At 63.9% G+C, this 229,093-nt stretch carries 203 protein-coding genes, 1 tRNA gene and 10 pseudogenes (2 of these 214 cut by a window edge); 117 read left to right on the forward strand and 97 right to left on the reverse strand.

Features of this window, described 5'->3' with window-relative positions; translation table 11 throughout:
• From WD430_RS00835 to WD430_RS00870, 8 genes are all read left to right on the forward strand, one after another.
• Positions 1-339: the 3' portion of a hypothetical protein gene (locus WD430_RS00835; RefSeq protein ID WP_339104145.1), read on the forward strand. The gene continues 228 nt to the left of window position 1, outside the view; the window shows 339 of its 567 coding nt (coding positions 229-567); its start codon lies off the left edge, out of view; its stop codon occupies positions 337-339.
• Between the two features lie 50 nt (positions 340-389).
• Positions 390-1,400 carry a TIGR00341 family protein gene (locus tag WD430_RS00840; protein WP_339104146.1) on the forward strand — a complete coding sequence of 337 codons (1,011 nt, stop codon included), beginning with the start codon at positions 390-392 and terminating at the stop codon, positions 1,398-1,400.
• A 27-nt stretch (positions 1,401-1,427) separates the two neighbouring features.
• Positions 1,428-2,879 (forward strand): hypothetical protein, encoded by a 1,452-nt coding sequence (locus WD430_RS00845; RefSeq protein ID WP_339104147.1) that lies wholly within the window; start codon positions 1,428-1,430, stop codon positions 2,877-2,879.
• Complete coding sequence (locus WD430_RS00850) at positions 2,876-3,850, forward strand: hypothetical protein (RefSeq protein WP_339104148.1); 975 nt, start codon at positions 2,876-2,878, stop codon at positions 3,848-3,850. The genes WD430_RS00845 and WD430_RS00850 overlap by 4 nt, the downstream gene beginning before the upstream one ends.
• Positions 3,851-3,937: 87 nt before the next feature.
• Positions 3,938-4,411, forward strand: coding sequence for a hypothetical protein (locus WD430_RS00855; RefSeq protein WP_339104149.1), 474 nt, complete (start codon positions 3,938-3,940; stop codon positions 4,409-4,411).
• Positions 4,412-4,596: 185 nt separating this feature from the next.
• Entirely contained in the window at positions 4,597-4,782 is a 186-nt protein-coding gene (locus WD430_RS00860) for a hypothetical protein (RefSeq protein ID WP_339104150.1), read from the forward strand.
• 62 nt (positions 4,783-4,844) lie between these two features.
• On the forward strand, positions 4,845-6,341 hold the full coding sequence (gatB, locus tag WD430_RS00865) for an Asp-tRNA(Asn)/Glu-tRNA(Gln) amidotransferase subunit GatB (protein ID WP_339104151.1): 1,497 nt from the start codon (positions 4,845-4,847) through the stop codon (positions 6,339-6,341).
• A 309-nt stretch (positions 6,342-6,650) separates the two neighbouring features.
• A complete protein-coding gene (locus WD430_RS00870) occupies positions 6,651-7,658 on the forward strand; it encodes an MBL fold metallo-hydrolase (RefSeq protein ID WP_339104152.1) in 1,008 nt (335 codons plus the stop codon).
• A gap of 96 nt (positions 7,659-7,754) precedes the next feature.
• On the opposite strand, the gene WD430_RS00875 is transcribed toward WD430_RS00870, so the two are convergent.
• The gene (locus WD430_RS00875) at positions 7,755-8,546 is read right to left on the reverse strand and encodes an N-acyl homoserine lactonase family protein (protein WP_339104153.1); all 792 of its coding nucleotides are present in this window, start codon (positions 8,544-8,546) and stop codon (positions 7,755-7,757) included.
• A gap of 132 nt (positions 8,547-8,678) precedes the next feature.
• Here WD430_RS00875 and WD430_RS00880 point away from each other — a divergent pair, with 132 nt between their 5' ends.
• Complete coding sequence (locus WD430_RS00880; RefSeq protein WP_339104154.1) at positions 8,679-8,813, forward strand: transporter; 135 nt, start codon at positions 8,679-8,681, stop codon at positions 8,811-8,813.
• A 133-nt stretch (positions 8,814-8,946) separates the two neighbouring features.
• Here the strand turns inward: WD430_RS00880 and WD430_RS00885 are convergent, their stop codons facing one another.
• Together WD430_RS00885 and WD430_RS00890 are read right to left on the reverse strand one after the other, a co-directional pair.
• The gene (locus tag WD430_RS00885) at positions 8,947-10,716 is read right to left on the reverse strand and encodes a GMC family oxidoreductase (RefSeq protein ID WP_339104155.1); all 1,770 of its coding nucleotides are present in this window, start codon (positions 10,714-10,716) and stop codon (positions 8,947-8,949) included.
• Positions 10,716-11,810 carry a gluconate 2-dehydrogenase subunit 3 family protein gene (locus tag WD430_RS00890; RefSeq protein ID WP_339104156.1) on the reverse strand — a complete coding sequence of 365 codons (1,095 nt, stop codon included), beginning with the start codon at positions 11,808-11,810 and terminating at the stop codon, positions 10,716-10,718. Before WD430_RS00890 ends, WD430_RS00885 begins: the two co-directional genes overlap by 1 nt.
• A 169-nt stretch (positions 11,811-11,979) precedes the next feature.
• On the opposite strand from WD430_RS00890, the gene WD430_RS00895 reads away from it, so the two are divergent.
• Together WD430_RS00895 and WD430_RS00900 are read left to right on the forward strand one after the other, a co-directional pair.
• Positions 11,980-13,344 carry an NAD(P)/FAD-dependent oxidoreductase gene (locus WD430_RS00895; protein WP_339104157.1) on the forward strand — a complete coding sequence of 455 codons (1,365 nt, stop codon included), beginning with the start codon at positions 11,980-11,982 and terminating at the stop codon, positions 13,342-13,344.
• An 85-nt stretch (positions 13,345-13,429) separates the two neighbouring features.
• The gene (locus WD430_RS00900) at positions 13,430-13,843 is read left to right on the forward strand and encodes an EamA family transporter (protein ID WP_339104158.1); all 414 of its coding nucleotides are present in this window, start codon (positions 13,430-13,432) and stop codon (positions 13,841-13,843) included.
• Between the two features lie 37 nt (positions 13,844-13,880).
• Here the strand turns inward: WD430_RS00900 and WD430_RS00905 are convergent, their stop codons facing one another.
• Positions 13,881-14,588, reverse strand: coding sequence for a metallophosphoesterase (locus tag WD430_RS00905; RefSeq protein ID WP_339104159.1), 708 nt, complete (start codon positions 14,586-14,588; stop codon positions 13,881-13,883).
• 8 nt (positions 14,589-14,596) lie between these two features.
• Entirely contained in the window at positions 14,597-15,652 is a 1,056-nt protein-coding gene (gene artA / locus WD430_RS00910; RefSeq protein WP_339105842.1) for an archaeosortase A, read from the reverse strand.
• Positions 15,653-15,867: 215 nt separating this feature from the next.
• Here artA and WD430_RS00915 point away from each other — a divergent pair, with 215 nt between their 5' ends.
• Positions 15,868-16,647 carry a MarR family transcriptional regulator gene (locus tag WD430_RS00915; protein ID WP_339104160.1) on the forward strand — a complete coding sequence of 260 codons (780 nt, stop codon included), beginning with the start codon at positions 15,868-15,870 and terminating at the stop codon, positions 16,645-16,647.
• Between the two features lie 336 nt (positions 16,648-16,983).
• Here WD430_RS00915 and WD430_RS00920 read toward each other — a convergent pair whose 3' ends face one another.
• The 4 genes from WD430_RS00920 to WD430_RS00935 all read right to left on the reverse strand — a co-directional run bounded on the left by WD430_RS00920 (position 16,984) and on the right by WD430_RS00935 (position 20,341).
• Positions 16,984-17,355, reverse strand: coding sequence for a hypothetical protein (locus WD430_RS00920; protein ID WP_339104161.1), 372 nt, complete (start codon positions 17,353-17,355; stop codon positions 16,984-16,986).
• A gap of 268 nt (positions 17,356-17,623) precedes the next feature.
• Positions 17,624-18,442, reverse strand: a complete 819-nt coding sequence (locus WD430_RS00925; RefSeq protein ID WP_339104162.1) for a helix-turn-helix domain-containing protein — start codon at positions 18,440-18,442, stop codon at positions 17,624-17,626.
• Positions 18,443-19,210: 768 nt separating this feature from the next.
• Complete coding sequence (locus WD430_RS00930) at positions 19,211-19,732, reverse strand: Lrp/AsnC family transcriptional regulator (RefSeq protein ID WP_345786465.1); 522 nt, start codon at positions 19,730-19,732, stop codon at positions 19,211-19,213.
• Between the two features lie 150 nt (positions 19,733-19,882).
• Positions 19,883-20,341 carry a response regulator gene (locus WD430_RS00935; protein WP_339104164.1) on the reverse strand — a complete coding sequence of 153 codons (459 nt, stop codon included), beginning with the start codon at positions 20,339-20,341 and terminating at the stop codon, positions 19,883-19,885.
• Positions 20,342-20,893: 552 nt separating this feature from the next.
• Here WD430_RS00935 and WD430_RS00940 point away from each other — a divergent pair.
• Positions 20,894-21,688, forward strand: coding sequence for an enoyl-CoA hydratase/isomerase family protein (locus WD430_RS00940; protein ID WP_339104165.1), 795 nt, complete (start codon positions 20,894-20,896; stop codon positions 21,686-21,688).
• Between the two features lie 45 nt (positions 21,689-21,733).
• On the opposite strand, the gene WD430_RS00945 is transcribed toward WD430_RS00940, so the two are convergent.
• The gene (locus WD430_RS00945; protein ID WP_339104166.1) at positions 21,734-22,633 is read right to left on the reverse strand and encodes a glycosyltransferase family 2 protein; all 900 of its coding nucleotides are present in this window, start codon (positions 22,631-22,633) and stop codon (positions 21,734-21,736) included.
• An 81-nt stretch (positions 22,634-22,714) separates the two neighbouring features.
• Positions 22,715-23,422: a class I SAM-dependent methyltransferase gene (locus WD430_RS00950; RefSeq protein ID WP_339104167.1), complete on the reverse strand. Its 708-nt coding sequence runs from the start codon at positions 23,420-23,422 to the stop codon at positions 22,715-22,717.
• A gap of 213 nt (positions 23,423-23,635) precedes the next feature.
• On the opposite strand from WD430_RS00950, the gene WD430_RS00955 reads away from it, so the two are divergent.
• From WD430_RS00955 to WD430_RS00970, 4 genes are all read left to right on the forward strand, one after another.
• Entirely contained in the window at positions 23,636-23,914 is a 279-nt protein-coding gene (locus WD430_RS00955; RefSeq protein ID WP_339104168.1) for a helix-turn-helix domain-containing protein, read from the forward strand.
• Positions 23,915-24,023: 109 nt separating this feature from the next.
• Positions 24,024-24,812: an MBL fold metallo-hydrolase gene (locus WD430_RS00960; protein WP_339104169.1), complete on the forward strand. Its 789-nt coding sequence runs from the start codon at positions 24,024-24,026 to the stop codon at positions 24,810-24,812.
• A gap of 55 nt (positions 24,813-24,867) precedes the next feature.
• A complete protein-coding gene (locus tag WD430_RS00965) occupies positions 24,868-25,542 on the forward strand; it encodes a YkgJ family cysteine cluster protein (RefSeq protein ID WP_339104170.1) in 675 nt (224 codons plus the stop codon).
• A gap of 89 nt (positions 25,543-25,631) precedes the next feature.
• Entirely contained in the window at positions 25,632-26,396 is a 765-nt protein-coding gene (locus tag WD430_RS00970; RefSeq protein ID WP_339104171.1) for a heptaprenylglyceryl phosphate synthase, read from the forward strand.
• A 400-nt stretch (positions 26,397-26,796) separates the two neighbouring features.
• On the opposite strand, the gene WD430_RS00975 is transcribed toward WD430_RS00970, so the two are convergent.
• On the reverse strand, positions 26,797-27,198 hold the full coding sequence (locus WD430_RS00975; RefSeq protein WP_008896531.1) for a TRAM domain-containing protein: 402 nt from the start codon (positions 27,196-27,198) through the stop codon (positions 26,797-26,799).
• A gap of 163 nt (positions 27,199-27,361) precedes the next feature.
• Positions 27,362-29,089, reverse strand: a complete 1,728-nt coding sequence (locus WD430_RS00980; RefSeq protein WP_339104172.1) for a radical SAM protein — start codon at positions 29,087-29,089, stop codon at positions 27,362-27,364.
• 282 nt (positions 29,090-29,371) lie between these two features.
• Between WD430_RS00980 and WD430_RS00985 the strand changes: the two genes are divergently transcribed.
• From WD430_RS00985 to WD430_RS01000, 4 genes are all read left to right on the forward strand, one after another.
• Entirely contained in the window at positions 29,372-29,734 is a 363-nt protein-coding gene (locus WD430_RS00985; protein WP_339104173.1) for a hypothetical protein, read from the forward strand.
• Positions 29,735-29,738: 4 nt separating this feature from the next.
• On the forward strand, positions 29,739-30,467 hold the full coding sequence (locus WD430_RS00990; RefSeq protein WP_339104174.1) for a DICT sensory domain-containing protein: 729 nt from the start codon (positions 29,739-29,741) through the stop codon (positions 30,465-30,467).
• 125 nt (positions 30,468-30,592) lie between these two features.
• The gene (locus WD430_RS00995) at positions 30,593-30,751 is read left to right on the forward strand and encodes a hypothetical protein (protein WP_339104175.1); all 159 of its coding nucleotides are present in this window, start codon (positions 30,593-30,595) and stop codon (positions 30,749-30,751) included.
• Between the two features lie 166 nt (positions 30,752-30,917).
• On the forward strand, positions 30,918-31,352 hold the full coding sequence (locus tag WD430_RS01000) for an Hsp20/alpha crystallin family protein (protein ID WP_339104176.1): 435 nt from the start codon (positions 30,918-30,920) through the stop codon (positions 31,350-31,352).
• Between the two features lie 110 nt (positions 31,353-31,462).
• On the opposite strand, the gene WD430_RS01005 is transcribed toward WD430_RS01000, so the two are convergent.
• The gene (locus WD430_RS01005) at positions 31,463-32,695 is read right to left on the reverse strand and encodes an FAD-binding oxidoreductase (protein ID WP_339104177.1); all 1,233 of its coding nucleotides are present in this window, start codon (positions 32,693-32,695) and stop codon (positions 31,463-31,465) included.
• Positions 32,696-32,851: 156 nt separating this feature from the next.
• Positions 32,852-33,631, reverse strand: a complete 780-nt coding sequence (locus WD430_RS01010) for a luciferase (RefSeq protein ID WP_339104178.1) — start codon at positions 33,629-33,631, stop codon at positions 32,852-32,854.
• A 249-nt stretch (positions 33,632-33,880) separates the two neighbouring features.
• Between WD430_RS01010 and WD430_RS01015 the strand changes: the two genes are divergently transcribed.
• Entirely contained in the window at positions 33,881-34,576 is a 696-nt protein-coding gene (locus WD430_RS01015) for a DUF502 domain-containing protein (RefSeq protein ID WP_339104179.1), read from the forward strand.
• A 3-nt stretch (positions 34,577-34,579) separates the two neighbouring features.
• Here the strand turns inward: WD430_RS01015 and WD430_RS01020 are convergent, their stop codons facing one another.
• The 3 genes from WD430_RS01020 to WD430_RS01030 form a co-directional block, all read right to left on the reverse strand.
• Positions 34,580-35,170, reverse strand: coding sequence for a CoA pyrophosphatase (locus tag WD430_RS01020; RefSeq protein ID WP_339104180.1), 591 nt, complete (start codon positions 35,168-35,170; stop codon positions 34,580-34,582).
• Between the two features lie 170 nt (positions 35,171-35,340).
• Positions 35,341-35,820, reverse strand: a complete 480-nt coding sequence (locus tag WD430_RS01025; RefSeq protein ID WP_339104181.1) for a hypothetical protein — start codon at positions 35,818-35,820, stop codon at positions 35,341-35,343.
• Between the two features lie 118 nt (positions 35,821-35,938).
• Entirely contained in the window at positions 35,939-37,060 is a 1,122-nt protein-coding gene (locus tag WD430_RS01030; protein WP_339104182.1) for a glycosyl transferase family 2, read from the reverse strand.
• Between the two features lie 157 nt (positions 37,061-37,217).
• Between WD430_RS01030 and WD430_RS01035 the strand changes: the two genes are divergently transcribed.
• The gene (locus tag WD430_RS01035) at positions 37,218-37,388 is read left to right on the forward strand and encodes an HVO_0758 family zinc finger protein (RefSeq protein ID WP_339104183.1); all 171 of its coding nucleotides are present in this window, start codon (positions 37,218-37,220) and stop codon (positions 37,386-37,388) included.
• Between the two features lie 162 nt (positions 37,389-37,550).
• On the opposite strand, the gene WD430_RS01040 is transcribed toward WD430_RS01035, so the two are convergent.
• On the reverse strand, positions 37,551-38,105 hold the full coding sequence (locus WD430_RS01040) for a metal-dependent hydrolase (RefSeq protein ID WP_339104184.1): 555 nt from the start codon (positions 38,103-38,105) through the stop codon (positions 37,551-37,553).
• A gap of 113 nt (positions 38,106-38,218) precedes the next feature.
• On the reverse strand, positions 38,219-38,686 hold the full coding sequence (locus tag WD430_RS01045; protein WP_339104185.1) for a hypothetical protein: 468 nt from the start codon (positions 38,684-38,686) through the stop codon (positions 38,219-38,221).
• 297 nt (positions 38,687-38,983) lie between these two features.
• Between WD430_RS01045 and WD430_RS01050 the strand changes: the two genes are divergently transcribed.
• Entirely contained in the window at positions 38,984-39,499 is a 516-nt protein-coding gene (locus WD430_RS01050) for a hypothetical protein (protein ID WP_339104186.1), read from the forward strand.
• A 5-nt stretch (positions 39,500-39,504) separates the two neighbouring features.
• Positions 39,505-40,026 (forward strand): metal-dependent hydrolase, encoded by a 522-nt coding sequence (locus WD430_RS01055; protein ID WP_339104187.1) that lies wholly within the window; start codon positions 39,505-39,507, stop codon positions 40,024-40,026.
• A 92-nt stretch (positions 40,027-40,118) separates the two neighbouring features.
• Here WD430_RS01055 and WD430_RS01060 read toward each other — a convergent pair whose 3' ends face one another.
• Positions 40,119-40,676, reverse strand: a complete 558-nt coding sequence (locus WD430_RS01060) for a metal-dependent hydrolase (protein ID WP_339104188.1) — start codon at positions 40,674-40,676, stop codon at positions 40,119-40,121.
• 300 nt (positions 40,677-40,976) lie between these two features.
• On the opposite strand from WD430_RS01060, the gene WD430_RS01065 reads away from it, so the two are divergent.
• The 3 genes from WD430_RS01065 to WD430_RS01075 all read left to right on the forward strand — a co-directional run bounded on the left by WD430_RS01065 (position 40,977) and on the right by WD430_RS01075 (position 42,243).
• Positions 40,977-41,153: a hypothetical protein gene (locus WD430_RS01065; RefSeq protein ID WP_339104189.1), complete on the forward strand. Its 177-nt coding sequence runs from the start codon at positions 40,977-40,979 to the stop codon at positions 41,151-41,153.
• Positions 41,154-41,311: 158 nt separating this feature from the next.
• The gene (locus WD430_RS01070) at positions 41,312-41,437 is read left to right on the forward strand and encodes a hypothetical protein (RefSeq protein WP_339104190.1); all 126 of its coding nucleotides are present in this window, start codon (positions 41,312-41,314) and stop codon (positions 41,435-41,437) included.
• Positions 41,438-41,913: 476 nt separating this feature from the next.
• Entirely contained in the window at positions 41,914-42,243 is a 330-nt protein-coding gene (locus WD430_RS01075) for a hypothetical protein (protein WP_339104192.1), read from the forward strand.
• Between the two features lie 358 nt (positions 42,244-42,601).
• On the opposite strand, the pseudogene WD430_RS01080 reads toward WD430_RS01075, so the two are convergent.
• From WD430_RS01080 to WD430_RS01090, 3 genes and pseudogenes are all read right to left on the reverse strand, one after another.
• Positions 42,602-43,306, reverse strand: a pseudogene (locus tag WD430_RS01080) (thiolase family protein); the annotation flags it as partial.
• Positions 43,307-43,367: 61 nt separating this feature from the next.
• Positions 43,368-43,934: an HTH domain-containing protein gene (locus WD430_RS01085; RefSeq protein WP_339104193.1), complete on the reverse strand. Its 567-nt coding sequence runs from the start codon at positions 43,932-43,934 to the stop codon at positions 43,368-43,370.
• On the reverse strand, positions 43,921-44,136 hold the full coding sequence (locus WD430_RS01090; protein ID WP_339104194.1) for a MarR family transcriptional regulator: 216 nt from the start codon (positions 44,134-44,136) through the stop codon (positions 43,921-43,923). The genes WD430_RS01085 and WD430_RS01090 overlap by 14 nt, the downstream gene beginning before the upstream one ends.
• Positions 44,137-44,794: 658 nt before the next feature.
• Between WD430_RS01090 and WD430_RS01095 the strand changes: the two genes are divergently transcribed.
• The 5 genes and pseudogenes from WD430_RS01095 (at position 44,795) to WD430_RS01115 (ending at position 49,950) form a co-directional block, all read left to right on the forward strand.
• Complete coding sequence (locus WD430_RS01095; protein WP_339104195.1) at positions 44,795-45,187, forward strand: hypothetical protein; 393 nt, start codon at positions 44,795-44,797, stop codon at positions 45,185-45,187.
• Between the two features lie 801 nt (positions 45,188-45,988).
• A pseudogene (locus WD430_RS22565) lies at positions 45,989-46,561 on the forward strand (AAA family ATPase); the annotation flags it as partial.
• A 507-nt stretch (positions 46,562-47,068) separates the two neighbouring features.
• Positions 47,069-48,031, forward strand: a pseudogene (locus tag WD430_RS01105) (transcription initiation factor IIB family protein).
• An 854-nt stretch (positions 48,032-48,885) separates the two neighbouring features.
• Complete coding sequence (locus WD430_RS01110; protein WP_339104196.1) at positions 48,886-49,107, forward strand: hypothetical protein; 222 nt, start codon at positions 48,886-48,888, stop codon at positions 49,105-49,107.
• Between the two features lie 174 nt (positions 49,108-49,281).
• Positions 49,282-49,950, forward strand: coding sequence for a helix-turn-helix domain-containing protein (locus tag WD430_RS01115; protein WP_339104197.1), 669 nt, complete (start codon positions 49,282-49,284; stop codon positions 49,948-49,950).
• A gap of 437 nt (positions 49,951-50,387) precedes the next feature.
• Here WD430_RS01115 and WD430_RS01120 read toward each other — a convergent pair whose 3' ends face one another.
• The gene (locus tag WD430_RS01120; protein ID WP_339104198.1) at positions 50,388-50,561 is read right to left on the reverse strand and encodes a hypothetical protein; all 174 of its coding nucleotides are present in this window, start codon (positions 50,559-50,561) and stop codon (positions 50,388-50,390) included.
• 2,110 nt (positions 50,562-52,671) lie between these two features.
• On the opposite strand from WD430_RS01120, the gene WD430_RS01125 reads away from it, so the two are divergent.
• Complete coding sequence (locus tag WD430_RS01125) at positions 52,672-52,857, forward strand: hypothetical protein (RefSeq protein WP_339104199.1); 186 nt, start codon at positions 52,672-52,674, stop codon at positions 52,855-52,857.
• Positions 52,858-52,958: 101 nt separating this feature from the next.
• The gene (locus tag WD430_RS01130; RefSeq protein WP_339104200.1) at positions 52,959-54,845 is read left to right on the forward strand and encodes a hypothetical protein; all 1,887 of its coding nucleotides are present in this window, start codon (positions 52,959-52,961) and stop codon (positions 54,843-54,845) included.
• Positions 54,846-55,075: 230 nt separating this feature from the next.
• Here WD430_RS01130 and WD430_RS01135 read toward each other — a convergent pair whose 3' ends face one another.
• Complete coding sequence (locus tag WD430_RS01135) at positions 55,076-55,330, reverse strand: UPF0058 family protein (RefSeq protein WP_339104201.1); 255 nt, start codon at positions 55,328-55,330, stop codon at positions 55,076-55,078.
• A 574-nt stretch (positions 55,331-55,904) separates the two neighbouring features.
• On the opposite strand from WD430_RS01135, the gene WD430_RS01140 reads away from it, so the two are divergent.
• Positions 55,905-57,146 (forward strand): transposase, encoded by a 1,242-nt coding sequence (locus WD430_RS01140; protein ID WP_339104202.1) that lies wholly within the window; start codon positions 55,905-55,907, stop codon positions 57,144-57,146.
• A 920-nt stretch (positions 57,147-58,066) separates the two neighbouring features.
• On the opposite strand, the gene WD430_RS01145 is transcribed toward WD430_RS01140, so the two are convergent.
• The gene (locus WD430_RS01145; protein ID WP_339104203.1) at positions 58,067-59,638 is read right to left on the reverse strand and encodes an ATP-binding protein; all 1,572 of its coding nucleotides are present in this window, start codon (positions 59,636-59,638) and stop codon (positions 58,067-58,069) included.
• 230 nt (positions 59,639-59,868) lie between these two features.
• On the opposite strand from WD430_RS01145, the gene WD430_RS01150 reads away from it, so the two are divergent.
• The 6 genes from WD430_RS01150 to WD430_RS01175 all read left to right on the forward strand — a co-directional run bounded on the left by WD430_RS01150 (position 59,869) and on the right by WD430_RS01175 (position 64,502).
• On the forward strand, positions 59,869-60,003 hold the full coding sequence (locus tag WD430_RS01150; protein ID WP_339104204.1) for a hypothetical protein: 135 nt from the start codon (positions 59,869-59,871) through the stop codon (positions 60,001-60,003).
• A 125-nt stretch (positions 60,004-60,128) separates the two neighbouring features.
• Positions 60,129-61,349, forward strand: coding sequence for an AAA family ATPase (locus WD430_RS01155; protein WP_339104205.1), 1,221 nt, complete (start codon positions 60,129-60,131; stop codon positions 61,347-61,349).
• Positions 61,350-61,922: 573 nt separating this feature from the next.
• Positions 61,923-62,093 (forward strand): hypothetical protein, encoded by a 171-nt coding sequence (locus WD430_RS01160; protein ID WP_339104206.1) that lies wholly within the window; start codon positions 61,923-61,925, stop codon positions 62,091-62,093.
• 428 nt (positions 62,094-62,521) lie between these two features.
• Positions 62,522-62,953, forward strand: a complete 432-nt coding sequence (locus WD430_RS01165) for a VOC family protein (protein WP_339104207.1) — start codon at positions 62,522-62,524, stop codon at positions 62,951-62,953.
• A 524-nt stretch (positions 62,954-63,477) separates the two neighbouring features.
• Entirely contained in the window at positions 63,478-64,143 is a 666-nt protein-coding gene (locus WD430_RS01170) for a helix-turn-helix domain-containing protein (RefSeq protein ID WP_339104208.1), read from the forward strand.
• A gap of 56 nt (positions 64,144-64,199) precedes the next feature.
• A complete protein-coding gene (locus WD430_RS01175) occupies positions 64,200-64,502 on the forward strand; it encodes a HalOD1 output domain-containing protein (RefSeq protein WP_339104209.1) in 303 nt (100 codons plus the stop codon).
• A 384-nt stretch (positions 64,503-64,886) separates the two neighbouring features.
• Here WD430_RS01175 and WD430_RS01180 read toward each other — a convergent pair whose 3' ends face one another.
• Positions 64,887-65,861, reverse strand: a complete 975-nt coding sequence (locus tag WD430_RS01180; protein ID WP_339104210.1) for a helix-hairpin-helix domain-containing protein — start codon at positions 65,859-65,861, stop codon at positions 64,887-64,889.
• A 1,013-nt stretch (positions 65,862-66,874) separates the two neighbouring features.
• On the opposite strand from WD430_RS01180, the gene WD430_RS01185 reads away from it, so the two are divergent.
• Entirely contained in the window at positions 66,875-67,198 is a 324-nt protein-coding gene (locus tag WD430_RS01185) for a hypothetical protein (RefSeq protein ID WP_339104211.1), read from the forward strand.
• Positions 67,199-68,285: 1,087 nt separating this feature from the next.
• On the opposite strand, the gene WD430_RS01190 is transcribed toward WD430_RS01185, so the two are convergent.
• Positions 68,286-68,729, reverse strand: coding sequence for a response regulator (locus WD430_RS01190; protein WP_339104212.1), 444 nt, complete (start codon positions 68,727-68,729; stop codon positions 68,286-68,288).
• 316 nt (positions 68,730-69,045) lie between these two features.
• Here WD430_RS01190 and WD430_RS01195 point away from each other — a divergent pair, with 316 nt between their 5' ends.
• From WD430_RS01195 to WD430_RS01210, 4 genes are all read left to right on the forward strand, one after another.
• A complete protein-coding gene (locus WD430_RS01195) occupies positions 69,046-69,699 on the forward strand; it encodes a helix-turn-helix domain-containing protein (protein WP_339104213.1) in 654 nt (217 codons plus the stop codon).
• Between the two features lie 100 nt (positions 69,700-69,799).
• The gene (locus WD430_RS01200) at positions 69,800-70,141 is read left to right on the forward strand and encodes a HalOD1 output domain-containing protein (RefSeq protein ID WP_339104214.1); all 342 of its coding nucleotides are present in this window, start codon (positions 69,800-69,802) and stop codon (positions 70,139-70,141) included.
• 1,203 nt (positions 70,142-71,344) lie between these two features.
• A complete protein-coding gene (locus WD430_RS01205) occupies positions 71,345-71,782 on the forward strand; it encodes a polysaccharide pyruvyl transferase family protein (RefSeq protein ID WP_339104215.1) in 438 nt (145 codons plus the stop codon).
• 84 nt (positions 71,783-71,866) lie between these two features.
• Positions 71,867-73,327, forward strand: a complete 1,461-nt coding sequence (locus WD430_RS01210; RefSeq protein ID WP_339104216.1) for an oligosaccharide flippase family protein — start codon at positions 71,867-71,869, stop codon at positions 73,325-73,327.
• 1,055 nt (positions 73,328-74,382) lie between these two features.
• Here WD430_RS01210 and WD430_RS01215 read toward each other — a convergent pair.
• On the reverse strand, positions 74,383-74,508 hold the full coding sequence (locus WD430_RS01215) for a type IV toxin-antitoxin system AbiEi family antitoxin domain-containing protein (protein WP_339104217.1): 126 nt from the start codon (positions 74,506-74,508) through the stop codon (positions 74,383-74,385).
• 855 nt (positions 74,509-75,363) lie between these two features.
• Between WD430_RS01215 and WD430_RS01220 the strand changes: the two genes are divergently transcribed.
• A complete protein-coding gene (locus WD430_RS01220; protein ID WP_339104218.1) occupies positions 75,364-76,116 on the forward strand; it encodes an HNH endonuclease in 753 nt (250 codons plus the stop codon).
• Between the two features lie 127 nt (positions 76,117-76,243).
• Here WD430_RS01220 and WD430_RS01225 read toward each other — a convergent pair.
• A pseudogene (locus WD430_RS01225) lies at positions 76,244-76,513 on the reverse strand (hypothetical protein); the annotation flags it as partial.
• A gap of 222 nt (positions 76,514-76,735) precedes the next feature.
• Between WD430_RS01225 and WD430_RS01230 the strand changes: the two are divergent.
• The 3 genes and pseudogenes from WD430_RS01230 to WD430_RS01240 all read left to right on the forward strand — a co-directional run bounded on the left by WD430_RS01230 (position 76,736) and on the right by WD430_RS01240 (position 79,855).
• Complete coding sequence (locus WD430_RS01230; RefSeq protein WP_339104219.1) at positions 76,736-76,918, forward strand: hypothetical protein; 183 nt, start codon at positions 76,736-76,738, stop codon at positions 76,916-76,918.
• A gap of 236 nt (positions 76,919-77,154) precedes the next feature.
• Positions 77,155-77,393, forward strand: a pseudogene (locus tag WD430_RS01235) (AAA family ATPase); the annotation flags it as partial.
• A 725-nt stretch (positions 77,394-78,118) separates the two neighbouring features.
• Positions 78,119-79,855 carry a hypothetical protein gene (locus WD430_RS01240; protein ID WP_339104220.1) on the forward strand — a complete coding sequence of 579 codons (1,737 nt, stop codon included), beginning with the start codon at positions 78,119-78,121 and terminating at the stop codon, positions 79,853-79,855.
• 551 nt (positions 79,856-80,406) lie between these two features.
• Here the strand turns inward: WD430_RS01240 and WD430_RS01245 are convergent.
• Both WD430_RS01245 and WD430_RS01250 read right to left on the reverse strand, forming a co-directional pair.
• Positions 80,407-80,673: a hypothetical protein gene (locus tag WD430_RS01245; protein ID WP_339104221.1), complete on the reverse strand. Its 267-nt coding sequence runs from the start codon at positions 80,671-80,673 to the stop codon at positions 80,407-80,409.
• Positions 80,674-81,003: 330 nt separating this feature from the next.
• On the reverse strand, positions 81,004-82,470 hold the full coding sequence (locus WD430_RS01250; RefSeq protein ID WP_339104222.1) for a sulfatase-like hydrolase/transferase: 1,467 nt from the start codon (positions 82,468-82,470) through the stop codon (positions 81,004-81,006).
• A 100-nt stretch (positions 82,471-82,570) separates the two neighbouring features.
• Between WD430_RS01250 and WD430_RS01255 the strand changes: the two genes are divergently transcribed.
• On the forward strand, positions 82,571-83,740 hold the full coding sequence (locus WD430_RS01255) for a glycosyltransferase family 4 protein (protein WP_339104223.1): 1,170 nt from the start codon (positions 82,571-82,573) through the stop codon (positions 83,738-83,740).
• Here WD430_RS01255 and WD430_RS01260 read toward each other — a convergent pair.
• Positions 83,695-84,870 carry a glycosyltransferase family 4 protein gene (locus tag WD430_RS01260; protein WP_339104224.1) on the reverse strand — a complete coding sequence of 392 codons (1,176 nt, stop codon included), beginning with the start codon at positions 84,868-84,870 and terminating at the stop codon, positions 83,695-83,697. The genes WD430_RS01255 and WD430_RS01260 overlap by 46 nt on opposite strands.
• A 420-nt stretch (positions 84,871-85,290) precedes the next feature.
• Between WD430_RS01260 and WD430_RS01265 the strand changes: the two genes are divergently transcribed.
• Together WD430_RS01265 and WD430_RS01270 are read left to right on the forward strand one after the other, a co-directional pair.
• Positions 85,291-86,490, forward strand: coding sequence for a glycosyltransferase (locus WD430_RS01265; RefSeq protein WP_339104225.1), 1,200 nt, complete (start codon positions 85,291-85,293; stop codon positions 86,488-86,490).
• Positions 86,490-88,250 (forward strand): hypothetical protein, encoded by a 1,761-nt coding sequence (locus WD430_RS01270; protein WP_339104226.1) that lies wholly within the window; start codon positions 86,490-86,492, stop codon positions 88,248-88,250. Before WD430_RS01265 ends, WD430_RS01270 begins: the two co-directional genes overlap by 1 nt.
• Before the next feature lies 1 nt (position 88,251).
• On the opposite strand, the gene WD430_RS01275 is transcribed toward WD430_RS01270, so the two are convergent.
• Entirely contained in the window at positions 88,252-89,148 is an 897-nt protein-coding gene (locus WD430_RS01275) for a hypothetical protein (protein ID WP_339104227.1), read from the reverse strand.
• Between the two features lie 239 nt (positions 89,149-89,387).
• Here WD430_RS01275 and WD430_RS01280 point away from each other — a divergent pair, with 239 nt between their 5' ends.
• From WD430_RS01280 to WD430_RS01290, 3 genes and pseudogenes are all read left to right on the forward strand, one after another.
• Positions 89,388-90,305: a glycosyltransferase family 2 protein gene (locus WD430_RS01280; RefSeq protein ID WP_339104228.1), complete on the forward strand. Its 918-nt coding sequence runs from the start codon at positions 89,388-89,390 to the stop codon at positions 90,303-90,305.
• A gap of 109 nt (positions 90,306-90,414) precedes the next feature.
• Positions 90,415-90,866: pseudogene (locus WD430_RS01285) on the forward strand (DDE-type integrase/transposase/recombinase); the annotation flags it as partial.
• A gap of 145 nt (positions 90,867-91,011) precedes the next feature.
• Positions 91,012-92,193, forward strand: coding sequence for a glycosyltransferase family 4 protein (locus tag WD430_RS01290; RefSeq protein WP_339104229.1), 1,182 nt, complete (start codon positions 91,012-91,014; stop codon positions 92,191-92,193).
• Positions 92,194-92,416: 223 nt separating this feature from the next.
• Here the strand turns inward: WD430_RS01290 and WD430_RS01295 are convergent, their stop codons facing one another.
• Entirely contained in the window at positions 92,417-93,439 is a 1,023-nt protein-coding gene (locus WD430_RS01295) for a polysaccharide pyruvyl transferase family protein (RefSeq protein ID WP_339104230.1), read from the reverse strand.
• 81 nt (positions 93,440-93,520) lie between these two features.
• Entirely contained in the window at positions 93,521-94,246 is a 726-nt protein-coding gene (gene aglF / locus WD430_RS01300; RefSeq protein ID WP_339104231.1) for a UTP--glucose-1-phosphate uridylyltransferase AglF, read from the reverse strand.
• Between the two features lie 157 nt (positions 94,247-94,403).
• Here aglF and WD430_RS01305 point away from each other — a divergent pair, with 157 nt between their 5' ends.
• The 3 genes and pseudogenes from WD430_RS01305 to WD430_RS01315 all read left to right on the forward strand — a co-directional run bounded on the left by WD430_RS01305 (position 94,404) and on the right by WD430_RS01315 (position 97,278).
• Positions 94,404-95,387 (forward strand): NDP-sugar synthase, encoded by a 984-nt coding sequence (locus WD430_RS01305; protein WP_339104232.1) that lies wholly within the window; start codon positions 94,404-94,406, stop codon positions 95,385-95,387.
• A gap of 284 nt (positions 95,388-95,671) precedes the next feature.
• Positions 95,672-96,165 (forward strand): annotated as a pseudogene (locus WD430_RS01310) (NUDIX domain-containing protein).
• Between the two features lie 177 nt (positions 96,166-96,342).
• Positions 96,343-97,278, forward strand: coding sequence for an NAD-dependent epimerase/dehydratase family protein (locus WD430_RS01315; RefSeq protein WP_339104233.1), 936 nt, complete (start codon positions 96,343-96,345; stop codon positions 97,276-97,278).
• Positions 97,279-98,012: 734 nt separating this feature from the next.
• On the opposite strand, the gene WD430_RS01320 is transcribed toward WD430_RS01315, so the two are convergent.
• Positions 98,013-99,245, reverse strand: a complete 1,233-nt coding sequence (locus WD430_RS01320) for a glycosyltransferase family 2 protein (protein WP_339104234.1) — start codon at positions 99,243-99,245, stop codon at positions 98,013-98,015.
• Between the two features lie 432 nt (positions 99,246-99,677).
• Between WD430_RS01320 and WD430_RS01325 the strand changes: the two genes are divergently transcribed.
• A complete protein-coding gene (locus WD430_RS01325) occupies positions 99,678-99,845 on the forward strand; it encodes an HVO_A0556 family zinc finger protein (RefSeq protein WP_339104235.1) in 168 nt (55 codons plus the stop codon).
• 134 nt (positions 99,846-99,979) lie between these two features.
• Positions 99,980-100,894: an NAD-dependent epimerase/dehydratase family protein gene (locus tag WD430_RS01330; protein WP_339104236.1), complete on the forward strand. Its 915-nt coding sequence runs from the start codon at positions 99,980-99,982 to the stop codon at positions 100,892-100,894.
• Positions 100,895-101,235: 341 nt separating this feature from the next.
• On the opposite strand, the gene WD430_RS01335 is transcribed toward WD430_RS01330, so the two are convergent.
• Positions 101,236-101,613, reverse strand: a complete 378-nt coding sequence (locus WD430_RS01335; RefSeq protein WP_339104237.1) for a helix-turn-helix domain-containing protein — start codon at positions 101,611-101,613, stop codon at positions 101,236-101,238.
• 433 nt (positions 101,614-102,046) lie between these two features.
• On the opposite strand from WD430_RS01335, the gene WD430_RS01340 reads away from it, so the two are divergent.
• The 3 genes and pseudogenes from WD430_RS01340 to WD430_RS01350 all read left to right on the forward strand — a co-directional run bounded on the left by WD430_RS01340 (position 102,047) and on the right by WD430_RS01350 (position 103,854).
• Positions 102,047-103,327, forward strand: a complete 1,281-nt coding sequence (locus WD430_RS01340) for a transposase (RefSeq protein ID WP_339104238.1) — start codon at positions 102,047-102,049, stop codon at positions 103,325-103,327.
• 50 nt (positions 103,328-103,377) lie between these two features.
• Positions 103,378-103,488: pseudogene (locus tag WD430_RS01345) on the forward strand (nucleoside-diphosphate sugar epimerase); the annotation flags it as partial.
• 210 nt (positions 103,489-103,698) lie between these two features.
• Positions 103,699-103,854 (forward strand): hypothetical protein, encoded by a 156-nt coding sequence (locus WD430_RS01350; RefSeq protein WP_339104239.1) that lies wholly within the window; start codon positions 103,699-103,701, stop codon positions 103,852-103,854.
• A gap of 94 nt (positions 103,855-103,948) precedes the next feature.
• Here WD430_RS01350 and WD430_RS01355 read toward each other — a convergent pair whose 3' ends face one another.
• Positions 103,949-104,182, reverse strand: coding sequence for a hypothetical protein (locus tag WD430_RS01355; protein WP_339104240.1), 234 nt, complete (start codon positions 104,180-104,182; stop codon positions 103,949-103,951).
• Between the two features lie 879 nt (positions 104,183-105,061).
• Here WD430_RS01355 and WD430_RS01360 point away from each other — a divergent pair.
• The 4 genes from WD430_RS01360 (at position 105,062) to WD430_RS01375 (ending at position 109,762) form a co-directional block, all read left to right on the forward strand.
• A complete protein-coding gene (locus tag WD430_RS01360) occupies positions 105,062-105,856 on the forward strand; it encodes a hypothetical protein (RefSeq protein ID WP_339104241.1) in 795 nt (264 codons plus the stop codon).
• 666 nt (positions 105,857-106,522) lie between these two features.
• Positions 106,523-107,272, forward strand: coding sequence for an ABC transporter ATP-binding protein (locus tag WD430_RS01365; protein ID WP_339104242.1), 750 nt, complete (start codon positions 106,523-106,525; stop codon positions 107,270-107,272).
• Positions 107,262-108,530 carry an ABC transporter permease gene (locus WD430_RS01370; RefSeq protein ID WP_339104243.1) on the forward strand — a complete coding sequence of 423 codons (1,269 nt, stop codon included), beginning with the start codon at positions 107,262-107,264 and terminating at the stop codon, positions 108,528-108,530. The genes WD430_RS01365 and WD430_RS01370 overlap by 11 nt, the downstream gene beginning before the upstream one ends.
• Before the next feature lie 2 nt (positions 108,531-108,532).
• Positions 108,533-109,762 carry an ABC transporter permease gene (locus WD430_RS01375; RefSeq protein WP_339104244.1) on the forward strand — a complete coding sequence of 410 codons (1,230 nt, stop codon included), beginning with the start codon at positions 108,533-108,535 and terminating at the stop codon, positions 109,760-109,762.
• An 82-nt stretch (positions 109,763-109,844) separates the two neighbouring features.
• Here WD430_RS01375 and WD430_RS01380 read toward each other — a convergent pair whose 3' ends face one another.
• The 4 genes from WD430_RS01380 to WD430_RS01395 form a co-directional block, all read right to left on the reverse strand.
• Complete coding sequence (locus tag WD430_RS01380) at positions 109,845-111,074, reverse strand: hypothetical protein (RefSeq protein ID WP_339104245.1); 1,230 nt, start codon at positions 111,072-111,074, stop codon at positions 109,845-109,847.
• Positions 111,075-111,441: 367 nt separating this feature from the next.
• Positions 111,442-112,521, reverse strand: a complete 1,080-nt coding sequence (locus tag WD430_RS01385) for a DUF1616 domain-containing protein (protein WP_339104246.1) — start codon at positions 112,519-112,521, stop codon at positions 111,442-111,444.
• 306 nt (positions 112,522-112,827) lie between these two features.
• On the reverse strand, positions 112,828-113,961 hold the full coding sequence (locus tag WD430_RS01390; RefSeq protein WP_339104247.1) for a helix-turn-helix domain-containing protein: 1,134 nt from the start codon (positions 113,959-113,961) through the stop codon (positions 112,828-112,830).
• 115 nt (positions 113,962-114,076) lie between these two features.
• A complete protein-coding gene (locus tag WD430_RS01395; protein WP_339104248.1) occupies positions 114,077-116,182 on the reverse strand; it encodes a hypothetical protein in 2,106 nt (701 codons plus the stop codon).
• Positions 116,183-116,339: 157 nt separating this feature from the next.
• Here WD430_RS01395 and WD430_RS01400 point away from each other — a divergent pair, with 157 nt between their 5' ends.
• The 3 genes from WD430_RS01400 to WD430_RS01410 are packed head-to-tail and all read left to right on the forward strand — an operon-like array spanning position 116,340 to position 119,348.
• Complete coding sequence (locus tag WD430_RS01400; RefSeq protein ID WP_339104249.1) at positions 116,340-117,809, forward strand: DUF58 domain-containing protein; 1,470 nt, start codon at positions 116,340-116,342, stop codon at positions 117,807-117,809.
• The gene (locus WD430_RS01405; protein ID WP_339104250.1) at positions 117,806-118,390 is read left to right on the forward strand and encodes a hypothetical protein; all 585 of its coding nucleotides are present in this window, start codon (positions 117,806-117,808) and stop codon (positions 118,388-118,390) included. Before WD430_RS01400 ends, WD430_RS01405 begins: the two co-directional genes overlap by 4 nt.
• A complete protein-coding gene (locus WD430_RS01410; RefSeq protein WP_339104251.1) occupies positions 118,377-119,348 on the forward strand; it encodes a hypothetical protein in 972 nt (323 codons plus the stop codon). The genes WD430_RS01405 and WD430_RS01410 overlap by 14 nt, the downstream gene beginning before the upstream one ends.
• A 149-nt stretch (positions 119,349-119,497) precedes the next feature.
• Here WD430_RS01410 and WD430_RS01415 read toward each other — a convergent pair whose 3' ends face one another.
• The 9 genes from WD430_RS01415 to WD430_RS01455 all read right to left on the reverse strand — a co-directional run bounded on the left by WD430_RS01415 (position 119,498) and on the right by WD430_RS01455 (position 128,222).
• Complete coding sequence (locus WD430_RS01415; RefSeq protein WP_339104252.1) at positions 119,498-119,866, reverse strand: hypothetical protein; 369 nt, start codon at positions 119,864-119,866, stop codon at positions 119,498-119,500.
• Positions 119,867-120,010: 144 nt separating this feature from the next.
• Entirely contained in the window at positions 120,011-121,042 is a 1,032-nt protein-coding gene (locus tag WD430_RS01420) for a MoxR family ATPase (protein ID WP_339104253.1), read from the reverse strand.
• A complete protein-coding gene (locus tag WD430_RS01425) occupies positions 121,039-122,163 on the reverse strand; it encodes a DUF4350 domain-containing protein (protein ID WP_339104254.1) in 1,125 nt (374 codons plus the stop codon). Before WD430_RS01425 ends, WD430_RS01420 begins: the two co-directional genes overlap by 4 nt.
• A gap of 79 nt (positions 122,164-122,242) precedes the next feature.
• The gene (locus WD430_RS01430) at positions 122,243-122,506 is read right to left on the reverse strand and encodes a hypothetical protein (protein ID WP_339104255.1); all 264 of its coding nucleotides are present in this window, start codon (positions 122,504-122,506) and stop codon (positions 122,243-122,245) included.
• 128 nt (positions 122,507-122,634) lie between these two features.
• Complete coding sequence (gene glmU / locus WD430_RS01435) at positions 122,635-123,816, reverse strand: bifunctional sugar-1-phosphate nucleotidylyltransferase/acetyltransferase (RefSeq protein WP_339104256.1); 1,182 nt, start codon at positions 123,814-123,816, stop codon at positions 122,635-122,637.
• A gap of 787 nt (positions 123,817-124,603) precedes the next feature.
• On the reverse strand, positions 124,604-126,142 hold the full coding sequence (locus WD430_RS01440; protein ID WP_339104257.1) for an aldehyde dehydrogenase family protein: 1,539 nt from the start codon (positions 126,140-126,142) through the stop codon (positions 124,604-124,606).
• A gap of 116 nt (positions 126,143-126,258) precedes the next feature.
• Entirely contained in the window at positions 126,259-126,789 is a 531-nt protein-coding gene (locus tag WD430_RS01445) for a hypothetical protein (RefSeq protein WP_339104258.1), read from the reverse strand.
• Positions 126,790-126,926: 137 nt separating this feature from the next.
• Positions 126,927-127,700 carry a hypothetical protein gene (locus WD430_RS01450; protein ID WP_339104259.1) on the reverse strand — a complete coding sequence of 258 codons (774 nt, stop codon included), beginning with the start codon at positions 127,698-127,700 and terminating at the stop codon, positions 126,927-126,929.
• A gap of 90 nt (positions 127,701-127,790) precedes the next feature.
• Positions 127,791-128,222 (reverse strand): PPOX class F420-dependent oxidoreductase, encoded by a 432-nt coding sequence (locus WD430_RS01455; RefSeq protein ID WP_339104260.1) that lies wholly within the window; start codon positions 128,220-128,222, stop codon positions 127,791-127,793.
• A 206-nt stretch (positions 128,223-128,428) separates the two neighbouring features.
• On the opposite strand from WD430_RS01455, the gene leuS reads away from it, so the two are divergent.
• From leuS to WD430_RS01480, 5 genes are all read left to right on the forward strand, one after another.
• Positions 128,429-131,140, forward strand: coding sequence for a leucine--tRNA ligase (gene leuS / locus WD430_RS01460; RefSeq protein WP_339104261.1), 2,712 nt, complete (start codon positions 128,429-128,431; stop codon positions 131,138-131,140).
• A gap of 192 nt (positions 131,141-131,332) precedes the next feature.
• Positions 131,333-131,629: a HalOD1 output domain-containing protein gene (locus tag WD430_RS01465; RefSeq protein WP_339104262.1), complete on the forward strand. Its 297-nt coding sequence runs from the start codon at positions 131,333-131,335 to the stop codon at positions 131,627-131,629.
• A 117-nt stretch (positions 131,630-131,746) separates the two neighbouring features.
• A complete protein-coding gene (locus WD430_RS01470; protein ID WP_339104263.1) occupies positions 131,747-132,499 on the forward strand; it encodes a J domain-containing protein in 753 nt (250 codons plus the stop codon).
• Between the two features lie 82 nt (positions 132,500-132,581).
• A complete protein-coding gene (locus WD430_RS01475) occupies positions 132,582-133,184 on the forward strand; it encodes a DUF420 domain-containing protein (protein WP_339104264.1) in 603 nt (200 codons plus the stop codon).
• A gap of 62 nt (positions 133,185-133,246) precedes the next feature.
• A complete protein-coding gene (locus WD430_RS01480; protein ID WP_339104265.1) occupies positions 133,247-133,741 on the forward strand; it encodes a pyridoxamine 5'-phosphate oxidase family protein in 495 nt (164 codons plus the stop codon).
• A gap of 27 nt (positions 133,742-133,768) precedes the next feature.
• On the opposite strand, the gene WD430_RS01485 is transcribed toward WD430_RS01480, so the two are convergent.
• On the reverse strand, positions 133,769-135,250 hold the full coding sequence (locus WD430_RS01485; RefSeq protein ID WP_339104266.1) for a TIGR00366 family protein: 1,482 nt from the start codon (positions 135,248-135,250) through the stop codon (positions 133,769-133,771).
• A gap of 63 nt (positions 135,251-135,313) precedes the next feature.
• On the opposite strand from WD430_RS01485, the gene WD430_RS01490 reads away from it, so the two are divergent.
• On the forward strand, positions 135,314-136,600 hold the full coding sequence (locus WD430_RS01490; protein ID WP_339104267.1) for an MFS transporter: 1,287 nt from the start codon (positions 135,314-135,316) through the stop codon (positions 136,598-136,600).
• Positions 136,601-136,649: 49 nt separating this feature from the next.
• On the opposite strand, the gene WD430_RS01495 is transcribed toward WD430_RS01490, so the two are convergent.
• The 3 genes from WD430_RS01495 to WD430_RS01505 all read right to left on the reverse strand — a co-directional run bounded on the left by WD430_RS01495 (position 136,650) and on the right by WD430_RS01505 (position 139,880).
• Complete coding sequence (locus tag WD430_RS01495) at positions 136,650-137,423, reverse strand: ABC transporter permease (RefSeq protein ID WP_339104268.1); 774 nt, start codon at positions 137,421-137,423, stop codon at positions 136,650-136,652.
• Positions 137,420-138,418 carry an ABC transporter ATP-binding protein gene (locus WD430_RS01500; protein ID WP_339104269.1) on the reverse strand — a complete coding sequence of 333 codons (999 nt, stop codon included), beginning with the start codon at positions 138,416-138,418 and terminating at the stop codon, positions 137,420-137,422. Before WD430_RS01500 ends, WD430_RS01495 begins: the two co-directional genes overlap by 4 nt.
• A 73-nt stretch (positions 138,419-138,491) precedes the next feature.
• Positions 138,492-139,880 (reverse strand): metallophosphoesterase, encoded by a 1,389-nt coding sequence (locus tag WD430_RS01505; RefSeq protein WP_339104270.1) that lies wholly within the window; start codon positions 139,878-139,880, stop codon positions 138,492-138,494.
• A gap of 248 nt (positions 139,881-140,128) precedes the next feature.
• On the opposite strand from WD430_RS01505, the gene WD430_RS01510 reads away from it, so the two are divergent.
• Together WD430_RS01510 and WD430_RS01515 are read left to right on the forward strand one after the other, a co-directional pair.
• Complete coding sequence (locus WD430_RS01510; RefSeq protein ID WP_339104271.1) at positions 140,129-141,223, forward strand: GNAT family N-acetyltransferase; 1,095 nt, start codon at positions 140,129-140,131, stop codon at positions 141,221-141,223.
• Between the two features lie 101 nt (positions 141,224-141,324).
• Positions 141,325-142,281 (forward strand): TIGR03557 family F420-dependent LLM class oxidoreductase, encoded by a 957-nt coding sequence (locus WD430_RS01515; protein WP_339104272.1) that lies wholly within the window; start codon positions 141,325-141,327, stop codon positions 142,279-142,281.
• Positions 142,282-142,343: 62 nt separating this feature from the next.
• On the opposite strand, the gene WD430_RS01520 is transcribed toward WD430_RS01515, so the two are convergent.
• Positions 142,344-143,432 carry an NAD(P)-binding domain-containing protein gene (locus WD430_RS01520; RefSeq protein ID WP_339104273.1) on the reverse strand — a complete coding sequence of 363 codons (1,089 nt, stop codon included), beginning with the start codon at positions 143,430-143,432 and terminating at the stop codon, positions 142,344-142,346.
• A 117-nt stretch (positions 143,433-143,549) separates the two neighbouring features.
• Here WD430_RS01520 and WD430_RS22570 point away from each other — a divergent pair.
• Positions 143,550-143,828 (forward strand): annotated as a pseudogene (locus WD430_RS22570) (aldo/keto reductase); the annotation flags it as partial.
• A gap of 302 nt (positions 143,829-144,130) precedes the next feature.
• Entirely contained in the window at positions 144,131-144,700 is a 570-nt protein-coding gene (locus WD430_RS01530) for a GrpB family protein (protein WP_339104275.1), read from the forward strand.
• Between the two features lie 23 nt (positions 144,701-144,723).
• Here WD430_RS01530 and WD430_RS01535 read toward each other — a convergent pair whose 3' ends face one another.
• Positions 144,724-146,349 (reverse strand): NAD-binding protein, encoded by a 1,626-nt coding sequence (locus tag WD430_RS01535; RefSeq protein WP_339104276.1) that lies wholly within the window; start codon positions 146,347-146,349, stop codon positions 144,724-144,726.
• Positions 146,350-146,514: 165 nt separating this feature from the next.
• Between WD430_RS01535 and WD430_RS01540 the strand changes: the two genes are divergently transcribed.
• The 3 genes from WD430_RS01540 (at position 146,515) to WD430_RS01550 (ending at position 148,817) form a co-directional block, all read left to right on the forward strand.
• Positions 146,515-147,504, forward strand: a complete 990-nt coding sequence (locus WD430_RS01540; protein WP_339104277.1) for an aldo/keto reductase — start codon at positions 146,515-146,517, stop codon at positions 147,502-147,504.
• Positions 147,505-147,596: 92 nt separating this feature from the next.
• Entirely contained in the window at positions 147,597-147,755 is a 159-nt protein-coding gene (locus WD430_RS01545; RefSeq protein ID WP_339104278.1) for a hypothetical protein, read from the forward strand.
• 57 nt (positions 147,756-147,812) lie between these two features.
• On the forward strand, positions 147,813-148,817 hold the full coding sequence (locus WD430_RS01550) for an aldo/keto reductase (RefSeq protein ID WP_339104279.1): 1,005 nt from the start codon (positions 147,813-147,815) through the stop codon (positions 148,815-148,817).
• 114 nt (positions 148,818-148,931) lie between these two features.
• Here WD430_RS01550 and WD430_RS01555 read toward each other — a convergent pair whose 3' ends face one another.
• Entirely contained in the window at positions 148,932-150,383 is a 1,452-nt protein-coding gene (locus WD430_RS01555) for a heme o synthase (RefSeq protein WP_339104280.1), read from the reverse strand.
• A 173-nt stretch (positions 150,384-150,556) separates the two neighbouring features.
• On the opposite strand from WD430_RS01555, the gene WD430_RS01560 reads away from it, so the two are divergent.
• Positions 150,557-150,871 (forward strand): hypothetical protein, encoded by a 315-nt coding sequence (locus WD430_RS01560; protein ID WP_339104281.1) that lies wholly within the window; start codon positions 150,557-150,559, stop codon positions 150,869-150,871.
• A gap of 304 nt (positions 150,872-151,175) precedes the next feature.
• Here the strand turns inward: WD430_RS01560 and WD430_RS01565 are convergent, their stop codons facing one another.
• From WD430_RS01565 to WD430_RS01575, 3 genes are all read right to left on the reverse strand, one after another.
• Positions 151,176-152,147, reverse strand: coding sequence for a hypothetical protein (locus tag WD430_RS01565; protein WP_339104282.1), 972 nt, complete (start codon positions 152,145-152,147; stop codon positions 151,176-151,178).
• Positions 152,148-152,528: 381 nt separating this feature from the next.
• Positions 152,529-153,572 (reverse strand): polysaccharide deacetylase family protein, encoded by a 1,044-nt coding sequence (locus WD430_RS01570; RefSeq protein ID WP_339104283.1) that lies wholly within the window; start codon positions 153,570-153,572, stop codon positions 152,529-152,531.
• 711 nt (positions 153,573-154,283) lie between these two features.
• Positions 154,284-154,595: a hypothetical protein gene (locus WD430_RS01575; protein ID WP_339104284.1), complete on the reverse strand. Its 312-nt coding sequence runs from the start codon at positions 154,593-154,595 to the stop codon at positions 154,284-154,286.
• A 129-nt stretch (positions 154,596-154,724) separates the two neighbouring features.
• Between WD430_RS01575 and WD430_RS01580 the strand changes: the two genes are divergently transcribed.
• The 3 genes from WD430_RS01580 (at position 154,725) to WD430_RS01590 (ending at position 157,188) form a co-directional block, all read left to right on the forward strand.
• Complete coding sequence (locus WD430_RS01580; RefSeq protein WP_339104285.1) at positions 154,725-155,654, forward strand: DUF3267 domain-containing protein; 930 nt, start codon at positions 154,725-154,727, stop codon at positions 155,652-155,654.
• 50 nt (positions 155,655-155,704) lie between these two features.
• A complete protein-coding gene (locus tag WD430_RS01585; RefSeq protein WP_339104286.1) occupies positions 155,705-156,004 on the forward strand; it encodes a PadR family transcriptional regulator in 300 nt (99 codons plus the stop codon).
• Between the two features lie 536 nt (positions 156,005-156,540).
• Entirely contained in the window at positions 156,541-157,188 is a 648-nt protein-coding gene (locus WD430_RS01590; RefSeq protein ID WP_339104287.1) for a hypothetical protein, read from the forward strand.
• A gap of 33 nt (positions 157,189-157,221) precedes the next feature.
• Here WD430_RS01590 and WD430_RS01595 read toward each other — a convergent pair whose 3' ends face one another.
• From WD430_RS01595 to WD430_RS01610, 4 genes are all read right to left on the reverse strand, one after another.
• Positions 157,222-158,367, reverse strand: coding sequence for an acyl-CoA dehydrogenase (locus WD430_RS01595; RefSeq protein WP_339104288.1), 1,146 nt, complete (start codon positions 158,365-158,367; stop codon positions 157,222-157,224).
• 157 nt (positions 158,368-158,524) lie between these two features.
• Positions 158,525-160,177: a long-chain fatty acid--CoA ligase gene (locus tag WD430_RS01600; RefSeq protein ID WP_339104289.1), complete on the reverse strand. Its 1,653-nt coding sequence runs from the start codon at positions 160,175-160,177 to the stop codon at positions 158,525-158,527.
• 28 nt (positions 160,178-160,205) lie between these two features.
• Positions 160,206-160,367, reverse strand: coding sequence for a hypothetical protein (locus tag WD430_RS01605; protein ID WP_339104290.1), 162 nt, complete (start codon positions 160,365-160,367; stop codon positions 160,206-160,208).
• Positions 160,368-160,532: 165 nt separating this feature from the next.
• The gene (locus WD430_RS01610; RefSeq protein WP_339104291.1) at positions 160,533-161,174 is read right to left on the reverse strand and encodes an SDR family oxidoreductase; all 642 of its coding nucleotides are present in this window, start codon (positions 161,172-161,174) and stop codon (positions 160,533-160,535) included.
• Positions 161,175-161,349: 175 nt separating this feature from the next.
• On the opposite strand from WD430_RS01610, the gene WD430_RS01615 reads away from it, so the two are divergent.
• Positions 161,350-162,396 carry a phytoene/squalene synthase family protein gene (locus WD430_RS01615; protein WP_339104292.1) on the forward strand — a complete coding sequence of 349 codons (1,047 nt, stop codon included), beginning with the start codon at positions 161,350-161,352 and terminating at the stop codon, positions 162,394-162,396.
• A 117-nt stretch (positions 162,397-162,513) separates the two neighbouring features.
• On the opposite strand, the gene WD430_RS01620 is transcribed toward WD430_RS01615, so the two are convergent.
• The 4 genes from WD430_RS01620 to WD430_RS01635 form a co-directional block, all read right to left on the reverse strand.
• On the reverse strand, positions 162,514-162,771 hold the full coding sequence (locus tag WD430_RS01620; protein ID WP_339105844.1) for a hypothetical protein: 258 nt from the start codon (positions 162,769-162,771) through the stop codon (positions 162,514-162,516).
• A 193-nt stretch (positions 162,772-162,964) separates the two neighbouring features.
• Positions 162,965-164,251: a hypothetical protein gene (locus WD430_RS01625; protein ID WP_339104293.1), complete on the reverse strand. Its 1,287-nt coding sequence runs from the start codon at positions 164,249-164,251 to the stop codon at positions 162,965-162,967.
• 92 nt (positions 164,252-164,343) lie between these two features.
• On the reverse strand, positions 164,344-165,582 hold the full coding sequence (locus WD430_RS01630; RefSeq protein ID WP_339104294.1) for a pyridoxal phosphate-dependent aminotransferase: 1,239 nt from the start codon (positions 165,580-165,582) through the stop codon (positions 164,344-164,346).
• 193 nt (positions 165,583-165,775) lie between these two features.
• The gene (locus tag WD430_RS01635) at positions 165,776-166,630 is read right to left on the reverse strand and encodes a 3-hydroxyacyl-CoA dehydrogenase NAD-binding domain-containing protein (RefSeq protein ID WP_339104295.1); all 855 of its coding nucleotides are present in this window, start codon (positions 166,628-166,630) and stop codon (positions 165,776-165,778) included.
• An 86-nt stretch (positions 166,631-166,716) separates the two neighbouring features.
• Between WD430_RS01635 and WD430_RS01640 the strand changes: the two genes are divergently transcribed.
• From WD430_RS01640 to WD430_RS01655, 4 genes are all read left to right on the forward strand, one after another.
• Positions 166,717-167,745, forward strand: coding sequence for an SGNH/GDSL hydrolase family protein (locus WD430_RS01640; RefSeq protein ID WP_339104296.1), 1,029 nt, complete (start codon positions 166,717-166,719; stop codon positions 167,743-167,745).
• Between the two features lie 111 nt (positions 167,746-167,856).
• Positions 167,857-168,639, forward strand: a complete 783-nt coding sequence (locus WD430_RS01645) for a hypothetical protein (protein WP_339104297.1) — start codon at positions 167,857-167,859, stop codon at positions 168,637-168,639.
• Between the two features lie 125 nt (positions 168,640-168,764).
• Positions 168,765-169,559 (forward strand): class I fructose-bisphosphate aldolase, encoded by a 795-nt coding sequence (locus WD430_RS01650; RefSeq protein WP_339104298.1) that lies wholly within the window; start codon positions 168,765-168,767, stop codon positions 169,557-169,559.
• A gap of 2 nt (positions 169,560-169,561) precedes the next feature.
• Entirely contained in the window at positions 169,562-170,431 is an 870-nt protein-coding gene (locus WD430_RS01655; protein WP_339104299.1) for a class 1 fructose-bisphosphatase, read from the forward strand.
• A 55-nt stretch (positions 170,432-170,486) separates the two neighbouring features.
• Here WD430_RS01655 and WD430_RS01660 read toward each other — a convergent pair whose 3' ends face one another.
• On the reverse strand, positions 170,487-170,744 hold the full coding sequence (locus tag WD430_RS01660) for a hypothetical protein (RefSeq protein ID WP_339104300.1): 258 nt from the start codon (positions 170,742-170,744) through the stop codon (positions 170,487-170,489).
• Positions 170,745-170,825: 81 nt separating this feature from the next.
• Positions 170,826-171,998, reverse strand: a complete 1,173-nt coding sequence (locus WD430_RS01665) for a hypothetical protein (RefSeq protein WP_407067131.1) — start codon at positions 171,996-171,998, stop codon at positions 170,826-170,828.
• Positions 171,999-172,992: 994 nt separating this feature from the next.
• On the opposite strand from WD430_RS01665, the gene WD430_RS01670 reads away from it, so the two are divergent.
• Positions 172,993-173,343: a DUF5658 family protein gene (locus WD430_RS01670; RefSeq protein WP_339104302.1), complete on the forward strand. Its 351-nt coding sequence runs from the start codon at positions 172,993-172,995 to the stop codon at positions 173,341-173,343.
• 368 nt (positions 173,344-173,711) lie between these two features.
• Complete coding sequence (locus tag WD430_RS01675) at positions 173,712-173,861, forward strand: hypothetical protein (protein WP_339104303.1); 150 nt, start codon at positions 173,712-173,714, stop codon at positions 173,859-173,861.
• Position 173,862: 1 nt separating this feature from the next.
• Here WD430_RS01675 and WD430_RS01680 read toward each other — a convergent pair whose 3' ends face one another.
• Positions 173,863-175,263 carry an NAD-dependent succinate-semialdehyde dehydrogenase gene (locus WD430_RS01680; protein WP_339104304.1) on the reverse strand — a complete coding sequence of 467 codons (1,401 nt, stop codon included), beginning with the start codon at positions 175,261-175,263 and terminating at the stop codon, positions 173,863-173,865.
• Positions 175,264-175,449: 186 nt separating this feature from the next.
• On the opposite strand from WD430_RS01680, the gene gdhB reads away from it, so the two are divergent.
• The 3 genes from gdhB (at position 175,450) to WD430_RS01695 (ending at position 178,288) form a co-directional block, all read left to right on the forward strand.
• Positions 175,450-176,724: a glutamate dehydrogenase GdhB gene (gdhB, locus tag WD430_RS01685; protein ID WP_339104305.1), complete on the forward strand. Its 1,275-nt coding sequence runs from the start codon at positions 175,450-175,452 to the stop codon at positions 176,722-176,724.
• A gap of 115 nt (positions 176,725-176,839) precedes the next feature.
• Complete coding sequence (locus WD430_RS01690) at positions 176,840-177,442, forward strand: hypothetical protein (protein ID WP_339104306.1); 603 nt, start codon at positions 176,840-176,842, stop codon at positions 177,440-177,442.
• Between the two features lie 117 nt (positions 177,443-177,559).
• A complete protein-coding gene (locus WD430_RS01695; RefSeq protein ID WP_339104307.1) occupies positions 177,560-178,288 on the forward strand; it encodes a cytochrome c biogenesis protein CcdA in 729 nt (242 codons plus the stop codon).
• Between the two features lie 197 nt (positions 178,289-178,485).
• Here the strand turns inward: WD430_RS01695 and WD430_RS01700 are convergent, their stop codons facing one another.
• The gene (locus WD430_RS01700; RefSeq protein ID WP_339104308.1) at positions 178,486-179,769 is read right to left on the reverse strand and encodes an orc1/cdc6 family replication initiation protein; all 1,284 of its coding nucleotides are present in this window, start codon (positions 179,767-179,769) and stop codon (positions 178,486-178,488) included.
• 1,092 nt (positions 179,770-180,861) lie between these two features.
• Here WD430_RS01700 and WD430_RS01705 point away from each other — a divergent pair.
• The 4 genes from WD430_RS01705 to WD430_RS01720 all read left to right on the forward strand — a co-directional run bounded on the left by WD430_RS01705 (position 180,862) and on the right by WD430_RS01720 (position 184,647).
• Positions 180,862-181,728: a CoA ester lyase gene (locus WD430_RS01705; RefSeq protein WP_339104309.1), complete on the forward strand. Its 867-nt coding sequence runs from the start codon at positions 180,862-180,864 to the stop codon at positions 181,726-181,728.
• 108 nt (positions 181,729-181,836) lie between these two features.
• On the forward strand, positions 181,837-183,093 hold the full coding sequence (locus WD430_RS01710) for a Glu/Leu/Phe/Val dehydrogenase (RefSeq protein ID WP_339104310.1): 1,257 nt from the start codon (positions 181,837-181,839) through the stop codon (positions 183,091-183,093).
• A 166-nt stretch (positions 183,094-183,259) separates the two neighbouring features.
• Entirely contained in the window at positions 183,260-183,757 is a 498-nt protein-coding gene (locus WD430_RS01715) for a DUF2062 domain-containing protein (RefSeq protein ID WP_339104311.1), read from the forward strand.
• A 107-nt stretch (positions 183,758-183,864) separates the two neighbouring features.
• Positions 183,865-184,647, forward strand: a complete 783-nt coding sequence (locus WD430_RS01720) for a DUF6517 family protein (protein WP_339104312.1) — start codon at positions 183,865-183,867, stop codon at positions 184,645-184,647.
• Between the two features lie 42 nt (positions 184,648-184,689).
• Here WD430_RS01720 and WD430_RS01725 read toward each other — a convergent pair whose 3' ends face one another.
• The 3 genes and pseudogenes from WD430_RS01725 to WD430_RS01735 all read right to left on the reverse strand — a co-directional run bounded on the left by WD430_RS01725 (position 184,690) and on the right by WD430_RS01735 (position 188,719).
• Positions 184,690-185,832: an acyl-CoA dehydrogenase family protein gene (locus tag WD430_RS01725; RefSeq protein WP_339104313.1), complete on the reverse strand. Its 1,143-nt coding sequence runs from the start codon at positions 185,830-185,832 to the stop codon at positions 184,690-184,692.
• A gap of 66 nt (positions 185,833-185,898) precedes the next feature.
• A pseudogene (locus WD430_RS01730) lies at positions 185,899-187,197 on the reverse strand (RNA-guided endonuclease InsQ/TnpB family protein).
• 163 nt (positions 187,198-187,360) lie between these two features.
• A complete protein-coding gene (locus WD430_RS01735) occupies positions 187,361-188,719 on the reverse strand; it encodes a hypothetical protein (RefSeq protein ID WP_339104314.1) in 1,359 nt (452 codons plus the stop codon).
• A gap of 185 nt (positions 188,720-188,904) precedes the next feature.
• Between WD430_RS01735 and WD430_RS01740 the strand changes: the two genes are divergently transcribed.
• Both WD430_RS01740 and WD430_RS01745 read left to right on the forward strand, forming a co-directional pair.
• Positions 188,905-189,714, forward strand: coding sequence for an RIO1 family regulatory kinase/ATPase (locus tag WD430_RS01740; protein WP_339104315.1), 810 nt, complete (start codon positions 188,905-188,907; stop codon positions 189,712-189,714).
• 691 nt (positions 189,715-190,405) lie between these two features.
• Positions 190,406-191,485 (forward strand): carboxypeptidase regulatory-like domain-containing protein, encoded by a 1,080-nt coding sequence (locus WD430_RS01745; protein WP_339104316.1) that lies wholly within the window; start codon positions 190,406-190,408, stop codon positions 191,483-191,485.
• Positions 191,486-192,461: 976 nt separating this feature from the next.
• On the opposite strand, the gene glmS is transcribed toward WD430_RS01745, so the two are convergent.
• The 3 genes from glmS to WD430_RS01760 all read right to left on the reverse strand — a co-directional run bounded on the left by glmS (position 192,462) and on the right by WD430_RS01760 (position 195,505).
• Complete coding sequence (gene glmS, locus WD430_RS01750) at positions 192,462-194,267, reverse strand: glutamine--fructose-6-phosphate transaminase (isomerizing) (RefSeq protein ID WP_339104317.1); 1,806 nt, start codon at positions 194,265-194,267, stop codon at positions 192,462-192,464.
• Complete coding sequence (locus WD430_RS01755; protein WP_339104318.1) at positions 194,267-194,410, reverse strand: hypothetical protein; 144 nt, start codon at positions 194,408-194,410, stop codon at positions 194,267-194,269. The genes glmS and WD430_RS01755 overlap by 1 nt, the downstream gene beginning before the upstream one ends.
• Before the next feature lie 441 nt (positions 194,411-194,851).
• Positions 194,852-195,505, reverse strand: coding sequence for a helix-turn-helix transcriptional regulator (locus WD430_RS01760; RefSeq protein WP_407067132.1), 654 nt, complete (start codon positions 195,503-195,505; stop codon positions 194,852-194,854).
• 362 nt (positions 195,506-195,867) lie between these two features.
• On the opposite strand from WD430_RS01760, the gene WD430_RS01765 reads away from it, so the two are divergent.
• The 4 genes from WD430_RS01765 to WD430_RS01780 are packed head-to-tail and all read left to right on the forward strand — an operon-like array spanning position 195,868 to position 201,314.
• Positions 195,868-197,265, forward strand: a complete 1,398-nt coding sequence (locus WD430_RS01765) for a nucleotide sugar dehydrogenase (protein ID WP_339104320.1) — start codon at positions 195,868-195,870, stop codon at positions 197,263-197,265.
• Positions 197,262-198,371: a DUF354 domain-containing protein gene (locus tag WD430_RS01770; RefSeq protein WP_339104321.1), complete on the forward strand. Its 1,110-nt coding sequence runs from the start codon at positions 197,262-197,264 to the stop codon at positions 198,369-198,371. Before WD430_RS01765 ends, WD430_RS01770 begins: the two co-directional genes overlap by 4 nt.
• Positions 198,368-199,327 (forward strand): glycosyltransferase, encoded by a 960-nt coding sequence (locus WD430_RS01775; protein ID WP_339104322.1) that lies wholly within the window; start codon positions 198,368-198,370, stop codon positions 199,325-199,327. Before WD430_RS01770 ends, WD430_RS01775 begins: the two co-directional genes overlap by 4 nt.
• On the forward strand, positions 199,317-201,314 hold the full coding sequence (locus tag WD430_RS01780) for a hypothetical protein (protein ID WP_339104323.1): 1,998 nt from the start codon (positions 199,317-199,319) through the stop codon (positions 201,312-201,314). Before WD430_RS01775 ends, WD430_RS01780 begins: the two co-directional genes overlap by 11 nt.
• Positions 201,315-202,198: 884 nt before the next feature.
• Here the strand turns inward: WD430_RS01780 and WD430_RS01785 are convergent.
• Positions 202,199-203,197: a DUF1616 domain-containing protein gene (locus tag WD430_RS01785; protein WP_339104324.1), complete on the reverse strand. Its 999-nt coding sequence runs from the start codon at positions 203,195-203,197 to the stop codon at positions 202,199-202,201.
• A 390-nt stretch (positions 203,198-203,587) separates the two neighbouring features.
• Here WD430_RS01785 and WD430_RS01790 point away from each other — a divergent pair, with 390 nt between their 5' ends.
• Positions 203,588-204,196, forward strand: a complete 609-nt coding sequence (locus WD430_RS01790; RefSeq protein WP_339104325.1) for a hypothetical protein — start codon at positions 203,588-203,590, stop codon at positions 204,194-204,196.
• 45 nt (positions 204,197-204,241) lie between these two features.
• Here the strand turns inward: WD430_RS01790 and WD430_RS01795 are convergent, their stop codons facing one another.
• On the reverse strand, positions 204,242-204,751 hold the full coding sequence (locus tag WD430_RS01795) for a hypothetical protein (RefSeq protein WP_339104326.1): 510 nt from the start codon (positions 204,749-204,751) through the stop codon (positions 204,242-204,244).
• 141 nt (positions 204,752-204,892) lie between these two features.
• Positions 204,893-206,596, reverse strand: a complete 1,704-nt coding sequence (locus WD430_RS01800; RefSeq protein ID WP_339104327.1) for a hypothetical protein — start codon at positions 206,594-206,596, stop codon at positions 204,893-204,895.
• A gap of 238 nt (positions 206,597-206,834) precedes the next feature.
• Between WD430_RS01800 and WD430_RS01805 the strand changes: the two genes are divergently transcribed.
• Positions 206,835-208,175: a polysaccharide deacetylase family protein gene (locus WD430_RS01805; RefSeq protein WP_339104328.1), complete on the forward strand. Its 1,341-nt coding sequence runs from the start codon at positions 206,835-206,837 to the stop codon at positions 208,173-208,175.
• A 161-nt stretch (positions 208,176-208,336) separates the two neighbouring features.
• On the opposite strand, the gene WD430_RS01810 is transcribed toward WD430_RS01805, so the two are convergent.
• The 4 genes from WD430_RS01810 to WD430_RS01825 all read right to left on the reverse strand — a co-directional run bounded on the left by WD430_RS01810 (position 208,337) and on the right by WD430_RS01825 (position 212,152).
• Positions 208,337-208,513: a hypothetical protein gene (locus WD430_RS01810; RefSeq protein WP_339104329.1), complete on the reverse strand. Its 177-nt coding sequence runs from the start codon at positions 208,511-208,513 to the stop codon at positions 208,337-208,339.
• Positions 208,510-209,700 carry a succinylglutamate desuccinylase/aspartoacylase family protein gene (locus tag WD430_RS01815; protein ID WP_339104330.1) on the reverse strand — a complete coding sequence of 397 codons (1,191 nt, stop codon included), beginning with the start codon at positions 209,698-209,700 and terminating at the stop codon, positions 208,510-208,512. The genes WD430_RS01810 and WD430_RS01815 overlap by 4 nt, the downstream gene beginning before the upstream one ends.
• Positions 209,701-209,857: 157 nt before the next feature.
• Positions 209,858-211,018, reverse strand: a complete 1,161-nt coding sequence (locus tag WD430_RS01820; protein WP_339104331.1) for a sugar-transfer associated ATP-grasp domain-containing protein — start codon at positions 211,016-211,018, stop codon at positions 209,858-209,860.
• Positions 211,019-211,153: 135 nt separating this feature from the next.
• A complete protein-coding gene (locus WD430_RS01825) occupies positions 211,154-212,152 on the reverse strand; it encodes a glycosyltransferase (RefSeq protein ID WP_339104332.1) in 999 nt (332 codons plus the stop codon).
• 318 nt (positions 212,153-212,470) lie between these two features.
• Here WD430_RS01825 and WD430_RS01830 point away from each other — a divergent pair, with 318 nt between their 5' ends.
• A complete protein-coding gene (locus WD430_RS01830; protein ID WP_339104333.1) occupies positions 212,471-213,526 on the forward strand; it encodes a glycosyltransferase family 2 protein in 1,056 nt (351 codons plus the stop codon).
• A gap of 351 nt (positions 213,527-213,877) precedes the next feature.
• On the opposite strand, the gene WD430_RS01835 is transcribed toward WD430_RS01830, so the two are convergent.
• The 9 genes from WD430_RS01835 to ribH all read right to left on the reverse strand — a co-directional run bounded on the left by WD430_RS01835 (position 213,878) and on the right by ribH (position 224,535).
• Entirely contained in the window at positions 213,878-215,521 is a 1,644-nt protein-coding gene (locus tag WD430_RS01835) for a flippase (RefSeq protein ID WP_339104334.1), read from the reverse strand.
• Positions 215,522-215,701: 180 nt separating this feature from the next.
• A complete protein-coding gene (locus tag WD430_RS01840) occupies positions 215,702-217,354 on the reverse strand; it encodes a right-handed parallel beta-helix repeat-containing protein (RefSeq protein WP_339104335.1) in 1,653 nt (550 codons plus the stop codon).
• 298 nt (positions 217,355-217,652) lie between these two features.
• The gene (locus WD430_RS01845; protein ID WP_339104336.1) at positions 217,653-218,309 is read right to left on the reverse strand and encodes a helix-turn-helix domain-containing protein; all 657 of its coding nucleotides are present in this window, start codon (positions 218,307-218,309) and stop codon (positions 217,653-217,655) included.
• A gap of 102 nt (positions 218,310-218,411) precedes the next feature.
• Positions 218,412-220,100, reverse strand: coding sequence for an alkaline phosphatase family protein (locus WD430_RS01850; RefSeq protein ID WP_339104337.1), 1,689 nt, complete (start codon positions 220,098-220,100; stop codon positions 218,412-218,414).
• 536 nt (positions 220,101-220,636) lie between these two features.
• On the reverse strand, positions 220,637-221,143 hold the full coding sequence (locus WD430_RS01855; RefSeq protein ID WP_345786456.1) for a GNAT family N-acetyltransferase: 507 nt from the start codon (positions 221,141-221,143) through the stop codon (positions 220,637-220,639).
• Positions 221,144-221,850: 707 nt separating this feature from the next.
• A tRNA-Gln gene (locus tag WD430_RS01860) sits at positions 221,851-221,923 on the reverse strand.
• Between the two features lie 47 nt (positions 221,924-221,970).
• A complete protein-coding gene (locus WD430_RS01865) occupies positions 221,971-222,702 on the reverse strand; it encodes an HNH endonuclease signature motif containing protein (RefSeq protein ID WP_339105845.1) in 732 nt (243 codons plus the stop codon).
• 247 nt (positions 222,703-222,949) lie between these two features.
• Complete coding sequence (locus tag WD430_RS01870; protein WP_339104339.1) at positions 222,950-224,095, reverse strand: pyridoxal phosphate-dependent aminotransferase; 1,146 nt, start codon at positions 224,093-224,095, stop codon at positions 222,950-222,952.
• A gap of 8 nt (positions 224,096-224,103) precedes the next feature.
• The gene (ribH, locus tag WD430_RS01875; protein WP_339104340.1) at positions 224,104-224,535 is read right to left on the reverse strand and encodes a 6,7-dimethyl-8-ribityllumazine synthase; all 432 of its coding nucleotides are present in this window, start codon (positions 224,533-224,535) and stop codon (positions 224,104-224,106) included.
• A 285-nt stretch (positions 224,536-224,820) separates the two neighbouring features.
• Here ribH and WD430_RS01880 point away from each other — a divergent pair, with 285 nt between their 5' ends.
• The 5 genes from WD430_RS01880 to WD430_RS01900 all read left to right on the forward strand — a co-directional run.
• Positions 224,821-225,984 (forward strand): 5-(carboxyamino)imidazole ribonucleotide synthase, encoded by a 1,164-nt coding sequence (locus WD430_RS01880; protein ID WP_407067133.1) that lies wholly within the window; start codon positions 224,821-224,823, stop codon positions 225,982-225,984.
• 57 nt (positions 225,985-226,041) lie between these two features.
• Complete coding sequence (locus tag WD430_RS01885) at positions 226,042-226,674, forward strand: AIR carboxylase family protein (RefSeq protein ID WP_339104342.1); 633 nt, start codon at positions 226,042-226,044, stop codon at positions 226,672-226,674.
• A 347-nt stretch (positions 226,675-227,021) separates the two neighbouring features.
• Positions 227,022-227,432, forward strand: a complete 411-nt coding sequence (locus tag WD430_RS01890; protein WP_339104343.1) for an NADH-quinone oxidoreductase subunit A — start codon at positions 227,022-227,024, stop codon at positions 227,430-227,432.
• The gene (locus WD430_RS01895) at positions 227,429-228,136 is read left to right on the forward strand and encodes an NADH-quinone oxidoreductase subunit B (RefSeq protein WP_339104344.1); all 708 of its coding nucleotides are present in this window, start codon (positions 227,429-227,431) and stop codon (positions 228,134-228,136) included. The genes WD430_RS01890 and WD430_RS01895 overlap by 4 nt, the downstream gene beginning before the upstream one ends.
• Positions 228,133-229,093, forward strand: partial view of an NADH-quinone oxidoreductase subunit D gene (locus tag WD430_RS01900; protein WP_339104345.1) — the 5' portion only. 698 nt of this gene lie beyond the right edge of the window; the window shows 961 of its 1,659 coding nt (coding positions 1-961); its start codon is at positions 228,133-228,135; its stop codon lies beyond the right edge, outside the window. Before WD430_RS01895 ends, WD430_RS01900 begins: the two co-directional genes overlap by 4 nt.

Consider the following 229,093-nt stretch of genomic DNA (forward strand, 5'->3'; position numbering starts at 1 on the left):
TACCGTCGCGCCGCACTGGCGCTCGGTCGACTCAAGCGGACCGCGACGGGCCGACAGGAACGCGACGTCATCGTCTGGTTAGCGCTCGGGGATCGGCTCGCTCGAGACGGCTTCGACGTCGACTGGATGGGCGCTCACGTCGAACCCCGGTGTCCCGAGTGCAGCGGGCGGTTGACGTACGCCGAGGGGGCCGACGGGCCGGTCGCCCGGTGTGGCGGATCGTGCTGTGAGAGTCGCATCGATCGATTGGCGACGATCCGGGAAACCGTTCGATCGCTGCTCGCGAAAACCTACCCCGAGGACTCGACTCCCGATCCCGATGCACTCGCCGTACTGTGATCGACCGCGACGGATCTCGTCGGCCCGCCCCCGGAACGAGAACGTCGAATATGCGACTCCTGACGGTGCTCACCGGCTCGCAGTCGACGACCGACGAGGTCAGGGCCGTCATCGATCGCCACGACCTCGAGTACAGCCTCGCCGACCACGGCGACGGCGAGGATCGAACGATCACCGTCCCGGCGCCCGCGAACGCGGTCGAACCGCTGGAAGACGACCTGCGGTCGGTCGCCGGCGAGGTCACCATCGTCGTCGAGGAACCGATGGCGATCGTCGGCAGCGGCTGGGACGGGACGCCCGAACGGCGCGGCGAGTGGCTCTCGTTCGAGCGCATCTCGCGGAGCGAACTGCGCTCGAAGGCCCGGTCGCAGTTGCCCTCGCCGGTCATCTTCGCCGCGATGACCGCGATCAGCGGAATCGTCGCCACGACGGGAGTCCTGCTGAACTCGCTGGCGGTCCTCGTGGGCGCGATGGTGATCGCGCCGCTGCTCGGGCCCGCGATGGCCTCGAGCGTCGCGACTGTGCTCGACGACCGCCGTCTGTTCGTCCGCGGAATCGAGCTCCAGCTCGCCGGGATCGGCGTCGCGATGGCGAGCGCGCTCGCGTTCGCGGTGTTCGCCCGGACGTCGTCGGTCGTCGCGGCCGTCGTCGACCTCGAGGCGAGCCTCGGGCTGGGCAGCCACGGCCTGCCGCCGTCGCTGCTGGTGACCGTCGCGGTCTGTTCGGGCATCGCCGGCGGACTCGGGATGGCGACGACCGGGATTACGGATCTCATCGGCGTGATGATCGCGGCCGCGATCATGCCGCCGATCGGCGTCGTCGGCGTCGGCGTCGCGTGGGGCGAGCCCGCGGCCGTGCTGGGGTCGCTCGTCGTCGTCGCCGTCAACCTCATCGCGATCAACGTCGGCGCGATCGCCACCCTGTGGACCGTCGGCTTCCATCCCTCGGACCGCTCCCGGATCCGGACCACGAGAGGGGCCATCATCCGACGGGTCGTCCTGCTGACCGTGCTGTTGCTGGTCGCGCTCCGACTGCTCGAGGTCGTCTCCGGCGGCCTCTGAACCGACCCGCGATCGATCTACCATTCAATGACTGACGATTCCACGCGCGACGATTCCGACCGATCCCCGACCGCGACGCGGCCGGACGCGGCCACTGATTCCGATCGCTCGAGCGTCGCCACCGACGATCGAACCGACCGCGAGGAACGCGAGTCCGACGACCTCGACGGTCAGGCGGACGTCGAACGCGGAGCCACCGAACGAGAGCCGGACGACGAGCCGTCGCTCGGGCTCTCCCTCGTCGGCTACGTCCTCCGACTGACGGTCGCCGCGCTGGCGGTCGGCGCGCGACTGGTCTGGACCGGCGTTCGGATCGGTGCCCGCTTCCTCACGGACACGGCGTCGCGCCGCGAGTGGCGCCGCTGGCTCCTCCTCGAGGGCGACCGGCGCGTGATCGTCGGCGGCTTCGTCGTCGGCGCCTTCGCCGTCGCGCTCCTCCTCGGGGTGAGCGACGTCATCGGCGTCCGGGAGAGCCGGTTCGTCACGACGATGTTCAGCACGATGATCGCGGGGCTGTTCTCGTTCATTCCGATCGTCGTCGCGGTCAACCAGTTGATCATCTCGCGGCTGTTCGGCACGCCCGATCGGCTCACCGATCGCATCGACGGCGTCCAGGAGTTCCGCAGCCGCGTCGAGAGCCAGACGGAGGGCGACGGCGTCAGCCCGACCGATCCCGCCCCGTTTCTCGCCCGACTGGCCGGCACGCTCGGCAGCCGCGCCGACGAACTCGCGAGCCGATGTAGCGGCGTTCGGTCGCACGCGGCCGACGGCGAGCGCGACCGCGACGAGGACGCCGTCGGCGATCGTGACGCCGCGAGTCCGACCACCGCCCTCGAGTCGATCTGCCGATTCGCGACGCGGAGCCGCGATCACACCCGCGACCTCTCCGCCGAACTCACCGGCGAGACGGAGTCGGTGTTCGCCGTCGTGTTGCCGACGATCGACCACGACTACGCCGGCGCCGCCAACGAGGCCCGACGGCTCGGCCGTCGGTTCGACGCGGAGCTGTCGGACCGAGCGCGGACGCTCCTCGAGGAACTCCGCGAACTGTTCGTCACCGCGGACGCGACGCGTCAGTACTTCACGACGATCTACCTCCAGCGCGAGCTCGCGCGGCTGTCGCGGCTGATCACCTACAGCGGCACCGCCGCGATCCTGCTCTCGTCGCTGGTGATCATGATCTACGCGAGCGGCTACCCGCCGGTCGCCTTCGAGGGGTGGTTGCTCGTGCTCGTGAGCCTCGCGCTCGCGGTCGCGTTCAGCCCCCTCGCGGTGCTGTTCGCGTACGTCGTCCGCATCTCAGCGATCCTCAGGCGGACCTCCGCGCCGGGGCCGTTCACGCCGCCGGGCGAGTTCCACCGGACGAACGACGCGCGCGGAGCGACCGATCCGATCGACGCGGATCCGTCGATCCGACTCGAGGAGAGCGACCGATCGCCGCTCTCCGACGATTCCCCCTCGAGCGGGGACGATCGATGAGCGAGTACCGTCGTCGATCGCGGCGCGCCGTTCTCGCGGCCGTCGGCGCCGCGGCCGGATCGCTGTCGCTGAGCGGCTGCGTCGACCCCGACAGCGAGTGGGTCGCCGCCGACGTCCCCACCGACGCGACGCTGCACGACGTCGCGGCGACGGCCGACGGCGCCTACGCGATCGGGGAAGACGGAATCGTCCTCGCCCGCGACGACGGCGAGTGGACCGTCCGCCTCGAGAACGGGATCGGTAGCGCCGGCGACGGGCTTCGAAGCGCGGCGGTCACGAGCAACGGGCGGGCGATGTGGGTCGCCGGCGACAGCGGGGCGCTCGGACTGTACGACGTCGTCGCCGACCGCGTCGCCGACTTCTCGGCGCCGAGGGAGAAGACGACCTCGTGGACGGCGATCGCGGCGGCCGGACTCGCCGGCGACGAGCGACTCACGGTGATCAACAGCTCCGGCGAACTCCTTCGGGGTCGGCGCGACGGTGCCGACGTCGCGTGGGGCGACGTGACCAAGCCCGGCAGCGGCTCGAGCGTCGCCGACATCGATCTGACGCCGCTGGCGTACGGCTACGTCGTCGACACCGACGGCGGCGTCTTCGAGTCCCGCGACGGCGGCGTCTCGTGGTCCCGAATCGGTATCGAGAACGCGGCCGTCGACTTCGGCGCGGTCGCGGCGACCGACTCCGGCCACGTCACGGTCGCGGGCGGCAACGGCGTCCTCTATCGCTACAACGGCGTCGGCTGGTCGCGGACGACGCTCGGGGAGCAGCCGATCGCGGCGCTCGCGCGGGACCGCGACGACGCGCTGGCCGTCTCGTCGTCGGGAACGATCTACGAGCGCGGGTTCGACGGCTGGTCCCGACTCACGCGACTCGAGGCGGGCAACGAACTGCTCTCGGTCGCGCTCGGAACGGCTCGGACGCCGCAACTCGTGGTCGGCGAGTCGGGAACGGTGTTCGAACGGCGGTACTGACCGGCTTCGGGTTCGAGCCCCGTCGTCGACTCGTACTTCCGTCGGACAGTCGACAGGTACTTGTGATTCGTCCGTCAGGTTAGAACGATGATCTCACGGAGGGAAGCGCTCGCGCTCGGTGGCTGCGTAAGTGCGGGGGCGCTCGCGGGATGTGCCGGATTCGGATCTGACACCGAATACCTCACGCTCGAGTTGCTCAACTTCGATTCGGAGCCACACGAGGTAGCCGTCGAAGCGCTTCGGGCCGACGCCGACGAGCACAGCGAGGCGGCCGTGCTCCGAGAACGGTACGACCTCGAGACGCCGCCCGAGGCCGAGGACCGCGTCGCGTCTCAGCAGTTGGAGGAAAATGTCCTCGAGAGCGACCGATATCTCGTCCGCGTGCATCTCGAAGACGCTCCCGCGACGAGGGAGAGCTATCAGTACTATCCCGACTGCTCGAGCGCTGACGACACGTCGGATCGACTGTTCATCGAGGTTCGCACCGAGCGCGAGAGCGAGGAGCTATACATCGAGTTCAAGCAGAACAGGTGTAGTGGCAGCGGTTCGGGATGGGTTTGATCGCGCTCGGCACCGCGCGGACGCCGAAACTGGTCGTCAGCGAATCGGGTACCGTCTCCAAACGACGGTACTGACGTTCGGCGACAGTCCCCTCTGAAATCGGTCCGATCATCCATGCGCTGCGACCCGCAGTGCAACCGAGACGTTCGCGTACACTTTTGTCGATGGATCCACATGTTTCGAGTATGATCCGTCGTCTGGTCGCTCGCCTCCGCGAGCGAATCGCCGTCGAGGATCCAGAGGACCGAATCGAGGGCTCCGGCGAGCCGATCACGTCGCCGCAACACCGCCGGGCCGCCGACGCCGAACGGATGCTTCGGGAGGGCGCCGACTCCGTCGACGACCACCCGGAACCCGATCCCGACCGGTAGCGCCCGCGGAACCGCGACCCATCCCGTTACGTTTTACCGCACCCGGCCCGAATCGAGGCCCAATGACTGCCCAGACCGTCCAGCAGGGCGACCTCGTGACCGTCATCGGCCTCGAGGTCCACGTCCAGCTGGAGACCGACACGAAGATCTTCTGTAGTTGCTCGACCGAACAGACCGACGAGCCCAACGAGAACGTCTGCCCGGTCTGTCTCGGCCTCCCCGGCGCATTGCCCGTTCTCAACGAGGCCGCCGTCGAGGCCGCCGTCAAGATCGGGAAGGCGATCGACGCCGACATCCCCGAGGAGACCCGGTTCCACCGGAAGAACTACTACTACCCCGACCTGCCCAAGAACTTCCAGATCACCCAGTACGACGAGCCGATCTGCGCCGACGGCGAACTCGAGGTCGCCGTCGAGGGCGAGCGCCGGACGGTGGCGATCGAACGCGCCCACCTGGAGGAGGACCCGGGCAGTCTCCAGCACGTCGGCGGCGGTGGCGGCATCGACTCCGCGGAGTACACCCTCGTCGACTACAACCGCGCGGGGACGCCGCTGATGGAGATCGTCACCGCGCCGGACTTCCGGAGCCCCGCTGAGGTGCGGGCCTTCCTCGCCGAACTCGAGGAGGTCCTCGAGTATCTGGGCGTCTTCGACGCGGAGCGCGACGGCAGCCTGCGGATCGACGCCAACCTCTCGATCATCCCCGAGTCGGAGATCGACGGCGACGACTCCGACGAGATCGGCGCCGACGCGCTCGCGGCCGCGAACCGGACCGAGGTCAAGAACATCTCGAGTCACAAGGGCGCGGAGAAGGCCCTGGCCTACGAGGAGACCCGCCAGAAGAACGCCATCCAGCGCGGTCGCGCGGTCGAGCAGGAGACACGCCACTGGGACGAGTCCCGCGGGATCACGGTCTCGATGCGCTCGAAGGAAGAGGAGAAGGACTACCGCTACTTCGAGGAGGCCGACCTGCCGCCGCTACGCGTCTCGGGCTGGAAGGACGAGATCTCGATTCCGGAACTCCCCTCGGCCCGCCGCGAGCGGTTCCAGGCGGAGTACGGCCTGAGCGAGGAGGCCGCCTCGAAGCTCACCTCGACGAAACAGGTCGCGGACTTCTACGAGGACGTCGCCGGCGAGTTCGACCCCGACCTCGCGGCGACGTGGGTCGCGGACAACCTGCTGGGCGAACTCAACTACCGCGACATGGAGATCACCGATATTGCGGGTCGCCTCGAGGAGGTCTCCCGGCTCGTCGAACTCGTGGCTGAAGACGAGATCACGGCGAAGAACGCCCGCGAGACGGTGCTGCGATCGATGCTCGACGACGGGAAGGAGCCCGACGAAATCGTCGAGGACGAGGGCCTGGGCAAGACCGGCGAGGACGAGGTCCAGCAGGCCGTCGTCGAGGCCATCGACGAGAACCCCGACGCCGTCGACGACTACGAGAGCGGCGACGACGGGGCGATCAACTTCCTGGTCGGGCAGGTCATGCAAAAGACCGGCGGCAGCGCGGATCCGGGCGACGTGAATCAGTTGCTGCGGGGAGAGTTGGAAGGATAACCACCGAACGCGAGCAAAGCGAGCGTTCGGCTTTTTGGTCTCTCACCGAACGGAGTGAGGTGATGGTCAGCGAGAGCGACGCTCTCGCCGGACAGATTTTTCTCGGAGCGGTTGCGAGCGGAGCGAGCAACCCGACGAGAAAAAGGTGGGAGAATTGACCGGCGGCAGCGCGGATTCGGGCGACGTGAATCAGTTGCTGCGGGCCGAACTCGAGGGCGAACTGCGTTCGCGCCGGCCGGAACCGCCGGCTTCCGACGCTCGTCTTCCGCTTTCCATTGAATTAAGAGCGGCGGCGCGTGCAGTGGTGGCATGGATCGAATACGGCTGGGTAACGAGGAGTTCGAGGGCCGAAACAACGCCTACGTTCTCGCCGCCGGCGAGACGCCGGGAGCGTCTCGTGGAGGCGGCGAAACCGCCGACAGCGACGACCTCGCGCTCGTCGATACCGGGATCGCGACGCCGGGCGTTCGCGAGGACTTGCGGGACGGACTGGCCGATCGCGGCCACGCGTTCGCGGATATCGACGACATCGTCCTGACGCACTTCCACGTCGATCACGCGGGACTGGCCGGCGAGATTCAGGCCGAGAGCGACGCCACGGTCTACGTCCACGAGGCCGACGCGCCGCTGGTCGACGGCGACGCCGACGCGGTGGCCGCCGTCGAGGACCGGCGCCGGGAACTGCTCGAGGAGTGGGGCCTCCCCGCGGACGCGCGGACCGAGTTACTGGAGTTCCTCGAGGCGGCGTCGACCATCGAGGGCGAGCCCGCCGACGTCACGCCGATCGAGGACGGCGACGTGCTCGAGGTCGGGGGGTACCGCCTCGAGGCGGTCCACGCGCCGGGACACGCGGCGGGGCTCTGCTGTTTCGAACTGGACGGCGGTCGGGAGGCCTTCGTCGGCGACGCCCTCCTGCCAGTGTACACGCCCAACGTCGGGGGCGCCGACGTCCGGGTCGACCGTCCGCTGAAGCGGTACCTGCACACCCTCGAGGACCTCGCCGACCGCGACTACGACCGCGTCTGGCCCGGTCACCGGGACCCGATCGAGGACCCGACCGCTCGCGCCCGCGAGATCATCGATCACCACCGCGATCGAGCCGAGAACGTCGTCGCCGTGCTGGACGAATACGGCCCGGCCGACGCCTGGACGGTGAGCGAACACCTGTTCGGCGACCTCGAGGGGATCCACATCCTCCACGGACCCGGCGAGGCCTTCGCCCACCTCGATCATCTCCGTCACGAAGGAGCGGTTACCGTCGAAGACGGAACGTATCGATTGGTTACCGAGAGCGTGTCTCCGGAAGAGATCGTCTGAAGCGCTGGTTTTCGCCCGGATCGATAGATATCCGCTCCCGTTAGTATCTACGAGTACGTCCGCGAGGCGCACGTCGGCGTGCACTGAGCCTCGTTCTCACAATCCGCGAAGCGTCTCGAGGTCGTCGCCGTCGTGGCCGCAGATCACGGTCGCGTCGCGGCGACGTTCGATCTCCCGGACGGTTCGGAGGCTCTCGAGCCAGTGGCGCTTGCTCCAGAGCAGTTGGCCGCCCATCGGCCGCTCGTCGTGATAGTTCACGCGCGTGTAGGCCTGATCGCCCGCGAGGACGACGGTCCCGGCGTCCTCGAGTTCGAGGACGAGGCCGAGCAGCCCCGGCGTGTGACCGGGGAGACGGACGAACTCGAGGTCCGCGAAGTGGCGTTCGCGGTCGCCGTGGACGATCTCCCAGTTCAGGTCGCGGTCGAAGTCGCCGGCGATATAGGCCTCGTCGCCCGCGTCGGTCTTGGCGCTGTAGTAGGCGTACTTCAGTTCGCGCTCGTGGACGTAGATCGGCACGTCGGTCCCCTCGAAGGCGTAGAGGCCGCCGGCGTGATCGAGGTGAAGGTGGGTCTGGACCACCGCGTCGATGTCGTCGACCGCGTAGCCCGCGTCGGCGAGGTCGTCCTCGAGGGGTCGCAGCCCGGTGTGTTCGAAGGCGGCGTAGAGCTCCTCGGGCCAGTGGCCGTCGGCGGCGTCGGGGTGGGAGCCGGTGTCCCAGAGGATCGTCGCCTCGGGGTGGTCGATGACGACGTTGTAGACGGGGCCGTCGGCCATCACCGTCTCGGGGTTCGGATCGGCGGCCGAACCCAGGGCGAAGCCCTCGATGATGTTGTTGGCGTCGGCGGTGATCGTTCCCCGATCGATCGGCGTGACGGATGCGTCGACCATACGCCGCCTACGAGCCGCGATGTGTTATGCGTGGGTGCTCGCTGCCGGTCGGTTCCGAGACGGTCGCGGCGCTTTTAATGGCGCTGGGGATGCCGGCCGTACCGATACCTGTCGCCGCACGGACCCTTTCGCATGGTCAAACTATCGACGGGCGTCATCCTCCTCGGGGTCGTACTGCTGCTGATCCCCATTCCGCCGATCGCGACGATTTCCGGGATCATCGTGATCCTCATCGGCCTCGCGATGCGGTTCCTCTTCGACGTCTGACGCCGAGTCGCGGTCGCGAGTCCGCGAGTCGGAACGGCGGAGAGCCAGCGCGTCGAGACGGAGATAGCCGCGACTCGAGCCGGCCACGGGCGATCGCGACGAAAAAATCGGAACCGACCGCTGTAGCGCCCGACTACGATTCGGGTGCCGCCAGCTGCTCCGGTTCGTTCAGATACTGCTGGATCCCCTCCGCCGCGCGGAACGCCAGCGCGCCGACGGTGCCGGTCGGGTTGTAGCCGCTGTTGTGCGCGAACGCCGACGCGCCGGGGATGAACAGGTTACTCGCGTCCCAGCACTGCAGATAGTTGTTCACGACCGACTCCGCGGGATCGGACCCCATGATCGCGCCGCCCGTGTTGTGGGTCGACTGGTAGGGCGTGATGTCGAAGCTCCCCTCGAGCGTCGTCGTCGCGTCGATCTGGTCGGCGCCCATCTCCTCCATGAGCGCCTCGAGTTGCGGCCCGATGTGTTCGACGAGGTTCCGGTCCTGCTCGCGCCAGTCGAAGGTCATCCGCAGCAGCGGCTGGCCGTACTGGTCGGTGTAGTTGGGGTCGAGGTCGAGATAGTTCTCTCGGAAGGGCAACACCGCGCCCTGCGCGGCGACCGAGATCGAACTGTGGTAGTTCTCGATGCTCTGTTGCTTGAACTCCGAGCCCCACGACGGCGTCTCCGGGGGAACCGGGTTGTTGGCGATCGGTCGGTCCCCGGTCTGATTGAGCGCGACGTTGCCGCCGTGGAGGAAGTCCAGGTCGGAGTGGTCGAAGTTGTCGCCGTTTAAGTCGTCGAACGACGCGCCGAGCGCGCCGGCGCCCATGTAGAGGTTCCACTCCTCGTCGTCGAAGAAGCCCCGCGCGCTGGCGCCGAAGTTCTGGTAGCAGTAGTTCTTCCCGACGGTACCCTCGCCGGTCTCGGGGTCGTACGGTTCGCCGATCCCCGACAGCAGGAGGAGGCGGACGTTGTTCAGCACGTAGGCGGTCAGCGCGACGACGTCGGCCGGTTGTTCGTACACCTGGTCGGTCTTTCGATCGACGTAGCGAACGCCCTCGACCTGCTGGGCCTCCTCGTTATAGAGGAGTTCGACCACGTCGGAGTGGGTCCGCAGCGTGAAGTTCCCCGTCTCCTGAGCGGCCGGGAGCACGGTCGTGATCGGCGAGGCCTTCGCCCCCCATTCGCAGCCAAAGCGCTCGCAGTAGCCGCAGTACTGACACTGACCCTGCTGGACGCCGTCCGGGTTCGTGTACTGCTCGGTGAGGTTGGCCGACGGCGCCTGAAACGGCTCGTATCCCATCTCGGCGGCCGTCTCCTTGAACCGCTCGAGGACCGGGGTCTCCATCATCGGCGGGAGCGGGTACTCCCGCGAGCGCGGCCCCTCGTAGGGGTTGCCCAACTCCTGGATTTCGCCCTCGATGTTCCCCGCCTGGCCCGCGATGCCGGCGGTGTACTCGAACGCGTCGTAGTAGGGCTCGAGTTCCTCGTAACTGATCCCCCAGTCCTGGAGCTGCATGTTCTCGGGGATCTTCTCCTCGCCGTACTCGCCGATCGTCCGCGACTCGATCTCGAAGTCGTAGGGGAGGAAGCGCCAGGTCTGGCCGTTCCAGTGGACGCCCGCGCCGCCCTCGCCCGAGCCGGGGAGGAACGCGCCGTACCGGCGCATCGGCAGGGCGGGCTCGTCGACCGAGTTCCTGAAGGTGATCGTCTCCTTCGAGAGGTCCTGCATCAGCTTGTACCGGAGCGCGTACCCCAGCTCGTCGTGAACCGTGAAGAAGTTCTCCGTCTCGCGCTCGCCGCCGCGCTCCAAGCTGACCACCTGATAGTCCTCCTGCGCGAGTTGCTTGGCGACGATGCCGCCGGTCCAGCCCGCGCCGATGGTCACGACGTCGACGGGCTCGAGTTCTTGCACCATCACGGATCACCTCCGTCGTCGACGGCCTCGTCGTCGAGGCGCAGGCGTTCGGGCCCGTCGCCGTCGGCGTCGCCGCGGGCCGCCGCCTCGTCGACGACGTTCGGATAGTCCGCCTCGGCGGCGTCGTGGACGTGGGCGTGGCCCTCCTCGCTCTGGTCGTTCGCCGGTTCCTGGTTCTCGTCGCCGATCCCGAGCGACTCGACGTCGTCGGCCAGCTTCCGGAAGTCGTCCTCCCCGAGTTCGATGTACTCCCCCTCCTGCAGCAGGCCCCGATAGCTGCCGAGCGCACCGGGCGTCCCCGGGAACCCCTTCAGCCGCCAGCCGATCATCTCCCGATTGCCGCCGTACATCGGATCGCTGAACATCCCCTCGAGGGTGTTCTGGCGGACCAGCAGGAAGAAGCCGTCCGGGTCGATGTCCGTGTCGTCGAACGTCGCCACCTCGCCCGCCTCGAGCGCGGAGACCACCGCGTCCTGCTGGTCCTCGTCGAGTTCGGTAAACGACTCTGCGTCGTCGGCTTCCGCCGCCACGTAGTCCTCGATGGCGGCGATGCCCTGGTCGTAGGCCTCGTTGGGCGTGAGCGCGTACTGCCAGCCCTGGGTCTCCGAGGGGTTCGTCTCCGCCCACGGGACCTCGACGTCGGCCTCGACGTCCTCCGGTCGTTGCGCGTCGTCCTGGAACGGTTGCGTCGGGTTCTTGCCGGCGAACGGCGCCTGCATGTACCACCGCTCTCCGCGGCCCCACGCCGAGTTCATCTGTCGATCGATGAAGTAGACGACGCCGGCCTCCGGCGCGCCCGGTCCGTTCTCGTCGGAGGGATAGATCCGCGCCGTCAGGTCGTGGACCACCCGCGCCTGCTGGATAGTGAAGTACTCGAGTCCCTGTTCCTCGACCTCGACTTCCTGTACGCTCTCGAGGGGCGCCACGTCGAACTTCTCGGGATCGAACGCCTCCGCCGTCCCGGCCATGCCGAAGACCGCTAACCCGCCGATCTGCATCGCTCGCCGCCGCGACACGTCTCGGGTGAAGTCCAGTTTCGCCCGCGTCTGGGCGTCAGTCTCGCCCGTCGCCCGATGGTTGTCATTGTCTCCCATGCGAAGCCACGGACTCCGAAATGAACCTTAACGCGTATCCCTGCAGGTGATGGCCGCGGCGATCGGCGACGCCGCCGGAAATACCCGACCGGCGGGCGGATTCGGCGACGGCGGCCGATCGCCGTCGTTTGGCCGCACGACTTAGTGGCCGGTCGCCGAACGATCGGCCATGACATCGACACCGCGGGTCCTCGTCGTCGGCGGGGGCCTCGCCGGCCTCGTCGCCGCCAGGCACCTCGCCGGCGGCGGCCTCGACGCGACGCTGCTCGAGCGCCGCGAGACGGTCGGCGGCCGCGTCCGGACGCTCGAGCGCGACGGCTACCGGTTCGATCGGGGCTTTCAGGTGCTGTTTCCGGCCTATCCCGCCGTCCAGCGGGAACTCGATCTCGAGGCGCTGGACCTGCGTCGGTTCACGTCGGGAGCGACCATCGCGGGGCCGGACGGCCGATCGGTCCTCGCGGACCCGCGCAGCGCACCCGGGACGCTCCCCGCGACGCTGCGCAATCCCGAGATCACGCTGGGCGACCGCCTCCGCGTCGCTCGGCTCTGGTGGGAACTGCGTCGCACCGATCCAGACCGGCTCTTCGACGCCGATCGCGGCGAGGATCAGTCGATCGAGCGCCATCTCCGCGACCGCGGCTTCTCGGACGGGTTCGTCGAGCGGTTCGTCGCGCCCTTCTACGGCGGGATCACCCTCGACCGATCGCTGTCGACCTCGCGTCGCGTCTTCGAGTACACCTTTCGGGCGCTGGCGGCCGGCGGCGCCGCGGTCCCCGCGTCGGGGATGGAAGCGATCCCGAGGCAACTCGCCGATCATGTGCGCGAGGTCGGGGGGTCCGTCGAGACCAGTCGCGAGGTGGAATCGGTCTCGAGCGAGGGGGACTCCGCGACCGTCCAGTTGGCCGACGGCATGAACGGCGAGGTCGACGCCGTCGTCGTCGCGACCGATCCGCCGACCGCGCGAGACCTGACCGGTCTCGAGTCGATCCCGACCGACGCGCGGGGCTGTGTCACCCAGTACTACGCGCTGCCGGAGGGAGCGGATCTCGAGACGGGGAAACGGCTCCTGCTCAACGCGGTCGACGGCGACGACGGGCCGAACCACGTCGTCCCCCACAGCGCGGTCGCGCCGGCGTACGCGCCCGACGGGGAAGCGCTGATCAGTGCGACGTATCTCGAGGACGGGGATCTCGAGTTATCGGGAGACGGCGGGAACCCCGGTGTCTCGAGCGGAAGCGGCGATAGCCGCAGCCCCGAGGAGAGCGACGAACCGCTGGCCGAGCGGACGCGGGACGCACTCGAGTCGTGGTATCCGGAGCAGTCGTTCGACGGCCTCGAGGCGCTGCACACCGAGCGAGTGCCGTTCGCACAGTTCGACCAGCCGCCGGGGGTCTACGACCGACTGCCCGAGACGCGAGATCCGCCGGGCTCGGTCTACCTGGCCGGCGATTACACCCGCTGGTCGTCGATCCAGGGCGCGATGCGAAGCGGTCGGGAGGCGGCGAAGGCGGTGCTCGAGGATCTCTCCGGATAGCGGTCCGTTACTTCGATGAACATTTTATCGAGAATATAATTCCCGAGAACGGGACGCTTTTGTCGGTGAAGGCGCGCCTTGCCCTATGACCAACGCAGCGATCGTTCTCGCACTCGGCGCGTTGCTTCTGTACGGCGGCTGGGCGGTATCGGCGGGCGTCGCGACCCGATCGCTCTCGCCCGTCAACGCGGTACTGCTGTCCTACGTGGCGAGTCTCACCGTCGTCGGCGGCTACGTCCTCGCGACCCGCCGTCCCGTCGTCGGGACGCGCACGGACGTCGGGTTCGCGTTGCTGTCGGGCGTCCTGCTCGCCATTGCGACGATCAGCTTCTACGCCGCGCTCACCCACGGGAACATGGCGATCGTCTCGGCGATCTCCGCGCTCTACTTCGTCATTCCGGCGATCGTCGGCGTCCTCTACTTCGACGCCCAACTGGCAACGACGAACGTCGTCGGGCTGGGACTCGCGGTCGTCGCAGTCGTCCTCGTCGCGTCCTGACGGCTGCCGCGGTCGCGCATAATCTTGTCCCCAGAAGCTACAGCAGCCGGCGACACTCACCCAGCGGCGGAAACCACAGCACGTCCTCGCTCGAGTCGTCCCAGACGCCGGGATGAAATCGGTCGGCGTCGGCGACCAGCGGCGACTGGAAGTCGCGGCCGCGCATTCCGTTGACGGTCGCGCCCGCCGCCAGCGTCGTGAAGGCGGGACAGACGATGACGTCCGCGCCGTCGTAGACCGCGGGACCGTAGAGGAAACAGGGCATCTTGCGGCCCTCGACGGAGAGCGCGGGGTGGTCGTGGCCGACGACGTACCGCGAGGCCTCGGTTTCGGGACGTTCGTGGCCGTGACAGACGACCGTCTCGCCGTCCGCGAGTCGGTACTCGTCGGTCGTCTCGCCGTCGAAGGCCGACTCGAGCATCGCGTCGTGGTTGCCGGGCGTCACGATCAGATCGGCGCCGGCGTCGGCGACGCAGTCCGCGAGGGCCGCGAGGTCGCGCTCGACGCCGCGGGGGAGCCGCCCGAAGGAGTGGAGCAGATCGCCGGCGACGACGACCGTCGCGGGGTCGGTGCGCTCGAGGAGGGACGCGAGACGGTCGCGAACGTCGCCGCCGTCGTCGATCGGTGCGTCGACGCTCGAGTCGGCGGCGCGTCCGAGGTGGACGTCGGCGATCACGAGCGCGTCGGCCGCGGGTACGGAGAGCGCGCGTCGGATCGGTGACACGGGGAGGTCGACGTCGGGCACTGGGGACGTTATCGCTCCCGCTCGTGATCAGTCTGTTCCCGCTCGGGACCGCCGTCGGCTCGGGCGGGGGCGTCCTCCGTCGCCAGCGCCTCGAAGAGATCGTACTCGGTGCCCGTGAGGACGAACAGGGCCTCCTCGAGGGGCGTGAGGATCTCGGGGAGGATCTTGACGACGAGGTAGGTGATCCCGACGAGGGCGACGATCGACAGCGACTGAGCGATGTAGTTGTGCGCGACGAGGAAGGAGACGCGGCTGGCCTCGGCGCCCATGTAGGTCGTCATGAACGAGACGAGCCAGTCCTGCTGGAACCAGCCCCACGGCGAGGCGAGGCCGATGAAGACGTTGCGCACGAGGTTGAGGAACCAGATCACGCCGACGGCCAGCGCGAAGGCGGTGGCCTTGCGCTTCAGCGGCGCTTTGACGGCGGCGATCAGCCCGCCGAAGATGGCCATGCTCCCGATCCCGGTACAGGCGAGGACGATGTAGGTCGTCCGGCCGGTCACCGTCTCGTCGGGGTCGAAGCCGAACTTGCTCACGTAGCCGTTGCTGCCCTCGATCAGGCCGGGGCTGTAGCCGAGCAGTTCCATCCCGAAGTGGGTCTGGGCCGCGGTCGTCTCGATCAGCCACGTCTTGACGAACGGGATCGTCTCGACCGGCAGGTAGATCAGCCCCATACAGGCGACGGCCTTCGTGAGGACCAGCAGCGAGTCCCGACCCGCCCAGAGGAGGTAGCCGGTGTAGAGACACAGCGGCAAGGCGAGCAGCCCCAGGATCGTCTTGAGCGGGCTCTGGGCCTCGCCGTAGTAGTAGGGCACCATCGTCAGCCAGAAGACGCCGAAGGCGATCCAGGCCCCCGCGCCGAGATAGCGCGCCGGCCCGCGGTAGCCTCGCGAGGAGAGGAGCAAGGCACCGAGGAACGCGCCGATCGCGACCCACGCCAGCAGGCCCGACGACGACGGAGCGGTTCCCTCGGCCGCGGCCAGTACGGGCGAGAGCGTCGCCGAACCGACGAGGTCGTAGCCGACGACCGACGCTGCCCCGGTCGCGGCGGTTGCGAACGGCATAGTCATGCCAGACTGAAGGACGCGCCTGCTATCAACTTGACGCCTCGACCGCTCGAGCGAACCGCCGGCCGTCGAGGGGGCCGTCGGCGGGGGTCGTCGGCTATCGCCGAGGGAGGTCGGCCGTCGTCGAGAGCCACTGGCTACCGTCTGGGACGTCCCGCGTGGCGCGTCGGCGACCGCGTACCTTTTTGCCACCCTCTCGAAAGTGAGGCTGTATGGTCGACGTCCTCGATAACAAGCGGGCCGCGACGCGGTTTCGGATCCTCGTCCAGATCGCCGAGCGCCAGCCCGCGGTCAGCCAGGGTGAGATCGCCGAGGAAGTCGGCGTGACGAGTCAGGCCGTCAGTGAGTACATCCGCGAACTCGTCGACGACGACCTCGTCGAGAAGGAAGGCCGGTCGCGCTATCGCGTCACGCCGGAAGGCGTCGACTGGCTGTTCCGGACCGCCGACGACATCCGTCGATTCGCCGACCACGTGACCGGGGACGTCCTGGACGCGATGAGCGAGGCGGCCTACCTCGCGACCGACGACATCGCGGAGGGCGACACCGTCACGCTGTTCGTCGAGGACGGGCTGCTCCACGCGAAACCCGGCGACGAGGGGCCGGCGACCGGCGTCGCGACGACCGACGCCGAGGCGGGCACCGACGTCGGCGTCACGAGCTTCGAGGGCGTGATGGACCTAGAGCCGGGCTCGGTCACCGTCGTGCAGGTGCCCGCCGTCCGAAGCGGCGGGAGCCGGGCGGTCGACGGCGACCTCGTCGCCGAGCGCTGCGAGGCGGCCGAGCTGGTCGTGGCCGCCGGCGTCGAGGCCGTCGTCGCCTGCCGGCAGGCCGGCGCGGATCCCGCGGTGCCGTTCGCGGCCGGCGAGACCGCCGCCGAGGGGGCCGAACGGGGCCTCGAGGTGACCGCGATCGTCACGACCGACGAGGTCGGCCGGGTCACCGACACGCTCCGGGACGCCGACGTCAGCTACGAGGTACTCGAGGGCTGAGCCGGGCGGCGAGCGGCAGAGTAGACGACTACTGGCGATTCTCGAGAGCACCGTACCGTTAACAGTAGTTGGTAATACAGTTTCTTTATTCAGTGCTAGGGGTGAAAACCACGTTCAGTATAGAGAGAGTACTGACCGTTACAGCGGTAAGGGAAAACACGGGCCATCGAATCATGGTTGGGGAGTGATCTATGGTCCGCTTCTATAGTACAGGGCTCTACCCGGATAAGGGGAGTGCAGTGTCACTCAGGTAGTCACAACAGCTATACCTCTGTGTGCCACATTCGCAATCCACTGAGGAACCCTACAGATTGACAGCAACAAACTGGTGATCGCTTATAGCTGAGCGAGGAATGGTTCCAGTCGGCTAAGTTTCTCAGTCGGTTCAACGAGATTCCGGTTCGAGTCATAGTTGATAACTCCTTCCTCGGCCAATTTTGGGATATGAACATGGTGCAATGAGATATGGACCTGCATTACCTGTTCGCTGGGAATTTCGGTTATTTCTGTGTCTTGCTCCCTTTCAACAATTTCATTACGGATATCAGTGGTAGTTAATAATTGGTCGTGAGTTAGAAGGAGATCAAGAACTGCACGACGACGTTGGTGAGAGAGCAATTCAAGGATTGCATCTACCGAAGTATCCTCTACTGGTATGGCTATTTCTTCTTTTGGAGTTTCTCCACTCCCTCTGGTTTCGTCACTCATTGTATCCCATAGACAAGACACAGCCCTCAGTGGGTATAAAGTTCTCTCCGATAAAATTTGAAAATATGTTTTGATTATGTGGGTGACCCCGCTGTTCGTTCAGTTCACAGACGTAGTTACCGCTCGCGGGGTGAAATTTGAATATCGCCATCCTACGACTCGAGGACGGCGGCGAGCGCGACGGAGGGCCGTGACGATGACTCGAACTCACAGACCGCTGTTCGGCGCGGTCGGGACGCTGACGAGCTCGAGGCTGCGGGCTGACTGGCTACCTCACCGGGTTCGCCATGGGGAGCAGACCCGAGGAGATTATCCGGCGAAGGAGGATGACGATACCGTTCTCCAGACCGTCGGCGAAGACCGCCTGCTCGTGTGATTCGTCGGGGTCGGCGTCCGGGTAGAAGGAACTGACCAGCAACGTCGTACGGTCAACCAACAGTAGGCGGCTGATGGCAACCTCGTCGTCGCTTGCAGGCCCCAGAAGCCAGTCCAGTTCGGTTTCGAACACCTTCACGGATGGCATCTCGGAATCGAGCTTGGCGATGATCGCGTCCGTTTCGCCACCGATGATCACGTCGACGCCGCGGTCAACCGCGTCGTGGAGTCGCTCGTACAACGCCTCCGTCAGAAGTTCCTCCTCGACGACCAGCAGGACGATCTCCGATTCGGCGTCCGCCAGCAGATTGTGTGTCCGGGCCTCGATGCCATCGTGGCCGGATAGCGTCCATACCTCCTGCGTTCGGTCGCTGTCGTCGACCTCCGGTTGGAGATCGAGCGCTTCGAGGTGTGACTGAAGGGTGTCGATCCGCGCGTCGTACTGCTGACGCAAGATCGCGGTTGCCTCCTCGATGCTGACCGCGCGAAACCGCTGGGGGTTCGTGTGCTGTACTTCGACCAGCCCCTTTGACTCCAGCACTCGGACGGCGTCGTACACCCGGGTCCGAGGAACCTCCGAGATCTCGCTGACTTCCTTGGCGGTCCCCGTCGAGAGTTGGGTCAATGCCAGGAAACTCCGCGCCTCGTACTCCTTCAGCCCGAGGTCCTGCAACAGACTCACCGTCTCCGCTTTAAGTCCCTCAGCTGTCATTAGGTGGTCCTGTCATGTCCGACTGGTTGAGAGGGGTAATTCACGCTCGGTCGGGATTTGGGTGCCTGACACTCTACACTTCGAGCAGGCGTCCATCTCCTCGCTACTGTACGCTATCTCACAGGAAGAGCACGAATACAAGGTCGTGGTGGCTTCATTCTCGGCGTCGTGACGAGAGGCCGATGGCTCGACCTGTGTGCGCCCACCGAGCCGGGAGAGCCACGTGCGGAGACGCTGGCTCATCGGGTTATGGCCACCCCGCGGGCAGTTCGTCTTCGTGGTCGGCCATCAACCGAAGTAACGGAACGATCTCGTCGAAGTTCGGCCCTCGCCGAATCGTATGGGTGTCCTTGTCCCACTCGGTATAGCCTGCCTCGGCAAGTTTGGGTAGGTGCAGATGATACAGGGCCGTGCGCATCTCGGAGAGGGTGGCGTCGTCGACGGCGTCCGGGTCGCTGTCGGTGTGCCAGACAGGCAACCCGAGTGGCGAGACGGTCGAAGGAGACTGGAGTTTCCTGCTCGTCGAGGTAGTGCAGGACGTACCGACGAACGGGATCTGCCAATGTACTGAAGGTATCGGTTACCGCCTCGGTTGATTTAGCCATACCGTGACAACAACTTCCTAAACGAATAAGCCCTTTCACCCAGATAATTGTTACACTTGGAAAATCCAACCTAAAGCGGATATCTGTGGATATATTGAAACTGGGATGTGGACTGAGAGCCTATAGGCGCAGATAGATTTGAAATTTTCAAGCGATTCATCGGCTACCTTTGATCGGTGACCGACCCGTCGTCGGTGTCGTCGCCCTGATTCGCGTCGGGGCCCGTCCGTGGATAGAAGTGGTTCCACGACTGGACCTGCGTCTCGGAGATAATCTCGGAGCTGTTGATCGTCATGCCCAAGTCCGCCAGTTCGTTGCGGATCTCTTCGATCTCTCTGACTGAGCCGGCGACGATCTCGACGTGGATATTCCGTTCGCCCCCAAGCAAATCGCGGGTGGTCACCACACCGCGAATGTCGAGGATCTGTTCGGCCAGCGATTTCAGGTCATTCGGATCGACCGTGCAGACGAACATGACGTGGAGGGGGTAGCCTGCTTTCTCGTAGTCGATCTCGGGGTAATAGCCGCGGATCACGCCCTTATCTTCGAGTTTGTCGAGGCGATTCCGGACTGTCGTGGAGGTCACATCCACCTTCTCGGCGATCTCCGTATCTGTCTGGCGGGCGTCGAGCTGGAGTTGGTGCAAGATGCTCCGGTCCACGTCGTCGAGTGGGCTGTCGTCCATACGGTGTCCTTGGACGAGACGACTGAAAAGTCCGCATGGGCCCTTGACTAGCAGAGATTGAAGCAGTCCGTCCGATAACTCCGCATGCATAGTTACCGCTCAGTACAGGCCAACTACTCAACACAGATCTGACATCCGCAAAAGGTGAAATTATGGCGGAATCGGTGGGAGCCGTGCTTGCTCAACCCAGAACTCCCCAAAAACATCTACAAGAGAGATGAACTCGGCAGGATCTGTTGGTTTTGTCAGATAAGCGTTAGCACGGGCATCATAGCACCGCACAATATCCTCCTCAGCCTCTGAACTCGTGAGCATAAGCACAGGTAGCGGTTTGAGCCGGGGATCATCCCGTATCACTTCGAGGACCTCGCACCCATCTCGACCGGGCAGGTTCAAATCCAGCAGGATGAGATCGGGAAGCTCGTTATCCGAGAGCTCTCGTAATAACTCCACAGCGTCGTCACCGTTAGTGACTGACTGTAGTGCTATCTCTTGTTCGGCCGACCTGAAGGCTTCTTGAGTGAGCCGAATATCACCAGGGTTATCTTCGACAAGCAAAATGTCGATCTCATCGTCGGTAGAGGACTGGTGGGCCGGGGTATTGTGCATGGTAGATGGTCGAGAGTGAATTCGTGATACGCCCGTGACCGTTACACGACCCTTCTGCCGACGGACCCCCCTCTTCGGAGGGCGACGCGTAGTGCAAATCTCTCGTTATCAACAGAAGGGGTTGGAGACGTATATAGGCTGTTACTCATATTATCAAAACAAGCGAACGCCGATCAGTTCGCACATGCAGTTACCGCGACCCTCGTGTCCGAGAAATCGAGTAGAGTTGGACGGACGATCTCGAGTCAGCGGTAAGTACAGGCGGAGCAGTGTGCACTCACCGCGAGCGAACGGATGCGCGGCGCTTCGCGCCGCGGAAAGACGAGCGGCGCAAGCCGCGAGTCAGTGAGCGAGCGGGCCGACGACCGACCCGTCGGGGTGGGAGGAGTGCTTTTAATCAACATTTTGCCGAGCGACCGAGCGCTAGCGAGGGAGCACAGAGCAAAACGTTGGCAGACGTAGTTGCCGAATCACCCGATTCAGTCTCAGGGATAGTCCTGAATAGCGAAATCGTGCTCTACTGTTAAGGACGTGGTACTGGACACTACAACTATGGAATCCGTCGGCAGCGGACTCGCGGCCATCGACTGGAACGGCACTCGAGCGGACGTCTATCTCTCCCGGCCGGACAAGCGCAACGCGATGACCGTCCCGCTGATGCGTGACCTGATCGAGGCCTTCGAGCGGGTCGACGACGCCGACGAGGTTCGGGCGGCGACGCTGCTCGGCGAGGGCCCCGTCTTCTGTGCCGGGATGGACCTCGAGATGATGCGCGATCGAGTCGAACCCGATACCGAGATCGACCGCGACGTCTTCCCCGAGGTCCTCGAAACCATCGAGACGACTCGACAGCCGGTCGTCGCCGGGATCAAACGCGCCGCGCCGGCGGGGGCGTTCGAACTCACGCTCCCCTGTGACTTCCGGATCATCGGCAGCGACGCGAAGTACGGCCTGCTCGAGGTGCGACTCGGCACGTTCCCTCACGCGGGCGGCACCCAGCGTCTGCCCCGTCTCGTCGGACTCTCGAGGGCCAAGGAGATCGTCCTCACCGGCGAGTTCGTCGATCCCGAGGAGGCCGCCGAGATGGGACTGGTCCACGAGGTCGTCGACGCCGACAGCGGGGACGTCGACGAGCGCGCGAAGGAATTCGCTGACGACCTCTGTGAGAACGCGCCGCTCGGGCTCCGGAACGCGAAGCGAGCGCTCAACGCCGCCCTCGAGATGCCCCTCGAGCGGGGCCTCGACTACGAGCGCCAGTTGGCCTACGAGATCGACGACACCCGCGACTACCGAGAGGGGTTCGAGGCGCGACTCGAGGACCGCGAGCCGGAGTTTCGCGGAGAATAGCGAACGCCGAGTGGCTGGCGATATCGAACTGAACGGGGCAGAGAGCTACCGCCGATCGTAGACCCGCACCGCTCTGTCGTGGCGTTTCGACAGCCCGTTCGGGTTCCGCTGGGACGACCGATCGGCCCAGCGGGCGCGGAGCCCGTCGCGGAGCCCGCCGACGGCGTTGGCGACGACGTCGGTCCCGTTTCCGACCCAGTCCGTCGGCGTCGCGTCCCCGGTGACGACGTCCCGAACGCCGGCGGTCCCGTCGCGGAGGGCGCTCCCGACGATTCGGCCGACCGTCGACGGCCGCACGCCGTAGTTCTTCGCGAGTCGGTAGGCCCGGGAGCGATAGGTGTCGCCCCAGTCGCGGTCGGTCCGCCCGCCGTCGGTGCCGACCTCGCATCTGGCGGCCATCGACGCGTCCCAGTCGGTCTCGAACCCGAGACCGGCCACGCGGTGGGCGCAGTCGCGCTCGCCGCCGACCTCGAGGTACTCGTCGAACCCGTCCAAGGCCTCGAGGACGGTCCGATCGAACGCGACGTTGTTCCCGTCGAAGTGAGTGACGCTGCGGCCGGCGACGGTTCGCGGGTTCCGGAGGTCGTAGTCGAGTTCCCCGCCGGTCACGGGGCCGGTGACGACGTCGGTGCCGTCGGCGATCGCGCGTTCGACGGCGTCGTACCAGCTGTACTCGATCGCGTACTCGCCGTCGAGGAAGGCGACGACGTCACCCGTCGCGGCGCGGAGACCGGCGTTGCGCGAGACGTTCAGGTTCCGTTCGGAGATTTCGACGAGGACGTCGACGTCCGGGCGGTCGCGGACGACGCCGGTCGTCCCGTCGGAGGAGGGCCCGTTGACGACGATGATCTCCGTCGAGGGCGGCGTCCGCTCGGAGAGCGCGTCGAGACACGAGAGTAATCGCTCTCGGTCGTTGAGCGTCGATACGACTACCGAGAGCTCCATACGCGGTAGTATCGTCCACCGATAGTAAAAATACGGGGTTCGCTGCCGCGAGGGGCTCGCGGCCGGCGGCGGCGCGTTCGATCACCGAACGCGGGTATTCCAGTAGGAGACCGACGCGAGGTGATCGGTCACCGGCAGCGAGCCGATCAGTTCGTCGAGCGTCCGGATCGGCGTGGCGAGCTCGTTGGGGATCGACCGGTAGAGCCCGTACGGGGCGATGAAGTCGTCCTCGACGTCCTCGAGCGTCAGGTTCGTCTTCGCCAGGAGGACGGCCACCTCGCTCTTCGAGTAGAGTCGCGACCCCATCGGCAGCGCCCAGTTGTAGATGCTGCGCGCGCTAAACCGGTTGAACGTGTCGAAGACGATCTGGTCCCGGGACACCCGGCGCATCTCCGCTAGGAACGCCTGCGGATCGTCCGCGAGGTGGAAGAATCGCATCGCGATGACGGTGTCGAAGTGATCGTCCGGAAACGGGAGTCGGCCCGCGTCCCCGCGAAGGAACTCCAGGGTCCCCTCGAGGGCCGCGTCCTTCGTCTTCTCCCGTCCCTGCTGTAGCATCGCCGCCGAGATATCGAGTCCCACGACGTCGGCGCCCTGCTGGGCGAGCATCACGGTAAACCGCCCGGTACCACAGGCGATTTCGAGGATCTTCCGGTCCTCGACGGGCATGATCGCCTCGAGGACTGCTTCCTTCTCCCGACGGTCGATCAGTCGACCGCCCCGGGAGAAGCGCTTGTCGTCGTACTCCTCGGCGACGTCGTCGGCTTGGTACCACTCCTGTCCTTTCACACTGGGCGAAACTACAGGAGCGGGAGGATAAAACGATACTGGAGTCTATCGACGCACCGGCGGGTCGGGCGCCGCCGAACCGGACGAGGGCGAGGCCCGAACCCCCCTATACTACGTCTGTGTTAATACCCCATTCATACCCCTTATACAAACTGAACTATTCGTATCCACATATAGGGAAGCTTTACCATCACCGATTCCGCTCTCGTAGACATGAGCACGAGTACAGCCGAGGACCGAGGCGCCGCCGAAGAGACCCTGTCGGAGGACGAATACCGCGATCGCCTCCGCGATCTGCCCCCGAGCGCGAAGCTCGTCGCGAAGGTGCTGGAAACGGACTCGCCGCTCTCGCAGGGCCAGCTCGCCGAGGAATCGCTGCTGCCCGACCGCACCGTCCGCTACGCGCTCAACCGACTCGAGGACGTCGGCCTCGTCGGCTCCCGCTACAGCTTCCGCGACGCCCGCAAGCAGGTCTACTTCCTCAAGCACTGACGCCGGCGACCCGATCCGCGGCTCCCGGGGTGGGAGTGGGGCGGTCCGCCAGTGCCGTTCGATGCGACCTGCCGACACACACTTTTTCGATCGCTGAGACCCTCGAGGTATGGACGTCACTCGCTGCGCCGTTCCGGTCGCGACGCGCGCCCCGACTGGGGAAACCAACGCCTATCTCCTCGGCGACGATCCGGCCGTACTCGTCGACCCCGCGGCGCGAACGGACGAACTCGATCGACTCGTTCGCGACCGCGCCGTCGCACACGTTCTCGTCACCCACACGCACCCCGACCACGTCGGCGCCGTCGCCGCCTACGCCGCCGAGACGAACGCGACGGTCTGGGCTCGATACGGCCGCACGGATCGCTTTCGCGACGCGACCGGGCGCGAGCCCGATCGGACGATATCGCCCGGAACGACGATCCCGCTCGGCGACGACCGCGTCCGCGTCCTCGACGCACCGGGGCACGCGCCCGATCACGTCGCCCTCGAGGCCGGCCGCGGCGGGCCGATCCTGTGTGGCGACTGCGCCGTCCGCGAGGGCAGCGTCGTCGTCGGCGCGCCCGAGGGCGACATGCGCGCGTACGTGACGACCTTGCGACGGCTGTGGGCGATCGACCCGCCGGCGCTCTACCCCGGCCACGGGCCCGCGATCGACGACCCGCGGGAGACCCTCGAGCGACTGCTGAATCACCGGCGACGCCGGGAGCGGACGGTCCTCGAGGCGGTCGACGGCGGCGCCGACACGCTCGAGTCGATCCTCGAGTCGGCCTACGAGAAGGACCTCTCCGGGGTGCGCGATCTGGCCCGGGCGACGGTCCGCGCCCACCTCGAGAAGCTCGCCGTGGAGGGGCGTCTCGAGTGGGACGGCGATCGCGCGGCACCCGTGGGAGAGTGATCGCTCGGTCGGCGCCGAGCGACTGACTTTTCCGCGCCGACGCCGAGTATCGGATGTGCAATCGCTCGAAGCCGAACTCGAGGAGGCCCGCGCGCTGGACATCGACGACCTCGCGGACGCCATCGAGTCGATCGGCTTCGAGTGTACCCGCTGTGGCGCCTGTTGCAAGGGCGAGGACGAGGATGACCACACGGCGACGGTCTTTCCCGATGAGGTCCGGAGTCTCGAGGCGAGTGACAGCTACGACGGCGACTACGACTGGCGCGACGTCGCCCGACCGATGCCGTACGGCCTCTCGGAGACCGCGGACGGCGACCTCGAGGGTGAGACCTTCGAGTGGGCGCTCCAGACCGACGACTGCGGCGACTGTACCTTCTACGAGGAAGACGAGTCTGGGACCGGTGCCTGCCTCGCCCACGACGACCGCCCGCTGATCTGCCGAACCTACCCCTTCAGCGTCGCGCTCGCGGGGACCAGTCAGCCGATGGGCGAGGCCGTCGACGAGGAGGGCGTCGTCCGCGCCCACGAGTGCGAGGGCCTGGGTCGAGACATCTCCCGCGAGGACGCCGAAGATCTCGCCCGAGCGCTGAAGGAGCGCGCCGTCCGCGAACTCGAGGAGGCCATCGCCGTCCGAGACGAGTACGCGCCCGCCGATCCCGGCCCCGGCGAGGTGGTCGTCCACGATTCCGAGGGCGCCAAACGGATCGACGGGACGCCGCTCGAGGAGTGACGGCCGGATTCGAGTAGCGTTGTCGACGGACCGTCGCGGCCGACCGCGAAACCGATAGGAAGTTGAGACGGTTCGCCGAAGGGACCGGCATGGATATCGACTGGGACGGGATCACTCACGTCACGAAAATCGATCCGGCCAAGTCGCTGCCGGCCGATCTCGAGGTGCTCGCGGAAACCGATCTCGCGATCGTCGGCGGCTCCGACGACGTCACCGAGGCCAACACGCTCGAGACGATCGCGGCGATCGACGACGCCGTGCCCTCACTCCCCGTCTTTCAGGAACCGTACAGTTCGAGTCACGTCTCCGAAGCGACGATCGAGGCGGCGGACTACCTCTCCGTGCCGGCGGTCTACAACGGCGATCGGGAGCACTTCGTGGGGAAACACGTCGACCTCTTCACCGAGGTCGGTCGCAAACCCGAGGAGATCCTCGGTGCGAGCCTGCCGCTCGTCGGCGAGCTGCTCTCGTCGAAGGGGGCCGACGCGGTCGCGGACCTCGCGACGAACGTCGTCGGCGAGGGGTACGTGATCCAGCACCTCGAGTCCACGGCGGCGACGACCTCGGGAGTCGAGGCGACGTACTCGCCCGAGCAGGTCGCCGGCGCGGCCCTGGCGACGGAGACCTTCTACGGCTTTCCGATCTTCTATATCGAGTACTCGGGTACCTACGGCGGTCCCGCAGACGTCGACGCCGCCGCGCGCTACCTCGAGGAGACGGCGCTGTTCTACGGCGGCGGGATCGACAGTCGGACAAAAGCGACCGAGATCCTCGAGGCCGGCGCGGACGCGATCGTCGTCGGCGACTGTTTCCACGACGATCCGGAGACGTTCCTCGAGACGATTCCGAAATAGGGTGCTTTCGGAGCAATCTAGACGTGCAAGACTAACATCAGTCGGCGTCTACTCGAGTTCGTCTCGACCGCTCTGCTATCGTGGCAACAGGGAATTGCCACACCCTCCCCAGCCGATTCGCTCGCTCAACTCACGGTTCCCTGCGGTCACCGTTCATACTGCTCGCTCATCCCTCGCGCGCTGTCGTCGGCCGTCCTCGCTTTCGCTCGGCCGGACCGACAGCGCGCGCCACCGCAGGCGGACTACTTGCAACCGCGAGCGAACCCGAAGGGTGAGCGAGCGGGCCGACGACTGACCCGGAAGCCGCGCTACGCGCGGCTGGAGGGGAAGGAGGAGTGCTTTTCATCGAAGTTTTCCCGAGGGTGCGCCGAAGGCGCACCCGCAGAGGAAAACTTCGTTGTTAGAACGTCTCTTCGATGATCTCGCCGACGGCGAAGTTGGACTTGACCTCCGAGACTTCGACCTTGACGCGTTCGCCGACGTCGGCACCGGGGACGATGATGACGTAGCCGCGTTCGACGCGAGCGATCCCGTCGCCCTGCTTGCCGATGTCCTCGATCTCGACGTAGCGTGTTTCGCCGACGTCGACCGGTGGCTGCGGTTCCGACGGTGCCGTCTGGGGCTGTGCCGTCGACTCCTCGGCGTCGTCCTCCTCGCGGGAGATGAGCGCGACGCGGTAGACCTCCTCCGGGTCGATGTCGCCGGTTTCGACTTCTTGACGTGGTACCTCGATGACGTATCGGTCCTCCTCTGCCGAGACGTCCGCACTGAACAGACACAGGAGTTTTTCAGATATTTCCACAGGTAGACCCTCAATTTCACCTCTGCGGCGCCTCCATAATAGAACTACCGACCGAGGACCGTTCGTTGCAGGGCCGACAGTGAAAAAACGTGGTCGAACGGGCTCGATTCTCGATCAGACGTCAGTCCGCGGGGGAGCGTGGTGGGGACAATTCGGGGACCGGTCAGTCCGCGCCCTCGAGCACCCGCGTCGTCGCGAACCCCTCGAGGTCGACCTCGGCTCCGAGGTCGGCGTCCGTGACCGACTCGTAGGGCCGGTTGACGACGATGTCGCCGGCGGTGCTGTCGCCGACGCCCGGGATCGCGGTGAGTTCGTCCATCGAGGCGGCGTTTATGTCCAGCGGGTAGGGGACGCCGGTGACGGAGCGGTAGCCGTGGTCGACGACCGCGACGTCGATGGTCCGCCCGAGTTCGCGCTCGCCCGGGATGCCGACCAGCAGCGGGTAGGTGCCCAGCTGGCGGCCGAAGGTCCTCCCGTCCTGGTGGTACTCGAGGTGGACGTCGGGCAGGACGGTCCCCCGCGGCGCGACGCGCTCGAGCATCGGGTTATCGATCTCCTCGCGGACCTGCTTCTTGTACCGCTTGAACAGCTGTTTGTGCTCGTTGGCGATCTCAGCGCCGGTATCGCTCATGTCGGTGCCGTCGAAGGCCATCACCTGCCGGATGTTGATCCGCCGTAGCATGTAGCCCTCGTCGTAGACCCGCTGGAGGAACTCGCGGTTGCGCTCGTAGGTCTCCTCGCGCTCGCCCTTGAGGCCGTGCAGGAGGTTGATCCCGGGCAGGAGTTTGGGGAGCCGACGCGGCGCGTCGTCGCCGAACGTGGGCGCGTCTTCGGGGTCCTCGCCGGGTCGCCAGCCGGCTTCCTCGTTGACGATCTTGACCGCCTCGAAACACTCCTCGGCGCTGACGTTGAGGTTGTTCGCCTCCTGGACGACGGGGTCGGCCGACTCGAGGCCGAAGGCGGCGGTGTCGCCGGGCGTGTTGTGCTCGGCGATGATCCGGATCCCCTCCCGGCTCTGTTCGGGCCAGTTGACGATCGTGACGGGGTTCATGTTGTCCAGGTGTAACGTCTCGAGGTCGGGCGCGACGTCGCGGATGCCGCCGTAGAGTTGCCGGAGGGCGTCGGGATTGGGCGCCTCGCCGTCGCCGCCGTAGGCGAGGATGTCGGCCTGCCGGCCGATTCGGAAGTGTTTGACGCCGAAATCCGAGAGGGCGTCGACCTCGCCGACGACCGTCGGCGGCGGCCGGAAGGAGGGGTTGCCGTACAGCGGTTCCGTACAGAACGAGCAGCGATAGGCACAGCCCCGCGAGGTCTCGAGTTCGGCGATGAGGTGGTCGGGGTGGTTCGGGTGCTGTTCGACGATGAACGCGCCCTCCCGGGCCCACCGCGAGACCTCGTCGACGTCGCGCATCCGGTTGTTGAATCCCTCGAGGCCGTTTTCCACGAGGTCGTGGACGGCGGCCTCGACGTCGCCCTTGGCGACGAAGTCGAAGTCCAGGTCCTGCCGTTCGGTCTCGGTCGCGCCGGCGTTCTCGTTGCCGACGCCGAACTTGACGGGGCCGCCCATCAGGCTCGTGCCGTTGGCCGTCCAGGCGAGCTTTCGCACTTCGTCCGGTTCGGCCGGCGTGCCGCCGACGTACTTCCCGGGGACGGTCATCCCCCCGAGGTAGATCATGAGGTCGGCCTCGTCGACGTCCCGCCAGTAGTCGGGCTCGTCGCGAAGCCTGTCGATCGTGTGGTACGTGATCCGCTCGCGGGGGACCCCCGCGTCGACGAGCGCCCCAGCCGCGTAGCGGGGGTACGTCGAGATGTACGGCGGCACCCCGAAGTGTGCGGGCTCGTCGACGTAGCCGTCGACGATCGTCACCGACAGCGTCTCGGGGTCGATCATAGCGGTCGGTAGCGTCCGGAGGGGTAAAACGGTGACTACACGATCGCTCGGCGCTCCGGTCCGTCGGGCGTTCCGGGAGGAGTCCGGCTCGCGATCGACATCCCTCGCGGCAGACCGCTCGCTCTCGGCCCCACCGGCGTCGATGTTACGGGGTCGAGTCGGGTAGCGAATCACGTTCGTCCGCCAGCGAAAGACCGACGCGGGGAACGTACTATCTTTCGTTTACCTCGAGGCGGGGACGTTCGACCAGCTATTTCGTGCCGCGGGTGGTATCTCGTCACAATGGACGAAACGCGTCTGGGAGCCGTCCTCGAGGCGATCGAAGCGATGGAGAGCGATGCCGCTCCGGACGTTCTCCTGGACGTGCTCTCGGATCGGTACGCTCGCTACGTACTGTCCCACCTCTCGGACGAATCGACCGCGACGCTCGACGCGCTCGCGGACACGGCGACCGGGCTGGCGGCGACCGAGACGGGATCCATCAAGACCCCCGAAGACCGCGAAGAGATACGCGTTCGGCTGTACCACCTCGTGTTGCCGAAACTCGACGCTGCCGGGTACCTCGAGTTCGATAGCGAGACGCGGACCGTCGAACGGGACGAGATTCCCGACGTCCTCCGGAAACTACTGCGGAACGGGGCGTGAGACGATGGAGCGCCTTCGCGATCAGCTCGGCGAAATCGAAGCGCGGCGGAAGGTCCTCGAAGTGCATACGGACCGAGACCGAGTGGCGGCGGAGTTCGAGCGGCAGTTCTCGACGCGAAACGTTCGCGTGGTCCGAGAGCCGAGCCCGTCGAGCGGCGGTCGCGGCTTCGTGATCGTTCGAGACGCGGGTCACGAGTTCCGCGGGGCAGTCGGTATCGACCACTTCCACGCCATGCTCTCCCCGGAGATCCACCCGCCGTGGACGCTCGAGGACGCCGACGTGGACTACTCCGACCTCTTCGAGTTCCTCGAAAACACGCTCTTCACCTCGTACGATCGACGGCAGATGCTGGCCGCGAGTCGCGAGATCGAAGAGCGCGCGTGGCGAATCGACGCCGGAACGCTGTACGTCGGGTTTCAGAATTCGGCGGCCCTCGCCTCCCAGCTCAGCGTCTACGACCGTCTGATACGGGAGCGAGAGCTCGATATCACGGTCTTCGTCGAGGACGAGTGCGACGAGCGACCGGTCGACGGGATCGAGATCGTCTCGGACGCCGGCGGCGAGATCGGCGCGTTCTGGTTCGTGATCTACGACGGCGGCGGGAGCGATCTGAACAAGTGCGGACTGCTGGCCGAAGAGCGCGAATCCGATCGGTACTACGGGTTCTGGACGTACGAGCCCGAACGAATCGACGGACTCGTCTCGTATCTCCGTTCGCTCGGAGGCGCTTGATCGCCGTTCGAGGCGGGCGTCCGATCGAAACGGTGCGAGTTAGCGTCGGAGTCCGAACCCGACGGCGTTCGTTCCGGGGTGCCGCAACCCCGACGTTGATGGTCGTCGTGACGCTAGTAGCGGGTATGCCACCGACCGAGGAGATCGTCTGTACCGCGGAGGATTGTTTTCTCGACATCTTCGAGAACCACTACACGTACGACGTCCCCGACGACCTCGAGGTGACCGATCTCTCCTGTCCGGTCTGCGGGGGGACGGACTGCCTCGAGAAGGTCGAACTGTAGCGTGACGGGACCCCGCCAGCGACGGTCGACCCCGACGCCGTCTGACGTTTATTTTGAACCATCAAAAGAGATATGAATGCCGATCGTGTAACCGTTGGTAAGCCATGTCCTCGACGTACGTCCAGGTCTCCGTCGCCGCGACGAGCGCTCCCAGAGGTGAGTCATCGTGGGTCTGAGTGACCTCCGCAAATCGGTCGGCAGCGTCCTCTACCGGCAGGTCGGCCGCGCGAACGGTCACGTCCAGAACCATCGAACGCTCCCCGTCGACGTGCTCGAAAACGAGACCGCCTATCAGGTCGTCTTCGACGCGCCGGGCGCCGAACCGGACGACGTGCAGGTGCGGTATCTCGGCGGCAACGTCAAGATCCAGATCGATCGCTTCCGTCAGTACCACGAGGGCTACGAGATGCGGTTCCCGGGTCGCGGCATGGAACTCGACGGCGAAGCGGAGCTGCCCGACGACGCGATCGTCGACCCCGACGCGGGGACGGCGACGCTGACCGAGGCCGGCACGCTGCGGATCGACATCCCGAAGGACTCGGCCGTCGACGGCGACGCGACAGACGCCACCGAAACGGGCGAACTCACCGCCGACGACTGATACCGTCGGACGGAACTACTCGGAGATCGGTCGCTCGTACTCGGCCGTCTCCGAAGGCGACGGCCCCTATCGCGACCGACTACTCGGTGACTTCCGTCCGGCGGTATGACTCACTCCTCCGGTTCAATCGACATCCCGTCGGCGATCTCGAACGACTCGTCGCCGTCGAATCGAGTCGGATCGAACGCCGCGATTCCCTCGCCGCCCACGACCTGTTCCGCGAGTCGCTGCCCGATCGCCGGCGCGCGCATGAAGCCGTGACCCTGGAACCCCGTCGCGACGTAGATCCCGTCCTCGAGTTCGCCGACCAGTGGGTCGCGGTCAGGGGTCGCCGTGCAGAGGCCCGCCCAGGCCCGCTCGAGTTCGAGGTCGGCGTCGGGGAGTCGGTGACGCACGCGCTCGAGCAGGTCGTCGGCGAACTCGGGGTCGGCGTCGCGGTCGTAGTCGTCGGGGTCGCCCTCGACGTACTCCGTGCCGTCGCCCGCGAGGAGGCCGTCGGGGTGGGGCCGCAGGTAGAACGAGTCGCTCGCGTCGTAACACATCGGTTCGTCGACGTCGGCGCCGGCGACCAGCGCCTGCACGCGGTAGGGCTTCATCGCGATCTCGATACCTGCGTCCGCGAGTAACTGCTTCGTGTGGGCCCCGGCGGCCACGACCACGGCGTCGACCTCGCGTTCGGTGCCGTCCCCTCGCGGGCTTCGCCCGCTCGAGTCGCCCGCGGAGCGTGGCTCCGCGCAGACGACTCGCAGGGGATCGGTTTCGACTTCGACCGGCGTCTCGGGGGCGAGCGTCGCGCCGGCGCCGTCGGCCGCGGCGGCCAGACAGGCGGTGTATTTCGCTGGATCGGTGTAGCCCGCCGCGCCGGCGATCCCGGCGACGGCGACGTCGTCGGTTCGAAGCGCGTCGAAGCGGTCCGCAAGCGCGTCGCCGTCGGCCTCGAGGGCGACGACGCCGTTTTCCTGCATGCGCTCGACCTGGTCGCGGATGGCGTCGGCGCGTTCCGTATCGCCCTCGCGGGCGAGCCAGACGTACGGGCACTCGGCGAACGGGAAGGTCTCGTCGCCCGAGAGCGCCCGGAAGCGTTCGATCGCGTCGCTGGCGATCTCGGCGTCGAGCGGGTCCGCGAAGGCGTCGTAGCAGATCCCCGCCGCCCGGCCGCTCGAGCCGCTCGCGATCTGATCCTTCTCGTAGAGGGTCACGTCGGCGCCCTCGCGGGCGAGATCGTAGGCCGTCGTCGCGCCGACGGCGCCGCCGCCGACGACGGCGACCTCGAGGCCGGCGCCCTCCCGCGTGAAGGCGTCGGCGCCGACCGCGATCTCCGGATCGTCGTCGATATCTGTCATGGCCGATCACGCGTCGGGAGCGCGCGGGCTCGGCGCTGTTCTCGAGCGGCGATAGCGTCTCCGAAACTCGTCATAGCGGATACTGGGGATGGCTGATACTTACCCTGTGTGATCGACGGTCGCCGGTACGGAATCGGGTACTCGAAGAACGGGACGCTATTCGAGGAACGGTTCGAGGCCCCGCGCGGGGTAGCCGACGATCGTCGTCGCGCCGGCCTCGCGCAGGGCGTCGGTCTGTGCGCGGACCTCGTCGGGAGCGCCGACGAGCGCGTAGTCGGTGGCCGCCTCGAGCAGCACCTCTCGGGCGCGGCCGGTCGCGCTCGCGTCGGTCGGGGCGCCCTCGGGTAACGCCCGCGCGACCGGCCGGCGGCGGGCGACGTAGGCGCCGACGGCGTCGAGCACGGCGTCCCGGTCCTCGGTCAGGACGGTCGGGGCGTAGACGGAGACGTCACCGTCGAAGCCGGCCGCCCGCAACGCCCGCAGGTCGCGGTCGGTCGTCCGCGAGAGCAGTTCGTACTGGGTCGCGCCGGTCGCCATCGCGATCCGTTCGACGCTCTCGGTGCCGACCCAGGCGTCGGGCTCGGTCTCGAGGGCGGCGCCGAGCCGCGGCGCGACGGCCCGTTCGCGTTCCTCGGCGGTGAGGTAGGCGGGATGGCCCGCGACGAGGACCCGCCCGACCGCGTCGGGGAGTTCGGCGGTCAGCGAGTCGTCGCCCAGCGGATCGAAGCCGTCGGCGCGGACGGGCGTCGTCACCAGGACGTCGGTCTCGCGCGAGAGGGCGACGAGCGTCTCGCGGGCGGGCAGATGGTCGCGGCCCTCGTAGTCGATCGCGATCGTCTCGACCGGGAGCGACGCGCCCTCCGAGACGTCACACTCAGCGGGTTTCAGCGCGATCGCGTCCAGTCCGGCACGGGTGACGGTACTCGAGGTCAACATGGGGAGTCACTTCGCGCGACGCGGCGGCCCCGACGCGGCCGCCGTCGGTTCGAGCGACGGTGGCTGGGCGTCGGGTCGTCGTCGGCGCGGATATAGACGTGCTGTGCGGTCGGCGCGCAAAAAGCTGGCGTTCCGGGCCGGCGCCGTCGGCGGTCGATCGCGATCGCCGAGCGACGCGGTCGCCGGCCGTTTCGAGTCCACAATCTACTCATAGGTGGGTGCCCTGCCTTCGGCCGTGAACCAGGCCACATGAATTCGGTCAAAGCGGATTTCGGACGTGGCCTCATCGTCGTCGGCCCCGTCCTCGTGACGCTGTATCTCGCCCACTACCTCTACTCGTTCATCGCGGGCGTGACGCCGGGGATCCTGCTCAACGCGGAGACCCTCGAGGCGATCGCGCCCGGACTCGGCGAGTACGCCCGCGCGAGACTCGCCGGCTTCCTCCGCGTCGCGACGTTCGTCGGATTCCTCGCCGTCGCGACGTACGTTATCGGACAGATGACGGACACGACGACCGGCGGCGTCCTCGAGGGCGTCGTCGACTACGTGGCGAACCGAGTGCCCGTCATCCGCGTCGTCTACAACGCCTCGAAGACCGCCACCGAGACGACGTTCGGCGCGGGTGAGACCCTCCAGACGCCGGTCAGGGTCGAGACGTGGGACGGCGTGTGGATGACCGCGTTCAAGACCGGCCAGCGGACGCCCGACGGTCGAGCGACGCTCTTTCTGCCGACGTCGCCGAACGTCTCCTCGGGCTACGTCCTCGAGGTCCCGCCCGACGAGTTCACCGAACTCGACGAGACGCTCGAGGAAGCCCTCACGCGGGTAGTCAGCGGCGGCTTCGGCGACGCGGACACCGCCGAGACGGAGCTCGACGAGGGGTCACTGACCGTCGTCGGACAACTCGAGGCCGACGGGACGAGCGAGCGCGACGAGCGACGCTGAACACTACCGGGAGCGCTCGACTCGTTCCGGCGGCTCGAAGTCGGTCGTCAACTCGAGTAACTGGACGAGAATACGGCCGGTGGCCCCCCAGACGGTGTAGCCGTCGACGTGGAAGTAGTGGATGACGATGTCGCCGTAATAGGGGTGGTCGCGCCGTTCGTACTCGTAGTTGGCCGGATCGAGCAGTCCGGACAGCGGGAGCACGACGATCTCGGCGACCTCGCGACCGTCGCCGACGTACTCGCGGTCGGGGACCCGACCGACGAAGGGCGTGACGGCGTACTCCGTGATCGTCCGGATGTCGTCGAGTTGGCCGACGATCTCGACCTCGTCGGCCTCGAGCCCGATCTCCTCGTTGGCCTCCCGGAGCGCGGTCTCGAGGATGGTCTCGTCGACCGGTTCGGCGCCGCCGCCGGGGAAGCTCATCTGCCCGGGATGCTCGCCGAGGTGGTCTGCCCGGCGGGTGAAGAGCAGGTGGTCCTCGCCGTCGCGCTCGATGATCGGCGCGAGGACGGCCGCGTCGTGTTCCTGGTCGTCGATCTCGAGGGGCACGTGGTCGGCGACCGGCTCGAGGGTCATCGTCGGCTGTGGCATACGGGTATACGCTCACCTTCGTTCGCTGGGACGCGCTGACTGTCGATACCGGACCATCGGTCCCGATCGGAATCTCCGTTTCGGTTCGCTCCGTCTCCGGTCGACGCGCCGTCGGTCCGCGCTCGTCTCGGTCGGGTCCGTTCGGGTTCGAAGCCGTCCGAGTCGCGGGCTCACTCGAGGGCGTCTTCCAGTCGCTCCCGCTCGGCCGCGAGGTCGACCGGCGCCCAGGCTTCGACGTCGTAGCTGACGTCGATCAGGTGTCGGACTCGGTCCTCGTCGTCGGCAGCGAGGGCCGCCTCGAGGGCGTCCGCGAACTGCTCGCGGGCCGTCTCCCCGAGGGCCTCGCGATCGAGCCGGCGACGGTCGACGTCGAGGATGTGCGGGACGTCCTCGGCGCCCTCGGGCACCGACGGGAACGCCGTCGGCCCGGCGACCAGCAGCGACCGGCGCTCGCCGTCGACGAGCCGGTCGTGGCGAACGAGCGCGAACGACTCGAGGGCGTCCTCGATCATCGGCTCGAGGGCGGCCTCGTCGACGGACTGGCCGTCCGCCCGGAACGCCGCCTCGGAGAGCGCCCGCTCGAGTTCCGATCGCGTCAGCCCGCCGAAGAGGTCGACGACGCCCGCCAGTTCGTCCGCAGTCGCGTCCATACACGCCACGACGGACGAAGGTCGGATTAGCGTTGTGGTCACCGACATCGGCGCCCGTGATCGTCGATGTCGGCGCCGGATCCGGACGACGGGGGCGCGTTGCGAATCCGTCGGTGCGTTACGCGTTTCGAACCGCCAGGGCGGCCGAGACGATCGCGTCGGGCGTCAGCGGCGCGTCCGTCCACGGGGGCAGCCGGCGGTCGGGACCGGGCGGCGCGATCGAGTCGGCGTAGCGGACGAGCTGGTCCCGTTCGGCCGCGGGATCGTACGTCAGGCCGTTGAACGCCGCGTCGGCGCGGTACTGCTCGACCAGCCGGTCGCCGGTCGCGAGGTACCGCTCCCGGAGGGTGTCGTAGTCCGGGTCGACGCCCCGTTCCTCGACGACGCGCAGCAGTTCCCCGGCCACCTCGCGGCTCATCCCCTCGAGGCCGGTCTCGCCGGCGACCGCGCGGTGGTCGTGCTCGTGGCGCCCGAGGTCCACCTGCGCGGCGCCGTCGAAGCCGGCCGCGTCGAAGGCGTCGCCGAGGGTCCCGACCTCGAGGCCCCAGGCCCGCGGCGCGCGGAGCCGCCGGACGAGGGCGGCCGTGGCGGCGAACTCGCCGGCCAGCGGGTACCGAAAGGCGCGGAGGTAGTCGAGGATCGGCGCGTCGTGGCGGTCCGCGAGCGTCCGAACGAGCGGTGCGTAGAACAGCCGGAAGAGCCGCCCGTAGAGTCGGCCGTCCTCGATGCGGGCGTAGTACCCCTTCGAGAAGGCGTAGTCCATCGTCAGCGGCGCGAGCAGGCGCGGGACGTGGCCGGCCTCGTAGCTCCTGGCGTCGGCGTCGTGGACGACGACGTACTCGCCGGCCGCGGCGGCGGGACCGAGCGCGAGCCAGACGTCCCGTCCCTTACCGAACTCCCCGTCCAGCCCCGCGTCGGCCAGCAGGGCCTCGACCCGGGGCGCGTTACACCACAGGACGCGGATCGGCAGCGAGAACGACTCGAGCCACCCGCGAAACGGACCGATCTCGTCGGCGCCGGCGCGGACGGGAACGAAGACGGCGGCCGGTGCGGGCTCGAGGGACTCGAGTTCCGAGAGAACGCGTTCGGCGGCGGGGTTCTCGTGTTCGCGGGCGGTCATCGGGACGACGACGGCCGTCTCGGCGACGGCGTCGGCGGCCGCGCGGGCGAGGTCGCTCTCGCGGCCGGCGGTCCCGCCGAACTCGTGGAGCGTCGCGATCCGCTCCTGAACGTACTCCATCGGTGGAGTGTTCGACCGGACCGGTAAAACGGCCACGACTCCGGCCAGACCGTCCGGTCGTGACGGCGGAGTTACAGTATCGGCCCCTCAGGTCGTCACGACACAGAACTCGATAAAGCACCGGTCTTTTTCTACCCTACGTTCGTAGGGGGGCAACATGAAATCAGTCCGGAAGGCGCTCCGCGACGGCGAACTCGAGAAGGACACCTACGATCGGCTCGTCTGTGGCGACTGCGAGAAGGCCCTGAAGACCGAAAACGACCCGGACCAGATCAAGACGGTCCGCATCTGTCCGGAGTGCGATGCCGAGTGGAAGGAGATTCGCTGATCGCGTCCGGATCGCCCGCCCGAATCGGAGTCCCTTCTTCGGCCGCTGGTCGGGAGTGGAGACGCCGGATTGTAGCGTCGAGCCAATGGAGGCGCTGCGGCGCAGCGTCACGCCGACGGTGCTACGGCACAGCGTCGCTTCAGGGACGCCGTCGGGGCCGCGCTAGCCCGGCGTCGGACCCACCCGCTCGAGGGCCGTCCGAATCGGCCGCAGTCCGGGATAGCCGTGGCGACGCCAGTACGTGAACGCGACGGCGGCCAGGACCCACTGCGCGAGGAAGTACGGCTCGGTCAGCGAGTCCCGGAGGAGTCCGAGGACGGTCGGCGGCCCGCCCTCGTAGGGTTCGACCGGCGTGATCGGCCACAGCAACTGGTTCGGTCGGGTCTCGGCGTCCCAGACCATCGGGAGGACGTCGACGAGCGTGTGCGAGATCGCGCCGATCCCGAACGCGATCCCGCACTCGGTCCGGTCGTATCGGGCGGCGACGAGCGAGACGGCGATCGACAGCGGCACCAACAGGAGCAGCGAGTGGGCGAGCGAGCGCCCCGTCGGGAGGACCGTCAGGTACCACGCCAGCGGCTTGTCGACGAGGTCCGGGAACTGGCTCCCAAACGCGAGCAACAGCGCCGGGACGTGCGCCGGCGGCGCGTCGAATCGCGCTCGAGTCGCGATCGTATAACAGAGGTAGGCGACGGCGACGTGTCCGAGTGGCCACATGCTGGTCGGGACGATGCGAGGCCGAGGGATAACTGGTGCGGTTGGACTCGGGACCGCGAGACGCGGGATCACGGGACCGGCACCGACGAGCCGCGTCGGTCGCAGTGTAAGCCTTAAAATCGAACGTACCGCTCGGCGAGCGGGTACGCCGGTCCGACCAGCGCGCCGTAGACGAGCAGACCGGCGAGACTCTCCCAGTGGAGGTAGGGGAACGGTGGCGTCCAGCCGAGCAGTCCGAGCCACAGCGGCAACAGCAGCGCGACGCCGAGGAGCCACGCGACGAGGCCGAAACACGCGCCGAGCGTGATCCCCGTGATCGGATCGGTCAGGTCCTCCCCGAGGGGGCCCAGTGCGCCGAGGATCCGATAGGCGAACGCTCCGATCGCGCTGGCGACTAGCAGAACGGAGAGTCCCGGTAGCAGGCCGGGTCGGTCGACGAGGAAGCCGACCGACTCGAGCAGTCCGACCGCGTACAGGACGACCCCGAACCCCGTCCCGCCAGCGAGCCCGGCGATCGCGACTGCGGCCAGGCGTCCGACACCCCGATCGACGAACCGCCGCTGAACGAGTTCCCCACTCATACGCTCTCTATGGGAATCTCCATCAGTCGATACTTATCTGTTTATGATTTTTCGGATCGATATCATATCGATGGCGACCGACCGTGAGCGAAACGAACGAGAAATGAACGAGGACGCGGTCGAGTCGATCGACCCGACCGAGTGCAGACGGTTCACCCCCTCATCCGGATACGAGCGGTGAGGGCGCGCCCGACCTCACACGTCGAGTCGCGCGCCGAAACGAGACTCGAGTCGCGACTCGACTCGGCACGTGATGTTCTGCTGACTATTATCCGCGTCTCGTTCCAACTGCGGGGTATGCACACCGGTCCGCTCGCTCGAGGGTTCGGAATCGCAGTTCTGACCGCAGGTCTCCTCGGGTGCCTCGTCCTGGGCGGCGCCGGCTGGTCCCTCGAGGCGGTTCAGACGGACGACTCGAGCGACGCGAACGAGGTCGTCGTCCTCGACGGCGGCGACTACGACCTCGGTGCGGCGTACCGCGACGCCGGCCCGTCGGCGACTTCGGGGGCCGAGACGACCGGTCGAGCGGCGACCGCCGGCCTGTCGGCCGTCGCGTCCGAGCTCGGAGCCGCCCTCGTGGCGCCGGCGGACCGCAGCGAGGAGCGCCGGATCGGCGGCCTCCGCTACGCGCACGCGATCTCGGCCGTCGGCGCCGCGCTGGTCGCGGGCCGCGCGCTCGCCGGCTGGCGACTCGATCCCCGCCGGCGCTCGCTCGAGCCGACCGGTCGGCTGCCGTTCGGCGGCGACACCGGGTCGGAGCCGGTCGATCGAGGAGCGTCGGGGACGACTCGAGTCGCGCGAAGCGGGGAGTGATCGACGTGGCCGACGGACTCACGCACGTGCTGGTCGCGTACGCGCTCGCGACGCTCCTCTCGGTTCGGTACCCGTGGATCACGGCGCGGCTGACGACCGTCGCGATGGTCGGCGGGACGCTGCCCGATCTCAATCGCCTGAAGTGGGTCGTCCCGCCGGAGACGATCGAATCGGTGATCGGGGCGTCGTTCTCCTGGCGACCGATGCACTCGATCGGCGGCGTCGCGGTCGCGATCTGCATCGCCTCGCTGACCGTCCGGGCGGAGTACCGACGGGCGGTCGCGCTCCTGCTCGCGCTCGGCGCGCTGTCGCACTTCGCGCTCGACCTCCTGCTGGTGCCGCCGGCGGGCACCTACCAGTACCTCTGGCCGCTCACCGATGCCGACGTCGTCTTTCCGGGGTTCTACAGCAGCCGGGATCGGTGGGTCGCCCCCGTCGCGATCCTGCTGGCCCTCGCGGCGCGATCGATCGCCCGGCGTCGATATCGGGCGCTCGAGCGGGGACCGGCGATACGGGCGGACGGGTGAGGGGGTGAGTCCGTTTTCAGGTCGGATCGGCAGGTGGGACTCGAGCGGGAGTCGAGGAGGACGGCCGGTTCGATTTCGCTTGCACCGTTCCGTTAGGCCGCTTTTCGCGTGAGGAGCGCGGCGCTTCGGCGAACGTAGCCGGTTCCGGGCGTTCCGTCGCGATACCAGGCGAGGAGGGCGACGAGCACGAGGCCGAGCTGCGCCCACTCGTACCAGCCCATCGAGTAGCGCAGGAAGCCGGCGAGGATCCCGTCGACCGATTCGTACGGCGGCGGCGGGAGGAGCGGCCAGACGAGGAACGTCAACTGGGACGCGTCGGCCGTGAGGATCGCGTTCGGCGGGACGTCCGCCAGCAGGTGCGAGACGTGGCCGACGGCGAACGCGGTGCCGACGTCGGGTCGGTCGATCCGGAGCGCGACGAGATAGACCGTCGGAAGCAACAGCGCGGCGACGAAGACGGAATGGGTGAGCGTCCGGCCGCCGGGGAGGAGTCCGAACGACCACGCGAACGGCTTATCGATCAGATCGGGGAACTGCGACCCGATCGCCACGGCGATGACGGGAAGCGCACGCGGCGGACGGTCGCGGAGTCGATGCCGGGCGAACGAATAGCACAGGTACGCGACGGCGAGGTGTCCCCAGGGCCACATCGTCTCGAGGTTTCGTCGAAATCCGTAAAGGTACTTCGTTCGGGAGTCGCGCCCCGTTCGCGGTTCGGCGTTCGGTCGTCGCCGTCGGCCGAGCGCTCGAGAGGTCCCGGAGACCGGCTTCGTGCTCGGTCTGTGACTCGACGCGTTCCGCGCCGCTCGAGGACGTGAGCGACGACCGGTTCGGCGCTCCGGAACCGGAACCGCCGATGCGAGCGACTCGCGGTGAGAAGAACCTCTTTACGTGAAGCTAAGTAGGAGTTTTACCTATCACTTATTCGCCAAATGGAGGAGGAAACCACGGTGTCACTCGAGTTCACTGACGAAGAGATCGAGCGGATACTGATGAGCCTCACGCTGGCTCGAAACAGTCCGCAGATGACCGGCTCGCTCGCGGTCGACGATCTCATCGCGCGGTTCGCGACCCACGCCGACGAGAGCGCTATTCCCGGCGTCGACGATCCCGCTACGGATCTCTAGAACGACTCGTTCGGAGCGAGGCGTCTCGCTCCCCGACTCGGTGCCGGCGAACGGTCATGTACTGATCGACCGTTCGTACTGAGAGGCCCCCTCGCGAGTCGTGAATCGGCATGCACGGGCAGGGTGACGGTAAAGCTGATCGCGGTCGTACGCAGCGCATGGGCGCCACTGAGCCATGCCCGAACTGCGGCGAAACGGACGTCTGGCTCGAGGAGCGAGCCCGACACATCCAGTACGGCTGCAACCTGTGCGATCACACGTGGAAACAGGAGAAGGCGACGTAGGACGGGACCGCGTCGGTACCGTGACCGAGGCGAGTCATCGAGCGACGGTGCAGGCATCGACGCGTGACTCGAGGCGTTCTCTCTCGTCTCCGTTGCATTACCGATCGAAGAGAGTCGCCGTGTCAGCATCGGCCTCCCAACGACTCACGTCTCGACGCCGTCCCGTTCTGGACTGCCGAGAGACCGACCTGCGCTCTCGAGTCTCGCTCGCGTCGCTCGCGAGGCCGCCGAGGACTGCTCGAGGCGGGGACCCGCGACTACCGACCCCGACGACCGACGGGTCGTTCACCCGCGTCGGCGGCCGCTCGTGAGGGTTCGGAACGTCCGATCCGTGATGACTTCTTCACGTGCGTCGTACGGCCGTCTGACTGACGTTTTTACTTTCGACTGTTGATCCGGCTGGTATGGTAGCTCGACTCGCCGTCGAGACGTTCCGCATCGAACAGCGACCGTCGGCGTATCGGAGGCGATAATCCGTGTCGTCAGCACAGTCCACGTCGCTCCTCCCGCTGGACGGGCGCGTGACGACGTGGCCGGCGTACCTGCTGACCGTCTGTTGGCCGGGCGTCGGGCACCTCTACGCCAGGCAGTGGCGCCGCGGCTGCTGCTGGGCCGCACTGTGCGGGGTCGCGCTCGTGTTTCTGAGTCCCGGGTCGCTGCTCGCCGCCGGCCCGCTCGTCGATCCGCTCGTCCTCTCCGTCCTCCGCCTCGAGGCCACCTCCTTCGCGGACGTGGCCTTCCCGCTCGCCGTCCTCGCCCTCAGCGCGATCGATCTCTACTCGCTCGCGGTGCTCGAAGAAGTGTAGGGCCTCGGACAAGCGCACGCGAACGGTTCGGTCTACTCGCTTCCCCCTGACCTACTCGTCGCGGGTCCGTCACGACCTCGTCTGCCCGCGTCCCGTCGGTGACTACCCGCGGTCGCCTCCGCAGACCGGGTTCCGGCGCCCGCGACGGGTATCGCACTCGCCGATCACTCGAGAGACGAGGGGCTGTCGGCTACTGCAGGAGCGACGGCGCCTAGACCGGCTCGAACCGGTAGCCGTCCCAGTCCTGGCTCTCGGGTTCGCGGATGCCGGCGCCGGGTTCGCGGAGTTCCTCGACGTAGACGGGTTCGACCTCGTCGCCGGTCTCGATAGTATCGGTCGTCACTTGACCGATCGCGCGGACCGATTCGGGGCAGAGCAGGAGGGCGGCCGAGCCGTCGGTGATCGGACAGAAGTCGTACAGCCGCAGCGGATCGGCGATGATCGGCGACTCGAGGATCGTCTCGACGTCGACCTCCTTCTGGAACTGCGCCTTCGGATTGTCGACGCCGTTCCGATGGTTCTTGGCGGCGACCTTCGCCAGACTGTCTCGGGGCGCGTCGAACCGCTCGAGGTAGTGGCGGGCGGTGAGCCCCGCGAACGAGGGGAGCGTGACGCCGTGTTTGTACTCGACGGGATGCCCGACGGAGGCGATGATGTCGGTCGTCTCGCCGGTCGACCGATGGGTCATCTTCTCGCCGCCGACGAGCAGCGTCATGTCGCTGGCGCCGCTGGCGATCGACTGCCAGGCGGCGTAGATCCCCGCGCCGCCGCTCGAGCTGGTCTGGTCGACGCGCTGGGTGTACGCCGGCATCGCGCCGAGGTCGTGAACGAGGGCGTTCATCACGCCCGTCATCCCCTCGAACTCGCCGCTGGCCATGTTGGAGACGTACAGGTGCTCGACATCGCCCGGGTCGGCGCCCGCGTCCGCCAGACACTCGAGGCCGGCCTCCGCGAGGAGGTCGAGGATCCACTCTCCCTCGCGTTGCCCGAACTGGGTCATCGACGCGCCGATCACTGCCACGCGATCCCCCGTCTCGTCGGCGGACTGGCGCCCGGACGGCATCACCGCTCACCTCCCGGTGTCGACGAGCGGCGGCTTCGGCGTCGTGACGTCCGCGCGGCGGTCATCGCTGGCCCCCCAGTACCGGTGACGGGTCCCGCCCCGCGGCGGACGCGTCGCGGTCCGCCGCGTCGGACTCGACCGCGGACAGCCACTCGTCGACGGTGTACGTCCGCTCGTCGGCGGTGTTCAGCCGTTCCGTATACGGGACGACGCCGCGGAGCTCGGCCGGATCCGTCACGGTCCCGTCCTCGGACAGCGCGAGCGCCACGACCGGGACGCGAACGCGCTCGCGCGAGGTGGCCGACTCGGCGCCGAACGGTGACGCCGGGAGTTGGCGTCGGCGGAACCCCGGCTCGATCGAGTGTCCGTCTCGGTCGGCCCAGCGCTCGAACGCGGCCACGAGGTCACCCTTCGACGGTGCGCTCGCGGCGCTCGTTTCCGGCGGCCACGAGGTGACCCGGTACTCGTCGATCCGGCCGGCCTCGCAGAGGGACTCGAGTCGCTCGATGACGCCGTCGACGGTCTCGGCGATCGGGGCGGGGACGTCGGATCGAACGTAGCAGTCGATCCGAAGGTCCGCCGACTCGAGCGCGACGTCGGGGGACGAAGCTGATTCACCGGCCGACATAGCCGTCCTCCGTTCGTCGAACGAGGTCTCGGTCGTTGAGCGATGCGAGCAGCGGCAAGAGCGTGAGTTTGGACAGCCCGAGCAGCGCTTGCAGCTGGGAGACTGTCGGTTCGTCCGTCACGCGGACGGCTAAATAGACGAGCTTGGCCTGCGGTGATGCAAGCTCGTCCGGAATCGTTAGTCGGTGTTCACTCGTGGACATCACAGCCATCTGCCACGGACGCCGGCATAAGCGTAGACTGAGACTGACACACACGGTCTCATGAAAATCAACAAATGAAATTTGGATAATAAAGTGGTATTACTGGCAAATAGTCCGTGGCCGACTCCCGAATGCCGGGCCGCACTGCGTCGCAAGCCACCCTGCGACCGTCGGGCCAACAACTATGCGAATGAGTAGCATAGATGTAGTCGGTCTGCGTCCGGTCGACGCTGGCCGGAGGCAGATCGGTATCGCTGAACCGGCACTCAACTAGAACAGCGCCCTGATCGGCTTTGACGTAGCATCTGGAGGGATTCATTCCCTCCGTTTCAGTACCGAACAGCCGCGCGAACGTCCGCAGACGAACGACAGCGGCTCTTCACCGCGGACGAGAACCACAGTCTGAGCGCGGCGATCGGCGAGACGGTCGCAGCGTCCGCGGACAGCGACCGCACGGACGGGAACGTCTCGACTCGGCGTCGTGCAGCGTGCACTCCCGTCCTCGAGTCGGCCGTACGAGCACTGGTACCGGGCTCGTGGCCCCGGGCGAGCCGTGCTCGGGCGTCGCACGGAGCGGTCCGTTCCGCCCAGACGGGCGGTGTCCCGACCGAACGTGGTTGAGGCAACATTTACCTGTGCCCGGCGACTGAATGCTCCTATGGACCGCGACGACCAACGGCCCGAACCCACCGAGCCCGCCGCAGCAGCGCTGTCCGACGCCGGGGTACCGGCCGACCTCCCGCTCGCACTCAGTGATCTGTTCCAGCTCCTCGCGACCGACCGGACGCGGCAGCTGTTGTACTTCCTGACTGCCCGCGGGGGCACGGTGTTCGTCGACGAGCTCGAGGCCGCGTTCGACGACGACGCCGTGGTCGAGTTTCACCACATCCAGTTCCCGCGGTTGGTCGATTGCCACATCATCGACTACGATCGCGAGGCCGCGGCGATCACCCTGACGTCGATCGGTGACGACCTCCGGCCGGCCCTCGAGCTCATCAAGGCGATGGACGATCCCGCGATCGCCGCGGTCCCGGACCCGGCCGAGCGGTAAGCGACTCGCGGCGGGGGATCGCGTCGTGCACGCGGGCGTTCTGGAATCGAATCGACACCAGAGAGCGCTCCGCAGCGAGCAGTCCGTGGACAGCGGTCGTCGCCGGACACTCACTCGAGGCCGGCTCTACACGGACTGCCGAGGACTGCTCGAGGCGGGACACCACGGCTACCGAACCCGGCTAGCCGACCGGTCGCGGCGGGGGTGGTGTGGGTCGCGTGAGAGCTGTGGCCGCTCTCGTGACAGAACTCGATCGCGATCGTCCACGGTCATCCGAGGACTTGACGTCCGCCCACGGCCGAAGCCGTGGAATCCCGCCGGCGGGCTTCAGGCCGCATCCGAGTCCACGGCGGCAACTTTCCCCACGGTGGGGGTCCTCCGGTCTGTGCGGTCCTCTTTGGTATTTGTCCGACGGACCGTCGGGGCGGGTGTGGTCGGCCGCCACTCGTGATTGTTCCACTCAAGGCAAGGCGCACGGGCCTCCCGATCCTGCGCCAAACGGGGACGGATCGCGAACGTGTTGACGCGTTTCATGGTGCTGGGAGCCGGCCGCTGGTGGAGTCACCCCTCGAGTCGCACGCTCTGTCGGCCGCGGTGCTGCCAGGTGTGCTCTCCCCGGGGAGACACACACTCGTAGTTCCGCTGGAGTGGCTCGCTGACAGGGGGGTGGGCGCGCGGACGGTTCCCCCCGAGCCACGCCTCTGACGGGTGCGTAGCGCAGCGATCGCCACGCGTGTCCGCGTGCACACGGGGCGAGACGTTCTTTGCTGGCACGCCACTACCAGGGACAATCGCGAGCGTATGAGTGAGTACGACGACCTCTTCGCCGAGACGGCGCCCGCCAACAGCGTCTTCGCCGACAAACGCGCGCTGGTCATCAACGGCGTCCATGACGGCTAGCTGCCGGCGACGGTCTCGATCTACGGGCCGCCCGGCACGGGAAAGACCCTGACGACGCGGCGGATCTGTCGGGCGTTCGCCGCCCGCCATGACGACCTTGCGGTGGAATACGTCAATCTCAAGGAGTGTCGGACGCTCTTTAGCGCGGCCACCAAATCCTGTTCGCGCTGACCGGCGCCAAGAAGGGCGCCTATGAGGAGTTGGATGGGGTCTTTACCGCCATTTGGACGCCCCTCGAGGCCTACCCCGCGTGGACCGTGCTGGTGCTCGACGAGATCGACCACGTCCAACACGACACGAACTACGATCCCAGCGAGTTTTTCTACCGACTGTTGTGGGCTCGCGCTCTCGGTCTGGCTCGTCAGCAACGAACTGCTCGAGGGCGATCTGCGGTTGGACAGTCGCGTCGAGAGCGCGATGAGCGACGCAGCCGTCTTCTTCCCGCCACACGACGGCGACGCCCTCGCGGCGCTCCGGGCTCTGCCCGTCCCGCCACTATGGCGGGGCAGCGGGGGCGACGACTTCGGCGGCTGGGGGCGTCCTGGCGGTAGCATCACAGTTGGACCCACCGCTGAGAGCGGCGACTCCAGTCGCAGCCGGTGGTTCGTCGGTGCGGGCGCCAAGCCGTCCACGCGCACCCCGGTGTCACCCTTGGCGTGACCAATTGCCGCTCACGGGCGACGGGGCGCTGCGTCCCAGCCAGACGGCGCGTCGATTCGCTGCTAGGCGATCCAGCGGCGCTCGGTCGAGACGCGCCCCGGCGTATCACCGCCGGCCCTCCTCGAGTATGCCTGCGGTTGACGCATCCATGGCGTCGGCACCCGGAGTGGGCGGGTCCCCGACACGCCCGCCGGACCCCGCTTTCGGGCACCCGTCCCAGCACCGCTCACGCCCGGGGACGGGGATGGTGGCACTGCTCTGTGGGGCTGGCCGTGCGTGGTGCAGGAACAAGGGTTTACGGCAGGCGGGCGAGCAGCTAACATGGAGCGTCCGACTCGCCAGCACGAACGTGACCCAGAGTCAGAGCACCACACCGAGGCGGCTACCAGTGAGCGGACCTGCGATGAATGTGGCTCGAGTGAACTCGTCACGAGCGAGGATCAGGGCGAACTCGTCTGTGAGGATTGTGGTCTGATCAGCGAAACGACGAACATCGATCGCGGGCCGGAATGGCGTGCGTTCAACCCATTCCGAACGGGAGAGCAAGTCCCGCGTGGGGGCGCCGACCACCAAGACGATGCACGACAAGGGGCTCACCACGCAGATCGACTGGAAAGACCAGGATGCCTACGGCCGTTCGATTTCATCGACAAAGCGCAGCCAGATGAACCGCCTGCGCAAGTGGCAAGAACGCATCCGCACCAAAGACGCCGGCGAGCGCAACCTGCAGTTCGCGCTCAGCGAGATCGATCGGATGGCAAGCGCGCTCGGCGTCCCGCGCTCGGTGCGCGAGGTCGCCAGCGTCATCTATCGCCGGGCCCTCGACGAGGACCTCATCCGCGGCCGCTCGATCGAAGGGGTCGCGACGGGCTGTCTCTATGCGGCGTGCCGGCGGGAGGGCATTCCTCGCAGCCTCGAGGAGATCGCCGACGTCTCACGGGTCGAACGGAAAGAAATCGGGCGGACATACCGCTATGTGGCCCAGGAACTCTCGCTCGCGATGGAGCCAGTCGATCCCAAAGCGTACGTCCCCCGGTTTTGTTCCGAACTCGACGCGAGCGAGGAGGTCCAGGCCAAAGCCAGCGAGATCATTGACACCACGGCAGCGCAGGGGCTGCTCTCGGGGAAGTCCCCGACGGGGTATGCGGCCGCGGCGATCTATGCGGCCTCGCTGCTCTGTAACGAGACACGAACCCACACGACGTCGCAGCCGTCGCCCAGGTCACCGAAGTCACCATCCGCAACCGGTATCAAGAACAGATCGAGGCGATAGAACTCCCCTAGCCATCGGTGCCAGCGAGTCACGGCCGCTCGGTGCCGTGCGATTGGCCGCGCCCGCCGAGCGGCTTGGGTGCTTTGCGTGCTAGATTACTAGGTTCGCGCACCTCGGCCGCGTAGAGCTGGCTCGCTCGAGCCGTCATCTTCCCCGCGCTATCGGTGGAACCTGGTAGTGGACGCCCGTTCTGGCTTCAGTCCGTACAGGGACGAAGCTCCCGTCTCCGTGTCATGGCCCCGACTCGAGGGCGTGAGGCGTGGGCTCGCGCTGTCTGGGACCGTGTGCCCGGCGGCGTAGCCGAACGACGCTGGATGCCCCCATCGCAACGGCGTCCGTGACGGCGCTGCCGGCAGCTGGCAGCCCACGATCTCAGCGGAGACTGCAAGGCCGCCGATCAGACGGCTCACTTACAGCACACCTGAACGCAGTGGTCCACCGGCAGCCGGGCTTTCGCGCCGTGCGCGGCGGTGGATGGCAAGACGCCATCTCACTGAACCCGCTGATGACCGTTCCTGTCCCGGGCCGTCCGCGTCGACTGGACCGCTACCTCGGCTCAGCACCTGACCTGACGACAGTGAGGACGTGTGAGAGCGTAGTCACTGGGACAACTCCGGGCGGGGCCAGCCGTCGCTGCCATGGTTCCGTTCCTTCGGGTGGAATTATCGGCTGGGTCGTCGTTCTGCATTGGGTGGTATGATCCGGTAATATTATCAGCGGGCGTCTCTTGAGACGGGAGTATATGATAGGGAATACCACACGTGTCGGTGGAGACCGACAGGTTTCCAAGACGCTGCTCGTTGCCCTTCTCTCGCACGAACGGCGGCGATTTGCGTTGTACTGCCTCCAACGGTCTCAAACTCCGATGGCACTGGCCGATCTAGCCGCCGAAGTCGCACGATTGGCACACGAGAGCGAGTCCCGTCTCCCCCGGCCACGGAACGAGGAACAGGAGATCAATCGTGATCTCTATCAGTCTCATCTCCCGACGCTGGAAGACGCGAATCTCCTCGCGTATTCTCACGACAACGACACCGTATCGCTCACCGATGCCCTCTCGAAGTTACGACTAGAGGAGGTGATCTGAATCCTCCGGTTCCGCCGAGAGAGGTACTCGAGTCGCCGTGGCACGCCCGACTCACACCGTCTCGCGGTCCCTGCTCGCGTATTTTATTTTTTAGCAGCCAGTCCACCAAGAGCTAGCGTATTCAGATCAGTCACTGAGAAATGTTAGCAATGATGGGATCTCGGGAGAGGACCGATGGCAACGATCGCTGAGTTCCGGATTCCAGCCAGTGATACCGCACTTGGCGCCACCTTTCACGCAGTTCCCTCACTCGTCTGTGAGATCGAGCCAGTGATCGCCGCGGATGAGTTCGGAATGTGGATGAGCGATGTAGACCACGCAGCACTGAACGCTGCTCTCAGGGCGGACAGGACTGTCAGAGACCATTCGCTCATTACCCGTGAGGAAGCCGGGTGGTTGTACGCCATCGACTTTTCGACCGAGATAACAGAGAATTTCGCGATCGTTACTGAAGCGGGCGGTACGATGCTCGCGGCGTCAGCGCGAACTGGCATGTGGACGGTCCGGGTGCGATTTCCGGCCCGTGAGAACGCTAGTCGTGTCTATGAGCGCTTGGCAGCGCGTGATATTCAAATCGAGATTACGCAACTCCGATCACGCACACCACCCACTGCTGCTGCATGTGGCCTGTCACCTGAGCAATATGAAGCGCTCACTGCGGCGCTCACCGCTGGCTACTTCGAGATCCCGCGTGAGATTTCGTTAGGAGAACTCGCCGTGAACCTGGACATCTCACATCAAGCACTGTCCGAACGGCTTCGGCGCGCCTATCGGACCCTTGTCACCGAATCACTCGAGGTCGATACACGAAGCGACTGCACTGGGGGAGACCCGCGCGAGTAGTCGGCTCTTTTGTGGCGACTGCGCGATGGACCCTCCAGCCGTCGCGGTCGCCTGGCCGCTCGAGTGGCAGCCGTTGGGTTCGCAACCGCGACGGCTGTGCGCTCGTCACAGCGAGCACCCCTCCACGCGTCGCCCACGCCACGTGGCGGGCGACTCGCCCCGCGTCGTCGGCCAGTGGGCCGGTTGGACTGCGCCATTCGGAGCCGCCCGCCCCGAATCGAGGCTCGGTCTACTGGCGGCCTCGCCAGCCGCCACCACCGCTTCGATCGCTGCCCCACCCGAGTCCCCACCGCCCCGTCGGGCGGGGCGCTACCGTCGGCTTCGTCCGGGGGGTTCGTGATCGGTGCCTCCACTCACAGACGCTCTGTCTTCGAGCGACGGCGGACGGGCTGGAGGGTGGCTCCCAGGGATCGGAACGTGGCACCCACGGCCGGGGCCTACCCGTTCGGTGGCGCGAGTTGCGTATACAGGTCGTAGGTCTGCTCGAGTTCGGCAATCGAGTCGTTCAGGGTGAGCGGGTCGAGGAGCTGCTCGTCTATCTGCTGGACAGTCACGAGGAGCTCCCGCAGTTGGGCTGGCGTGATCTCGGTCGGACGCTGTTCGTTGCTCACTACCACGCTACTCGGTGGCATTAATCATAACGCTTGGTTGGCGCTGGTGGGGAGCGCCAGGCGTCGCGGCCGAGAGTCCAGGGGTGCGGGCTGTGGTGGTGGCGGGCCACAGTGGCACAGGCGACAGTCATGGGGCGCGTGGCGGTGGGTCACCAGTCCGGGCATGAAATCGAGTTCTCGCTTTGGACTGGAACGTCACGCCGGCCTCGGCGCCCTCCACGGGTCGGTGCGGGCGGCCACTGATCCGGCCCCACCTGCTGAAGCCCCGTGGGGCCCCACTACGACGGCTGTCAGGACTGCAGACTAGTCGCTGCTCGAGCTGGCCGTTCTCGCCGCTCGGGGCGCCCTGTCACACCGGGATCGTCACCACTCGTAGTACGCGATCTCTGTGGCCCGACAGGTCGGGCATTCCGCGGCGTCTGTCTCGAGTGTCTGGCCACAGTGGCGGCACTCGTAATGTGTGACCGTACTAGCCCCAAGGCTGGTTTTGACTGCGTCGAGCACTCCCATCCGTCTCGAGACCCGCCGACCATGATGATTAATCTTACTCTTCGATCTCGGTAGAGTGGTCGCCTCCCACCGCTCTGTCTCGGCCGCGAGGTCCTCAGCCGACGAGACGCTCCTGCCGTAGTGAGCGCATGCCTGGTGTACTTCACCCAGGTGCATAACGAGGGTCGTACTCGCTCCTGTTCCGGGTCGACCGACAGACGTGGGTACCGGCTTCGGAGCCGATCACATCACAACGCGGTGTGAGGATGGGGAGACCGTCGTCCTCGAGGCGCCCGGCGCAAGATGGGTGTTGGCAACCGTCTCTGACTCACCGTGCCCCGTCGTATGCGACTCGAGAGGGTCCAGTGGGTCCACGCTCGAGAGGCCATGTCACGCAGATGGTTTTCAGTGTCCGCATTCGGTAGGCGGGTCTGGCGGGAGATGCCACCGCACTGACGAACTCAAACGGGAAATCCGGTCTCGCAGCCAGTGCGAGACGCACAACGGCCCGAACGCGGCGCTCAGTGACGCCGGCGGCGTCTCCGCGACACCCAGTGGGCACCGAATTGACGACCTCGAAGAACGAGGGGTTATCAAGATCTACCACACGATGGTGCCGCGCGGCCCGCGTCGGCGACGCCACGCCGCGGCGGCGTGAGCCGACCACGGTCCCAGAGGCACGACACGCGGGCGCCGCCGGCGTTCGGTGGTGACTCGCGGGCTCTGTCCTGGGACTCCAGAGTGTCCCGTCTGGGAAGAGACTCACAGAGAAGTTCGTGATTTTCCTGCACTCGTAGGAGCTGTGGCGGCGGGAGACTGCGGACGGACAGCCACCGGCGGCGGCAGTCTCGGTCGTGTGTGCCTCCCGTGGCGCCCCGGTGGTCACCACGTCCTGCCATGCCAGCACGCACGAACCCGTCGTCCCGGCCGTCGAACGCTCGCGCGCCAGTCTCGAGGCAGGGGGTAGCCGGCACTCCCCGGTATGGCCGCCCCTGCGCTGCACTCGGTCGCGGGGCCATGTGTATCAACGGCGGCCGCCGACCACCACAGCGGTCGTGGGGCGGCCCGACCGCGTCGGGACTCGGCCCCCGGTCGCGACCACCACAGCCCTGCGGGAGCCGAGACCCCGGGCGGCTGAGCGCTGGCCGCACCTGGACCGGTCCAGCAGTCGTGCGGGCGAGTCTCGGCCTAGAATGCCTCGGTCATGGCGGGACGTCCGCTCCGCCAGGCCACCCGTCTCTCCCAGTCGCTCTCCAGTTCCACGTGGCGCCGAAAAGGGCAGCCGGGAAGGGGCTGTCAGAGGCACCTCCTACCCATCAGTGCCGATTTTACGCGCAACTAAAGAACTTTGGGTAGGTTTCAGAGGGTTTTCAAATTCTAGGGGAACAACGATCCGTGATAGTGGCCGTTTGGACTGATCAGCAACTACGTCTCTGGACAGACCGGTGCGGTTCTTGCCAGTTTTCACTAGTGTCCAGCGAGTCATGCTGAAGACAGGGCGCATATCGGTCACGGGGTAGGTCGAATCTTCCCATACTGAGACGAGTGGCAAATCAGAAGGTGCACTCGCCCCGGTCGCCACTGCCATTACATTTTCAGGACACAGCGGAAATGGAGAAACATGGGCGTGATGAACAAGCTCCGGCAGCTACTCGGACTCGTTGAGGGCCACGAAGAGAAGATAGCTAAGCAGATCAGTAAGCGAACTAGCGTGAGTGAGAAGCAGGCCAAAGAAGGAATCAAGAAGGTCCAAGAGGTGGTCAACGAGGACTCAAGTACCACCGTCGAAGACCAAAACCATAGCTGACGACGATGACTCCATATTTTATGTAATACCCTGTCAATTTCATATATTTTATAGCAGGTGTGTACAACCATTACATTGTTTGGTGTGGTAGAATTTGTGCCATGTCATACAGAGACATGATCGGTGACTCGGAGTGGTATCGGCGGGGGGTCATGCAGGCGGCCGGAGCAGCCACGGTACTCGGGCTCCAAACCGGCGTCGCCGGCGCACAGGAAAGCGAAACCGGCTCAAGTCAGGACGCACCAAACGCAACGGACCGCATCTCCGGGGCCGAACGGCTGTCGGTGCGAGACTTTCACAAACCGAACTACGAAATCACCCACACGCATCGTCGGAAGGAGGCGATTGAAACCCTTCTGAAGGACCCAGAGGCCAATAGTGTTGCCCGAGAGTGGATTGCCCATTTCGTCGGGTACGAACCGCTCTCGAATCACCTCGACGCGATTAGCATTCAGGGACCGACGGATTACACCGTCGAAGGCGGACTCGACCAGGGTGGCTGGGAGATCACAGCGCGGAATCGACAGACGGTATTCGGCCTCGTCGACCGGCAGCACAACGAGCTAGTCGCATTCAACATCTCCGACCCGATGGACGTGCCCTGGCAGGAGGAGTATTCACAAGAGGAGCTCCAGCGGGTACGGGTTATGCGCGAACACCCGGATGTCCAAGCCTTCGTACAGAACAGAGACACGTGGCCGGTGTTCAAGGTCGCTGAGGAGATCTTCGCCTGGAAGGACAGACCGCATGGGGAAATTTCGTCGCTGATCTTCTACGGCGTCGGTGACGACGAGGTTTCGGTCGCGATTGGCTATCTCGACGTGACCGATCCGGAAAACCCCGAGTTGGTCGATCTGCATTTCGTCGAGGACTTCGTCCGCTACCCGGTTCAGAAGATGGCCCGGCAGATCACACCGGCTGAGCAAACCGTCCTCGGGGAGGTGCCGGCCGTTCCGTTCGAGCAGCGCCCGCTCAAGACGGCCGAAAACGGGTTCCATCGCTACGATCTGATCCCGGAGCAATCGTTCGCGCAGGACAATTGGCAGATCGAGTGGGAACCGCCCGAAACAATGGGGGTGACGTTCAACGGCCAGTACAACGGGACGCCCGTGTTCCGGACGATGAACGCGATGGCGACCCCAACGGGCTATAACTTACCGCCGCGAGAGGGGCGCAACACGGTCGACTGGTTCTTCCCCGATCACGAACCCGTCTTCACCGGCCATCACCTGTACTGGGACATCCACAGTATCCCGTTCGGTGGGCCGGGCCAGCTCGGCAAGATCGACTATCCCGAACGCAGAGGGCATCCGTCCGGGTTCCAGTTCCGGACCCATTACCATACTGGGGCCCAGGGCCGAGGGAGTGTCGACTTCCACTCAGGCGCCCAGTTCGGTCCGTACAACTACAATATCTCCTACGAATTCTTCAGCGACGGCCGACTCGTCCCGATCTGGCGCCGCCATGGCCCGGGCCACGAAGTGGAGTCACTGCGAACCTATGGTGCGACGGAGAACTGGGACGGCGAAGAGAACGTGACAATGCAGTACCTCCATTACACGGCCCTCGAGGTGACTCCCGGGACGACCGAGGGCGTTGAAACCCGCATCTTCGACGGCGACCAGTGGCTCACCCCTGACCAGGAGTTCTACCTCGAGGGCGAACCCGGCCAGAAGGTACGTTTCTCGAACCCCAACGGGAGCGAACAGATCGACGTCCCGATGGATCGGAGCCTGGAACTCGTCGTCGTCCCGGTCAACGCCGACGAGATCGGGCCGGCGGACTCCCAGAAAACGCGGGTCAACGACTTAGAGACCGAACTCGAGTTCTACCATCCGGCACAGTACGTCGATGGAGACGCGATCCAAAATCAACGCGTGATCGCCTGGCTCATCATGGAAGGGACCGTGGCTGAGGTCCCCCATCCGGCTGCTGTGAGCGGCTACGTCGCGCAGGCCGAACTACAGATTTCCGGCTATGAGGACTGAATAGGCCGCCACTCTCCGTTTTCTCGAGTGTGTCACTCAGTTCAAATCCGGTTGACTGCAATACCAAGGCGCCAGCTGAGAACGCCGCTGACCAGCACCGCCGTCTGCGAGTTGCGCGCGTCAGTTATCCCAAGTATCTGACCAATCACATAAAAGAGGGAGAGAACGCACACGTGGGTCGCATTGCCGGTTTCAGTCACCACAGCAGTCACTTCTCTCAGACTCGGTTTTCAAATTTTGAGTTCATCTTCTGATACCGTCGTGTGATCGGGTGGGGGATGTCTCTGCACACAATCGATGAGATCACTCCGGAGAAGGTTCATTGCTTGCTTGTGGGCTTCTTTCCTCCGATGGAGGTGCGTGGGGCGGACCGGCTGTGAGTCGTAGGCGTCAAATGCACCAGCACGAAGCGTCTCTTCCCGATCAAGATCTCTCCGTATTTCCACCAGCAATGCATGCAGATGGATGAGTTCTTGTTGGTCCATGGTACCATATACCATGGCAGATCGTCTTAGCGCTTTTTGAGCCTACCGCTAGATGTGATGATCTGGGACACAAGTACCGCTATGATTTTAATTGGTACTAACTTTTGGTTCATTTTATGAGATTATATTCTATTCTCTGGCCTGTACTGAACGGGAACTATCTCTGTAGACTAATCAGACTTGTATTTCATCAATATGGAGCTTTTCGAGTGAACGACCAGTTTTCGCCGCTCCACACGGCTCCAATGAGCAGGACAGCCGCTCTGATCTCTGCACTCGCAGAGAAAGCGGAATCCGAGCCACTTGCAAAATAAATATACTGCCTCTCGGAAGCTACTCGTTCCTGGGTGAGCGATTCACTAGTCGTAATCTCGACTCGAGCACCGTCGGCTGCACTAGTAGTCCCCCACACTAACCCTGGTAGCAGGCGGTGTCCCGCGTTCGTTATAGAAAGTGCGAGGCGAAAACCCACGGCTTTAGCCGTGGGATGAAGCCGACAACGGGGTATCAAACCACGCTATGGTGGCAGGCCGACTCCCCCACACTTAAGAAATACCACCACTACATATAAGATATGGAAGTGCGGCGTACTGTCCCCGTTGCGCTCGACGTGGACAGCGATGACACCGCACTCCTCGAAGACACCGTCGATACCTTCCTCTGGTCGGCACAATACGTCGTTGATCACGCCTTCAACGGCGAGTACGTTACCACCAGCAAAACCACGCTCGACGACGAAACCTACGACGACGTTCGAGAAGCCACGGACGGCTTCAACGGTGGCCTCGTCCAAGCCGCTCGGAACAAGGCCGCCGAAGCCTGTAAGAGCGTCGTCTCCCGCTGGAAGAACGGGAAGAAAGCCAGCAAGCCACGGTTCACCAGTCCGCACGTCGTCTACGACAAGCGTACGGCGACGTTCCACGACGACTACGTGACCCTCGCAACCACAGACGGTCGCATCGAAGCCGACTACATCCTGCCCGACAAGGACAGTGATACACCGCACTCGGCGTACCTGTTTTCAGACGACTCTGAGGTTACGGGTGCGGAACTCCACTCCCGTGACGGCAACTGGGTGCTTCACGTCCACTGCAAGATGGAGGTGGAGTCTGACACGTCGGCACAGCCAACCACTGAGAACGGAACGGTTCTCGGGGTTGACCTCGGCGTGAACACCCTCGCCGTCACCAGTACGGGGACGTTCTGGACAGGCGACGAATTCGACCACTGGTGGCGCGAATACGAGTACCGCCGTGGCTCGCTCCAGCAATGCGGGACGCGCTGGGCACACGAGAACATCCAATCCGTCGGACGGAAAGAAGAAGGACGGTTCAGCCTGATGCTGCATCGCATCAGCAACGAGTTGGTCGCCGAAGCCCGCGAGAACGGCTGTTCGGTCATCGCGTTCGAGGACTTGACCGGCATCCGCGATCGACCTGACGCCTCGTGGGGGCACAAATGGGCGTTCGACCGCCTGTACGAGTACGTCGAATACAAGGCCGAGGAGTACGGCATCGACGTGGAGCAGGTTGACCCGGAGAACACATCACGGCGTTGCTCGCACTGCGGGTTCACCCACCCTGACAATCGTGACGGTGAGACGTTCGAGTGCCTGAAGTGTGGATACGAGAATCACGCGGACTATAACGCCGCGAAGAACATCGGCTTGCGGTATCTCCGTCGCAACCAAACTGGCGGTGACGGAGGCGCACCCTTGGGCGTGCGCTTGAACAGCGGGACGGTGAACGTGAACGGCGGCTATTCTCCTGCCTCAGCGGAGGCCAGAACGGGAGTCCACGCTGAATCCCACCGCTGAAGCGGTGGGTAGCTCAAGCTGCTTGCTCGAGTGAGTGGGCTGTGTCCGATTGAACCCAGGCACCTGGATTTTGCTGGTCGTAGACAAACGTCTCGTCCTCGGCGAGACTGAGCGCCGCATATCGGTCGGAGACTGCAGGTAACTTTTCGCGTTGCGACTGGTTGCTTGCCCGCTGCGTTCTAGATCGCTCGTCAGGAGTCTGTTCTAGTTCCGTCTGCTTCGAAGACGTCTCATGCGGTTCCATCTGTCTTTGCGGTGTGTGCCACCGGTGTGTGTCACTGACTACCGTGTGGTGTTAAGTCTTCCCTTCATCTGAGCCTAGTTGTATTAGGTAATACTAGTGGGCGACTCTGACGGAGGAACTACGGGAGAGGTGAACGACACGAGACATCCAACTGAAGAGCGGCTGCCCTCTCCCAGGCACGTCTATTCTCCATCCAGTCCTACTCCTCCGGGAACGCAGTTCCAGTAGTAGCCGTACCCGTTGTTCGAGAGGCTGATACGATACCAGATGTCTGTCGTAGCGGCGGACTGCGACCAGTGGATTGGTTGCGGACGAACAGGCCCATGCCTTTCGTGGTACCACTGGCGTCTGTCAACTGAGCATCCGCGAGTCCGTTTACGATGCTGGTAGAGACACCGCTCTCTGCCGGGAGATTGGAGAGGAACTACTCCCTGAACGATGCGAGTGAAATCACCGATGCCTTCTTTGGATAGATTTCAGAGGATTTTCAAATTCCATTGGAACAACGAACCGTGATAGTGGCCGTCCGGACTGATCAGCAACTACGTCTGTGGATAGACCGGTGAGCTTCTTGCCAGTTTTCACTAGTGTCCAGCGAGTCATGCTGAATACAGGGCGCGAATGTAGCACGAGATCCGGCTTGATTTGGAAGTGGTACTCACTCAGTACAGTGCGCTCAGTTATCAGACTCGTCTGCTACCGGCAGCGTAAAAGCAAACGTTGTTCCATCGCGAGGGTCGGACTCGACCCAGATGTCGCCGCCGTGGCGCTCGATGATGCGCTCACACAGCGCCAGCCCAATTCCCGTCCCCGCGCCTTCCTCTTGCGTGTGGAGGCTCTGGAACACCTTGAAGACACGGTCGGCGTCCGCAGGATCGATACCGACACCCTCATCGCGAACCGAGATCGTCCACTCGTCACCCGCTTGCTCGGCTGAGACGTGCACTCGTGGTGGCTCGTCGCCACTGTACTCGATAGCGTTGTCGAGCAGGTTTTGGAACACTTCCCGGAGTTGGTCGGCGTCGCCTTTGACGCGAGGAAGTGTCTCCGTGACGATCTCCGCATCCGTCTCCTCGATTTTTAACTGGAGGTCCTCGCGAACGTTTTCGAGAACGGTGTTCAACTCGACCGGCTCTAAGGGGTCCCCACGCGTTTCGACCCGCGAATACTCGAGTAATCCATCGATCATGTCGTGCATCCGGTCGGCACCATCGACCGCAAACTCGATGAACTCCCGGCCGTCCTCGTCGAGCTCGTCGGTATACCGCGACTCCAACAACTGGAGGTAACTCGTCACCATCCGCAGGGGCTCTTGGAGGTCATGCGAGGCGGCGTAGGCGAACTGCTCCAAGCGTTCATTGGACTCCTCGAGTTCCTGCTTATACACCTTGTGCTCGAGTTCATTGCTCACCCAGTTGCTGAGCAGACCAATGAACGAGACTTCCCAATCGGAGAACGCCTCGGTCCGCGCCTCCATCCCGTAGAAGCAGAACGTCCCGTACACTTCTCCATGGACGATGACCGGGGTCCCGAGATAACAGGCGATACCCCATTCGGGGTCGACCAGTTCCGGTGCCTCGGACTTTACGTCCTGTAGGACGAGCGTCTCCGCAGTCTCGACGACGCGTGAGCAGTTGGGCAGGGTCTCCAGCGGCGTCGTGTCACCCGGTTCGGGGTCCACAGCTTCCGGCGCGGCCACGTGTTCAAAGATGTATTCACCAGCATCTTCATTGACACGTGAGAGGGTCGCAAACTTGGTTCCGACTGTCGTCCGGACTACTTCAAGGAGCGAATCTATCTGCTGGGAGAACGGCTGGTCTGTGGCTGCCATTACCTCATTGGCACGTCGGAGAGCTTGCTCCCGTTTCTCGATTTCTTGCTGACGGTCATCCGGGTCAGTGATGTCGCGTACGTACACTGAAAGTCCGGTTTCAGAGGGATAGGCATGGATTTCGAACCAACCGTCCTGTGGCGGATAGTGCGTCTCAAATGTGACAGCTTCTTGGGTCTCCATCGCACGTTCATGCTCCCACTGGAACGGCGAGTCGGTCAACATGGGAAACTCCTTCCAGATAACTTCCTCACGGAGCTCCGCTTGGTCCCGCTGGAACAGGGTTTCAGCTTGGTCGTTACAATACGTGAACCGCCAGTCTTCGTCAAGCGCGAAGACAGCGTCGGTTACGCGCTCCAAGACCTCTTCTGGAGAACTGTGATCGGGGGGTTCACTCGGCATCTCCGGGTCCGTCATTAGATGCACTCAGTGCTTTGAGAGACATGGGCATTACGCAAGATCTAGTGAGCGGATGGTTCACCGGTTTCGGCGTGAAACAAACGAAGCCGTCGTGCTGCATACATTCTCTGTATTCAGCACGCCGTTTCTGGCAGCCAGCAGAGCGGTAGCTACCCGCTCTGGTACCGCCTTCGTCTCTCCTTCCCGCGGGGCACGGTCGGCTGGTTCCCACCCTGGCGTGGGCAGTGATGACGTCTGCGCCGGTTAGCGATACGGACAGCAGTCACGACAGGCGTGTCGTCGCGAGCCACCCTGCACGCGAGACGGCCGCCAGCATCACGTCTGAGACGGTGCTCCAGGACGTGCCCCTGCCGACCGTCTAGGCGTGATCGCCGCGCCGAGACTGTGTCGGGGCGACCGGCGGTGTCCCCCACCGCGACCGACGCGACCCGAATCCAGGCGACACGTTCATTGCTGGCACGTGAGTATCATGGACAATCGTGATCGCATGAGCAAGTATGACGACCTCTTCGACGCAACGGCGCCCGCCGACAGCGTCTTCGCGGACAAAGGGGCACTGGATCCACTCGCCGAACCGGAGGAAATCTACGCGCGCACCGGTCAGGAACGCGAGCTCGCGACGATTCTCAACGGCGTCCATGACGGCTATCTGCCGCCGACGGTCTCCGTGTATGGCCCACCGGGGACGGGCAAGACGCTGACGACCTGCCGCGTCTGCCGGGCGTTCGCCGCCCGCCATGACGAGGTTGCCGTGGAGTACGTCAACCTCAAGGAGTGTCGGACGCTCTTTAGCGCGGCCAACGAGATCCTCGCTGAACTCACCGGCGAGCGCAAGAAGGCCTACGCCGGCCTCGATGGCGTGTTCGCCGCCATCTGGGAGGCGCTCGCGGCCTATCCGGCGTGGACCGTGTTGCTGTTGGACGAAATCGACCACGTCCGCCACGACACGAACTACGACCCCAGCGACTTTTTCTACCGGCTGTTGCGCGGCGAGGGGAAACTCGCCCGCGACATCCAGTTGTCGGTCTGGCTGCTGAGCAACGAGCTCCTCGAGGTCGATCTCCGCCTCGATAGCCGCGTCGAGAGCGCGATGAGCGACGAGGCCGTCTTCTTCCCGCCCTATGGCAGCGAGGAGTTGACCGCGGTCCTCGCGCCCCGGTTGGAGCGGGCGTTTCGCAATGCGGCCATCCCCGCCGCTGTCCGTGACTACGGCGTCCGCGAGGCCGCCCGGCGCTGGGGTGACGCCCGGAAGGCGCTGACGCTCTTTCGCCAGGCCGGTGAGACGGCCATCGAGCGCGAGCGCGACCAGGTGACCGAGGCCTGTATCGACGCGAATCTCGAGACGACCGAGCGCGAGGCGACCATCGACAAGCTGCTCGACCTGCCGATCAATCACTTTGTGGTGTTGATGGGCGTGACGTGCTGGTCCCGCGGCTCCGAGATCGAACAGCCGGTGACGACGAACGAGATCCAGACGTTCCTGCACAACGATGAAACTCCCGCCGAACTGCGTCTTGGGGAGCGAACCATCCGTGACGTCGTCACCGATCTCGAGACGATGGGCCTCGTCGACACCTGGATCGACGCCCGCGGGGATGGGGGCCGAGTCAAACAGATCGAGACGACCTTCGATCCGCAGTGGGTCCGCGACGCGGTCAAGCCGTACGGAGCGGACGCGACGTATCTCGGGACCGTGCTCGAGGAGTAATGCAGGGCTGCTCCCCCCGAGATCCGGGCGGGCGTTCCGTTCGTTGCTGGCACACCATTCCCACGGCCGACTGCAATCGCCTGCGCACGGCCGACGGCCGCTGTGCCGACGCCGCCCGCCCGCCAGCGTCGCCGTGCCGGCGGCGCTCCACGCCCGCGAGCCAGGCGAGCCCTGGCGCCGAGCTGCACGAGCACCGCCGCCGGCGCTCTGCCGTCGCCGGTCTCGGATCGCCGGCTCTGGGGCGGCTGCTGCACCGGCGGGTGCCCCTTCGGAGTAGCGCCCGGGCCCCCGGTGGCCCCGTCTGGCAGTTGAGCAGGTCACCGGCGAGCGCCTCGGTCAGCCCGGGGCCGTCACAAGCAGCGTCAGCCACCCCCAAGCGCTCCCCGAGCGCCAGCGCGGTCCCCGCGATGAACGCCTCCCGGGCCGCTGGTAACAGGCGGCGTGCAGTGCGGCGGTGCGGGCATGCGCGGCCGTCGTGTCGACAACGGGGAGCCACTCGAGACGCTGTGAAACGGGGGCACCCCATCCGCTGCAGGCGGTCGGATTTTCCGGCTCACGGCCGTTGGATCAGCTATGGCCGGATTGATTCAGCGCACGGCACAGGCGATCGATGAGATGTGGCAGTCGATCTGGCATGAGTCGAGTCGCGCCGAGAAAATCGTGATCGCCATCCTGCTTCTGGTCACCGGATTGGCCATCCCGGTGCTCCCGATCGTCTGGCTCGCCCGGCTTCTTGCCTCCTAAGCACTGATGTGGCGCGGCGAGAGACGCGCGTGGCTGTGGCAGCTCCTCACCGACCTGCCGCATCGCAGCCCCCCGCTCCGGACGCGATGCGACGGCTGTCTGTCTCGAACTTGGCAGGTGGCGAGTCGGGGACCCACCCGACAGTGGGCACGCCACGTCTCTCACGCACGGCTCGCCCTGCCCGGCCGCGACAGCGACCGCTTCGACGCCGATGCGGTGCCCGCCGCCGCGGTCGTCGCTGGGGAGCAGCACCTCCAGCTCGGGGCGACCGCCGCGGACGAGCTCGCGGGCGGTGGACCACACGGGTGTCTGCGTGGTCGGTCAACCGGCCTGTGCCCACTCGCCGACCTGTCGTGTGCGCGAAGCGACCGCTCGCCGATCTCTCCCGGAACTGACTATTTTATACACCGGGACCGTAGCGCCAGGTGATGCGTATCAGTGCCACCCATCATGTTGGCGTCGTTGTCACGGACCTGGACGCGGCCCTCGAGTTCTATGGTGAGACGCTCGGGCTCGAGGTGGTCGACGAGTTCACGCTCGCCGGCGAGGGGATCGCGACGGCGATCGATGTCGACGGCGCGACCGGCCACTTCGCCCACTTGACGGCCGGGACCGACGGGACACGCATCGAACTCATCGAATACGAGCCGGCCGGTGCCGACGCCCACCCGACGGCGATCAACCAGCACGGCGCCATCCACATCGGGTTCGCAGTGGCGGATCTCCAGGCCTTCTACGAGGCGCTGCCCGCGGACGCCGACCCCCTCAGCAAACCCCAACAGGTCGAGCTCGGTCTCGAGATCCTGTTCTTCCGCGATCCCGACGGGAACGTCATCGAAGTCGTCGAAACCGAGGGCTGACTCGGGCGCGGCCGACGCCCTCGGGCCGGCCCCCCAGCCCGGATGTCCTGGCGTTGTGCGACCGTCGCGTTGAGACGCAGGGCCGGCGGCAGCGCCACGGTAGTGGCAGATCGGTTCGCTGTCCACTTCCGGGTCGACGCGCGTCGGCAGGACGGCCCCTCTCCTCCCGCACTTGCCTCGCTGTAGTGGCCCGCGAACCGGTGTGCCAGCGGATAGGGTCATCGGCTGCGCGTCGTCTTCCCCGGTGTGGCCGTGGACGTGGGGTTCGAGTCCCAACGGTCCTGCGCGTTGCGGTCGGTAACGCCTGTGCGGGCTTGTGCGGCGTGGACGCCCGCGAGGATGGCAGCACGCCCCCAACGAGTGTGGGCACGACCATCGGTAGCGACGCTGAACGGGACGTGCGTCTGCGACCCGATTATAGGAGACTCGGAGGCCAGTAGCCGGATCCCTATTTTCCGTCGGGTTCCCTCTCACAGACTGGCTAATCCGAACAAATAACACTGAAACCCCATGAATGTGGGCTAATGGCACTCATTGGGCGGGTAAAAATTGGACTTCTGTTCCTTCACGCGACATTCGAAGCAGTGCCCGATATCGTCCTCCAGCAAGAGGAGTTCCGCATTGTGTCAGGCGAACCCCGGCTGGCAGTCTGGGCATCGGGTGGTGATTTCGAGGCCTTCGAAGCCGCACTCGCCACTGATTCGACGGTTGCAGACGTCCAGCATCTCAGTGATCTCCACGAGAAACGATTGTATCAGATTATCTTTCCGGAGGAGCGGGCACCGGACCAACTCTACCCGATTGCGCTGGAAGAAAATATCATTCCAGTTCGGTCGACGATAACGCGTGATGGAATCCATCTCACAGCCCGTTTTCCATCCCGTGAAGCGGTGGCCACCTTCCGTGACGCCTGTCGCGAGCGCGAGATCTCGTTTACGTTACAGCAGCTCTATCGCGAAGAAGGCGCGATGAACGACGGTGGGCTTGATAACCCGTTTGGCGTGACGGACCCACAGCGCGAGGCGCTTTTGCATGCCTTAGAAGCCGGGTACTTTGCCGTCCCACGCCAGACGAAACTAGGAACGCTTGCCGAGGACCTCGGGGTGTCCTCGGCAGCCTTATCGACACGGCTTCGGCGGGGGCAGCAGAACCTGCTTCAGCAGACGCTCGCTCAGGACGCGTCTACTTAAAGCCCTAAGTAGAGTTAATCTGAGCTACTTCCCGCCGGGACAGCGAACGCACTCACATGGGACCGACTCAACAAGCGACGGACCAAACGCCAGCGATGGCCGTTATTGAGGCCGTTGCATCCGTTTCTGGACGGCGTATTCGTTCACGACGCGACACTGACGGGGCTGAACACGACGCACTGCCGCCCCTCTATGAGACGATCGATCCCGATGCCTTGAATGCGCTCTTTGACTCACCCGACGCTGCCAGCCACTCGGCAGTGACGGTCACTTTCAGGTATTGTGGCTATGACGTGATCGTTGAGGGGCCGGGGCAGGTAACAGTCACCGAGCGAGAGCGGCCCGAACGCGAGACGTGAGGTGGCTGTACACGTTATCGTCGACCCCATGTCGTGACCGCACGCTGCCGCGAGGGCGTCGGCGGTCGCCTCGAGGTTCGGTACGCGGATGACTTGGCGGCATCCGAGAACCTGCTGATGGAACACGCAGAGGATGGGTCGATGACTCGGCCCGCGGTCTCCCGAGAGAACACGACGGAGAGCGGACACCGCGAGGTGCCGCGCCTCGAGTGGGACGACCACCGTTGGCGACAACGGGGTCGCTCGACCAAAGAGGAACCCGCAAACCGGAGTACCCATGGCGATATGGGGAAATTTGCCTCCGGTGGCGCAGGCACGGCCTGAATCACCCACGCGGAGGAATCCCACCCTTTCAGGGGTGGGAGGAAGTCAAACTCGAGAGAGCTACGCCTGGGACTGTGCCGCTTGGATCCAATCGGATGCGCGATCCTCCGAGATCTCCGCGGCGGACGCCACGGTGTGTGCTTCCGTGCTCGCGAGGTCGGCAACGGTCTCGATTCCCGCGTCGGCGAGGCGCTCGGCGTAGACCTGGCCGACTCCTTCGAGGTTCTGCAGGTTCTGCTCCGCGGCGTCTGGTCCCTCTTCGCTTGCGTTTTCGATCGCGTCGGTGGTTTCGTCGACGACGTCTTCGGTCGCGTCGGCGGTTTCGTCGACGAGAACCTGCGCTTCCGCCTGGCTCGTTTCGGCGACTGCTTGGGTCTGCTGCTGGACAGTCTCGGCGACGTCTTCAGTCTGCTGCTGGACAGTCTCGGCGGTCTGTTCGGTGCGCTTGATGCCCTCGACGGTCTGCTGTTCGGTTTCCTGCTGTGCTTCGAGGAAGGACTCGGTGGATTCCGCGAGCACTACTTTCTGCTGATCGGAGAGTTCGCTGACCGCTTCGTGAATCTCCGCCTCGAACTCATCCCAGGCCTCGTCCTGGGTTCGTTCGAACTCGTCGAACTGCTGATCGACGGCCGAGCGGATGTCGAACTCGTCCTCGTCGAGCGCTGACTCCAGCGCGTCGAACTGTGCGTGCAGCATCTGCTGGAACAGGTCGGCGCTCTGCTCGAACCCCTCGTTCAGCAGCTTTTGGGTCTGGTCGGCCCCTTCCTCGAACTGATCGTCGACGGTCGATCGAACGTCGAACTGCTCCTCGTCGAGCGCCGATTCCAACGCGTCGAGCTGGGCGTCGAAGAGCTTCCGCGCGAGTTCGGTACCCTGGCGCTGTGCGCTTCGCTGCACTGCGAACCCGTTTTGCAGGAACGATTCGGCCGCATTCTCCTGGAACTGGAGCCCCTGCTCGAAGAGCTGCTGGCTCTGTTTGATCGACTGTCGTTGCAGTTCGAACGTCGCTTCGATTGGCGTGGTTGCGTTAGTCATGGGTCTGATTGGTGACAGTGACGAGGGCTTCGGATCCCTCGTTGCTGTTTCCTATCCAGACGGAACGGACCGACACGCATAAACCGTACCCTTGCATGGTTTTGAGAGACAATAGATGGTATCAGAATACATCAAATAACGATAGTTTCCACCAGTTCGATAGTCAAGAAAAGAGGATACGAGCTATCTGTAGGCTTTCTTTAGATACGATAAAACCTATGCGACGCAGACGAACGACCAAGGAAACGAGGACGAATCGGGAGGTTTGATCGATTAAGTGAGACCGGATTCAAAAGAACCAGCTATGGGCGATTCGGGAAGTTTGTTCGATCGAGCGAGAGCGAAGTACGGGCTCGGTGCGCTACTCATTGCTACGGAGGCAGTCCTATTTTTCTTCCCTGAGCCCATTACATCGACCGTAGGTCTCGCATTGATTGGTATGAGGGCGCTCATCTGGCTCGTCAGTTGGCTCCGATAGAAAAGCAGGTCTATTGATCGGCTGATTCGGTGCAAATCACTCGGAACACATGATGCTGGTTTTGTAAATAGTTGATATTAAAAGTCACCTTGGAGTGACTTTAGCTCCGGAGCGGAGCAGCGTGAGGGACGGGAGACACTGCTCGTCACGAGCATTCTCCCCCCGTCGCGCGGTGGATGCACACCGAATCGTCACCCCCCTCGTCTCGTGTGATATCCGTTTGGCCAGTTTGAGCAACTGTCATTCGATCCTGCAGAAAACGGTGGGCTGGAGGTCCTCACGCAGGGGACCACGGCCCACGACTTCTCACGGCGACCAGTACGTCCGGCTCGTCGGGACTCCACGCCTGCAGTTCGACACTCGGCACAACGGCCGGGCCCGGCCACGGGCCAGCCGGGGCTGGCTCACCGATCACCCCTCCGCTACCGGCCGCGACTCGCCGACAGCGGCAGCTGACTACCAGCTGTCTGGACCGTCTGTGTCTGCTGACAGTCCGGAGCGGATGCTTTTATTCCCGGAGGTTGAGCCTGTCGGTATGGCAGACGACGCGCACCCAACGATGCAGTCTCAGTTCACCGGCGGTCTCGACCTGTGCGGGGCGCTCGCCGCCCTCAACATTGAGTTTCTCGACGTCTCGTCCGAGCGCGCGATTGCGATCGACGGCCGCTCGATTCTCAATCTCGAGGTCGTTGACGGCCACCTGACCGACACGTGGACCGTCGAGATCGGCCTCCTCGATCAGCCGCCGACCGCGTCCGCGGCGCCACACGCCTGCCTGGAGGCGTTTGCGCACCGTCTCGAAACAGCGGCCGCGACCGAACAGCGCGGGATCGACGGGTCGGGCGCGAGTCCGTCGTGAACCGACGCACTCGCCCAGGCCAGTGTGGCCGCTGTGGCCCGGCCACGATGCCCGCTGTCCAGTCGCTGCAGTCGGTCCAGTCTCCCGTTGCGGGGCGTCTGGGCGCGGGTGCTGCCTGTCGGCGGAGGTGCGTTCCAGCACCCGCGCCGCGCGGAACGCGACCACTCGCCGGTGCCCTGGCTGCCGGGATCGGTAGCTGCCGCAGCGTTCGGTTCGCCGCCGCTTGTCGCTGCTAGCGGGTGCCACGCGTCGGCCGCGAGTGACCCGGCCACAGGCCAGGACCGAATCCGCGTCGCCTGGAGGTGTCGGCCTCTAGGTCCGACACGCGTCTCACGTCGCTGACCGACCACCTGGCAACCGGCTGCACGACTCGCGACTCCGTCCACAGCCCTCCAGCTTCTCGTGGCCCGTCACGCAGGCGTCGTGGACGGCTCTCTGCGCTGGTGAGTCGGAAGCGGCGGGTGGTCGACGACCCCTGCAGGGAGCAGGCTCACGGACACGGTAGTGTACTGGCTGGTCGTTCTGAATGCGTCCCTCTTGGCTGCCGGGCGTTCCCCTCACCGTCGAGCCCCGAGGCACTCGCCCTAGTCGTCCTGGAAAAACGGTCTGGGGGGTTTGAGCGTAGGGGTGGGGGGGAGGGGGGAGGGGAACCACTCGCGGCGTCGCCACAGAGCATGGTGTAACGCTGGGGGTGGCGCGGTGTCTCACAGGAGCTCATTCCTTCCCGTGGGCCGCGAGTGTGCATGAGAGTATCACCCGTTGGCATATAAAACTAATTTGAACTCATCGCTAGTTGTCGCGTCACTGCTGGCACTCGCGGACAGCGGACGGGGTCGTCGGCGTCCCGCTCACACTCGAGGCGTGTCTCGAGCTGGTCGCCGACGCCCATCCCCAGTCCGCGTGGGCGACCGCGCGTGAGCGCCTCGCGGGGGTGGTGGAGACGCTGCCGTGGGCCCTCGAGTGGCCGTGGCCGGGCGCCGAGTCCACCCTCGCGGACGATGCGGAACGAGAAATCCTCGCAGCTGACGCTCGCAGCCGACACGGACTGAAACCTGCCAGATTGGAGTCCCCTGTTCGCTGCGTGAGACTACGATGGGACTGGGGGTAACTCGACCGCCTGGATCCAGAACCGTTCAATCGATTGGACGAGTGAGATAAACTCAGCGGGGTCAGTCGGTTTCGTCAGGTATGCATTCGCCGCTAAGTCGTAGCTTTTGCTGATATCCCCCTCGTCTTCCGAGCTTGTGAGGACAAGAATCGGTAGATGCGAGAGGTCTGGATCATTCCTGATATGCCTGAGTACATCGTATCCATCCTTCTTTGGGAGATTCAAATCCAGCAGGATGAGTTCCGGATACGCGGATGTCCCCGTTTGCTCTTCCTGAGCCAGCACCTCCAGGGCCTCAACGCCGTCCATAGCGATCTGGAGTGCGACCTCAATATCTATCTCTTTGAACGCCTCCTCGATCAGACGGACATCGCCGGGATTGTCCTCAACAAGGAGAATCTCAATTGCGGTCGAGCTGGTCATTGGCGCATCGCCTTCCCTGTCAATCCGGGTATCTGATTCTGCACGATCTTACGCTGGCCCACCACCTGCCAATACGGCCAATCCATGTCGGTGTTGGGCCGTCTAGTCCTGTCGTGTAGGTAACGGACGGGGTTCCATGTGGTAGGGGTTTATACAACCGGCTAATAGCAGTCTGGAGAGTGTTGTCTTCGGGGAAGGGGCCTCCGGCCGGGCGTCCAGGCGATCCCCGCTCCTGTCAGAACACCTATTATCCCACAATCGATTTCATTTCCTCCCCTGATTCCTTATGCGGCGGGATCGTAGCAACCGGTATCCCATGAGTGTGGTTGCTGAATTTACCATTCCCCCAGAGGTACTTCCATTCGGCGAGACGCTTGTCACAACACCGAACACAGAAATCGAGGTCGAACGGATTGTCCCGACGCAGGAATCTGCGTTACCGTTTTTTTGGGTGTGGGGGTGTGAACCAGAGATCTTCCTGGAGGACGCTGAAACAGAACCAAACGTTTCAAACATCAATTTACTGTCGCAGGTTGAAGACGGTGCGTTGTTCCAGGCTGAATGGGCGCCGGATGCACATTTGATCAACGGAATCAGACAGCTGGATGCGACCATTATTGAAGCGGTTGGGACCGCTGACCACTGGCGGTTCGAAGTGCGGACTCAGGACCAATCGGCATTCAGTGACTTTCAGGACATCTTCGAGGAAGAGGGGGTTTCTATCGAGTTGCAGCGACTTTATGACCTTGAACAGCTCGTGGAGGGGAACTATCAGTCATTGACGCCAGAACAGCGCGAAGCGTTGATCGCAGCCTACCAGGAGGGCTATTACGACCAACCGCGCCAAACCACGCAAGAAGAACTCGGTGAGCAGTTCGAGATCTCTCATCGCGCTGTCTCGGATCGAATCCGACGTGGGACGCAGAATCTGATTGCTGAAACATTGCTGCCGTCGGCAAAACAAGAATGACGTCTCATTGCTGCTTGGCATCACTCGACGTATAAACCCGTTCCATGTGGAATCCGGTTCGTTACCCGTCAAACCGGATTAGACGAAGATGAGAACCCACATGGATCTGTACAAACCACAGGACGAGAAGCCGCTGTACGCGTTTACCTGGTCAGAGTCGGAGCAACCGAGTTCCGCTCTCGTCATCGCTCTCTCTGAAGTTAACGGGACCGATCCCATGGATCTCGAGCCGCTCTACAATGTTCTAGATCCCGATGCACTGAACAGTCTCTTCGACTCAACAGGATCTTCACGGCTTGCTGGGAGTGTCTCATTTGAGTACTGCGGGTACCAAGTCACCATTGAAGCAGATGGAGGCGGATGCATCTCTGAACTGGCTGACAGTGATACCGCCTCGCTGTCGATGCAATCGGTTGCTGGACAGCTGGAGGGGAATCTATGAAGTCGCCGTCGATCCAGTGGAACAAAGAGAGTGGTGCTGACAGCACCGGGGAAGAGAGGGCGCAGACCGTGCTCTCACAGGACACGACGATCAACTATTGTCTCCACTGTGACTGGCAGGCCCGTGCGTCAAACGGGCAGACGAAACAGGAGCGCTCGCAAGAGGCAATTGATCATCACGTAGAGACAGGCCATCCGATCGATTCAATCAGATAGAGTCCAGTTGTCCGTGAGACCGGTGCCGGATCGATAGCGGTCTGCCGTGCCTCGTTTTGCGTATCTGGTCTTCTGCCAGCTGTGGCGCTCTGGCTGGTGATCGGCCGTCCCCGGCTGCGCTTCAGGCGCTGTGAGCAATGAGGGGGGTGGTCGATGAGCCGGCGGGGAAGATCGAGAACGTGCTGTGGGCGGCGGCCGTGCGCCGTGACCGGTCCCACCGGTTCTCCCAGTGGTACGAGCGGCCGGTGCAGCAGATCGACACGCGGGCCGCGCAGTACGACTGGGAGTACTCGTTCCCTGTATCTGATGGCGGGTTCTGGCTGGGCACGGATCCTGAGGGGCATCCGGTTGGGGTGACGGACGAGCAGTTGACAGCGCACCTGCTGGCGGTGGGGCGGGCCGGTGCCGGACAGACGACGCTGTTCTCCACTCTGCTGGAGGAGTGTGTCCGCGCCGAATTGCCGTGCCTCGTCTTTGAGTTCAAGAATATCACCGGCAGTCGCCAGTGGTGTGTTACTTGTCCCCACATCACATACACAGCTGTATGGATCGCCGAAAGCGTCTGGGGCTTCGGCTGCATCGAGCGCTGCTCTACTGGGGTCTCCTCCACCATCCGGGCGGGCGCGCGCGGGCGAAAGCGCAGTATACGCCGCTGGGTGGGACCCGGACGCCTGAGGCTGACGACGTCCCTGCTCCCAGCGACCAGTCCCACCCCTCCCACTGACACGGACCGTGTGGGCCACCGGCCGCTCGCTGTAGATTCCGGCGTTAGCTCGGCGTCGGCCGTCACACGTGGGACGGCTGGTTGGATCATGATGGGCGTGCCACGCCGTGGTTCGCGGGGTGGGGCTCGTGGGCGGCAGAACACGGTTTACACCGGATCAACTTGAGGCGTGTCTAGGCGTGGTGGACGACGCCCGCGGCCAGCCTGTTTGGAGTGCCGAGTGGGAGCGTCGGCGGCCGACACGATCGCCTAGAGAAAGACGATATGTCGAACGACGCGCCGAAGCAGTACTTTGGATACACGGAATTGGAGGGTGCCGCGGAGCGCTTCATTAGAAACGCCCAGCAGATATGCGAGAGTATCGAGAACTCGGTATTCATACCGTTCACGCCAAAAGACGAGAAATTCGCGCAGAAACATCTCGATATCCCGATCTTACCGTATCAGTTCTCTGTAGAGATGACGCTCAAGAGAGTATCAAGTGTCGACCAAATGGTTGCAGCGCGGTACCACTCGCTCATTTTCGCCGCGATCTGCGGAAAGCCAATACTGCCACTTACCTATGAGCCGAAAGTAGAGCAGGTAGCGGAACGACTCAATTTATCATACTACAAACCCCATAAAGACATTGAGGTCAAATTCTCGATACCATCTAATGTCGATCAGCTTCAGAGATACACGAAAAGAGCTTCGATCTATTAATTCAGGCTATGGAGTAGATTTGTGGATGATTCCCCGTCACAGAACCGTTTGAACTAAGTTCTGAAATGGGATAGGTCCTATATCATGGCATCACTCCTTCGATCGATTATTTCTATTTTTTTCGGGAAGTTTGCTGGGCTGATCATCAGTATACTGTTCACCCCCATTCTCGTCCGAGTTATCTCACAATCTCAGTACGGGGTATACGCAACCGTACTGGCCGGATTTAGCATTATCACACTCATATCTAAGGGGGGGCTATTCGATGCGACGAGGAAAGTAGTTGGAGATGGGAAAGACGACAGCCACAGAGTATCGAAAGTCGTCTCAATTTCGTTGCTGATCGGCATAGTTTACGCACTATTGGCCGGAATTGCTGTCCTGTTATCGTCTAATTTGGGCGTCCTACCCGCAACGTATGTACCATACACTTGGGCGATTATTCTAGTAGTCTTCTTCGGCAATGTGTATGCCGTTGCCAGAGCTGCTTTCTACGGTATACAGCGAGAGTCAATCGCTGAAGCGCTTAATATTGGTCGCCAGCTGGTGTACACCTCTGTTGCACTGCTATTGGCGTACATTGGGTATGATGTGGTCGGTGTATTTACCGGGTACGTATTTTCATTCGTGCTCCTATGTATCCTTGGATTGCTCGTTTTGCGGAGGTCTATCCCCATCGAGATGCCATCGAGGGATGACGTTTCCGAATATGGTCGAGAAATCATCTCGTTTGGCGGATACCAGCTCATCGGTGGTGTGAGCGCAATGTTGCTGTACAAGGTAGATCTTCTTCTCGTCGAGTCCTTTCAGGGTCAGACCTCGGCTGCCCTCTATCAGAGTGCTATCGTTCCAGCGGAGATGATTTGGTTCGTCCCATCGGTTATTCAGGCTGCATTCTTACAGCACACGGCTCACTTATGGTCAAACGGCGATATTGATACAATAAACAGTAATCTAAAAGAAGGGTTTAAATATGCCGTTCTAGCATTATCACTATTTGGTATTGGTCTCTTCACCCTTGCAGACTCGTTTCTCAGTGTTTACTTTGGACCGAGCTACTCCGCGTCATCTACAACATTGCAAATCCTGCTCATCGGGACGTTCTTTTTGGGGACCACCCGAGTCGTAACGCCGGTGCTACACGCGACGGGATGGGTTCGGGAATCCGAAGCTATCACCGTCGCAGGATTGTGTATCAACTTGGTGTTGAATGTTCTCCTAATACCTAAGTACGGCATCATCGGTGCAGGTATCGGGACTGGTGTCTCTTATGTCGCGATATTCGCAGGGAACACCTTGCTCTGGAAGCGATCCCCACTTCGGATCGTTTCCCTCCGCTGGGTAGTCAGACTGATCGCGGTTCAGCTGATATTCCTTGCTGTGTTCTACATGACTGTCTCGTCCTTCAGCTACTCGCCGCTGGTATCGCTACTCGTATTCCCACCATTCGGACTACTGATGTTCTTGTCTTTAAACGTTACAGCGGGCTACATTCCGGTTGAACTGATCAGAGAGTTTTTGCACAAGGTACAACTAGACAGGTAACCGACAACGAGGCTACTGGTACTCCAGAGCGTCCCGTCTGGAAATGACAACAAACTATGATTTAGTGATTTTCGTGAGGTGTTCTCACCAGCAGTCGCCACCGGTGTGTTACTTGTGCCCACACAACATATACGGCTGTATGGACCGCCGAAAGCGTCTGGGGCTCCGGTTGCATCGCGCGCTGCTCTACTGGGGTCTCCTTCACCACCCGGGCGGTCGCGCGCGGGCGAAAGCACAGTATACGCCGCTGGGCGGGACCCGCACGGCTGAGGCTGACGACGTCTCTGCTTCCAGCGAACAGTCCCACCCCTCCCACTGACGCGAGCCGTGTGGGCCACCGGCCGCCCGCTGTGGATACCGGCGTTCGGCTCGGCGTCGGCCGTCCCCCGTGTGATGGCTGGCTAGGCGGGCGTGGTGTGGGCGTTCGCGTATCCCTGGGACCGCGTGCGTGAGCCGGGCCGCCGGCATGCGGTCCTCGAGGCAGATCCGCCACCGCTGCGCGTTCAGGCGTTGGTCCGCTTTCTCGAGGACCGCTGTCCCACCTGTGGCGCACACCGGGGTTCCCGCTGCAATGACTGGTGTCTGACTGGTGCGTACCTCGGGTTGAGCGCGAACGCGAAGTGCTCACGGATAGAGAGGGTGACGACCGATTGCGAGCACAAAAGGCAGCAACGGTCCGGCGGCGGACGTTTGGTAATCTCGCAGCGACTGTCGCGGTCCTTGCACACCACCCGGCGGTACTCGCCGAGAGCGAGCGAGTCTCTGTGACGAGGTCGACCCAATGTAAGCGGAGGGTGGGGGTCATCAATACCGTCTGGCCGCGTCTCGTCCATCCTGCCCAATTCGCGTCTCCCGTCCCTCGAGTTGTGCACTGTGCCGACCTTGGCGCTGCCAGTTGTGCTCCCCTCAGTGTCGAGCGCACGCAGCACGAGCCACGCGGTGCTGGCAGCGACGCTGATCCCATTCTGGTGCCGACGAGGGTTGCAGTACAGTCTCGGCGGGCGTGGCACGCGGTGCGGGTCCACGTACCGTGACCGACCGCGATCGCCGTGGTCTCAGGCGTCGCGGGGATCCTCAACGAATTCGTAGAGTCCGCGTGAGACACGTTTGATCCAGCCGGCATCGCGAAGACTCCGGAGGGAAAACTCGACGTTGCCTTTCTCAAGGTCGGTTTCGTCCATCAACCATCGTGGATTGGCCCGGCCCCACGGATCGTTGTTCTCACGCCCTTGTTTCAGCGCGTTCAAGACGAGCTCGTCGTTCTCAGTCGGTTCATATCGCTCATTGACCATATCTTAGGCCATACTTCACGTCCGTCCCCATAGTAGAATATCCTTCGTAATGCACCTTCGTCTGCGATTTGCTTTCCACTTTGCTTTGCAAAGTTATATGGTGCTGGCTGGTGAAGATCCTTTTAGAGAAGCGCGAAGCGTCACGGAAAGACAGTGGCTCGGTGCTGGCACACCGAACCGCGCTTCTCAGAGGCTCGAGAAGCAATGTTAGCTACGGATCCCATCACTGAAAGCGACCCGGTTGACGAACTGTGTGATCACGACTGGTGTGACGGTCCGACTATGGACCGACTCCCCTGTTTTGCGTGCTTCAACGCGACGCGCCATCCGGAGGCGAGGTCCGATGCCCAGTAACGACGCTTGTCGACATCGGTCGGCGATCGATGACGCCCACAATGACGAGCCCACGGTCATCGCGACCCTGGAGGCGGTGTTAGCCGGCCACCCCATTGGGCCGCGCTCGAATGGCGCCCTCTGCATTGGCTGTGGGGCAGTCCTCCACGAGACGGATATCGTGTTCGCATATGCGTATCGCTGCGCTGAATCAGTACAGTGGAATGTCCCCCGACTGTACTGTTATAGCTGTACGCCCAGCACGATTAAGTCGCCGACGCTTGGCACGACAGAGGTCCTAATGGGTGGCCGCCTTGGAGCGATCGCACTGCCAACGTCGCGGACACATCAACTCTGTCTCACTGAATTGGCAGTTCGAGCATACAGTAATCCTACGGAGGGGCGTCCGCCATGAGTTCTCAGTGGGACCTGTCGGATATTCTTGACGAAGATCAAGAGACAGATACTAGTCCTGTTGAGTTCGACGCTCCAGCCTCGCGCAGCTCCGACTGGAAAAATCGCGCAACCGAGATTAAAGAGCGCGACAATTATGTATGCCAACGCTGCGGCGACCACAACGGGAATCACGAGCAATCTCCACTCTCGCTGGAGACCCACCATATCGTTCCCGGGAAGTATCTACCAAAGTCAGATGCCCGCGTTGGGCTTAACCTCGTAACCGTCTGTGAGTCGTGCCATGGATTTCTCGAAGGGTCTCATGTCGAATGGCAGTTGGCTGAGATCGGACGCGATGATGCACTTCAAATTCTTACGGTGTTGAAGGAGCGAAGACTTACTCCGCACCATCTCTCACGAAAATTGGATATTTCGGAAGACCGTATCCGATCGCTCGTCTCTCTGCTCGAACGGATGAACTGCTTGACTACACAGGGCGATGGACGGTATCGGACAGTGTGTCCTGCAACATCAAAATCAAGAGTTAGAAAAGCCCGATTTCGATGGAAGCAGAAGCACGCAGTCCGGCAGCCACTCGAAGAGATGCTGACCGAGCTTCAGCGGACTATGACGACTAGTCTCGATGAATTAGAGTACGCACTCGAGGCTGGTGATCGAGACCAAGTTGAGTCGATGCTCGAACGGATGCGAAACACGATTACAGAAGCTGATTTCGAGGAGGCAGTCTCTACGAATGATGACAGATAAGTCACTATTTTGCTATATGAGGACTGATAGACGAGCCGTCATCCACTAGTGATGCTATCCTCGCTATTCACCCATTTCAGTAGTGCCGATATTAATCGGTAACCGTCCTCATAACTGAATACGTTCGGTATTTGAGACCGTTCTTGCACGGGGTGTGTTTGCGGACCGCCAGCCGATGTTTGGAGAGCTCGAGGGCCGCGTCGATCGCGCGGGAGACGAACTTCTTTGCGTAGGTCTCGCTGACACTGTCCTCCTGGCGGCGGATCCAGTGTTTCAGGTCGGAGGCAGTGACGTACTCGTTGACGGACTTGCAGTCGTCCGTCAAGGAATCATCTCCGACTGTTGGGTCGGTTCTGGCCGCCCAGAGTTTGGCGGCCAGTCGGGTGCTTACGTCGTTTCGCACCTCGAGCCCGTCACCCCTTTCAGTCACACCTGCGGTGGTCTAATCGGGAAGCTATCGATAGCGGTTACAGAGTACTAGTACTAGCATCGAACTAGGTCATCCGTTCGATGAGAGTTCAGGTAACTGTGTTCGACTCTGGGTTTTCGTCTGTCGAGTATAGTTATTGGATATAATAGTTGGCGTCATCCGTATTAGGAGGGTTGTCGAGGTAGCCGTATGAGTCTCCGGAAGCGACTAGGATTACGACTCCACCGGGCGCTCCTCTACTGGGGGCTCTTGGACCATCCGTACGGTCGCGAGTACACGAAAGAACGATACACGCCACTCGGCGGGGAACGCGAAGAATTTGCGATGAACGAAAACGACGATTCGGCGGGCCTGAACAAGGAAGATAGGTAATCTCTGACGGGAGACGCAGCTCCTACCAGTTGCCGTCAATCGCCCGCCGGTAGCACTGCTCCGCCTGCTCTGCGACGGAGTCCCAGTCGTATTGCTGGGCTCGAGTCGTCGGCTCCGTAGTCGGTCGTTCACCGGAGAGTGCGCGCTCAAGGGTATCGGTTACGTCGTCAATCGTCAGTGACATGAAGAATCCGACGTCATCGATCACTTCGGAAGCGGCGGACTCTGGATGCAATCTGCCGCCGACAGTCTCAGTGTACGGGCCGCCCGGCACGGGGAAGACCCTGACGACACGGCGGATCTGCCGGGCGTTCGCCGCCTACCATGACGACGTTGCGGTGGAGTACGTCAACCTCAAGGAGTGTCGGACGCTGTTCAGCGCGGCCAACGAAATCCTGTTCGCGTTGACCGGCGACAAGAGGGACGCCTACGAGGGATTAGTGGGGTCTTTACCGCCATTTGGACGGCCCTCGAGGCCCGACGCTCCAGCCTCGCGCAGTCTGACTGAGAAAAGCACGCAACTGGGAAAGGAGCGAGACAAGTATGTATGCCAACGCTGTGGCGATCACAACGGGAATTACGAGCAATCTCCACCCTCGTTGGAGACCCCATCATATCGTTCCCGGAAAGTATCTACCAAAGTCAGATGCCCGCTTGGGCTTAACCTCGTAACCGTCTGTGAGCCGTGCCACGGATTTCTCGAAGGGGCTCATGTCGAATGGCAGTTGGCTGAGATCGGACGCGACGATGCACTTCGAATTCTTACGGTGTTGAAGGAGTGGAGACTTACTTCGCACCTCTTCTCACGAAAACTGGATATCTCGGAAAACTGTGTCCGATCACTCGTCTCTCTGCTCGAATGGATGAGCTGCTTGACTACACAGGGGGATGGATGGTACCAGACAGTGTGTCCCGCAACATCAAAATCAAGAGTTGGAAAAGCTCCATACTGATGGAAGCAGAACCATGCAGTCCGACAGCCACTTAGGGAGATGTTGAACGACCTTCGACAGACTATGATGACTGGTCTCGATGAATTAGAGTACGTACTCGAGGCTGGTAATCGAGACCAAGTTGAGTCGATACTTAAACAGATGCGGAAAACGATTACTGCAGATGATTTCGAGCCGGGGAGCTGGGCTTGCCTCTACAGGACGTAAACCTTATTTGTAGACAGAGAATTTTCAATCTATACAAACTATGACGGTCTCGCGTAGGGTGAAAGTTTCAATAGTCGGTCTTTCTGGTATCTTCTCGCTTGCAGTTCTTGGCTATCACCATACGAGCCAATTTTGGCCGAGTTGGCCGCTTGCAGGTGGTCTTTCTGCTCTCGTCTTAGTATACCTCATTGTATCAAAGATCCACAGGGTACAGCATCATGTAGTCCCTACCCTCGTTCTCGTGGTAGCTTTCGGGATTGCGTACCGGGCTGGTCTCTTTGCTCTCCCTCCTTCCTTGATGTATATCGATCCTCAAGCATACGCTGTCCAAACACAGTGGATTCTAGAAACGGGTTCAATTGACGAACTCTCGATTGGATTCTATGACAGTGCTGCTCTCTTCACTACATTTGGCGCGATGGCCGCGGAACTGTTGGGAACGTCCCCCCGTCATGCATTCATCATTTTTCCAATCGCTATTGGTGCTATCATTCCCTTGGTAACATTCATCATCACTCGACGTGTTCGATTTTCTGGACAGGGCGCAGCCCTACTTGCAGCCCTCCTATCTACCCTCGCGTTCGGATCAATCCACTTCGCCACTACTCCTCGACCATACACCTTATCACTGCCATTTTTCGCCGCCGCTATATTCCTCTCAATTCATTATCTATCCTCTTCGTCCAAGCGCGTCTTGGTTTTGCTTGGTGTCCTTGGCTTCGCGATGGCAGTCACTCATAAACTTCCATTGGTAGTCTTTGTCGCGGTTCTGTTCATCACATTTAGTTACCTCTCCGTAGTTCGGAACGACGCAGTTACCAACCGACGAGGGTGGCGATTGGCCGGCTTTGCAAGCACTCTGTTGGCTCTCCAGTGGCTGTTTATCACTGATTACTTCCAATCAGTTTTTGAGATCGGTGTGAGTACAGTCATAGCCTTACTAACCGGACAAACAGGAATTGGAAGTAGTAGTAATCCGACTCATGCTGTCCCAGCAACTCCCTCCCTGATCGGTCGTGCTCTTCATCATATGGAACTGCTGCTCTATTTAGCAGCGTTTATTAGTGGCCTTGTCTTGTGTTGGCGGCTATATAAGTCAGAGCGGTCAGACTATGTCTTAGTCACGGTTTTGTCTGGGACTGCGATTCTTGGCGTCTTTGTAGGACTCGGGATTATGACGCCAATTGTCGGCGGATTCCTTCGCCCGCTTCTATTTGGAGAACTATTCTTCGCGATTTCAGTGTCGCTTGTCGTTGCTCCGCATCTTATAGCCCTTCGAGAACAATTTGGTACGCGATCGGTGCGAACGATTGCAAGAAGCGGAATTATAGTCGGTATACTCTGTCTCGTGCTCCTTGCCCAGTTCGGTGCAGCTGGGCTCGTTCCTGATCATCCAGATAGGACGCGGCTAGTATTAACTGAGGGTGAAGTTGAAGGTCAATCTTGGGAAGCCAAGTATATTGAAGGTCCAGCATACAGTGATCCATATTACGCTGATTTCGTATCAAACCCTGAACATGCTGTCAGTCAGGGGCGGGAGTACGAGATGAAAACGGTGTCTCAGCCCTATGATCCAGGTGTGATTCAGGACCGTGAACTATTCAATGCGACTCTACTAAATCAAGATTACAGGTATTTTGCGTATCGAACGAATGTAGAGGTGTATAGCCTTGGTGGCTACAGACTTACGTGGGATCTACAAGAGGCATTGAAACAGAAATATAACAAAGTATACGCAAATGGAGATGTTGAAATGTATCATAATGAAAGTAGATAGGAATGGCTCAAATTTTCCACTCTCTCGCTCCGAACTTGTAATATCGATAGCCAGCACAGTAGCTATTCAATTGACACCGTGATATAGTGTTAAACTCATTTCCATCTCAACGTTTTATGATTCAGTGCTTGCGTTTTGCACACTCTGGATTTTTCGTTGCAATGGGCATCGTCTTCTACAACGGAACAATCGGTAAGGAATGACTGTCGCGTTACCGTTGTTCGCTATGCAGAGTTGGCTTGAAAAGAAGTATGGCTGTATTTGGGGCATTGTTCAGATCAGCTAGCTTCAACAGTATGTATATCCCTATGTTATGTTTCGGCGGTTTTTGGCTCGACATTTCTAAACTGATAGGTACGTCATTTTATCTCCTGAAGAGTGATGCTATCACACCGAATCCGTATTTCGCGTGCGTCCCGAAGCGCGTTATCGCGCTCTCCGCCGTTTCGACCGGTCTACCACACGTGTACGTGGCGACTTGCCCGCGGTCAATGGTTTCACACTGATATGTCCTCGACCCCTCAACGACATGCTCCTCTCGATGCCGAAGTTCACGCTTGCCAAAACCACCACAGCACGCCAACGTCGTTCGTCTCGGGATACTCTGAGCGCAATACCAAGGGCGTGACGAGTTCGAGGATGCGCTTCTCGGCGTCTTTGAGTCGGATCTGGTCAAGATCGTCTAATTCCACTACTTGTGTCGCTTTCAGTCGCGTCGTGCCATACCCGTAGTTCCACTGTCCACCGAACTGGAGGCCGTCGGGCACATCGTTTTTTGACCGGGAGGACATCTGGGTCTTCTGCGTGGAGATGCACATGTACGAACCACGTCGTCCTCTGAGACACTGGTGGTCGTCCGAAATGTGCTATGTACCTACGCGACGACAGATGACAGGGTGTTCGAATCTGATGAATGGCAGGAGGCGATCCTCGACGTCCTCAAAGAAGGTCGTGAAGAGGGTGCCCATGGGGCTATGGGAACTCAAAACGCCTCGAGGATGCACTCGAGATTTGGCGCCAGTACGTAAACCGAGCGGTGCGCGGACTAGTCGACGCCGGGTGGGTAAAGAAAACGAGCCGTGGACTCTATCGGTTCATCTTCGGTCCCAGAGAAGCGTGACCGAGGTAGAAGCCAACCGCACTGCGTTTCAGATGTAGCCCAAATCCTCCAATCTCTTCTTCGTCCCCTCACTCATCTCTTCGTCTCTTCCCGTTGCTGAAGTCTGTTCAAAAGAGTCTAGCCATGCATCGAGGCGCTCGACCAGTTCGTCTCTGATATCGGGTTTTTCGCTCGAGATATCCGTCTGTTCACCGGGGCCATCCTCGACATTATAGAGCGAGATTTCCCCTCCAGATTTCCTGATCAGTTTGTACTCTGTGGTCCTGATCGATCTAATGGATTGACCAAATGCTTCAAGTTCTTCTTCGGGTACATCTGTCTGATTACTCAGACTTGCTATACTCGGTTGTGGTGCAAGATATTCTCCGATAGCCTCATTACGCGGCGCTGTGGACGACTTCGGATAGAACGAAGTTCCTTGTGCGTGCTCCGGAATCGTGTGTCCTGCAATATCCAGAATCGTCGGGAAGAGATCCAATGTTTGAATCAACCTGTCTGAGTCACCTACCTGATTGAATTGTCCACCGTGAATGATGAGGGGCACGTGCAGAAGAGTATCGTGCAACGAATATTGGTGATCCATCAGGCCATGATCGCCGATGTTTTCTCCATGATCACCCACAATTATGAGTACTGTATCGTCCCATTCGCCATGTTGCTCAAGTGTCGAGCGTAATTCTCCAATTTGTTCGTCGAGATATGCAATCTCCGCACGATATAATGCTCGTAGTAGTTCAAAATCGTGGTCGGACATATCAAGGACACCCGCAGTATATTCCCACGGTTTCTGTGGAACTGCCATCGCTTCGCGATACGTACTCCCTTCTGGCAAGAACTGCTCCACGAGTCTCTTTGGGGGCTGATAATCTAAGTGGGGCTCAAGATAGTTTATGAACATAAAGAATGGCGAGCTTTGATCTCTATTCTTGATCCAATTCTCAACTAGTGTATTCGTTCGCTTCGCTCCGTAGTCATTTCGCCGGTAGAAAAACTGGCCATAGACAGCATTAACAAAATTCGCAAGGATATCACCACTAACGAGCCCCGAGATACCCTCTCTAACCAGGCCCCCTCTACCTTCCGATGTAAGTTTGATCTTGCCAAAGTCTGTGTCTGATTGTATATACTGCCACACTTTGCTCATGTTCTCGAATCCACTAGCTAGCCCAAATTCGTCTGTCACCCACGCGTTATTGGTGAAACCGACAGTCTGATATCCGTCGTCGGAGAGTAGATCGGCAATAGTCGGGAACTGTCCATCATAGAACTTGCTACCTGCGTGTGTCCCATGTTTGGATGTGTATGTACCTGTGAACATCGACGTGTGAGACGGGAGTGTCCATGGAGCATTTGCGAACGCATGGTTGTACTCCGCTCCCGTCGTAGCTAACTCCTCTAAACACGAATTGTCAACCGCATTTCGAGCATAGGTTGTATCGATCTCACGCGCGGTATCCATTACGACGAGAACGATATTTTTCTTCCCGTTGGTCATAGATGTGAAGTCATTTCGTTCACAACTCTTAAAACTGCGCTGTTTCGTAATTCTTTGTTCTCGAAGGGTATATCCGAATTGACGAGATATCCTATCTAACGTGGTCGAAAAAAGGTCTTCAACCGAGGATGAATCAGGTCCACCTCTACGGGTTCTAGCTCTGAACAAGCGGAGCTGGCATCACTCACAGGCCGGTGGCTCCGAGCTAAACCTGGAGGAAACGATGAAAGGTCTTGCCCAGCGTGGCCACGAGGTTCACCTTTTGACCGGCTCCGATGAGGGTCGATCGCGGGCGGAACTCGACGGCTCTGTACGCATCCACCGGGTCGGATTCGACGAGAAGGTTCCTGCACCGTGGGACGTTGTGCTTTCGTACCTGACTGTCTCGTTGTACTTCTACTGGTATCTATACAAGTTATCTCCCGACATCGTCTATACTGTGAATACGCCACTACCGTGGCCCGTTATTACTCGCAAACCGCGAGTCTCTATCTTCCATCATATCGCGATTGACTCGTTCTTCGATACACATCCGTTCCCCCAGAACGTCCTGGGGTACGTTTCACAGTCACTCGGCGTGTTCCGTGAACGCCGGAATTTAACTGTAAGCGTTAGTCCGAGCACGACGGAAGAACTAGTGAACCGAGGACACAGTCCGGAGACTGTTTACGAGATACGAAATGGTCTCGACGTGGATCAATATCGTCCCGGAACAGAGTCCTCTACCCCTCGTATAGTGTATATCGGTGGACTTGAGCGGTACAAAGGTGTGGACCGAATTCCCGAAATCCATGAGATGATACAAGAGATAAGTGATACTTCTATTCGCCTTGATGTCGCTGGTCGAGAGGGCCCAGTGAAGGATAGCATCGCCGAATATTGCTCATCAGCGAACGATGCGCATTATCACGGATTCGTATCCTTAGACAAAAAAATAGATCTTCTTCAGTCTGCATGGGTGTTTATCGCCCCTAGTCGAGTGGAAGGGTGGGGGATTGCGGTATTAGAAGCAAATGCCTGTGGTACACCTGCAGTCGGGAGCAAGGTAAGTGGTCTCCGTGACTCTATTCGCCACAAAGAAACAGGACTACTAGTGGATGGCTCCGATCCAAACGAATTTGCAAGGTCAGTACATCAACTTTTAGAGGATACCCAACTGAGGGAAGAGATCGGTGAGAACGCTCGAGAATGGGCAGAGAAACACACTTGGGAAAAATCTACTGATCAACTTGAAGAACTCTTTCTCTCAGCCGCTACGGAAACTAATTGATAGCACTCTTCTAATCGATCGATTCGAGACTCGATCGCGAAATTCCGTTCTGCACTCTCGCGTGCGTTCTCGCTCATTGTTGCGACTCTCTTCGAATCATTCACACAGCTAATCATCGCCTCGACTAACTCATCAGCGTCGCCTGGCTCTATGAGTATAGAGTTTTCACCGTCAGTCACTCCAGGGGCACCCTCAGAAAGCTTAGAGGCGATCACCGGCGTTCCGGAAGCATATGCCTCCATTATTGTCAGCGTCGGGAATGCCTCTCCACTCTTCGAGGTAAATAAGAATACATCCGCAGCAGCGTAGCATCGCCTGACCTCGTCGTCAGTGAGTGTCCCCATCACTTCCAGATTTGAATGTCTCTGGCTAGCGACATCGACTTCGTCCTTCATTGGCCCATCACCCGCTATAGCAACGTGTACATTGATCTCCCTCTGGTTGAGTTTCTTCACTGCTTCTAATAATGTATCCACACCCTTCTTTTGGGACATACGAGACAGGGTGAAGAATACGAGATCGTCCCTCCCACAGTTGAAAACATCGTGTTTATCACAGTCCCGTGGTTGGTATGATTCTGTATCTATCCCATTGACCATGAGCTCTGTGCTCGCCTTGTTATCAATCTGAGTAACATATTCTTCAATGTCTGCACTGACACAGAACACATGGTCAACTCGGCGGAGATTCCATCCACCGATGAGCCGGTCATTAAGATATTCAACTGCTCGAATCGGAAGTGGATAATCAACGTACGGGGTATGTTGATGCAGCAGTACCGGGATCGATGAGGGAGCGTATCGAAGCACCATCGACGTTGTCAGATAATTCATTCCATGTACGTGGAGCACATCGACGTCTTCTGCGAAGACCCTGTCAATGGCTTTACTCACACTTGGTGGATAGGGAATCGGATACGGGATACCGAACTGCTCCGCAGGATTCCATGCCTTGTACCGCATGATCCGGTATCCGTCACGGTCGACGTCCATCTGGCTGGCTCCAATATCACTGCTGAGTACCGTAACGTCATGGCCTCGAGAACTAAGTCGCGTGGCATGTGACTCAACTACCGACTCAATACCGCCAATATGCGGGTGAAAATAATGCGATGCAAGTACGATTTTCATTGTATTGGCCGATATTGTCCTCTTACTATATTCTGACTGGAGGCACGCATTAAATCTTCCTTATGTTAGATATTGGCTTCTGGGAACACTCAGGGTCTCTATGAAGTCCTTAGCAGTACAATAGTAAAAAATTCCTTTAATAAATGCAGGTATCTCTACTCGGTTAATTTGATGAAGCAGAGAATTACGCACATTGGATTGCAGAGACTTTTCGTGAGCGAGGTTACAACACCTTTAAATCGAAATAGTAGTAGGAAAGCTACTTGAAATTGCTAGAACAAATATTCAAAATTAATATATAGGATAGATTCTATATCTCACCCCTCATTTATATGATTTCACAAATCGAGATGTCTGAATGATACCTACTAAAGGAGTGTTGCAAAAGATATATCGCACCCATGACTCATATAAATGCATATGGCCTCAATCTGTTTGATCAACGCTTTTTTCCCGCCACATGAGTTCGGTGGGGCAGAAAACTATGTATTTAGGATCGCGAAGGAACTGGTATCTGAAGGACACGATGTTTCGGTTATTGCGGCAAAACCCTTCGACGGGTCTTTGAAGGCGGAACACGCTAAATTTGAGGGAATAAATGTATACTACTTTTACCCAGCAAATATCTCCTATCGAGGAAACGGAACGGGGTCGAATCCAGTGGCGAAAGGAATCTGGCATCAGTTAGATACCGTCAATCTACATTCGAGATCGGTCGTTCGAAAGCTACTCAAAGAAATCGATCCGGATATCGTTCACACAAACAATCTGATGGGAATATCGACAGCAATTGGAAAGCCAATACAAAAGCATCGAAGTCTCCATGTCCACACGCTTCACGACTACAGCCTCATATGTCCAAAAAGTAACTTGCTCCGTGACAGGACAGCTCCCGATGACGAGTTGCAAGTTTGTAACGATCCACCTCTCCCCTGCAAAGGGTTCAAGAAACTCAAACAATCCACGTTTGGAACACCAGATATTGTCACAGGTCCTAGTAACCACGTAATTGAGATCCATAACCAACATGGATACTTTAGTGAGGCCGAGCAGCAACGGTTACAATTAGGTGTCGAAGCACCAGTTGATACCGTTCCGGAACGTTCACAAGAGCCGTCTGTTCTCTACGTTGGAAAACATTTGAAGGCAAAAGGGCTTGATACACTGTACGAGGCGGCCACTGAGCTACCAGAGGTGACCTTTCACATCTGTGGAACGGGTCCATACGACGAGGTGGCGAAAGAGAAGTCTAGGGAACACGAGAACATAGTATACCATGGGTATATAGACGACGACGAGCTCGATACCCTACGTCAGCGAGTATCCGCTGCAGTAATTCCCTCTATCTGGATGGAGAACTCTCCTCTAACCATCTACGAGAGCTTTCGAGTTGGACTTCCTGTTATCGGAAGCGACATTGGTGGCATTCCTGAACTAGTGAACGAAGGCAAGACGGGGTGGTTATTCACACCAGGAGATTCAAATGAATTGATCAAGACAATTCGTAAAGTAGTGTTTCAGTCTAATAAGGAAGTCCGGGAAAGCGCAATAAGCTGGGCGGAAAAACATACAATAAAGAATCACGTGGAGAAACTCACCGAAACCATATACAACCACTGATGAAGAAGAAGTTTGCTATTGCGGGATATATTTGCTTCGCCATCTATACTATCTCACTTCTACAAACATCAGCAACTAGGTATTATAACAGCATATATAATGCGCTCCCTGTCTGGGTGTGGGTTGTGTTCTCTCTCGGATTAGCGATCGGTACACTTATTCTCTATTTAGGAGTTAAAAACCACACTAGACGACTTCAGATCCACGGAATTTCGATTGTTGGTTGCTTGATTGGAGTCTTCTGGTTCTATGCTGAGTTGCTCGGATTGCGGTTCTGGTCAGCTCCAGGAGAAGATCTTCTTTTGCACTTCGGACAAGGTATAGCTATTGCAGAAACGGGCACAATTAGCTCCGAGAACATCTATCCACTCCTTCATACAACACTTGCTCAGTTGCATTTCATTACAGGTCTTCCTGTTGACCGATTTGGTCCTGTTCTCTCTCTCCTCTATTATCCCCTCTTGCTAGCCGGTATCGTGCTTCTCGTCCGCCGATATTCGAGCAAACGTATCGCATTGTTTGTTGGAGTAGCAGCCGTCCCGATCTTTTACTGGAAATATGCCCACCATCTCATGCCGTGGGTAGCGTACTTCGCATTAATACCCCTATTAGTATTAATGTTGTCAATTCATAGGTCAGAGGTCCGAAGTTCACAACGCTCATATATTGGAATGGGGATACTCCTCCTCTCCTTTGGTATTGGGATCGGACATCCGATGTCCGGCTTAGTTGCCATGCTTGTAGTCGCTACAATTATAGTTACCCAGCGACTTGCCGGACGATGGGGATTCGAAGAGGAGTATCAACAGCCGATGGAGGTGTTGATTCTTTCTCCACTTATCGTCGCTTATCCGATGTGGTATTTGATCAAATCAACATTCCAAGGATTTCTTTTTAGGACAGTAGCATCTTTCTATTCCGAAACAACCGAAGCAGGTTCTCAGGCTGAAAGAGCAGCAGAATCGGGTTACACGATATGGCAAATCATTCAGAGGTGGATTATAGAACAGTGGGGACCAGGATTGGTTATCCTCGCCATCGGGGCTGCCGTCGCGGTAGTGATCCTACGCCGAGTGATATTAAGGGAGGCGACAGTTGGGGAAATTATCATTCTTTCTGTATACTCTATTGGGATTATGGTAGCAGTATCAACCCTCACCTTTGATTTGGTGGTAAATACAGAAGTTTACCGACCGAATCAGATCACAATTGCGGCAGCGATCGTTCTATTTGGGTTCGCACTCTGGTGGACAACCGACCATTCCGAAGGCCGTCGAGGAGTTGTGCTCCGTTCCGTGATGGTTCTCATCCTCGTTCTTTGCGTAGTATGGGCACCGTTCACAATATATTATGAACCCCAACATATTTCGGAGCAAGAATTTGTTGGGTCCGAGCATCATCTGGAATACCGGGTTGAGGAGACGACGACCTATTCAGATTCAATGCCGAGACGGATTTCTCTCTATTTGGAAGGATTGCACGAGGTCTCTTCGTGGGAAAATCGTGCATTCGGTGGAACGAATTCAGAGCTACCGAAGTTTTTGGGATATGACAAAAATAGGACTGTTTCGGAAAGTCTGGAGAGAGAGGAATATTACTTAATTACAAAAGAACGTGACACTGAATGGTATAAACAAGAACCGACGAATCGCTACCCCTATCTCACATATTACACTGAAGAAAATGTCGACAGACTTCATGATGATCCAACAGCAAATAAGATATACACCAACAGTGGCTACTCTATCTGGCAGGGGTAATTTAGGTATGATCCCCGTACCCGAGTGCATCTAAATGCTCCATCAGCTCCTCATCATCAGCGCTTCGGGTTTCCTTTGGCTCCTCGGAGATTATCGTTCGTCGCTGTTCGTGAGTGACCTCAAACCAAGGGACGGTTACTAATTCATCATAATATACGCCAAGAGGGTGCCCATATTCTCTCATCCAGAAGGGAGGTTTCCGCTCTCCGAGCATCTCCCCGTGATCTGCGGATATAACGCTTTTACCATCTATTGTATTCAGAAGGCGACGCACTTCCTCGAGAACAGAATCGAGTGTTTCTCTGTATGCCCGTCTCAATAGGTCATTTGTTACCTCTGGGAGTTGAACGAACTCATTGACAGTGAGGCCAGGCATTTCTTCGAAATACTCACGGCCGCTTTGAATATATGGCGCATGGGGCTGGACGTAGTGGATGATGAGCCTTTTATTCGGATTTTCATTATGTGCTTCGATCGCCACATCTGTTACATCTTCAGGATCAACTGTCCCAGCCGAATTTCGGTATTCTTCGCCGGTAAGCCAATACGAATCATAGAGAGATGAGTTGATATCCTCACGGAGAGATTTTAGCCAACCGTTTGCCGTAACATACACGAGATCGTGTTCTTCACGCTCCTTAAATGTATTTCTGACCCATTCCTTCGTGGCAGATCCTAGTGATGGTTTTGATGATAGTTCTCCAGTTAAATCCATTCGGCCAATCGAATCTTTGAAGATATCGTACCGGCATGCGTCAAGTATTATAAGAGTGTCCCAGTCTTCATTTAGAAGGTTTACTCCTTCAGGCCGTGGTCGAAAGAGCGTATGTCGAAGCAGCTCATGTTGAACAGCTGATGGATTTTTGACAGCATGGGTTATTTCATCAATCGAATACATGATTAGCTGTTAATATTGGGCGATAGCAGTCCCGTCTTAATTAATATTTGGTCATCAGACCGATCCTTGACAACCCTACTTAATTTCATAATTAAATTGATTTGATTGGGTGCTATTTCCTGTTCATGAATTATAGGAACTAAAGGGGGTAAGGGCTCAACTAGTTTGAGGAAACACGCCTCCCGCTTAATCTAAAACCCATATATTTATTTTCACGCGTATATAACTAGTATATGTGTATGAATGAGGCTCTGGTGTCCATTATCATTCCAACCTATTATCGGAACGAGTCACTTACAGACGCTATCGAATGCTCTTTACGTCAAACGCACGATCGGACTGAGGTCATAGTAGTCGATGATTCGGGCGAAGCGCACGCCCGACCGGTCGTCGAAGAGTACGAGGAGGATAGTCTACAGTACATTCCACACGAGGAAAATCAGGGCGGAAATCCGGCCCGAAATACCGGATACGAGGCAGCACGTGGAGACTATATCCAATTTCTTGACGACGATGACGAGATATTCCCGAGCAAAATTGAAAAACAAGTCTCCGTTATCGAGTCATCGCCCGACGTTGGTGTCGCCTACGGAGGGATAGTCGATCGAGATGGCGCTCGACGGCTACCTCGTCCGTCTGAACAAGGCCGATCGCTCGAGCTGGCGCTCCAGTTTTTTTGGCCAACGACGATCACGTCCTCTTTATTGATCTCCGATGAGGTGTTGTCGAGCGTTTATCCACTCCAAAATCGTAGCGCCGCAGACGATATTGGAATGAAAATCGAACTCGCGAAACGGACGCAGTTCGATTATGTTGATGAGGTTCTCACTAGGATTGGAGATTCGACCGATAGCCGATCCGGAGGGATGGAATATGTCTCCGAACTCGAGGCCATCCTGGATGAGTACCAGAGGGAATACGACGAGTTTCCAGCTGTTGTGAGGCGAAACGCGCTAAGTGATACGTATCGGACGAAGGCTCGAGTATTACTTGACGAACGTATCTGGTCGGCTTCTGCAGTCTACTACTACCTTTTGGCGTTAACCAATAAACGAGAGTTCGACCCAATCCTTATCCTGAGTATCCTTGCGTCTTTATTCGGCAGGCCGGGTATAATAATATCGAGAAGAATATACAAAAGAGCAGTGTCTAGTTGAGTCAATTTGAGAAGTGAGTAGATCGCGAAGTTAAGTTGGATTGATACTCGCAGGCCTGCTCAGCGATAGTTACGCGGCGGATTTAGAAGAATCTTGGAAGAACGAGCGGACGGCGACGCCGTCGCGGGTCGTTGTCGACGAAACCGCTGTCAAGACTAACGGCGAGTGGTCTTGGCTGTATACTGCAATAGACCTCGAGGAGAAGTTGATTCTCGACGTTGCGTTGTTTAGTCGACATAGTACTGATCCGGCGGCTGCGTTTCTGCAGAAGCTCCGCGAGAAACACAATCTCTCCGAGACTGAGTTTCTTGTTGATCAATTTGACCATCGAACTGCTTTCTTCCGAGTCGACTGAGCGGCCGGGTCAACTATACCAAACGAAACCTCCTCGAAAAGTGGTTTCACACCCTCAAAATGCGAATCAACTGCTTCCATAATTCATGGGTAGGCAGTCGGGCGAGCGTCCGAAAGTGCCTTGAACAGTTCGCACATTTCTATAACCATCATAGACCGCATCAAGCTCTTAACGGAAAAGTGCCAGTTACGGAGGTGCAGAAATAGACAGTACCGTCGATAATCATATTCTCTCCTGACTAAATAATAGATAGATTATATGTGTAATTGTTGAAAGGGATTCTAAGTTGATGATGGCACAATACAGAAGATAGTTGCCAACTAATATATACGACCGTTCCGAAGTGAAGGTATGAAACTCCTCTATGTTGTTAACGCCTTTCCCAAACTCTCGGAAAGTTTTGTGATTAACGAAATCAAAGAACTCCATGATAGAGGGCATGATGTGTCTGTATTCGCAATGTCAAAATCAGAGGAAGAAATTAAACATACAGAACTCCAAGAGATGAACATTACTGTTTACTATAAGTACAAACCATCCCTCCAGGATTTTCCTGACTTGATCTCTAAGAAGATATTACATCCAAGCGTACTCCGACGTGCTCTGTTCATTGAGGAACCCCTACATCATGCATATTATCTTCATCTTGGAAGGCAAATTATTGAGGCAATTGAAAGAGAAGGAGGTGTAGATTTGATACATGGTCACTTTGTCACTCCTAACCGCTTTGCAGTTACGTATGCTGCAGCATATTATAATATTCCATGTACTGTAACTGCACACGCCCATGAGATATTTTCACCACCTAATCTCCGGCGGTTAAAACAGGTGTGCTCACGCTTTGACCATATGATTGTCCCGTCTGAATATAACAAACAGTACCTCCGAAAGGAAATTGGTATTGACACGGATATGTCAGTAGTCCCAGCAACGACAGACGTAAAAAAATTCGAGCCGAGTGAAGGATGTATATCTGGTCGGCTTTTAACTATTGGACGTCTTGTGGAGAAGAAAGGTTATAAGTATTCAATTGATGCAGTTGCGAACCTCATTAAACGCGGGTATGATGTAGAGTATCACATTATCGGTACTGGAGAGCAGAAAGATTCTCTTATAGATAGAGTTAAACAAAAAGGTATAGAGGAACATGTTGAGTTCTTAGGACATGTTCCCGATGACAAGCTTCAAGAAGAATTACATGAGGCTGAACTCTTCATTCTTCCATGTATTATTGCCTCAAATGGAGATCGGGATGTCGCACCTGTAGCCTTAAAGGAAGCAATGGCAACTAAAACAGCGTGCATCTCCACGACAATTTCGGCAATACCTGAATTGATCACTGATGGGCATGATGGTTTGCTTGTCAAACCGAACAATACACCGGCCTTAACTAATGCAATTACAGAACTATTAGATAATCCTGATCGACGACAAGAACTCGCAGCAAACGGTCGAAAAACCGTTCAAACTCAATTCGATATTTCAAATTCTGTTGATGATTTAGTTAAAGTGTTTTCATCTATAAGAAAATAAACTATTCATAATTTAATTTGCATATTCAATTTAATATCTCTTATTCACCCCGCTCTTAGGTTATTTGATGCAACTAGATGACTGTTACCGAATGCATAGGTGATCCTCAAGAGATTTCAGCAGTTATAGCAATAGCACTAATTCTTAGTATAACTCTATTCGTTAATAATCATCAAAACTTAAATATATGTCTAATTTGCACGTCTAGTCAATGAGATCCAACCTATAATAGTTCATCTAATCTATTGAAATTATCTTTCGCTAGTGATTGGAGCGAGCTCACATTAGATACTTGAGAAAATTGGAGGGGAATTTCTTTGTGGGGTCTATACCATGGAACTTCTAGACGCTCAGCAACGGCCTCTACTTTCGGTTCGTAGGCTAAAGGTAAGACTGGTTTCCCACAAATAGCTGCAAATATAAGAGAGTGATAACGCATTGTCACCATCTTTTCCATTTGACTGACACGCTTCAGAGTCTCTTCAACAGAGAACGTGTATTCTAGAACAGGAATGTCAAGATGCTCCCTAGCGAATTTTTCATCAATTGAGTGGAACGGAATAAAAATCGGATCTTCTATTTTATCACATATGTCTTTTATATTTCTCATATATGATTCTCTTGCATTATCTAAATCATCATAACCAAAGTAATATTTTAATACACTATCTGGCTTATCCTCCTGACTGAAGTAAGGTCGGAAATTCACACCAGTCCGTCCATTTGTTTCCATTCTTGGATCGTCGTAAAGGAATGCTGGGCAAGCAGTTACCGACACTTCGACATCACAGACCGATTCAATATTGCGTTTTGACCATTTATCACGAACAGTGATCAAATCTAGTTTAGGTAATATTTGAGAAATTAGGTTCTGAGCATCAGCTGATTGAAACCCAGGTGCGCCTACCCCAATAATAAATCCATTTTTACCGCTGCTTACATAAGTGAGACGCTTTTTTAAATGTTCTGTCCCATACCAATCATGTAAAACACCACCGCCACCGAGTACTCTGTTAGGTGTATTACTAGTTTCAGTGTGCCTGTCGAATATCCTAGCACTATGTCCTCCTTTCTCAAGTTGCTTTTTAAATTGTTTTCCTAATGCGCGGTCACCAATATTACCAGTTTGGTAACTACCTTGAATGCCAAAATCGTGAGGAGTCCGCTTCCGTACTTGATAATCAATTTCCTTTGGGATAAGAGAAGGGTTCCTCAACCCAACGAGTATTTCCTTCGGGGAATACATAGGATTGCTATTCGAGTGATGTTACTTTATTGTTTGGTCTTGATACCCCATATTTATCTCCTACCCGATAATATTAGATGTCTAAGGTCTCGGACTTTCCTTTTGAAGACGCTCTTCAGCTTCGTCTCGATCCTCCGGATAGCCGACGTCGATCCGCCATCCCTCGAGTCCGATCGCATCAATAGTTCGCCCGCTCTGAATCAGCAGGTCGATCGCCTCACTGATCTCGTACTCGCCGCGATTGGACGGCTGCACCAGATGACACGCGTGGAAGATCGCGGGCGTAAAGGTATAGAACCCGGTCATCACGAGATTCGACGGCGGGTCGTCGGGCTTCTCGACGACGTCCGTGATCTCGCCGAACTTGTTGGTATCGCAGACCCCGTACCGGTCGGCCTCGTCCCAGGGGACTTCCTCGACCAGGAACGCAGCGTCGGCGCGATCCTCCTGCTGGCGCCGCACGACGTCCTCAAGGTTCGCCTGAAAAACGTTGTCGCCCAGAATCAGCATGAAGTCGTCGTCGATGTGCTCCTCGACGGTCAGCAGCGCGTGGGCCAGCCCCTGCTGCTCGCGCTGGTGACTGTACGTGATCGGGACGCCCTCGTATTCGTCGCCGTAGTGGTCGATGATCTTCTCCTTGAGGTAGCCGACGACGACGATCAGCTCGTCGGCGCCCAGCGACACTAGTTGATCGAAACAGTGGGTGAGAATCGGTTTGTCGTCGACCTCGACCATTCCCTTGGGTTTGTCCTCGGTGAGCGGTCGAAGCCGCGTTCCTTCGCCCGCCGCGAGTACGACTGCTTTCATACGAATGAGTTATCCGCCTACCGGTTAGTAACGTTTTGCAATCGATACAACGAGAAGCCACCAACGAGTCACTGCGAAAGCGGTACTAGGAAGCCCTCCGTAAAGCAACATATCCCAAATAGGAAATTCCTTTTAGACGAGGGAGAATGCACAACTTATGGACGCAATCGTACTAGCCGGCGGCTATGCCACGCGACTCTGGCCGATTACACGACAACGCCCGAAGATGTTCCTCCCGGTCGGCGACACGACCGTGATCGACGGCGTGCTCGAGGACCTCGAGTCCGACGCCCGAATCGACGACGTGTACGTCTCGACGAACGAACGCTTCGCGGACGCGTTCGAGGCCCATCTCGAAGCCCACGACTACCAGAAACCCCAACTCTCGATCGAAGATACGACCGACGAGGACGAGAAGTTCGGCGTTATCAGCGCGCTCGCCCAGCTCGTCGACCGCGAAGATCTCACGGACGACACGATCGTGATCGCGGGTGACAACCTCCTCAGCTTCGACGTCAGCGAGTTCATCGACTGCTTCCACCAGCAAGCAACGCCGACGCTCGCCGCCTACGACGTCGGGGATTACGACCGCGCGACGTCCTACGGCGTCCTCGAGCTCGACGCCGACGGCCGCGAGATCGTTGCCTTCGAGGAGAAACCCGACGACCCGCCGAGCACGCTCGTGTCGGTCGCCTGCTACGGGTTCCGCGCCGACGACCTCGACCTGCTCGAGACGTATCTGGCCGGGGAGAACAACCCCGACGAGCCGGGCTGGTTCGTCCAGTGGCTCGTCACCCGGGAGCGCGTCGACGCGTTCACGTTCGACGGCGCCTGGTTCGATATCGGGACGCCCGAAAGCTACCTCGATGCCGTCGCCTGGCAACTCGACGGCGACCGCGCGATCCATCCCGACGCATCGCTCGAGGGGACGACGATCGGGGCGAACGTCCACGTGATGGAGGGCGCCCACATTACCGACGCGACCCTCCGGGACTGCGTCGTCTTCCCCGACGCCGAGATCACCGGCGGAACGGTCGAGCGAGCGGTCATCGGGACGGGCGCCGAACTCCGCGAGGCCGAGGTACAGTCAGCGCTCATCGGCCCGGAGCTGACGCTCGCCGACCCGCCGTCCGGCCGGTAACCCACTGAAACACAATCGCGACCAGAGACCCCTCGGCCGCGATACAGCTGATCATCGCGGCCGGAGTCGCCACTAGTATGCACTAGTAGTGGGACGCGGCGGGACGAGACTCCGTTCGCAGGGGCGGCGGAGCCGGGAACCGATTCGATTTCGCGGTAGGTCTCGTCCCGGGTGGCGCGGGCTGCATCGGCGCGCCGCTAACCGCCCACCGGAGTCGCTCCTACCAAAGATTAACTACATCTAATATATTACTAGCGGGACGGTCACAACGATCGCGTGGGACTATGTCACAGAGGGACTGGCAACACCTAGCCGAGACTGCACAGGACGGGCAGAGCCCGGGAACGTATGTTCAGAAGGCGTGTGCATACATTACGCGCGCGCCCGCGGAGCTCCTGGTGTTCGAGGGCCCGGAGTATGAGGGTCTGCAGATTCCGAAGGGACCCTCGAACGCGGCGAGACACCACGTGATGCCGTGACACGAGAAATCGAAGAAGAGAGCGGCCTCGAGACCCTGCAGACGGTCTCGCATCTGACGACAGACGTCTGGACACGCTCGCTCAAGCCCCCGAAGCACTACATCCGCCATTTCTTTGCGGTCACCGTCGACGACCCACGCGATCAGTGGACGCATACCGTCACCGGCGAGGGTGACGAACGCGGGCTCACCTACCAGTACACGTGGGAACCGCTGCCGCCAGAGCAGCCGTTCGCACTCGCGCTCGACGATTATCTCCACTTCGTCCGCGACTCGGATCCGGCAGAGCGACGCGGCTGACCCAGCCGTGGGCCACGGGGCTGGGCCCCAGCCCGCTTGGAACCGCTAGCCAAGCCGGGCGCCACTGTGCGCCCATCGGCCGCGGGACCTACTGTCCACCGCCCGAGTAGAGCCGCGACGGCGCGAGACCTGCCACGAAATCGAACCGTTTACCGTCCCCGTCTTCCCTGGAAACGTATGGACAACGAACGGATTCTCGTCACCGGTGGCGCGGGCTTCATCGGCTCGCATCTGACCGAGCGCCTCCTCGAGGCCGACAACGACGTTACGGTCGTCGATAACTGTTTGAACGGCCGCGCGGAGTGGGTCCCCGAGAGCGCGACGTTCGTCGAACGGGACCTCACCGACGCCGACGCCCTCGAAGGCGTTCTCACGAGCGATATCGATCGCGTCTTTCATCTCGCGGCCTCGAAAGCCGTCAATACCGACAGTCCGCGAGCACAGTTCGCGGCGAACACACAGATGACTTATAATGTCCTCGAGGCGATGGCGGACGCCGGCGTCACGGACCTCGCCTATACGTCGACGTCGACGGTCTACGGCGAGGCACCGCGGCCGACGCCCGAGGATTACGCCCCCCTCGAGCCGATCAGCGTCTACGGGGCGAGCAAACTCGCCGATGAGGGGCTCTGTTCGACCTACGCCCACTCCCACGACCTGACCGTCCGCACGTTCCGCTTTGCGAACATCGTCGGCGCCCGGCTGCGCGGCGCCGTCATCCCCGATTTCATCGAGAAGCTCCGGGCCGACCCCGAGACGCTCACCATCCTCGGCGACGGCCGCCAGGAGAAGTCCTATATGCATATCGACGACTGCATCGACGCGATGCTGCACGTCTGTGACCACGCTGAGGGCCCGCTGGCGACCTACAACCTCGGGACACGGACGACGACATCCGTAACGCGCATCGCCGACATCGTCAGCGAGGAGCTCGGGCTCGAGCCCGCGTACGAGTACACCGGCGGCGATCGCGGCTGGACCGGCGACGTGCCGAAAATGCGCCTCTCGATCGAGAAACTCGACGCCCTCGGGTGGGAACCGACCCACGAGAGCGATCGGGCGGTCCGCGAGGCGACACGGGAACTGTGTGCGGAGTCCGAGCTGCAGGAGTGATCGCCCGACCGCCGACGCGCTGGGACTAGAGCTGTCACGCGCGAAGACGCGAGCGAGCACCGATCGTGAGACGGCCCTGCTGGCCCGCGGCTCTGGCATCGGAACTGCCATTCTGCCCGTCGAGCCCCGCCACGACTCACGGCTCGAGACGCGGCCCAACCGCTGCGAACGGATCAATCCCGTCCGCGGCCGCGGAGAGCCATGCCCGGTCGCAACCGAGTACTGGTCCGGACGGAACGGACAATGTGCTACTGGGGACTCCTGAAGCATCCCTTCGGTCGGGAGTACGTGCGAGACCACTCACTCGCTGCCGGGACGGAGCGGAACGCGCCCGAAGCGACAGCGGTCGAGAGTCCTCGGTCGGCCCGACCCGGATGCGACGAATCGCCGGATCGAACACACCTACTAGTGGTGCGAGTATCCTACTAGTGGTTTGAATGTCCTACTAGTGGCGTAAGTATCCTACTAGTGGTGCAAATAACCGTCTGCCTCCCTCGAGTAGCCCTCACACAGTCATCCACCACCGGCAGTGGGTATGCGAGGATTCGAACCCCGGGCCTGCTGACCAACGCTGTCCGAACGCTCCCCCTGACTGCGAGGCGACGTGCCGCGCGGACTCACGCCCCTCGCCCGACTGTGTCGACGATGCAGCCGTGCTGGCGGGCTGAACGACATACCGACTCAGTGTACACCACAACCGACGTGAAAAAGTCAGCGCCCGCCGCGATTGCGCGCTATCGGTCGACCGAGCTCAGGAAGAACGACGAGAACACGGTCTGGAGACCGATGACGATCGCGGTAAAGGCGACCAGCGCCCCCATCGTGAACTCGAGCGCCGTGAACCCGTTCGAGACCCACTGGGCGACCAGACTCGCGGCGTACAGGCCGCCCGCGCCGAACACCAGGAGGCCGGCCGTCGCGCCGTGCTCGAGCGACAGCGACTGTGTCACCCGTTCCGTGATCGGGTCCTCGGGCTTCTGGATCGGGTCGCTCGTCACCGCGGCGAACACGCCCAGGCTGGCGACCTGGTAGCCGACGATCGTCAGCAGGCTGCCGGCGATCATCGAGTGGAGCCCGAGCGACACGTCGCCGAGCGACGCGCCGGAGTACGCGATCCCCATCACGGCCATCCCGAGCAGGCTCATCAGCAGGCCGGGCGCCGAGAACAGGTAGCCCGGCGCGTTCACGAGCATGAACCGGACGTGGCGCCAGCCGTCGCGGAAGCTCTCGAGGGTCTCCTCGCCCTCGCGCTCGTGGTAGATGATCGGCGTCTCCTCGATCACGAGGTCCTTCGCGCCGGCCTCCATGATCATCTCCGAGGCGAACTCCATCCCGGTCGTCTCGAGGTCCATCGTCTCGAGGGCCTGTCGGCGGAAGACGCGAAAGCCGCTGTGGGCGTCGCTCACGCCGGCCCGGTAGAACAGGTTCAGGAACTTCGTCAGCAGCGGGTTGCCGATATACTGGTGGAGTGTCGGCATCGCGCCGGGTCTGATCTCGCCCTCGAGGCGACTGCCCATCACCATGTCCGCGCCGGTCTCCTCGAGGTGACGGAGTAGGCGCGGGATGTCCTTGAAGTCGTAGGTCGTGTCGGCGTCGCCCATCGCGATGTACTCACCCCGGGTGCGCTCGAAGGCGTAGCGGTACGCGTAGCCATACCCCGGCTGGTCAGGTTCGACGACGATCGCGCCCATCTCGCGGGCGATCTCGGGCGTGCGATCCGTCGAACTGTCGCTGATGATGATCTCCGTCGGCACCTGCAGCTCCTCGACCGCCGATTTGATCCAGCCGATACAGGTTTCGATCCCCTCTTCCTCGTTCAGCGTCGGCATCACGACCGACAGCTCCGGTACGACGTCGCTGTCGCGGTCGACCAAGAGTTCGTCCGCCGAGCGATGCTCGAGGACCTGCTCTGCCTCCGACGCCTGCTCCGCCGCAACCGCACCGTCCGAGTGTGTTTGTGAAGCCATGGATAAGTCCGTCTCAGTTCCCTCGCATGATCTGTCTAATACGGGACCGGCCTCTTAACAGTAGCTATTCATATCCCATGAAAAACGACTAGGGTAGTAGAGGTGACCGGTAGCATACTCGTTTCTAGGACTAATACGCGGGAGTAGTAACCGCGGTAGAGCGCTCCAACGGGCCGAGTACGGGCCCTCGCTGGAGAAGAGCGATCCAACGGTCCTCGTTCGATGACTCTCTCGATCTGAATGTATTCGAGCTACTAGCCTGAAAACAAACTAGTTCTAACGTCGAAAGATACCGATTCGGAGCGAGTATGTCAAGAACGGTGTGTTCTAGAATCACAGTACGAGCGAATAAAACAAATAGTCGGAGGTAAGCGGAAATTATGCGTAGTGACCCGGGGATTTAACACGAACAGTTGCGAGGTGTAGGATGATATGCAAGAGTCCGTAGGCGCGAACGTCGCCACACATCCGGTAGTCGATTCACTCGAGGGCACGAGCTGTACCTTCTGCGACGACGGGGAGCTCGAGCGCGGCGTCTATAAGGGCAAAACGGCCGTGATCTGCGATTCCTGTGAGACCCCCGGCGCACAGCTCTGGTAGCGCCCGCCGACCGTCTCTTTTGTCGCGAACCCGGCGAACCGATCCCGACAGCGGTAGCACATCGCCGCGCGGGCACGCCTCGCGGCGCGCCGAAGACCGTAGCGTTCTCGTAGGTGGGACTCAGTCGTACTGACATGCAAAATCAGCGCATCCTCATCACGGGTGGGGCAGGCTTCATTGGTTCCAATCTGGCGAACGCGCTCGCCGACGAGAACGACGTCATCGCGATCGACGACGAGTACCTCGGGACGCCCGAGAACCTCGAGGCCGCCGTCGACTACCGCAACCGGAGCGTCCTCGAGGACGACCTCCCGACGGACGTCGACGTCGTCTTCCACCTCGCCGCGCTCTCGTCGTACGCGATGCACGAGGAAGACCCCACCACGGGGGCCCGCGTGAACGTCGAGGGCTTCGTCAACGTTGTCGATCAGGCCCGCCAGGACGGCTGTGAGACCGTCGTCTACGCCTCCACCTCCTCGATCTACGGGAGCCAGACCGAGCCCTCCCCGGAGGACATGCCGGTCGCGGTCAACACCGGCTACGAGGCCTCCAAGCTGGCCCGCGAGCGCTACGGCGAGTACTTCGCCAACCACTACGACATGGACGTCGCCGGGATGCGCTTCTTCTCGGTCTACCAGGGCTACGGCGGCGCCGAGGAACACAAGGGCGAGTACGCCAACGTGATCGCCCAGTTCGCCGATGACCTCGCCAGCGGCGACGCCCCGGTCCTCTACGGCGACGGCACCCAGACCCGCGACTTCACCCACGTCGACGACATCGTCCGCGGCCTCGAGCTCGCGGCCGACCACGAGCTCACCGGCGTCTACAACCTCGGCACCGGCGACGCCTACAGCTTCAACGAACTCGTCGGGATGCTCAACGAGGAACTCGGCACCGACATCGACCCCGAGTACGTCGAGAACCCGATTCCCGAGGATGTCTATGTTCATGACACGTGTGCGGACTCGAGCAAGATGCGCGAGGCGACCGGCTGGGAACCCGAGATCGACCTCGAGGAGGGCATCGAGCAGGTCTGCGAACCATATTGATAGTAGGATAGACGGACTGCAGATGGTCTAAGTCGACTTTCAGAGTAATTGTCCATCAGCGTTCGTTGCTGTAGTGGTTCTGAAAGAACAGATTGGCGTATTCCCTCCAATTCGACAGTAGGTCTCGTCGAGCGTCTTCGTACGTGTAGCTCTGACCAAGCCAGTCTTTTCGCTGATCAGGTTCGTACAGACGGTCGAAATGTGGTTCACCGTGTTCTGTGTCGATCCGAGCGACTTCGACGTGGCTTCCGTAGACTCGTCGGGATCGGGCTCGACGAAAATCGTCGCGAAAAAGTCTCGTCCGCCGTGTGGAGGGAGATTGAGCGTACGGAGTTTATCCGTTAGTACACGACGGGCTCGATGACGACGTGGTCGTGTTTCAGAACGGGGCGTTTCGGGGCACCGTCTCCTCCGCCTTCGTACTCGACAATATCGAGTTCAGCGAGTCGACGGAGATCCTTACTGACCGCACCCTTATCACGATCTAGTCGGCGAGCGAGATCGCTAACTGATTCGACATCCGCTCCGTGGCGCTCAAGATGCTGAACGAGCACGAGGCGACTATCGGTGAGGACATCGCGGCCGTTCTCTCGTCGGAGGAGGAGTAGGTCCGTATACCCTTGCGCATTGAGATCAGACGTGAACTTGTCCTGTCGGAGCAGACGTTCGGCTATGCGATCATCCGATGGACCGCCAGCATCGGAATTGGATCTTGACATGCCGTGTCCTATGACCTCAACGGTTATAGACCTGCAGGCACACTAGCTGGGACTGCCGAGATTACTCGGTCGACTACTTCCGGTCAGCGGCGGACACGACGAGCGCAACTACCTAAAACAGCGAGAGTCCCGCCGTTTACGGCGTTGGCGAGAGCGGAGCTCTCGTTCGCACATCAGAACGCGAAGCGTTCTGAGGACGGGCGTGAATCGCGTCACTCGACGACGCGAACCACCGGTTACTCCCCGGCCGGAGTCTCCAAGTCGTCGGCGGCGTGGATCAACATCCCGCGCCACGTCAGACCGTGTTCGTTTTTCACGCGTTTGATGCGCTCGTACTGTTCATCGTCGGGTACTTCGATGTTAACGTAGTTCGACACAGTATCTACGATAATCCGTAGGTTTACGTTAGTTACGCTCGTATACAGAAGTAGCGATGAAGCGCACCAACGAATTCGAAGTAGTTCCCCAGTCCGACGCGGACGAGGAGTTGCTTCGGCGCCTGTTGGACGCTTCAGCCGCCCTCTGGAACGAGATCAACTACGAACGGCGAACGAACTTCGAGAACCCGGACGGCGACGTTTGGGAGATCGACGAGTACCGCGGTCGGTATGGCGGTACTATCGGTGCGTCGACCGTTCAACAAATCGAACGCAAGAATCGCGAAGCGTGGCGCTCGTTTTTCGCACTCCGAGAGAAGGGCGAAGCCAACGGCAAGCCCGGCTTCTGGGGCAACCAAGACGAGGGCCGCAACCTGCGGACGTACATCCGGAACACATCATACTCGGTCGAGTGGGGCGAATACTCCCGACTCGAGATACTCGTTGGCCAGGACCTGAAAGAAGAGTACGGTCTTGGATACCGCGAGCGGCTTCGGCTCGAAGTTCGTGGCGAGCCGAACTGGAAAGGGTACGAGAAACAGGGCCGGTTGAAACTGTACTACGACGAGCGTTCGGACCAATTCAGGGCCTTTCAGCCAGTCACAATCGGCAATTCTCGACTGGCACAACCACTGGCGGACGAATCCGCCGCCCTGGATATCGGTGCGAACAATATCGTCGCCTGTACGACCACGACCGGAGAGCAGTACCTGTACGAAGGACGCGACCTGTTCGAACGGTTCCGCGAGACCACACAACGGATTGCCGAACTCCAGTCGAAACTCGGGGACGGCCGGTACAGTTCGAAACGGATCGATCGGCTGTCCCGACGTCGGACGCGACGGCGCGACCACGCGATGGACGCGCTCGTTCGCGACTTGATCGGCCGACTGTACGACGGGGGTGTTTCGACGGTGTACGTCGGCGACCTTACGGACGTCCTCGAGACGCACTGGTCGGTTCGGACCAACGCCAAGCTGCACAACTTTTGGGCGTTCCGCCGGTTCGTCGAGCGACTCTCGTGTACGGCCGAAGAGTTCGGTATCACCGTCGAAGTTCGAACAGAAGCGTGGACTTCGAAAACGTGTCCGAACTGCGGTTCGACTAAGGACACAACACGCCACCAGGACACGCTTACCTGTCTCTGCGGCTTCGAAGGTCACGCGGACCTCACGGCAAGCGAGATGTTCCTAAGGCGGCACGAAACGGTAGCACGGCCGATGGCACGGCCCGTGTGCCTCAAGTGGGACAGTCACGAATGGCTGGAGTCACCACACTCTCCCCGTCCCAACGAGGAGTACACGAACCCGCAAGTTGCCTCCGTGGACTCGGCATAGCCGAGACTCCCAGCGCGAGGAAACCCCGGCGTTCACGCCGGGGAGGATGTCATGTCCACGACACCTGCGCCGACTCGAGCAAGATGCGCGAGGAAACGGGCTGGGAACCCCAGATCTCCCTCGAGGAGGGGATCACACAGGGCTGCGCGCCGGACACGTAACACGGCGACTGCTCGCCGTTGCCGGCCGCGCTGGCGACCAGACCCGTCGGTCACACGCCACTGTGTCCTCGGATCGCTCGAGCCACTCGAGACGCGCGTGCACGCGCGCGATCCACCCGGCCGAGACCCGCGACCCGCTTGCACAGCCACTTGAATCGTGCACAGAGACACCCCAAACGTTATTCCGAATACATTCTATATCATGAGTGAATGGGAAACCAGATACTCTCGTGGCTCTGTAGACTCGTGGTGGGACTCGGCTGCTTCGTGGGGAGTCTCCTCGCCGTCGCGACGGTCGCCGGCGCGGCGATCGGCCGGCCGAAGCCGGCCCGCCGACGGGAGAGACGCGATCGCGTCCCGCGTTAGTCCCGGCCCGACCGCCAGTCGACGCCGCGTATCGCTCGCGGCCCCGCGACGGACGACCGGCTCCCGGTCGCTCGAGCCGCCGCTCTACCGCTGCTCACTCGAGCCATTCGCTCGTGAACCCGGCGATCGCCTCGAGCGTCGTGAGCGCGGCCAGTGCCACGAGCACGGCCGCGAGTAGCGACCCGGTGGTGACGTAGGCGACGAGCCCCCAGAGGAGCGACGCCACCGCCGCCGCCCCGCCCGGTGACCCCGGTGGGGCCAGTCGATCGCGGTCGTCGGACTCGTCCCGGCTCGGGTCACGGTCGCGTACGGGCTGCTCGTCGACCATACCGAAGGGTTCCAGCGCCACGCCAATGGCTCTGTGCTTGCGCGTCCGGTCGGCACCGCCGCGACGACGGGCGCGCTGCGCGGACACTCGAGTCGAGTCCGACCAGTCGGCTGACGGAATCCGGCAGCACCACGCCTGGCCGCTCGAAAAGACGGGGAAGTGCTGAGACGTGTGGCCGGCGGAGGTCGACACACTGATTGCGCTGTGAGCTAGCCAGCGAATGTGGGCCGTGTCGCTTGACGCACCGTTGTCGATCGACACACCACCCGACACGGCCCACGTTCGCGGTCCCGGGGGCGACTGACCTCCGCACGTGCCGGTACGCTTCTGTCGTGGATAGTCGTTCTGCCAAGACTATTTGGTGACAACGAGTCTCGTGACCGGCTAGGTGTCAGTGACTGCTCGACCCGAGAGCGCGAGTGGCGCGAGCGCGCGACGAGTCGATGCGCGGGCGGTGAGCGGTCAAAGAAAGTGGGGGTGTCCGGACACTCGCGGGGTCGCCGCACACCGCCGCTGCCCGCGAAGGGGCACCGCGGTGTGTCACAGGAGCTCATTCCCACCACGTTCGCCCGCGAGTGTGCCAGATAATATCACACACTAACGGAAAAACGATTCCCTTGAGATGTTGAACCGTTGGAGCGTCCGCCCGCCGCGATCCCCTCGAACTCGCCCGGTCACCAGGCAGCCCGAGTCGGGGACGTCACCGCGGTTGACACCCTCGAGAGCGGCGCCACGGGCCGCGTCGATGACCCACCGCTGGCCGTCCCGTCGAGCCGCGTGGACGTCGCGAGACTGACGCGTACGGCTTACCCTTGCAGGGTTGACAGTTACGCCGCTCCGCGACGCACGCTCATCGGTCTCGTCGAGAGCCCCATTCCCATGGCCCCCGCGATCGTCCACTTCCTCGTCGGCGCGTCGCTACTGCTCGTCCTCGCGACACCGGTCGCGTTCCGCGACGAGCGCGTCCGGCGGGCAGGGCTGTGGCTCGTCGTCGCGGGCGGTATCTGGGGGCTGGGGCCGGATCTCCACAACGTCGCGCCGGTGTTCGAATCGTCCCTCCGTGCGCTGCACGACTCGCTGTGGGCGACCGCGTTCGCCTTCCACTACGCGTTCGACAGTCAGGCTGTCCGAGCGCGTCCCCTCGCGGGGACCGCCGCATCGATCTGCCTGTTTTGCCTCGCCGTCGGCGGCTTCGAGACGGCCGATCGGGCCGACCCGGAGCGGTCTCGACTCGTGCGCCGGCTCGTCTCGCGGCTCGGGATCCCCGTCGCGGCCCTGCTCGCAGCCGCGACCGTCGGCGTGATGCTGGCCGCGACCGGGCGCTTCGCGGCCGCGGCCGCACTGGTCGGTGTCCACGGGACACTCGCCAGCATGGTGTTGCTGCTCGTCGCGGGCGTCGCGGGGAGTGTCGCCGTCGCGGTGGCCGTCCCCGACCGGCACGCACGCCAGCCGGTCGTCGGCTCGCTGCTCGGGCTCCAGCTGGGGCTCGTCGCCTGGGTACTAGGAATCGTCCTCGTCCTCCCGCTCTGGGCGCGGGTCGTCCGCGAGGCATCCCCGCCGGTGCCGCTCGTCGACTGGCCGAGCCTGGTCGCGCTCGCGGTCGCCGGGGCGCTGGTCGGCGCCTGCGTCACGACGGTGCGTCGGATCGCCCTGCCGACGCCAGCGGATCGCTGACCGGACACGCGACTCGAGAGCGTCGATCACCGAGCAGAATCCGCAACCCGACGCCTCGAGGCGGCCGTGTCGCAGCTGATCGGTCTCGAAGCGGCCACACCCGTCGCCGCGCCGTCGGTCACTGCCCGCGCCCCGGTGTCGGCTGCGAGGCGACTGACAGCTCACGCCCCCAGCCGGATGCGACCGCGGCCGACCCGTCGGCTCAGGTGTCCGAAGGCGGAATGTTCGCTCCGCAGGCGGTACAGATATTCGGTTGCCACGGAACGGTCTCTTTAATGGATGTCTCGTCGCCACACTCCGGACAGACAGCGGTCAGTTGCTCCAGGTTCTCCCCCATACTGACCAGTTAGTATAAGACCCCATGAATGTTTCTAATATTATATTTATCGCCACAGGGGAGTTAGAGCATCCACAGACGCCCATAATAGAGGACAGAGCTGTCGTAATCAGAAGGAGTTTGCAGTCCGAAAACTCCGAACGGAGGTTCCAACGCCCGGGATTGGAATCGCCGAGGTAATTCGCAGTTATGACGCTCCGCCAGTCCAGTTGCACGTGACACAACCGAGCGCGAAATCGCACGACGTATCGATGGTATTCTCGCAAGTCGGGTTAGGTGGACCCAAACTATGGCCGAGGGGGCGGATGTAACGAGCAACCCATCCGAGCATGGCAAGCGAATCGTCCTCGAGGAGCGACGTCCACGTATCGCCTAGCCGGTCCGTCACGATCCGCTGTGACGGCATCACGCACGAGTACGAGGGCCGATCCAGCTGGATCGGCTCCGGATCCGACCGATCGGTCACGGCGATCGAGGACGTCTCCCTCGAGATCGAGACCGGCGAGGTCGTCGGCCTGATCGGGCCGAGCGGCAGCGGGAAGTCGACGGTCCTGCACGTAATCGCCGGCCTGATCGTGCCCAGCGAGGGGACCGTCGAACTGCTCGGCGACGATCTGACCGCCTGCTCCGAGCGCGAACGCACCCGCATCCGCCGCGAGCGGGTCGGCCTCGTCTTCCAGCAGTTTCACCTCCTCCCGGCGCTGACGGCCGCCGCGAACGTCGCGCTGCCGCTCGTCCAGTTAGGCTACAGCCGAGCGGAGCGCCGCCGGCGAGCCGAACGGCGGCTCGAGCAGGTCGGACTGGGCGACCGCACGACCCACCGCCCCGGCGAACTCAGCGGCGGCGAACGCCAACGCGTCGCGATCGCCCGCGCGCTGGTGACCGATCCCGACGTGATCCTGGCCGACGAACCGACGGGGGAGCTGGACACGGAGACGGGGATGGCCGTCCTCGACGATCTCGTCGACGCCGCCGAAGAGCGCACGGTCGTCCTGGCGACCCACGACGAGCGGGCGGTCGACCGCATGGAGCGCGTGGTCTCCCTGCTCGACGGAGCGGTGGTCGACGATGGCCGATGAGGGGTCGCCCGACCGCTCCGCGCTCGGCCGCTGGCTCGCGATCGGTCGCTTCGCCGTCGGACGGATCGCCACGCAGGCCCGCCGAACGCCGCGCCGGACCGCCGTGACGGTCGGGCTCGTCGCACTGACGATCGCGCTGCTCGTGATCATCACCGGGATCAGCGTCGGGCTCGCGGGCGAGACGGCGGCCGACGACGACGGCGCTGACCTCCGCGTCGTTCCCCACGACGGCGGGACCTTCTCCCCGGTCGTCGGCGTCGAGGGGCCGCGGCTCAGCGACGTCCACGACCGCACCGCGACGATCGACGACCGGGACGACGTCGACTACGCGACGCCGGTTCTCATGGAGGTCGTTCGCGCCCGCTCGCCCGAGGGGAACGGGTCGGTGAACGTCATGGCCGTCGGCGTCGTCCCACGCGAGTCGTCCCCGCCGGTCGGGGGCGTCCCGACGGCGGCCCTCGAGCCGGGCGATCCCCACTACGCAAACGGGAGCTACGACGGTCCCCAGACCGGCGACGTCGTCCTCTCGCCGTCGGCGGCCGACCAGCTCGGGGCGTCCGAGGACGCGACGCTGGTGGTCTCGAGTGCGGGGATGAACGCCACCACTGGCGGCACCTACGAGGTGGCCGCCGTCGAGGACGCCGAGACCGCGAGCCTCTCGAACGGGCTCCCGGTGGTGGTCCTCCGGTTGAGCGAGCTCCAGTCGTTGACCGGCGCCGCCGACGGTGATCTGGCCGATCAGGTGCTCGTGGGGACGGAGTCGGACGCCGCCCGCGACGCGATCGCGGAGACGTATCCCAACGCGACGGTCGAGTCGGACACCGAGACCGGGCTGGCCGCGCTGCGGGACGACGACCTCGCGCTGGCGACCAGCGTCGTCACGCTGATCGTCGGGATCGGGATCTGTACGCTGTTCGTCACGACCGCCACGGGACTGCTCGTCGAACGCGAGCGCCAGACCCTCGCGGTCCTCTCGGCGGTCGGCTTTCCCGGTCGCTCGCGGCTCGCCATCGTCACCGTGATGACGCTGACGCTGACGGTTGTCGGCGCCGCGGTCGGGATCGCGCTCGGCTACGCGGGCGTCGCGATTACGAACTGGGTGGCGATGTCGACGGTGACGTCGTCGCCGATTGCGACGACCGACCCGCTGTTCGTCCCCTACGCGCTCGCGGTCGCGGTCGTCGCCGGCCTGCTCGCACTGCCCTACCCGCTGTATCTCACGCGGAAAACCGACGTCGTCGCCGAACTCAGACAGTAATCATGACACACAGACTCCGCAAACTCGCCGCGACCGCGCGCCTCTCGGCGGCCCAGCTTCGCCACGAGATCGGGCGCACCGTGTTGGTAATCGTCGCGATCGCGCTGGCCGTGCTCGCGGTGACCCTGCTCGCGGGCCTCGGGCTCGGCGTCCTCGAGACCGGGCAGGATCGCTTCGACGATGCCGATCAGGACGTCTGGGTCTCGGGCGGCGCGGTCGAGCTCACGGCCAGCGGCGGGATGGAGAACCCGATCGCCGACTCCCATCAGCTGGCGGCCGACATCGGGGCCCGCGAGGACGTCAAGAGCGCGTCGCCGATCGCGTTTCACGCGATCTACGTGGGCACGGAGCCGTCGGAGCTCGAACTCGTCTCGGGCGTCGGCGTCCCGAACGAACACGGCGGGATGACCCTCGAGGAGGGCGACGGCTTCTCCGAGGGGGACGTCCACTACAGCGAGGGCGACTACGACGGGCCGATGACCCGCGAGGTGATCGTGGACCCGCGGACGGCCGACCGGTTCGACGTCGGCGTCGGCGACACGATCTACGTCGGGACGAGTCCGTCGACCGCGGCGGAGGCGGAGTTCACCGTCGTCGGGATCTCGTCGTCGTACTCGCAGTTCCTGGGGACCACGACCGTGACGATGCCGCTGAGCGAACTCCAGGAGATCACCGGCACGACGGGCTCCGACCGAGCGGCCTTCGTGACCGCGACCGTCGCCAACGGCGCCGATCGAGACGCCGTCAGCGACGAGATACAGGGCGAGTATCCCGAGTACAACGTCCGGACGAGCGAGGAGCAGTTCGAGTCGATGTTCGAGGATCAGGTCCTGTTGCTGGCCAGCGGGACCGCCCTCGTCGTGCTCGCCGTCGTCGCGGGCGTGGTGTTGACGGTCAACCTCCTGGCGCTGGTCGCGTCGCGCCAGCGCGGAGAGTTGGCAGCGTTGCGCGCGCTCGGGCTCTCGCGGTGGCTCCTCACGGGGATCATCGGCGGGCAGGGCATCGTGCTTGGGATCTGCGGCGGCCTCCTCGGCCTGCTCGCGACGCCGCCGGCCGCGTTCGCGCTGAACCACCTCGCCGCCTCGCTGGTCGGTTTCGAGAACCTGTTGCGGACGCCGCCGATCGTCTACCTCGCCGGCGGGGCGATCGCGGTCGTCGTCGGCACGCTCGGCGCCGTCGTTGCCGGCTGGCGCACCAGTCAGTACGCTCGCTTCGAACAGCTCGCGGAGTGACCCGCGCCCGGAGCGATCGGCGAACCGCGGCCGATCCGCTCGCGGAAACGGACGCGGACGCCCGCGGAGACGGAGCGCCGGCTTAGAGTTTACCAACGCCGACGAACGTGTAGGGTTCGGACACGTCGAAGTCGCCATAGACGACGACCGGCTGCGATCGGTCGCCCTGAAGCAGGCGCTGGACCTGCCCAGGAACGAACTCGGCGCGGACGGTCTCGTCCGAGACGTCGACGCTGTCCGCCGTCGCGGCGTCGTCCGCCCACGGCGTCCCCGGCATCGGTGGCGAGACCGGCGAGTACGGGGCGAGCCGGATCGACTTGGGGTCGATATCCGCCGCGGAAACGAGCTGGTCGTCCGCGGCCAGCGAGAACGTCGCCGTGAACCGACCGCCGCCCCGTCCTCGCGGGGAGCTGAACGAGGGATCCACGGCGAGCGCGGCCGGAATCGGTCGCGCCTCGCCGGCGACCTCGAGCCCGTTGTAGTAGGCGTGGGTCACCGCACCGTTCAGGGCGCCGACGCCGATCCCCAGTCCGAGGACGACGGCGTCGCCGCCGAACCGGCCGGTGAGATCCGAGACGGCCTCGATACCGCCGGAAAACATCGCCAGCAGGCCGCCGATATTGTCGATCTCGAGTCCGGTACCGCCGAGCTGTCGCTGAAGCATCCCGAGGTCGAGATCGCCCACATCGAGCTCGACCGCACGCCAGCCGTCCATGGTCACTTCGTCCGAGACCGTCCGCGTCTCCCACGTCCCGGACCCCTCGGCGTCGGCGCCGCGGACCGCGACGGCGAACGTGGTCGGCCCCGTCTGCAGGAAGAGGAACGCCTCGTCGGGCACGCGGTGGGTCGTCTCCGCGTCCTTGTAGTAGTCGTAGGCGAGCGATGCGTCGCCGCTGACGTCGGCCAGCGTGAGCGAGTCCGCCCGGAGGTCGATCCCCGCGGCGACGTAGTCGCAGGACCGCTCGCCGTGGGACGTCACGTGAACGGCGGAGTCGCGGCGCTCGCCCGACGGATCGCCGACCAACTGCGTCTCGGTCGTGAACGTCCCGTTTCTGTCCGTATCGACGACGAACGCTTCGGTCCGCAGCTGGCTGAGAATCCGTTGCGGTGACGCTCCCGAACGATCGTCGTCGCCGTGCTGACCGGTCTTCCCGTCGTCCCCGTGCTGACCGGTCTTCCTGTCGTCCTCGTCACCGAGAGCGGTCGTTGCACCTGCGATACCGCCCGCACCGAGAACGAGCCCCCCGGCGCCGAGGAGCGTCGATCGGCGACTGAACCGTCGATCGGCGTCGTTCGCGTTGGTATCCGTCATCGATACCGACCCAGGGGGAAATTTCGCATAAAGGCCCAGTATCGTCGCGGGGACAGTCAGTACTTATGAAACCCATTCAGTCAAACCACTGTCATTCACGCCGATTATGACCGCTGTCCTGCCCGCTCAGAACCATGATCGCGGCTCTCGATCGACTCTGGACCGAAACCGTTCGACTGTCGGTAATCCGAACTTTGCGGCCGCGAACGGACCGAGAGATCGGCCTCTCGGATCGCGTCGCGAGTAATTTTCAGTTTCTGACGATAGTCCGGAACGGAACGAGGCGGCTCGAACCCGACGCTCGGTCGAGAACGCGACAGTCACTCGAGTGCCCGTCGCCGTGCTACCCAGACTCCGGTCGACTCCGTCACTCCTCGCTCACGTTGGCCCAGAGATGCGCGTGGTACTCCGTCGTCTCCGTCGACGGCGCGTTGGGCACGTCCCCGCCGGGGTAGAGCAACCAGACGATCCGGATATTCTCGCCGGTCATGGTCGGCTCGAGCTCGTGGGGGTGGTGCCAGCTCTCGTTGTGCTCGAGGTGGGTCTCGAACCGGTCGAGTTCGCGTTGCTCTTCGACGACCGTCTCGTTGCCCTCGACCGAGACCCGCTGTTCGACCAGGACGACGGTGTAGTCGACGGTTCGGTGTTCGTGGTTGTCGACACCGAGGACGATCTCCTGGCTCTCGCCCTGTGTGAACTCGGTCGGATAGTTATCGGCCGTGAGTTCGCCGTCGTCGTCCTCGGTGAGGTAGTAGATGGCCGAGAACTGTTCGCCGTCGGGCGGCACCGCGACCGCGTAGCCGACGGTGCCGACCGCGAGCAGCAGGGAGGCGACCAGCACGACGTTCAACGCGGCGTCCGCGCGGGTGTCCGGCTCGAGCAGTTCCGCGCGCCCGGCCGCGTACCACGCGCGGTAGGGGACCCGGAACCGCTCGTCTGCGGGGAGCTCCCGCCGCCGAACGGCGGCGACGACGGTCGCGCCGACGGTAAACACGCTGACGGCGAGCATGATCGGCACCAGCCGGATCCCCCACGGCGTGAAGTTCAACACGAGGCCGATCAGGGGGGTGACGGCGATGCTGAGGCCGAAGGAGAGCGCGACGCGTTCGATCCCGTCGATCCCCGAGCGATCGTCGAGGAACGAGCCGACCGGGAGCGGGCCGCGGTCCGTCCCCGCGACCGGGTCCTCGTCGCCAGCGCCGTCGGACGGCGGGTCGGCAGTCGGCTCGTCGCCGGCTTCGGGAAATAGCGCCGCGATGAACGCGTAGCCGGGCACGAAGAGGACGAAGGCGAGCCCCAGCGGGACTCGGAGCGGCGTCTCGCGGAGGACGGGCGCGAGCGCGGCGACGTTCGTCAGGACCACGAGCGCGAACACGGCGGCGAGGTCTGCCGGGAGTGTCCGAACGGGCCGCGGAAGCAGTGCCACCAGCGATCGCGTCTCGGTCATTGGAGTCCAGGTACTCTCGACGACCCCAAAAGGGAACCGATCATCGCGCGCGACAGGTCGCCGCGCCCGATTGGCGCTCGAGCTATCGGCGGCTGGCTCCCGCCCGCTACCGACTCTCGGACTCGATGGACTAGCACTAGCGACACGATCGCAGTAGCGATACTAGCGTACTAGTGACGATCACTCGAGCTAGTCCACTAGTACTAGTAGAAATGCTAGCGTGAGTGACAGGAAGAGAGATCCCGTCGCCGCGACTAGCCACGAGCCGGCGAGTACAGCGGGCGGAAACGTCCGTGAGTCAGGTTCTTAGATGGAGTTCGGCGCGTCCTCATCCCTCCCTGCGGCCGCACCGGCCGCGGTCACGTCCCGGAGCAGGCGCAACTCCTCCTCCTCGCTGATGCGATCGGAGTGGAGACACGCGTGGACGATTTTGTGTGCGAGTTCGGGATCGGCGAGCACCGACGGCGTAGTGGCTCCCTCGCGGCCGGCCGTGCCGTCCTCGCGGCCCTCGAGTTCGTGCTCGACCGCGGCCAGGCGGTCGGTGAGTTCGTCGAGTCGGTCGGCGAGATCGGCCAGTTGCGCGCCCTCGTCCGGCCGGTCAGCTGCATCCGCGGGCGCTCGGTCCGACCGAGGTGCGGACCGGTCGGTTCGCCGCCGCGTCCGGTCGCTCGGTTCGTCGCGTGACTCGTCGGTCGGGTCCCCGACAGTGCCCTCGTCACCGTCCCGTTCGCTCGAGTCGGCTCCGTTGTCGGTGTCGTCAGAGTGCGGCATGGGTTCTTCCTCCTCGCCGTCGCCGGAATCGAACAGCGGCGCGACGAGCGCGTCGCGGTTGGACCAGTCGAAGCCCTCGATCGAATTGACGCGCTGGCTGATCGTCGGGCTGCTCACGCCGAGTCTGTCGGCGAGTTCGGCCTGCGTCGCGTCGGGATGGTGGTAGATCGCTCGCAACGTCTCGTGTTGTTTCTCCGTCAGCGCCGATCGGTCCAGGGAGGCGTCGGTATCCCCGTCCCGGTCCGCGTCCTGCTCGGCCGGGATCGGCCCCTCGGCCGGCGAGTTCCCGGCCATACCGACGTCCGTGCGCTCCGAGGTCGCGCCCCCGTCGGCCACCGCACAGTCCGAATCCGATACCCGCCGGTCGCCGTCGTTCGATTTCGCGTCGCTCGTCGCCGCTTCGGCCTCGGACGTCCCCGTTTCCGTCGTCGAACTCTCGTCCCCCGTCTCGGCCGCCAAGTCATCCCCCGTGTCGGCCGCCGGATCGCCGTACTCCTCGAGAACGCGTTCGACGGTCGCCGTCGTCGCACCGCTGACGGCGTCGGCGATCGCTTCCATCGATTCCCCCGGGTTCGCTTCCGCGTGGTCGAGGATCTGTTTGTGAATGATCGCACGCGGCGCGTTCTGTTCGATATCGAGGGTTGCGTTCGAATCGGTAGTTTCACCCATCTACCCCGCCCCTATTCCAGAACGTCACTTATAGGTTTCCGGGGGCAGCGTTCCTATTCTTACCCCTATAACCTATGATAAATGATCCGAGAGCGATATATCGGGTTGAAATCCGCTAATCGTCCGCCGAACCGGACCGGGTCGCCTCGGGACACAGGTCGCGAGCGCGCTCGAGGATCGCCTCAGCCTCGCGTTCGGAGACGCCGTCGGGTCCGAATGTCGCCCGTTCGTACCCCTCGGTCACGTCCCGCAGCGACGCCGACTCCGGCTCCGGCTCTGACTCCGTCGACCGGTCGCTGTACCGTTGATAGAACTCCCAGTGGGTCAGGGCGCCGGACGCGGTGAACCGCGACTCGAGCGACCGCCGGACCGCGGCGTAGCAGTCCCGGACCGCACCGTTCGGATCGCCGCTCGAGAGCCGCTCGCTCGCTCGCGACAGGAGCGCACGGGCCGACGCGGAGTCGGGCGTCTCGGCCGCGGTCGGCGCGTCCTCGCCGGTCTCGTCTCGATCGACTGGCGCCGGCTTCGACGTCGACGCCGACTCGCGGTCGCGATACCAGTAGCCGCCGACGCCGACGGCCACGGCCGCGACGAGCAGCCCGAGCGCCAGCCAGGCCCACGTGGGCAACAGCGAGTCGCTGGGGGCGGGGAACGAGACCGTCGTCGTGGCCTCCGCCCGCGCCAGGTTCGTCCCCTCGTCGTCGTGGACGGCGTTCACCTGCACCTCGCCGGGGGCCATCTCCTCGGGAACCTCAATCGCGCCGCCGAACGTCCCGTCCGCGTCCGTCGAGAGCGTCTCGAGGACCGTCCCGTCGGCGACGATCCGAACTGATTGTCCGCGGACCCCCTCGCCGGCCGCGGCGAGCGTTCCGTTGACCGCTATCTCCCGCTCACCGGTGCGGCTCGCGGAGACGGAGAGGTTAGGGTCCGTCTCCGCGACGGAGATCGTCGTCGAGTCGGCGACGTTCGCGAGCGCCCGGTCCTCGAACGGGAGGGAGACCTGGAGTTCGCGCTCGCCAGCGGGGACGTCCGCCGGCACCGTCGAATTCCCGGTGGCCGTCCCGTTGCTGGCTCCGAAGAGTCCGAGCGGCGTCTCGTCGATCGAGAGGACCACCGGGACGTCGTCGACTCGTTCGTCGCCGACGCGGAGATCGTATTCGACGGCGACGGTGTCGCCGTACGCGACGGGGTCCGGCTCGGCGTCCGAAACCGTCAGCGTCGGCTCGACCTGTTCGATATCGACCGGGACGCTGGTCTCGCTCCCGAGGTAGATCGACTGGTTCTCGGGGACGTACTCGACCGTCACCGAATCGGCCGACAGCGGCATGGAAATCGGCCGGTACTCGAACTCGAACGAACCGGTTTCGTCGGTCTCGGTTTGGATCTCCTGATTCCCGACGTCGAGGCGGATCTCCTCGTTTGCAACCGGCGTCCCGTCTGCGGTTTCGATCGTACCGCCCGCGACCAGCGGATCAGTAAAGGAGATCTCGACGGTCGCCCACTCGATAGTCAGCTCCGTTTCGACGAATTCCTGCTCGCGAACCGTCTCCTGTTCGTCCTGCACCTCCTCGTTTACCGCCTCGATCTCCTCGGCGGCGTCGGTCAGGTTGAGATCGCTGTCGTTGCTGATCGTGTCGTAGTGGTCCTGGACGTTTTCACTCGAGTTTCCGATCTCCTCGGCCAGCGACTCGAGTTCGCGGGCGAGTTCGCGCGCGCGCTCCTCGTCGCCCGCCTCGCGGGCCGCTTCGTACTCCTCTTTCGTCTGCTCGTATTCGCTGACCGCATCGGTCATCCGCTCCTGCTCGTTCTGCGCTTGGTCGAAGGATTCAGCTTGTTCGGCGTTGCCGGTCACCTCGGCGTACTGCTCGAGCCTGTCGCTGTACTCCTCGCCAACGAACTGACTCGCCATGTCGTACTCGCCCTCGCTGAGCTGGATCGCCCCCTCCTCGAGCTGTCCCGACAGCCTACCGGAGAGCCACCGCTCGAGTTCGGCTTGATCTGCGTTTTCGTCGTATTCGTCGGGGTTTCGGTGGCGAACGGTGTCGTTGTCCGCGGCGTCGTCCCCGCCGTCCGGCGTCTCCTGAGCCGCGACGCTGGCGAGCGCCGAGCCGCTATCGGCGCTCCCCGCGGAAGCGGCGGCGGTTCCACCCCCCATCGCGCTCAGGGGGAGACAGACTAGCAGGAGGACGAGGACGAGCGTTCGGCCGACGGCGATAGTCACGGAATCCGATTTGCGGTCCATAGCAAAAACAGTTCCTTCCGCGACACTCGCTTCCCCCGTTCGGTCGACGCGATTGAATACTAGTACCGATCGGACACGTTCGCTGTAGTCGTCGGACACCAATACCTTCAAAAAGAGTCCCGGAGACGAACCGCACATGAAACCCACGCGTCGACTATGGGCGGTCGCGGCCCTCGGGATCTTTCTCGCGGGCGTCGCAGTCGTCACTGCCCGTCCGCTCTTCCTCGGCGGCGCCGGGCTGGTCGGCTCGTGGCTCGTCGCGCGCCAGTATCGGTTCTATCGCACGCTCGCGGGGACGGCCGACGCGCTAGCCGTCGAGCAGTCGGTCGCCCGCACCGACGTTCGAACGAGCGACACCGTTCCGGTCACCCTCTCGGCGAGGCTGGCCGCGCCGTCGCCACTCGCCGTCGCGATCGAGGCCGGACTCCCGACGGCGGCCGCGGTCGACGAGCCGCTATCGCTGTCCCTCGACCCGTCGACGTCCGCGACGACCAGCGCGGTCGACGTCGCGTGGCCGGTCGCGGGTCGGCACCGGTTCGATGAACCGACCGTGACCGCGACGGACGGCTTCTTCCGCGAGACCGTGTCGCTCGGGACGGCTCCCGCAGTCACCGTCGAGCCCCGCGGTCCGCGGACCGTCCACGTCGGCGAGGGCGGCGACCGGGTCGCGATGGCCTATGGCGAACACGAGGCCGGGCGCCTCGGTTCGGGGATCGAACCCGCGGAGCTGCGCGAGTACGTGCCCGGCGACACGGCCGACCGGATCGACTGGAAGGCGACGGCCAGACTGGTGACGCCCCACGTCCGAGAGTACGAGGCCGAGACCGACCGGCGGACGCTCCTGATCGTCGACCACCGCGCCTCGCTGGCGACCGGTCGCCCCGACGAGACCGAACTCGACTACCTCCGCGACGTCGCGCTCGCGACGGCCGCGAGCGCGCACCGCCTCGGTGACCCCGTCGGACTGCATACCGTCGGCGACGAGGGCATCACGTTCCGTCTCGAGCCGACGACGACGCCCGCGGCGTACGATCGGATCCGACGTCGGTTACTCGACCTCGAGCCGACGACCGATCCCTCGACGACGGAGGTCGGCCGGGCGAACCGCGGGAGTCGGTCCCGAACGCGCCGTACCGCCGGGTTCACCGCGGCCGACGCCCGATCGAAACGCGCCGGCCTCGGCGACGACGACGACCCGTTCGCGGCGACCCTTCGCCCGTTCTACGCCACGCGGGACGGCTATCGCGAACGCATCGACTCGGACCCGCTCTACGGCACCGTCAGGACGGCCCACAGCGGCCAGTCCGAGGGGCTCTGGACGATCCTCTTTACCGACGACTCGCGGCCGGCGGAGCTCCGCGAGACGGTCAAACTCGCCCGCGCAAACGGCAACTCGGTGCTGGTCCTGCTCGCGCCGACGGTGCTCTACGAGTCCGACGGCCTCGCGGACGTCGAGGCCGCCTACGAGCGCTACATCGAGTTCGAGGAACTGCGCCGCGACCTCGCCCAGATGCCCCGCGTAATCGCCCTCGAGGTCGGCCCGCGGGATCGCCTCTCGACGATTCTCTCGGACGGACGCGCCCGCGCTCGAGGTGAGCTCGCGTGAGCACGGTCACGCCGGCCGACCCCGTAAGCCGCCGGGAGCGTCGCTGGCCGCCACTCGTCGCGCTCGCCGTTCTCACTGCGGCGCTGGCGATCCTCGCCGGTCCGACCGGCGCGGTGGCCGGGCTCGCGACGGCGCTGACCTGGTACGGGCTCGGGACGCCGTACGCGCTCGCGGCCGGACACGTCGTGCTCGCGGCCGCGTTCCCGGAGGGGATCGACCCCGCGACGTTCCTCGTCATCGAACTCGCGTTCGTCGCGGTCCTGCTCGCCACCGTCGTCCGGTCCGCGACGGCGCTCCGCGACGTCGCCGTCGCCCTCGCCAGCGCGACCGCGTTCGTGGGGACGGGCTGGATCGTCGCCGAGTCGCAGCCCCTCTGGATCGCCGCGGGGACGCTACTCGTCCTCGTCGCGCTCGCGGCCTACGCCCTCCACCGGTACGAACTCGTCCGTCTGGGGCTCGTCCCCGACGCCGTCGAACCCGTCTCGAATGCAGACGCAGACACCGACGCCGTCGAGCCCACTTCGGATGCAGACGCAGACACCGACGCCGACGCCGATTCACCGACTCATGAGCAGCAATAACATCGACACGACCGACTCGTCCGCGTCTCCGGGCACCGCCTCGAGCGCCGCCGGAGACGCGGATCCGGACACGGACGCAGTCACTGACGCGGACGCGGCGACCGATGACGACCTCCGGGACCTCGCCGCGCAGGTCGAACTCCTCGCCGACGAGAACCAACGGCTGCGCGACGAGTACGTCCGCGCCCGTCAGTCTCGGTATCGGGCGACCGCGATCGGACTCGCCGCCATCGGGACCGTCGCCGTCCTCGGAAGCCTCGTCTTCGCGGACGCGCGAGAAGTGCTCGTCGCGCTCGGGGCGACCGGCCTCTTCGGCGCCCTACTGACCTACTATCTCACGCCCAGCCGATTCGTCGCGGCCGACGTCGGCGAACGCGTCTACGCCGCGTCGACCGCGAACGTCGCCGCGATCGGCGACGAACTCGGCCTCCGCGACGAACGGGTGTACCTCCCCGGCGAGACGGTGCCGGCCCGGCTCTACGTCCCCCAGCACGCCGACTACTCGATCCCCGACGAGCGCGCCGGACCGATCGTCGTCGATGACGACTCCCGCGGCCTCCTGCTCGAGGCGACCGGGGCCGAACTGTTCCAGCCGTTCGAACGGGCGCTGACCGGCGACCTCGCCGCGGAGCCGACGCCGCTCGCCGCCCAGTTGACCGACGGCCTCGTCGAACAGTTCGAACTCGCGCGGAGCGCCGAGGCCGACGTCGACGCCGGCGACGGACGCGCCACGATCGCGGTCAGCGACAGCGCGTTCGGGCCGATCGACCGCTTCGATCATCCGATCCCCTCCCTCCTCGCGGTCGGCTTCGCGGCCGGCCTCGAGCGGCCGATCCGCCTCGAGATCGCCGCCGGCGACGATCGGGCCGACTGGTTGGTCACCTGTCGGTGGGACCTCGAGTCCGACGCCGAAGGCGAGACGGCGGCCGCTACCGATGCGGAGACGACGGCGGAGTAAGAGACGAGACCGAACGGAGAATTAGAGGGACGTCTCGAGTTCGCCGACGACGCGGTCGGTATACGAGTCGGTCACTCGCCCTTGCTATCGCTGCCGAGTTTGACCGAATGCTGGCTCCGGACGACGTCACCCCGTTCGGGCTGCATCGCTCATCGCTCCTCGCCGGCTTCTCGTTCGCTCGGATGCGGCGTATCGGGGGCGGCCGCGTCCCACCTGTCGGGATCGCTGCCACCGTCCGATTCGTCGAGTCGATCAGTGGTCGCGTGGAGATCGTACGCGGCAGCGACGCGATCGCGATCCTTCGTAATCGCCCAGTACTCGCCCTTATGTCGCACGAGGTCGCGCTCTTTCAATCGCGAAAGGGCCGTTCCAACGGTGTTCGGGTCTTCGTCGATGGCGGTAGCGAGCTCCGAGCGAGTGAACGCTTTGTCCCGCTGTCCGTACAGAAACGTGACTACCTGCTCCGGAACGCTCGGTCCCTGTGGGAGGTCTCCGGATTCGAAATCGTCGATACTCAATTTCGTACTTAGCGTACCGGCGTAATGAGTGGGCTGGCGTAACAGGTATACGATGTAACACTCTCAGACGCACTGCTGTACTGACAGCCGAACGAGGGGTCGCAGCACTGTCTCGAGTCAGCGTCCGTGACCGCTTACTCTCGCCTACTCTCGAGTCATCCCGCCGTCGCTCACCGGCTGAAGCTCGATGGCCTCCGCGCCCGGCGGTGTGACCGAGTCGACGACGTCCGCGACGACGTCGGCGGGTTCCACGTCGCTCAGGTCGGCGTCGGTGCTCAACACGAGCCGGTGGGCCAGAATGGATTCGGTCAGGGCCTTCACGTCGTCGGGGATGACGTACTCGCGGCCGTGGATCGCGGCCCGCGCCTTCGCGCCGTCGAGAAACGCCAGCGACGCTCGAGGCGAGGCGCCGTGGGTGACGTCGGGATGGTCACGGGTCGCCGCGACCAGATCGAGGACGTACTCCTTGATCGGCCCCGCAACGTGGATCTTGGAGACGGCCTCTCGCGCCGCGAGGAGGTCGGATACCTCGACGACCTGCTCGACGGCGTCGGGGCCGAGATCGGGGTCGGCGTCGAACCGCTCGAGCAGCTCGCGTTCGTCCGTCCGACCGGGGAGGTCGACGGTGAGTTTGAACTGGAAGCGGTCGCGCTGGGCCTCCGGGAGCTCGAAGACGCCCTCCATCTCGATCGGGTTCTGCGTCGCGACGACGATGAAGGGCCGCGGCAGGGTCAGCGTCTCGCCCTCGATCGTCACGCGACGTTCCTGCATCGCCTCGAGCAGCGCCGACTGGGTCTTCGGCGTCGCGCGGTTGATCTCGTCGGCGACGACCATGTTGGCGAAGATCGGTCCTCGCTGGAGTTCGAACGTGCCCTGGGACTCCCGGTAGACGTGGGTCCCCGTGATGTCCGCCGGCAGGATGTCGGGCGTCATCTGAATGCGGTTGTACTCGAGGCCGGTCACGCGGGCGAACAGGTTCGCGAGCGTCGTCTTCGCGACGCCGGGAACGCCCTCAAGCAGGACGTGGCCCCGCGTGAACAGCGCGATCGTGAGGTGTTCGATCGCCGATTCGTTACCGATCAGGACGCGGCCCATTTCCTCGCGGACAGCGTCGGAGATACGCTCGATATCGCGGCCAGCCATGGATCTGCCATCGACGGGGTCGTCACCGCTCATTGATCGTCCAGTTCCGTGTCATCACGGTTAAGCGCTGCTATCACTCGCTGTACGCGATCCTCGTCCCAGTCGGGATGGCGCTCGCGCAGCGCGGCCGCTCGGCGCTCGTCGGCGTCGTCCATCGACGGGCCGACGATCGACGCGTCGGCCGGACCGTCCCGGCGCGAGAGCCGCCTCCGGACGCGCTCGAGCGACGGCCGGAGGGGCCGGCGCGACAGGGCCGCGATACCGACGATCCCCGTGGCGCCGAGGAGGACCTGCAACAGCGGCAGTTCGCGGACCGTCAGGACCGCGCTGGTCAACGGCGGGAGGTCCTCGGAGTGGGAGAGGTCGATCAGCACGTGGTCGGCGTCGGCGGACACGCCCCGGAGGAACGCCGCGTTGTCGGGCTCGTCGATCATCGCGTTGATAGCGATGCTCGGATCGCCGACGACGACGACCCGTCCGTCCGAGACGTTCTCGGCCGCCGCGACGGGGTAGGTATCGAGCGTCTCGTTGTCGTCGAGTTCGCCGTCGTCATCGACGTCGCGATAGGCGTACTCGCTGGTCCGGACGAGCACGGTCGCCTCCTCCTCGTCCGTCTCGAGCGCGGAGGCGTAGTTGAGCGTCAACTGATCGATTCCCTCGGTGTAGGTGTGGTTCTCGACGCCGGTCGCGATCGGCATCGTCGGGCCGCGGTAGTACTCCTGCTCGTCCCGGAGCACGGCGCCGTCGGTCCGCGTCTCGACGCCGACGTCGGCCAGCAGCCGGTTCCCGCTCGTCCCGAAGTTCTCGAGGACGACGAGCGTCCCGCCGTTGTCGACGAACCGTCGGATCCGTTCCACGTCCTCGTCCCCGTACGTCTCGTCGGGGGCGACGACGAACGCGACCGTCTCGTTGGGCTCGTAGTCGTCGTACCGAGCCGTGTCTCGCACCAGTTCGCTCTCGACGCCCGGCTCCGACGCGACCTGCTCTCGGAGCTCGGACGTGCCGTCCCAGGACGGGTTGTACGGTCCGAACGCCGCCGACGAGGTCGCGGCGGCGACGAGCAGTGCGATGAGAACAGTGGCCGACAGCGCGACGAGCAGCACGCGGGGCCAGTCGAGCCCCCCGCCGTCGCGGAGCCACTCGCGGAACGTCATCGGCTCACCTCCGCTGTGGCCCGCGACCGCGATCCCGGCGGCCGCGCTCGGCCGAGCGGCGAGCCGTCGTCGGCGATCGCTACCACGGCAACACCTCCGGCGGCAGGATCTCGAGGATTCGGCGGACGACGACGACCGCGAAGCCGACGAGGCCGAGTCCGATGAGCCACCGGAGACGGCGTCGCCAGTCGGGCGTGACCGCGAACGGCGCCGTCAGCTCGGTGACGATCAGCAGGCCGATCAGCGAGAGCACGAAGAACAGCTCGTAGGAGAACGATCCGAGCAGCGAGAGGGCGAGCACGGCCGCGAGCATCCAGGCGAGCTGCCCCCGGATGAATCGCATACGTCGATGTGTCGGCATCTAGTACCGGAGGCGACGCCGTCCACCGTAAACCCTCGGGGTTTCGTCGGCGAGCGGACGGACGGTCGCTTCCGTCGACTGATACCGGTACTGGCGGGGGCGTGAGCGCGCTACCGGTCCCGATCGACGCTCTCGCCGGGACGCGTCGTTGCGCCCGTCGTGAGTTTCAGCCCGGGCGAGAGACTCGAGTTGATGCCGGTCTTGACGCCGTCGCCCGCGACGACGCCGAACTTGCGCCGGCCCGTCGAGACGCGCTCGCCCTTGACGGTGAAGTCGATGTCCGCGTCGTCGTGGCGGAGGTTCGCGACGTTCGTCCCGGCGCCGAAGTTGACGTCGCGCCCGAGGACGCTGTCGCCGACGTACGAGAGGTGGCTCACCGACGTCCCGCGGGAGACGACGCTGTTCTTGACCTCGACGGCGTGGCCGATCTCCGCGTCCTCGCCGATCAGCGTCGCGCCGCGGACGTAGGCGTTCGGGCCGACCTCGGCGCCCGAGCGGATCAGTGCCGGCCCCTCGACGACGACGCCCGGTTCCACCTCTGCGCCCTCCTCGACGACCACGTCGCCCTCGAGGTGGGCGTCGTCACTGACCCGACCGTCGATGCGGCGGTCGAGGTCGGCGATCTTCCACTCGTTGGCCTCGAGCAGTTCCCAGGGCCGGCCGACGTCGAGCCACCGATCGAGCGTGACGGGCGTCACGTCGAACTCCTCGATCACGCTCGCCAGCACGTCGGTGATCTCGTGCTCGCCGCGCTCGCTCGCAGGCACCTCGAGCCACTCGCGGGCCCGTTCGGGGAACGCGTAGGCGCCGGCGTTGGCGAGGTTCGTCGGCGGCTCCGACGGCTTCTCGACGATGCCGGTGACCGAATCGCCGTCGGTGCTGAGCACGCCGTAGTTGCGCGGGTCGTCGACGGCGATCGCGCAGACGGCCGGACAGCGATCGAAGAGCCGGTCGATCGCCGCCGGGTCGTAGAGGTTGTCGCCGTTCAGGACGGCGAAGGGGCCGTCGATGTGCTCTCGAGCGGTGTTGACGGCGTGGGCCGTCCCGGCCTGTTCGGTCTGGACGGCGTAGGAGATCGGCGTATCGCGGTATTCCTCGCCGAAGTAGTCTCGGACGGTCTCGGCCTCGTACCCGATCACGAGGACGATCTCGTCGGCGCCGGCGTCGATCGCCGTATCGATCGTGTGGGCCACGAGCGGCCGGTCGGCCACCGGCAGCATCGGTTTCGGGACCGAATCCGAGAGGGGTCGAATGCGGGTACCCTGGCCCGCCGCGAGAACGACTGCTTTCATGTGTGCGGACGATTCTATGACTGGCCGGATAAGCGGTTCGCTACCTCGCAGCCAACTCCAATTCTCGCGTTGACACCCGCTCGCGCGGACGGGCTCGAGTCGAGGCGATCTCGACGATCGCGGTCACGGTCGCAGTCCGGTCATCCCGCGGTACTCGAGACGGCTAGTCATCCCGCGATACTCGAGACGGTCGGTCGGTCTCTCGTTCGAACTGGAAAAACGGTGAGCGGTGGCGCACGCTGCAGCGCGGTGAGCGAATAGCGAACCGCGCTCCGAACGCGTGCGAGGGATGAGCGAACGACTGCAGGGAGTGAGCGAATCGGTTGGGGAGGGCGTGGCGATTCCCGACTGCCACGATAGCAGAACGCTTTCATCCACGTTTCGTCGGTCGGTTTGACGGCGATTCCACAGACGTTCACGTGCGCAGTAAGCGAGAGTCACAGCTCCTGGCAACGATGACTTCGACATCCACCCCGACCGATGTCCCCTCACGGGTGCTTCGCATCCGTCTGCTCACGGGCGCGCAGTGTCCTCTGCTCACGGCGCGAAGCGCCGTTCGTACGGGATGCGAGACCTCCGGTCTCGCACTATTCGCACGGGATGCGGGATCTTCGGTCCCACGCTATTCGGCCGGTTCGCGGAACCTCCGGTTCCCCGCTAACGTTCCCTCACTCCGTTCGTCCGCGCATCCCTCGCACGGTATCAACGGCTGGCCGCACTGTCGTTCGGCCACCCGATAGCGCGCGCCACCGCAGACCGCGTTCCCTCGACTCGCGCCACTGCTGTCCTAGTCCTCGGAGGTCGTGATATCGGCCGACAGCCCCTGGGCCATCTCAATGTCCTTCGAGTTGTTCATCGTCCACGCCGTGCGCTCGGTGACGGCCTCGATGGCCTCGCGCGCGCTCGGATAGCCGTTGCCGGACTTCTTGACGCCGCCGAAGGGCAACTGGACCTCCGCGCCGATACACGGGAGGTTCGCGTACGCGAGGCCGAGGTCGGCCCGGTCGCGGAAGGCGTTGAGCTGGCGGTAGTCCTCGGAGATGATCGCGCCCGCCAGCCCGTAGGGGGTGTCGTTGTGGATCTCGAGGCCCCGTTCGATGTCGCCCTCGTACTCGAGCAGGGCGACGTGGGGGCCGAAACACTCCTCCTGCAGACAGCGCAGCTCGTCGTCGTCGTCGTAGTCGACCTCGTAGACGAACGGCCCGACCCAGTTGCCGTCCTCGTGGCCGTCGGGAATCTCGTCGTCCCCGAGTTCGAACCGATCGACGAGCACCTCGGCGCCCTCCTCCCGGGCCAGTTCGTTGTGCTGGCGGATCTTCTCGACGTGATCGGGCTCGATCGCCGGCCCCATGAACGTGTCCTCCTCGAGCGGGTCGCCGACCGCGATCTTCTCGGCGACGTCGACGAACCGCTCCTTGAACTCGTCGTAGATGTCCGAGTGGACGATCAGGCGTTCGCTCGAGACGCAGCGCTGCCCGGTGGTCTTGAACGAGCTCATCACGGCCGAGTGGACGGCGATGTCCAGGTCCGCTTCGTCGGTGATGACGATCCCGTTCTTGCCGCCCATCTCGCAGGCCGCGAGTTTGCCGGGCTCGTTGCCGACCTTGCCGGCGATCTCGTGGCCGACCTCCGCCGAGCCCGTAAAGAGGACCGTGTCGACGCGGCCGTCGTCGGTGATCGCCGCGCCGGCGTCGCCGTAGCCCTGGATCATGTTGAAGACGCCGTCGGGGATCCCGGAATCGTCCATCATCTCGGCGATGATCTGGCCGCACCACGGCGTCTGCTCGGCGGGCTTCCAGACGACCGTGTTACCCTCCACGAGGGCGATCGCCATGTGCCAGAAGGGGATCGCGACGGGGAAGTTCCACGGCGTGATACAGCCGACGACGCCCCGCGGTTTGCGGCGCATGTAGGCGTCCTTGCTGCCGATCTCGCTCGGCACCACGTCGCCGTGGGGGTGGCGCGCGTTGCCCGCCGCCCACTCGACCATGTGCCACGCTTCGGTCACGTCGGCCTTCCCCTCCGAGATCTCCTTGCCGCACTCCTTGGTGACGATTTCGCCCAGCTCCTCGTGGCGATCGCGGAGCTCGTGGTAGATGTCCCAGAGGTACTCCGCGCGGTCGATATACGACAGTTCGCGCCACTCCTCGAAGGCGTCTTCCGCGGCCTCGAGGGCGGCGTCGACGTCGTCCTCTGTCCCGCGCTGGAACGTCGCCAGCGTCTCGCCGGTGGCCGGGTTTCGGCTCTCGAACGTGTCGTCGGATCCGTCAGTCCACTCGCCGCCGATGTAGTGGCCGTACACCTGCTCGGTCGCTTGCTGGCTCATACGGTATCGAACGGCGAGCGCGGTGAAAACACTGATGGTGGTTCACGCATGCCGTGATAGTAGCACACATACTCCTGGCGCCCGCACGCGGAGGGCGGAGACTGCGGGAACCGACGCTACCGATCTTCTTCCTCGCCGCGCTCTTTGGTCACGGTCCGGTCGCCCTGTGGCGGGTTCTCCTCGCTGTCGGGATGGCGCTCCGCCCCCGCCTCCGTCATCTCGTCCGTCTCCGGCTCGAGGCCCTTCCCCGACCGGCCCTCGCCCGCGGCCGGCGTCTTCTCGTCTGCCGCCTCGCCGGTCTCGGGACCCATGCCGCGCTGCTCGGACCCGGTGTCCTCGTGGACGGTCGTCTCGTCGCGCTCGATCACGGGATCGGTTCCCTCCGACGACGACTCCGAGCCGGCGGAGACGTCGCGCTCGAGCCGGAGCGCGTTCGATCCGACGTCTCGGACGTCGTCAGCGTCGATCGGGACGACCTCGTCGGAATCGCCGTCCCAGTCGAGCGCCGCTTTGATCGAATCGATCGCCCCCGACTCGAGGTCGACGTACGCCGTGTCCGCGTCGGTCATCGCGACGACGCCGATCGGGTCGCCGTCGGCCGTCTCGACCCGTTTGTCGACGTCGTCGTCGGTGAATGCCGGACTCATATGCGCGCTAGCGGGACACGGCTGAAAGCGGATGGTGCCTGCAGTGGCCGGTGATCGACGGCCAGCGGTGACACGCTCGAGGAAGCGAAACGGACGGAGAACGACGCTCTCGAGGAACGGACCGAAAGCGAAGTCGGTTACGGCGGACCGCCGCCGGGCTCCCCATCGCTATCGGGCGATCCGGCGTCGTCCGGTGGTCCAGCGTCCTCCGGCGGGCCGCTCTCGTCCGATCCGTCGTCTTCCTCGTCGAACGGATCGACCGAGAACTCGCCGTCGTCGAACGGGCTGTCGTCGGGTTCCGGCACTTCGGGGTCCTCGTCGGGGACGTCCGGCGCGTCGCCGTCGAACGGATCGGACGGTTCCCCGTCGTCGAACGGGCCGGTGGGGACGTCGCCGTCGTCCTCGGCAGGCGGCTCGTCGTCGACGGCGGGATCGGTCTCGGGTTCGGTGTCGTCCGGTTCGTCGCCGGAATCGGGTGCGGGTTCGGCGTCGGAATCAGTCCCGGGCTCGTCTTCGGCGTCGATATCGGGCTCGGGTTCGCCACCGGAATCGGTCGCGGGCTCGGTATCAGTACCGGTCGCGGGCTCGCCGCCGGAATCGGTCGCGGGTCCGGCGGCGGTATCGCCGTCGGATTCGGGACCGGCATCGCCGTCGGACCCGTTGTCGGTGTCGGAGTCGTCGCTGTCGGCAGCGCTCGAGGACTCCGCGCTCGAGTCGTTCGACGCCGTCTCGACGTCGACGTCGTCCGCCTCGTCGGCCGACCGCGCCGCGGAGTCGTCGTCGTCCGGGCCGAGCGGACTTGGTCCGACGTCGGCGACGACCGCGAGACCGACCGCGAACGTGAGCAGAACGACTGCGAGGGTCACGAGCAGCGTCCGCGTCGCCGGCGCCGTATCGTCGCCTGAAGCCATTGGTCGAGCGCTCGTTGTGGCGCGACGGGCTTTGTTAATCTCACCCCACAGCCCGCGCGCCCGCTCGAGTCCCGTCGCTTCTCAGTTTCTCTATTCGTACTCGCGTCCGCGGGCGACGACGTGCTCGGCGGGAATCCGAACGATGACGCGCGGGTCGTCCTCCTCGTCGTGGTGCGGATACTCCTCGACGTCGAGGTACTGGCGGGCCAGCTCGTCGATGTGCTCGTCGGCTCCGTCCTCCGTGAGCGTTGCGCTGCCGCGAACGGAGACGTAACGGTACGGGTCGTCGGGATCGGTGATCGAGATCGAGACCTTCGGGTCCGCTCGAACGTTTCGCTCCTTGGTGCGGCCGCGGACCGTGTTGATCAGCACGGCCTCGCCGTCGTCGTGGTCCACCCAGACGGGACTGCTGTGCGGGTGGCCGTCCGAGCCGAGCGTCGCGATGTGGCCGAACGATCGCTTCTCGAGGATGTCGCGGTGCGATTCGGGGATCCGTCCGCTGTGCGTTTCGAACGCTCCCATCACCACTGCAGAGCGGCGGAGGCAGTTTCGGGCTTTCGATACGACCGACGCCCGATCGAAGTCGCGCACGTTGAGCCGCGAGGAGTCCGGGCGAAACGACGCGTCCGACGGTGTCGAACCGCTCGAGTCTGGGGCGACCCTCGAGACGAGTGGCCGAACAATGATATGGCCGGCACGCCCAGTACTCGGCAGGACTGCTCGCCACAATGACGACTCACTACGATCACGCGCAGGTCCAGGAGTTCTGGCAGTACGTCTGGGAGCGCGACGACGTCTACGCGCTCCCCGCGGACGCCGACGACCCCACGTACGTCTTGGGGATGTTCCCCTATACGTCGGGGACGCTCCACATGGGCCACGTGCGCAACTACGCGATCACCGACGCTTACGCGCGCTACCGGCGGATGCAGGGCGACGACGTGCTCCATCCGATGGGCTGGGACGCCTTCGGCCTGCCCGCCGAAAACGCCGCGTTCGAGCGCAAGACCGACCCCGAGTCCTGGACGCAGGCGTGTATCCGCCGGATGCGCGACGAACTCGAGACGATGGGCTTCGGCTACGACTGGTCCCGGGAGATCACCACCTGCGAGCCCGACTACTACCGGTGGAACCAGTGGTTCTTCAAGCGCTTCTACGAGGAGGGCCTCGTCGAGTACGAGGGGGCGTCGGTCAACTGGTGTCCCGACTGCGAGACCGTCCTCGCCGCGGCGCAAGTAGACGAGCGCGAGGTCGAGCGCAGCGAGACCTCGGACGGAGCGAGCGGCGACGTGGAGCGGGTCTGCTGGCGCTGCGAGACGCCCGTCGGCCGACGCGAACTCGATCAATGGTTCTTCACGATCACCGACTACGCCGAGGAGCTCCACGAGGGGTTAGACGACCTCGAGGGCTGGCCCGACGGCGTTCGCGAGATCCAGCGCAACTGGATCGGGCGACAGGAGGGCGCCCGGATTACGTTCGAAGTCTCCGGATCTGAGACCGACGCCACCGACGCCGTCGAGGTCTTCAGCACCCGCCCGGAGACGGTCTACGGCGCGACCTACCTCGCCGTCTCGCCGGGTCACGACCTCGCCGACGAACTCGCCGCAACCGACGACGCCGTCGCCGACTACGTCGCGGACGTCCGCGAGCGCGATCCGAGCGAGGTCGGCTTCTCGGGCGTCGAGACCGACGCGACCGCGACCCATCCGCTCACCGGCGAGGAACTCCCGGTCTACGTCGCCGGCTACGTCCTCGAGGACGTCGGCACCGGCGCCGTGATGGGCGTCCCCGCGCACAACGAGCGCGACCACGCGTTCGCGCTCGAGCACGACCTCCCGATCGAGGGCGTGATCGCGCCGAAGGACGCGAGCGTCGACGTCGACCTCGAGGCGGGCGCGTACACGGGCTCGGGAATCCTCGAGGACAGCGGCGAGTACAGCGGCCTCGAGAGCGAGAGCGCTCGGGAACGACTCCTCGAGGAGGTCGCGGCGATCGAGGCGGACGTCACCTACCGGCTGCGCGACTGGCTGATCTCCCGGCAGCGCTACTGGGGGACGCCGATCCCGATCGTCCACTGCGACGACTGTGGCCGCGTGCCGGTGCCCGACGAGGACCTGCCCATCGAGCTCCCGGAGTTCGTCCGGACGACGGGGAACCCGCTCGACGCCGCCGAGGAGTGGAAGCGAACGTCCTGTCCCGACTGCGGCGGGCCCGCCGAGCGGGAGACGGACACGATGGACACCTTCGTCGACTCCTCGTGGTACTTCCTGCGCTTCCTCTCGCCCGGCCTCGAGGACGCGCCGTTCGACACCGAGCGGGCCGACGAGTGGCTCCCGGTCGACGTCTACGTCGGCGGCGAGGAACACGCCATTCTCCACCTGCTCTACACGCGCTTCTTCACGAAGGCGCTGGCCGATATCGGGCTGCTCGAGGGGCGCGAGCCGATTCGGGAACTCAAGAGCCAGGGGACGGTGCTGTACGACGGCGAGAAGATGTCGAGTTCGAAGGGCAACGTCGTCGCGCCACAGGAGTACGGCGCGGAGACGACGCGGCTGTTCGTCCTCTCGGCGGCCCACCCCGAACAGGACTTCGAGTGGACCGCGAACAACGTCCGCGGCGCCTACGAGCTCCAGCAGACCCTCTACGGGATGGCCTCGGCGTTCGTCGAGGAGGGCGACACGCGCGTCAAGCGACGGCCCCACGACGGCTACCTCGCGCGCGAGATCGACCGCACGATCGTCGCGGTCACCGACGAGTACGAGCGGTTCCGCTTCCACCGGGCCGCCACCGAGATCCGGGAACTGGCGCAACTCCTCCGGCGCTACCGGGCGTACGACCGACCCCACGGCGAGGTCTATCGGCGAGGACTGCTGACGCTTTCGGCGTTGATCGCGCCGATGGCGCCCCACCTCGGCGAGGAGTGCTGGAACAAGCTCCGCGGCGAGGGACTGGTCGTCGAGGCCGACTGGCCGACCCCCGAGAACGACGTCGCGGACTATCGCCGCGAGCGCCGGCTGGTCGAGACGACGCTCGCCGACGTCCGGGACATCGTCGACACCGCGGCGATCGACGACCCCGAACGGATCGATCTCGTCGTCGCCCAGGACTGGAAGTACGAGACGATACGGCTGCTCCGCGACGACGTCGACGACTCGATCGAGACGGCCGACACCGATTCGCTCGTCGACCGCGTCCTCGAGGCCGGGCTCGCGGTCGACCGCGAGACCGTCGCCCCGTTCGTCGCCGACCTGCTCGAGCGCGGCGATCACACGGATCTCGAGGCGGTCTCCGACGCCGCGTCGGAACGGGCGATCCTCGAGCGGAGCGCCTGGCTGGTCACCGACGAGTTCGACGCCGACGTCACCGTTCGCCAGGCGAGCGACGGTGACGAACTGGCGGGGACCGCGCGGCCGGGCAAGCCCGCGATCCATATCCGGTAAGCGCCGGTTCACCCGGTGTAATCGTCTCACTAGTTCTCGCTGCCGAAACGGTGCTTCCGGGAGCGCTCGAAACTCCGCCGTCGAACGACGAGCGCCGAGAACCTTCGATATCGAAGGCTGACGGCCGAGTTTTCGCCGAGATTGAGAGTGAGAAGGACAGTTTTATTCCACCGGATTCGGTAGGGTAGTACTATGACGGAGGGGGACGGCGATAGCGTCGACACCTCGTGTCGGAGGTCGCCAAGCCGGACAGTCATCGAGGCCGTCGCCGAGGCCGAGGGGATCCCGCCCGAGGAGCTCCGGCCGCCGACGTACGCATCGCTCCACGACGTCGTCGATCCGGAGGCGCTGAATTCGCTCTTCGAACCGCGATCGAACGGGACGCCCCGCGCCGGCGGCGAGGTCTCGTTTCCGTTCTGCGGCTACCGGGTCACCGTCGAGGCGGACGGATCGATAACGCTCGAGGAGACGGACGATCGGATCGAGTAGCCGGTGCTGTTCCGGACGGTCGCGCCGAACGAACTGGCGGTGACATCCTCCCCGCCGTGAACGGCGGGGTAGTCGGACGGAAAGACTCTTTTCGGCGAAGTGCGGTAGTACGGATCGATGGAGAGCCACTACGAGGTCCTCGGGCTCTCGCCGACCGCCGACGAACGCGAGGTGCGGCGAGCCTACAGGACGCTACTGAAGCGACACCATCCCGATCAGGGTGGCTCTCGAGAACGGTTTCTGCGGATCAAGGAGGCCTACGAGGCGCTCGTGGGCGAACGGCCGCCGACCGATCCGGAGTCGGACGGCGGCGGGGCCCCCCGATCCGCCGAGCCGACGGTCCCGGAGGCGAGCGATCCGACGTACGATCCGGACGCGGTCGACGTCGACGAGCCCGGACGCGAGGCCCTGACCGTCGCCGGCGAGCGCCTCCGCCTGACGCTCTCGGGGCTCGTCCAGCGCGTCTCCCTCGAGCGTCTCGTCGACGGCGTCCCGGCGGCGACCGACCGGACGGTCGCGTTCTTCCGCGTCCGGAACACGGGGTCGACGGCGATCGCCTGGGACGGAGCGGCGAACGCGAGCTTCATCGGCGACGACGGCTTCCTCTACCAGGGGTCGAACATCGCGTCGCCGCACGCGGATCGGCTGCCGGAACGATGGAGCGTCTCCGCGACCGAGATCGGCCCCGGTCGGGCGCTCGACGCCGTCGTCATCGCGGGGGAGCTCCCCGCGGACGTGACCGTCGAGCAGGTCGTGTACACCCACCGCGGGACCGACGAGGACGGACGAGACGCGGAGACCGAACGCTATCTCTTCGAACTGCGGCCGCTCGTCCGCGAGCGACTGAACCGCCTGCCGTACCGTCGCTAGCGCGCTCCTCCACGGTCGGCGTCGCCGCAGACCGCGTTCCGGAATGGCAAGACAGATACGGGATTGCTCCCAACCGTCGACAATGGCAACCGCCGACGCGAGACGACGGCTTCGAGAACGGCCGATCGGCGCCACGATCTTCCTGACGATCGTCGGCTACGCGCTCGTCATCGGGACCTTCGTCCTCGACGTCCCGATCTATCCCGACCTCAGCCTCGAGCAGGTGAACCTGCTCACGGACCTGATCGCGGTCAACAACGCGATCGCGACGGTGGTCCTGGCCGCGGGGTGGTACTGGATCCGGGCCGGCGAGACCGAGAAACACCGACTCGCGATGATCACCGGGTTCGCGCTGATCCTGCTGTTTCTGGTCATGTACCTCCTCAAGGTCGGCGGCGGCGGGACGAAGGAGTTCGTGGGGCCGCAACTGATCAGATACGGCTATCTGATCATGCTCGCGATCCACATCCTCCTCTCGATCGTCTCGGTCCCGGTCGTCCTGTACGCGCTGATCCTCGGCCTGACGCACACGCCCGCGGAACTGCGCCAGACGGCCCACGCGCGGATCGGCCGTATCGCCGCCGGCGCGTGGATCCTGAGTCTCGTGCTCGGGGTCGTCACCAATCTGATGCTCAACCACATCTTCGGCTACGAGTTCGCGATGGTGTTCGCCCCGCTGTTCTGAGCCTCCCGTCGGGTTCCCGACCTCCGTGTCAGTATTTTGGTCGTGGCGGTCGGACGGACCGTATGCAGATCCGCGGAAGCCTCTCGCCGACGGCGATCGCGTCGTTTCTCGAGGAGTCGACGGTTCCGGTTCGCCTCTCCTGTCGAACGCCCGCCGACCACCTCTGGATGTGCTCGCTGTGGTATCGTCTCGAGGAGACGGACGCGGGAGCCGACTCGAGCGACCGCGACGGCTGGCGACTCCAGTGTGCCACGTCGGCGTCCGCCGACGTCGTCTCGTTTCTCGAGGCCGATCCCGAGGTCGCGTTCGAAGTGTCGACGAACGACCCGCCGTACGCCGGCGTCAGGGGCCGCGGCACCGCGTCGATCGAGCCCGATCCCGAGAAGGAGACGCTCCGAACGCTCCTCGAGCGGTACCTCGACGACACGGAGTCGGGACTGGCTCGGGAGCTGTTGCGGGACGAACGCGACGAGGTGGTGCTCACCGTCGAGCCGGCGGTGGTGTACGGCTGGGACTTCTCGGATCGAATGGGCGACGGGGCCGCGGACTCGTCGTAGTCCCGTCCGACGGCTCGGCGATACCGCTCAGTAGGGAATCACGTACAGCGCGATCGCCAGGAAGGGGATCAGCGCGAGCAGCATCGCGACGGCGTACCCGAACATCTCGCGGGCCCGGATGTCCGTGATCGCCAGCAGCGGGAGCGCCCAGAACGGGTTCGCCAGATTGGTGTGGGCGTCGCCGACGGCGTAGGCGATCGTCGCGTGACCGGTCTCGAGACCGAGTTCGTGGGCGGCCTCGAGCACCGACGGCCCGAGGACGATCCACTCGCCGCCGCCCGAGGGGACGAAGAAGTTGACGATCGCGCCGGTGATCCAGGCGACCACCGGGAACGTCTCGGGGGTCGAGATCGCGAGCAGTCCGGCGGCGATCGTTTCCGCGAGGCCGGAGCCGGCCATCATCCCCTGAATGCCCGCGAAGAAGGGGAACAGCAGGATGATGCCGGCGGCGGCCTCCGACGCCTCGCCGAACCGGTCCCGGTAGGCCATCGGGCGCGTGTAGATCGCCAGCCCGACGAACAGGAACGCGAAGTTCAGGACGTTCAGCGTCAGCGCGTCGAGCCCCTGCGAGTAGAACTCCCAGGCGATCACCGCGACGCCGGTCAGCGCGATGAGGCCCCCGAGCAGTCGACTGTTGTCGATCCGCTCGGCCGGGAGCGGACCGTCGCCGGTGTCGTCGCTTCCGCCCGAATCCGACGCGGACGCAGTCGTCCCCCCGTCGACCGCCAGATCGTCCGCGTCGTCGGTCGTCGTTTCGGCCGCCGACCCCCGCTCGAGCAGCGCGTCCTCGGAGACGTACGCCGAGATGTCCCGCGAGCGCGTCGGCGACGGCGACAGCAGGTAGAGGACGACCGCCGCGTAGGCGATCGACAGCGCGGTGAGCGCCAGCGCGTACGTGCTGAAGACCGTCGCGGACGTCCCGACGGTGTCCTCGACCACGCCGAGTTCGATGAACTCGTTGCCCGGCGTCGCCAGCAGGAGCGGCGCCGAGCCGGACAGCCCCCAGTGCCACGTGAGCCCGAGTCCCATGTAGCCGGCCACGCAGAGCAGCGGGTAGTGGACGTCGATACCCCGTTGATACGCGGCCTTCCCCATCTCTCGAGCGAAGATGGCGCCGACCACGAGGCTGAGTCCCCAGTGGATCCAGGCCAGCGTCATCGAAACGACGCCGACGAGGACGACCGCCTGCCGACCGCTGTTCGGCAGCGTCGCCAGCCACTGGAGCGCGTCGTTGACCCGCGGATGGTACGCGATTACGAACCCGGTCATGATGATCAACACCATCTGCATCGCGAACTCGAGGAACGCCCAGAACCCGTCGTACCAGAAGCCCACCATCTCCGTCGGTCCCTGTCCCTCGACGATCATACCGACGACGAAGACGACGTACGACAGGATGATCGCGAACAGGAACGGACTGGGCATCCACCGTTCGACGACGTCCGCGATCGCCTCCCCCGCTCGCTCGATGACGGTCCCACGTGCCGCCGGTTCCGATCTCCCGGACATGTGAGTGACGATACCAAACACCGTGATAAACGTTATGTGCGACGGCGTCGGCCTTCGGACCGAATGCGAGCCGACGACGGGTCGTCCGCCGAGGAGGGGCCAAGCGCCGTCCGCGAGGCCGCCTCGAGCGAGTCCGGGGTCTACCGCGGCTGGTACGTCGTCGCCGGCGGGTTCGTCGGCGCGTTCGTCGTCTTCGGGCTCTCCTACGCGTTCGGCGTCTTCCTCGAGCCGATCCAGCGGGACCTCGGCCTCTCGCGGTCGGGCGTCTCCGTTATCTTCTCCCTGCAGACGGTCGTGATCTACGTCGCCGCGGCGCTGCTGGGCGTCCTCGCGGACCGGTTCGGCGTGCGACGGCTGCTGAGCGCCGGCGCGGTCGTCCTCGCGATCGGCGGCGTCTGGACGAGTCGCGCGAACGGCTACGCCGGCCTCCTCGTCGCCTACGGCGTCTGTACGGCGATCGGGCTCGGCGCGATCTACGTCGTCTCGTACGCGACCGTCCCGCGGTGGTTCGACCGCCGCCGGGGCCTCGCGACCGGGATCGCGACCGCCGGACTCGGGATCGGGATGGTCGCGACGGCGCCCGCCGCGAGCGCGCTCGTGGCCGCGATAGGGTGGCGGGTCGCGATCCTCGCGCTCGTCCTCGCCGCGGCCGCCGCCGTCGCCGCCGTGGCGCCGCTGTTCGCCGACGATCCGGCCTCGAGCGACGCGCCCGTCGACGTCGAGCGGGAATTTCCCGACGGGGTGGCGAATCGCGAGCCGCCCGACTGGGCGACGTACCGACGCGAACTCTCCGCAGTCGCGCTCTCTCGACCGTTCCTGTTGCTGTTCGCGGGCTGGGTACTCACTTACGCGACGCTGTACGTCGTGCTCGTTCACGTCGTCGCCTACGCGAGCGACGCCGGCCTCGGCGACGGAACGGGCGCGATCGCCATCGCCGTCGTCGGGGCGACCACTGCCATCGCACGGATCGGGATCGGCGGACTCGCCGATCGGCTGGGCCGCGTCCGGACGTTCGTCGCGTGTTCGGCCGTCATGGGCCTCTCGACCCTGGGGCTCCCGTTCGCCGGGTCCGCGGTCGGCCTGTACGCCGTCGCCGTCGTCTTCGGCGTCGCCTACGGCGGCAACGGCGCGTTGCTCTCCCCGCTCACGGTCGATCTCTTCGGGTCGGCGAACCCGAACGCGATCTTCGGACTCGTCTCGCTTTCGTTCGCCGTCTCGGGGCTGCTCGCGCCGTGGATCGCCGGCCTCGCGTACGATCTCGCGGGGACGTACACGCCGGCGTTCGTCGGCGCGGGACTCGCGGGGCTGGTCGGGTCGGCGCTGATCGCGGCCGCGGCCGCAGACGCGTGAGAAACGGAGCGAACCGCGGGACCGAGGGGCGGAACCGCCGGCCTCGGTCTCAGTCCGTCCGCGGGATCGACCGCGCGCCGAGCGCGAACGCGACGACGGCGACGACCGTCAGCACGGCGAGGTTCGACAGCGCCGGATCGACGCCGGCGATTCCGGCGACGTCCGCCTCGGGGTAGGTCGCCGCCCGGACGCCGCGAGCGAAGTAGGTCAGCGGCGAGAGGTTCACCAGCGGCTCGAACCAGCCGGGCAGTTGCTCGAGCGAGACGAACGTCTCCGAGAGGAAGAGCAGCGGGAGACCGATGGCGTTGCTGGCGGCGACGGCGCCGTCCTGGGAGTCGGTGTAGCTGCCAAGCATCGCGCCGACGCCGCAGAAGGCGACGACGCCGACGAGGACGTAGGGGACCAACAGCGGCGAGAACGCGATCTCGGCGCCCGTCATGACGACCACCAGCGCGAGGATCAGCAGGCTCGCGAGACCGATGATCGCGGCGTTGACGACGGTCTGGGCGAGCAGCCACTCCGCGCGGGTCAGCGGCGTCGTCGCCAGCTTCTCGAAGCGGTTGCCCTCGCGGTGGCGCGCCACCTCGCTGCCCATCCGCGACAGCGGCGTGAAGAGGACGACGACAGCGAGATAGCCCGGCACGTAGTAGGCCGCTGGCTCCGTGAACAGCCCGCCGCCGGTCGGATCGGTCTGGACGAGCGCGCCGAAGATGGCGATCAGGATCACCGGGAAGAAGAACGTGAAGAAGACCGCCGTCCGACGGCGGACGAACGACCGCCAGCCCGCGCCCGTCGCCGCGCGGACGCGACCGACTCGAGTCACGCCGTCTCACCCGCTTGAGCGAGGTCGTCGGCGTCGCCGTCCGGTTTCCCGCCGGACCGGCCGGTCCGATCGCGTTCCGTCTCGTCGGCCAGCGCGAGGTAGACGTCCTCGAGGTCGGGTTCGGCCCACGTCAGCCCGGAGTACTCGAGGCCGCGGTCCTCGAGGTAGTCGACGACGGTCCCGATCGCGGCGGGGTCGATGTCGCGGACGACGAGCGCGCCGTCCGCCGTTCGGGTCCCGCTGGGGCCGCGAGCGCGCGCCGGCCGTTCGACCGGGTACTCGAGGTCGTCGAAGGCGGTCGGATCGGCCGCCGTCTCGATCGTGAGGCGACTCGAGCCGCCGTGTTCGGCGACGAGCGCCGCGGGGGTGCCGCGGGCGACGAGCGAGCCGTCGGCGAGCAGCCCGACGCGGTCGGCCAGCCGCTCGGCCTCGGCCATGTCGTGGGTCGTCAGGACGACGGTCGTTCCGCCGGCCGCGAGGTCCTCGATCAGGCGCCAGACGGTGCGTCGGCCGGCGGGGTCGATGCCGGTCGTCGGCTCGTCCAGAAAGAGGACGTCGGGGTCGTTGACCAGCGTCGCGCCGACGCAGACCCGACGCTGTTGGCCGCCAGAGAGGTCCTCGTACCAGGTGTCGCCGGCGTCCGCGAGGCCGACGTCGGCGAGGACGGCGTCGGGATCGCGGGGGTCGTCGTACAGCCCCGCGTAGTACGCGACGAGCTCGCGGGCGTTCAGCCGATCCGGCGGCGAGAAGTCCTGCGGGAGGACGCCGAGTCGGTCCCGGTCGATCGCCGCCGGCGACTCGCCGAGCACGCGTGCCGTGCCGGCGTCGGGCTCGGTCGTTCCCGTCAGCGCGCGCACGAGCGTCGTCTTCCCGGCCCCGTTCGGACCGATCAGCGCGAAGACCTCGCCGCCCTCGACGGACAGCGACGCCCCCGACAGCGCCGTCGTCTCGCCGTAGGTCTTCTCGAGGTCCGTCGCGTCGACTACGGCAGTCATACGGGCGGGTTCCGGCGCGTCGGGGGTAAGGGGTTCGATTCGCGACTCGGTCGCGGCGTCGATCCGCGTCGGTTCAATCGGTCGCGCTCGTCTCCGGCGCGGGGACCGTCTCCGGCTCGGGGTCCTCGACGACGTGGCGATCCGGCAGATCGGGGACGGGCTCGCGGCCGACCGTGAAGAACCGCTCGGTGCGCGTCAGTTCCTCCGTCGCGGGGCTCGGTTTCGTGAAGCGTTCGAACTCGACGGCGACGCCGGCTGCATCGGACGCGGTCTCGGTCTCGGTCTCGGTCGCCGACTCGGGAGCGATGCGAACGGCGGCCAGCTGGTACGACGGGTAGAACACCGGCGGGAGGATGCCGATGACGCCGTCGCGGCGGTGGAGGCGCTTGAGCCACGTGCCCGTGTTGACCAGCACGCCGCCGTCGACCTCCTTCAGCATCGGACGGTGGGTGTGCCCGAAGCAGAAGATCGTCGTCCCCGGCTCCGCCGCGAAGACCTCGCGAGCGCGCTCCTCGTAGGACGCGACCGGATCGACGGTGAGCTCGGTCTCGAAGACGCCGAACCGATTGATCGTCTTCCTGATGTCCCGGCGGATGAAGTACAGCGGAATCCCCACGAGCAAGAGCAGCCCGGCGACGGCGACGTTGAGCGTGAGGAGGAACCAGGCCGCGGTGCCGGCCCTGCCGAACTGCCCGAGGAACGCCTCCGTCTGGGTGACCGGTAGCGACCAGATCCCCGTCAGATGCAGCCCCGCCAGCACCGCGAGGACGGCGCTGATATTGAAGAGCAACAGGAACGGCACCAGCGAGTAGCGTATCAGCGGATTCATCTCCCGGTAGAAGTACTTCGAGAGGAGCCAGATCGGCATTCGCTCGGTCGGAGTGACCGCCTGCACGTCCTTGAGCCAGTTGTACCGGCCGCGATCGGAGAGCTGGCCCGCCCGGCTCGTCACGAGCGTGTTGTAGTAGTAGCCCAGCGGCGTCGCGTAGGGATTCCCCCAGTCCTCGATCCGGTTGTTGGCGTCCTGCTGGTGGCCGTGTTCGAAGTGGATCGCCTGGTCGCCTACCGCTCGAGTGATCGACTGGTCCTGGACGAGGTCCACGTTGTACTGCGCGAAGCGATCGACGTACTCGTCGTACGCCGCGAGTTCGTGGTCGTGATTGCCCGGCAGCAGCGTGATGGGGACGTTTTCCCCCGTCGCTCGCAGTTGCTCGAACAGCTCCGGATACGTCTCCTCCAGGACCTCGAACTTCTCGAGTCCCTCGACCGTCGTGAACTCCCAGAGCCCGAACGCGTCGCCGTTGATGATCAACTCCGCGTTCTCGTCGGTCCGTTCCAGTCGCTCGAGGAAGGAGCGCAACTCGGGGAGAAACTCGACGTCCTCGAGCTGTTCGTCGCCGCCGATGTGGAGATCGCTGATCACGTAGTAGACACGATCATCGCCGTCCGTCTCGGTGGCCATCGTTCCCAGCCTGTGGCTCCACCTCGAAAGCTGTTGCCGTCTGTGTCTCACAGCGTACCGCGGTCGGGCTCGCTCGCGACTCGCGGCCCCGAACCGGTCGCGGTCGGGATCGGATCGACGCGTTTCGGCGCGCTTCGACGGAATACGTCGTATTTATTCGGCGTATCGTCGCCGTACACGATACGGGGGAGGGGGAGGCGGCGGAAAATCTCCGCATAACGAAGGCCTATTCCGTCGATCACTAGCCGATGGCGCGGCAGGGCCAAACGGAGAGCACCGACGAGTACAGGGTGAGAACGTACGAGCGCGGGGATCGGGACGGCGTCCTCTCGTTGCTCGAGACCGAGTGGGGATACCGACCCGGGACCGACTGGTTCGAGTGGAAGTACGTCGACGATCCGTATCTCTCGCACGTCCCGATTACGCTCGCCGAGCGGGACGGCGAGATCGTCGCCGTGCAGGGATACGTCCCCTGTCGGGTCCGCCGCGGCGAGCGGATCGTCCTGGCGTGCAAACCGGTCGACGCGGTCGTTCACCCCGACCACCGTCGAAACGGACTCTACTCCCGAATCACCGAGCGCGGGATCAGTCGCTATCGCCGTCGAGAGTCGGCGCTGTTCTTCAACTTCCCGAACGGCGCGTCGCTCGGCGCACAGGAACAGCTCGGCTGGTCAGAGGTGACGGTCGTGCCGATGTACTACAGGGTGCAACGGCCCGGCGAACTGCTTCCGGACGAGACGGTCCCCGGCCCGATCGGGCGAGCGGCGGACGCCGTCACACGAACGGGGCTCGGCCTCTTCGATCGGTTCTCGCCGGCGGACGGGACGTACGACGTCGAGCGATACGCGTCGCCGCCCGCCGACCTCCTCGAGTCGATCTACGAGTCGCAGGTCCCGCGCGCGTTCCACGCCTATCGCGAGGCGCAGTACTACGAGTGGCAGTTCGACGCGCCGACGTTCGACCACACCGCGTACGTGGCCACCCGCGACGACCGCCCGGTCGCCGCGCTCGTCACGCGATCCGGCGGCGAGGACGGCGTGATCGTCTTCGATTCGCTGCCGCTGGCGTCCCACCACGACGCGTTCGCCGACCTGCTCGCGGCGGTCGTCGCCGACAACGCGGACGCCGACGTGCTGTCGGTGACCGACGGGACCCTCTCCCCGTCGCTGCTCGCCCGCTTCGGATTCGTCAGCTACGAACTCCCGCTCGTCTCGCGGTTCTGTCATCCCACGTATATGGCGGTTCGGCCCCTCCCGAACGAGGGCAGCGACGGTCAGTTCTCGCGGCGTGCGCTCGCCGATCCGGAGAACTGGTGTCTCTCCTTCCTCGAGGTGAAGGACTAGGAGCGCCCCGGCGCCGGGATAGCCGCCGCGGGCACCGGCGCCCGATTTCTTGCCCTCGCAGGGTCAACCATTACGCGCCGATTCGTGGTAGCCGTCCGGGAATGCCCCAGATCGGCTACACTCTCTCGAGCGAGGAGCACGGCCCGAACGAGCTCGTCGATATCGCCCGACGCGCCGAGGACGCGGGATTCGACTTCCTCTCAATCTCGGATCACTTCCACCCCTGGGTCTCCGCGCAGGGCGAGTCCCCGTTCGTCTGGTCGACGCTCGGCGGGATCGCGCAGGCGACCGACGAGATCGAGGTCGGCGTCGGCGTCACCTGCCCGACGATCCGGATCCACCCGGTCAACGTCGCCCACGCCGTCGCCACGGTCGACGAGATGTTCGGCGACCGCTTTACCTTCGGCGTCGGCACCGGCGAGAACCTGAACGAACACGTCACGGGCGAGCGCTGGCCGGAACACGACGTCCGCCTCGAGATGTTAGACGAGGCGATGGACGTCATGCGGTCGCTCTGGACGGGCGAGACGACGAGCCACCACGGCGAGCACTACACGGTCGAGAACGCGCGGCTCTACACCTGTCCCGACGAGCAGCCGACGATGATCGCGAGCGCCTTCGGCCCCCAGACCGCGCAGTGGACCGCCGACAACGCCGACGGCCTCTGGTGTTCCGGCCCGAAGGGAGAGCCCGTCGAGGCCTACGAGGACGCCGGCGGCGACGGCCCCAAGTACACGCAACTGCACGGCTGCTACGCCGACAGCGAGGAGGAGGCGATCGAGACGATCCACGAGCAGTGGCCCAACGGTTCGATTCCGGGCGAACTCGGGCAGGAACTGCCGACGCCGGCCCACTTCGAGCAGGCGGCCCAGATGGTCGAGAAGGAGGACATCGCCGAGGCCGGGACGACCACCGAACCCGACGCACAGGCACACATCGACAGCATCGAGGAAGCGATCGACGCCGGCTACGACCACGTCTACTTCCACCAGATCGGGGACGAACAGGAGAAGGCGATCGAGTTCTACGAGGAGGAAGTGCTGCCGTCGTTCCGGTGACCGAGAGTTGCCGTCCTTGCGCAACGGTGGTCAATTAGCCGATACGAAACGGCGGTCTATTCTCACTCGTGCTCTCGGTCGTCGGTCCCGGCCCACCGATCGAGTCGACGCCATTCCTCTTGCGGGCGGGTGAGGGCACGGTACGCCGAGCGGAGGTGAAAGAGGTGCCACTCGGGGTCGCCGAACTCGAGGTCTCGGTCCGCGAGGGCGGAACCGTAGTTCTCCGCGAGGAGCGTCGTCTGGTAGGCCGCGGTGAACATCGGAACGTAGCTGTCCGACGCGCGGGCGACCGCGAGCGCGATCGCCGGATCTTTCGCCCAGTCGGACGTTCGGAGTCGGGGTCGGGCGCCGCGGTCGTCGACGCGGAAGCCGCGGGCCTCGCCGTCGTCGCCATCGTCATCGTCGTTTCCGGACATGGCACGTTCGAACCCTCTGTTCGTAACGTACGGCGGATCGAGGTACGGACTCGGAACTTCCCAGCCGAGCAGATCGACGATTCGTTCGGGGTCGATTCCGTTGTTCGAGAGGAACTCGGACACCTCGGCGGCCATCGCCGCTCGGCAGGTGGCCCGGAGTACGACGGCCGCCTTGACGACGTGGCCGTTCCCGATCCCGTCGAAGAACTCGTGTTCGTAACTGAGCGCCTCGATAACCGGACGCACGCGTTCGTAGTCATCGGCGTCACCGCCGACGAACATCGTGTACGCCGGCTCTTGATCGTGCTGGGACTCGCCCGGGCCGTGGCGCGTCATGCCGCAGTCCACGTAGCCGGCACCGCGCTCGTGACACTCCCCCTGATAGTAGACGTCGAGGTCGGGCGTCGTGGTCCCAGTATCGACGACGACCTGCCCCGAGTCGAGGGCCTCAAGGACGCCGTCGGACCCTTCCATTACGGTTTCGACGGCTGCTTGCGTCGGTACACAGAGGACGATACCGTCGGCTCGAGTCGTGACGTCCGCCGGATCGTCGGCGGCGACGGCACCGCGGTCGACCGCGTCGGCGGCGGCCTCCGGGTCGGCGTCGAAAACGACCGTCTCGTACCCCGCCCGCGTCAGTTTCGGCACGAACCATTGACCGGCACGACCCGCTCCGATGAGTCCGACGGTATCGATGTCGGATGTCGCACTGTATTTGTCAACAGTTGATGTCATAGTATCAGTGCTATTAGCGTGCTCATAAAAGGAGTACCTCTCGTCTAGTTGCGGCGGTTCGAAGAGCCAATTGCCCCTACGGCAAGGCATACTCGATACTACCGGGATCGATCCCACGTGAACCATCGACGACTCGGTTCGACCGGACGCGACGTGTCGGCGGTCGGGCTCGGTACATGGAACATCGGCGGCAGTTGGGGCGACGTCTCCGACGAGACCGGCCGCGACGTCGTTCGCGCCGCCCTCGAGGCGGAGATCGACTTCATCGACACGGCGGACGTCTACGGCGACGGCCGCAGCGAGCGCCACGTCGGCCGCGTGCTCGACGAGCGCGACGCCCCCGACGACGTCTTCGTCGCGACGAAGGCCGGTCGACGGCTCGATCCCCACAAGGCCGTCTCGACGGTCATCCCGGGAACGACCTCGCCGGATCACGTCCGCTCGAACGCCGCCGTGTCAGGCCTCGGTTCGCTATCGAATCGGGCCCATGGCGCGGCGCGAGACGTCTACGAGGAGTACGTCGCGGAGCACTACACCACCGCTGGTAACGCCGCGGTCACCTGTCGCGCGGGTTCCGTATCCGGTCGTGCTTGCTGACGATTCGCGGTGTGTTTTTCACAGTCCAAACGGGTATCCGACCAATATGCCGGTCTCACTCGAGGATAAATTTCATGTCTACTACACGCGTCTGCGAAATAATGGTCAATCCGAACGAGGATCCGATCGAACTCGTTCCGTCCAGACGTGACGCATGGCGCGACCGATTCCGCGCCGAACGCGATCGGGTGTCCGACACGCTCCGCGAGGCGAGTCTCGAACACGCCGTCGAGCGGATCGAACACGTCGGCTCGACCGCGGTTCCCGACCTCGCGGCCAAAGACATCGTCGACCTCGATATCGTCGTCGCGGACGACGCCGTGCGTGACGTCTCGCGGACGCTCGAGTCCGAACTCGGCGGTGACAGGACCGAGAACGGCGACCGGTGGCACCCCGTATTTCGCCGCGAGGACGGCCAGCGGTTCAACGATCACGTCTTCGCGGCGTCGGCCGACGGCTGGAGGGTGAGCGTCGTCACGCGCGACGTCCTCGCCGCGCGGTCCGACCTCCGCGCGGAGTACGAGGCGCTGAAACGCAACCTGGCGGCCGACCACGACGACCTCTTCGCCTACTCGACGGGAAAAACGGCGTTCGTCGAATGGCTCCTCGAGGTCGCCCGAACGGACGACGAGTTGGCCTTCGCGTTCGCAGTTCCGACGCTCGAGTCCTAACGGAGGAGGCGGACGCGCCGAGCTCAGCAGGCCAGCGCGACGAACCGGTTGATCGCGTCGTCGTCGCCGGCGACGATCAGGACGTCGGCCTCGCGGACGACGAATTCGGGACCGAGGTCGGTCAGCAGTTCGTCGTCCCGTTCGACGGCGACGACGGTACAGCCGGTCCGCGCCCGCAGGTCCACCTCACCGAGGCTCCGGCCCGCGATCTCTGGGGCGGTCGTCCGGACGAGTTCGAACTGCGTCTCGGGCGTGAGGATCTCCTCGTCCTCGATCAGCACGGACGCGAGCATCCGGCCGGTCACCGTCGACAGCGAGAGGACGTACTCCGCCCCGGCGCGGTAGAGCTTCGGGATGTTCTCCGTCTCGTTGGCCCGCGCGATGATCTCGATGTCCGGGACGACCTGTTTGAGGACCAGCGTCGCGTAGATCGTCGTCGCGTCGTCGTTGACGGTGAGCAGGACCGAGCGAGCCTCGTCCACGCCGGCGGCCTCGAGGACGTCCTCGTCGGTGACGCTGCCGGTGACGTCCACGCCGGGTCGGTCCGCGAGGTCGACGACGGTGGTCGAGACGCCGTTGCCCGACAGCGTCTCCACCGCGGTTCGGCCGACGACGCCGTAGCCGCCGACGATCACGTTTTCCGGCCGGTGCTCGAGCGTCGAGACCGTCCGGGCTTTCAGCTCCGTGAGGTCGTCCCGCCGTCCCGCGACGAGCAGGATCGTGTTGCCGTCGATTCGCCGGTCGGGATCGGGAACGGGGACGAAGTCGCCGTTGAACCACGCGCCGATGACGGTGACCCCCATCCGATCCCGGATCCCCGACTCCGCGACCGTTCGACCGACGAGATCGCTGTCGTCCTGCACGAGCAGTTCGGTCACCGCGAGGTCCTCGCTGAGTTCGATCGTGTCCCGGAGTTCGGTCGACAGCGTCGTCGTCGCCTTCGTCGCGAGGCTCTGGCCGAGCACGCGCCGCGGGCGGACGGTCTCGTCGGCGCCCGCGTAGCGGTGGTAGCTCGCGACGTCCTCGTCCTCGACGACGCTGACGATCTCGAGGTCGCTCGAGAGCTCTCGAGCGGTGAGGATCACGACCGCGTTGGTCTCGTCGTCGACGTCGGTGACGAGCGCGCGGGCCTCGCCGGCGTTGGCCGCGCGCAGCGTCTCCTCCTCGTCGAGTTCGCCGTGGATCGCCTCGATCCCGTCCTTGGTGAGGTCGACGACGAGCTCCGGATCGTCGTCGACGAAGACGTAGGGGACGTTCGCGGCCTCGAGTTCGTCCGCGAGGACGTCCGATCGCGGCGAGTAGCCGCAGATAACGACGTGATCGGTGAGGTCGGTCGACTCCGGCGGTCGGTCCTGCAGCGCCTGCTGGAACAACGGGACGACCAGCAGCGGCAGGGCGAGAAAGACCAGCAGGACCCCCGTGAGGTTCATCGCGACCACGAACAGATTCATCGCGGTGCTTTCCCAGGGCGCGTCGCCGCCGAAGCCGGCCGTCGTCAGCGACTCGATCACGGTCTGGATCGCCTGCGCGAACGTCTTGGTCTCCCCCTCGAAGGCGGCCATCCCCAGCTGATAGAGCCACGCGTAAACGACCACGAGCGCGAAGACGGCGCCCAGCGAGAGCGCGAGCCGGCGCCACCAGTAGTTCATTGGCGCATCGTGCCCGTTGTGCCCCTATGTAACTTCTCAACTTTCTCCGTATCCGTCTAGTGCCCGTCACGAGGCGGGCTCACGCTCGAAGGCGACTCGGACGGTTCCCGGCCGGGGATTGCCACGAAGGCAAGGCATACCCGACGTCAGGGGCATCGGACACACATGAACCATCGACGGCTCGGTTCGACCGGACGCGACGTTTCGGAGGTCGGCCTCGGCACCTGGAACATCGGCGGCGATTGGGGCGACGTCGACGACGAGACCGGCCGCGACGTCGTTCGCGCCGCCCTCGAGGCCGATATCGACTTCATCGACACGGCGGACGTCTACGGCGACGGTCGCAGCGAACGCCACATCGGGCACGTCCTCGACGAGCGCGACGCCCACGACGACGTCTTCGTCGCGACGAAGGCCGGCCGCCGACTCGAGCCCCACGAGGCCGAGCGCTACGACTACGAACACCTCGCCGAGTTCGTCGAGCGCAGTCAGGAGTACCTCAACGAGGACACGCTGGACCTCCTGCAACTGCACTGCCCGCCGACCGAGGCCTACTACCAGCCCGAGACGTTCGATGCGCTCGAGCGGCTCAAAGCGGAGGGGGAGATCGCCCACGCGGGCGTCAGCGTCGAGAAGGTCGAGGAGGCGCTGAAGGCCATCGAGTACGACGTCGTCGAGACGGTCCAGATCATCTTCAACCCGTTCCGCCAGCGCCCGAACGAGCTGTTCTTCGAACGGGCCGAGAAGAACGATATCGGCGTCATCGTCCGCGTCCCCTACGCGTCTGGACTGCTGACGGGCGCGCTCGAGCGCGACCAGGAGTTCGCCGAGGACGACCACCGCAACTTCAACCGCGAGGGCGAGGCCTTCGACGTCGGCGAGACGTTCGCGGGCGTCCCCTACGAGACCGGCCACGACGCCGTCGAGGCGCTCGAGCCCCACGTCCCCGACGACCTGACGATAGCCGAGTTCACGCTGCGCTGGATCCTCGACCACGAGGCCGTCTCGACGGTCATTCCGGGCACGACATCGCCGGAGCACGTCCGCTCGAACGCCGCGGTCTCGGAGCTCGACCCGCTCTCGAATCGGGTCCACGGCGCGGCGCGCGACGTCTACGAGGAGTACGTCGCGGAGCACGTCCACCACCGCTGGTAACGCCGCGAACTCCACGCGGATTCCGTATCCGGTCGTGTCCGCTGACGGTTCGCGGAGTGTTTTTCACGCTCGAAAACGTATAGCTAACCGATATGTCCGTCTCGCTCGAGGCGTACTACGGCGCGATATCGTCGGAGACCGCGACCGAACTCGAGACGATGGTCTCCGAGCGGCGATCCCGCCGTTCGAGCGATCGACGCGACCGAGTGGGACGGATCGCGGCCATCGTGGATGCGGAGACCGCGGACTGAACCTCGCGGTTCGCCGGTTCCCCATCCGTTTTGCCGCTCGCGCCGGAATCGGCGCCCATGGAGTACACGACGCTCGGCAACACGGGCACGACCGTCTCGCAACTGTGTTTCGGCACCTGGCGCTTCGCGAAGGAGAGCGACGGGACCGTCGAGACCGACCGCGAAGAGGCCCACGACCTGCTCGACGCAGCGTGGGAGCAGGGGATCAACTTCATCGACACCGCGAACGTCTACGGCGATCCCAACGGCACCAGCGAGGAGTGGATCGGCGAGTGGCTCGCGGACCGCGATATCCACCGCGAGGACGTCGTCATCGCCTCGAAGGTCTACTTCCCCTTCGACGGCCGGGGCGAACCCGGACCGAACGACTCCGGGCTCGGCCGCAAGCACATCCGCGCCCAGATCGAGGGCACCTTGGAGCGCCTCGGCACTGACTACCTCGACCTGTACTACATCCACCGCTGGGACGAGGACACGCCCATCAGGGAGACCATGCAGACCCTCACCGAACTCGTCCGCGAGGGGAAGGTCCGCTACCTCGGCGCCTCCACGATGGCCGCCTGGCAGCTGACGAAGGCGCTGTGGACCAGCGACGTCGAGGGGCTCGAGCGGTTCGACGTCACCCAGCCGATGGTCAACGCGGCCCAGTACGACGAGGTCGGCGACTACCTCGACGTCTGCGCCGATCAGGACCTCGCCGTCTGCCCCTACTCGCCGCTGGCGGGCGGCTTCCTGACCGGCAAGTACGACCGCGCCGAGGACGGCTCCGTCGAGGCGCCGGACGGCTCTCGAGGGAGCCTCGACGAGATGTTCGACGAGTACTACGCGACCGAGCAGGCCTGGGACGTCCTCGAGGCCGTCGAGTCCGTCGCGAGCGAGGTCGACGCCACGCCGGCGCAGGTCTCGCTGCGCTGGCTGATGGACCAGGATCGCTTCACGTGCGTGCCGATCGTCGGCGCGCGAACGCCCGAGCAACTCGAGGAGAACGTCGGCGCGGTCGAGGTCGACCTCAGCGACGAGCAGTTCGAGCGGATCGACGCGGCCCGCGGGAGCGACGAGTAAGCTACGTAACTCGGTCGTATCGCGGTCTACTCGTCGTTCAGATCTTTTCGTCGCTCCGAACTCGCCGAGGGGAGAACGTACGACCGAGAGCGTCTCGCACCGCCAGTGCCGGCGTCAGAACAGCGACCCGGTCAGGACGAGCGCGTCGACGAGCACCGCGACGAGAACGGCCCCGAGGAAGGCGTTGGAGGCGTGGAACGAGCGGAACGCCGCGGCCTCGGTCTGCTCGAAGTGGAGTCTGACGGCGGTCCAGAGGAAGATCCCGCCGAAGACGACCACCGTCGCGGCGTACAGCGCGCCGAGATCGGTGATCCAGGCCAGCGCGATCGTGCTCACGAGCGTCGCCGCGAGGTAGTAGATGATCTGCTTTCGCGTCTCGGTCTCGCCGCGGACGACGGGCATCATCGGGAAGCCGCCGCGGGCGTAGTCGTCCTTGTACGCCAGCGCGAGGTTGTAGAAGTGCGCCGGCGTCCAGAGGAAGATCACGCCCGCGAGCGCCAGCCCCGGGAGCCCGATCTCGTTGGTGACCGCGGCCCAGCCGATCAGCGCCGGGAGCGCCCCCGCGGCCCCGCCGATGACCGTGTTCTGGACGGTGTTGGGCTTGAGGACGAGGGTGTAGACGACGCTGTAGAAGATGATCGCCGCGAGGCCGAGCGCGGCCGCCAGCCGGTTGATCGTCAGGAAGATCCCGAGCGAGGCGACGGTCAACAGCCCGCCGAAGGCCAGCGCGTTGGGCACGGGAATCAGGTCGGTCGCCAGCGGGCGATCCGCCGTGCGGGACATCTTCCGATCGACGTCGCGCTCTAAGACGTGGTTGAAGGTCCCCGAGGCGCCGATGGCGAGGACGCCGCCGCCGAGCGTCGCCAGAATCGTATAGCGGTCGAGCGAGGGGCCGGCGGCCAGCGCCATCCCCGCGGCGGCGACCAGACAGAGCAGCCACATCAGGCGCGGCTTCATCATCTTGAAGTACGCGAAGGCGGTGAGCCGGGCCCGAGCGAGTCCGCCCTCGGGCAGGGTGCGACCGCCGGCGGCGGCCGTTCCCTCGCCGTCGACGTCGTCGGTGAGCGGTTCAGGATCGATCGCGTCGTCGTCGCTCCCGGTGGCGAGCTCGAGATCCCAGGCGAGCGCGAGGACGATCGTCCCGAAGATCACGAGCCCGAGCGCGAGATGCAGGCCGGGCACGATCGCCTCGGGTCCGGACATCGCCGTCGCGGCGCCGACGCCGACCTGAACCACGTAGAGAACGGCGCCGACGACGATCGCCGTCGTGACGCGCCGCGAGACGTCGCCGAGGACGGCGGTGACGGCCGTCGCGGCGACGAGCAGGCCGACGACGACGGCCGCGATCCGGTGGCCCCACGCGACGACGAGTTGCGTCTGACTCAGCGGATCGACGGGCGCGTGACAGGTCGGCCAGGTCGAACACGCCGCGGTCGCGTTCGTCAGCGAGGTCGTCGCGCCGACGATCAGGAGGAGGTAAACGCCCAGCGCGGTCGCTGCCAGCAGTGCGGAGAAGCGCTGTCGAGTGCCGATCGGACGGGGAAACGACGCTGATTCGGTTACCACGGCTATTCTCGTCTACACCGTTCGACTCCGCGTATTTATCGTTCCCGCTTCGTCCCGCTTCTCGGGAATCGACGCCCGGGCGGACTCCCCCTCGACTTCGCTTCGATTCCCTCGAGTCGCGATCACTGAAACGAATGCGGAGGTCGATAAACGACGGTCGCGTAGGAGACGGTGTGCAACCGACCGATCGATCGCGGCCGACCGCGGACACCGACGGCGGGACCGCGAGTCACCCGGCGGCCGACCTCCGGGGCGACGACCCGACCGCGCGGTGTCCCTACTGCGATCGGCCGTTTCGCGAGCGACGACTCGAGGCGCTCCACCGCGGCTTCGACCACCCCGATCGGCTCTCCGACCGGGAGCGGGCCGCCTTCGAGCGGGCCTACCTCGAGGAGCAGACGGTGGTCCGCCGGTATCGGTTGCTCGCGCTCGGCGCGGTGGTTCTGGGGTACTTCTGTTTTCTGTTCGTCTACGCGCTCGTTCTCTGATGGTCACATCCCCATCTCGTCGGCCGTCGCCGGGAGGGGAAGCTCGTGGGGTGAGACGCCGAGCAACTCCGCGGCGTGGTTCAGGGCTACGGAGACCATCGACGAGACGGACGGAGCGATGTTCGGACGGATCCGTGCCGATCCGAGCACCGCCGGCGCATAGCGGAACGCATCGGTTAGACTGGTCTTTGACGCGACTCGCGAAGACAACGAGCTGGGGTTCCGAACCGATTCCACAAAACTAACGCAAATAGTGAGACGCTAGCAGTGAGTTCCTAGACAACTCTCGAAACGAGACGGATAGTTAGCATCCATCTCCGAACGTCCCATTGAGGGCCATCGAGTGATTGGCATAGTAGGAGTAGAGGTTTTTCGGCGCGACATATCTGCCGCCGTAGTACCCAGCAGGGCCGTTCGACTCGATACGGTTAGTCTCGTGATCCGTTGTAAATCTCAAATCTTGCCGGTCATAGATGAGCTCGCCATCGAGCCAGTACCGGATGACACCATCGGGGTTTGCCACGCCATCGTCGATCGTATTCACACAGATGTAATACTCGAATTCGTACCACCGACCTGGGACGAGCTCGGCTTGTCGTACGGTGTAGGGATTACTATCGATCAGGTAGTCGTGGTCTTGGTTTTGATCCATGTGGTAGGTATATGAGAGGAGATGGAACGGACCGTCCGGATCGGTTTCCCGAGTACTGACATAGAGTCGATTGCTCCACCCATTAGTACCATCGGGGACCCCACCGCCGGCACTTCCCTCACCGAAGGCCATTGCACAGTTCCAGATCCGACTGTGTGTTCGATCTCCCATCTCCCAGTTCGAGTTCAAAGCGAGATTGACACGGCCGTTGAGTTCGAGTAGCCCGCCATCGAAGTCGTAGTGCGTACTCAGCCCCCAATGCTGGTCTTCACGAACTCGTAGCTGGAGAGCGGTATCTCCGTCGTGTGTCGGGCTAGAAACGATTTCGAGGTTATCGCGCTCGCCGTTCGACATCCGATACATGTCCTCCCAGTTGTCGTACTCGCCGTAATCGAGATGAACGATGTCGTCCGGCCGGTTACAGCCGCCTCCAGATGCACTGTCTACGTCTGGCGCTGCCGTACCCTCCGCTCCGATTCCCGCCACTCCAATCAAACTACTTACACCCAAGAGACTGCCTGTACGTACCACCTGACGACGAGACATACCAGCATCACGTGTCGTCTCGTCTACACCGTTTCTATGATCTTCCGGGACTGTCCCAGTAGTGTGATCTTTTTTCATACGCGCTTGGTGAGATAAGATATTATGAGATAGTAATCCACCAACTATAGCGAAGTAGGTAGTATTTTATCGGATAGAATCCTTGTTTATGATATCTATATTACTGATATTAGATGGGTTATGCGATGAGCGGGCGCAAAACCTCGCCGTTTACCGCGGGGAGGATGTCAACGGTCCCTAGAGGAGTTTCCTAACGGAGTGAGTCCAGGGAGTGTCTTCGTACTCAGCAAGGACTCGCTCGAGTCGGCGTCTCTCAGTCGATCCTCGCTCGAAGAACGTATTACTAGCTGATAGGTCACAGTAGTTCCCTCTCGAATCGCTATCCAGAAGCGGTCTCTGAGAGTCGGTGAGATCCGGTCTGAAACCGGGTTTCGAGGCCGACTAAGAGAGTCTAGTAATCGCATCTCGAAGCGTCAGCACTTCGATGCCGCGATCGTCGATCATTTCGAGCGTGGTACGAATCTCCTCGGGAGAGACGACATCTTTCTCCGTGTGAGCAGCAAAGATGCCGAGGCTCCCGTTCCGTGCGATTTCGTCGAGATCGTCTTCAATAACGTCTCGAGAGGTCTCCTCGATGAAATAGCCACGCTTGGTCTCGAAGGGGTCAAAGTCAATCGGTGAGTTGACACGTCCTCTGGTCACATAGGCGTTAGCAACACCGATATAGTATTGTTTAGCGTGTCGGCGAACCCATTCGCCAAATGCATCGTACGGCGCGATCAAGGTATCGACAGTGAATCCCTCCTCTTCGAGAATAGCCTTCGAGTCACCGAGAAAGTGGTTCATTTCGCTGCTGGTATAGCGTTCGACGGTCGACTCAGCGTCGAACGATTGGTTGATCTCCTCATCGAGTTGAATATAGGATCCGGTACCGTCCGTTCCACCGCCGAGAACGGTACGAGTAACCGATTTCTCTCCGTCCGTGATCTCGAGTGATTTCTCAGCGGGGTCAGCATGAGTAGTTCGAGTCGGATAGATCCGGTCATCTCCGGGAACGATATCCTCAGTGAGGCGGGCTTGATCGAGATCAGCGTGACTGGTCGTATGAGATGCAATCTCCCAACCGTGACTCTGGAGAATACTGAGTTGATCGACGTTCATCCATCGTACTCCGTCGTCTCGATCTCGGGTCAGTGAATCTGTAACGACGCCAATCGTTGCAGGAGCGTCAAACTCCTGATGAACCGGAAATGCTTGCGTATAGTCCTGGAGAGGCGCATCATCATAGGTGATCACCACGGCACCGTTCTCACCGTGCCTACTGAACTGATCCTGATCGGAGGGCTCAGACGCCGTATCACTCGAGTCGTCGTCCTTACTCTCAGCGTTTGTCCCGGATTCGACGTCGAATCCGGACCGAGAACACCCTGCCATGAGCGCGGAGAATGATACCCCTGTAGCAGCGATGAATTTACGTCGGTCCATATTTTAAATAAAGTGCGTGCCGTATTTCAATGTGGTATGCAATATAAGCGATCCTCCCCTGTTCATGTCATTCGATTAGAGTTAGATCACATATATCTTCTGGAATCTCCAGGCCAGTTTTTTAGTTTATACAATATACTAGTGATATAAGATATTGTATTAAGTCCTGAGAGGGTGTAACTCGAGGGATCCTCCTTCAGCGAAACTACTTCTGGAAACTGAGTTTCAATAGGATCCTCTCCACGAAAACGCGAAGAACGGTGTGTGCCGATCGATATTCGGCGGGACTGGCATGTGACCGGGAGGACTGCAGGACGGATCGGTCGAGTCACCGTCGTTGATTCGCCCGAGCATCGCTGGACGTCCGAGACACCCAGTCTCGCCAGCGTCGCGACCTCGGTCGATGATCGGTCGCAGGTATTCCCCCTCGTCGCGCTTGAAGCCCGCAGGAACGTGACCGACCATTTTCCTTCGCGGTGTGCACGTCACTGTCCGGTCTCTCTGAACAGCAGTCGAGCGTGACTCCCTCGAACCGCACCGAACGCCCGACGCCGACCGTTCCGAGAGCGGTCGCTTCGTATCCGCACCGTCGACAATGCGACGCGAACACGCTCCCTGTAGCGACGATTCGGAGTGATCCGAGCGGCGTTGGGCGCTATCCTCGACCGCCCCGAGCGCCTCTCCGCGGACGAACGGGAGGCGTCGAGGCGATCACATCCCCATGTCCTCGGCCGCCGCCGGCACCGGCAGCTCGTGGGGCGAGACGCCGAGCAGCTCCGCGGCGTGGTCTAAGGCCATGTCGAACCCGTAGTAGCGCTCGAGTTCGTCGCCGTCGACCGTCGGTCGCACCTTCAGCATGGCGTACCCCTCGATGTTCTGGGCGATCGCGGCGGTCGTCCCGACCAGGGCCGTCCCGGCGTCGTCGGTGACCTCGAACGCGATGCGGCGTTCCGACTCGGTCTCCGTGTACGTCGCCCTGATACCGTTTTCCGCGGCCGTCCGATCGTCGGTATCGTCGGTCATGGCCGATACTCGCGGGTCGAGGACCGGGAAGCTATCGGTTTCCCTCGCGGTCGCGCGCAAAACAGGACGTCGAATCGCTCGAGCGCGGGAACCGGTACCGATTTTTCGGTCCCGCGAGAGGATTCGGTCGTGAACCGGACGGAGCCTCGCAGGTCCCCGCAGCTGATCGCGACGTTCCGACGCACGCGGGCGGTCGCAGTCCAGTGGATCGTCGTCTCCGCGGTCGGTTTTTTCGGCTTCGCCTACCTGTTCGGCCGCGTCCGCGCGGCGATTCTCGGGACGTCCCTCGAGCCGATCGTCGTGCCGGTGTTCGCACCGCCGGACGCGCTGCTCTGGCTCGTCGCCTCGGTCGGCCTCGTCGCGCTCGTCGTGGTGCCCCACGAACTGCTCCACGGCGTCTTCATGGCCCGCTACGGCGGCGACGTCGGATACGGGATCGGCGTCTCCTACTTCGTCCTGCCGTACGCGTACGCGAAGACGGAGGGCGCGAGCTACGCGCGCGATCAGTTGCTCGTCGCCCTGTTGGCCCCGTTCGTCGGCATCACGGCCGTCGGGCTAGCGGCGATGTTCGTTTACCCGTCGCCGCTGGTGATCGTCCCGCTCGCGGCCAACGCCGCCGGCTCGATCGGCGACCTCTGGATGGCCGGCGTCCTCCTGCAGTACCCCGCGGACGTCCGCGTCGGCCCGCTCCCCGACGGCGACGCGCAGGGCTTCGGCGTCTACGGCTCGCGTTCGAACGCCGGCAGCGTCGGTCGCCGGCCGGGGATGCGGTTCCTGTCGCGGCTCGTCGCCGGTGCCGTCGGGACGCTGGCGCTGCTGGCGACCGCGCTCGTCGCGACGGTGTTCGGCTCGCTCGTCGTCGGCTCCGGGACCGTCGTGATCGGCGAGCCCGGCAGCCAGTGGTTCCTCTTTCGCCACGAACTCGATTCCCGCGCCGGAGCGGTCCTCCTCGAGATCGGCGCCGTCGCGGCGGTCGCCCTCGCGGCCGTCGGCGGGCTCGCGTGGGCGGGGCTCCGGGAAGGCTATCGCGCGGTCGCGGCCGATCGGTCCGAGCGATGAGTCGCCCGCGAACCGTAACGTTCGAGCGGTCGCGCCGCGGGAACCGGAACATGACCAAGTGGCTCCGAAGCGGTCGCCGCCGCGACATCTGTTTCCTGCTGGCCGCCGCCGAGGACGGCGAACTCCGCGGCCAGCAGCTGAAATCGCGACTCGAGTCCCACTACGACGACCACCTCGATCCGCAGTCGTTCTACGGCTCGCTGTCGGCGCTCGAGGACGCGGGGTTCGTCGAGAAGCGAACCGAGGGGCTGTACGACGTCTACGCGTTCACCGAGGCCGGCGAGCGACGGGTCCGAGAGCACTACGACTGGGTGCGGGAGTGTCTCGAGGGCGACTCGGGACCCGAATAGGCCGCCTCGGAGGTCCCGGGCGGAGAACCGCGCACCGCTGTCGCGTCCCGTGAAGCGATACCGTCGACTCGTCGCGAAGCGGTCGTCGTTCCCCGCGGATCTGACTGCCGTGCCGAGTACTGTCGGCGGATTCGATTCCGTCGTTCGTCCCGCAGTGCCACTGGATACCGACTGCTGCGGTGGGGATTCGCCGACCGGCGATTGCCGCCGAGACGATCGTCCGAGAGCCGTCGTTATCGACCCCTTCATTTCAGTGTCCGTGACTGCGTAAAACCTATCTTGTAAATCAAATCTAAGCTAGATTTAATTCACCTAGTCCGAAGTATAGACTCTGTGGGAAAAACAGGTAAGGCGAACTGATCCGTCGGATCGGCCTTCAACGGGTTTCTCTGATACTGTAGCGGCGGTAGTCAATTCATTAGAAATCACGGACCTCGATCGATATACTAGATTCAGCACTGGATCAGTGTCTGAATATTTTTACTAATTCGTAGAGAAGGTTTATGGTTCGGTAGAATACTCCGCCAAATACTGAAATGGTCCGAAACCCAGGCCGTCACTCCCTCCCTTCGGTCGATCGCTCCGGCGGTTCGCAGCCCGACGAGCCCTGCGACCTCTCCCAGGACGAGATCTTCCATATCCTCCAGACGAATCGCAGACGGGACGTCATCGTCTATCTGTTGGACAAAGAGGATCCCATCAAGATGCGCGATATCGCCGAGATCGTCGCGGCGAAAGAGAACGAGACGACCGTCGCGAACCTGACGTCCGCCCAGCGCCAGCGTGTCTACATTCCGCTGTACCAGAATCACCTCCCGAAACTGGACGAGGAGGGGATCATCGAGTACGACAAACCTCGCGGAATCGTCCGACCGACCGATCGGTTGGAAATCTTTCGCCCGTATCTCGACGCAGCGAACCCGAACGACAGATCCGACCGACCGGACGCTGAGCCCGATCGGTTCCCGAACGCGCGTGCCATGGACGACGCTGCTACCGACTACTACGTCGCGGCGGTCGGCGTGAGCGCCGGTCTGCTAACGGCCTCCGCGTCCGGCCTGCTTCCGATCCCCGGACTGGCTCTCGCGACGATAACCAACGCGCTGTTCGTACTGGCTATCATCGCAGCGAATCGCTCCGTCTCACTCGCAGACGGCACCGAGGACGAGGCTCGTCCGCTCTAGTACCCACCGAGGGTGATCCGGGACGCTCGAGCGTTACTCCTCGAGCAACTGGTCGCCGATCGTGTTCCGCAGCACCTCACTGGTGCCCTCGTAGATCTCGTTGAGTTTGGCGTCGCGGTAGAACCGCTGGGCGGCGAAGTCCTTGGTATAGCCGTAGCCGCCGTGGATCTGGATGCCCTCGTTTGCCACCTCGCGGCTCACCTCGGAGGCGTACAGTTTGGCCTGCGAGGCGTCCTTGATGTAGTTCTCGTCGCGGATCTTCTTGTCTGCGGCCTTGTGCATGAGCATCTTGGCGGCCTGAATCTTCGTGTCCATGTCGGCCAGCTTGTGCTTGATCGACTGGAACTCGCCGATCGGCTGGCCGAACTGCTCGCGCTCGTTGGCGTAGTCGCGGGCCTCCTCGAAGGCCGCGCGGGCGATGCCGACGCCGCGGGCGGCGATGGTGATCCGGCCGCCGTTGAGCGTCTTCAGCGCGTGGACGAAGCCCTCGCCCTCCTCGCCGAGCCGTCGTGATTCGGGAATGCGCAACTCGTCGAAGCGAAGTTCGGCGGTCGGACAGCCCTTGTCGCCGAGCTTCTCCTCCGTGCCCTCGACGATGAAGCCGTCGTCCTCTTCGGGACGGACGATGAAGGACGAGATACCCTTGTTGCCCGCGTCGGGATCGGTCTTCGCGAAGAGGGTGACCGTATCCGCGACGGAGCCGTTGGAGATCCAGAGCTTGCCGCCGTCGATCACGTACTCGTCGCCCTCTTTCTCCGCCCGCGTCTCCATTGCGGGAACGTCGCTTCCGGCCCCCGCCTCCGAGAGCGCGAACGCGCCGATGTCCCGCCCCTCCGCGAGCGGCGTCAGATACTCCTCCTTCTGGGACTCGTCGCCGAACTCGTAGAGCATGTTCCCCGCCAGCGACGTGTGGGCGGCGACGATCGTCCCGAGGCCGCCCGAACCCCGCGAGATCTCCTCGAGGCCGATCGCGTAGGAGTGGTAGTCCAGCCCGGCGCCGCCGTACTCTTCGGGGAACGGCATCCCCATCAGCCCGAGCTCGGCCATCTCGCTGACGAGATCGGCGGGGAACTCGTCCTCGTGGTCGATCTCGTCGGCGATGGGAACGACCTCCTCGTCGACGAACTCCGACACCATGTCGCGAATCTGTTGCTGCTCGGCTGAGAGCGCAAAGTCCATAAACGATTATACGATTCCGTTCCCTTTATTGTTCACTCTTTCGTCTCGGGTGTGGACCAGTAGCACCCTCGGTGCCAGCAAAACGGGCTCTCGTCCGCGTGGTCGGTCGATGGTCGCGGTCTCCGCGTCTCGACGACCGAATCGGATCGCGGTCGTTTCAGTCGCGATCCGGCGCGGCGTCTTCGGGAACCTGTCCCTCGACGAGAGACTGCTCGGCGTACTCCTCGCGGATGTCCTTCTTCGAGAACTTCCCCGTCGCCGTCTTGGGGACTTCCTCGATGAACTCGATCTCGTCCGGCAGCCACCACTTGGGATACTCGTCGGCGAGCAGGTCGTTGATTTCGGCGACGATCGTCTCCCGATCGGCGCCCTCCGCGGGAACGATGAACGCGACCGGTCGCTCTTGCCAGCGCTCGTGGGGGACGCCGACGACGGCCGCCTCGGCGACGTCGTCGTGAGCCATGATCGCGTTCTCGAGTTCGACCGACGAGATCCACTCGCCGCCGGACTTGATCACGTCCTTCTCCCGGTCGACGATCTTGATGTAGCCGTCCTCGTCGACGGTGACGACGTCACCGGTCTTGAGCCAGCCGTCCTCGAAGTCCGCTTCGTTGGCCTCGGGGCGCTTGAAGTACTCCTTGGTCACCCACGGGCCACGGATCCACAGTTCACCGAACTCCCGTCCGTTCCAGGCGATCTCCTCGCCGTCGTCGTCGATGACCCTGAACTCGAGGCCGGGAACCACGAGTCCCTGCTTGCTGCGCTTTTCGACCTGCGTATCGTAGTCGGCGTTCCGCAGATCGGCTTTGAGGTGAGACACCGAGCCGATCGGTGCCATCTCGGTCATCCCCCAGGCGTGAAGCACTTCGACGCCCTGCGTGTCGAACCACTCGACCATCGATTTCGGCGCTGCCGACCCGCCGACGATCACGGTATCGAGCGTCGAGAGGTCCACCTGATTCTCCGAACAGTACTCCATCAGCCCGAGCCAGACGGTCGGAACGCCCGCGCTGATAGTCACACCCTCGTTTTCGATGAGGGTCGCGAGGTCTTCGGGGTCCGGAGATGGGCCGGGGAAGACCTGTTTGGAGCCGCCCGCCGTCGCCGTAAACGGCATCCCCCAGGCGTTGACGTGGAACATCGGTACGACGGGCATGACGACGTCGTCGTCGGCCATCGGGATCCCCTGTGGCGTCTGGGACGCCATCGTGTGGCTCCAGAGCATCTGTTGGGTGTATTCGACGCCCTTCGGGTCGCCGGTCGTTCCCGAGGTGTAACACATCCCCGCGGGCTGTTCCTCGTCGACGTCGGGCCAGTCGTACTCGCTCTGGTGGCCCTCGATGAACGACTCGTAGGGCGTCGCCTCGAGGTCGTCGGACTCCTCGCTTCCCATGACGACGAAGTCGACGTCGTCGAACTCGCCGTCGGCGTCGGCGACCGCGCCCGCGAGCTTCGGGGCGAGCGACTGATCGACGAAGATCAGTTCGTCGTCGGCGTCGTCGACGATATACTGAATGTGCGCGTCGGGGAGCAACGGATTGATCGTGTGGAGCTGGGCGCCGATCGACGGCACGGCGAAGTACGTCTCGAAGTGACGCGAGTGATTCCAGCAGAACGTCCCGACCCGATCGCCGCTCTCGATCCCGTATTCGTCGAGGGCGTTCGCGAGCTGGCTCGTTCGATCCTCGTACTCGCCGTAGGTGTATCGCTGCATCCCGTCGTGATTTCGGGAGACGATCTCCGTATCAGCGTATAGCTTACTCGCACGCCACAAAAACGGTCGAAGTGTTTGGTCCGTTCCCGTCGGCATATTCACTACTATAATAATGAACAATACATCACTCTTTCCATACGGCTGTCGTCGGCGGCGCCGGACGGTTCGCGTTCGCGCGGGGCGGACTCGAGGGGCCGGTGGTAGCCGTCCGCCCGCCCTGACCGACGAGGACGACGGCGGGGTACGCCGCGGCGTGGTCGGCGAAGCCGACGCGCTCCGGGGGCACTGGCGGCCGCTCCGGGCGGGATCGACGTCGCGGTCGAGCGCGTCGGGGAACACGACGTCCCGCGGGAGACCGGTCGACGCCGCGCTCACGCCGCGTCAGAGAATGACGCTCGTCATCGCTGCCGCGATGGTCGCGTCTACGGGACGGCGCGAGTCCGACAGTCCGTCATCGCGGAGCGATCGTCTCGAGCGCTTCGTCGATCGGTTCGTCGCCCGAGAGGAGTTCGAACGTCTCCCCGACGAGTTCGTCGTGCTCGAGCGCGACCACGAGCGTCCTGGCGACGTCCTCGCGGGGAATGTCGCCGGCGTCTAGCCCGATGTCATCTCCGACTTCGATCGTCCCGGTTCCGGAGTCGTTCGTCAGTTCGCCCGGGCGGACGATCGTGTACTCCAGTCCGCTCTGGCGGAGGTACTCGTCGGCCTCGGCCTTGGCGGTCAGGTAGTCCTCGAGCGCGTCGGGGCCCGACTCCGGGTCGTCGGCGCCCATCGAACTGAGCATGACGAAGCGGTCGACGCCGGCGTCCTCGGCGGCGTCGATCAGGTTGATCGCGCCGTCGCGGTCGACGTCGTAGACGGCGTCGCCGCCGGAGCCGGCGGCGAAGATTATCGCATCAGCGCCCTCGACCGCGTCCGCAACGTCCTCGGTTAGATCAGCGACGACGGGGTCTCCGCCCAGCGCTTCCATCTCGTCGGTCTGGTCCGGGTCGCGGACCATCGCTCGAGCGGTGTGATCGCGCTCGGCGAGCAGTTCGGTGACGTGTTGTCCCACCTGTCCGTGTGCGCCGGCGACGAGTACGGTCTGAGTCACGGTCGCCCTTGTCGGCGCGCCGGGAAACGAATTGCGTCGGGAGGTGCCGGGCCGCCGTCGTCTCGATTTCGACCCCACCGGAGACCGGGCTCGGGCGCCGATTCTCGCGTCGACCGGAAGAACACGCCGCGACCGGGGTGTTTTTCCCGAGAGAGGTCGAAAAGGACTCGAGTAGATGACCACGGGCCAGCCCGAACCTCCAACTGACGCCGACCTGGATTGGTGTTACGACGCGGTTCACGGCGTTTCGCGGACCTTTTCGATCACTATCGATCGGCTCGAGGAGCCGATGGCGCGACACATCTGTCTGGGGTACCTCCTCTGTCGAGTCGCCGACACGATCGAGGACGCGGGACACATTCCGCCGGAAACGCAGACGGAACTGCTCACCGAATACGACCGCGTGCTCGATCCGGACGCCGACCGGACCGTCGCGGAGTTCATGGACGACGTCGAACCGTGGCTCCCCGAGGAGCGCAACGACGACTGGGAGGTCGTCGCCCAGACGCCGCGGGTGCTGCGGACGTTCGAGTCGCTGGACGCCGAGCCCCGTGAGATCATGCGCGAGCCGGTTCGGGAACTCGTCGACGGCATGGCGATGTTCACCGACCGCTACGCCGACGAGGGCGGCCTGCGCTTACAGACCGTCGAGGAACTCGAGGAGTACTGCTGGTACGCCGCCGGCACCGTCGGGACGCTGATCACCGGGCTGGTCGCCCGCGGCACCTCCCAGGATCGGGCCGACGAGATGCGGGAGAACGCCCGCTCGTTCGCGCTCCTCCTGCAACTGGTCAACATCGCGAAGGACGTCGAATCGGACTACCACGAGGAGAACAACGTCTACCTCCCCGCCGAGTGGCTCGCGGCGGAGGACGTCGACGTCGAGGAAGTCACCGACGAGGCCCACCACGGTGGCGTTACGAACGTCATCAAGCGGGTGACAGGCCGCGCCGAGCGCTACCTCGACGACGCCCAGCGCTACCTCGAGGTCGTCCCCGAGCACAACGGCAACCGGCTCTCGGCGTGGGCGATTCCCTACCTGCTTGCCGTCGGGACGCTCCGCGAACTGCGCGAGCGCCCCGAGGACGTCGTCCGCGAGGGCGACGTCAAGGTCTCGCGCGCGGAGGTCTTCGCGCTGCTCCAGCAGTTCGAGGACGGCGTCTCGCGGTCGAACCTGGCCGAACTTCGCAAGGAGATGGCGGAGAAACCGTTACACCACTGACCCAGTTCTCTCGGTCGTCCGTTCAGTGCCCGTCCGGCGGCGCGATGCCCCTCTCGAGTGGCCGTCCGATGACGACGCGTTCAACGGTAAGTTCGGCCCGCTATCGCTCCGTTCCCGCTATCCTTCCCCTTCGGACTGGTATGGCTCGCCGACGGCGTGGCGGGGGAGGAGGTTGAACACTTCCGATTCCAGATCGTCCATCGACGAGAACTCGTCACCGCCCGACTCGGCGACGAGGTCGCCGAGGTTCTCCTCGCCGTCGGCTAAGACCAGCGTGACGTCGTCGCACTGGTCGGCGACCGCGTCCCGAGAGATCGGGTAGTCGAGTTCCTCGAGCACCGGTTCGATGTCGTTGAGGTGGACGCTTCGACCCATGACGGACCCTTCGACGCCGGTCCGCTTACAGCTACGCATGTATCACTGTGCGGGATCATCCGTGCGAACGGCTCGTTCGTCCCGTTCCGAGCATCGTATCGCCAGCGCGTAATCGGGGCTGGTATCGTGACGGAACGTGACTCGAGGGGCGTCTCCGTCCGTTGCTGTTCGTTTCGGTTCCGACCTCGCGCGGTCAGTCGACGCCGAGCGCGAGCCGTCGACCGAGCAGCGCGAGCGGGTAGCCGAAGGCGGCGACGGCCGCGACCCACGGTAACAGGAGGAGGCCGTACAGGGCCGGTCCGTAGCCGAACGCGGAGACGGGAGCGACGCTCGCGATCGCGGCGATCGGCGCGAGCGCGGCGCCCGCGACGAGCGCGACCGGGAACCGTCCGCGCTCGGCGGCGTACCCGATCGGGAGACAGAGCGCGGTGGCCGCGCCGAACCAGAGCGGGACCGCGTACACCGGCGGGCCGGCGATCAGGAGGGCGATCCCGCCGGCGACGACCGTCGCGAGGAGCGAGAGCCCGAGGAGCCCGCGGGTCTCGAGCCGGCGGCCGAGGCGGCGCGCCCCGCCCCCCAGCAGGGCGTACCCGACCCCGAGCGAGGCCAGCGCGACGGCGCTCGGCGCGAGGCCGGCGTCGGTCGCGGCCACGCCGACGACGAGGAAGCCGACCGCCCCGACGGCGCCGACGGCTGCGATCGATCGCTCGAGCGTCGCGGCGTCGAAGACGGCGATCCCCAGATCGGTTCGACAGACCGCGACGCCGACGAATCCGACGAGTAGGCCGAGCGCGGCGCCGCCGCGTACCCCGTGCTCGAGGGCCGTCGGACCGACCTCGAGGCCGATCGTGGCGTAGCCGGCCGCCGCTCCGAAAACGCCGCCGCTGCCGTAGGTAACGTACGTCTGCCTGTCGAACTCGGCGTCGTCCGTCCACGTCGCGGTGTTCCCGTCCACCGCAGCGTCGGCGGGGCGGTTCGTGATTTCCGCCCCCTCGGGCGCGTGGATCGTCACGCGCTCGGCCGTCCGTCCGTAGCGAGCGTTCGACGTCCCGACGGCGAAGTAATCGACGATCCAGGCGTCGCCGGCGCCCGGCCTGGCGACGTCGTCGACGGTGTACTCGACGACCACCGTCTCCCCCTCGAGCGTCGACTCGACGGTGCCGACGTCCCCCTCGGCCGCGTGATAGGGCGCCCACGCGTCGTCGACCGCGGCCTCGAGCGCGCTCTCGTTGGTTCGGTATCGCTCGACGGCCGACGAGTCCACGGGAACGCGGGCCCGCCACAGCGAATCGCCGCTCTCGTCGACGTGGATATCGAGCGTTCCCGGACCGGTCGCGCCGTCGATCCCCGCTCCGTCGGTCATCTCGGAACCACAGACCCCGCAGAGCTGCGTCGGCGGCGGTGCGCCCGCGACGACGATGATTCCAGCGGTGCCGACGAGACAGAGGAGGGCGACGATCGCGAGGCGGGGAACGCGCATATTTCTATATACTCATATAGGATATAAAAACACTGAGGTGGGACGGAGTGTTCTCCACGGGCAGTCACAGCACGGACGCGGCGTGCCCGCGATCACTCGGCGTCCAGTTCGGTTCGAACCAGTTCCTCGAGTCGATCCAGTCCCAGTTCGAGTCGGTCGCGGTCGTTCGCGAAGCTCAGCCGGAGGTGTCCCTCGCCGCCGGCGCCGAAGGCCCGTCCGGGCGCCGTGACAACGCCGCCGTCGTAGAGGAGCCGCTTCGCAATGTCTACGCTCGAGCCCTCGAGTTCGCTCACGTCGACGAACGCGTAGAAGGCCCCCTCGGGTTCGGCGACGGAGACGCGGGGGATCGACTCGAGGCGGTCGACGACGTAGTCCCGGCGGGAGCGGAAGGCGGCGGCCATTTCGCGGAACGGCTCCTGCGGACCGGTCAGCGCCTCGAGCGCGGCGTACTGGGCGGGCGTGTTGACGCAGGACGTCGTGCTCTCGTGGATCTTCGCGATCTGCGAGACGACGTCGGCGGGGCCGGAGAGCCAGCCGACGCGCCAGCCCGTCATCGCGTAGGTCTTCGAGAAGGAGTTGACCGAGAGGACCCGTTCGTCGCGATCGGTGACGCTCGCGACGCGGGGCGGAATCTCGTCGTACGTGAGCTCCCTGTAGACTTCGTCCGCGAGTACGTAAGCGCCGTGTGCAGCGGCGGCGTCGACGACGCGTTCGATGGCGTCCGCGGAGAACGCCCGTCCGGTCGGGTTCGAGGGCGAGGTCAGCGTGACCGCCGCCGTGTTCGGACCGATGGCGTCGACGATCCGCTCGGGGTCGGGTTCGAATCCCTCGTCGGCCGGCATCGGCACCTCGACGGGGACGGCGTCGGCGAGCTTCGCCTGCGAGATCGGGTTCGGCCACGCGGGCGTCGGCACGACGACCTCCTCGCCGGGGTCGGCGACCGTCTGGATCGCGAGGTGCAGCGCCTCGACGCCGCCGTTCGTGACGACGAGTTCCGACTCGGGATCGACCGGTAGCTCGCCGTCGGCGGACAGCTTCTCGGCGATCGCCTCCCTGAGCGCCGGGAGGCCCGCGTTCGAGGTGTATCGGGTCGCTCCGTCGCGAGCGGCCTCGAACGCCGCGTCGACGACGTGCGCCGGCGTGTCGAAGTCGGGTTCGCCGAACTCGAGGTGGACGAGATCGGCCTCGTCCCCGCGCTCGCGCTCGTACTCGGCGGCGAGTTCGAACATCACGCGGATCCCCTGGGGCTCGATTTCGCGGACGCGGTCGGAGAGCCGATCGCGCTCGGTCCCGCGTTCGGTGTCGGATTCGGAGGCGGACGATCGATTCATTGCGCGAAACGACGTCCGTAGACGGGAAGAATATTCGGTGTCAGAACCGACGTGAGGGGCCGTCCGTGGACTCCGGTAACTCGCGTCTCCGGACTCGAGGTGAAACCGCCGACTCGAGGACGCTGCTCGTACCGGCTGCCGACTCGAGGACGCTGCTCGTATCGGCTCCCGACCCGGGGCGTTACTCGTGGAGCTATTCGTACTCGTAGAACCCTTTTCCCGTCTTCTTGCCGAGGTCGCCGGCCTCGACCTTCCGCTTGAGGAGGTAGGCCGGTTTGTACCGATCCCCGAGTTCCTCGTGGAGCGTCTCGGAGGCGTGCAGACAGACGTCCAGCCCGATGTGGTCGGCCAGCGTCAGCGGCCCCATGGGGACGTTCGTGCCGAGTTCCATCCCCGCGTCGATGTCCTCCTTCGTGGCGACGCCCTCGTCGAAGGCCCGGATCCCCTCGTTGATCCACGGCATCAGGATGCGGTTCGTGACGAAGCCGGGCTTGTCGTCGGCCTCCCAGGTCGTCTTCTCTAACTCCTCGGCGAGGTCGTGGGCCAGGTCGGTCGCCTCGTCGGTCGTCTTCTCGCCGACGACCACCTCGACGCCCTCCATGATCGGGACGGGATTCATGAAGTGCAGGCCGATCACCCGCTCGGGGTGCTCTAAGTCGCTCGCGATCGAGGTGATCGAGAGCGTGCTCGTGTTCGTCGCGAGCAACACGTCCTCGTCGCAGACCCGCTCGAGGTCGGCGAAGACGTCCTGCTTGACCTCGAGTTCCTCCAGCGCGGCCTCGACGACGAGGTCGCAGTCCGATAAGTCGTCGAGAACCGTCGTCCCCTCGATCCGGTCGCGGATCGTCTCGGGGTCGTCCTCGAGGGCGTCCCGGCTCTCGAGTCGCCCGAGACTGTCCGCGATCGTCTCGAAGCCGCTCTCGACGAACTCCTGCTCGATATCGCGCATCACGACGTCGTAGCCGTGCGTGGCGGCGACCTGTGCGATTCCGCTGCCCATCGTTCCCGCGCCGACGACGCCGATCCGATCGATTCGGTCGCGAACCATGCCTCGAGTTCTACGCTCCGACTGGTAAACGTGGGGGCGGGAACCGAGAACTAGAACTATAAGTCATCGGGAAATTCGGTTGAACTATGCAACAGGATAACATCCAGTTCCACAACGTCGGCGATCGCCGACCGATCGAGGGTCGAGACGGGGAGTTGCTCCAGCGCGTGCCGGAATCGGTGCGGCGCGAACTCAACGACGGCGCGCAGTCGCGGATGCGCCACCCCGCGGGCGTCGAACTCCGGTTCGTCCCCGACGGCACCGCGACGGTAACGCTCTCGACCGTTCCCGGCGGGAGCGCCGAGGAAGGGACCGTCCGCGTCTTCTGGGGCCCGATTCAGGGCTCGACCGAGGTCGTCGTCGGCTCCGAGCCGACCGAGATCGAGGTCTCGCTGCCAGAGAAGCTCGCCGACCTCGAGCCGTCGGCCGTCGAGGACCTCGCCTTCGATCCCCAGGTCTGCCGGATTCAGTTGCCGGGCGAGCACCGCGGCGGGCCGATGGTCTACCACGGCCTCGAGGGCGACGTCCGCCCGCCGCGCGACGAGGAACTCCCCGACCGGCGCTACCTCGCCTACGGCACCTCGATCACCGAGGGCGAGGCGCCGCTGGCCGAGCACCTGACCTACGTCAGCCAAACGGCGCGCCGGTTGGACGCCGACCTCGTCAACCTCGGCTCCTGTGGGACCGCGTACTGCGACGCCGCGATCGCCGACCACATCGCCGAGCGCGACGACTGGGACGTGGCGACGCTCTCGGTCTCGGTGAACATGGTCGGTACGTTCGATCCCGAGGAGTTCCGCGAGCGGGCCGCGACCCTGATCGACCGCGTGGCGAGCGCCCATCCCGAGAAACCGGTCGTCGCGATCACCATCTTCCGCAACTCCCGGGACGTCTGTCGGAGCAACTGCGAGACCGAACGCTGCGAGCGATTCCGCGAGGAACTCCGCGAGGTCGTCGCCGAAACGACCCACGACAACGTCCACCTGCTCGAGGGCCCCGAACTGCTCCCCACGATCGGCGGGCTCACCACCGATCTGGTCCACCCCGGCGACAACGCGATGATCACGATGGGCGAGAACCTCGCCGCCGAACTCGAGGCGCTGCTCGAGGACTGATCGCCGGGCCGTCGACGAGGCGCGAATCGAACCGTTCGGTTGAGGATACATTCAGCTCGAGGGTAACCTTCAAGGATGGAGGGTGTGAGCTATCGGTAACTGGTGAACCGTGTGAACAAGAACGACGCCGTCAGCCAGCCGGGAGCGAAGGGGGGAAGCGAGACCGACGCCGCGACAGACACCGACAGCACCGACGAAACCGTCGATCTCGGGATCGGTATCTCGGTCGATATCGACGTCGGCGACGTCGACGAGGAGACCGACCACGTCGAACTCGCGTTCGACGAGGACGACTATCTCGAGTCGGCCGACGAATCGGGACGGGATCGGGCGGACGATGGGGAACGAAGCGACCGCGACGGTCGCGGCCGCGACCTCGAGTCCGGCGAGCGCGAGCGCCTCGAGAGCGCGGGCATCGAGCCCGACGCGGTCCGCGAGAAGGAGTACTCCTACCGGCTGTTGCTCGACGCGGGGCTCGACGAAGCGACCGCGGACGCGCTGCGACGACGGTTCTCGCTGCCGTGGTCGTTCGAGGGCGACAGCGACGGCGACCTCGAGCGCCGCTCGAGCGAGGTGCGGGGTCTCGGGGCCGCCGAACGCGAGTGGATCGCGGTCAGCGGGGACGAGGACTGGCAATCGTTCGAGTACGAGCACTCGCCGATCGCCGCGGTCGAGCGCGAACGGCCCGCGGAGCGTCCGTATCCGAAGCCGACGCCGGTGACCGCCGTCACGGGCGTCGGGCCCGATAACGCCGACGACCTGGCCGAGGCCGGAGTTCGCTCGGCGGAGCGGCTGGCGACGGTGAGCGCGTTCGCGGTCGCCGACGCCCTCGGTCTGGACGTTCTGCACGTTCGAACGTGGCGACACAACGCGCGGGAACTGCTCGCCGACTGACTCGAATCGCTCGGGCTCTCGCGGCGACTCGATCGGCGCTCCCGGACCTAATAACTACGAATGTACGTAATTTCGATAATCCGGACCATCAGAGATATATAGCGGCCTAGTGCACCGTCTAACAGATGATTCCGATCGACGACTCTCCGATCGTTCGCGACGGCAAGTCACTGATTCTCGCGATGGACCACGGGTTAGAGCACGGCCCGGTCGACTTCGAGGACGTCCCGGAGAAACTCGACCCGTCGACGGTCTTCGAGACGGCGACCCACGACGCCGTCTCCGCGATGGCCGTCCAGAAGGGGATCGCCGAGGGCTACTATCCCAGCTACGAGGACGACGTCAACCTCCTGTTGAAGCTCAACGGGACGTCGAACCTCTGGATGGGCGAACCGGACTCGGCGGTCAACTGCTCGGTCGACTACGCCGCCGAACTGGGCGCCGACGCCCTCGGCTTTACCGTCTACGGCGGTTCGAACCACGAGATCGAGATGGTCGAGGAGTTCCGCGACGCCCAGGAGAAGGGCCGCGAGTACGATCTCCCGATGGTCATGTGGTCGTACCCGCGCGGACAGGGACTGAAAAACGACACCAAACCCTCGACGATCTCCTACGCGACGCGGCTGGCCCTCGAGCTCGGCGCCGACATCGCGAAGGTCAAGTATCCCGGTAGCAAGGACGCGATGGCTCACGCGGTACAGTGTGCCGGCGACATGAACGTCGTCATGTCCGGCGGCTCGAAGACCTCCGACTACGAGTTCCTTTCGACCGTCGAGGCCGTAATCGACGCCGGCGCGACGGGGCTGGCCGTCGGCCGCAACGTCTGGCAGCGCGAGAACCCCACGCAGCTTCTCGACGCCCTGGAGAAGGTCATCTACGAGGAGGAAACCGCCGACGCCGCGCTCGAGCAGACCGAGTAGTGATGACGGTATCGGACCCAACGGTCGAGGACGTCGTCGCGACCGTCAGCCGATCAGCGACCGAGATCAAGCAGGGACTCATCGGTCGGCGCGGCACCGTCGACGAGGAGAACCCGAGCGGCGAGCGACAGGCCGAGGCCGACGTCTGGGCCGACGAGATGCTGGGAGAGCGACTCGCTGCGATCGACGGCGTCGGACAGTACGCCAGCGAGGAGCGTCCCGCGGTCGTCGACTGCGGCGGCGATCCGGACGCGGGCGACGCCTACGCGGTCGCCGTCGACCCGCTGGACGGCTCGTCGAACCTCAAGTCCAACAACGCGATGGGGACGATCTTCGGCGTCTACGACGCCGCGCTGCCCGCGCCGGGCGAATCGCTCGTCGCGGCCGGCTACGTCCTCTACGGGCCGATCACGACGATGGTGATCGCCACCGAGGAGACCGTCGCCGAGTACGAGATGACCGGCGGCGAACGCCAACTCATCGAACGGGACGTCACGCTCCCCGAGGACCCCGTCGTCTACGGCTTCGGCGGCCGCGTCCCCGACTGGCCCGCGGACTTCGAGGCCTACGCCCGCGAGATCGAGGACGAACTCAAACTCCGCTACGGCGGCGCGATGATCGCCGACGTCAACCAGGTGCTCACCTACGGCGGCGTCTTCGCGTATCCCGGCCTCGAGTCCCGCCCCGAGGGCAAACTGCGGCTGCAGTTCGAGGGGAACCCCATCGGCTACATCGTCGAACGCGCCGGGGGACGGTCCTCGGACGGCGACGGGTCGCTGCTGTCAGTCGAGCCCGACGCGTTACACGACCGGACGCCGGTCCACGTCGGTAACGCCGAACTGATCGATCGACTCGAGGACACGCTCGAGTAATATCTGCACCGCTTTTAGCGGCGAGACGCTCGAGTCCCGGCCGTTCGTCGGTTCGTCAGTCCGCTTCGTCGGTTCGGTCTCGGCGCCACGCCGCCGTCACGGTGACGTAGACGCCGATCCCGGCGATGAGCAGCGCGTAAAACGCCCACTGAGGCCAGCCGATCTCGAGGAAGAGCAGCGTCAGGAAAACGACCCAGACCGTGGCGACGAGCAGGTCGATGAGGAGTCGAACGACGGTGCCGACGAGGCCTCTCACGGTTCGGCCGTCGCGGTTCGATTCGTGATTCGAGCCGGAGGCGGTATCAGTTGCCATGGATTCGGTGCGTGCGGTCGGTGATAGCGGACGCGGACGTCGCGTTCGTGTGGTCGTGAGCGATCATCGGTACAGCGTCGGTCAGAAGTAATAGCCGTGCTCCTCGGTCAGTTTGTAGGCGCCGACTCCCCAGACGTAGCTCTGGCCCGGCCACCAGGTCCGCGCGTTGTTGAACCCGGCGATGAGCACCTCGTCGTCGTCGCCCTCGGGGTCGGCGTGGAAGCTCACCGAACCGCTGTCGCCGTCGGTCAGGTCCATCTCGCCGCCCCAGCGGATCTGGCCGTAGCGACAGAAGTCGTCGGTGAAACAGGTGACCGCGTCGATCCCCTGAATCTTCCCGACCGTGTGGCCGGTCACCGCGCCGACCTTCTCGAGTTCCGCGTCGCGAGCGACGAGATCGGCGAGTCCGAGCCGCGTGAACTGGCCGCGGACGCGGGCCGTCGACGAGGTGTCGATCCTGTCCGACGGCTCGACGGTGCCGTTCGGCTCGACGGCGACGACGTCCTCGGCCGGGTGGGCGCGGTCGACGGTCCCGAGTTCGATCGAGTCGTCATTCTCGAGGGGCAGCGAGAGCGCGTCGGTGTATTCCTCCGCCCCGCCCTGGAAGGCGTGTTCGGCCGTCACGAACAGCTCTCGTTCGGTGTCGGGATCGTACAGCGTGGGGCCGAGCGTCGCGAGGCTATTGGCCGTTTCGCAGGCGACGCCGGTCGGCACCTCGTCGTTCACGACGGAGCCGGCGAGCCGCGGATCGAGGTCCTCGGGGCCCTGTTCGATGTCGTCGATATCGATGATCGTCTCGATATCGAGCGAGACGCCGTCGGCGAGGCCGTCGAGCGCCTCGCGGATCGACCCCGCGTCGCTCGAGATACCGACGGAGACGGACGCGGTGGCGCTGTCGTACGAGCCGGGAACGACCGCACTGCCGAGGTAGCCGGTAAACGCCGTCCGCGCCAGCAACTCGTTCAGTTCGAACGCCTTCTCGACGGCGGCGTACCACTCCGCCGGAACGTACTTCGTTCGCTTCTCGAGCGACCAGGGGTCGTCGGGATCGGGTCTGACGAGCGCGGTGACGATCGGAACCTCTCCGTCGTCGGCCGCGAGAAAGTCGTCGACGCCGAGCAGTCCGCCGACGCCGATCGCGTAGCCGCCGGTAATCAGGGTCCGGAGAAACTCGCGACGGTCCATGCCTGCCTCGATCCGATCTCGAATCGTCGCGAGACGGTGGCCGAGATGCTCGGTATATGTACGTTCCATGCCGCTACTAGGAGTTCAACTCGGATTCTCCCCGTGGCGTCAAAGCTAATGTTCACGTACACGGGAGGGACGGTCCGGATCGGATATAACGTCGAAATCGTCGAAAGCGATTCTGCCTGCATCTGCCGTTTGCCGTCGCGGACTCGCGTCACGCGCCGCTGATCGGATTTCGAGTCCGGTGCCGGTCGGCCACCTCGATCGCCGCCCGTCCGCTCGAGGTGTCAGCGGTCGCTACCGCCGAGCCGGCGGGCGATCGCGCGCACCGGCCCCGATATAATAGCTGGACGACTGAACGCGAGCGTTGGTGTCGATCGGCCGCCCAGCGTACGATGTCTCCGTGCTGGTGACCACGGAGGCGGTACGGCCAGGCGAATTCGGAGCGACGTCGGTCGCATTTTCCGCGACCGAACGTCGAATCCGTCCGCCGGCCGTACGACTCACTCCCGATCGGTTCGCGTCCCACGACACGCGATCCTCCTCATCCCTCGCGGCGAACTCCCAACGATCGGTGGCGGTCTGTCGACGCGAACCGTCTCCTCTCTTTCCCGTTGTGTCGCTCCCGACGTAGTCCAGTAGCCGCTGCGACCGTCGTGATCGACGCTCGGCGTCTCGCTCGAGCCTCGGTATCGTTCGATTACCCGCCGGAATACGGCTGCTACCGCCGGAACGCTTCCCCGTAGCCGAGGCACGCCTGTGAACTGTTAACGGTCATACTGGACCGATCAGCGTCTGCTACGTGAATCGTGCAGACTGTTGGCAGTTACCTCAACTACGGACACCGCCGCCGAGCGATCGCGCCGGTGCCGCGAGTCTCTCCGACTCGCTCCCCGGACCGTTCGACGACGTTCGTCACCGATTACCGGCGTGTTACGCAGAGAAAACGGTGTCTACGGCTTTCATAACAATACCCCGAGTCGTGGAATCGTCGCGTGCTCGTGACGCGCTCCCGACGGTCGACGGCCCCGACGACCGGTTCGACTCCGGCGGGGAGCCTATGAGTTCCGACGGCGCCTACCCCCGGTTCCAGCTCCCGCTCGAGGTCTCGCCGATCGCCCTCGAGCGCGCCCTGTGGGTCCTCGTCGGCCTCTCGCTGGTCGGGGACGTCCTGACGACGTTCGCCGGACTCCGTCTGGGACTGGTCGAGTCGAACCCGGTCGCTCGCAGCGTGATCGACGGCTACGGATTCGTCGGGATGTTCGCTCTCAAGGGGCTGGCGATCGGCATCGGACTGGTCTGTCGTCCGTTGCTACCCGCGGCCTATCGGTCGATCGTTCCCGCCGGACTCGCCGTCCCCTGGACGATCGCCGTCTGTATCAACCTCTACGTGATCTCGACGGTGCTGTAGCGACCGTCGCTCTCTCGACGGTACCGGGGTGACCGTCGTTCGAGGCCGTCAGAAGGGACTCGGCAACGGAGCTCAGTTCCGCGAATCGCCGTCCTGTGATGTCGGCTCGGTCGTCGATTCGAGCATCGGTTCGGCGTCACAGGGTGACGATAACGAGTCACCACTCTCGAGACGAAAGCGCCGCTCGAGGAGGGCCGGCCGAGTGCGGCGGAACCGACGCCGCTCGAGCCGTCGAACCGCCGGTACTCGTCTCGACCCGTCCGACGGCTGAGACATCGCGATCGTCTTACTCCCCCCATACCACGTACCTTGATAACGAATGACGTAGTATCGGAAACTGACCCCGTATTTGAGGGGAGAACCGGACGATGCCACTGCCACCGGAGCCGATGTTGCTGTACGTGACGGTCGCCTCGGCCAGCTACGCGCTGGTGTGGCGATGGTGGTGGCGGACGTTCGAGGACGACGGCGTCGAACTCAGCTACAACGAGGACCGGTTCCGAGACGCCGAGGACTGACCTACTCGACCATCTCCGTCTCCTCTCCCGCGTCGCCTTGCACCCAGATCGTCTTCCGGTTGACGAACTCCCGGATGCCGTCGCGAGCGAGTTCGCGGCCGTATCCGGAGTCCTTCACGCCGCCGAAGGGCAGCCGCGGGTCGGACTTGACGAGTTCGTTCACGAACGCGAGGCCCGACTCGAACTGCCGGGCGACGCGCTCGCCGCGCTCCAGATCCTCCGTCCAGACGCTGGCGCCGAGACCGAACCGGGTGTCGTTGGCCTTCTCGATCGCGGCCTCCTCGTCCGGCACGCGGAAGACCGTCGCCACTGGGCCGAACAGTTCCTCCTGATCCGCGGGCGCGTTTTCTGGGACGTCGGTGAGGACGGTCGGCGGGTAGAACGCGCCGTCGCGGTCCATCGGCTCGCCGCCGATTCGGCACTCGCCGCCCTGCTCTACGGTCTCCTCGACCTGTCCGTGAAGCTCCTCCATGAGGTCCTCGCGGGCCTGCGGGCCGATATCGGTGTCCTCGTTCATCGGATCGCCGACCGTCTGGGCGTCCATTTCCTCGGTGAAGCGCTCGACGAACTCGTCGTAGACGTCGTCGACGACGACGAACCGCTTGGCCGCGATACAGGACTGGCCGTTGTTGATGAGACGGGCCTGCACCGCCGTCTCGACGGTCTTGTCCATCGGCGCGTCCTCGAGGACGACGAAGGGGTCGCTCCCGCCGAGCTCGAGGACGTTCTTCTTGAGTTCGCTGCCGGCGGTCTCGGCGACCGCCCGGCCCGCGCCGTCGCTACCGGTGATGGTGACGCCCGCGATCCGGTCGTCCGAAATCACCTCGTCGATCTCGTCGGAGCTAATCAGGAGGGACGTGAAGGCGCCCTCGGGAGCGCCCGCCTCCCGGAAGACGTCCTCGATCGCCTCCGCGCAGCCCGGGACGTTCGAGGCGTGTTTCAGCAGACCGACGTTGCCCGCCGCGAGGTTAGGCGCGGCGAAGCGGAACACTTGCCAGAACGGGAAGTTCCACGGCATGATCGCCAGGATCGGACCCAGCGGCTCGTAGGAGACGAGCGTCCGTGCATCGGGCTCGCTCGCGACGACGTCGTCGTCGAGGTGCTCGGCGGCGTGTTCGGCGTAGTAGTCACAGACCCACGCGCACTTCTCGACCTCGTCGCGGGCCTGCCCGATCGGCTTGCCCATCTCCTCGGTCATCAGTTCGGCGTACTCCTCGCTCCGATCGCGGAGGACGTCGGCCGCCGCCGACAGGAGTTGCTGGCGGTGCTCGACCGAGGTCTCGCTCCACTCGTCGAAGGTCTCGGCCGCGCGCTCGAGGTGGGCCTCGCGATCGTCACTCGAAGTCTCGTCGAAGGTGCCGACGACCTCGCCCGTCGCCGGGTTGGTGCTTTCGATGGACACGCGGTTCCCGACCACGAGGAGTCGCTTCAAACGTGGCGTGGCGATGGAAGGGACGCGACCGACGCGCCAGCAGAGTACAGCGCGCGGTGCGGAGACGGGACTCGTACGCCGACGCAGACGAGTGCAGTGCCAAGGGTTTTGCCTGGGGTCCGGCAAGGACCAGATCACGGATCCCTCGATTCTACTATGACAGTCGCTGATTCACAGTCGGAGCCCGAATCGGAGAGCGCCGTCGAAACGGCCCGCCACCAGCTCGAGCGCGCGGCGGCCCACCTCGACGTCGACGAGGGAATCGTCAACCGCCTGCGCCACCCCACGAGCGTCCACCGCGTGACGATTCCCCTCGAGCGCGACGACGGCTCCCGCGAGATGTTCACGGGATATCGTGCCCACCACGACAGCGTGCGCGGGCCGTACAAGGGCGGGCTGCGCTACCATCCGGAGGTGTCCGAAGAGGAGTGCGTCGGCCTCTCGATGTGGATGACCTGGAAGTGCGCCGTGATGGACCTCCCCTTCGGCGGCGGTAAGGGGGGAATCATCGTCAATCCGAAGGAGCTCAGCGCCGACGAGAAGGAGCGCCTCACCCGGCGCTTCGCGGAGGAGCTGCGGCCGGTGATCGGACCGATGACGGACATCCCCGCGCCGGACATGGGAACGGATCCGCAGACGATGGCGTGGTTCATGGACGCCTACTCGATGCAACAGGGCGAGACCACTCCCGGCGTCGTCACCGGCAAGCCGCCCATCGTCGGGGGCAGCTACGGCCGCGAGGAGGCGCCGGGCCGCAGCGTCGGGATCATCACGCGCGAGGCGATGGCGTACTACGACTGGGACGTCGAGGAAACGACCGTCGCCGTGCAGGGATTCGGTAGCGTCGGCGCCAACGCGGCACGGTACCTCGAGGACCTCGGCGCCTCCGTCGTCGCCGTCTCGGACGTCGACGGCGCCATCTACGACCCCGACGGGCTCGACACGACCGATGTCGAGGACCACGACGAGAGCCCGGGCATGGTCTCGGGCTACGACGCGCCCGAGACGCTCACGAACGAGGAACTGCTCGAGTTGGACGTGGACGTGCTCGTCCCCGCCGCGATCGGCAACGTCCTGACCGGCGAGAACGCCCGCGACGTCGACGCGGACATGATCGTCGAAGGGGCCAACGGCCCGACGACCACCACGGCCGAGCGCATCTTCGAGGAACGCGAGATCCCCGTGATTCCGGACATCATCGCCAACGCCGGCGGCGTCACCGTCTCGTACTTCGAGTGGCTCCAGGACATCAACCGGCGGGCGTGGACGCTCGAGCGGGTCAACGACGAACTCGAGAGCGAGATGCGTACGGCCTGGAACGACGTTCAGACGGAGTACGACGCCCGGGACGTGACCTGGCGGGACGCGACGTATATCGTGGCCCTCGAGCGGATCGCATGCGCCCACGAGACCCGTGGACTCTGGCCGTAGCGAGACGGTGCGTCGCGCGAGGGCGACGAGGACGTTCCGTCGCAGGCTGGTGACGACAGATGTCGAGACGCGTACCAGAATTGTTGTTAGTCCGCGGCGCTAGAGTTACCATCGAATGACGACTGGACGCGATACGGTCGCTCGACGGAACATCCTCCGATTGGTCGGCGCGGGATCGGTCGCCGCGCTCGCGGGATGTACGAGTACCGACGGCGACGAGTCAGACGAAGAGCCCGCGCCGGAGCCCGAAGCGGTCGACGTCAGCGAGGAGGCGACCTGGCGAACGACGGCGCTGACCGACGTGACGACCGGCGAGGAGTATCGCATCGAGGAGTTCGACCGTCCCGTTATCGTACACACGTTCGCGACGGGCTGTGCCGTCTGTCAGTCCCAGCACAGCGACTTCGGTGATTTCTATCCGAACGCTGACATCGAAATCGTCGACCTCACTATCGATCCGAACGACGAACCGGAAGATCTCCGGAACTACGCGGACGAAGAGGGCTACGACTGGCGATTCGGAACCGCGACTGACGAGGTCACCAGCGCTCTCGCCTCGGACTTCGGACAGGAAGTCTACAGCAGCGCGTCCTCGCCGGTCATCCTCGACTGTGGGGACGGCAGCGAGGTGTACACGCTCGAGAAGAGAGTCGACGCCAACCATCTCGAGTCGATCCTCGCGGACGTCTGCGGATCGGCCGACTCGAGCGCAGATTAGACGGATGAGTGGCGTACCTCGAGCGTTCCAGTGCAGTCGGTCGGCGCCGCGCAACGAGTGCCGTAACGGATCGCGACGACCGGCGACTGCACCATCGACGTCGACCGCGAGGACGCGATGACGTCGACGACCGCCGCCCTGCTCGAGTTCTTCCTGCTCGGTCTCGCGACGCCGCTCACCGCGACGTGTGTCGTGCCGCTCTACCCGGCCTTCATCGCCTATCTGGCGTCGGCCGGCGAGGGGGACCGCGAGACGCCCGTCGCGGTGCTCGGCGGCCTCGTCGTCGCGGGCGTACTCGCGTTCGTGACGCTCGTCGGCCTCCTGTGGACCGTCGTCTTCGAAGCCGGAATCTCGAGCGCCGTCGATCTGGTTTCGCCCGTCGCCTTCGCCGTCCTCGCCGTCGTCGGCGCGGTACTGGTCGTCTCGCCGAGCGGATTCGCCCGAGTACCGACGATCGAACCGCCGCACACGCGGTATCCGACGCTGTCGGCGTTCGGCTACGGTTTCTTCTTCGGGGCGACCGTGCTCCCCTGTAATCCGGGGCTGATCGCGCTGTTTTTCGGCCGTTCGACGGTCGCCTTCCCGGCGTTCGACTCGCGACTCGAGGTCATGCTCGGCTTCCTCGCGTTCGGGCTGGGGATCGGGGCCCCACTGCTGGCGTTCGCCCTCGTCTCTCAGCCGGTCGGCCGACGCGTCACGCGGACGCTGGCCCGCTACAGTCGGCCGATCAATCGGCTCGTCGGCGTCGTGTTGCTCGTCGTCTCGCTGTACTACCTGCTGTTCGTCTTCAGCGTCGTTCCCGGAACCGAGGGACTGGAGCCCCCGTTCGATCTCTATCTGGGATGATCGCGGCGCTCGCTATCGCTCGCCGTCCGTTCGGAGCGAACGCTGGGACCCCCACCCCTCGTTCAGAGTGAAAGGCGTCCGGAGCGGGGGAGGGTGGATCGAGGCTCGAGTCGGACGTGGTCGCCAGTTGAACGACGAGCGGCCAGTGTCGCAACCGTCGTCGATCGACCGATGGGAAAGTGGCGTCGCGACCGCGGTCAGTCGAACGAGGAGAGGTCGGTATCGCGACCGCCGGTCGCCGGTCCGGTCTCGGTGAGCCGGCCGTAGGTCGGCAGCTCCTCGAGCGAGGCGTCGCGGCGGACGGCCTTGACGATGTGCTTCGGATCGGTGACCAGTCGGTGGAGGAGGTAACTCCCCTGCGAGCGGCCGCCGCCGGTCTTCTCGGACTCGATGACGCCGAGGAACGCCTGTTCCTTGAGCTGTCGGTAGAGGCCGTTCTCGGTGATCGGATCGGTCGCGACCAGATCGCAGATGCCGACGTAGCGCTGGTAGATCTCCCGCGTCTTGTACGTCTCTCGCTCCCCGGTGATGATGTGACTCGCCAGGGCGTAGAGCGCGAGTTTCGCATGGACGGTCGCGCCGCTGGTGAGTTCCTCGATCCGGTTGATCTCCGCGACCTCTTGGGCCTGCTTGATGTGGTTCTCCGAGACGGTCTCGCTCCCGGTGCGACGGGCGAGTTCGCCCGCCTCTTTCAGGATCTCGATGGCCTTCCGAGCGTCGCCGTGTTTCTTCGCGGCCAGCGCGGCGCAGAGTTCGATCGTGCCGTCCGCGAGGACGTCGGGTTGGAAGGCGTCCTCGCGGTTGCGCATGATCTCCCGGAGCTGCGAGGCGTCGTAGGGATGGAAGAACAGTTCGCGGTGGCCGAAGCTACTGTCGATTCGCTCGTCGAGCGTCTCCCGGTACTTGACCTTGTTACTGATCCCGATGACGCCGATGTAGGCGTCGGTCTTCCGGGCCTCGCGAGCGCGGGAGAGCTGCATCAGAATGTTGCTGTTGTCCAGTTTGTCGATCTCGTCCAGGATGACGACGACCGCGTCGAAACAGTCCTCGAGGATCGCCCAGATGTGCTGGTAGTACTCCATCGTCCCGACGCCCCGAACCGGGATGTTCTCCCGGTAGTCGGTCCCGTCTTTGAGACTGAGCGCCAACTGGCGCGTCGTCCGGGTCTCCGTGTTCGCTTCCGAGCAGTCGACGTAGAGCACGCCGCAGTCGATCCCGTTGTCTCGAGCGGCGTTCCGAGCGCGCGTCGCGACGTGACGAGAGATGAGACTCTTCCCGGTTCCGGTCTTCCCGTAGATCATCACGTTGTTCGGCGGATCGCCGCGCGTGATCGCGCCGATCTCGGCGGCGACGGATTCGATCTCGTCGTCCCGCCCGACGATCCGATCCTCGTCGGGGACGTGTCCGACGTGGAGGAGTTCCTTCCGATCGAAGATCGGATCCTGTGATTGAAAAAGCGGGTCCCCTGCCTGATCAGCCATGTCTCCGTGCTCGGAGAGCGACCTAATAAATCTGTGGAAGGTAGTTCAGACTGATAGACCGACTCGAGACGTTCTCAAAACCATCGTATCGGTCGGAACGACTCGAGAAAATCTCAGTCCCGAATCAGACTGAAGGCCGGACGAAGGCCGACGGACCGTCGCTTCGATCGAGGGACCCGGACCCCTCATTCAGAGTGAAACGGTACACTGATGGGACGGGAGTGGCTCGGTGTCGGAATGGATCACGCAACGCCAATCGATCGACCAGCCCGATGTCGCTCGATGTCCTTCGCAGTAAAGCGTCCGTTCTGGCGATTTCGTCCAATAACTATCGAGCTATTTCGAGTTCTTCCGTCTACGTGTCTTCTTACCTTCAGACCTTCACTTCTACTCTACTAGTCTAGAAATAGGCTAGATATAGTAGTATTATATTTTATGGTAGGAGAACCAATCTCCTATGAAGAAATAAATATATGGCACAAATATCCTTTCGCGCCAGAAGGCGCAATCTCGTTTCCCACCCGCCCCGCTATCAGCAGCGAGTGCAAGGTCCCCCGTCTCGAGCCCCCGTTTCACTCTGAACGAGGGGAGTCCCTCCCAACCAACTCCATCTCGGCTCCATCCCGCTCTCGAATCTCATCGATCCGGCATCATCCCGGAGAGTCATCTTCTCAGAGAATCGTTTACCCGGAAGGTCACCGTCTCTTCCGCTCCGTTCGATCGCAGATTCGCCGCTTCTCTCGGAACCGAATCGGGAGGCCCCCCTCGTTCAGAGTGAAAGTCATCTCACTGTCAGATCCGGAGCGGACACCGTCGACCTCGTTTCACTCTGAACGACGGGCCCGTCCCCGCCCGAACCGGTCCGCCACCGATCGCCCGGCGATCCGACGCTACTTTCACTCTGAACCAGGGGTGTCCGTGGCTACCGCGCAGTGAGTCGGACGGCAGCCGATCAGCTACGGACAGTGTTCATCTCGATAGCTACGGTCGGCACTCGTCTCAGTGACCACGGAGTCTCGGTAACCACGAACGTCGTTCGACACGTGCGACTGCCACACCCATTCCTATGGGCGTGGCTCGAGGACACACCGTATGGTCCGCAGAAGCGTTCTGTTCACTCCCGGCGACCGTCCCGAGATGCTTCGCAAGGCACCCACAGCGGGAGCGGACGTGATCGTGTTCGACCTCGAGGACGCCGTCGCGCCACAGCGGAAGGACGAAGCCCGCGAGACGGTCCGCGGGGTGCTCACCGACCCCGAGTTCGATCCCGACTGCGAGGTCTGCGTTCGCGTCAACGCCGCCGACTCGGCGCTGTCGGCCGACCTCGAGACCGTTCTCGAGCCGACGGAATCGGGCGACCGCGGACTCGATAGCGTAATGGCTCCCAAAGTCGCCTCGGCGGCGGACGTCCGCGACCTCGAGGACGAAATCGCGAAGTACGACGCCACGCTCCCCGTCTTCGCACTGATCGAGAGCGCGGCCGGCGTCCTCGCCGCGCCGGAGATCGCCGCCGCGCGGGCGACCGACGCGCTCGTCTTCGGCGCCGAGGACCTCTCGGCGGACATCGGCGCGACCCGGAGCGAGGAGGGGACGGAAGTGCTCTACGCGCGCGAACGCGTCGTGATCGCCGCCGCCGCGAACGACTGTACGGCGATCGACACGCTCGTCACCGACTTCGAGGCCGATCAGCGGCTCCGCGACGACGCCGCGTTCGCGGTTCAGCTCGGATACGACGGCAAGTTGGCGATCCACCCGGCTCAGGTCGATCCGATCAACGAGGCCTTCACTCCAAGTGAGGCGGATCGGGAGTGGGCCGAACGCGTCCTCGAAGCCAAACGCGAGGCCGACGCCGAGGGGCGAGGGGTCTTCGAGGTCGACGGCGAGATGATCGACGCACCGCTGATCGCCCAGGCCGAACGGATCGTGGAGCGAGCGTCTGCCGCTACCGATAGTATCTGAACATTCGTCCAGAATACAAGGATATCTTACTGACCTGAATGGACGGGGGATTATGAGGTGTGGTAGATATTCGCTACGCTTATCCTCCCGTCGCCAAAACCAGCGAGTATGGCCGAAGAAGCGAACCCATTCGAAAGCCTTCAATCGCAGATCGACGACGCCGCCGCGTACCTCGACGTCGACGACGACGTCATCGAGCGGCTCAAGCACCCCGAGCGCGTGCTCGAGACGAACCTCACCGTGGAGATGGACGACGGTTCGCTCGAGCGGTTCACGGCCTTCCGCTCGCAGTTCAACGGCGACCGTGGCCCCTACAAGGGCGGCATTCGCTACCATCCGCAGGTCTCCCGGGACGAAGTCAAGGCACTGTCGGGCTGGATGACCTACAAGACGGCGACCGTCGACATCCCGCTGGGCGGCGGGAAGGGCGGGATCATCATCGATCCGGCCGACTACTCCGAGAGCGAACTCGAGCGAGTCACCCGCGCGTTCGCGACGGAGCTCCGCCCGCTGATCGGCGAGGACCGGGACATCCCCGCGCCCGACGTGAACACGGGCCAGCGGGAGATGAACTGGATCAAGGACACCTACGAGACCCTGGAAAACACCACGGAGCCGGGCGTCATCACGGGCAAGAACATCTCCAGCGGCGGTAGCGAGGGCCGCGTCGAGGCGACGGGCCGCTCGACCGTCATCGCCGCCCGCGAGGCGTTCGACTACCTCGACAAGGATCTCGAGGGCGCGACCGTCGCCGTGCAGGGCTACGGGAACGCCGGCTGGATCGCCGCGAAACTGATCGACGAGATGGGCGCGACCGTCGTCGCCGCCAGCGACTCCTCGGGCGGCATCTACAACCCCGACGGCTTCGATCCGGTCGCGGCCAAGGACCACAAGAACGAGACCGGCAGCGTCGTCGGCTACGAGGAGAGCGAGGAGGAGATCACCAACGAGGACGTGCTCACCCTCGACGTCGACCTCCTGATTCCCGCGGCCCTCGAGAACGCCATCGACGCCGACCTCGCGGAGGACGTGAAGGCCGACGTCATCTCCGAGGCCGCGAACGGACCGCTGACGCCCGACGCCGACGAGGTCCTCGAGGACAAGGACGTCTTCGTGATCCCGGATATCCTGGCCAACGCCGGCGGCGTCACCGTCTCGTACTTCGAGTGGGTCCAGAACCGACAGCGATTCCACTGGACGGAAGAGCGCGTCAACGAGGAACTCGAGGCCCACATCGTCGACGCCTTCGACTCGCTGGTCGAGACGATCGAGGAACACGACCTCGAGAATCCGCGGACCGCGACGTACGTGGTCGCGATTCAGCGCGTCGCCGACTCCTTCGAGGAAGCCGGATCGTTCCCGTGAAACGCTTCGGAACCGACAGTTCGTAATCCGCCGACTCGCGGTTTCGACCGACGCCGCAGTCGGTTCCGTTGCACTCCTTCCGACCGGGAATTTATCGGACGTATGAGAATAGAACGCCGCTCTCGGTATCTTTTTGTTCGCCGCTGGTAACCGACGCACAGAGCGAATGGTTCGGGAACGGCTCGCCAGCTATCGTGATCGCATCCGCCGGAAACTCGTCGCCGCGTTCCGCGAGGAGCATACCCCGCATCAGATCGCCGCGAGCTTCGCGATCGGCGTCTTCGTGACGGCGCTCCCGACCGGCGGGCTGGGCGTCGGGCTGTTCTTCGTCCTCGTCGCGCTGCAGGCGTGGATCAGCAAACCCGCGATCTTCGCCTCCGTCGCCGTTCTCAACCCGATGGTGAAACCCGCGGTCTACCTCTCGAGCTTTCGGCTCGGCTCCCTGCTGCTGGGAGCCGACTCGGTGGGCTCTCGAGACGCGATGACGGGCGAGACGGCGTGGGTCGCGATCCGGCAACTCGTCCTCGGAAACGTCGTCGTCGCCGTCGGGCTCGCCGGCCTCGGCTACGTAGCTGTTTTATATTTGACACTCATTCATCGGCGCCGATCGGAGCGATTCGACGTGGCGTCCGATGCAGACGTCTTCGGTCTGTTTCGCCGCTGAAAATCGGTTGGTGAGTTCGGAACTGTGAGAGCCGAACACCTTGTCAATTCGACAGACTCTCAGAATTCCGATACACACATATGAACCGAACACCCATTGACTCGAAAATGAATCGGAGAACACTGCTCGGTGGGCTCGGCACTGCGGGGCTGGCGAGTCTCGCGGGCTGTCTCGGGCTGGTCGGAATGGACAATCACGAGTCGTCGCCGGCCGGCGTCGACTCGGCCGTTCGCGGGGAGACCGGCTACGAACAGACGGCCATCGACGACGTCGTCATCGAAACGGAGGTCGGGATCAGCGCTTACTCCGAGACGATCTCCGTCACGAACTACAAGACCGAACACGAGAAATCCGTGGAGATCCCGCCGATCGGGAGCCAGCGCGCTGCCATCTTCACCGTCTTCACTTCCCCGAAAGTCGGGATCGCGGGCCGGAACTTCAATCCCCTCGAGGATATGTCGACCACGGAACTGATCGAGAAGGTCGGTAACAGCTACGACAACATCGGCGACATCTCCCACGAGGCGGACGCCGAGATCACGATCCTCGAGGAGACGACGACGCGGTCGCGGTTCAGCGCCAACGCGACGTTCAACGGTCACGACCTCGAGGTCGACGTCCACGTCACCGAGGCCGTCGAAGCCGGCGACGACCTGCTCGTGACCATCGGCGTCTATCCGCAGCGGGCCCGCGGACAGGAGGAAGAGAACGTTCTGGCGCTCATGGAGGGAGTCGACCCGGACGCCGCCGACGACGGCGGAAACGAGAGCGACGGGAACGGCGACGCCAACGAATCCGACGGGGGCAACGGCGGTGGTTCCAACGAATCCGACGACGGGACGAACGAGAGCGACGACAGCGACGACGGTCCGCTCGGAACGCTCGAGTAGCCTCCGTACTTCACGGTCGTCACTCTCCTCTCACGAGACCGATCAGAGCCCGAGCTCTCGACCGATGACGAGGTGCTGGATCTCGCTGGTGCCTTCGCCGATCTCCATCAGTTTCGCGTCGCGGTAGAACCGCTGGGGCGCGAAGTCGGTGGTGTAGCCGTAGCCGCCCAGCACCTGCACGGCGTCCTCGGCGACCTCGCGGGCGGCCTCGCTGGCGTCGAGTTTCGCGAGGGCGGACTCGCGGGTCACGGGTTCGCCCTTGTCGTACGTCCGCGCGGCGCGATAGGTGAGCAATCGCGCCCGTTCGGTCTTCCGGTGCATGTCGACGACCTTGTCGCGGACGGCGTCGAACTCGCAGATCGGCTGGCCGAACTGCTCGCGCTCTTTGCTGTACTCCTTCGCGTGCTCGTAGGCGCCCTGCGCCAGCCCCGTCGAGAGTGCGGCGATGGAGATGCGACCGCCGTCCAAGGTCTTCTTCGTCTGTTCCCAGCCCTCGCCCTCCTCGCCGAGCAGGCGGTCTTCGGGGAGCCGAACGTTCTCGAGTCGAATCTCGCAGGTCGGCGAGGCGTTCAGCCCCATCTTGTCCCAGATCGTCGTCACCTCGAAGCCGTCGTCCTCGCGGGGGTCGACGATGAACGTCGAGATGCCGTCGTAGCCCGCGTCAGGGTCGGTGACGGCCTTGACGAGGATCGAGCCCGCCTCGCTGGCGTTCGTGATGAACTGCTTGGTGCCGTTTAGCACCCACTCATCGCCCTCTTTTTCGGCCGTGGTCTCCATGTCCGAGGCGTCGGAGCCGCTGTCCGGTTCGGTCAGCGCCCAGCCGCCCAGGTGCTCGCCCTCCGCCAGCGGCCGCAGCCAGCGTTCCTGCTGTGACCTCGTGCCGAAGCGCTCGATGGGCTTCGAGGCCAGCGACGTGTGGGCGACGTAGGAGAGCCCGATCGATCCCGAGACGCGACCGAGTTCCTCGGCGACCAGCGTATACATGAGCGTGTCGCCGCCGAGCCCGCCGTACTCCTCGTCGATGGGGACGCCCATCATGTCGAGATCCGCGAGCTGGTCGAAGATCTCCGCGGGGAACCGGTGTTCGTCCTCGATCTCCTGGGCGATCGGCTCGATCTCGGTCTCGCAGAAGTCCCTGACGGTCTCCCGGACCATTCGGTGTTCGTCGGGTAGCTCCGTGTCCATACGCAATTCTTGCCGGGGTGAAGATTGAATGTTACCCCGCGCAGGGTGGTGCGGGGAATCCTACTCTCACGAGAGCAGGCTTCCTGCTTCCACGACGTGACTTGCAGACACGCGCTGAAAATCAGCGGTGTCCGTAGCGTTGACGAGAGCGAAGCTCTCGTTCGCACACCAGAAACGCGAAGCGTTTCTGGGGACGGTTACAGTCTCTACAGGCGTATCTTCGGGCCATCCCAGCCCTAGTTCAGAAAACCCTCTTTGCAACACGTTCATCGCCGCGTTCGCGTCCCTGTCCGTCTCGAACCCGCACGACGGACACGAATGTTCACGTATCCAGATGGGTTTTTCCACTTCCACACCACACTGAGCGCACTCCTTCGTTGTTCCTCGTGCTTCAACCTGTACGACGTATGTGCCGTATAACTCGGCCTTGTATTCGAGGAGCGTGACGAACTGTCGCCATGCCGCGTCTTGCTTGTTCCGAGCATTCCCGTCTCCCTGAAGCATCCCGGCAACGTTGAGGTCTTCCACAAACACGGCATCGTACTCTTTGACGAGCCACGTCGTCAACTTGTGCTGGTAGTCCAGCACCTTTCGACGGATGTGCCGCTTGGCCGTAGCGACCTTCTTCCGTTGTTTCTCGTAGTTTCTGGACCCGTGTTCTTTCCGCGAGAGTTTCCGTTGCTCCCGGCGGAATCGCTCGTACTCGTCTTTGAGGTCAAGCCACTCGACGGTCTTTCCGTCGCTGGTGTGGATGTAGTTCTGGATACCGAGATCGATACCTACGCTGTTGCTCGCGTTGAGCGTGTCCAGCGCGGGTTTCTCTGGAATGTGTTCGTCGTCGGTTTCAAGATTGAACGTGACGAACCACTCGCTAGTTCGCTCTTTCTTGAACGTGGCTTCCTTGATGGAAGCGTTGTCGGGGACCGGGCGTGAGTAGCGGATTTTGAGCCACCCGACCTTGCTGAAGCGCACGTAGGCGAACTTGTCTTAGCCCCTCTTTTCATCGAGGTCGAAGCCTGACTGGTTGTACGTGACGCTCCGGTAGTCGGCGGGTGATTGCCTCTTGAGCCAACCGACGTTGTACCCCTTCTCTTTCTTCTTGCGAAGGTTCGAGAGGTTGCGGTGAAAGCGTGCAACAGTAGCTTGGGCCGCTTTCGAGTGTGTGTCCGCAAATAGCGGCCACTTCCGTTTCCAGTCGGGAAGGTTGTTGTTCTGGTCGTACTCACTCGGCTTGTCGTTCTCAGGACTGTTTCCGTAGTCCCAGCGGACGTGGTTGTAGAGTTGGCGATGAACGTCGAGTTGATGGTCCAGTCGCTCCGCTACCGCTTCTGTCGGGTAAGCACGGTAGCGGTGACTGTATTTCATCGCTGCCTATTGGTTAGATCTATGTCAACTTAATAGTTTAGATCACCGAGTGTCAGCTTCATCCCCGGCCACAGTGGGCCGGGTATTCGCCTCGCTATCCAGTATAAACGCACCGCCGGATCGAGGCGTGTGTGACGAGTGACTCCGGGACTCGAGCGCTGCGCTACCAGGTTCGATCGTCGTCGCTGGTATCGTTCGATCCGTTCGTCTCGTTCTCCGAGTCGGTCTCGTTGGACTCGGACGGCTCGTCCCACGGACCAGTGTTACTCGAGTCGTCCGTCTCGCTCCACGGATCACTCTCGTGGTCGGAGTTCGACGCCTCGCTCCACGGGTCGTGATCGGTGCCGGAACCGGAGTCAGCACCGTCAGAATCGTCCCACAAGTCAGTGCCGTCAGCGTCGGTCCAGGGATCCGTTTCTCCAAACGGATCGCTGTCGTCGCTCGCTCGCTCGTCGCTCGAGGGGCGATCGGCTCGCCGCGACGGACCGCGGTCGACGCCGGCCCAGTCGTCGTTCCGGCCGACTGTGGCTGCGCCACCGTCCCCTCGAATCGCCGCTCGCTGGTCGGGGATGAGATCGAGGTCGTCGTCCGTATCGCCGAGCAACAGGAGCGCGTAGTACTGGAAGACGGTCGTGATCGGCGCCCAGACGACACCCATGAACAGCAGGACGGCCGCGAGCGAGAGCGGGCCGACGACGACGAACAGCAGGATCCCGACCGGGCCGAGAAGGGTCAGAACGAACGACACGATCACGATGGGAATCAGGAGTAGAAAGAGGCCGATGCCGACGACGATCCAGGCGCCGATCAGCACCGCGAAATAGAGGATCCAGGCCAGCAACAGGTAGACCGCGTACTCCGTCCAGTTCTCGGCCAGTACCTCCCGAAACCGGCCCCAGGCACCGAGCACGCCCCGATCCTCGAGGAGCATGATCGGCGCGACGAACTCGTCGGTGAACCGGCGGACGATCGAGTAGCCGAGGTACAGCGCGAAGCCGTAGATCGAATAGAGTCCGAGTAGCCCCGGTGAGAGCTCGGCGAGACTGCCGCCGCCGGCCGTGACGAAGGAGGCGGGTGCCGCCCCGAGCCCGCTGGCGACGAGCAGGAGACCGAGGCGAAAGCAGAACAGCCGGACTCCCTTCCCGACGTTCGCGGTGAAATATCGCCGCACGCGGACCTCGTTCGACCGCAGGGACTCGAGGAAGACGAACTCCATGACGCCGGCGACGAAGGCGTAGCACAACCACACTAACAGCACGAGCCCGACGAGGGCCACTCCGACGGCGACGAGTTCGTCGGTCGGAACCGCTCCGTCGACGTTCTCGATCTGCCAGCCGCCGGCCGTCGGATCGTCGGTGACGGTCAGGAAGTCGCTCCCCGGAACCGACGTACTGAACCCGAATCCGAGCGAGCTCACGAAGACGACGACGAACGCGAGCTTGACCCAGGCGCTCAGGCGTATCGGCGTCAAGAAGTTCCGACTGGCCTCGATCGCGTCTCCGAGGTCGTCGATCGCGTCCATACCTATCGTCTCGTTCCGTCGCATTGCTGATAACAATACTGTTCCCAAGTCCGAGCGAGCGGTATCGGATCGCGTCGGCGGACGTTCGACCCGGTAGCCGACGGTCCGGCGGTCATTCGCCCCCGATACGTCGCTCCGGAAACAGTTCGGGACGCATTTAACCTCGAAGCCCCCACATGCGAGGTATGGACATCCGCCGGCTCGCCCGAGGGACCGTCGAGTGGGATCGCCTCGAGCGCGTGATCCGGACGCTGGCGGATCGCTACGACCGCGAGGCGGTCCGCGTGGAGTTTCTCGAGGCCGACAACTGGCTGTCGACCCCCTGTGTCATCGACGACGAGTGGTTCGTCAAGATCGTTTCCCGACAGAACGCGCTGGTCCACGCGCTGTTGACCGCCGGGCGCAACGTCGGCGCGGTGTCGGCGGGCACCGGCGGCTTCTTCGGCCGGTTCGATACGCCCCGCGCGATGGTCGAACACGAGTACGAGGCGACCGAGCGCATGCGCGAGATCGGAATCAACGCGCCCCAGCCGATCGACGCTTTCGAAGTCAACGGGCTCGGCGTGCTCGTCCTCGAGTACCTGCCCGAGTTCCGTTCGCTCGACGATACGCCCGACTGGCTCGTCGCCGAACGGGCACCGGAACTGTTCGAGATGCTGGCCACGCTGCGCGATCACGGCATGGCTCACGGCGACCTGCGCGCCGAGAACATCCTGCTGTGTGACGGCGAGTTCTACTTCATCGACGCCACCAACGTCCACGAGGATCGCGTCACCGAGACCACCGCCTACGATCTGGCCTGCGCGCTGGCCGTCCTCGAGCCCCGGATCGGGGCCCACGACGCCGTCAGTGCGGCCGCGACGGTCTACGATTCCGAGGAGTTGCTCGCGGCGCGGCGGTTTCTGGACTTCGTTCGCCTCCGTCCCGACCACGAGTTCGACGCCACGCGGGTGCGCCTCGAACTCGAGCAGGCGGCAGAGCTGCGCCAGCAGTAGGCACGAGTCGCGCCTCGTCGGTCCGTGAGAACCATCGACCAGTGGGACCGTTGCCGATTCGCCAACCGCAATGGAACGCCCGCACTTCGGGAACGATCCGTGTGGTTGACGCGGGTGAAACGGGTTATCGACCGCATTGGAAAAGGCGATGCCCACCTGTTCTCGAACGTGTTGACGAGCGGTGTCTCGAGACAGCGGTGGGGACGACGCTCCGGTCGACGGGCCGGGCGGTCCACGAAGACTGTCCGAGTACCACGACTCGAGGTCCCGTTCGTCCGGTTTCGACGTGGTTGTCCCCTGAATCGGGCAGCGAAACGGCGAGCGGTGATTCGAGAACGGGGGATCCGACCGGGTTCTCTCCTGCCGCGGCGGTCGGAAACAGTCGCCATAATTGTAGCCAGCGAAATAGTTTATGAGACTGATAGCGGCGCTTAACAGAGCCATAGTGAACCGTCGGTAGCCGAAATGAACGGGTAATGCACCCTGCTGGTCCCGCCTCCGGTCCCCGACCGCTGTGGTCGGGTTCGACCCGGACGCCGGAGTGGTATTCGGCGGATCGAGCCGTAGAGACAGCCTCGGCGATCGATCGGGCGAGACCACTCGGTCCGTCGGTCGACGATCGGTCGCCGTCGTCGGCGCCGAGAACAGGGACGACGAGGAACGCGTAACGAGACCACCGTCAGTAATTACTATGAGACAAAATCAGAGCGCGGAGGGTCGAACGGTTCAGCAAAACGTCCAGATCCTGCTCACCGTCTGTGGTATCGTGTTCCTGGCACTCGGGCTGATACTCGCCGTGAGCGGAACGTCCGTCAGCAGCGCGATCGGATCGGTCACCGACGAGTTGGGCAATTCCGACGCACCCGACGACGGGGGTCCCGCTTCGAGCGACGATTCCGACGCGTCCGGCGACGGGAACGACACGGCAGCCGACGACCCAGCCGGTACGAATGAGACAAACGGCACCGACGAGGCCGGTTCCGACGGAGGCGACTCCACCGGAAGCGATAGCGACGACACCGGCGACGGCGATTCGGATGGCGCGGATAATAGCAACGACGGCTCCGACACAGACGATGACAGCGGATCCGACACGGGCGACGGAAGCGAGACGCATACGCTGACGACGACCGTCGAGGGCGATAACGGCGAGCGAATCGATAACGCAACCGTCACCGTCGCTCCCGAAGGCGGCTCGAACGAGAATCGGAACGTCAACAATCGTGGCGAAGCGACGTTCGATCTCGAGGACGGGTCGTACACAGTCACCGCCGAGGCAGACGGGTATCAGTCGGCCACGACGGACGTCGAAATCGACGGCGACGACAGGTCGGTCACGCTGGTTCTCGAGAGTCAATCCACCAACGACGGCTCCGGCGGAGACGACGGCTCCGGCGGAGACGACGGCTCCGGTGGAGACGATGGCTCTGGCGGAGATGACGGCTTCGGCGGAGACGACGGTTCTGGCGCAAACAACGGTGGCAACCAGACCGACACAAACGAGAGCAACGGGACGCACACGCTGACCGTGACCGTCGTGGACGACGACGGTGAGGCGATCAATAACGCGACCGTCACGAGCACGGAGTCCGACACCTTCTTCGGCTCGAGCGAGAGCCGGAACGTCAACAATCGCGGCCAAGCGACGTTCGACCTCGAGGACGGGTCGTACACGGTCACCGCCGAGGCAGACGGGTACGAGGAGGCCACGACGGACGTCGAGATCGACGGCAGCGACGAGTCGGTCACGCTGGTTCTCGAAGAGGACTAGCAGCGATTCATCGTATTTCTGGTCCTCACACCGCGTCACAGACGCGTTCGTTTGCCGGACGCCACTGACAGTCGATAGTAGCGCGGTTTCTTTTTCAGAACGTCTCGTGAAAATCACGGCACGGACAGAGCGCGTATCCTCCGTAGAGAGAATCCCCATAAGAAGTCGTTCCGTTATAACACCCTGAAATCACCAAAGAATATGGCTGCGTTCCATCGCATTGTTACGCATGGCCATCCCTAGCGGAGGTAGGGACGACTATTTCTTCCGACGAGTCGACGAGGGGTTCGGATAGCTCGTGGACCATCGTCGCACTGATTCTCTTATTCCTCGCGTTTATCGCGATTCTCTACATCCGCTGACTCGTGAACTGACCCTGTCCTACCCGCTCACAGTGGCCGTTCGTCGAGGACGGGGCGTAGCGCCCTCTCTTTCAGCTACCGATGCCAGATGCACACACGTACTTACCGGATCAGGCGATCCAGTTTCGGTTTCTACGTTGAATCACGAAATCGGATCGCTAACTACCGGTAATCGAAGCGAGCGGATACGCAATAGTCCGTTCTCGAGAGGGCGCTCGGTCAGTAGCGACGGATCTGTGCGAGCTGGTTTCTGCGTGCGATCGACTCTCGACGCTCGATTTCCGGCGCCCGCTCGAGAGTACCTCCCCTGTCTCCGCCGTCGCGAACCCGTGTCTCTGTCGTCGACGACGACCGGTGGTCGTACGCCCGGGCTCGATCTCAGTCGATCGCCGAACGATCGCACCGGTCCACGCGGACCGACACGGGACGAACTCGAGGGCGTGCCCGACCAGAAAGTGGTCTCTCGACCCCGAATCGGAATCACTGAAACGGCGACTGAGAACGGACCGAACGACACCCAGCGTACCGACGCGCGAACGGAGGCCACACTATCGAATCGACGATTCAGCGGGTCGATAGAGCTTCGAAAAGACGTCAGTCAGCGAGCGAACCGTTCATTCGACCGTCACGCTCTTCGCGAGGTTGCGCGGCTTGTCGATCGGCCGATCGAGCAAGGCGGCGGCGTGGTAGGAGACCAGTTGCAACTGGACGTTCGCGAGCAGCCCCGCCCAGACGGGATGCGTCTCGGGGATCGACAGCTGCCTGTCGGCGGCGGCGGCGAGCGGGTGGTCGTCCGGCGCCACTGCGACGATCGGAGCGCCGCGCGTTCGGGCCTCGATCGCGTTCGTCTTCGTCTTCTCGTCGTCGCCGGTGGCGACCGCGAACACCGGCGTCTCCTGGGTCACGAGCGCGAGCGGGCCGTGTTTCAGTTCGCCGGCGGCGAACCCTTCCGCGTGCTCGTAGGTAATCTCCTTGAACTTCAGCGCGCCCTCGAGGGCTACCGAGTGGCCCAGGCCGTTGCCGATGAAGAAGTAGGAGTCGCTGTCGATGTACTCCCGGGCGAGGGCCTCGGCGTCGGTGGTCTCGAGGACGGTCTCGACGTGTCGGGGGAGGTCCTCGAGCGACTCGAGCATCGCCTCGCAGTCCTCGATCGGCGTCGCGGTCGGCACGTCGGCGGCGATGCGCTGGGTGAGCAGCGCGAGCGTCACCGCCTGCGAGGAGAACGTCTTCGTCGCGGCGACGCCCACCTCCGGACCGGCCCGGATGTAGATTGCGTCGTCCGCCTCGCGGGCGGCCGTCGAGCCGACGACGTTGGTGACGGCCAGCGACCGGGCGCCGCGATCGGTCGCTTCCCGGACCGCGTCGAGCGTGTCTGCGGTCTCGCCGCTCTGAGTGACCGCGACGACGAGGGTGTTCTCGTCGACCGGCCCGGCCGTTCGCGAGTACTCGCTCGCGCGGATCACGTCGGCCCGTACGCCGGCCGAACGCAACAGCTGATTCCCGTACATCGCCGCGTGATAGGACGTCCCGCAGGCGACGAACTGGACGGTTTCGACGTCGGCGAACGTCCCCGCCGGCAGTCCCTCGAGCGCGACGTCGCCGTCCTCGACGCGGCCCTCGATCGTGTTCGAGAGCGCCGTCGGCTGCGTGTCGATCTCCTTGGCCATGTAGTGGTCGTACTCACCTTTCCCCGCGTCCTCCGGATCCCAGTCGACGGTGTCGACCGACCGCTCGATCGGGTTCCCCGCGATATCGGTGATCCGGTAGGAGTCGGGTTCGAGGACGACCAGGTCGCCGTCCTCGAGGTAAATTACCTCGTCGGTGTGCTCGAGGAAGGCCGGGACGTCGCTGGCGAGGAACCACTCCTCGTCGTCGAGTCCGAGGACGAGCGGCGACCCCTTCCGGGCCGCGTAGACCCGTTCCTCGCCGTCGACGATCGCGGCGATCGCGTAGCTGCCTTCGAGCGTTTCGACGGCCTCGCGGACTGCCTGTTCGGTGTCGCCGGCTTCGTCCCGATACTCGTCGATGAGATGGGGGATGACCTCCGTGTCGGTGTCGCTGTCGAACTCGTGGCCTCGCTCCTGGAGCTCCGCGCGGAGCTCGTCGTAATTGTCGATGACGCCGTTGTGGACGACGGCGACGTCGCCGGCTGTGTCCGTGTGTGGGTGGGCGTTCTCGTCGGTCGGCGGGCCGTGGGTACTCCAGCGCGTGTGGCCGATTCCCATGTTTCCGTGGAGTCCGCGCTCGAGCGACGCCTTGAGCTCGTCGACCTCGCCCGAACACTTGCGGACCTTGACGCCGGAGCCGTTCTGGACGGCGATTCCCGCCGAATCGTAGCCGCGGTACTCGAGATTCTCGAGCCCCGACAGCAGGGTCTCGGTCGCGTCGCCGTGGCCGATGCGGGCGATGATCCCACACATCAGCCGCTCACCTCCGCTCGAGCGGGAGTCGAACCCCACGCCTCGCGGCCGGCCGCCCGTCGAAGCGCGAACCGGGACGTCGTTCGGACGGTCGTCGCGACGCAATTCGAGCCAGTAGTCTGGAGGATCGGAGTGCGTGTCATTGTTTGCGATCACCCGATCCGTCCGTGCCGGCGGCGGACCGGGTCACTGTTCGCTCCAACGTCAGTACGGGCCATTACTATACCACGAATAAGATACCGGTTATCGGTTGTATATGGCTGAATTCCGTTTCGGTCGCTGAAATCGTTTCCGCGTTCGGGTCAAAATAGCGCTAAACACTCGGCATTCGTTCGGTTCTCGAGTTCGGGTCGCCGAGGTGTGGGTATCGGACCGCGGACCGATCGGCACGGTCGGCACAACCGTGCCGAGGAATCGAGCGGAACCGACGTGACCGTACCGAACGCATCGGATCGCTTATCGGTGTGATAACTGGCGGCTCAGCCGCTCTATGATCGAAGTAGCGGAAGGGAGAAGTCAGCCGGTGCGATCGGTTCGACCCGGTTTTCGGTACGGGTCCGTATCGGTGGGTGCCGTCGGAGCGACTACGCCAGTGGGTTCTCGACGTCGTCCGTCCCGGTCGCGTCGTCGATCGCCGGATCGGACAGGGTGATAACGTTCTCCCGGCCGACCGATACTTTCTCGATGATTCCGTCGGCGTCCAGCTGCGAGCAGAGCCGACTGACTTTCGACTTCGACCAGTCAGTCTCGTCAGCGATTCGATGCTGACGAAGCTGCCCGTCGTTCGCGACGAGCAGACGGACGACTTTCCCTTCGTCGCTCAGCAGTACGGATGGTGTGTCGGGTGCGATGTACCGGTCGAACGACTGATGATCAGCGGTGGGTGAGCGGTCCGTCCCTCGCGTTCGATCCGATTCTGTCGACCCCGTCGCAATCATCGATCGCGACGGGAGCGCAACCAGATCGACGTCTCGGTCGGACAATGCCTCGGCGATGCGGATCGCGACGAGGCTACTGACCAGCAGGAACAGAACCGTAATCAGAGCCACTTCCAGGGCCGACGAGAGCCCCCAGAGTGACGTCCCGGGCGAGAACACATCGCTCACACCGACCTCGAAGGCCGAGACGATTGCGGACGCATCGGGTCGGTGATCCGACGCGCGGATCGCGTCGATCCGAACTGGCGCGTGAATCGACGCGAGCGGGACGGAAACTCCGATCTGGGGCAGTGAGACCATGGGTGTTCGGTTCTGTGACGATCGGCGGTGGTCTGTCGACGGTGGAATGGCGATGGCCTATCGACGTTGGAATCGCCGACCGCATCGAGACATCGGACTACTCCCCTTTCATTATAGATCCGTATAAGCTCGTTTAACACCATTCTAAGCGACTGTCGTCGCAATTTCGTCGATCGGTGGTTCATCGGTCCAGAGGACACCCAGCGGTCGGGTTGTCCGTCGAATTCGTCTGTTGCAATCGTTTATCTCGGCTATAGTAAACCGCCCCAGTCGTCTCGATGGTTCTCGAGGACTAAGAGCGGAACAGATCGGACAGTCACCGTTGCATACGGTCGTGTAACGGCCCAGATCCCGTCTCAACCATGACTACGACATTGAGCGACACGAAGAACCGAGCGGACGAGCGGCAGAGCGAGTACGCATTTCAGTCTGACAACGAGGGCGCGACCCAGGAACACGCCGACGAACAGTCCGGCCAAGCGGCGACGATCTGCGTCGTCGGCCTCGGCTACGTCGGCCTCCCACTCGCGGTCGGGTTCGCGCGGTCGAACTACCGCGTCATCGGCTACGATGTCGACGAGTCGACGGTCGAGCGGCTGCAATCCGGCGTCGACACGACCGGCGACCTCTCGGACGAGGCGGTCCAGGACGACGACATCTCCTATACGAGCGACGCCAGCCAGATCGGCGACGCAGATTACGTTATCATCGCCGTCCCGACGCCCATCGACGAGGACGATCGGCCAGACCTGAGCTATGTCGAAAGCGCCGCCGCCACCGTCGGTTCGAAGATGAAACCCGGGACGACGGTGATCCTCGAGTCGACCGTCTACCCGGGGACGACCCGGGAGGTCCTCGTTCCCGCCCTCGAGGAAGCCTCCGATCTGACCGCGGGCGACGGATTCTTCGTCGGCTACTCGCCGGAGCGCGCGACGCCCGGCGACGAGGAACACGGTCTCGCGGACGTCGTCAAGGTCGTCGGCGCTCAAGACGAGAAGGTGCTCGAGGACGTGGCGGCCCTCTACGAATCGGTCGTCGACGCGGGCGTCCACCGCGCGCCGTCGATCGAGGTCGCCGAGGCCAGTAAGGTCGTCGAGAACACCCAGCGCGACCTCAACATCGCCTTCGTCAACGAGCTCTCGATGGCGCTCGAACGGATGGACGTCGACACGCAGGCGGTCCTCGAGGCCGCGGGCACGAAGTGGAACTTCCACGACTACCAGCCGGGACTGGTCGGCGGCCACTGCATTCCGGTCGACCCGTACTTCCTGGCTCACCGCTCGGCCCGTGAGGGGTTCGAGCCCGAACTCGTGCGCACGAGCCGGTCCGTCAACGAGTCGGTACCCGACCACATCGCCGATCTGACGATCAAGGCGCTGAACAGCTGTCACAAGACGCTCCGGGAGAGCCGCGTGCTCGTTCTGGGGCTGTCGTACAAACCGGGCGTCGGCGACATTCGGAGTTCGAAGGTCGCAGACGTCGTCGATCGGCTCGCGGAGTTCGACATCGACGTCGCCGGGTTCGATCCGTTCGCGGACGACGACGCGGTCCGAAACGCCTTCGATCTGGACGTCCAAGAGACGCTCTCGTTCGATGGGTTCGATGCCGTCGTGGTCGCGACGCCACACTCGGAGTTCGAGCAACTCGACCTCGAGGCAGTGGCCTCCGAACTCGCGGCCGACCCGGCGCTGGTCGACGTGACGGGAACCCTCGACGAAGACACGGCCTGCGAAGCGGGGTTCGTCTACCGACGGTTATGACGGCATCCTCCCACCCGAGCTCGACGGAGACGAAGCGAGTCGTCGTGACGATCCAGCATCCGGGTCACGTCCACTTCTTTCGCCATCCCATCGAGGAGCTCCGGGCCCGCGGCCACGAGGTCTACGTCTTCGCCCGCGAGAGCGACGTGGCGATCGACCTCCTCGAGGCCTACGACATCGATCACGAGGTGCTCGCCGGTACGTCCGACTCGCTGGTCTCGATGGCCGCGGTTCAGGCGACCTACGAGGCGAAGCTGCTGCGACGGGCCCGCCGGATCGATCCGGACGTCATCACGGCCATCGGCGGCGTCGCCGCCGCCCACGTCGCGTCAGTGCTTCGGACGACGAGCGTCGTCTTCTACGACACCGAACACGCGACGCTCGTCACGAAGCTCGCCTACCCGTTCGCGGACGTGATCTGCACGCCGTCGTGCTATCGGGGGGAGATCGGCTCGAAACAGGTGACGTATCCGGGCTATCACGAACTCGCCTACCTCCACCCTGACCGATTCGATCCGGACCCGGCCGTCCTCGAGTCGGTCGGACTGGCTCCCGACGATCGGTTCGCCGTCGTTCGACTCAGCAGCTGGGAGGCGTCCCACGACGTCGGCCACGACGGGTTCGACGATCCCCGCGAGGTCGTCGATCGGCTCGAGGACGCCGGCGCCGAGGTCCTGCTCTCGGCCGAGGGCGAACCGCCCGCGGCGCTCGCGGAGTACGGGTTCGAGACGGCGCCAGAGCGGCTCCACGATCTGCTCGCGTACGCCGACGTCGTCCTGAGCGAGGGCGCGACGACCGCGGCGGAAGCCGCCGTCCTCGGAACGCCGGCAGTCTACGTCAATCCGCTCTCGCTGGGATACACGACGGAGCTCGACTCCGAGTACGGCCTCCTGTTCGAGTACACCGGCGAGCGGCGACACGACCGCGGGCTCGATCGGGCCGCGTCGGTCCTCGAAGAGCCGACCGAAACGTGGGCGCAACGCCACCAGCGACTGCTGTCGGAACGGATCGACGTAACCGACCTCGTCGTCGAACAGATAGAAACACACGCGCGAACATCCACACCGGATCGCCCGCCGTCCGCAACGAATCCGACCGAATCATGAACGTACTCCAGCTGGTCACCTCGCCGCGACCGTTTTTCGACCACCAGGTATCGGTCCTCGAGGAGCGCGGCATCGACTGTACCGTCCGCACCGTTCCCGGAGCGGACGACGCCGGCGGCCGATCGCCGGCGGACTACGCCCGGTTCTACCCGGCCGTCCTCTCGGAGATTCGCTCGGCCGAGTACGATCTGGTCCACGCGAACTACGGACTCACGACGCCGTTCGCGTTCGCCCAGCCGACCCGCCCCGTCGTGGTGAGTCTCTGGGGCACGGACCTGATGAGCGACCGCTCGTGGCTCCGGACGATCAGCCGATACGCGGCTCGCGGAGCCGACGCCGCGATCGTTCCGAGCCGACCCATGTCCGAGGCACTCGAGACCGACCACCACGTAATCCCCTTCGGCGTCGACACCGAGCAGTTCAGGCCGATTCCCCAGGCGGAGGCCCGCGAGCGTGTCGGCTGGGAGACCGACCAGCCGATCGCGCTCTTCCCGTACGACACCGAGCGTGCGGTCAAGGACTTCCCCCGCGCGCGTCGGCTCGTCGAACGGGTCGACGTCGACCTCGAGTTGCGTCCGGTCTCCGGCGTCGACCACGAGGAGATGCCCTACTACATGAACGCCAGCGACGTCCTCCTCGTCACGTCGAACCGCGAGAGCGGACCGATGGTCGTCAAAGAGGCCGCCGCGTGTAACCTGCCGATCGTCTCGACCGACGTCGGTTTCGTCCGCGAGACGATCGGCGACGTGGCCAATTGCGTCGTCAGCGACGACGACGAGGCGCTGGTCGCGGGCCTCGAGCGGGTCGCCACCGTTCGCGGTCGGTCCGACGGCCGCGACGTCATCGACGGACTGCGCCTCGAGGAGCTGGGCGACCGGCTCCACGAGGTGTACCGCCGCGTCCTCGAGCGCCCCGACTGCTCGAGTCAGCCGACGGGGGTGGGCCATGGGACGTAATCCGGCCGGGAGGCTCTCGGACCTCCGCCCGCTGCGACTCGACACCGTCGCGGCGCTCGGCGGGCTCCTGATCGCACTGGTGCTGTTTCCGCTGCGATTTCTGGCGTCGCAGGTCTATCTCGATACGGTTCCGGTAATCCTCGGAACGGCGTGTATCCTGTACCTCGTCTGTCTGTATCAACGACAGCAGACGACCGACGACGCCCGCCTGACCCTTCCGTCGCAGGTAACGATGTCACTCCCGACGCTGGTCCTCCTCGGGCTCGCGGGACTGATCGTCCTGACGGTTCTCGAGGGCTCCCGAACGGTCCGGTTCTTCGCCCTCGCGAGCGTCGTTGGGACCCTGCTGGTCGGCCAGATCCTCTTCGCGAGCGACCGCGATTTCAACGCCCGACTGTTGTTGCTGCAGGTCGTCCTCTTCGCGCTCGTCTTCCGCGGGACCGCGCTCTACGCGACGCCGGGGTTCATCGGGATCGACGTCTGGACGCACATGGGGCTGACCGAACAGATCGTGACGGAGGGTCGAGTCGGTGCGATCTCACACGACAAGCACTACGCCTCGCCGTTCTACCACCTCCTGGTCACCGCCTCGTCGATGCTGTTCGACGTGTCGCTGCGCTCCGCGCTGTACCTCACGCTCGGCGTCGTGATGCCGATCTCGGTCCTGCTCGTCTACGCCGGGGGGAACCTGCTCGTCTCGCAGCGGTGGGCGACGCTGGCGGCGGCGGTGTACGCGCTCGCCAGCCACGTGTCGATGTGGGGCCTGCATCTCATCCCCACGAGCATGGGGCTGGTCTTCTTCCTCGCGATGGTGTACGCGTTGCTCCGGGTGATGCGCATCGAGTACACGACCCGTGACTTCTCGCTGTTGCTCCTCTCGAGCGTCGCCGTGATCCTCACCCACCAGGTGTCGACGTTCATCATGCTCGTGTTGCTGCTCGCGGCGTTCGTCGCACAGTTGGTCTTCGAGATCGGTCCGCTCGGGCTGGCGCGACTCGACACGAGCGTGTTCCGGACGAAGAGACCGGTCAACCTCGTCGGCCTCGTCGTCTTCAACGTCGGGCTGACGATCTTCGTCTGGTCGCTGACACCCTACCGCCAGCAGTCGTTCCTCGCGACCGTGCTGAGCTACTTCCGCCAGACCGTCGAGGAGAGTGCCGGCTTCCTCAACATCGCGAGCGGCTCCGGCGATGACGCGGCCGAGGCGGGAGCCGCGGAGGCGGCGACGACGCTGCTCGACCAAGTCGTCCCCTACGTCGAAGAGGTGGGCTTTCTCTTCCTGCTCGGGGCGACGTTCGTCGGCTGCCTGTACATCGTCCACCGGCGCCGGGCCGAGCAGTCGGTGTTCACGCTGCTGCTCGCGGCGGCGTTCATGCTGGTGTTCGTCATGGGGTTCCCGATGTTCGGGATCCACACGTTCATCCCGAACCGGTGGTTCGCGTTCCTCTACGCGCCGATGGCGATCCTCGGCGCGATCGGGCTGCGGACCCTCGACCGGGGACTCGCGCCCGCGCTGGTTGTCGTCGTTCTCCTCCTGTTCACGCTCGTCTACCCGGGCGCGATGATCGTGGCCTCGGAGAGCAACATCGACAACCCGGTCTTCGAGGACCACCACGAGCAACTCGCCTACGAGGAGTCGGAACTGGCCGCCGTCGGGTCGATCGGCGAGATGACCGGCTCGCCCGACGGCAGCGAAATCAGACCCTACCAGGGGCTCTACACCGACCATCCCTATCAGACGCTGTTCAGTCGGACCGGTGCCTATCCGTCGACGGACATAGCGACGGTCCCCGAAGGCGGGACCGCCGACCACGACTACGTGGTCCATCGGACGACCGCCGCGAACCAGGCGGTCTACTTCAACAACGCCGACGGAGCGGGCCGGATCGAGCAGGCCACCGCCGACCGGCTCTGTGGGCCGAACCAGGCCACGGTGTACACGAACGGTGACGTGACGATGTGTACGCCTTCACCGTCCACCGACTAGGTGAGAGCGACACCGCGACGCTCTCCGTCTCTATTTCTCGCACGGAACGGAATCGACGTCTCGAGGCCGGCGGGTAGCGACGACTGCTTCTCGAGGTGAGGATCGGTACAGTTGCTTCTCGGATCGAGGACCGGGTGCGACTGTATCTCGAGGCCGACGAGCGGCGACACCTCCCTTCCGAGGCCGAGGAACGCTGGTGACACCGCGACCGTGACGAGTGCGTTCCGTAGCGGTGTGATCCGATAGCCACGACCATCGGGCGTCGATCCGCGAACCGCTCTCCGTCCGAACGCCCGCTGGTCACACCGTCCGGTAGATCGAACGGGACTGCCGAGGGAGGGCGTCGAACGCGATCGGTATGGGCCGACGTGCTGGAACCGCGAACACCGTCCTGAACAGTGGGACCTCGAGGACGGAGCGAGCGGGCCGATCCGATGGCATCGAGCGCGGTCAGCGCTTCCTCGACGATCGACGGTGCGGCGTCGTGTACGCTGCGAGACGACGTTGCAACCGCCGCCAGACGTCGGTGACGATCGATTGCCCTTGGACAGCCAGCACTGCGGCAGCGATCGTGACTCCGATCTGGAAGAGAATCCGAAGCGTCAGTCTCGGGACGACCTGGCTCACGAGCGCGCGATCCGGTCGCGTCGGATCGGACACATTGGGTAGGCGGATCGCGTACGCGAGCACAACAAGTCTCCGCGACCGGCCAGTTCTCGACTCCGCGTCGGCCGACTGTGATGCCGACGAGCCAGCGCAGCGGGATGACGACAGCGAGTGGACCCGCTGGTCAGTGATGCCGACCGTCCAGAAAGGGGTTCATCGATGAAATCGGGTACCGGGGAACCGACGACAGCGATCGCCTCTCGAGCCGACGGCGACCGCTATTCTACCACGACCGGGAGGTGCATAGTCCGGTAGGCGTTCTCGGACGTTGGCTCCGACGGCGGCTCGCCCTCGTAGAGCAGCACCGTCAACCGGAGGTCGTCGCCCGTCATCGTCGGCGTGATCTCGAGCGTCTGCTCGCGCGCCTCACCGTCGGCGATCGTCACGGACGCTCGGGCGAGTTCGTCACGTTCCGCGACGGTCACGTTGTCACCGTCGCCCTCGGTTCGCTCGAGCAAGACGACCGTCGTGTAGTCGCGTTCGGCGTGCTCCTGATTCGTGATCGTCACCTGCAGGTCCTCGGCCTGGCCGGCGGTGTACGTCGAGTTGTACAGCGTCTCGGTCTCGTCCGTGACGTTCGTGACGTTCTCGGTTTCGACCGAAAGCTCAGTGAAGCCGTCGCCCTGTGGCGGGTTGATAGCCGCGAACCCGGCACTCGCGAGCAGCACCACCAGTCCGACGGCGATCGCGAGGTTGTACGGTCGCGGATCGAGTCGCTCGTAGGCTCTCGGTCGCTCCCGGGAGAAGAATAGCGACCCCGCCGATACCGACGGCGAGAACCGTCGCTCCGACGGACACCGGTAGCGAGCCACGATCGCGATCAGTGACAGGACGACGGTCAGCGATGCAAGCCCGAGGAGTACCGTTTCCGCGGTGATACCCCGAGGGGTAACGGACGCGAAAAGGGCAACCGTCGGAACGAGGGCGATGCTAAACACGACCGACAGGACGAACCGTTCGATCGACTCGAGTCCGCCGGTCACCAGACGCGGCGTCTCGAGTCCGGTCTTCTGCCTGTCGAACGGCTGGTACTCGTCAGCCGATTCGGACGGAAACAGGATCGAGACGAACGCATATCCGGGAAGACAGAGAACGATCGGGAGCGCTATCGCGGTTCGTATCACGCCATCGATTCCGGAAACGATGCCGAACGTGAGGCCGCCGGTGAACGCGATCACCGCTGCCAGATCGAGAAACCACCATTGACTGTCGCTCATTACCGGAAATATCCGGTCGGCGTGCGGTTTATTATCGTCCCGATAAGCCGGTTTGACCCGGTCGATAGGGCGGTCTCCTGTGGTTGATTTACCAGAAATGAGACAATATTTCCTCGTAAGTACCTTTCGTTTGTTCTAGAGCGTTCCGAACGCTCCAACGATAGGAAATTTAGTATAATTTACTCACTATTATTACCTTCTATGAAAATAGAAATAAAACAATCAGTGATTCGTGAATCACGCGTATTGGGGCCTCATCGGCGAGATATTGCAGTTTTAAAATAAACTAAAAGGATCGAGCTCGTTTGTGAAAACACTTAAAATGAGTTTGTCTGAGAGATACGGTTTCAACCCTTTATTACACACTTCTGATTAGGGGAGATTGGCGCAATGAAAGCAGCACATATCAGCTCCGAAGGTGATACTGAGCAGGATATGGCCGACGCAGACGACCAGTCGGCTGACCCGGACGAGCAATCGGCTGATTCGGCCTCGCTCTCCAAGGACGAGATCTTCCACCTCCTGCAAAACGAACGCCGTCGGTTGGTCCTCAGGTACCTTCGCGGCACCGAAGACCCCGTGCGTATGCGCGATATCGCCGAACAGGTCGCAGCGTGGGAACACGATACGACTGTCGAGGAGCTCACCTCGAAGCAACGTCAGCGCGTCTATATTCCGCTCTACCAGTCCCACCTCTCGAAGCTCGACGAAGCGGGGCTCATCGACTATCAGAAGAACCGCGGCATCGTCGAACGGCAACCGCGCGCAGATAAGGTCGATCAGTACCTGCAGGACGGCCCCGAGACGGACTCGAGCGACGAGGAGGAGTCCGACGCGGGCCTCGACGATTACTACGTCGGCTCGACGGTCCTCGGCTTCGCGCTGCTGCTCGGTGCGGTACTCGAGCTCCCGTTCACGTCGTTCCTCTCGGGAATCGCGCTGAGCGCGTGCATTCTGCTCATGTTCACGGTATCGACGATCAAACGACTCCTCGACTGATATGTGACAGTACGTTACAGCGATGCAGTAGTTTCTCGAGACGGCTCAGACGAGCAGCGCAACGCCGACGAGCGCGATCGCCAGTCCGGACGTAACCAGTACGGCGAGTCCCGCGAGCCGAAGCATTCTCTGGAGTTCGAACCCGCTCGACTCGCGTCTGGTGACAGCGTCGGTTTGGACCGTGCGGCGATCGACGAGTCCCTGTTCCGCGTCGAACTCGACGTGGCCCGTCGTATCGAGTTCCGGAAGGCGATACTGGTAGAGCCGTTCGTGAACGGACGCCCACGTCTCGACCGACGGTCGAGCCGGGTGGATCAGTTCGTCGGCGACCTCGTCGACGGTGACGGGCGTCTCCATCTCGTCCAGTACGGACAGCAACTCGGTGTTGGAGTCCGGGACGAACTCGGCCGCGGATCCCGAAGTCGAGAGATCGGTCGACGGGTCCCGATAAATGGTGACACCCGAAACCGTCTCGGCGTCGGTATCGTCGGAGCCGTCCTCGGACTCGGACGAATCCGACGGCGTAGCGAACAACCAAGACGGCGTCAGACGCATATTCCGCGGTAATCCTGCGCGGTATATAAGTATTGTTACGGTTGATCTGGGCAAACGATTTGTCCTGGGATTAAACAGGTTGAAACTACCGTTCCGGTCATCAAAAGTGACTGGTATTCCGACCGCAATCGGGTCGATATATCAAATCGCTGCGAACTCCGGCGGGGCGAGCCACGGCAGCGACGCCTCGGAGGACGCGGTCCAGCAGTCGAGCCACGTCCGGAGATCGACGAGCCGCAACTTGTGTCTGACCGGCAGGTCGTGGACGTGCTCGAGGTCATCTAGGTATCGCCGGTCGAAATCGTAGCGGTCGAACAGCGTCCGGCGGTCGGGCCACGGCGGCTGAAACGACTCGAGGAACGGGGTCTTCCGCCGAACGAAGCGCTCGACCTCGTTGAGCAGCGTCTCGTCGTGTGGACGGTCCGGCGGCCTGTACCGCAAGATCTCGTCGTCGACCCGCGTACAGGCCTCGAGGAATGTCTCCGTCGTGCGGTGTTCCGGCGGCGTCCGGAGGTGCCAGTCGAGCAGTTCGCGGTCGACCGCGGGAAACGACGTCACGAACTGATCGGCCAAATGTGCGTGAAACGGCATCGAGGGCTGGTTGGAAATACCGACGCAGGTGAGCGCGTTCTGTACAGTGTCCGCACGGGACGACCGCGCGTCGAGCTCGTCGGCGATCGCGTCCCTGACGAACGACTCCGGATCGACGCCGAACGACGTCCGTTCGGCGAGGTCGCGACTGGCGTCGCGGCTGTAGCCGAAGGTCTCGAGCAACTCCTCGACGGGATCGGGATCGGGATCGAGTCTCCCGGTCGGGATCCGCTTGTCGAGGACGTCGACGGTCTGCTCTGCGGTGAAGTGACCCCGGAGGAACGTATCACAGAGCAGGCCGTGAAACATCGTGTCGACGTCCATCTCGTCGGTGTAGCCGGCGTGGTGGATGTGCAGCGATTCCTTGATACCCTGCGAGTAGCGCACCTTCGACTCGTCGGGGCGGAGATATCGCTCGTCCGGCGGAAACGCCGTGTGACTCGCGCCGTACTGTTCGGCGAGGCGACTCGCGACCTGTACTTCCTGTGCGTCCGGATCGCCGACGGTGAAACTGCGCTCGATTCCGGGAATCCCCGCGAGGAGGACCCGCGAGTCGTAGCCCGCCGACAGGAGAACGCCCTTGGTCCCGGACAGCGTCGACCGCCGCCGAAACGCCCGCTCGAGGCGGTCTGCGAGCTCGGCGACGTAATCGAACGACTCCGGGCGGTAGACGAACCGCTCGAGCGAGTCGATGGCGTCGGCCCGGAGTAGGCTGTCGATCGGCAGTCGGCTGAGTTCCGTGACGGCGGTTTTCTCGCCGAGGGCAACGCCGAGGTGGAGGAACTCGAGGACGCCGTCCCGATCGATCGTCGGCTCCGGAACCGTCCGTCCGACCTCGGCGGCGTCGGTCCCGAAGACGCGCGTCCCGGGCTCGTCGGTGTAGAAACACTCGCGGGATCGGGCCGGATCCGTCGCCACGAACGCGTCGTCCGCACCGACGTCGATGACGGCCAGATACGAGCCGTTGAGCGCGTCCAGGGCGTCGCGGCCCGCCGTCTCGTAGCGTTCGAGCAGCCAGCGCGCGGCGTTGGACTCCTCCGACGACTCGTCGTTGGGGACGTACGCTTCGCCCCAGACGACACACCGGGCGTCGCCGTCCGCGTAGCTGGCGGTCCAGCCGGGCGCACCGAGCGCGTCGTCTCTGATACCGACGGTGACGGACGGTCCCGTCAGTACCTGATCGAATTCGTCGCTCGCCCTGTATCGCTCGAACGTCTCTCTGTCGCCGAATACGCCGAAGAGTTCCCTATTCATCGAAGACCACCGTCGCGACGTGCGATCGAAGTGGACCGGCGACGATTCGACCGATCGATAGCCGACCGACCACCGATCCCCGATCGCGGACGCGGCCATCGTCTCTCCGAGCGATACGACAATTACTATGCCATTGTTAAGACCTGGAACGGCCGTATAGTGCCGATTCGAGCGACGGCTGATTCCGGCCTATCGGATCTATAATAATGTCCCGACTGTCAGTAGCTTCGGGTCGTCAATGCCACAGCAGCGACCTACCCGCCGACGAGTTCTCGCACTGTCGAGCGCAACCGCGATCGCCGGTCTCGCGGGGTGTACCGATCAGCTCAGCTCCGTCCTCGGCGAGTCGGACGACGATTCGAAAGAAGAGAAGAACGAGACGGACGACGAGTCGACCGAACAGGCGGCTGCACTCGCTGACGGCGTCCCGCCGCTCGAGACGGAGTACGACAGCCGCGAGAAGTACCGCCAGCCCGGCGAGTCGCTCGACGACTTCAGCGACCTCTCCGACTGGGAGGTCACCCGGGGGTCGGGAACCGCCGATCAGGACGTCGTCTTCGACGGCGACCAGAGCTTCAAGCTGGAATCGAACGGCCAGGAGAACATCGTCGCGCAACGGGGCATGATGGGCGAGGACCTCACCGAGACGGACCTCTCGTTCGCGATCCGGACGACGACTCCACAGAACATCACGATCAACCTGCGGCTGGTCGACCAGTTCGGCAGCGAGAGGTACTTCTCGCTGCGGGAGATCACCTGCCGGAGCCCAGACGTCGCCTGGTTCCGCGCGAGTCCGGGCGTCTTCTCAGAAAGCGAGTACGAACCCGCACTGGACTCCCTGGAGCGCCTCGAGATACAGGTCCTGCACACCATGGACAAGGCCGAGGTCTGGGTCGACGACCTGCGGACCCACAAGAAGCCCGACCAGGGATACGTCATGCTGACCTGGGACGACGGCACGAGCGACTACTACGAGGCAGCCGCGCCGCTGCACGACGAGTACGGTTTCCAGACGGTCCAGGCCCCCGTTCCGCGCTGGGCACAACGGGGCGAGGACGGTTACATGACGATCTCGGAGCTCCAGGAGCGACAGGACGCGGGCGACCAGATCGTCGTTCACGGGACACACTCTCCCATCCACGAGGAAGACAACGAGGAGGTAGTCCGAACCCGTCTCGAACGGGACAAGCAGTGGTACCTCGACAAGGGATTCGAAGGAGCGGACTACATCGTCTACCCGCACAACAGCTACGACAGGCTGAGCCTCGAGTGCACGACCGACTACCACTACTGCGGCGGCTTCAACCAGTCCGGTAACGTCAATACGACCAGCGTCTACGGCTTCGACCCGCTGGCGTTACCGCGGACGATCGGCCACGATCTCGACATCGCGAAACAGTGTGTCAATCTCGCCGCCCAGCACCGACAGTGTACGATTCTGAACTTCCACGCGTTCTCCGACCAGAGCACGATGTCCGAAACCGACTACGCGGAGCTGCTCGACCACATCGATAGCGCCGACGTCGAGGTCATCACGTTCGACGACCTCTGGAAACTCCGGACGGCACAGCATTACTGAGCCGATGGCGTTTCGGTGGCTCGCGCGGTGACGAACGGTTCCGACCATCCCAGCCGAGAAGCGATTTCTCAGTGAGCGCAGGTGTGAGACTGACCAGTCCTCGAGGCGATCAGGCCATCGAGAGCGTGATCGATTCCGTGTCAGTCGCTCCGTCGGGGTGGTTACGCGCAACACGACTGTGTTGTGGGCATTCGCGCCGCCGTCACCGTGATCGTCTCGCCGGTGTCGTCGAGCTTCGCTGTCTGCCCGACGTCCCACTCGTAGCGGACGATCTCGCCGCCCCGGGCATACGATCCCGATACGTCGAGTTTGACCTGCTCTCCGGCCTCGAATGTCACCGGGCGGCGTTCGCGGGGCAGCTGTCGCTCGATGTGACGGGTGTCTCCGTCGTCGTCTCGTCTTCGTCGGCCGACTCGGCCTCGTCAGTCTCGGCCTCGTCAGTCTCGCCTTCGTCGGTCTCTTCGGCAGTCTCGCCTTCGTCGGTCTCTTCGGCGGTCTCACCTTCGTCGGTCTCTTCGGCGGTCTCGCCTTCTTCAGCCTCCTCGGCGGTCTCGCCTTCTTCAGCCTCCTCGGCGGTCTCGCCTTCTTCAGCCTCCTCGGCGGTCTCGCCTTCTTCAGCCTCCTCGGCGGTCTCGCCTTCTTCAGCCTCCTCGGCGGTCTCGCCTTCTTCGGCCTCCTCGTCTCCGTCGGCCTCCTCGCCGTCGGTGTCCGACTCGTCGGAATCGCCGCCCTCGACCGCCTCCAACTGGAGTTCGTCCGTCAGCAGCCGCTCGACGATCGCCGAGTGCCACTGCACGCGAGTCTCGAGGGAGACGTTGGTCGAGAGCGTCTCCGCGAGGAACGCGTCGGCGCCGAGATCGCGGGCGGCCTTATGGACGAGTAGCCCCGTCGGATCGGTGTCGGGGCCGGTGAACGGTCCGGTCTGGAACGCCAGCGAGGAATCGTCCACGTAGTTGCGGGTGACGTACTCGGCCGCATCGGTCGCGGCCGCGGTGGCCTCGTCGGAGTGGAAGATTGCCTGTCCGACGCCGTCGACGGGATCGTTCGCGTAGATACCCGTCGACTCGTGAAGGTCGATCACGATGTCCGGATCGTACTCGGTGATGACTCGCCAGAGCGCCCGAGCGAGGTCGGTTCTCGGCCGCTCTCCTTCGGGAAACTGTCGGTTGAGGTCGGCGCCGTCGTCGGCGGTCCGCGTGCTGCGATCGATCGCGGCAGCGTTGGCCTCGGGGACGGTGACGAGCGTTCCCGCGCCGATCTCCCAGTCGGCGATCGCGCTCGCGGCCGTATAGCCCGCGACCTCGTTGCCGTGGACGCCGCCGATGACGACGGCCGTTGGTCCGTCGGCGTCCGCGGTGGTGACGTACACCGTCGTCTCTTCGGCCGTTCCCTCGCGAATCACGAACGACTCCCGAGTCGATCCGTTCTCCTGTGCCCCACTGACTGTAGTCGCGCCAGCGCCTGCGGCTACACAGGCGCCCGCGAGTGATAATACCGAGCGTCGTGAAAGCGGATTCCGCTGCATTCCACTCCCCCACTTGGGGGGTGGATGTATTTACTATCACGAGAATAACAGCAGAATCGATTCGCTTGCTTCGCTCGAAACCGTCGTGAAACGGTTGTAGAGAGTGAATCCGCCCCTTTCTGATCGGCGACCGTCCGCGGCAACGCCCCACGACGAGCTACCGAACGCCATGTCGTTCGTAGAACCGACGGACGCGGTCGTCGGCCAGCAACGGCTCGTGGACCTGAATCGATTTGAGGCCTGGGTAGCTGTTCGCTTCGATGACGGTGAATCCGCCGTCGTCGTCGGTCACGATGACGTCCCAGCCGACGTACGGAACGAACGGGCAGGCGTCGGCCATCTCGAGGACGGTCGCTCGGATCCGCTGCCAGCCCGGGATCCGCTCTCCTTCGACGGCCATCTTGGTGTCCGGGTGAGTCGAGTGCCACTCGACGCCGTCGCCGTCGGGGGGACGCGCGCCCGGACCGAGTTCGCCCGTCTCGAGGTCGATCGCCGCGGAGAGGCCGCCCTGCGTGAAGTTGTCCAGCGGTGCGGAGTCCGTCGTACCGATCCGCTGGATCGCCGCGGCGACGAACGGTTCGCCGAGCTCGTCGTCGTACATCGTGATGAGCCGGATCGTGTTCGGCGTCGCCGGGTACAGCGCGGTCGGGAACGGCCCCTGATCGACGAACTCGCAGACGAGGTACTCGTCGAGGTCGGCGACTAGCGATCGGAACGCGGACTCCGGGTAGCGATCGCCGTTGACCCGGTAGCCGTCGCCGGTACGCGAACACAGCAGAACGTTGTTCCCGCCGCCGCCGCGGACCCACTTGAGGACCAGCCGATCCTCGACCTCGAGCCGGTCGATGACCCGCTGGGCGGCGTTTCCCGTCTCCCGTGGGTGCGCCGAGGACTGTGGCGGCTCAGACGGCGGTCCGCCGGTGCCGATCGGTCCCGAAGCCGCCGGCCCACCGTCGGTCACCTCGCGCCGGTCGCGTCGGTCGTCGATCGGGTGGTACGTCCCGTCGCGGATCAGGCCGTAGACCGTCATCCGCTCGTCGTCGAACGGCTGCATGAGCCGGTGAAAGAGCAGCTTGTTCGAGAGGGCCACCGACCACGTCCCGTTGATACGCTTCGTGCGCACGAACCGCTCGTAGTCGCTCACGTAGTCGCGGTACGTCTCCGGATCGAGGTCGTAGACGGCGTCGGACCGGCTCACGAAGCCGCGCCGCCAGAGCCAGAGCCGTCGTCGGAGCGATCGCGAGACGTCGGATTCGCGCTCGGTCGCGACGAGCTCCTGTACCGCCCTGGCAGTGTGATAGAGCGTTCTGACGTTCACGGATAGGCACGCCACGGGGATCGTGTTAGTTATCGAACTGCCAAGACCGTTGCAGTCGCGGTGCCGACGATTCGAGCTACGGAAATCGTGTGGCCCGCGAAAACCGGATCGTTGAGTCTCTCGGGAGAGACGTCGCTACTCGGTCAGTATGCGACGAGCGATCGTCGTCCGCTCGAGCGCCGCCGCAACGAAGACGACGAGAACGAGTACGGTCGTCGCGACGATCGGCATCGGTCGCCGTCGGACACCGCTGCCGGCGGCCCAGCACAGGCCGGGATACTGTCGCGGGGACGCGGCGGCGTCGCGCAGATACCACAGTCCGCGGAGGAGACGACCCTCGGAGAGGTACGCCTTCGCGACGACGAGCCGGTGGGCAGCGCGAATCTCGTGTCCCTCCGCTTCGAACCGTTCGACCTCGTCCTCGTACATCGAGAGGTACTGCTCGCTGGCCGAGCGGATGACGTCCGCCGGCGGCTGGCCCGTTTCCTCGCGAACGACCAGCGGCTCGTCGACGTACGCGAGCTTGCCCGCCTTGAGCACCCGCAGACAGAATTCGGGGTCCTGGAACCGATCGAGCTCCTCGTCGAAGCCGCCGATTTCGCGAGCGACGTCGGTCCGGACGAGCAGGGTCGAGCCGGCGTCCGGCTGCACCTCGTCGGCCATGATCAGGCCAATCAGCTCCTCGCCGCCCTCTCGCACGGGCTCGTCGTCCGATCGCGCGAGCGCGGACGCGGCGGCCCCACGGAGGCGGTCGTTCGTCCCCGACAGCTCGTAGGTCGAGTCGCAGTAGACGCCGACCCACTCGTCGGATCGCCCCTCGAGGGCGGCGAGTTGGCGCTCGAGCTTCTCGGGGCGCCACTCGTCGTCGGAGTCGAGGAAGGCGATGTACTCGCCGCGGGCGTGCTCGATGCCGGTGTTCCGGGCCACGTTGGCCCCCTGGTTCGTCGCGTGGACGACGGGTCGGACTCGGGGGTCCTCGTAGTCGGCCAGCACGGACGGCGTCTCGTCGGTCGACCCGTCGTCGACGACGACGACCTCGAGATCGTCGGTCGTCTGTGCGAGCGCGCTGTCGATCGCGCGCGGAAGCGTTTCGGCTCTGTTGTAGGTCGGAATCACGACGCTGACTCGGGGCATTTCTCGCAACTCTCGACGGGCGAGCCATTATTATCGCGTCGCTAAACGCCCGGAACGGCGGTTCGATCGGTCGCCTCGAGTCTCCCGCTCGGAACTCGCGGCGGGCGACGCGGCGATCGTCTCGCTCCGAGGCGGCGCGGCTCGCGCCCTAATAGCTGTATAAGAAAGGCCGAACGCTTCGTCGACGCGACCACTGATGCATCGGAATCGACGACAGTTCGTGCCACCCGGTGGCACTGCAAGGACGATCGGGCGTGTCGAGGAGTTCGACGCGACGGGGCGGGACATCGCTCCGACCGATCCGCTGGAGGGACGGTAATGTACCGCGAGGCGACCGTCGGCGTCGTGATGCCAGCGTACGACGAGGAGGGGTTCGTGGGCGACGTGATCCGCGAGATGCCCGACTACGTCGATCGGATCTACGCGATCGACGACCGATCGACCGACGGGACCTGGGAGGAGATCCTCGAGGCAGCCCGCGACGACGCCGACGCGAACGGGGGGGTCGACGCGACGGACGACGCGCCGATGGTCACCGACGGCGGCGCGTCCGCGCTCGTTCGACGGGCGTCCGTCCAGGACCCGATCGGACGAGTCGTCCCGATCCGGCACCGCGAGAACCGTGGCGCCGGCGGGGCGATCAAGACCGGCTATCTCGCCGCGCGCGCCGACGGCGTGGACGCGACGGTAACGGTCGACGCCGACGGGCAGATGGACCTCTCGCAGATGTCCCGGCTGCTCGACCCCATCGTCGCGGACGAGGCCGACTACGCGAAGGGGAACCGACTCCTCTCGCGGGAGTATCGCGCGGCGATGCCGCGGTTTCGGTTCGTCGGGAACGCGATCCTGTCGTTCCTGACCAAGGTCGCCTCCGGCTACTGGAAGACGATGGACCCCCAGAACGGCTACACGGCGATCTCCGGCGACGCCCTCGAGGCGATCGACCTCGAGAACCTCTACGAGTACTACGGCTACTGCAACGACCTGCTGGTGAAGCTGAACGTCCGCGGGATGCGCGTCGCGGACGTGGCGATGCCGGCCGTCTACGGTGACGAGGAGTCGAGCATCACGTACTCCGAGTATATCCCGAAGGTGTCGACGATGCTGCTGCGGAACTTCCTGTGGCGGCTGAAGACGAAGTACCTCGTGTTGGACTTCCACCCGCTGGCGTTCTTTTATCTCGTCGGCGCGGGACTGGCCGCGACCGGCGTCCTCGCCGCCGTCGTGACGCTGTTCGCGACGCTCTCGACGATCGGCCCGTCGGTGCAGGGTTCGACGACCGCGGTCCTGCTCGTCGCCGGCGTCGCGTTCCTGCTGTTCGCGATGCTGTTCGACATGGCCGAGAGCGAACACCTCGAGCGCCAGGTCCACTAGTCTCGCGTTCGCCGGAGGTATCGTTAGATCACGTCACAACGCTCCCAGTTCCGCCACAATACTGTCAGTTCCGTCACTGCCGTACTCCGGTTCTCCGTAGTCAGGTCCGTCTCTGTCGGGGGCTCACCGCTCGCGAGTTCGCTCTCTGATCTACTTCCGCTCTACCGGCTCGTCGTGTGACCGTCCCTCGAGAAGATGTGACCAGTCAGCGCGTCGGGAATCCGCGTACTGGACTCGACGACCGCAATCGACCGCGTTCCCTCGAGCGACCTGCGCGACGAACAGCGGATGGCCGCGATTCCGCCGGATCGGGTCCGAACCCCGACGTCGTCGCGGTCGACCGCCGATCGCTCAGGGAACGATGCTCTGGACGCCGGGGCCGAGAATGCCCAGCGCGAGTCCGGAGACGAGCAGCGACAGGCCGGCGACGAACAGCAGGTTCTGGAACCAGCTTCGCTGTTCGCCGCCCTCGCCGTCCTCGGCGTTCTCGAGTGACACCTGTATCGCGGCCGCCCGGGAGCCGATCGGATCGGGGAACACCGAGAGGATCTCGAACGGTTCGGACGGATCCAGTGCGCCGACCAGCAGCGCGAACCCGAGGAACACCGCGAACCCGACCGGGGGAACGACCGCGAGCGCGAGCCACGGACTCGAGATCGCCGTCGCGAGAGCGATGATGGGACCGGCCGCGAGGACAGTCGTCAGGGCCGCTCGAGCGAGTCGCGCGTCGGCGAGCGGATCGAATCCGACGCGACGGGCGCTCCAGCAGTGACAGACGAACATCGTCCCGTAGCCGATACTGGTCGCGACGGCCGCACCGTGCATCCCGTACCGGGGAATGAGCGCGGCGTTGAGGACGACATTGAGCAGCGCCGCCACGCCGGTGGCAGCGATCGGATACCGGAGCGTTCCCTCGCCCTGCGAGACCGCGAGGAGCGGTCGAGCGAGCGCGAACCCGAGCGCTCCCGGGAGCAACAGCAAGAGGGGTTCGATCGCCGGGATCGCCTCGTCACCGAAGTAAATCGGCACGGCGACGTCGGCCAGCGCCGCCAGCCCGACCGCCATGACGGCCGTCAGGAGGAACGTGTACCGCGTCGCCCGCGACGCGAGTTCCGAGATCCTTCGATGGCGGTTCTGGGACCACAGCTCCGACGTCGAGTGGACGAAGACGGTCTGGATCGCCAGCGGGACGAACCAGAGGAACTCGGCGAGCGTCAGCGCTGCCTTGTAGTTCCCCACGTCCGCGCTCGCCCGGAACCGCTGGAGCATCACGATGTCGATGTGGTACAGCGACATCAGCAGGAACACGAGCACGATGCTCATCGAGTTGAACGTGAGCATCTGCTTGCGCGGGAACCGCTCGCTCGGCGTACTGGTGAGACACGACAGCGGGACTCTGCGATTGACGATGGCCAGCCCGACGACGGCCACGAGCAGGCTCGCCGTCAGGTGGCCCGCGAGTACCCCTATTACGCCGACCCCAACGTACGCGAGCGGGACCGCGACGGTGATGAAAGCGACCGTATCGAGGATCTTCAACGGTTCCGAGTAGCGCTCGAGGCCGAATCCCATGAGCGTCTTTCGGGCGTAGTCGCGGAACTGCGCCGTCACGACGAGGGCGGCGAGCGCGTAGAAGTAGATCGCGAACCCGTCGCCGAACGCGCGGTCGACGATCCCGAACCAGGCGGCGAGTATCAATAGGACGGCGCCGACGGCGGCGAGACCGATCGCCAACCGGAGGTAGAAGCCGACGACGTGTTCGCTCCAGTTCGCGTCGTTGCGATCCTCCGCGAGGAACTTCCGGACCCCGTCGGTGACTCCGGAACTCACGAAGATCATGTAGATGGCAAATACGGACAGCAGAAACGCGTAGTCCCCGTAGCCCGACGGACCGAGAAACCGGTAGAGGAGCGGCGTCGAGAGGGCAGTGAGGAGCTGCACGACGACCTTCACACTGACGACCGAGAAGATGCCGCTCGCGATACTTCGATTCACGCTCTCACCGGGGAGCGTCCGTGCCGAGGGTCGGCGGCTCCCCTCGCCGACGTCCGTTCAGCATCCAGCGTGCTCACAGTAGTGAGACGTGGCGACGTCGAGGGGTTATTATGCGGGTGTTAAACCCCGGTGAGCGGCCGATACAGTCGATCTCCGTTCTCGTAAGGGTGCCCGTCTCGACTATTCGATCGTGTTCTTCCAGGTCGTGACGCCGCTCGCGCCGAGGTCGCGGATCCCGCCCGCGAGGCGATTCTTCTTGAAGGTCGGATTCTCCGCGGACGCGTAGAGGCAGACGGCCGCCTCGTCCGTCGACTCGAGGTCGGAGTCGCGAACGAGCGCGTCGGTCCCGACGTCGAGGTACGGATACTGGCTGGCGCGCAGGTCGCTCCGATAGACGGTCAGGTCCGCGCCCGTGTTGACGATGGCGTTCCGGTCGGTCCCGTCGCGGCCCACCTGGGTGACCGAGATGTGGCTGAACCGGCAGTTGTCCCGTTCGCAGCGGATCCCGTCGCGGAAGCCGCTGGCGTCGCCGGATCGGCCCGAGATCGTGAGGTGTTCGGCGAGGATCCGCTCGGATCTGTCGCTGTCGCGGATCCACAGCGGGTAGCCGCCCGCGGTCTCGTGGCTGATCGACGTGTCGGCGATCGTCGTCTCGCCGCAGTCGGGCGAGAGGACGATGCCGTGGTTGACGTTCGACCCGCGGATCTGAACCTCGGTGTTCTTGATCCGAGCCTTTTCGCAGGTGTTCATCACCGAGATCGCGTGGCTCGTCGGCATCGGCGAGGTGATATCGACGAGTGCACCGTAGATTTCGATATTTTGACTGTTCTCGATCCGGATCCCGCGCTGGGTTCGGTCCTCCGGTCGCGTCTCGTCGACCTCGACCGTCGGCCAGCGGATCTCGCTGTCCGTGCCGCCGACGCGGACGTTCGCTCCGTTACTGTTCCGGTAGAGACCGCCGCTGACCACGATCCGTCCGTCGCCGCCCGCCGCGTAGAGACCGTTGTTCGGGAAGCCGCCGAGCCAGCAGTGTTTGAACTCGAGCGTGCCCGCGTTCTGGTTGGCCTCGATCCCGATCGGTCCGCGCCAGCGGTTGCCCGCGTTGGGCGTGTTCTCGACCCATGCGCCGCCGTCCGGCGCCCGGAACCGTTCGACGATCCCCGTCCCGTCGGGGTCGGTGACGTTGAACAGTCCCGGACCCCACGTACCGCTATCGTGCTGGCCACGAACGGTGATGTCGCGCACCTCGAGTCGATCGGAGACGTAGGCCTCGATCGCTCGAATCCCCGTGTCGGGGGCCGTCTGATCGACGTCGAACCCCTCGAATCGGAGGCGACTGCCGGGGTTGTAGGTGACGCCGAGACGGAACAGTCTGAACTGCGGGCCGTCGAACGCGTGGTAATCCGCCGGAACGAGCGTCGCGTCGCTGCCGACGAAGCCGATGTTCTCGAAGCCCGTGTACCGGAACTGCTCGTCCATGAAGTACCGCCCCTCGGGGAAGACGAACAGCGTGTCGTCGGCTCGAAGGTCCTCGAGCACGGGCGTGATCGATTCCGTCCCGGTGTTATCCGCACCGGCCTCGACGACGTTGACGACGTTCTCGTAGTCGTCGTAGTACTCTTCGTACAGGTCCGTCGAGGTCGAGGCGCCGACGGTCGACGTCACGCCGATAGCGGCCGCGCCTGCGGCTGCGATTCCACCTAATACCGTGCGTCGCGTTCGTCCCGAACGTGTCGTGTCGTTCGCAGTCGATCGATCGGCACCGGTCCCTTCCGAGCGCGGTCGAGAAGAGTCCATCCCATCCGAACACTGCAAATCACTTCGTTCCACCATTGATATTCACTTTGTTGTGAATGATGACGGGGTCGAGTAGCTATGGGTTCGGATAGCAAGTTTTTAAGTTCGGAAGCGGCCGGGGTAATTATCGATTACTCAACACTTGCAGCTGGTGCAATCGAGTGTGGTAGTATTAATTCCGGCTCAGAGCCACATACACTCCGGAATTCGACGATTTCCTGAGTCGTCTGACCTATCGGAGAACGTTTCAATAATATATCCAAATCGCGTCTGACGCCCGTCCGACATCGACGAGGCGCGTGCTCGAGACGGATCCCCCTCGGTCCGATCGCGGTCATTGGTTCGGCATTCGATCGTTCTCGATCGTCGCCGCGATCAGTTCCGTGATGGCGCGTCGGAGCCGCTGTGAGACCGCCGAGTCGGAGATGCCGAGTCGTTCGGCGAGATCGTCCTGCGTGATACCTCGTGGAATGTCGAAGTAACCGCCGTAGTAGGCCATCATGAGGATCTCGTGTTGCTGATCGGTCAGATGGAAAGTCCCGCTGTCGGAGACCGACGTGTCGTACAACTGCGTCACGCGAAACGAGATCCCGCGGTCGCGACATCGCGCTCGAAACGCGATCAGTGCGTCCCGGTTCGGCAGGTAGACGCGAGCGACCCAGCCGCGTTCCCCGCTCGTGATCGTGAACACGAACAGTCCGTGCTCGCCGCCCCAGTCGGGGAGAACCGCGTGCTCGGTCTCGAGTGCCACGCGGAAGATCGTCCGGTTCTCGAACGTCGCGATGCGCGTCGGGTTCGAGACCGTCGGATCCGACGCCATCGAATCGGCGATCGCCGCGTCGTCGTCGCTGAACACGGAGACAAACTGGAACCGACGGTCGTCGGTCGACGTCTCGTACTCGTATCTGAACGTCGTCTCGGGATGGTTCGCGATCGTCGGTGCCAGCGCGAGCTCGTCGTGAACGAGATGAACTTCGGCGATAAATCCCATGCAAAGCCCGTTTCCTATCGCGTGGTCGGGGACGGCGTCCAAACCTATACGGACGATAATAGATCGTTGCAGCCACCGGGACGACCCCGGATCCATCGGCGATCAGTTCAGATACCCCAGATCGGCCAGCCGGTCGGTCACGTCCTCGTCCGGTTCCGATCGATCCGGATCGACGCCGTCGCCCTCGTAGTCCGCGTACGACATCGGATCGATCGGGTCGACGACCGGCGCGACGCTCCCGTCCATACGGTCGCTGTGGGGAACCCCCATCGCGGCCATAACCGTCGGCGCGACATCGAAGAGGTGGACGCGCTCGAGCGACGTCGTCTCGTCGATCCCCTCTCCCGCGGCCACGAAGACTCCGTCGAGCTTGTGGTTCCACGGTTCGGCCGGGCCGAAGTACTCCCCGCCGCTCAGCTGTTCGGAGATCATGTGATCGAAGCCGTTGGGGATCGTCACGATATCGACGGTGTCGTCGTCGTAGTCACCGTGGAAGTAGCGCTCGCCCGGCGCGACCGTCTCGAATAGCGGCTCGCCGTCGGGGGTCTCGACGGCCTGCAGTTTCCGGATCAGTTCCTCGCGGAACGCGTCGTACTCCTCGGACGGGACGACCCCGTTCGGATCCCGTCCCTCGAGGTTGATCCGGACGCCGAGTTCGGTCCGCGCCCGGACGTAGGCCGCGGACTCGGTGAAATCGACCTGCTCGTTGGCCGTCCGCGAGACGCCGTTCGGCGCGTACTCCCTCGCGAGGTCGGCGAGGCCGACCCGCTCGAGGGCGGCCCTGATACGACTGGCGGTGATCCCGAACCGGGCGGCGACCGACGCCGCGCGCGCCGTCGCGCCGGGCTCCCAGGACTCGCACTCCTCTCCCTCGCGGAGCCGCCTGCGCATCGGCGTCCACGACGGCATCCCCTTCCCACCGGTCGTCGTCTCGAGGTAGCCCTCGTCCCGGAGGAACTCGTTGATTCGGAACTCGTAGCCGTCGTACGGTCCCATCCCGTGATCGCTCACGAGGAAAACCCGATCCGGATCGCAGGCCTCGAGTACCGCCGCGAGCTGGTCGTCGGTCGCCTCGTAGACCCGGTTGACGAGTTCCTCGTCGCCGGCGAACTCGTGGAAGACCGTGTCCGTCTTCTGGAACTGGAGGAAACCCAGGTCCGGCTCGAACTCGCCGACGAGGTACCGAAACGCGTCGCCGCGCATTCGGATCAGATTGCGGTACTCCGCGATCTTCTCCTCGTTGGACAGCGAGTCGTCGCCGCGCGTGTAGTCCGGATAAACGCGGTACTCGCCGATCTCTTCCCGGACCTCCTCGAGGAGCCCGTCGGGATGACAGGGCGGATCCTCCGGCCCCAGAAAGCCGGGGATCACTGCTCCGTCGAACTCGTCGGGCGGGTGCGTCACCGGCGCGTTGACGACGACGCTCGAGCGGTCGTGTCGATCCAACAGCGTCCACAGCGGGTGCTCCCGAACGTCGTCGTTGCTCGTCACGTGCCAGTCGTAGCCGTCGTAGCCGACGAAGCCGACCACGCCGTGTTTACCGGGGTTGACGCCCGTGTAGATCGACGGCCAGGCGCTCGGCGTCCACGGCGGGATCTGGGACTCCAGCGGCGCGGTCACGCCCTCAGTGCAGAGCCGCTCGATGGTCGGAATCCGGTCCTCCTCGAAGAGTCGCTCGAAGACCGGCAGACACCCCGCATCGATCCCGATGAGAAGCGTGTCCAGCCCGTCCGATTCACGCTCGGTACTCCCAGTCGCTGTCGAATCCTCCCGGCCAAACGTCGAAGTCATCGTTGTAGTTGTTTGTTTGCAACCCGTGTTCCCGTTCGACCGCTGCCGACGTACCAGGGCAGCGGCGTTGTTCGTTGCACCACGTATCTAGACCCATCTATTGGGACAGCGCACTTCATTATCTCTCCGTTAAACCCGCCACTGAGCCCTGACTAGCCAGAATCTGACAACCGCGAGGAAACTCGACGGGTTCGAGACGGTGGGACGGACTGATCGGCCGGCCGCGTTCGTTCGGTCCGGACCGGCCGGCTTTCGCTCCGACGTACACATACCCGATTCACGATCGGATTCCTCCCGAATGTGGGCGCACTGTGATCGTCGCCTCTATAGAACCTGTTCTCCACGCGGTCTCAGGGGCGAGTCGGGACGGGGGACTCCCCTCGCTCGAGCGAGACGAGAGCCACTGGACGCAGGTAGCCAGATGCGGGGTTCGAAGGAGCCCTCGAGGCGACGCTCGTCGCAGATCGCAGTCACCCCGACTCCGCATCGCGTCGAGTCGGTCGAACGAGCGCGGCTCGCGACCGGTCAACGCGAATTCACAGGTGGCGTTCCATCTCGTGTTCGCCGCGATTGTGGGATGTCGTTTCGAACCCGGCCGATCGATACAGGTTCATCGCGATACGATTGGTTCGAGCGACGGTCAGCCAGACGTGGTCGAGCCCGTTCGCCTGCCCGTGTCCGAGCAAGCACTGTATGAGTTCCGTTCCGATTCCCGCCAACTGATACGCCGGGCGAACGAAAATAGCCAGCTCTGCAGTGTCGTCGTACGGGATCAACACGGCGTGACCGACCGCGTCGTCTCGATGCCTGACGACGACGTTCAGACCGTCCTCGAGGTGCCCGTCTACCCACTGGCGGATCCGGTGTTCCCCTCGAGGCGGCACCCCCTGTGACCGCGATTCGTCGTCGAACTGCGCGTACATCTCCACCAGCGGGTCGGGATCACCCGTGTACGTGCTGACCGTCATCGTTCGCCCCTCGCGATCGGTGAACGTCGACGGCGGACGCCGAAATTGCGACTGCCGGTCTGACGAGAGTGCCATATGACTACTCACCGGAGCGCGATCCTAAGCCTACCCCGCATTCCCGGTTGCTGGGAGCGACGATCGAACCTCCCGACAAAAGCGATTCGTGTGTCTTCGGATCCGGGACGTGTCGTCCGGTCCTGCCGTTGATCGGCACTGACGTGCAGGGATCTGCGCGCTCAGACTGGCCAGGGATCTGACTGGATCCCTGAACACCGACCGGGGAGAGTCGACTATCCGGATCTACTGATCGTATTCGTCGCTCGCGGGTTTGCTCGCGACAGAAGTAGTCGCGGGCGGTGCAACGGACTAATCGCGACTAAGCTCTCGCCTATGCTCCTCTAAGGAGTGCTCTTCCAGGTCTTTCCGGGAATCGAACTCGTCACCACAGATGGGACAATCGTGATTGCCGGACATGGGCGATGTTCCCTCCGCCAGCAGCAAATGCTTCAGCCTTTCACACGCTGATAATCGTAGAAGGCGGATGGCACCCGTGATTGGTGTGTTCTACATCATCTTCCGCTTGCCAATATGTGACAAGCAGTGCGCGTCCACTCGATCTGCTCGTGCCGTTGACTGTTCATGGTAGCGTGTTAGTCTGAAAAAGAGTATTCACACCAAACTGGGTATCGTCCCGGGCGGATTCGAACCGCGAGGACTCGAATCATCTCGTCCTCTGGGTTCGAACCACCGAGGATACGCTCACGGAGTTGTTCTCGCGAAAATAGTCCCGGGCGGATTCGAACCGCCGTCATGGGCTCCAAAGGCCCATATGATTGGCCACTACACCACGGGACTTGATCGGCAGGTGTGAGTTAACGACAGAACGGCTTATGAGTTATTGTTTACTCCTGCTCGACTGTCGAGATGCTGTCGATTAGTTCAATTTCAGCGTATCGATGACAACTGCGACAAAGGCAGGTCACGTTGTCGAGCGTATGAGCGAGTTGCGGATTGTTAAATTCTCGTACCGGTGTAATATGATGAACATCCGGCTCGTGGCCGATCTCTTCACGGGTTATTCCACAGTTCTGGCATGTATGATCGTCTCGTTCGAGCGCTTTACGTCTCACCGATCTCCACTTCCCGTTGTAGGGATTGTTGGCGCTTCCCCACTGTTCAGACAACCAAATCCGAAGACAGTTCTGACTGCAAAACCTTACCGGCTCCCGTTTTGCTTTAGATTTGAGAACAGTTCTAATCCTTCCGCAGCTCTCACAGACACGTTTTACGCGCTCGATATCGTGGACTTCGTAGTATGGTGTTCCAAGAAATTTATCGGATTCTTCGACACAGTCCGGACAGTATACCCCGGATTTGTCGGACGGATAGTATTCGAACGTGGAATCGCACCGTTTACACGCAGTCGTTTCGGTTCCACCTTTCCAGTTTCCGTTATATTTCCCGCCGTTTGGATTACACTCATCGTAGAACTCTCGTCGTGATTTCGGATCATAAAAATCAGTTCCACATCCTTTGCACGTCCGGTTCGGGAGCGATTCACCGTGGATTTTCGTATGATGTTGCCGCATTCCCTGTTCCGTATTCAATGACTTCCCACACGTCGGACAGTCCATGCACGCGTTGGCCGCGGCGTCGCTGATAAACTCGAGGCTGGTCTCGATCACGTGACGACCGTCGCAACGGCACGGGTACGACTCAGTCGCGGCCCGTCTCGAGGAATCGTCCCGCTGTCCCGCTCGTCTCGCTTCCGAGACCGCGCACACGATCTGTCGGAACGGCCGCGAACGAGATCGCCGCTGCAATCGCTCGCACCCGATGCGAAAACAGAATCGAAATCGAACTCGGCGGCGAACCGACGGCTTAGAAGTAGCCTTCGTCGGCCAGCCGCTCGATCCCTTCCTCGAGTCGCTCTTCGCTCGCCGCGTACGAGATCCGCGCGTAGCCGGGGGTGCCGAACGCGCTGCCCGGAACGGTCGCGACGTGGGCGTCCTCGAGTGCCCCTTCACACCAGGCCTGATCGTCGTCGTCGACGGGGACCATCATGTAGAAGGCGCCCTCGGGCTCGGCGACGTCGACGTCGTGCTCCTCGAGCAGGTCGATGACGAGGTCGCGGCGCTCCGCGAAGGCGTCGACCATCTCGGTGACGGCGTCCTCGGTCTCGAGGGCCTCGAGACCGGCGTGCTGGACGAAGTTCACGGCCGAGGAGACGGAGTGGCTGTGGAGCTTGCCGGCCTGATCGATCAGTTCCTCGGGACCGGCGAAGTAGCCGAGCCGCCAGCCGGTCATCGAGTAGGCCTTCGAGAAGCCGTTGACCGTCACGGTGCGGTCGGCCATTCCCTCGAGCGTGCCCAGGCTGGTCGGCTCGACGCCGTAGGTGATCTCCTTGTAGATCTCGTCGGAGATCACGGTGATGTCGTGCTCGACGGCCAGATCGCGGACGCCCTCGAGCGCCGCGTCGGAGTAGACGGCACCGGTCGGGTTCGACGGCGAGTTGACGATCAGCAGTTCGGTCTCGTCGGAGACCGCGGCCTCGAGGTCGTCGAGCGCGGGCTCGAGCTGGAAGTCCGAATCGGAGAGGTCGACGCGGGTCAGGTCGCCGCCGGCCATCTTGACCATCGCCTCGTAGGAGACCCACGCGGGGTCGAGCAGGGCGACCTCGTCGCCGTCGGCGATCAGCGCCTGGATGATCTCGTAGAGCGCCTGCTTGGCGCCGGGCGTGACGATGATCTCCTCGGGGCCGTGGTCGAGGCCGTCGTCGGCGAGTTTCTCCGAGATGGCCTCGCGGAGGTCGATGATCCCCGCGGAGGTGGTGTAGCCGGTGTGGCCGGCGTCCATCGCGTCCTTGCCCGCTTCGACGATGTTCTCGGGGGTCGGGAAGTCGGGCTCGCCGACGGAGAGGTCGACGACGTCGACGCCGTCGTTCTCGAGTTCGGTGGCGAGCGCGGAGATGGCGAGCGTTGCGGACGGTTCGACTCGGGTCAGACGATCGGTGAATTCCATGGTCATCGCTGGTATTACGCTGAATCTGAATCCGGATCGGAATCGGGAAGCTGGTCGACGAGGTCGAGCGCGCCGTCGACGGCTTTCGCCGCGTTCTCGACGCGCTCCCGGGCCTCGGCGGCGGACATACCGGGGCCCGTCACGCCGAGGGTTACGGGAGTGTCACGCTCGAGACTGACGTCGGAGAGCCGCTGGGCGGTCGCGTCGGTGATCACCTGATCGTGGTCGGTGTCACCGGTGATGACCGTCCCGACGACGGCCACGGCCTCGACCGCGTCGCGGCGGGCGAGCCGATCAGCGGCCAGCGGCGCGTCGTACGCGCCCGGGACGCGGACCGTCTCGTACACCTCGGCGCCAGCGGCCTGGGCCGCCTCGAGGGCCTCCTGCTCCATCTGCTCGGTGATCGGCCGGTTGAACTCCGCGACCACCAGTCCGAGCGTGGTCATACGCCAGCGGTGGAGAGGGGGCCTAAAAGAGGTACCGTTCTCTCGTGGCCACGCTTCCCGAACCGACCGCCTCGCGCGACGGTCGATTCCGATCGCGCCACGACGGGATCGACGAGGCGCGATATCGTCCCGGAGCGTCCAGTGTGCTCGTCCGTCGACGAGCTACCGGGACAGCCCCGAAGTGTCCTCGTTCGTGAGTATATCGAGTGAGAATACACCACGTGGTGACCACGATCGTGCCGTAAAGTGAGAACCCTTAAGCGGCGGCATAGACAAGCGGCGCGCATGACAACGCTACGGACGCCGGGACCGACGCTCGGGGTCGTCGGCGGCGGACAGCTCGGACGAATGCTCGCGGAGGCGGCGTCGCCGCTGGGAGTCGAAGTCGTCGTCCTCGATCCGACGCCGGACTGCCCGGCCGCGCCGGTCGCTCGCGATCAGATCGTCGCCGACTTCGACGACGAGGCGGGAATCCGCGAACTCGCCGCGCGCGCGGACGTGCTCACCTTCGAGATCGAACTCGCAGACCAGGACGTCCTCGAGCGCGTCAGCGAGGACTCCGGGACGCCGGTCCACCCGAAGCCGTCGACGCTGCGGACGATCCACGACAAACTCGTCCAGAAGCGCGAACTCGAGGACGCGGGCGTTCCGGTGCCGCCGTTCCGCGAGGTCGAGGACGCCGCCGACATCCGCGAGGCCATCGACGACTATGGCGCGCCGGTAATGTTGAAGGCCCGCACGGGCGGCTACGACGGGCGCGGAAACGTTCCCGTGGAGTCGAAAGAGGAGGCCGAGCAGGCCCTCGAGTCGGTCGCCGGCCCCGCGATGGTCGAGTCGTTCGTCGACTTCGAGCGCGAGGTCTCGGTCATCGCCGTCAAGGGAGACGACGAGGTCGCGACCTTCCCGCTGGGCGAGAACGTCCACGTCGACGAGATCCTCCGGGAGACGATCGTGCCCGCGCGCTCGAGCGAAACCGCCGCCGAACGCGCCTACGACGTTGCGCGGGACGTCCTCGAGGTGATGGACGGCCGCGGCGTGTACGGCATCGAACTCTTCGAAACGAGCGACGGCGAAATCCTGCTCAACGAGATCGCGCCGCGCCCGCACAACTCCGGCCACTGGACGATCGAGGGCGCCGCGACCTCGCAGTTCGAACAGCACGCGCGGGCGGTGCTCGGCTGGCCGCTCGGCTCGACGGAACTGCGGTCGCCGACCGTGCTGACCAACCTGCTCGGCGATGTCGACGAGGAACAGCGAGCGGAGCTGGGCGATATCGACCGTCTTCTCGAGACGCCCGGCGCGAACCTCCACTGGTACGGCAAGCGCCAGGTCCGACCGCTGCGCAAGATGGGGCACGTCACCGTCTCGGCCGCGGACGAGGGCGCCGACGTCGAGGACCTGTTGGAGACCGCGCGCGAGCTCGAGGACGCGGTCACGTTCCGGAACTGAACCCCCGTTCGTCTCGTTTACCACCGTTTCAAGTCATCCGCCCGCTCATCACCACGCATGAGCAACAGCGTCAGCGACCTCATCGACCGCCTGCACCGCGAGGCCGATCAGGACCGCCCGGCCGAGGAAACACCCGACGTCGGCATCGTCATGGGCAGCGACTCCGACCTCGAGACGATGATGACCGGCGGTCGACGTCGCGGCGCCTACGACGCCTTCGTCGACGAACTCGGCTTCGCCGAACAGACCGATTACGAGGAGCCGCCCGAAGAGCGCTTCACCTTCGAGACCTACGTGACCTCGGCTCACCGGACGCCGGACTTAATGACCGCTTACGCCGAGACGGCGGAGGAGCGCGGCCTCGAGGTCGTCATCGCGGGCGCGGGGGGGAAGTCGGCCGACCTGCCGAACATGACGGCCTCGATCGCCTACCCCCTGCCGGTGATCGGCGTCCCGGTCCAGGAGAAGTCGGTCGACAGCGTCATCGGCATGCCCACCGGCGCGCCGCTCGTGGCGGTCGACGCCGGCAAATCGTTCAACGCCGCGCTGTCGGCGGCCCAGATCCTCGCCCGTCAGCACGAGGCCGTCCGCGAGCGGCTCGTGGACTACCACGACGGGCTCCGCGAGGGGGTCGGCGACGTGTCGCGACGGCTGCACGACCAGGGGACCGCGAACTTCTCGAGCGAGTAATCGGCGACCGAACCGTACATCAGTCATTACGATCGATATCGCGTTCGTTTTTCCGCCTAGTTATAATTTAACTATCAGCTAGGCGCCATACTAGTGACCGTTCTGTCGCCTTTCGAACCGATCGTCGGCCGCTGGCCCCATCGAGAACGACGGTGCTCTCCCTCGAGTACAGCCCGTCGTAATCGGTTACTACCGATGCGTACATCCTTCATATGGCGAACTATCACGTGCGGTTCCGATTCGCGGTCGGAATCGATCACGAAAGTCGATGGAGTATGCTGATATCGCCGAAAAACGAACAATCAACCCTTATATGCGTGCGGTTGGAAGCCTCGAACGTTACGGAGATGAATGACTGGATCGCTATCGGGGCGCTGGGACTCGTGGGACTGTTGATACCGCTGGGCATGATGGCGGTATCCTACCTCCTGCGGCCGACCGTCCCCGAAACGAGCAAACGCGCCACGTACGAGAGTGGCGAGATCCCCACCGGCGGGACGCGCGTCCGGTTTAACATCCAGTACTACACGGTTGCACTTCTGTTCCTCGTCTTCGATATCGAGACCGTCCTCCTGTTCCCCTGGGCGGTCGTGTATCTGGATGCGCTGGACGCGGGCGTTCCGCTGCTCGAGATTCTCGGACCAATGCTGCTGTTCGTCGCCGTCCTATTGGTCGGACTCGCGTGGGCGTGGCGCAACGGCGCAGTACAGTGGGCACAGACACCCCGTCAGGCAGCGGCCGACTCTGAGCGACAATGAGTAGCAACAATCCACGGCAACAGATCCACGGCAGCACTGCACCATCGACGGACACCCGCGACTCGCGGATCGGTGAGGGTCCCGACGATCGGTTTAACTCCAAGCTCCGGGAGGCGTTCGGTTCGACGCCGTTCATCCTCACGAAGTTCGATAAGTTCATGAACTGGGTGCGGGGCAACTCGATGTTCATGCTGCAGTTCGGGATCGCCTGCTGCAGCATCGAGATGATGCACACCTACGCGATCAAACACGACCTCGATCGCTTCGGTGCCGGCGTGCCCCGAGCGTCGCCGCGACAGGCCGACGTGATGATCGTCCCCGGGACGATCGTCTCGAAGTTCGGCCCCCGCATGAAGCGGGTCTACGACCAGATGCCCGAACCCAAGTTCGTCGTCGGAATGGGATCCTGTACGATCTCCGGCGGCCCCTTCCAGGAGGGATACAACGTCGTCAAGGGCGCCGAGGAGATCATCCCCATCGACATCCACGTCCCGGGCTGTCCGCCCCGTCCCGAGGCGCTGATCTACGGCGTCGCCAAACTGCAAGAGCGGATCCGGAACGGCGAGTCGACGCCCGTCGTCGTCAAGCCCTACGAGCTCGAGCAGTTCGGCGACCTGCCGAAGGACGAACTCGTCCAGAAACTGGCCGACGACATCGACGAGGACGACCTCGTCATGCGCTACAACTGGGCTGATTCGCCATGAGCACGGGACTCGAACGCAGCCAGCCGCCGGTCGAGGTCTCCGAGGACGAACTCGAGGCGCTGCTCGGTGACCGCGCGCTCGCGCGGGACGATCACCTGAACGCGCCCGGATTCGTCGTCCGACCGGACGACGTCCAGAGCGTCCTCTCGGACCTGAAAGAGCGGGCCGGGTTCGACCACCTCTCTAACCTGACCGCCCAGCAGTACGAGGATCGGTACGAGTCGATCTACCATCTGAAGAAGTACGCCGATCCCACGCAGGAGGTCTCGATCGTCGTTCCGACGCCGATCGACGACCCCGTCAGCGAGTCGGCCGCACCGGTGTTCTCCACGGCCGACTGGCACGAGCGGGAGGCCTTCGACCTCGTCGGAATCGACTACGAGGGCCATCCCGATCCGCGACGGATCCTCCTGCCGGAAACGTGGCAGGGACATCCGCTCTCGCTGGATTACGACCAGGAGAAACCCCAGCTCGTCACCCTCACGGACCACGCCAACCCGATCCAGCCGGACCACCACGACGCCGAGTCGGACACGATGTTCCTGAACATCGGGCCACACCACCCGGCGACCCACGGCGTGCTCCACCTCGAGACGGTGCTGGACGGCGAGACGGTCGTCGACGTCGATCCCGACGTCGGCTACCTGCACCGCTGCGAGGAGCAGATGTGCCAGAACGGCACGTATCGCCACCAGATCATGCCCTACCCGGACCGCTGGGACTACGTCTCGGCGGGCCTGTTGAACGAGTGGGCGTACGCGCGCGTCGCGGAGGACCTGGCCGACATCGAGGTCCCCGACTACGCGCAGGTCATCCGGACCATGGGTGCCGAACTCTGTCGGATCGCCTCCCACATGCTCGCGCTCGCGACGTTCGCGCTGGACGTCTACGGCGACTTCACCGCCATCTTCCAGTACGGGATGCGCGACCGGGAAGTCGTACAGGATATTCTCGAGG

The sequence above is a fragment of the Haloterrigena sp. KLK7 genome (assembly GCF_037914945.1).
GTDB classification, from domain to species: Archaea; Halobacteriota; Halobacteria; order Halobacteriales; family Natrialbaceae; genus Haloterrigena; species Haloterrigena salinisoli.

Coding starts and splice junctions, on each gene's coding strand:
- WD430_RS01635 (WP_339104295.1), bottom strand. CDS start 166,630: ATGGTTCGCGACCGAATCGATCGGATCGGCGTCGTCGGCGCGGGAACG.
- WD430_RS01800 (WP_339104327.1), bottom strand. CDS start 206,596: ATGAATAGGGAACTCTTCGGCGTATTCGGCGACAGAGAGACGTTCGAG.
- WD430_RS01145 (WP_339104203.1), bottom strand. CDS start 59,638: ATGACGGACCCGGAGATGCCGAGTGAACCCCCCGATCACAGTTCTCCA.
- WD430_RS01210 (WP_339104216.1), top strand. CDS start 71,867: ATGGCATCACTCCTTCGATCGATTATTTCTATTTTTTTCGGGAAGTTT.
- WD430_RS01575 (WP_339104284.1), bottom strand. CDS start 154,595: ATGACCGACGATACCGACGATCGGACGGCCGCGGAAAACGGTATCAGG.
- WD430_RS01440 (WP_339104257.1), bottom strand. CDS start 126,142: ATGAGCCAGCAAGCGACCGAGCAGGTGTACGGCCACTACATCGGCGGC.
- WD430_RS01425 (WP_339104254.1), bottom strand. CDS start 122,163: ATGACGTTCCGCGAGTGGCTCCGCGACGGCGGGGGGCTCGACTGGCCC.
- WD430_RS01110 (WP_339104196.1), top strand. CDS start 48,886: ATGGCACTGGCCGATCTAGCCGCCGAAGTCGCACGATTGGCACACGAG.
- WD430_RS01505 (WP_339104270.1), bottom strand. CDS start 139,880: ATGGCCACCGAGACGGACGGCGATGATCGTGTCTACTACGTGATCAGC.
- WD430_RS01670 (WP_339104302.1), top strand. CDS start 172,993: ATGAGTTCCGACGGCGCCTACCCCCGGTTCCAGCTCCCGCTCGAGGTC.
- WD430_RS01845 (WP_339104336.1), bottom strand. CDS start 218,309: ATGGGATTTATCGCCGAAGTTCATCTCGTTCACGACGAGCTCGCGCTG.
- WD430_RS01840 (WP_339104335.1), bottom strand. CDS start 217,354: ATGGTGGAACGAAGTGATTTGCAGTGTTCGGATGGGATGGACTCTTCT.
- WD430_RS01200 (WP_339104214.1), top strand. CDS start 69,800: ATGGATCTGTACAAACCACAGGACGAGAAGCCGCTGTACGCGTTTACC.
- WD430_RS01855 (WP_345786456.1), bottom strand. CDS start 221,143: ATGGCACTCTCGTCAGACCGGCAGTCGCAATTTCGGCGTCCGCCGTCG.
- WD430_RS01035 (WP_339104183.1), top strand. CDS start 37,218: ATGAAATCAGTCCGGAAGGCGCTCCGCGACGGCGAACTCGAGAAGGAC.
- WD430_RS01490 (WP_339104267.1), top strand. CDS start 135,314: ATGCGAGCCGACGACGGGTCGTCCGCCGAGGAGGGGCCAAGCGCCGTC.
- WD430_RS01360 (WP_339104241.1), top strand. CDS start 105,062: ATGGCCCCCGCGATCGTCCACTTCCTCGTCGGCGCGTCGCTACTGCTC.
- WD430_RS00990 (WP_339104174.1), top strand. CDS start 29,739: ATGGAGCGCCTTCGCGATCAGCTCGGCGAAATCGAAGCGCGGCGGAAG.
- WD430_RS01205 (WP_339104215.1), top strand. CDS start 71,345: ATGTCGAACGACGCGCCGAAGCAGTACTTTGGATACACGGAATTGGAG.
- WD430_RS00860 (WP_339104150.1), top strand. CDS start 4,597: ATGATCCGTCGTCTGGTCGCTCGCCTCCGCGAGCGAATCGCCGTCGAG.
- WD430_RS01245 (WP_339104221.1), bottom strand. CDS start 80,673: ATGTGCATCTCCACGCAGAAGACCCAGATGTCCTCCCGGTCAAAAAAC.
- WD430_RS01455 (WP_339104260.1), bottom strand. CDS start 128,222: ATGGGAGCGTTCGAAACGCACAGCGGACGGATCCCCGAATCGCACCGC.
- WD430_RS00995 (WP_339104175.1), top strand. CDS start 30,593: ATGCCACCGACCGAGGAGATCGTCTGTACCGCGGAGGATTGTTTTCTC.
- WD430_RS01515 (WP_339104272.1), top strand. CDS start 141,325: ATGCCCCAGATCGGCTACACTCTCTCGAGCGAGGAGCACGGCCCGAAC.
- WD430_RS01815 (WP_339104330.1), bottom strand. CDS start 209,700: ATGCAGCGGAATCCGCTTTCACGACGCTCGGTATTATCACTCGCGGGC.
- WD430_RS01690 (WP_339104306.1), top strand. CDS start 176,840: ATGACGACTGGACGCGATACGGTCGCTCGACGGAACATCCTCCGATTG.
- gdhB (WP_339104305.1), top strand. CDS start 175,450: ATGACAGTCGCTGATTCACAGTCGGAGCCCGAATCGGAGAGCGCCGTC.
- WD430_RS01230 (WP_339104219.1), top strand. CDS start 76,736: ATGAGTCTCCGGAAGCGACTAGGATTACGACTCCACCGGGCGCTCCTC.
- WD430_RS01295 (WP_339104230.1), bottom strand. CDS start 93,439: ATGTATTCCCCGAAGGAAATACTCGTTGGGTTGAGGAACCCTTCTCTT.
- WD430_RS01335 (WP_339104237.1), bottom strand. CDS start 101,613: ATGTCAAGATCCAATTCCGATGCTGGCGGTCCATCGGATGATCGCATA.
- WD430_RS01365 (WP_339104242.1), top strand. CDS start 106,523: ATGGCAAGCGAATCGTCCTCGAGGAGCGACGTCCACGTATCGCCTAGC.
- WD430_RS01740 (WP_339104315.1), top strand. CDS start 188,905: ATGGACATCCGCCGGCTCGCCCGAGGGACCGTCGAGTGGGATCGCCTC.
- WD430_RS00970 (WP_339104171.1), top strand. CDS start 25,632: ATGGATATCGACTGGGACGGGATCACTCACGTCACGAAAATCGATCCG.
- WD430_RS01030 (WP_339104182.1), bottom strand. CDS start 37,060: ATGGAGTACGTTCAGGAGCGGATCGCGACGCTCCACGAGTTCGGCGGG.
- WD430_RS01780 (WP_339104323.1), top strand. CDS start 199,317: ATGGGACGTAATCCGGCCGGGAGGCTCTCGGACCTCCGCCCGCTGCGA.
- WD430_RS01785 (WP_339104324.1), bottom strand. CDS start 203,197: ATGAGCGACAGTCAATGGTGGTTTCTCGATCTGGCAGCGGTGATCGCG.
- WD430_RS01805 (WP_339104328.1), top strand. CDS start 206,835: ATGCCACAGCAGCGACCTACCCGCCGACGAGTTCTCGCACTGTCGAGC.
- WD430_RS01375 (WP_339104244.1), top strand. CDS start 108,533: ATGACACACAGACTCCGCAAACTCGCCGCGACCGCGCGCCTCTCGGCG.
- WD430_RS01280 (WP_339104228.1), top strand. CDS start 89,388: ATGAATGAGGCTCTGGTGTCCATTATCATTCCAACCTATTATCGGAAC.
- WD430_RS01720 (WP_339104312.1), top strand. CDS start 183,865: ATGAATCGGAGAACACTGCTCGGTGGGCTCGGCACTGCGGGGCTGGCG.
- aglF (WP_339104231.1), bottom strand. CDS start 94,246: ATGAAAGCAGTCGTACTCGCGGCGGGCGAAGGAACGCGGCTTCGACCG.
- WD430_RS01045 (WP_339104185.1), bottom strand. CDS start 38,686: ATGAGTGGGGAACTCGTTCAGCGGCGGTTCGTCGATCGGGGTGTCGGA.
- WD430_RS01400 (WP_339104249.1), top strand. CDS start 116,340: ATGAAACCCACGCGTCGACTATGGGCGGTCGCGGCCCTCGGGATCTTT.
- WD430_RS01325 (WP_339104235.1), top strand. CDS start 99,678: ATGCAAGAGTCCGTAGGCGCGAACGTCGCCACACATCCGGTAGTCGAT.
- WD430_RS01585 (WP_339104286.1), top strand. CDS start 155,705: ATGACCAAGTGGCTCCGAAGCGGTCGCCGCCGCGACATCTGTTTCCTG.
- WD430_RS01485 (WP_339104266.1), bottom strand. CDS start 135,250: ATGTCCGGGAGATCGGAACCGGCGGCACGTGGGACCGTCATCGAGCGA.
- WD430_RS01445 (WP_339104258.1), bottom strand. CDS start 126,789: ATGAGTCCGGCATTCACCGACGACGACGTCGACAAACGGGTCGAGACG.
- WD430_RS01885 (WP_339104342.1), top strand. CDS start 226,042: ATGAGCAACAGCGTCAGCGACCTCATCGACCGCCTGCACCGCGAGGCC.
- WD430_RS01895 (WP_339104344.1), top strand. CDS start 227,429: ATGAGTAGCAACAATCCACGGCAACAGATCCACGGCAGCACTGCACCA.
- WD430_RS00980 (WP_339104172.1), bottom strand. CDS start 29,089: ATGATCGACCCCGAGACGCTGTCGGTGACGATCGTCGACGGCTACGTC.
- WD430_RS00915 (WP_339104160.1), top strand. CDS start 15,868: ATGGTCGACGTCCTCGATAACAAGCGGGCCGCGACGCGGTTTCGGATC.
- WD430_RS01290 (WP_339104229.1), top strand. CDS start 91,012: ATGAAACTCCTCTATGTTGTTAACGCCTTTCCCAAACTCTCGGAAAGT.
- WD430_RS00940 (WP_339104165.1), top strand. CDS start 20,894: ATGGAATCCGTCGGCAGCGGACTCGCGGCCATCGACTGGAACGGCACT.
- WD430_RS01595 (WP_339104288.1), bottom strand. CDS start 158,367: ATGGACTTTGCGCTCTCAGCCGAGCAGCAACAGATTCGCGACATGGTG.
- WD430_RS01165 (WP_339104207.1), top strand. CDS start 62,522: ATGCGTATCAGTGCCACCCATCATGTTGGCGTCGTTGTCACGGACCTG.
- WD430_RS01220 (WP_339104218.1), top strand. CDS start 75,364: ATGAGTTCTCAGTGGGACCTGTCGGATATTCTTGACGAAGATCAAGAG.
- WD430_RS01545 (WP_339104278.1), top strand. CDS start 147,597: ATGTCCGTCTCGCTCGAGGCGTACTACGGCGCGATATCGTCGGAGACC.
- WD430_RS01465 (WP_339104262.1), top strand. CDS start 131,333: ATGACGGAGGGGGACGGCGATAGCGTCGACACCTCGTGTCGGAGGTCG.
- WD430_RS01040 (WP_339104184.1), bottom strand. CDS start 38,105: ATGTGGCCACTCGGACACGTCGCCGTCGCCTACCTCTGTTATACGATC.
- WD430_RS01630 (WP_339104294.1), bottom strand. CDS start 165,582: ATGAATCGATCGTCCGCCTCCGAATCCGACACCGAACGCGGGACCGAG.
- artA (WP_339105842.1), bottom strand. CDS start 15,652: ATGCCGTTCGCAACCGCCGCGACCGGGGCAGCGTCGGTCGTCGGCTAC.
- WD430_RS00880 (WP_339104154.1), top strand. CDS start 8,679: ATGGTCAAACTATCGACGGGCGTCATCCTCCTCGGGGTCGTACTGCTG.
- WD430_RS01005 (WP_339104177.1), bottom strand. CDS start 32,695: ATGACAGATATCGACGACGATCCGGAGATCGCGGTCGGCGCCGACGCC.
- WD430_RS01355 (WP_339104240.1), bottom strand. CDS start 104,182: ATGGTCGACGAGCAGCCCGTACGCGACCGTGACCCGAGCCGGGACGAG.
- WD430_RS01340 (WP_339104238.1), top strand. CDS start 102,047: ATGAAGCGCACCAACGAATTCGAAGTAGTTCCCCAGTCCGACGCGGAC.
- WD430_RS01660 (WP_339104300.1), bottom strand. CDS start 170,744: ATGGCAACTGATACCGCCTCCGGCTCGAATCACGAATCGAACCGCGAC.
- WD430_RS00870 (WP_339104152.1), top strand. CDS start 6,651: ATGGATCGAATACGGCTGGGTAACGAGGAGTTCGAGGGCCGAAACAAC.
- WD430_RS01320 (WP_339104234.1), bottom strand. CDS start 99,245: ATGGCTTCACAAACACACTCGGACGGTGCGGTTGCGGCGGAGCAGGCG.
- WD430_RS01725 (WP_339104313.1), bottom strand. CDS start 185,832: ATGGACACGGAGCTACCCGACGAACACCGAATGGTCCGGGAGACCGTC.
- WD430_RS01770 (WP_339104321.1), top strand. CDS start 197,262: ATGACGGCATCCTCCCACCCGAGCTCGACGGAGACGAAGCGAGTCGTC.
- WD430_RS01185 (WP_339104211.1), top strand. CDS start 66,875: ATGGCAGACGACGCGCACCCAACGATGCAGTCTCAGTTCACCGGCGGT.
- WD430_RS01620 (WP_339105844.1), bottom strand. CDS start 162,771: ATGGGTCGAAGCGTCCACCTCAACGACATCGAACCGGTGCTCGAGGAA.
- WD430_RS01060 (WP_339104188.1), bottom strand. CDS start 40,676: ATGTGGCCCTGGGGACACCTCGCCGTCGCGTACCTGTGCTATTCGTTC.
- WD430_RS01650 (WP_339104298.1), top strand. CDS start 168,765: ATGATTCCGATCGACGACTCTCCGATCGTTCGCGACGGCAAGTCACTG.
- WD430_RS00875 (WP_339104153.1), bottom strand. CDS start 8,546: ATGGTCGACGCATCCGTCACGCCGATCGATCGGGGAACGATCACCGCC.
- WD430_RS01665 (WP_407067131.1), bottom strand. CDS start 171,998: ATGGAACGTACATATACCGAGCATCTCGGCCACCGTCTCGCGACGATT.
- WD430_RS00955 (WP_339104168.1), top strand. CDS start 23,636: ATGAGCACGAGTACAGCCGAGGACCGAGGCGCCGCCGAAGAGACCCTG.
- WD430_RS01070 (WP_339104190.1), top strand. CDS start 41,312: ATGGGCGCCACTGAGCCATGCCCGAACTGCGGCGAAACGGACGTCTGG.
- WD430_RS01090 (WP_339104194.1), bottom strand. CDS start 44,136: ATGTCCACGAGTGAACACCGACTAACGATTCCGGACGAGCTTGCATCA.
- WD430_RS01790 (WP_339104325.1), top strand. CDS start 203,588: ATGAAAGCAGCACATATCAGCTCCGAAGGTGATACTGAGCAGGATATG.
- WD430_RS01745 (WP_339104316.1), top strand. CDS start 190,406: ATGAGACAAAATCAGAGCGCGGAGGGTCGAACGGTTCAGCAAAACGTC.
- WD430_RS01565 (WP_339104282.1), bottom strand. CDS start 152,147: ATGAAAAAAGATCACACTACTGGGACAGTCCCGGAAGATCATAGAAAC.
- WD430_RS01275 (WP_339104227.1), bottom strand. CDS start 89,148: ATGTATTCGATTGATGAAATAACCCATGCTGTCAAAAATCCATCAGCT.
- WD430_RS00845 (WP_339104147.1), top strand. CDS start 1,428: ATGACTGACGATTCCACGCGCGACGATTCCGACCGATCCCCGACCGCG.
- WD430_RS01890 (WP_339104343.1), top strand. CDS start 227,022: ATGAATGACTGGATCGCTATCGGGGCGCTGGGACTCGTGGGACTGTTG.
- WD430_RS01795 (WP_339104326.1), bottom strand. CDS start 204,751: ATGCGTCTGACGCCGTCTTGGTTGTTCGCTACGCCGTCGGATTCGTCC.
- leuS (WP_339104261.1), top strand. CDS start 128,429: ATGACGACTCACTACGATCACGCGCAGGTCCAGGAGTTCTGGCAGTAC.
- WD430_RS01085 (WP_339104193.1), bottom strand. CDS start 43,934: ATGTCGGCCGGTGAATCAGCTTCGTCCCCCGACGTCGCGCTCGAGTCG.
- WD430_RS01830 (WP_339104333.1), top strand. CDS start 212,471: ATGTACCGCGAGGCGACCGTCGGCGTCGTGATGCCAGCGTACGACGAG.
- WD430_RS01590 (WP_339104287.1), top strand. CDS start 156,541: ATGGTCCGAAACCCAGGCCGTCACTCCCTCCCTTCGGTCGATCGCTCC.
- WD430_RS01265 (WP_339104225.1), top strand. CDS start 85,291: ATGGCCTCAATCTGTTTGATCAACGCTTTTTTCCCGCCACATGAGTTC.
- WD430_RS01155 (WP_339104205.1), top strand. CDS start 60,129: ATGAGCAAGTATGACGACCTCTTCGACGCAACGGCGCCCGCCGACAGC.
- WD430_RS01735 (WP_339104314.1), bottom strand. CDS start 188,719: ATGGACGCGATCGACGACCTCGGAGACGCGATCGAGGCCAGTCGGAAC.
- WD430_RS01430 (WP_339104255.1), bottom strand. CDS start 122,506: ATGCGATTCATCCGGGGGCAGCTCGCCTGGATGCTCGCGGCCGTGCTC.
- WD430_RS01135 (WP_339104201.1), bottom strand. CDS start 55,330: ATGGACCAACAAGAACTCATCCATCTGCATGCATTGCTGGTGGAAATA.
- WD430_RS01305 (WP_339104232.1), top strand. CDS start 94,404: ATGGACGCAATCGTACTAGCCGGCGGCTATGCCACGCGACTCTGGCCG.
- WD430_RS00960 (WP_339104169.1), top strand. CDS start 24,024: ATGGACGTCACTCGCTGCGCCGTTCCGGTCGCGACGCGCGCCCCGACT.
- WD430_RS01865 (WP_339105845.1), bottom strand. CDS start 222,702: ATGGACTGTCCGACGTGTGGGAAGTCATTGAATACGGAACAGGGAATG.
- WD430_RS01260 (WP_339104224.1), bottom strand. CDS start 84,870: ATGAAAATCGTACTTGCATCGCATTATTTTCACCCGCATATTGGCGGT.
- WD430_RS01775 (WP_339104322.1), top strand. CDS start 198,368: ATGAACGTACTCCAGCTGGTCACCTCGCCGCGACCGTTTTTCGACCAC.
- WD430_RS01615 (WP_339104292.1), top strand. CDS start 161,350: ATGACCACGGGCCAGCCCGAACCTCCAACTGACGCCGACCTGGATTGG.
- WD430_RS01330 (WP_339104236.1), top strand. CDS start 99,980: ATGCAAAATCAGCGCATCCTCATCACGGGTGGGGCAGGCTTCATTGGT.
- WD430_RS01020 (WP_339104180.1), bottom strand. CDS start 35,170: ATGCCACAGCCGACGATGACCCTCGAGCCGGTCGCCGACCACGTGCCC.
- WD430_RS00920 (WP_339104161.1), bottom strand. CDS start 17,355: ATGAGTGACGAAACCAGAGGGAGTGGAGAAACTCCAAAAGAAGAAATA.
- WD430_RS01125 (WP_339104199.1), top strand. CDS start 52,672: ATGGGCGTGATGAACAAGCTCCGGCAGCTACTCGGACTCGTTGAGGGC.
- WD430_RS01170 (WP_339104208.1), top strand. CDS start 63,478: ATGGCACTCATTGGGCGGGTAAAAATTGGACTTCTGTTCCTTCACGCG.
- WD430_RS01420 (WP_339104253.1), bottom strand. CDS start 121,042: ATGAGCGGTGACGACCCCGTCGATGGCAGATCCATGGCTGGCCGCGAT.
- WD430_RS01640 (WP_339104296.1), top strand. CDS start 166,717: ATGCAACAGGATAACATCCAGTTCCACAACGTCGGCGATCGCCGACCG.
- WD430_RS00885 (WP_339104155.1), bottom strand. CDS start 10,716: ATGGTGCAAGAACTCGAGCCCGTCGACGTCGTGACCATCGGCGCGGGC.
- WD430_RS01050 (WP_339104186.1), top strand. CDS start 38,984: ATGCACACCGGTCCGCTCGCTCGAGGGTTCGGAATCGCAGTTCTGACC.
- WD430_RS01470 (WP_339104263.1), top strand. CDS start 131,747: ATGGAGAGCCACTACGAGGTCCTCGGGCTCTCGCCGACCGCCGACGAA.
- WD430_RS01710 (WP_339104310.1), top strand. CDS start 181,837: ATGGCCGAAGAAGCGAACCCATTCGAAAGCCTTCAATCGCAGATCGAC.
- ribH (WP_339104340.1), bottom strand. CDS start 224,535: ATGACCACGCTCGGACTGGTGGTCGCGGAGTTCAACCGGCCGATCACC.
- WD430_RS01825 (WP_339104332.1), bottom strand. CDS start 212,152: ATGCCCCGAGTCAGCGTCGTGATTCCGACCTACAACAGAGCCGAAACG.
- WD430_RS01215 (WP_339104217.1), bottom strand. CDS start 74,508: ATGGACGAAACCGACCTTGAGAAAGGCAACGTCGAGTTTTCCCTCCGG.
- WD430_RS01410 (WP_339104251.1), top strand. CDS start 118,377: ATGAGCAGCAATAACATCGACACGACCGACTCGTCCGCGTCTCCGGGC.
- WD430_RS01850 (WP_339104337.1), bottom strand. CDS start 220,100: ATGACTTCGACGTTTGGCCGGGAGGATTCGACAGCGACTGGGAGTACC.
- WD430_RS00850 (WP_339104148.1), top strand. CDS start 2,876: ATGAGCGAGTACCGTCGTCGATCGCGGCGCGCCGTTCTCGCGGCCGTC.
- glmS (WP_339104317.1), bottom strand. CDS start 194,267: ATGTGTGGGATCATCGCCCGCATCGGCCACGGCGACGCGACCGAGACC.
- WD430_RS00985 (WP_339104173.1), top strand. CDS start 29,372: ATGGACGAAACGCGTCTGGGAGCCGTCCTCGAGGCGATCGAAGCGATG.
- WD430_RS00840 (WP_339104146.1), top strand. CDS start 390: ATGCGACTCCTGACGGTGCTCACCGGCTCGCAGTCGACGACCGACGAG.
- WD430_RS01520 (WP_339104273.1), bottom strand. CDS start 143,432: ATGACATCAACTGTTGACAAATACAGTGCGACATCCGACATCGATACC.
- WD430_RS01010 (WP_339104178.1), bottom strand. CDS start 33,631: ATGTTGACCTCGAGTACCGTCACCCGTGCCGGACTGGACGCGATCGCG.
- WD430_RS01370 (WP_339104243.1), top strand. CDS start 107,262: ATGGCCGATGAGGGGTCGCCCGACCGCTCCGCGCTCGGCCGCTGGCTC.
- WD430_RS01715 (WP_339104311.1), top strand. CDS start 183,260: ATGGTTCGGGAACGGCTCGCCAGCTATCGTGATCGCATCCGCCGGAAA.
- WD430_RS01530 (WP_339104275.1), top strand. CDS start 144,131: ATGGTCAATCCGAACGAGGATCCGATCGAACTCGTTCCGTCCAGACGT.
- WD430_RS01115 (WP_339104197.1), top strand. CDS start 49,282: ATGGCAACGATCGCTGAGTTCCGGATTCCAGCCAGTGATACCGCACTT.
- WD430_RS01390 (WP_339104247.1), bottom strand. CDS start 113,961: ATGGGTGAAACTACCGATTCGAACGCAACCCTCGATATCGAACAGAAC.
- WD430_RS01160 (WP_339104206.1), top strand. CDS start 61,923: ATGGCCGGATTGATTCAGCGCACGGCACAGGCGATCGATGAGATGTGG.
- WD430_RS01550 (WP_339104279.1), top strand. CDS start 147,813: ATGGAGTACACGACGCTCGGCAACACGGGCACGACCGTCTCGCAACTG.
- WD430_RS01450 (WP_339104259.1), bottom strand. CDS start 127,700: ATGGCTTCAGGCGACGATACGGCGCCGGCGACGCGGACGCTGCTCGTG.
- WD430_RS01755 (WP_339104318.1), bottom strand. CDS start 194,410: ATGACACGCACTCCGATCCTCCAGACTACTGGCTCGAATTGCGTCGCG.
- WD430_RS01130 (WP_339104200.1), top strand. CDS start 52,959: ATGTCATACAGAGACATGATCGGTGACTCGGAGTGGTATCGGCGGGGG.
- WD430_RS01180 (WP_339104210.1), bottom strand. CDS start 65,861: ATGACTAACGCAACCACGCCAATCGAAGCGACGTTCGAACTGCAACGA.
- WD430_RS00890 (WP_339104156.1), bottom strand. CDS start 11,810: ATGGGAGACAATGACAACCATCGGGCGACGGGCGAGACTGACGCCCAG.
- WD430_RS01675 (WP_339104303.1), top strand. CDS start 173,712: ATGCCACTGCCACCGGAGCCGATGTTGCTGTACGTGACGGTCGCCTCG.
- WD430_RS01510 (WP_339104271.1), top strand. CDS start 140,129: ATGGCGCGGCAGGGCCAAACGGAGAGCACCGACGAGTACAGGGTGAGA.
- WD430_RS01240 (WP_339104220.1), top strand. CDS start 78,119: ATGACGGTCTCGCGTAGGGTGAAAGTTTCAATAGTCGGTCTTTCTGGT.
- WD430_RS01535 (WP_339104276.1), bottom strand. CDS start 146,349: ATGAACTACTGGTGGCGCCGGCTCGCGCTCTCGCTGGGCGCCGTCTTC.
- WD430_RS01705 (WP_339104309.1), top strand. CDS start 180,862: ATGGTCCGCAGAAGCGTTCTGTTCACTCCCGGCGACCGTCCCGAGATG.
- gatB (WP_339104151.1), top strand. CDS start 4,845: ATGACTGCCCAGACCGTCCAGCAGGGCGACCTCGTGACCGTCATCGGC.
- WD430_RS01140 (WP_339104202.1), top strand. CDS start 55,905: ATGGAAGTGCGGCGTACTGTCCCCGTTGCGCTCGACGTGGACAGCGAT.
- WD430_RS01765 (WP_339104320.1), top strand. CDS start 195,868: ATGACTACGACATTGAGCGACACGAAGAACCGAGCGGACGAGCGGCAG.
- WD430_RS00900 (WP_339104158.1), top strand. CDS start 13,430: ATGACCAACGCAGCGATCGTTCTCGCACTCGGCGCGTTGCTTCTGTAC.
- WD430_RS01385 (WP_339104246.1), bottom strand. CDS start 112,521: ATGACCGAGACGCGATCGCTGGTGGCACTGCTTCCGCGGCCCGTTCGG.
- WD430_RS01350 (WP_339104239.1), top strand. CDS start 103,699: ATGGGAAACCAGATACTCTCGTGGCTCTGTAGACTCGTGGTGGGACTC.
- glmU (WP_339104256.1), bottom strand. CDS start 123,816: ATGAAAGCAGTCGTTCTCGCGGCGGGCCAGGGTACCCGCATTCGACCC.
- WD430_RS01270 (WP_339104226.1), top strand. CDS start 86,490: ATGAAGAAGAAGTTTGCTATTGCGGGATATATTTGCTTCGCCATCTAT.
- WD430_RS01380 (WP_339104245.1), bottom strand. CDS start 111,074: ATGACGGATACCAACGCGAACGACGCCGATCGACGGTTCAGTCGCCGA.
- WD430_RS01570 (WP_339104283.1), bottom strand. CDS start 153,572: ATGGACCGACGTAAATTCATCGCTGCTACAGGGGTATCATTCTCCGCG.
- WD430_RS01695 (WP_339104307.1), top strand. CDS start 177,560: ATGACGTCGACGACCGCCGCCCTGCTCGAGTTCTTCCTGCTCGGTCTC.
- WD430_RS00855 (WP_339104149.1), top strand. CDS start 3,938: ATGATCTCACGGAGGGAAGCGCTCGCGCTCGGTGGCTGCGTAAGTGCG.
- WD430_RS01870 (WP_339104339.1), bottom strand. CDS start 224,095: ATGACCATGGAATTCACCGATCGTCTGACCCGAGTCGAACCGTCCGCA.
- WD430_RS01655 (WP_339104299.1), top strand. CDS start 169,562: ATGACGGTATCGGACCCAACGGTCGAGGACGTCGTCGCGACCGTCAGC.
- WD430_RS01025 (WP_339104181.1), bottom strand. CDS start 35,820: ATGGACGCGACTGCGGACGAACTGGCGGGCGTCGTCGACCTCTTCGGC.
- WD430_RS01625 (WP_339104293.1), bottom strand. CDS start 164,251: ATGCGCGTTCCCCGCCTCGCGATCGTCGCCCTCCTCTGTCTCGTCGGC.
- WD430_RS01095 (WP_339104195.1), top strand. CDS start 44,795: ATGGACCGCGACGACCAACGGCCCGAACCCACCGAGCCCGCCGCAGCA.
- WD430_RS01700 (WP_339104308.1), bottom strand. CDS start 179,769: ATGGCTGATCAGGCAGGGGACCCGCTTTTTCAATCACAGGATCCGATC.
- WD430_RS01150 (WP_339104204.1), top strand. CDS start 59,869: ATGACGTCTGCGCCGGTTAGCGATACGGACAGCAGTCACGACAGGCGT.
- WD430_RS01480 (WP_339104265.1), top strand. CDS start 133,247: ATGCAGATCCGCGGAAGCCTCTCGCCGACGGCGATCGCGTCGTTTCTC.
- WD430_RS01500 (WP_339104269.1), bottom strand. CDS start 138,418: ATGACTGCCGTAGTCGACGCGACGGACCTCGAGAAGACCTACGGCGAG.
- WD430_RS00935 (WP_339104164.1), bottom strand. CDS start 20,341: ATGCACAATACCCCGGCCCACCAGTCCTCTACCGACGATGAGATCGAC.
- WD430_RS00925 (WP_339104162.1), bottom strand. CDS start 18,442: ATGACAGCTGAGGGACTTAAAGCGGAGACGGTGAGTCTGTTGCAGGAC.
- WD430_RS00945 (WP_339104166.1), bottom strand. CDS start 22,633: ATGGAGCTCTCGGTAGTCGTATCGACGCTCAACGACCGAGAGCGATTA.
- WD430_RS01475 (WP_339104264.1), top strand. CDS start 132,582: ATGGCAACCGCCGACGCGAGACGACGGCTTCGAGAACGGCCGATCGGC.
- WD430_RS01175 (WP_339104209.1), top strand. CDS start 64,200: ATGGGACCGACTCAACAAGCGACGGACCAAACGCCAGCGATGGCCGTT.
- WD430_RS00895 (WP_339104157.1), top strand. CDS start 11,980: ATGACATCGACACCGCGGGTCCTCGTCGTCGGCGGGGGCCTCGCCGGC.
- WD430_RS01250 (WP_339104222.1), bottom strand. CDS start 82,470: ATGACCAACGGGAAGAAAAATATCGTTCTCGTCGTAATGGATACCGCG.
- WD430_RS01540 (WP_339104277.1), top strand. CDS start 146,515: ATGAACCATCGACGGCTCGGTTCGACCGGACGCGACGTTTCGGAGGTC.
- WD430_RS01600 (WP_339104289.1), bottom strand. CDS start 160,177: ATGCCGACGGGAACGGACCAAACACTTCGACCGTTTTTGTGGCGTGCG.
- WD430_RS01195 (WP_339104213.1), top strand. CDS start 69,046: ATGAGTGTGGTTGCTGAATTTACCATTCCCCCAGAGGTACTTCCATTC.
- WD430_RS00930 (WP_345786465.1), bottom strand. CDS start 19,732: ATGGACGACAGCCCACTCGACGACGTGGACCGGAGCATCTTGCACCAA.
- WD430_RS01015 (WP_339104179.1), top strand. CDS start 33,881: ATGAATTCGGTCAAAGCGGATTTCGGACGTGGCCTCATCGTCGTCGGC.
- WD430_RS01880 (WP_407067133.1), top strand. CDS start 224,821: ATGACAACGCTACGGACGCCGGGACCGACGCTCGGGGTCGTCGGCGGC.
- WD430_RS01315 (WP_339104233.1), top strand. CDS start 96,343: ATGGACAACGAACGGATTCTCGTCACCGGTGGCGCGGGCTTCATCGGC.
- WD430_RS01190 (WP_339104212.1), bottom strand. CDS start 68,729: ATGACCAGCTCGACCGCAATTGAGATTCTCCTTGTTGAGGACAATCCC.
- WD430_RS01760 (WP_407067132.1), bottom strand. CDS start 195,505: ATGGTCTCACTGCCCCAGATCGGAGTTTCCGTCCCGCTCGCGTCGATT.